The 225683-nt window shown below is 68.3% G+C and carries 209 protein-coding genes, 4 tRNA genes and 1 pseudogene (1 of these 214 only partly in view); 95 read left to right on the top strand and 119 right to left on the bottom strand.

Going from position 1 to position 225683, the window contains the following annotated elements; genetic code table 11:
- The 23 genes from rpsH to AB6732_RS01735 all read right to left on the bottom strand — a co-directional run.
- Window positions 1-353 carry the 5' portion of a 30S ribosomal protein S8 gene (gene rpsH, locus AB6732_RS01845; RefSeq protein WP_370957818.1) on the bottom strand. The gene continues 46 nt to the left of window position 1, outside the view, so 353 of the gene's 399 nt are visible here — the first part of the coding sequence; its start codon is at window positions 351-353; the stop codon falls past the left edge of the window.
- A gap of 67 nt (window positions 354-420) precedes the next feature.
- Entirely contained in the window at window positions 421-999 is a 579-nt protein-coding gene (gene rplE, locus AB6732_RS01840; RefSeq protein ID WP_370957816.1) for a 50S ribosomal protein L5, read from the bottom strand.
- Window positions 999-1361: a 50S ribosomal protein L24 gene (gene rplX / locus AB6732_RS01835; protein ID WP_066211529.1), complete on the bottom strand. Its 363-nt coding sequence runs from the start codon at window positions 1359-1361 to the stop codon at window positions 999-1001. Before rplX ends, rplE begins: the two co-directional genes overlap by 1 nt.
- Window positions 1362-1363: 2 nt before the next feature.
- Window positions 1364-1735, bottom strand: a complete 372-nt coding sequence (rplN, locus tag AB6732_RS01830; RefSeq protein ID WP_066211533.1) for a 50S ribosomal protein L14 — start codon at window positions 1733-1735, stop codon at window positions 1364-1366.
- Between the two features lie 304 nt (window positions 1736-2039).
- The gene (locus tag AB6732_RS01825) at window positions 2040-4310 is read right to left on the bottom strand and encodes an ATP-binding cassette domain-containing protein (protein WP_370957813.1); all 2271 of its coding nucleotides are present in this window, start codon (window positions 4308-4310) and stop codon (window positions 2040-2042) included.
- Between the two features lie 249 nt (window positions 4311-4559).
- Window positions 4560-4853: a 30S ribosomal protein S17 gene (gene rpsQ / locus AB6732_RS01820; protein WP_066211537.1), complete on the bottom strand. Its 294-nt coding sequence runs from the start codon at window positions 4851-4853 to the stop codon at window positions 4560-4562.
- Window positions 4850-5173: a 50S ribosomal protein L29 gene (gene rpmC, locus AB6732_RS01815; protein ID WP_307497771.1), complete on the bottom strand. Its 324-nt coding sequence runs from the start codon at window positions 5171-5173 to the stop codon at window positions 4850-4852. The genes rpsQ and rpmC overlap by 4 nt, the downstream gene beginning before the upstream one ends.
- Window positions 5174-5175: 2 nt before the next feature.
- Entirely contained in the window at window positions 5176-5592 is a 417-nt protein-coding gene (rplP, locus tag AB6732_RS01810; RefSeq protein ID WP_307497772.1) for a 50S ribosomal protein L16, read from the bottom strand.
- On the bottom strand, window positions 5593-6396 hold the full coding sequence (gene rpsC / locus AB6732_RS01805) for a 30S ribosomal protein S3 (protein ID WP_066211544.1): 804 nt from the start codon (window positions 6394-6396) through the stop codon (window positions 5593-5595). It lies immediately after the preceding gene.
- A complete protein-coding gene (rplV, locus tag AB6732_RS01800) occupies window positions 6397-6762 on the bottom strand; it encodes a 50S ribosomal protein L22 (RefSeq protein ID WP_066211546.1) in 366 nt (121 codons plus the stop codon).
- Between the two features lie 38 nt (window positions 6763-6800).
- Window positions 6801-7082 carry a 30S ribosomal protein S19 gene (gene rpsS / locus AB6732_RS01795; protein WP_066211549.1) on the bottom strand — a complete coding sequence of 94 codons (282 nt, stop codon included), beginning with the start codon at window positions 7080-7082 and terminating at the stop codon, window positions 6801-6803.
- Between the two features lie 12 nt (window positions 7083-7094).
- On the bottom strand, window positions 7095-7934 hold the full coding sequence (rplB, locus tag AB6732_RS01790) for a 50S ribosomal protein L2 (RefSeq protein WP_066211552.1): 840 nt from the start codon (window positions 7932-7934) through the stop codon (window positions 7095-7097).
- Window positions 7935-7962: 28 nt separating this feature from the next.
- A complete protein-coding gene (gene rplW, locus AB6732_RS01785; RefSeq protein WP_370957808.1) occupies window positions 7963-8268 on the bottom strand; it encodes a 50S ribosomal protein L23 in 306 nt (101 codons plus the stop codon).
- Window positions 8265-8885 (bottom strand): 50S ribosomal protein L4, encoded by a 621-nt coding sequence (rplD, locus tag AB6732_RS01780; RefSeq protein WP_370957806.1) that lies wholly within the window; start codon window positions 8883-8885, stop codon window positions 8265-8267. The genes rplW and rplD overlap by 4 nt, the downstream gene beginning before the upstream one ends.
- A gap of 4 nt (window positions 8886-8889) precedes the next feature.
- Entirely contained in the window at window positions 8890-9540 is a 651-nt protein-coding gene (rplC, locus tag AB6732_RS01775; protein WP_307497775.1) for a 50S ribosomal protein L3, read from the bottom strand.
- A 17-nt stretch (window positions 9541-9557) separates the two neighbouring features.
- Entirely contained in the window at window positions 9558-9866 is a 309-nt protein-coding gene (gene rpsJ / locus AB6732_RS01770) for a 30S ribosomal protein S10 (RefSeq protein ID WP_003803825.1), read from the bottom strand.
- A 700-nt stretch (window positions 9867-10566) separates the two neighbouring features.
- Window positions 10567-11757: an elongation factor Tu gene (gene tuf, locus AB6732_RS01765; protein WP_066211563.1), complete on the bottom strand. Its 1191-nt coding sequence runs from the start codon at window positions 11755-11757 to the stop codon at window positions 10567-10569.
- A gap of 224 nt (window positions 11758-11981) precedes the next feature.
- Window positions 11982-14096, bottom strand: coding sequence for an elongation factor G (fusA, locus tag AB6732_RS01760; RefSeq protein ID WP_370957800.1), 2115 nt, complete (start codon window positions 14094-14096; stop codon window positions 11982-11984).
- A 69-nt stretch (window positions 14097-14165) separates the two neighbouring features.
- Window positions 14166-14636 (bottom strand): 30S ribosomal protein S7, encoded by a 471-nt coding sequence (rpsG, locus tag AB6732_RS01755; protein WP_066211568.1) that lies wholly within the window; start codon window positions 14634-14636, stop codon window positions 14166-14168.
- 1 nt (window position 14637) lies between these two features.
- On the bottom strand, window positions 14638-15012 hold the full coding sequence (gene rpsL / locus AB6732_RS01750) for a 30S ribosomal protein S12 (protein WP_066211570.1): 375 nt from the start codon (window positions 15010-15012) through the stop codon (window positions 14638-14640).
- A gap of 481 nt (window positions 15013-15493) precedes the next feature.
- Entirely contained in the window at window positions 15494-19393 is a 3900-nt protein-coding gene (locus AB6732_RS01745; protein ID WP_370957799.1) for a DNA-directed RNA polymerase subunit beta', read from the bottom strand.
- An 85-nt stretch (window positions 19394-19478) separates the two neighbouring features.
- Window positions 19479-22979 (bottom strand): DNA-directed RNA polymerase subunit beta, encoded by a 3501-nt coding sequence (rpoB, locus tag AB6732_RS01740; RefSeq protein WP_370957798.1) that lies wholly within the window; start codon window positions 22977-22979, stop codon window positions 19479-19481.
- Window positions 22980-23266: 287 nt separating this feature from the next.
- The gene (locus tag AB6732_RS01735) at window positions 23267-23686 is read right to left on the bottom strand and encodes an aminoacyl-tRNA deacylase (protein ID WP_370959575.1); all 420 of its coding nucleotides are present in this window, start codon (window positions 23684-23686) and stop codon (window positions 23267-23269) included.
- A gap of 240 nt (window positions 23687-23926) precedes the next feature.
- Here AB6732_RS01735 and AB6732_RS01730 point away from each other — a divergent pair, with 240 nt between their 5' ends.
- Complete coding sequence (locus AB6732_RS01730) at window positions 23927-25126, top strand: acetyl-CoA C-acetyltransferase (RefSeq protein ID WP_370957797.1); 1200 nt, start codon at window positions 23927-23929, stop codon at window positions 25124-25126.
- A gap of 106 nt (window positions 25127-25232) precedes the next feature.
- On the opposite strand, the gene AB6732_RS01725 is transcribed toward AB6732_RS01730, so the two are convergent.
- From AB6732_RS01725 to AB6732_RS01680, 10 genes are all read right to left on the bottom strand, one after another.
- Complete coding sequence (locus AB6732_RS01725; RefSeq protein ID WP_370957796.1) at window positions 25233-27059, bottom strand: bifunctional UDP-sugar hydrolase/5'-nucleotidase; 1827 nt, start codon at window positions 27057-27059, stop codon at window positions 25233-25235.
- A gap of 291 nt (window positions 27060-27350) precedes the next feature.
- Complete coding sequence (gene rplL, locus AB6732_RS01720) at window positions 27351-27728, bottom strand: 50S ribosomal protein L7/L12 (RefSeq protein ID WP_307497780.1); 378 nt, start codon at window positions 27726-27728, stop codon at window positions 27351-27353.
- A gap of 62 nt (window positions 27729-27790) precedes the next feature.
- Window positions 27791-28348, bottom strand: coding sequence for a 50S ribosomal protein L10 (gene rplJ, locus AB6732_RS01715; RefSeq protein WP_066211587.1), 558 nt, complete (start codon window positions 28346-28348; stop codon window positions 27791-27793).
- Window positions 28349-28647: 299 nt separating this feature from the next.
- Window positions 28648-29769 carry a GNAT family N-acetyltransferase gene (locus AB6732_RS01710; protein WP_370957795.1) on the bottom strand — a complete coding sequence of 374 codons (1122 nt, stop codon included), beginning with the start codon at window positions 29767-29769 and terminating at the stop codon, window positions 28648-28650.
- Complete coding sequence (locus AB6732_RS01705) at window positions 29766-30890, bottom strand: GNAT family N-acetyltransferase (RefSeq protein WP_370957794.1); 1125 nt, start codon at window positions 30888-30890, stop codon at window positions 29766-29768. Before AB6732_RS01705 ends, AB6732_RS01710 begins: the two co-directional genes overlap by 4 nt.
- 155 nt (window positions 30891-31045) lie before the next feature.
- Complete coding sequence (gene rplA / locus AB6732_RS01700; RefSeq protein ID WP_066211592.1) at window positions 31046-31753, bottom strand: 50S ribosomal protein L1; 708 nt, start codon at window positions 31751-31753, stop codon at window positions 31046-31048.
- A gap of 127 nt (window positions 31754-31880) precedes the next feature.
- Entirely contained in the window at window positions 31881-32309 is a 429-nt protein-coding gene (gene rplK, locus AB6732_RS01695; protein ID WP_307497783.1) for a 50S ribosomal protein L11, read from the bottom strand.
- Window positions 32310-32439: 130 nt separating this feature from the next.
- Complete coding sequence (nusG, locus tag AB6732_RS01690) at window positions 32440-33240, bottom strand: transcription termination/antitermination protein NusG (protein WP_370957793.1); 801 nt, start codon at window positions 33238-33240, stop codon at window positions 32440-32442.
- Between the two features lie 158 nt (window positions 33241-33398).
- On the bottom strand, window positions 33399-33680 hold the full coding sequence (gene secE / locus AB6732_RS01685; protein WP_066211598.1) for a preprotein translocase subunit SecE: 282 nt from the start codon (window positions 33678-33680) through the stop codon (window positions 33399-33401).
- 115 nt (window positions 33681-33795) lie between these two features.
- Window positions 33796-33868, bottom strand: a tRNA-Trp gene (locus tag AB6732_RS01680).
- Window positions 33869-34050: 182 nt separating this feature from the next.
- On the opposite strand from AB6732_RS01680, the gene AB6732_RS01675 reads away from it, so the two are divergent.
- Together AB6732_RS01675 and AB6732_RS01670 are read left to right on the top strand one after the other, a co-directional pair.
- Window positions 34051-35271 carry a pyridoxal phosphate-dependent aminotransferase gene (locus AB6732_RS01675; RefSeq protein ID WP_370957792.1) on the top strand — a complete coding sequence of 407 codons (1221 nt, stop codon included), beginning with the start codon at window positions 34051-34053 and terminating at the stop codon, window positions 35269-35271.
- 227 nt (window positions 35272-35498) lie between these two features.
- A complete protein-coding gene (locus AB6732_RS01670; RefSeq protein WP_370957791.1) occupies window positions 35499-36713 on the top strand; it encodes an MFS transporter in 1215 nt (404 codons plus the stop codon).
- Here the strand turns inward: AB6732_RS01670 and AB6732_RS01665 are convergent.
- From AB6732_RS01665 to AB6732_RS01640, 6 genes are all read right to left on the bottom strand, one after another.
- Window positions 36629-37267, bottom strand: coding sequence for a helix-turn-helix transcriptional regulator (locus tag AB6732_RS01665; protein WP_370957790.1), 639 nt, complete (start codon window positions 37265-37267; stop codon window positions 36629-36631). The genes AB6732_RS01670 and AB6732_RS01665 overlap by 85 nt on opposite strands.
- Before the next feature lie 208 nt (window positions 37268-37475).
- A complete protein-coding gene (locus AB6732_RS01660; RefSeq protein ID WP_066211603.1) occupies window positions 37476-37997 on the bottom strand; it encodes a M23 family metallopeptidase in 522 nt (173 codons plus the stop codon).
- A gap of 191 nt (window positions 37998-38188) precedes the next feature.
- Complete coding sequence (locus AB6732_RS01655) at window positions 38189-38875, bottom strand: ABC transporter ATP-binding protein (RefSeq protein ID WP_370957789.1); 687 nt, start codon at window positions 38873-38875, stop codon at window positions 38189-38191.
- 2 nt (window positions 38876-38877) lie between these two features.
- Entirely contained in the window at window positions 38878-40308 is a 1431-nt protein-coding gene (locus AB6732_RS01650) for an ABC transporter permease (RefSeq protein ID WP_370957788.1), read from the bottom strand.
- Between the two features lie 155 nt (window positions 40309-40463).
- Window positions 40464-41141 carry a LuxR C-terminal-related transcriptional regulator gene (locus tag AB6732_RS01645; protein WP_370957787.1) on the bottom strand — a complete coding sequence of 226 codons (678 nt, stop codon included), beginning with the start codon at window positions 41139-41141 and terminating at the stop codon, window positions 40464-40466.
- Window positions 41138-42514, bottom strand: a complete 1377-nt coding sequence (locus AB6732_RS01640) for a PspC domain-containing protein (RefSeq protein ID WP_370957786.1) — start codon at window positions 42512-42514, stop codon at window positions 41138-41140. The genes AB6732_RS01645 and AB6732_RS01640 overlap by 4 nt, the downstream gene beginning before the upstream one ends.
- 126 nt (window positions 42515-42640) lie before the next feature.
- Here AB6732_RS01640 and AB6732_RS01635 point away from each other — a divergent pair, with 126 nt between their 5' ends.
- The 4 genes from AB6732_RS01635 (at window position 42641) to AB6732_RS01620 (ending at window position 46079) form a co-directional block, all read left to right on the top strand.
- Entirely contained in the window at window positions 42641-44074 is a 1434-nt protein-coding gene (locus AB6732_RS01635; RefSeq protein WP_370957785.1) for a PspC domain-containing protein, read from the top strand.
- Window positions 44074-44589: a hypothetical protein gene (locus AB6732_RS01630; protein ID WP_370957784.1), complete on the top strand. Its 516-nt coding sequence runs from the start codon at window positions 44074-44076 to the stop codon at window positions 44587-44589. The genes AB6732_RS01635 and AB6732_RS01630 overlap by 1 nt, the downstream gene beginning before the upstream one ends.
- A 31-nt stretch (window positions 44590-44620) precedes the next feature.
- Window positions 44621-44875, top strand: coding sequence for a PspC domain-containing protein (locus AB6732_RS01625; protein ID WP_370957783.1), 255 nt, complete (start codon window positions 44621-44623; stop codon window positions 44873-44875).
- 178 nt (window positions 44876-45053) lie between these two features.
- Complete coding sequence (locus AB6732_RS01620) at window positions 45054-46079, top strand: 6-phosphofructokinase (protein ID WP_066211612.1); 1026 nt, start codon at window positions 45054-45056, stop codon at window positions 46077-46079.
- A 137-nt stretch (window positions 46080-46216) separates the two neighbouring features.
- Here AB6732_RS01620 and AB6732_RS01615 read toward each other — a convergent pair whose 3' ends face one another.
- From AB6732_RS01615 to AB6732_RS01595, 5 genes are all read right to left on the bottom strand, one after another.
- A complete protein-coding gene (locus AB6732_RS01615; protein WP_370957782.1) occupies window positions 46217-47719 on the bottom strand; it encodes a DHA2 family efflux MFS transporter permease subunit in 1503 nt (500 codons plus the stop codon).
- A gap of 70 nt (window positions 47720-47789) precedes the next feature.
- Window positions 47790-48362 carry a PadR family transcriptional regulator gene (locus AB6732_RS01610; RefSeq protein WP_370957781.1) on the bottom strand — a complete coding sequence of 191 codons (573 nt, stop codon included), beginning with the start codon at window positions 48360-48362 and terminating at the stop codon, window positions 47790-47792.
- A 171-nt stretch (window positions 48363-48533) separates the two neighbouring features.
- Window positions 48534-49649, bottom strand: coding sequence for a folate-binding protein YgfZ (locus AB6732_RS01605; protein WP_370957780.1), 1116 nt, complete (start codon window positions 49647-49649; stop codon window positions 48534-48536).
- A gap of 63 nt (window positions 49650-49712) precedes the next feature.
- Window positions 49713-50339: an FABP family protein gene (locus AB6732_RS01600; RefSeq protein ID WP_370957779.1), complete on the bottom strand. Its 627-nt coding sequence runs from the start codon at window positions 50337-50339 to the stop codon at window positions 49713-49715.
- A 133-nt stretch (window positions 50340-50472) separates the two neighbouring features.
- The gene (locus tag AB6732_RS01595) at window positions 50473-51318 is read right to left on the bottom strand and encodes a permease (RefSeq protein ID WP_370957778.1); all 846 of its coding nucleotides are present in this window, start codon (window positions 51316-51318) and stop codon (window positions 50473-50475) included.
- Window positions 51319-51477: 159 nt separating this feature from the next.
- On the opposite strand from AB6732_RS01595, the gene AB6732_RS01590 reads away from it, so the two are divergent.
- The 16 genes from AB6732_RS01590 to AB6732_RS01515 all read left to right on the top strand — a co-directional run bounded on the left by AB6732_RS01590 (window position 51478) and on the right by AB6732_RS01515 (window position 66553).
- The gene (locus AB6732_RS01590) at window positions 51478-52176 is read left to right on the top strand and encodes a response regulator transcription factor (RefSeq protein ID WP_066211624.1); all 699 of its coding nucleotides are present in this window, start codon (window positions 51478-51480) and stop codon (window positions 52174-52176) included.
- A 42-nt stretch (window positions 52177-52218) separates the two neighbouring features.
- On the top strand, window positions 52219-53205 hold the full coding sequence (mshD, locus tag AB6732_RS01585) for a mycothiol synthase (RefSeq protein WP_370957777.1): 987 nt from the start codon (window positions 52219-52221) through the stop codon (window positions 53203-53205).
- 54 nt (window positions 53206-53259) lie between these two features.
- The gene (locus AB6732_RS01580) at window positions 53260-55503 is read left to right on the top strand and encodes an RNA degradosome polyphosphate kinase (protein ID WP_370957776.1); all 2244 of its coding nucleotides are present in this window, start codon (window positions 53260-53262) and stop codon (window positions 55501-55503) included.
- Window positions 55503-56480 (top strand): NUDIX domain-containing protein, encoded by a 978-nt coding sequence (locus tag AB6732_RS01575; protein WP_370957775.1) that lies wholly within the window; start codon window positions 55503-55505, stop codon window positions 56478-56480. Before AB6732_RS01580 ends, AB6732_RS01575 begins: the two co-directional genes overlap by 1 nt.
- A gap of 11 nt (window positions 56481-56491) precedes the next feature.
- Window positions 56492-57112 (top strand): hypothetical protein, encoded by a 621-nt coding sequence (locus AB6732_RS01570; protein WP_370957774.1) that lies wholly within the window; start codon window positions 56492-56494, stop codon window positions 57110-57112.
- A 151-nt stretch (window positions 57113-57263) separates the two neighbouring features.
- The gene (locus tag AB6732_RS01565; RefSeq protein WP_370957773.1) at window positions 57264-58883 is read left to right on the top strand and encodes a hypothetical protein; all 1620 of its coding nucleotides are present in this window, start codon (window positions 57264-57266) and stop codon (window positions 58881-58883) included.
- Complete coding sequence (locus tag AB6732_RS01560; protein ID WP_370957772.1) at window positions 58880-59308, top strand: GntR family transcriptional regulator; 429 nt, start codon at window positions 58880-58882, stop codon at window positions 59306-59308. The genes AB6732_RS01565 and AB6732_RS01560 overlap by 4 nt, the downstream gene beginning before the upstream one ends.
- Window positions 59309-59312: 4 nt before the next feature.
- A complete protein-coding gene (locus tag AB6732_RS01555) occupies window positions 59313-60116 on the top strand; it encodes a thymidylate synthase (protein ID WP_370957771.1) in 804 nt (267 codons plus the stop codon).
- Window positions 60113-60688: a dihydrofolate reductase gene (locus tag AB6732_RS01550; RefSeq protein ID WP_370957770.1), complete on the top strand. Its 576-nt coding sequence runs from the start codon at window positions 60113-60115 to the stop codon at window positions 60686-60688. The genes AB6732_RS01555 and AB6732_RS01550 overlap by 4 nt, the downstream gene beginning before the upstream one ends.
- Before the next feature lie 34 nt (window positions 60689-60722).
- Window positions 60723-60953 carry an NF038396 family protein gene (locus AB6732_RS01545; RefSeq protein ID WP_370957769.1) on the top strand — a complete coding sequence of 77 codons (231 nt, stop codon included), beginning with the start codon at window positions 60723-60725 and terminating at the stop codon, window positions 60951-60953.
- 91 nt (window positions 60954-61044) lie between these two features.
- On the top strand, window positions 61045-62049 hold the full coding sequence (locus AB6732_RS01540; RefSeq protein ID WP_370957768.1) for a hypothetical protein: 1005 nt from the start codon (window positions 61045-61047) through the stop codon (window positions 62047-62049).
- A 57-nt stretch (window positions 62050-62106) separates the two neighbouring features.
- Window positions 62107-62739, top strand: a complete 633-nt coding sequence (locus AB6732_RS01535) for a hypothetical protein (protein WP_370957767.1) — start codon at window positions 62107-62109, stop codon at window positions 62737-62739.
- Entirely contained in the window at window positions 62736-63392 is a 657-nt protein-coding gene (locus AB6732_RS01530; protein WP_370957766.1) for a hypothetical protein, read from the top strand. Before AB6732_RS01535 ends, AB6732_RS01530 begins: the two co-directional genes overlap by 4 nt.
- On the top strand, window positions 63392-63802 hold the full coding sequence (locus AB6732_RS01525; protein ID WP_370957765.1) for a hypothetical protein: 411 nt from the start codon (window positions 63392-63394) through the stop codon (window positions 63800-63802). The genes AB6732_RS01530 and AB6732_RS01525 overlap by 1 nt, the downstream gene beginning before the upstream one ends.
- 246 nt (window positions 63803-64048) lie before the next feature.
- Entirely contained in the window at window positions 64049-65179 is a 1131-nt protein-coding gene (asd, locus tag AB6732_RS01520; protein WP_370957764.1) for an aspartate-semialdehyde dehydrogenase, read from the top strand.
- Window positions 65180-65407: 228 nt separating this feature from the next.
- Window positions 65408-66553 carry an alanine--glyoxylate aminotransferase family protein gene (locus AB6732_RS01515; RefSeq protein WP_370957763.1) on the top strand — a complete coding sequence of 382 codons (1146 nt, stop codon included), beginning with the start codon at window positions 65408-65410 and terminating at the stop codon, window positions 66551-66553.
- A 27-nt stretch (window positions 66554-66580) separates the two neighbouring features.
- Here AB6732_RS01515 and AB6732_RS01510 read toward each other — a convergent pair whose 3' ends face one another.
- On the bottom strand, window positions 66581-67720 hold the full coding sequence (locus AB6732_RS01510; RefSeq protein ID WP_370957762.1) for a winged helix DNA-binding domain-containing protein: 1140 nt from the start codon (window positions 67718-67720) through the stop codon (window positions 66581-66583).
- Window positions 67721-67785: 65 nt separating this feature from the next.
- Here AB6732_RS01510 and AB6732_RS01505 point away from each other — a divergent pair, with 65 nt between their 5' ends.
- The gene (locus tag AB6732_RS01505) at window positions 67786-68262 is read left to right on the top strand and encodes a hypothetical protein (RefSeq protein WP_370957761.1); all 477 of its coding nucleotides are present in this window, start codon (window positions 67786-67788) and stop codon (window positions 68260-68262) included.
- Window positions 68263-68341: 79 nt separating this feature from the next.
- Here the strand turns inward: AB6732_RS01505 and AB6732_RS01500 are convergent, their stop codons facing one another.
- From AB6732_RS01500 to AB6732_RS01470, 7 genes are all read right to left on the bottom strand, one after another.
- Window positions 68342-69406 (bottom strand): UDP-N-acetylmuramate dehydrogenase, encoded by a 1065-nt coding sequence (locus AB6732_RS01500; RefSeq protein WP_370957760.1) that lies wholly within the window; start codon window positions 69404-69406, stop codon window positions 68342-68344.
- On the bottom strand, window positions 69403-69855 hold the full coding sequence (locus AB6732_RS01495; protein WP_370957759.1) for a MaoC family dehydratase: 453 nt from the start codon (window positions 69853-69855) through the stop codon (window positions 69403-69405). Before AB6732_RS01495 ends, AB6732_RS01500 begins: the two co-directional genes overlap by 4 nt.
- Window positions 69855-70304: a MaoC family dehydratase N-terminal domain-containing protein gene (locus AB6732_RS01490; RefSeq protein ID WP_278267120.1), complete on the bottom strand. Its 450-nt coding sequence runs from the start codon at window positions 70302-70304 to the stop codon at window positions 69855-69857. Before AB6732_RS01490 ends, AB6732_RS01495 begins: the two co-directional genes overlap by 1 nt.
- A 125-nt stretch (window positions 70305-70429) precedes the next feature.
- Window positions 70430-70657, bottom strand: a complete 228-nt coding sequence (locus AB6732_RS01485; protein ID WP_370957758.1) for a DUF3188 domain-containing protein — start codon at window positions 70655-70657, stop codon at window positions 70430-70432.
- Window positions 70658-70670: 13 nt separating this feature from the next.
- Window positions 70671-71531: a CoA ester lyase gene (locus AB6732_RS01480; RefSeq protein WP_066211663.1), complete on the bottom strand. Its 861-nt coding sequence runs from the start codon at window positions 71529-71531 to the stop codon at window positions 70671-70673.
- Between the two features lie 163 nt (window positions 71532-71694).
- The gene (locus AB6732_RS01475) at window positions 71695-72639 is read right to left on the bottom strand and encodes an aldo/keto reductase family oxidoreductase (RefSeq protein ID WP_370959574.1); all 945 of its coding nucleotides are present in this window, start codon (window positions 72637-72639) and stop codon (window positions 71695-71697) included.
- 103 nt (window positions 72640-72742) lie between these two features.
- Complete coding sequence (locus AB6732_RS01470) at window positions 72743-74338, bottom strand: Na+/H+ antiporter (RefSeq protein WP_370957757.1); 1596 nt, start codon at window positions 74336-74338, stop codon at window positions 72743-72745.
- A gap of 108 nt (window positions 74339-74446) precedes the next feature.
- Between AB6732_RS01470 and AB6732_RS01465 the strand changes: the two genes are divergently transcribed.
- Window positions 74447-74914 carry a group II truncated hemoglobin gene (locus AB6732_RS01465; RefSeq protein WP_370957756.1) on the top strand — a complete coding sequence of 156 codons (468 nt, stop codon included), beginning with the start codon at window positions 74447-74449 and terminating at the stop codon, window positions 74912-74914.
- Window positions 74915-75025: 111 nt separating this feature from the next.
- Here the strand turns inward: AB6732_RS01465 and AB6732_RS01460 are convergent, their stop codons facing one another.
- The 5 genes from AB6732_RS01460 to AB6732_RS01440 form a co-directional block, all read right to left on the bottom strand.
- Window positions 75026-76741: an ABC transporter ATP-binding protein gene (locus AB6732_RS01460; RefSeq protein ID WP_370957755.1), complete on the bottom strand. Its 1716-nt coding sequence runs from the start codon at window positions 76739-76741 to the stop codon at window positions 75026-75028.
- The gene (locus tag AB6732_RS01455; protein WP_370957754.1) at window positions 76738-77790 is read right to left on the bottom strand and encodes an ABC transporter permease; all 1053 of its coding nucleotides are present in this window, start codon (window positions 77788-77790) and stop codon (window positions 76738-76740) included. The genes AB6732_RS01460 and AB6732_RS01455 overlap by 4 nt, the downstream gene beginning before the upstream one ends.
- The gene (locus tag AB6732_RS01450) at window positions 77790-78875 is read right to left on the bottom strand and encodes an ABC transporter permease (RefSeq protein ID WP_370957753.1); all 1086 of its coding nucleotides are present in this window, start codon (window positions 78873-78875) and stop codon (window positions 77790-77792) included. The genes AB6732_RS01455 and AB6732_RS01450 overlap by 1 nt, the downstream gene beginning before the upstream one ends.
- Window positions 78876-79006: 131 nt before the next feature.
- A complete protein-coding gene (locus AB6732_RS01445) occupies window positions 79007-80635 on the bottom strand; it encodes an ABC transporter substrate-binding protein (RefSeq protein ID WP_370957752.1) in 1629 nt (542 codons plus the stop codon).
- 385 nt (window positions 80636-81020) lie between these two features.
- Window positions 81021-81956: a DUF308 domain-containing protein gene (locus AB6732_RS01440; RefSeq protein ID WP_370957751.1), complete on the bottom strand. Its 936-nt coding sequence runs from the start codon at window positions 81954-81956 to the stop codon at window positions 81021-81023.
- Window positions 81957-82294: 338 nt separating this feature from the next.
- On the opposite strand from AB6732_RS01440, the gene AB6732_RS01435 reads away from it, so the two are divergent.
- The gene (locus AB6732_RS01435; RefSeq protein WP_370957750.1) at window positions 82295-84271 is read left to right on the top strand and encodes a DUF5107 domain-containing protein; all 1977 of its coding nucleotides are present in this window, start codon (window positions 82295-82297) and stop codon (window positions 84269-84271) included.
- 183 nt (window positions 84272-84454) lie between these two features.
- Window positions 84455-84937 (top strand): GNAT family N-acetyltransferase, encoded by a 483-nt coding sequence (locus AB6732_RS01430; RefSeq protein ID WP_370957749.1) that lies wholly within the window; start codon window positions 84455-84457, stop codon window positions 84935-84937.
- 153 nt (window positions 84938-85090) lie between these two features.
- On the opposite strand, the gene AB6732_RS01425 is transcribed toward AB6732_RS01430, so the two are convergent.
- The 5 genes from AB6732_RS01425 to AB6732_RS01405 form a co-directional block, all read right to left on the bottom strand.
- Window positions 85091-85164, bottom strand: a tRNA-Met gene (locus tag AB6732_RS01425).
- 62 nt (window positions 85165-85226) lie between these two features.
- Window positions 85227-85298 (bottom strand) — tRNA-Thr (locus AB6732_RS01420).
- A gap of 120 nt (window positions 85299-85418) precedes the next feature.
- Window positions 85419-85763: a LysM peptidoglycan-binding domain-containing protein gene (locus AB6732_RS01415; protein WP_370957748.1), complete on the bottom strand. Its 345-nt coding sequence runs from the start codon at window positions 85761-85763 to the stop codon at window positions 85419-85421.
- A gap of 98 nt (window positions 85764-85861) precedes the next feature.
- Window positions 85862-88111: a DEAD/DEAH box helicase gene (locus AB6732_RS01410; RefSeq protein WP_370957747.1), complete on the bottom strand. Its 2250-nt coding sequence runs from the start codon at window positions 88109-88111 to the stop codon at window positions 85862-85864.
- Window positions 88112-88562: 451 nt separating this feature from the next.
- Window positions 88563-89219 carry an MOSC domain-containing protein gene (locus AB6732_RS01405; protein WP_370957746.1) on the bottom strand — a complete coding sequence of 219 codons (657 nt, stop codon included), beginning with the start codon at window positions 89217-89219 and terminating at the stop codon, window positions 88563-88565.
- Between the two features lie 84 nt (window positions 89220-89303).
- Here AB6732_RS01405 and AB6732_RS01400 point away from each other — a divergent pair, with 84 nt between their 5' ends.
- Window positions 89304-89717 carry a GNAT family N-acetyltransferase gene (locus tag AB6732_RS01400; RefSeq protein WP_370957745.1) on the top strand — a complete coding sequence of 138 codons (414 nt, stop codon included), beginning with the start codon at window positions 89304-89306 and terminating at the stop codon, window positions 89715-89717.
- Between the two features lie 13 nt (window positions 89718-89730).
- Here AB6732_RS01400 and AB6732_RS01395 read toward each other — a convergent pair whose 3' ends face one another.
- A complete protein-coding gene (locus tag AB6732_RS01395) occupies window positions 89731-90405 on the bottom strand; it encodes a response regulator (protein ID WP_370957744.1) in 675 nt (224 codons plus the stop codon).
- Window positions 90402-91913, bottom strand: coding sequence for an ATP-binding protein (locus tag AB6732_RS01390; protein WP_370957743.1), 1512 nt, complete (start codon window positions 91911-91913; stop codon window positions 90402-90404). Before AB6732_RS01390 ends, AB6732_RS01395 begins: the two co-directional genes overlap by 4 nt.
- A gap of 223 nt (window positions 91914-92136) precedes the next feature.
- On the opposite strand from AB6732_RS01390, the gene AB6732_RS01385 reads away from it, so the two are divergent.
- From AB6732_RS01385 to AB6732_RS01375, 3 genes are read left to right on the top strand one after another with little or no spacing between them, the layout of a single operon-like run.
- On the top strand, window positions 92137-92859 hold the full coding sequence (locus AB6732_RS01385) for a Tat pathway signal protein (RefSeq protein WP_370957742.1): 723 nt from the start codon (window positions 92137-92139) through the stop codon (window positions 92857-92859).
- Window positions 92860-92861: 2 nt separating this feature from the next.
- A complete protein-coding gene (locus AB6732_RS01380) occupies window positions 92862-94085 on the top strand; it encodes a glutathionylspermidine synthase family protein (protein WP_307497836.1) in 1224 nt (407 codons plus the stop codon).
- A complete protein-coding gene (locus tag AB6732_RS01375) occupies window positions 94082-95569 on the top strand; it encodes an APC family permease (RefSeq protein WP_370957740.1) in 1488 nt (495 codons plus the stop codon). Before AB6732_RS01380 ends, AB6732_RS01375 begins: the two co-directional genes overlap by 4 nt.
- Here AB6732_RS01375 and AB6732_RS01370 read toward each other — a convergent pair.
- A complete protein-coding gene (locus tag AB6732_RS01370) occupies window positions 95550-97562 on the bottom strand; it encodes a DUF2264 domain-containing protein (RefSeq protein WP_370957738.1) in 2013 nt (670 codons plus the stop codon). The genes AB6732_RS01375 and AB6732_RS01370 overlap by 20 nt on opposite strands.
- A gap of 140 nt (window positions 97563-97702) precedes the next feature.
- Here AB6732_RS01370 and AB6732_RS01365 point away from each other — a divergent pair, with 140 nt between their 5' ends.
- From AB6732_RS01365 to AB6732_RS01340, 6 genes are all read left to right on the top strand, one after another.
- On the top strand, window positions 97703-98794 hold the full coding sequence (locus tag AB6732_RS01365) for a substrate-binding domain-containing protein (protein WP_370957736.1): 1092 nt from the start codon (window positions 97703-97705) through the stop codon (window positions 98792-98794).
- Window positions 98795-98910: 116 nt separating this feature from the next.
- Window positions 98911-99951 (top strand): hypothetical protein, encoded by a 1041-nt coding sequence (locus AB6732_RS01360; RefSeq protein WP_370957734.1) that lies wholly within the window; start codon window positions 98911-98913, stop codon window positions 99949-99951.
- Between the two features lie 96 nt (window positions 99952-100047).
- Window positions 100048-101085, top strand: a complete 1038-nt coding sequence (locus tag AB6732_RS01355; RefSeq protein WP_370957732.1) for a hydroxyacid dehydrogenase — start codon at window positions 100048-100050, stop codon at window positions 101083-101085.
- Between the two features lie 178 nt (window positions 101086-101263).
- Window positions 101264-103717 carry a cation-translocating P-type ATPase gene (locus AB6732_RS01350; protein ID WP_370957731.1) on the top strand — a complete coding sequence of 818 codons (2454 nt, stop codon included), beginning with the start codon at window positions 101264-101266 and terminating at the stop codon, window positions 103715-103717.
- 64 nt (window positions 103718-103781) lie between these two features.
- Window positions 103782-104222, top strand: a complete 441-nt coding sequence (locus AB6732_RS01345; protein ID WP_370957729.1) for a hypothetical protein — start codon at window positions 103782-103784, stop codon at window positions 104220-104222.
- Window positions 104223-104436: 214 nt separating this feature from the next.
- Window positions 104437-106578 carry a phosphocholine-specific phospholipase C gene (locus AB6732_RS01340; protein ID WP_370957727.1) on the top strand — a complete coding sequence of 714 codons (2142 nt, stop codon included), beginning with the start codon at window positions 104437-104439 and terminating at the stop codon, window positions 106576-106578.
- A gap of 111 nt (window positions 106579-106689) precedes the next feature.
- On the opposite strand, the gene AB6732_RS01335 is transcribed toward AB6732_RS01340, so the two are convergent.
- A complete protein-coding gene (locus tag AB6732_RS01335) occupies window positions 106690-108009 on the bottom strand; it encodes a polysaccharide deacetylase family protein (protein ID WP_370957725.1) in 1320 nt (439 codons plus the stop codon).
- Between the two features lie 543 nt (window positions 108010-108552).
- Here AB6732_RS01335 and AB6732_RS01330 point away from each other — a divergent pair.
- Window positions 108553-108924: a helix-turn-helix domain-containing protein gene (locus tag AB6732_RS01330; protein WP_370957723.1), complete on the top strand. Its 372-nt coding sequence runs from the start codon at window positions 108553-108555 to the stop codon at window positions 108922-108924.
- A gap of 21 nt (window positions 108925-108945) precedes the next feature.
- On the opposite strand, the gene AB6732_RS01325 is transcribed toward AB6732_RS01330, so the two are convergent.
- The 3 genes from AB6732_RS01325 to AB6732_RS01315 all read right to left on the bottom strand — a co-directional run bounded on the left by AB6732_RS01325 (window position 108946) and on the right by AB6732_RS01315 (window position 111021).
- Window positions 108946-109533 (bottom strand): ClpP family protease, encoded by a 588-nt coding sequence (locus AB6732_RS01325; protein WP_370957721.1) that lies wholly within the window; start codon window positions 109531-109533, stop codon window positions 108946-108948.
- Complete coding sequence (locus AB6732_RS01320) at window positions 109530-110159, bottom strand: ClpP family protease (protein WP_370957719.1); 630 nt, start codon at window positions 110157-110159, stop codon at window positions 109530-109532. The genes AB6732_RS01325 and AB6732_RS01320 overlap by 4 nt, the downstream gene beginning before the upstream one ends.
- 82 nt (window positions 110160-110241) lie before the next feature.
- On the bottom strand, window positions 110242-111021 hold the full coding sequence (locus tag AB6732_RS01315) for a VOC family protein (protein ID WP_370957717.1): 780 nt from the start codon (window positions 111019-111021) through the stop codon (window positions 110242-110244).
- A 206-nt stretch (window positions 111022-111227) separates the two neighbouring features.
- Between AB6732_RS01315 and AB6732_RS01310 the strand changes: the two genes are divergently transcribed.
- The gene (locus AB6732_RS01310) at window positions 111228-111599 is read left to right on the top strand and encodes a DUF2750 domain-containing protein (RefSeq protein WP_370957715.1); all 372 of its coding nucleotides are present in this window, start codon (window positions 111228-111230) and stop codon (window positions 111597-111599) included.
- Window positions 111600-111630: 31 nt separating this feature from the next.
- The gene (locus tag AB6732_RS01305) at window positions 111631-112119 is read left to right on the top strand and encodes a hypothetical protein (RefSeq protein WP_370957713.1); all 489 of its coding nucleotides are present in this window, start codon (window positions 111631-111633) and stop codon (window positions 112117-112119) included.
- Window positions 112120-112424: 305 nt separating this feature from the next.
- Here the strand turns inward: AB6732_RS01305 and AB6732_RS01300 are convergent, their stop codons facing one another.
- From AB6732_RS01300 to AB6732_RS01275, 6 genes are all read right to left on the bottom strand, one after another.
- Complete coding sequence (locus AB6732_RS01300; RefSeq protein WP_370957712.1) at window positions 112425-113249, bottom strand: acyl-CoA thioester hydrolase/BAAT C-terminal domain-containing protein; 825 nt, start codon at window positions 113247-113249, stop codon at window positions 112425-112427.
- 76 nt (window positions 113250-113325) lie between these two features.
- Complete coding sequence (locus tag AB6732_RS01295) at window positions 113326-114162, bottom strand: class I SAM-dependent methyltransferase (protein WP_370957711.1); 837 nt, start codon at window positions 114160-114162, stop codon at window positions 113326-113328.
- A 111-nt stretch (window positions 114163-114273) separates the two neighbouring features.
- Complete coding sequence (locus tag AB6732_RS01290; RefSeq protein ID WP_370957710.1) at window positions 114274-114831, bottom strand: hypothetical protein; 558 nt, start codon at window positions 114829-114831, stop codon at window positions 114274-114276.
- A gap of 118 nt (window positions 114832-114949) precedes the next feature.
- Window positions 114950-116116: a cystathionine gamma-synthase gene (locus tag AB6732_RS01285; RefSeq protein WP_370957709.1), complete on the bottom strand. Its 1167-nt coding sequence runs from the start codon at window positions 116114-116116 to the stop codon at window positions 114950-114952.
- A gap of 36 nt (window positions 116117-116152) precedes the next feature.
- The gene (locus AB6732_RS01280; protein ID WP_370957708.1) at window positions 116153-117538 is read right to left on the bottom strand and encodes a cystathionine beta-synthase; all 1386 of its coding nucleotides are present in this window, start codon (window positions 117536-117538) and stop codon (window positions 116153-116155) included.
- A gap of 86 nt (window positions 117539-117624) precedes the next feature.
- Window positions 117625-118173, bottom strand: a complete 549-nt coding sequence (locus AB6732_RS01275) for a Chromate resistance protein ChrB (RefSeq protein WP_370957707.1) — start codon at window positions 118171-118173, stop codon at window positions 117625-117627.
- Between the two features lie 82 nt (window positions 118174-118255).
- On the opposite strand from AB6732_RS01275, the gene AB6732_RS01270 reads away from it, so the two are divergent.
- From AB6732_RS01270 to AB6732_RS01250, 5 genes are all read left to right on the top strand, one after another.
- On the top strand, window positions 118256-119443 hold the full coding sequence (locus AB6732_RS01270; protein ID WP_370957706.1) for an MFS transporter: 1188 nt from the start codon (window positions 118256-118258) through the stop codon (window positions 119441-119443).
- Between the two features lie 211 nt (window positions 119444-119654).
- Window positions 119655-120401 (top strand): hypothetical protein, encoded by a 747-nt coding sequence (locus AB6732_RS01265; protein ID WP_370957705.1) that lies wholly within the window; start codon window positions 119655-119657, stop codon window positions 120399-120401.
- Window positions 120398-122044: a DNA polymerase Y family protein gene (locus AB6732_RS01260; RefSeq protein WP_370957704.1), complete on the top strand. Its 1647-nt coding sequence runs from the start codon at window positions 120398-120400 to the stop codon at window positions 122042-122044. Before AB6732_RS01265 ends, AB6732_RS01260 begins: the two co-directional genes overlap by 4 nt.
- Before the next feature lie 71 nt (window positions 122045-122115).
- Window positions 122116-126105 (top strand): error-prone DNA polymerase, encoded by a 3990-nt coding sequence (locus tag AB6732_RS01255; protein ID WP_370957703.1) that lies wholly within the window; start codon window positions 122116-122118, stop codon window positions 126103-126105.
- Window positions 126106-126190: 85 nt separating this feature from the next.
- Complete coding sequence (locus AB6732_RS01250; protein ID WP_370957702.1) at window positions 126191-127198, top strand: DNA-3-methyladenine glycosylase; 1008 nt, start codon at window positions 126191-126193, stop codon at window positions 127196-127198.
- A gap of 20 nt (window positions 127199-127218) precedes the next feature.
- Here the strand turns inward: AB6732_RS01250 and AB6732_RS01245 are convergent, their stop codons facing one another.
- From AB6732_RS01245 to AB6732_RS01235, 3 genes are all read right to left on the bottom strand, one after another.
- Window positions 127219-127512: a DUF1905 domain-containing protein gene (locus AB6732_RS01245; protein ID WP_307497862.1), complete on the bottom strand. Its 294-nt coding sequence runs from the start codon at window positions 127510-127512 to the stop codon at window positions 127219-127221.
- Window positions 127513-127575: 63 nt separating this feature from the next.
- On the bottom strand, window positions 127576-128706 hold the full coding sequence (locus tag AB6732_RS01240; protein ID WP_370957701.1) for an NAD(P)-binding domain-containing protein: 1131 nt from the start codon (window positions 128704-128706) through the stop codon (window positions 127576-127578).
- The gene (locus AB6732_RS01235) at window positions 128703-129203 is read right to left on the bottom strand and encodes a MarR family winged helix-turn-helix transcriptional regulator (RefSeq protein ID WP_370957700.1); all 501 of its coding nucleotides are present in this window, start codon (window positions 129201-129203) and stop codon (window positions 128703-128705) included. The genes AB6732_RS01240 and AB6732_RS01235 overlap by 4 nt, the downstream gene beginning before the upstream one ends.
- Before the next feature lie 82 nt (window positions 129204-129285).
- Between AB6732_RS01235 and AB6732_RS01230 the strand changes: the two genes are divergently transcribed.
- The 3 genes from AB6732_RS01230 to AB6732_RS01220 all read left to right on the top strand — a co-directional run bounded on the left by AB6732_RS01230 (window position 129286) and on the right by AB6732_RS01220 (window position 131966).
- Complete coding sequence (locus AB6732_RS01230; RefSeq protein ID WP_370957699.1) at window positions 129286-129957, top strand: NADPH-dependent F420 reductase; 672 nt, start codon at window positions 129286-129288, stop codon at window positions 129955-129957.
- A gap of 120 nt (window positions 129958-130077) precedes the next feature.
- Window positions 130078-131547 (top strand): C2 family cysteine protease, encoded by a 1470-nt coding sequence (locus AB6732_RS01225; protein ID WP_370957698.1) that lies wholly within the window; start codon window positions 130078-130080, stop codon window positions 131545-131547.
- The gene (locus AB6732_RS01220; protein ID WP_370957697.1) at window positions 131544-131966 is read left to right on the top strand and encodes a hypothetical protein; all 423 of its coding nucleotides are present in this window, start codon (window positions 131544-131546) and stop codon (window positions 131964-131966) included. The genes AB6732_RS01225 and AB6732_RS01220 overlap by 4 nt, the downstream gene beginning before the upstream one ends.
- Before the next feature lie 114 nt (window positions 131967-132080).
- Here AB6732_RS01220 and AB6732_RS01215 read toward each other — a convergent pair whose 3' ends face one another.
- The 3 genes from AB6732_RS01215 to AB6732_RS01205 form a co-directional block, all read right to left on the bottom strand.
- Window positions 132081-133766 (bottom strand): AMP-binding protein, encoded by a 1686-nt coding sequence (locus tag AB6732_RS01215; protein WP_370957696.1) that lies wholly within the window; start codon window positions 133764-133766, stop codon window positions 132081-132083.
- 10 nt (window positions 133767-133776) lie between these two features.
- Entirely contained in the window at window positions 133777-134406 is a 630-nt protein-coding gene (locus AB6732_RS01210) for a rhomboid family intramembrane serine protease (protein ID WP_370957695.1), read from the bottom strand.
- Between the two features lie 100 nt (window positions 134407-134506).
- Complete coding sequence (locus AB6732_RS01205) at window positions 134507-134893, bottom strand: co-chaperone YbbN (RefSeq protein ID WP_107004346.1); 387 nt, start codon at window positions 134891-134893, stop codon at window positions 134507-134509.
- Window positions 134894-135074: 181 nt separating this feature from the next.
- Between AB6732_RS01205 and AB6732_RS01200 the strand changes: the two genes are divergently transcribed.
- The 4 genes from AB6732_RS01200 (at window position 135075) to AB6732_RS01185 (ending at window position 138030) form a co-directional block, all read left to right on the top strand.
- The gene (locus AB6732_RS01200; RefSeq protein ID WP_370957694.1) at window positions 135075-135413 is read left to right on the top strand and encodes a hypothetical protein; all 339 of its coding nucleotides are present in this window, start codon (window positions 135075-135077) and stop codon (window positions 135411-135413) included.
- Window positions 135414-135556: 143 nt separating this feature from the next.
- Window positions 135557-136213: a TetR family transcriptional regulator gene (locus tag AB6732_RS01195; protein WP_287899851.1), complete on the top strand. Its 657-nt coding sequence runs from the start codon at window positions 135557-135559 to the stop codon at window positions 136211-136213.
- Window position 136214: 1 nt separating this feature from the next.
- A complete protein-coding gene (locus tag AB6732_RS01190; RefSeq protein WP_370957693.1) occupies window positions 136215-137237 on the top strand; it encodes an ABC transporter ATP-binding protein in 1023 nt (340 codons plus the stop codon).
- A gap of 1 nt (window position 137238) precedes the next feature.
- Entirely contained in the window at window positions 137239-138030 is a 792-nt protein-coding gene (locus tag AB6732_RS01185) for an ABC transporter permease subunit (RefSeq protein WP_370957692.1), read from the top strand.
- Window positions 138031-138059: 29 nt separating this feature from the next.
- On the opposite strand, the gene AB6732_RS01180 is transcribed toward AB6732_RS01185, so the two are convergent.
- Together AB6732_RS01180 and AB6732_RS01175 are read right to left on the bottom strand one after the other, a co-directional pair.
- Complete coding sequence (locus AB6732_RS01180) at window positions 138060-138602, bottom strand: acyl-CoA thioesterase (RefSeq protein WP_370957691.1); 543 nt, start codon at window positions 138600-138602, stop codon at window positions 138060-138062.
- 4 nt (window positions 138603-138606) lie between these two features.
- Window positions 138607-139425: a class I SAM-dependent methyltransferase gene (locus AB6732_RS01175; RefSeq protein WP_370957690.1), complete on the bottom strand. Its 819-nt coding sequence runs from the start codon at window positions 139423-139425 to the stop codon at window positions 138607-138609.
- Between the two features lie 170 nt (window positions 139426-139595).
- Between AB6732_RS01175 and AB6732_RS01170 the strand changes: the two genes are divergently transcribed.
- Both AB6732_RS01170 and AB6732_RS01165 read left to right on the top strand, forming a co-directional pair.
- Window positions 139596-139805 (top strand): hypothetical protein, encoded by a 210-nt coding sequence (locus AB6732_RS01170; protein ID WP_370957689.1) that lies wholly within the window; start codon window positions 139596-139598, stop codon window positions 139803-139805.
- Between the two features lie 99 nt (window positions 139806-139904).
- A complete protein-coding gene (locus tag AB6732_RS01165; protein ID WP_370957688.1) occupies window positions 139905-140162 on the top strand; it encodes a hypothetical protein in 258 nt (85 codons plus the stop codon).
- Window positions 140163-140251: 89 nt separating this feature from the next.
- Here AB6732_RS01165 and AB6732_RS01160 read toward each other — a convergent pair.
- Both AB6732_RS01160 and AB6732_RS01155 read right to left on the bottom strand, forming a co-directional pair.
- A tRNA-Tyr gene (locus tag AB6732_RS01160) sits at window positions 140252-140336 on the bottom strand.
- 116 nt (window positions 140337-140452) lie between these two features.
- Complete coding sequence (locus AB6732_RS01155) at window positions 140453-140755, bottom strand: hypothetical protein (RefSeq protein WP_370957687.1); 303 nt, start codon at window positions 140753-140755, stop codon at window positions 140453-140455.
- A 193-nt stretch (window positions 140756-140948) separates the two neighbouring features.
- Between AB6732_RS01155 and AB6732_RS01150 the strand changes: the two genes are divergently transcribed.
- From AB6732_RS01150 to efeB, 4 genes are all read left to right on the top strand, one after another.
- Complete coding sequence (locus tag AB6732_RS01150) at window positions 140949-141440, top strand: YajQ family cyclic di-GMP-binding protein (RefSeq protein ID WP_066211754.1); 492 nt, start codon at window positions 140949-140951, stop codon at window positions 141438-141440.
- A gap of 265 nt (window positions 141441-141705) precedes the next feature.
- Window positions 141706-142623: an iron uptake transporter permease EfeU gene (gene efeU, locus AB6732_RS01145; RefSeq protein WP_370957686.1), complete on the top strand. Its 918-nt coding sequence runs from the start codon at window positions 141706-141708 to the stop codon at window positions 142621-142623.
- 31 nt (window positions 142624-142654) lie between these two features.
- On the top strand, window positions 142655-143827 hold the full coding sequence (gene efeO, locus AB6732_RS01140) for an iron uptake system protein EfeO (RefSeq protein ID WP_370957685.1): 1173 nt from the start codon (window positions 142655-142657) through the stop codon (window positions 143825-143827).
- 2 nt (window positions 143828-143829) lie between these two features.
- Window positions 143830-145185 (top strand): iron uptake transporter deferrochelatase/peroxidase subunit, encoded by a 1356-nt coding sequence (efeB, locus tag AB6732_RS01135; RefSeq protein ID WP_370957684.1) that lies wholly within the window; start codon window positions 143830-143832, stop codon window positions 145183-145185.
- Window positions 145186-145270: 85 nt separating this feature from the next.
- Here the strand turns inward: efeB and htpX are convergent, their stop codons facing one another.
- The 3 genes from htpX to AB6732_RS01120 all read right to left on the bottom strand — a co-directional run bounded on the left by htpX (window position 145271) and on the right by AB6732_RS01120 (window position 148129).
- Window positions 145271-146140 carry a zinc metalloprotease HtpX gene (gene htpX / locus AB6732_RS01130; RefSeq protein ID WP_370957683.1) on the bottom strand — a complete coding sequence of 290 codons (870 nt, stop codon included), beginning with the start codon at window positions 146138-146140 and terminating at the stop codon, window positions 145271-145273.
- A 102-nt stretch (window positions 146141-146242) separates the two neighbouring features.
- Window positions 146243-147514, bottom strand: a complete 1272-nt coding sequence (locus tag AB6732_RS01125; RefSeq protein WP_370957682.1) for an MFS transporter — start codon at window positions 147512-147514, stop codon at window positions 146243-146245.
- 3 nt (window positions 147515-147517) lie between these two features.
- Window positions 147518-148129: a TetR/AcrR family transcriptional regulator gene (locus tag AB6732_RS01120; RefSeq protein ID WP_370957681.1), complete on the bottom strand. Its 612-nt coding sequence runs from the start codon at window positions 148127-148129 to the stop codon at window positions 147518-147520.
- 191 nt (window positions 148130-148320) lie between these two features.
- On the opposite strand from AB6732_RS01120, the gene AB6732_RS01115 reads away from it, so the two are divergent.
- The 6 genes from AB6732_RS01115 (at window position 148321) to AB6732_RS01090 (ending at window position 155362) form a co-directional block, all read left to right on the top strand.
- Window positions 148321-148935: a DUF6230 family protein gene (locus AB6732_RS01115; protein WP_370957680.1), complete on the top strand. Its 615-nt coding sequence runs from the start codon at window positions 148321-148323 to the stop codon at window positions 148933-148935.
- Complete coding sequence (locus AB6732_RS01110) at window positions 148926-149507, top strand: DUF6114 domain-containing protein (RefSeq protein WP_370957679.1); 582 nt, start codon at window positions 148926-148928, stop codon at window positions 149505-149507. The genes AB6732_RS01115 and AB6732_RS01110 overlap by 10 nt, the downstream gene beginning before the upstream one ends.
- The gene (locus AB6732_RS01105) at window positions 149504-150355 is read left to right on the top strand and encodes a hypothetical protein (RefSeq protein ID WP_370957678.1); all 852 of its coding nucleotides are present in this window, start codon (window positions 149504-149506) and stop codon (window positions 150353-150355) included. Before AB6732_RS01110 ends, AB6732_RS01105 begins: the two co-directional genes overlap by 4 nt.
- A gap of 87 nt (window positions 150356-150442) precedes the next feature.
- Window positions 150443-150913 (top strand): Fur family transcriptional regulator, encoded by a 471-nt coding sequence (locus tag AB6732_RS01100; protein WP_370957677.1) that lies wholly within the window; start codon window positions 150443-150445, stop codon window positions 150911-150913.
- Window positions 150914-150975: 62 nt separating this feature from the next.
- A complete protein-coding gene (gene katG / locus AB6732_RS01095) occupies window positions 150976-153150 on the top strand; it encodes a catalase/peroxidase HPI (protein WP_370957676.1) in 2175 nt (724 codons plus the stop codon).
- Window positions 153151-153253: 103 nt separating this feature from the next.
- Complete coding sequence (locus AB6732_RS01090; RefSeq protein ID WP_370957675.1) at window positions 153254-155362, top strand: acyltransferase family protein; 2109 nt, start codon at window positions 153254-153256, stop codon at window positions 155360-155362.
- A gap of 75 nt (window positions 155363-155437) precedes the next feature.
- On the opposite strand, the gene AB6732_RS01085 is transcribed toward AB6732_RS01090, so the two are convergent.
- The 4 genes from AB6732_RS01085 to AB6732_RS01070 form a co-directional block, all read right to left on the bottom strand.
- Entirely contained in the window at window positions 155438-155803 is a 366-nt protein-coding gene (locus AB6732_RS01085; RefSeq protein ID WP_370957674.1) for a hypothetical protein, read from the bottom strand.
- Window positions 155804-155977: 174 nt separating this feature from the next.
- The gene (locus AB6732_RS01080) at window positions 155978-156574 is read right to left on the bottom strand and encodes a TetR/AcrR family transcriptional regulator (protein ID WP_370957673.1); all 597 of its coding nucleotides are present in this window, start codon (window positions 156572-156574) and stop codon (window positions 155978-155980) included.
- A 178-nt stretch (window positions 156575-156752) separates the two neighbouring features.
- On the bottom strand, window positions 156753-158249 hold the full coding sequence (locus AB6732_RS01075; protein ID WP_370957672.1) for an APC family permease: 1497 nt from the start codon (window positions 158247-158249) through the stop codon (window positions 156753-156755).
- A 129-nt stretch (window positions 158250-158378) separates the two neighbouring features.
- Window positions 158379-159824, bottom strand: coding sequence for an FAD-dependent oxidoreductase (locus tag AB6732_RS01070; RefSeq protein WP_370957671.1), 1446 nt, complete (start codon window positions 159822-159824; stop codon window positions 158379-158381).
- Between the two features lie 99 nt (window positions 159825-159923).
- On the opposite strand from AB6732_RS01070, the gene rarD reads away from it, so the two are divergent.
- Together rarD and AB6732_RS01060 are read left to right on the top strand one after the other, a co-directional pair.
- Complete coding sequence (gene rarD, locus AB6732_RS01065) at window positions 159924-160919, top strand: EamA family transporter RarD (RefSeq protein ID WP_370957670.1); 996 nt, start codon at window positions 159924-159926, stop codon at window positions 160917-160919.
- Between the two features lie 85 nt (window positions 160920-161004).
- Entirely contained in the window at window positions 161005-163443 is a 2439-nt protein-coding gene (locus tag AB6732_RS01060) for a polysaccharide lyase 8 family protein (RefSeq protein WP_370957669.1), read from the top strand.
- Window positions 163444-163576: 133 nt separating this feature from the next.
- Here AB6732_RS01060 and gabT read toward each other — a convergent pair whose 3' ends face one another.
- Complete coding sequence (gabT, locus tag AB6732_RS01055; RefSeq protein ID WP_370957668.1) at window positions 163577-164929, bottom strand: 4-aminobutyrate--2-oxoglutarate transaminase; 1353 nt, start codon at window positions 164927-164929, stop codon at window positions 163577-163579.
- Window positions 164930-165071: 142 nt separating this feature from the next.
- On the opposite strand from gabT, the gene AB6732_RS01050 reads away from it, so the two are divergent.
- The 3 genes from AB6732_RS01050 (at window position 165072) to AB6732_RS01040 (ending at window position 168645) form a co-directional block, all read left to right on the top strand.
- Window positions 165072-166520: a PucR family transcriptional regulator gene (locus AB6732_RS01050; protein WP_370957667.1), complete on the top strand. Its 1449-nt coding sequence runs from the start codon at window positions 165072-165074 to the stop codon at window positions 166518-166520.
- Between the two features lie 81 nt (window positions 166521-166601).
- Window positions 166602-167921: an MFS transporter gene (locus AB6732_RS01045; RefSeq protein ID WP_370957666.1), complete on the top strand. Its 1320-nt coding sequence runs from the start codon at window positions 166602-166604 to the stop codon at window positions 167919-167921.
- Between the two features lie 4 nt (window positions 167922-167925).
- Window positions 167926-168645: a FadR/GntR family transcriptional regulator gene (locus AB6732_RS01040; RefSeq protein ID WP_370957665.1), complete on the top strand. Its 720-nt coding sequence runs from the start codon at window positions 167926-167928 to the stop codon at window positions 168643-168645.
- Between the two features lie 98 nt (window positions 168646-168743).
- Here AB6732_RS01040 and AB6732_RS01035 read toward each other — a convergent pair whose 3' ends face one another.
- Together AB6732_RS01035 and cobA are read right to left on the bottom strand one after the other, a co-directional pair.
- A complete protein-coding gene (locus AB6732_RS01035; protein WP_370957664.1) occupies window positions 168744-170270 on the bottom strand; it encodes an FAD-dependent oxidoreductase in 1527 nt (508 codons plus the stop codon).
- 46 nt (window positions 170271-170316) lie between these two features.
- Window positions 170317-171588, bottom strand: a complete 1272-nt coding sequence (gene cobA / locus AB6732_RS01030; protein ID WP_370957663.1) for a uroporphyrinogen-III C-methyltransferase — start codon at window positions 171586-171588, stop codon at window positions 170317-170319.
- A 160-nt stretch (window positions 171589-171748) separates the two neighbouring features.
- Here cobA and AB6732_RS01025 point away from each other — a divergent pair, with 160 nt between their 5' ends.
- Complete coding sequence (locus AB6732_RS01025) at window positions 171749-172306, top strand: hypothetical protein (protein ID WP_370957662.1); 558 nt, start codon at window positions 171749-171751, stop codon at window positions 172304-172306.
- Window positions 172307-172336: 30 nt separating this feature from the next.
- Window positions 172337-172801: an SRPBCC family protein gene (locus AB6732_RS01020; protein WP_370957661.1), complete on the top strand. Its 465-nt coding sequence runs from the start codon at window positions 172337-172339 to the stop codon at window positions 172799-172801.
- 73 nt (window positions 172802-172874) lie between these two features.
- Here the strand turns inward: AB6732_RS01020 and AB6732_RS01015 are convergent, their stop codons facing one another.
- Window positions 172875-173159, bottom strand: a complete 285-nt coding sequence (locus AB6732_RS01015; protein ID WP_370957660.1) for a pyrimidine/purine nucleoside phosphorylase — start codon at window positions 173157-173159, stop codon at window positions 172875-172877.
- 268 nt (window positions 173160-173427) lie between these two features.
- Here AB6732_RS01015 and AB6732_RS01010 point away from each other — a divergent pair, with 268 nt between their 5' ends.
- Both AB6732_RS01010 and AB6732_RS01005 read left to right on the top strand, forming a co-directional pair.
- The gene (locus tag AB6732_RS01010) at window positions 173428-173988 is read left to right on the top strand and encodes a hypothetical protein (RefSeq protein ID WP_370957658.1); all 561 of its coding nucleotides are present in this window, start codon (window positions 173428-173430) and stop codon (window positions 173986-173988) included.
- Between the two features lie 246 nt (window positions 173989-174234).
- Window positions 174235-174837 carry a hypothetical protein gene (locus AB6732_RS01005; protein WP_370957656.1) on the top strand — a complete coding sequence of 201 codons (603 nt, stop codon included), beginning with the start codon at window positions 174235-174237 and terminating at the stop codon, window positions 174835-174837.
- A gap of 66 nt (window positions 174838-174903) precedes the next feature.
- On the opposite strand, the gene AB6732_RS01000 is transcribed toward AB6732_RS01005, so the two are convergent.
- The gene (locus AB6732_RS01000; protein ID WP_370957655.1) at window positions 174904-175920 is read right to left on the bottom strand and encodes an LLM class flavin-dependent oxidoreductase; all 1017 of its coding nucleotides are present in this window, start codon (window positions 175918-175920) and stop codon (window positions 174904-174906) included.
- Between the two features lie 59 nt (window positions 175921-175979).
- Entirely contained in the window at window positions 175980-177242 is a 1263-nt protein-coding gene (locus AB6732_RS00995) for an alpha-L-fucosidase (RefSeq protein ID WP_370957654.1), read from the bottom strand.
- A 213-nt stretch (window positions 177243-177455) separates the two neighbouring features.
- On the opposite strand from AB6732_RS00995, the gene AB6732_RS00990 reads away from it, so the two are divergent.
- Window positions 177456-181331 (top strand): NPCBM/NEW2 domain-containing protein, encoded by a 3876-nt coding sequence (locus AB6732_RS00990; protein ID WP_370957653.1) that lies wholly within the window; start codon window positions 177456-177458, stop codon window positions 181329-181331.
- A gap of 106 nt (window positions 181332-181437) precedes the next feature.
- On the opposite strand, the gene AB6732_RS00985 is transcribed toward AB6732_RS00990, so the two are convergent.
- The 5 genes from AB6732_RS00985 to AB6732_RS00965 form a co-directional block, all read right to left on the bottom strand.
- Window positions 181438-182835: a sulfate adenylyltransferase subunit 1 gene (locus AB6732_RS00985; RefSeq protein ID WP_370957652.1), complete on the bottom strand. Its 1398-nt coding sequence runs from the start codon at window positions 182833-182835 to the stop codon at window positions 181438-181440.
- On the bottom strand, window positions 182835-183881 hold the full coding sequence (gene cysD, locus AB6732_RS00980) for a sulfate adenylyltransferase subunit CysD (protein ID WP_370957650.1): 1047 nt from the start codon (window positions 183879-183881) through the stop codon (window positions 182835-182837). Before cysD ends, AB6732_RS00985 begins: the two co-directional genes overlap by 1 nt.
- Entirely contained in the window at window positions 183878-184591 is a 714-nt protein-coding gene (locus AB6732_RS00975; protein ID WP_370957649.1) for a phosphoadenylyl-sulfate reductase, read from the bottom strand. Before AB6732_RS00975 ends, cysD begins: the two co-directional genes overlap by 4 nt.
- Complete coding sequence (locus AB6732_RS00970; RefSeq protein WP_370957647.1) at window positions 184588-186336, bottom strand: nitrite/sulfite reductase; 1749 nt, start codon at window positions 186334-186336, stop codon at window positions 184588-184590. Before AB6732_RS00970 ends, AB6732_RS00975 begins: the two co-directional genes overlap by 4 nt.
- Before the next feature lie 75 nt (window positions 186337-186411).
- On the bottom strand, window positions 186412-187110 hold the full coding sequence (locus AB6732_RS00965) for a sirohydrochlorin chelatase (protein ID WP_370957646.1): 699 nt from the start codon (window positions 187108-187110) through the stop codon (window positions 186412-186414).
- 114 nt (window positions 187111-187224) lie between these two features.
- On the opposite strand from AB6732_RS00965, the gene AB6732_RS00960 reads away from it, so the two are divergent.
- From AB6732_RS00960 to AB6732_RS00950, 3 genes are all read left to right on the top strand, one after another.
- Window positions 187225-187863, top strand: a complete 639-nt coding sequence (locus AB6732_RS00960; protein ID WP_370957644.1) for a trimeric intracellular cation channel family protein — start codon at window positions 187225-187227, stop codon at window positions 187861-187863.
- Between the two features lie 216 nt (window positions 187864-188079).
- Window positions 188080-189021, top strand: coding sequence for a hypothetical protein (locus AB6732_RS00955; protein ID WP_370957643.1), 942 nt, complete (start codon window positions 188080-188082; stop codon window positions 189019-189021).
- A 180-nt stretch (window positions 189022-189201) separates the two neighbouring features.
- On the top strand, window positions 189202-189633 hold the full coding sequence (locus AB6732_RS00950; protein ID WP_370957642.1) for a hypothetical protein: 432 nt from the start codon (window positions 189202-189204) through the stop codon (window positions 189631-189633).
- Window positions 189634-189963: 330 nt separating this feature from the next.
- Here the strand turns inward: AB6732_RS00950 and AB6732_RS00945 are convergent, their stop codons facing one another.
- From AB6732_RS00945 to AB6732_RS00935, 3 genes are read right to left on the bottom strand one after another with little or no spacing between them, the layout of a single operon-like run.
- Window positions 189964-191067, bottom strand: coding sequence for a polyprenyl synthetase family protein (locus AB6732_RS00945; protein ID WP_370957641.1), 1104 nt, complete (start codon window positions 191065-191067; stop codon window positions 189964-189966).
- Window positions 191068-191076: 9 nt separating this feature from the next.
- On the bottom strand, window positions 191077-192417 hold the full coding sequence (locus AB6732_RS00940; RefSeq protein WP_370957640.1) for a geranylgeranyl reductase family protein: 1341 nt from the start codon (window positions 192415-192417) through the stop codon (window positions 191077-191079).
- Window positions 192418-192427: 10 nt separating this feature from the next.
- Entirely contained in the window at window positions 192428-193168 is a 741-nt protein-coding gene (locus AB6732_RS00935) for a demethylmenaquinone methyltransferase (RefSeq protein WP_261372188.1), read from the bottom strand.
- 150 nt (window positions 193169-193318) lie between these two features.
- Between AB6732_RS00935 and AB6732_RS00930 the strand changes: the two genes are divergently transcribed.
- The 4 genes from AB6732_RS00930 (at window position 193319) to AB6732_RS00915 (ending at window position 197798) form a co-directional block, all read left to right on the top strand.
- A complete protein-coding gene (locus AB6732_RS00930) occupies window positions 193319-194650 on the top strand; it encodes an isochorismate synthase MenF (RefSeq protein ID WP_370957639.1) in 1332 nt (443 codons plus the stop codon).
- A gap of 442 nt (window positions 194651-195092) precedes the next feature.
- Window positions 195093-196052 carry an ABC transporter substrate-binding protein gene (locus tag AB6732_RS00925; RefSeq protein ID WP_370957638.1) on the top strand — a complete coding sequence of 320 codons (960 nt, stop codon included), beginning with the start codon at window positions 195093-195095 and terminating at the stop codon, window positions 196050-196052.
- 31 nt (window positions 196053-196083) lie between these two features.
- Window positions 196084-197013, top strand: coding sequence for an amino acid ABC transporter permease (locus AB6732_RS00920; RefSeq protein WP_370957637.1), 930 nt, complete (start codon window positions 196084-196086; stop codon window positions 197011-197013).
- Between the two features lie 11 nt (window positions 197014-197024).
- Window positions 197025-197798 (top strand): amino acid ABC transporter ATP-binding protein, encoded by a 774-nt coding sequence (locus AB6732_RS00915; protein ID WP_370957636.1) that lies wholly within the window; start codon window positions 197025-197027, stop codon window positions 197796-197798.
- Between the two features lie 101 nt (window positions 197799-197899).
- Here AB6732_RS00915 and AB6732_RS00910 read toward each other — a convergent pair whose 3' ends face one another.
- Together AB6732_RS00910 and menD are read right to left on the bottom strand one after the other, a co-directional pair.
- A complete protein-coding gene (locus AB6732_RS00910; RefSeq protein ID WP_370957635.1) occupies window positions 197900-198538 on the bottom strand; it encodes a hypothetical protein in 639 nt (212 codons plus the stop codon).
- 125 nt (window positions 198539-198663) lie between these two features.
- Window positions 198664-200322 carry a 2-succinyl-5-enolpyruvyl-6-hydroxy-3-cyclohexene-1-carboxylic-acid synthase gene (gene menD / locus AB6732_RS00905; protein WP_370957634.1) on the bottom strand — a complete coding sequence of 553 codons (1659 nt, stop codon included), beginning with the start codon at window positions 200320-200322 and terminating at the stop codon, window positions 198664-198666.
- Window positions 200323-200779: 457 nt separating this feature from the next.
- On the opposite strand from menD, the gene kdpA reads away from it, so the two are divergent.
- From kdpA to AB6732_RS00870, 7 genes are read left to right on the top strand one after another with little or no spacing between them, the layout of a single operon-like run.
- Window positions 200780-202420 (top strand): potassium-transporting ATPase subunit KdpA, encoded by a 1641-nt coding sequence (gene kdpA, locus AB6732_RS00900; RefSeq protein WP_370957633.1) that lies wholly within the window; start codon window positions 200780-200782, stop codon window positions 202418-202420.
- Window positions 202417-204567, top strand: a complete 2151-nt coding sequence (gene kdpB, locus AB6732_RS00895; protein WP_370957632.1) for a potassium-transporting ATPase subunit KdpB — start codon at window positions 202417-202419, stop codon at window positions 204565-204567. Before kdpA ends, kdpB begins: the two co-directional genes overlap by 4 nt.
- A 9-nt stretch (window positions 204568-204576) precedes the next feature.
- Window positions 204577-205185 carry a potassium-transporting ATPase subunit C gene (locus AB6732_RS00890; RefSeq protein WP_370957631.1) on the top strand — a complete coding sequence of 203 codons (609 nt, stop codon included), beginning with the start codon at window positions 204577-204579 and terminating at the stop codon, window positions 205183-205185.
- A 55-nt stretch (window positions 205186-205240) separates the two neighbouring features.
- Window positions 205241-207820, top strand: a complete 2580-nt coding sequence (locus tag AB6732_RS00885; protein WP_370957630.1) for a DUF4118 domain-containing protein — start codon at window positions 205241-205243, stop codon at window positions 207818-207820.
- Window positions 207817-208491: a response regulator gene (locus tag AB6732_RS00880; RefSeq protein ID WP_370957629.1), complete on the top strand. Its 675-nt coding sequence runs from the start codon at window positions 207817-207819 to the stop codon at window positions 208489-208491. Before AB6732_RS00885 ends, AB6732_RS00880 begins: the two co-directional genes overlap by 4 nt.
- A 43-nt stretch (window positions 208492-208534) precedes the next feature.
- The gene (locus AB6732_RS00875) at window positions 208535-209185 is read left to right on the top strand and encodes an HAD-IA family hydrolase (RefSeq protein ID WP_370957628.1); all 651 of its coding nucleotides are present in this window, start codon (window positions 208535-208537) and stop codon (window positions 209183-209185) included.
- A gap of 26 nt (window positions 209186-209211) precedes the next feature.
- Window positions 209212-209769, top strand: coding sequence for a GNAT family N-acetyltransferase (locus tag AB6732_RS00870; RefSeq protein WP_370957627.1), 558 nt, complete (start codon window positions 209212-209214; stop codon window positions 209767-209769).
- Here the strand turns inward: AB6732_RS00870 and AB6732_RS00865 are convergent.
- Window positions 209755-210552 carry an SDR family NAD(P)-dependent oxidoreductase gene (locus tag AB6732_RS00865; protein ID WP_370957626.1) on the bottom strand — a complete coding sequence of 266 codons (798 nt, stop codon included), beginning with the start codon at window positions 210550-210552 and terminating at the stop codon, window positions 209755-209757. The two genes, AB6732_RS00870 and AB6732_RS00865, sit on opposite strands and share 15 nt — an antisense overlap.
- 119 nt (window positions 210553-210671) lie before the next feature.
- On the opposite strand from AB6732_RS00865, the gene AB6732_RS00860 reads away from it, so the two are divergent.
- Window positions 210672-210905, top strand: coding sequence for a type II toxin-antitoxin system ParD family antitoxin (locus AB6732_RS00860; RefSeq protein ID WP_278267241.1), 234 nt, complete (start codon window positions 210672-210674; stop codon window positions 210903-210905).
- Window positions 210902-211189, top strand: coding sequence for a type II toxin-antitoxin system RelE/ParE family toxin (locus tag AB6732_RS00855; protein WP_370957625.1), 288 nt, complete (start codon window positions 210902-210904; stop codon window positions 211187-211189). The genes AB6732_RS00860 and AB6732_RS00855 overlap by 4 nt, the downstream gene beginning before the upstream one ends.
- Window positions 211190-211215: 26 nt before the next feature.
- On the opposite strand, the gene AB6732_RS00850 is transcribed toward AB6732_RS00855, so the two are convergent.
- The 5 genes from AB6732_RS00850 to AB6732_RS00830 form a co-directional block, all read right to left on the bottom strand.
- On the bottom strand, window positions 211216-211425 hold the full coding sequence (locus AB6732_RS00850) for a hypothetical protein (RefSeq protein ID WP_370957624.1): 210 nt from the start codon (window positions 211423-211425) through the stop codon (window positions 211216-211218).
- A 171-nt stretch (window positions 211426-211596) separates the two neighbouring features.
- Entirely contained in the window at window positions 211597-212592 is a 996-nt protein-coding gene (locus AB6732_RS00845; RefSeq protein ID WP_370957623.1) for a glycosyltransferase family 4 protein, read from the bottom strand.
- Entirely contained in the window at window positions 212589-212981 is a 393-nt protein-coding gene (locus AB6732_RS00840) for a 6-pyruvoyl tetrahydropterin synthase family protein (protein WP_370957622.1), read from the bottom strand. The genes AB6732_RS00845 and AB6732_RS00840 overlap by 4 nt, the downstream gene beginning before the upstream one ends.
- Window positions 212982-212984: 3 nt before the next feature.
- Window positions 212985-213992 carry a zinc-binding alcohol dehydrogenase gene (locus AB6732_RS00835; protein WP_370957621.1) on the bottom strand — a complete coding sequence of 336 codons (1008 nt, stop codon included), beginning with the start codon at window positions 213990-213992 and terminating at the stop codon, window positions 212985-212987.
- Window positions 213989-215332 carry an MFS transporter gene (locus tag AB6732_RS00830; protein WP_370957620.1) on the bottom strand — a complete coding sequence of 448 codons (1344 nt, stop codon included), beginning with the start codon at window positions 215330-215332 and terminating at the stop codon, window positions 213989-213991. Before AB6732_RS00830 ends, AB6732_RS00835 begins: the two co-directional genes overlap by 4 nt.
- Window positions 215333-215404: 72 nt before the next feature.
- Between AB6732_RS00830 and AB6732_RS00825 the strand changes: the two are divergent.
- The 3 genes and pseudogenes from AB6732_RS00825 to AB6732_RS00815 all read left to right on the top strand — a co-directional run.
- Window positions 215405-215587: pseudogene (locus tag AB6732_RS00825) on the top strand (LysR family transcriptional regulator); the annotation flags it as partial.
- 18 nt (window positions 215588-215605) lie between these two features.
- Window positions 215606-216277 (top strand): hypothetical protein, encoded by a 672-nt coding sequence (locus tag AB6732_RS00820; RefSeq protein WP_370959623.1) that lies wholly within the window; start codon window positions 215606-215608, stop codon window positions 216275-216277.
- 105 nt (window positions 216278-216382) lie between these two features.
- A complete protein-coding gene (locus AB6732_RS00815) occupies window positions 216383-216826 on the top strand; it encodes a hypothetical protein (protein ID WP_370957619.1) in 444 nt (147 codons plus the stop codon).
- A gap of 43 nt (window positions 216827-216869) precedes the next feature.
- Here AB6732_RS00815 and AB6732_RS00810 read toward each other — a convergent pair whose 3' ends face one another.
- From AB6732_RS00810 to AB6732_RS00800, 3 genes are all read right to left on the bottom strand, one after another.
- On the bottom strand, window positions 216870-217319 hold the full coding sequence (locus AB6732_RS00810; protein ID WP_370957618.1) for a hypothetical protein: 450 nt from the start codon (window positions 217317-217319) through the stop codon (window positions 216870-216872).
- A gap of 75 nt (window positions 217320-217394) precedes the next feature.
- Entirely contained in the window at window positions 217395-219152 is a 1758-nt protein-coding gene (locus AB6732_RS00805; RefSeq protein WP_370957617.1) for a C39 family peptidase, read from the bottom strand.
- Between the two features lie 163 nt (window positions 219153-219315).
- Window positions 219316-219834: a helix-turn-helix domain-containing protein gene (locus AB6732_RS00800; RefSeq protein ID WP_370957616.1), complete on the bottom strand. Its 519-nt coding sequence runs from the start codon at window positions 219832-219834 to the stop codon at window positions 219316-219318.
- A 22-nt stretch (window positions 219835-219856) separates the two neighbouring features.
- Here AB6732_RS00800 and AB6732_RS00795 point away from each other — a divergent pair, with 22 nt between their 5' ends.
- The gene (locus AB6732_RS00795; RefSeq protein ID WP_370957615.1) at window positions 219857-221095 is read left to right on the top strand and encodes a benzoate/H(+) symporter BenE family transporter; all 1239 of its coding nucleotides are present in this window, start codon (window positions 219857-219859) and stop codon (window positions 221093-221095) included.
- A gap of 85 nt (window positions 221096-221180) precedes the next feature.
- Here the strand turns inward: AB6732_RS00795 and AB6732_RS00790 are convergent, their stop codons facing one another.
- Window positions 221181-223214, bottom strand: coding sequence for a PhoX family phosphatase (locus AB6732_RS00790; RefSeq protein ID WP_370959573.1), 2034 nt, complete (start codon window positions 223212-223214; stop codon window positions 221181-221183).
- A gap of 165 nt (window positions 223215-223379) precedes the next feature.
- Window positions 223380-224396 (bottom strand): o-succinylbenzoate synthase, encoded by a 1017-nt coding sequence (locus tag AB6732_RS00785; protein WP_370957614.1) that lies wholly within the window; start codon window positions 224394-224396, stop codon window positions 223380-223382.
- Between the two features lie 127 nt (window positions 224397-224523).
- On the opposite strand from AB6732_RS00785, the gene AB6732_RS00780 reads away from it, so the two are divergent.
- A complete protein-coding gene (locus tag AB6732_RS00780; RefSeq protein WP_370957613.1) occupies window positions 224524-225594 on the top strand; it encodes a LacI family DNA-binding transcriptional regulator in 1071 nt (356 codons plus the stop codon).
- Window positions 225595-225683 lie beyond the last annotated feature (89 nt).

The raw sequence follows: 225683 nt of genomic DNA, 5'->3' as shown, positions 1-225683 counted from the left end.
GCCTGCTTGTCAGTCAGGAGGCCGGAAGAGGTGGACAGGATAGCGATACCCAGGCCACCCAGCACGTGCGGCAGGTTGGTGGACTTCGCGTAAACGCGCAGACCGGGCTTGGAGATACGGCGGACGCCAGCGATGGAACGCTCGCGGCTCGGACCGAACTTAAGGGTGATGGTCAGCGTCTTGCCGACGCGTGCCTCTTCTTCCTTCCAGTCCGAGATGTAACCCTCGGCCTTCAGGATGTCGGCGACGCGGGCCTTCAGCTTGGAGTACGGCATCGACACGGAGTCGTGGTACGCCGAGTTTGCATTGCGCAGACGGGTCAGCATGTCTGCGACGGGATCAGTCATGGTCATGAGGGCTCATGCCCTTCCTCGTACCGGTTTCCACGGGCGGAGCCAGTGGACCTTTTACGTAGTTGGATTAGTCTTCGGTCTTGAACGGGAAGCCGAGGTGCTTGAGCAGCGCGCGGCCTTCCTCGTCGGTCTTCGCGGTGGTGACAACCGTGATGTCCATACCACGGACGCGGTCGATGGCGTCCTGGTCGATCTCGTGGAACATGACCTGCTCCGTGAGACCGAAGGTGTAGTTGCCGTTACCGTCGAACTGCTTGCCGTTCAGGCCGCGGAAGTCGCGGATACGGGGCAGTGCGAGGGTGACCAGACGATCCAGGAATTCCCACATGCGGTCGCCACGCAGCGTCGCGTGGGCGCCGATCGGCATACCCTCACGCAGCTTGAACTGGGCGATGGACTTGCGGGCCTTGGTGACCTGGGGCTTCTGACCGGTGATCGCGGTCAGGTCGCGGACGGCTCCGTCGATCAGCTTGGAATCCTTGGCGGCGTCACCGACACCCATGTTCACGACGACCTTCACAAGGCGCGGAACCTGGTTGACGTTCTCGTACTCGAACTCATCCTGCAGGGACTGCTTGATGTTCTCGGCGTACTTGGTCTTCAGACGCGGGACGATCTTCACCGAAGTCTCGAGGGTCTCAGTCATTAGATGTCCTTCCCGGAGGCCTTGGCGACGCGGATGCGCACTTCGCGCTCCACACCGTCGCGCTCAACCTTCTCGACACGGAAACCGACGCGAGTCGGCTTCTTGGTGGACGGATCCACCAGAGCGACGTTCGACAGGTGGATCGGGGCCTCGACGACCTCGATGCCACCGGTGTTGGTGCCGCGCTGGGTCTGGCCGGCCTTCACGTGCTTGGTGACACGGTTGATGCCCTCAACCAGAACGCGGTTGGATTCCGGGAACACACGCAGGACCTTGCCCTGCTTGCCACGGTCTCCACCACGGGACTGACGAGCGCCGGTGATGACCTGGACGAGATCGCCCTTCTTGATCTTTGCACCCATAGTTACAGCACCTCCGGGGCCAGCGAAACGATCTTCATGAACTTCTTGTCGCGAAGCTCGCGGCCAACCGGGCCGAAGATACGGGTGCCGCGGGGCTCCCCGTCCGTGTTCTTCAGGATCACGGCTGCGTTCTCATCGAACTTGATGTAGGAACCGTCCGGACGACGGCGCTCCTTACGGGTGCGGACGACGACAGCCTTGACGACGTCGCCCTTCTTCACGTTTCCGCCAGGGATAGCGTCCTTGACGGTGGCGACGATGACGTCGCCGATGCCTGCGTAGCGGCGACCGGATCCACCGAGAACGCGGATGGTCAAGATTTCCTTGGCACCCGTGTTGTCGGCGACCTTAAGCCGCGACTCCTGCTGAATCAATGTTTACTCCTTGCGTCGCGCCGGTTCTCACGCTGAAATACTGCATACAGTGCGAGCCTTGCGGAACGGTTGTTGGGGTGTCTCTGCCCTGCCTGGATTTTGCCAGCACAGGGTTAAACCCTCGTTCCAGACGCATCTGGGCCCCCTGGCCGGGGACCGGCCCTGAGGCAGTATGCACTGGCACGATGGTTTACGAGGATCTGTTCGGGCGCATGACGCACCCATACAAGCTCAATATCCTAGCACAGCGAAGGCGCGCTCCACGAACCGGGATCCCGCGTGAATGCCGGGATCCCGGGGAGTTTCAGGACACGTACGCCTTGAGGTAGCGGCCGGTGAGGCTGTCCGAGTCCGCCAGCGCTTCGGGGGTTCCCTCGAAGACCACCGTGCCGCCGTCGTGGCCGGCTCCCGGACCCATGTCGATCACCCAGTCCGCATGGGCGACCACACCGAGATGATGCTCGATCACCACCACGGTGTTGCCTTCGTCCACCAGCTGATCCAGCAGACCGAGCAGATTCTCGACGTCGGCGAGGTGCAGTCCGGTGGTCGGCTCATCCAGGATGAACACCCCGGCGTCGCTGCCCATGTGCGTGGCGAGCTTGATCCGCTGCCGCTCCCCGCCGGACAGGGTGGAGAGCGACTGGCCCAGGGTGATGTATCCCAGGCCGACGCGGGCCAGCCTCTCCAGGATGGGCCGGGCCTTCGGCACTGCGAGCTGGTCCAGAGCCTCTTCGATACTCAGGCGCATCACTTCGTAGATGTTGAGCTCGCCCAGGCGGTACTCCAGCACCTCGTCCGTGAAGCACTTGCCGCCACAGTCCTCACACAGCGTCCCGACGGGGGCCATGCCGGGAATCTCGGTGAAGGTCTCCCCCGCGCCCTTGCAGGTGGGGCAGGCCCCTTCGGAGTTGGCGGAGAACAAGGCCGGTTTGGTGCCGGTGGCCTTGGCGAAGGCCGCCCTGATGTGGTCCAGAGCCCCGGTGTAGGTGGCGGGATTGGAACGGCGCGATCCGCGGATGGCGGACTGGTCCACCACGTGCACACCGTCGCGCTTGCCGAGCGCCCCGTGGATGAGCGAGCTCTTCCCCGAACCGGCCACGCCCGTGACGGCGCACAGCACCCCGGTGGGCACGTCCACATCCACATCGCGCAGATTGTGGGTGTTCGCTCCGCGGATCTCCAAGGCTCCGGTCGCGGTCCGCACGGTCTCCTTGAAGGGAACCCGGGAACCGACATGCTGCCCGGTGAGGGTCTGGGCCTCAGCCAGGTCCTCGAAGGTGCCCTGGAAGACGATCTCCCCGCCGTGGATGCCGGCCTTCGGCCCGATGTCGACGATGTGATCGGCGATCGCCATGACCTCAGGCTTGTGCTCCACCACCAGGATCGTGTTGCCCTTGTCCCTCAGGCTTCGCAGCAGGTCGTTCATCCGGGCGATGTCATGAGGGTGGAGGCCCACGGTCGGCTCATCGAAGACGTAGGTGACATCGGAGAGGGGCGATCCGAGGTGCCGGACCATCTTCACCCGCTGCGCCTCTCCCCCGGACAGGGTGGAGGAGGCGCGGTCCAGGCTGAGGTATCCGAGCCCTATGTCGACCAGGGCCTGCAGAGTGCCGAGCAGGTTGGAAATAACCGGCGCCACGGACGGCTCGTTCACACCCCGTAGGAACTCGATCAGGTCCGTGACCTGGATCTGAGCGCACTCGGCGATGTTCCGTCCGTCGATCCGGCTGGCCAGCGCCTCCTGGTTGAGGCGGCCACCGTGACACAGCGGGCACTCCGCGAACGTGGCGGCGCGTTCCAGGAAGGCCTTGATGTGCGCCTGCTTGGGCTCCTTTCCACCGGCCAGGTAACTCTGCCGGATCCGGGTCTCCAGTCCCAGGAAGGTCATGTTGACGTTGTCCATCTTGACCTTGACGGCCGGCGAACGCAGCAGGAAGTCGAGCGTCTCCGGATCGTAGTCCTTGACCGGCAGATCCGGATCGAACCGTCCCGTTCCGAGGAGCACCTTGATCAGCCAGCCGTCCACGGTGAAGCCCGGCACCTTGATGGCCCCCTGCGACAGGGACAGCGAACGGTCCAGGAGCACGTCCACGTCCAGCGCCGAGATCTCCCCCGCGCCCTCACACTCAGGGCACATCCCTTCGGCCAGGTTGAACGAGTACTTCCCGGCGTGACCAGCGCTCGGCATCCCCACGCGGGAGAAGATGATCCGCAGCAGAGCGTGGGCATCCGTGACGGTGCCCAGGGTCGAACGCGAGTTGCTCCCCATCCGCTCCTGGTTCACCACGATCGCCGCGGAGAGGTTCTCCAGCTCGTCCACGTCCGGACGCGGCAGACTCGGCATGAAGGACTGCACGAAGGTCGTGTAGGTCTCGTTGATGAGCCGCTGAGACTCGGCCGCGATGGTCCCGAACACCAGGGAGCTCTTGCCCGAGCCGGACACCCCGGTGAACACCGTGATCCGGCGCTTGGGCAGATCCAGTGAGACGTCCTGAAGGTTGTTCTCGCGCGCACCGCGCACCTTGATCAGGCCGTGCGAATCGGCGGCATGGCGGGCAAGGTCAGCAGGCATGAGACACCTCAGGATCATCGGCGGGGCGCTCCCCCGCGCACTGAGGACAGAATACCCGCCGCCTCCGACATCCTGGCCCGGCTCCCGGTGGACGCGCGACGCCGCGCAGCCGGGCCGCCGTCGTCGTCTCGCCTCCCGGATGCGGTGCTCAGCGATTGCGAGGCCGGGAGCCCAGAATGCGGAAGACCCCCGCTCCCAGAAGGGAACGGGGGTCTTCTCGTTGCTCAGTGGAGCGATCAAACGGCCGATTTACTTGGCGCGCTCGATGACCTCCACCAGACGCCAGCGCTTGGTGGCGGAGAGCGGGCGGGTCTCGGCGAGGAGAACCAGGTCGCCGATGCCGGCGGTGTTCTCTTCGTCGTGAGCCTTGATCTTGGACGTACGACGGATGACCTTACCGTACAGAGCGTGCTTCACACGGTCCTCGACCTCGACGACGATGGTCTTCTCCATCTTGTCGGAGACCACGTAGCCGCGACGCGTCTTGCGGTAACCGCGCTGCTGCGCAGCAGTTTCCGTCACGTTCTGATCCTTTTCACTCACTTGGCGTCCTCCTCGGTAGCTGCGGCCTCAACGGCCTCGGCCTTCTTGGAAGACTTCTTGGCCTTCTTCTCTTCCTTGGCCTCGACCACCGGAGCGGGCTCCGGGCGAATGCCCAGCTCGCGCTCACGCAGGACCGTGTAGATGCGAGCGATGTCGCGCTTCACGGACTTGAGTCGGCCATGGCTCTCCAGCTGACCAGTGGCGGACTGGAAACGCAGGTTGAACAGCTCTTCCTTGGCCTTACGGAGTTCAGCAACCAGACGCTCGCTGTCGAAACCGTCAAGCTGTGCCGGGGCCAGATCCTTGGATCCAACTGCCATTTCTATTCACCACCTTCGCGACGCACAATGCGTGCCTTCAACGGGAGCTTGTGGATTGCCAGGCGCAGTGCCTCGCGGGCCACTTCTTCATTCACACCGGAGAGTTCGAAGAGAACCCGTCCCGGCTTGACGTTGGCCACCCACCACTCGGGGGAACCCTTACCGGAACCCATGCGGGTTTCGGCAGGCTTCTTGGTCAGGGGGCGGTCCGGGTAGATGTTGATCCAGACCTTACCGCCACGCTTGATGTGACGGGTCATGGCGATACGCGCAGATTCGATCTGGCGGTTCGTCACGTAGGCCGGGGTCAGCGCCTGGATACCGTACTCACCGAAGGTGACCTCGGTGCCACCGGTGGCAGCGCCGGAACGACCCGGGTGGTGCTGCTTACGGTGCTTGACTCGACGTGGGATCAGCATTTAAGCCTGTCCTCCTTCTGCTGCTTCAGCAGCCGGTGCCTCGGCAGCCGGAGCTGCGTCGGCGGCCGGACGCTCGTTGCGACGACGACGGTCGCCACCGGGGCGGCCGGGACGCTCGTTGCGGCCACGGGACGGGGCTGCGGCCTGCTGTGCAGCAAGCTCCTTCGCGGTCACATCGCCCTTGTAGATCCAGACCTTCACGCCGATACGGCCGAAGGTGGTCTTGGCTTCGTAGAAGCCGTAGTCGATGTTGGCGCGCAGGGTGTGCAGCGGCACGCGACCTTCGCGGTAGAACTCCGAGCGGGACATTTCAGCGCCACCCAGACGACCGGAGCAAGCGACACGGATGCCCTTGGCGCCGGCGCGCTGCGCGGACTGCATGGCCTTCTTCATCGCACGGCGGAAAGCCACGCGGGAAGAGAGCTGCTCGGCGATGCCCTGGGCCACCAGCTGAGCTTCGATCTCGGGGTTCTTGACCTCGAGGATGTTCAGCTGAACCTGCTTGCCCGTGAGCTTCTCCAGCTCGCCGCGGATGCGGTCTGCTTCGGCGCCACGACGGCCGATCACGATACCCGGACGGGCGGTGTGGATGTCCACACGCACACGGTCACGAGTACGCTCGATCTCGACCTTGGCGATGCCGGCGCGCTCCATGCCGGTGGTCATGAGCTCGCGGATCTTGACGTCCTCACGGACGAAGTCCTTGTAGCGCTGACCGGGCTTGTTGCTGTCCGCGAACCAGTGCGAGATGTGATTGGTGGTGATGCCGAGTCGGAACCCGTTCGGGTTTACTTTCTGTCCCACTTAGCGGGCCTCCTCGTTCTCCGGGGTAGCGACAACCACGGTGATGTGGCTGGTGCGCTTCTTGATCTGGAAGGCACGACCCTGGGCACGCGGCTGGAACCGCTTCATGGTCGGACCCTCATCAACGAATGCCTCGCTGATGTACAGATCACCTTCGTCAAACGCGACGCCGTCACGGTCCGCGAGGACACGGGCGTTCGCGATGGCGGACTGAACTACCTTGTAGACCGGCTCCGAAGCTGCCTGCTCAGCAAACTTCAGGATCGCCAGAGCCTCATTCGCCTGCTTGCCACGAACAAGGTTGACGACGCGCCGGGCCTTCATAGGCGTTACGCGGATGTGACGCGCAATAGCCTTGGCTTCCATTGCTTTCCTTCTCTCGTCTTAAGACCGAGGTCAGGCGCCTAGCGGCGCTTGCCCTTGCGGTCGTCCTTCACGTGGCCGCGGAAAGTCCGCGTCGGGGCGAATTCGCCGAGCTTGTGCCCGACCATCGACTCCGTGATGAAAACCGGCACGTGCTTGCGTCCGTCGTGCACGGCGATCGTGTGACCCAGCATGTCCGGGATGATCATCGAGCGACGGGACCACGTCTTGATGACGTTCTTGGTGCCCTTTTCGTTCTCCTTGGCGACCTTCACGAAGAGGTGCTGGTCAACGAAAGGACCTTTCTTCAGGCTGCGTGGCATGTTTCCAGGCTCCTATCGCTTGTTCTTGCCGGTACGACGACGACGCACAATGAGCTTGTCGCTTTCCTTGTTGGGGCGGCGGGTGCGACCCTCAGGCTTGCCGTTCGGGTTGACCGGGTGACGGCCACCAGAAGTCTTGCCTTCACCACCACCATGCGGGTGGTCAACCGGGTTCATGGCCACACCACGCACGGTCGGGCGGACGCCCTTCCAGCGCATACGGCCGGCCTTGCCCCAGTTGATGTTCGACTGCTCGGCGTTGCCGACCTCGCCGACGGTTGCGCGGCAGCGCACGTCGACGTTCCGGACTTCACCGGACGGCAGACGCAGCTGGGCGAAACGGCCTTCACGAGCCACGAGCTGCACGGAGGCGCCGGCGGAGCGGGCCATCTTGGCGCCGCCACCGGGGCGGAGCTCAACTGCGTGGATCACGGTACCGACCGGGATGTTGCGCAGCGGCAGGTTGTTGCCGGGCTTGATGTCAGCGTTCGGACCCGACTCCACGATGTCGCCCTGGGAGAGCTTGTTGGGAGCGATGATGTAACGCTTGGTGCCATCAACGTAGTGCAGGAGCGCGATACGAGCCGTACGGTTGGGGTCGTACTCGATGTGCGCGACCTTGGCGTTCACGCCGTCCTTGTCGTGACGACGGAAGTCGATCACGCGGTACTGGCGCTTGTGGCCACCACCCTTGTGACGGGTGGTGATACGACCGGTGTTGTTGCGGCCACCGCTCTTGGTGAGCGGACGCAGCAGCGACTTTTCCGGAGTCGAGCGAGTTACTTCGCTGAAGTCGGCCACGCTCGAGCCACGACGGCCCGGGGTGGTCGGCTTGTAATTGCGGATTGCCATAATTTATTCCTCGTTAAAGTGGTCTCCGCTACGCGAGCGGACCGCCGAAGATGTCGATGGTGCCTTCCTTCAGGGTGACAATCGCGCGCTTGGTGCTCTTGCGCTGCCCCCATCCGAACTTGGTGCGCTTGCGCTTACCGGCACGGTTGATGGTGTTGATCGTGTTGACCTTGACGGAGAAGATCTTCTCCACGGCCAGCTTGATCTCGGTCTTGTTCGAGCGGGGGTCCACCAGGAAGGTGTACTGACCCTCGTCGATCAGGCCGTAGCTCTTTTCGGAGACCACGGGCGCGAGAATGACGTCACGCGGGTCCTTGTTGAAGACGGCGCTCACTTGGCTTCCTCCACGGTCTTGTTGTCCTTACCGGCAACGAAGGCGTCGAAGGCGTCCTTGGTGAAGATCACGTCGTCGGAGATCAGCACATCGTAGGTGTTGAGCTGGTCGACGTACAGAACGTGAACCTCGACGAGGTTGCGCACGGACAGTGCAGCAACATCGTTGGCGCGGTCGATCACCACGAGCAGGTTCTTGCGGTCGGAGATCGCCTTCAGCGCGGCGCGTGCGTCCTTGGTGTTCGGCGTGGTGCCGGAAACCAGGGACTCCACCACGTGGATGCGACCGTTACGAGCGCGGTCGGAGAGGGCGCCACGGAGAGCAGCAGCCTTCATCTTCTTGGGGGTGCGCTGCGAGTAGTCACGCGGGGTCGGGCCGTGGACGACGCCACCACCGGTCATGTGAGGAGCACGGACGGAACCCTGACGGGCGCGGCCGGTACCCTTCTGCTTGAACGGCTTGCGACCGGCACCGGCGACTTCGCCGCGGGACTTGGTCTTGTGAGTGCCCTGACGAGCAGCAGCAACCTGCGCGACGACGACCTGGTGCAGCAGCGGCACGTTGGTCTGAACGTCGAAGATCTCGGCGGGCAGGTCAACCTTGATGGTGTTGGCCATGGTACTAGGCTCCCTTCACGGCGGTGCGTACGAGGACGACCGAGCCGCGGGCGCCGGGAACGGCACCCTTGATCAGGAGCAGCGACTTCTCTGCGTCGACACCGTGAACCGTGAGGTTCAGCGTGGTGTGACGGACATTGCCCATGCGGCCGGCCATTTTCAGGCCCTTGAAGACGCGGCTCGGGGTGGATGCGCCACCGATGGAACCGGGCTTGCGGTGGTTCTTGTGAGCACCGTGGGAAGCACCGACACCGTGGAAGCCGTGACGCTTCATGACACCGGCGAAGCCCTTGCCCTTGGTGGTGCCGACGACGTCGATCTTCTGACCGGCTTCGAAGAGCTCCACGGACAGCTGCTGGCCGAGCTCGTAGCTCTCGGCGTCAGCGGTGCGCAGTTCGACGACGTGGCGGCGCGGGGTGACGCCGGCCTTGTCGAAGTGGCCGGCGAGCGGCTTGGTGACCTTGCGCGGGTCGATCTGGCCGAAGCCGATCTGAACCGCGGTGTAGCCGTCGGTGTCTGCGTTACGCAGCTGGGTGACGACGTTGGAGTCGGCCTGGACGACGGTCACGGGGATGAGCTTGTTGTTCTCATCCCAAACCTGGGTCATGCCGAGCTTCGTGCCCAGCAGGCCCTTAACGTTGCGGGTTGCGGTCATAGTCTCTCAGCACCTCCCTAGAGCTTGATTTCGATGTTCACGTCGGCCGGCAAGTCGAGACGCATGAGCGAGTCAACAGCCTTCGGCGTGGGGTCGATGATGTCGATCAGACGCTTGTGAGTACGCATTTCGAAGTGCTCACGGCTGTCCTTGTACTTGTGGGGAGAACGGATAACGCAGTAAACGTTCTTCTCCGTGGGCAGCGGCACCGGGCCGACTACCGTTGCGCCTGCGCGCGTGACCGTCTCAACGATCTTCCGTGCCGAAACATCAATGACCTCGTGGTCATATGACTTCAGCCGGATGCGGATCTTCTGTCCCGCCATGTCGCCTGACTCTCTTTCATTAGGTTCAGTCCTGAGTGATCAGGACCGCTATTCGCATCTCTTTGCTGTTATGTGCGGCTGCCGAGGCATTTGAAGTCGTGACTACCGCTCTCCGCATGAGCTGAATCCGAGTTGGACCCGGGTTCCTCAACCCACCGGAGCAACCGACCCACGCGGTCGGGCGTGTCGGCCAGATTCTGGACGCGTCACACCGTTCTCAGTGGATGGATTGGTCATGTTTGGTCCCCAGCCTGGTCCCTGACACCCGGCATTATCCGGATCGGGGCACGAAGGGGCGCTTGAACAACCCTTCAAGTATGGCGCATCTGGAAGGGAATAGCGAATCGGCCTCCACGCGGACCTGCGCAGGACCCGCCTCGCGCCCTACCGCGGCGCCCTCAATGCACCTTGGGGGCCGACGCCGACTGGTGACGTCCGCGCTCCAGTAGTCCCCTCACGACGCCCAGCGCCGCCCACAAGTGCGGCCCAGCAGCACAGTGCGCAGCTCAGAGCCGGGAGAAACCACCCAGGCCGGTTCAAGCGCCTCTGAACGGCGCCGTCGGCCGCTCCCCGCCTGCCGAGGAGGCCGCACTCAGCTCGGCGATCCTCTGGCCCACACGCGGGCATTAACAGCAAAGGCCCCGCTGCCGAAGCAGCGGGGCCTTCACACCGGCATCAGCCGGAAATCATCAGTCAGTGACTACTTGATGATCTTGGTCACACGACCCGAACCAACGGTGCGGCCACCTTCACGGATGGCGAAGCCGAGGCCCTCTTCCATGGCGATGGGCTGGATCAGCTCAACGCTCATTTCGGTGTTGTCGCCAGGCATGACCATTTCGGTGCCCTCGGGGAGGGTGATCACGCCGGTGACGTCCGTGGTGCGGAAGTAGAACTGCGGGCGGTAGTTCGAGTAGAACGGGTTGTGGCGGCCGCCTTCATCCTTGGAGAGGATGTAGACGTTGGCCTCGAAGTTGGTGTGCGGGGTGATGGAACCCGGCTTCACCACAACCTGGCCACGCTCGACATCGTCGCGCTTGAGGCCACGGAGCAGCAGACCACAGTTCTCGCCGGCCCATGCTTCGTCGAGCTGCTTGTGGAACATCTCGATACCGGTGACCGTGGTCTTCTGGACCGGGCGGATGCCGACGATCTCGACCTCGGAGTTGATGGCGAGGGTGCCACGCTCGGCGCGGCCGGTCACCACGGTGCCACGACCGGTGATGGTGAAGACGTCCTCGATCGGCATCAGGAACGGCTTGTCACGGTCACGAACCGGGTCCGGAACGGACTCGTCGACGGCGGCCATGAGCTCCTGGACGGAAGCAACCCACTTGGGGTCGCCTTCCAGAGCCTTCAGACCGGAGACGCGGATGACGGGAGCGTTGTCGCCGTCGAAGTCCTGCGAGGACAGAAGTTCACGAACTTCCATCTCCACGAGGTCGAGGAGTTCCTCATCCTCGACCATGTCGGACTTGTTCAGCGCGACCAGCAGGTAGGGGACACCAACCTGGCGGGCGAGCAGAACGTGCTCGCGGGTCTGAGCCATCGGGCCGTCAGTGGCGGCAACCACGAGGATTGCACCGTCCATCTGAGCAGCGCCGGTGATCATGTTCTTGATGTAGTCAGCGTGACCGGGGGCGTCAACGTGTGCGTAGTGACGCTTCTCGGTCTGGTACTCCACGTGGGAGATGTTGATGGTGATACCGCGCTGGCGCTCTTCCGGAGCAGAGTCAATGGAAGCGAAGTCGCGCTGCTCGTTGAGATCCGGGTACTGGTCGTACAGCACCTTGGAAATGGCGGCCGTCAGCGTCGTCTTACCGTGGTCAACGTGACCGATGGTGCCGATGTTGACGTGCGGCTTAGTCCGCTCGAACTTTGCCTTTGCCACAGGTTCCTCCTAGAACATTTTTCAAGTGACGTGCTGACTCTGCTACGGGTGTCGCGGCAGAACTTCTACAAGTCTACTTGGGGGCAGGGGTTTTGATGAAATTGCGGTTCAGGGGCCGGTTGGTCCCTGGGGCCTGAGTGTCGCGGCTCCCTCGGCGAGCTGCCGAAAGCCACGCGACGCCGGCGGGGAAAGCCCGAAGGCCTCCCCCACCGGGGTGCGACAACTTACTCGCCGCGGTTCTTCTGGATGATCTCGTCAGCCACAGCCTTGGGAACCTCGGCGTAGCTGTCGAAGGTCATCGAGTACACCGCGCGGCCCTGCGTCTTGGAACGCAGGTCACCGATGTAGCCGAACATCTCGGACAACGGAACGTTGGCACGGATGACCTTGACGCCTGCAGCATCCTCCATGGACTGGATCATGCCACGACGGGAGTTGAGGTCACCGATGACGTCGCCCATGTACTCCTCGGGAGTACGGACCTCGACGGCCATGAGCGGTTCCAGCAGAACCGGGTTGGCACGGCGTGCGCCTTCCTTGAACACCTGGGAACCGGCGATCTTGAACGCCATTTCCGAGGAGTCGACGTCGTGGTAAGCGCCGTCGATCAGGATGGCCTTCACACCCACCATGGGGTAGCCGGCCAGGATGCCGAACTGCATGGCGTCCTGGATACCTGCGTCGATGGAGGGGATGTACTCGCGCGGAACGCGGCCACCGGTGACCTTGTTCTCGAACTCGTAGAAGGTGCCGTCCGTGGTCTCGAGCGGCTCGAAGGAAACCTGCACCTTAGCGAACTGACCGGAACCACCGGTCTGCTTCTTGTGGGTGAAGTCGACCTTCTCAACGGCCTTCTTGATGGTTTCGCGGTACGCGACCTGGGGCTTGCCCACATTGGCCTCGACCTTGAACTCGCGGCGCATGCGGTCCACCAGGATGTCCAGGTGGAGCTCGCCCATGCCGGCGATGACCGTCTGGCCGGTGTCCTCGTTGAGGGAGACCTGGAAGGTCGGGTCCTCAGCGGAGAGCTTCTGGATGGCCGTGGAGAGCTTCTCCTGGTCACCCTTCGAGTTCGGCTCGATGGCCACGGAGATCACGGGCTCCGGGAAGCTCATGGACTCCAGCACGATCTGGTTGTTCGGATCGCACAGGGTGTCACCCGTGGTGGTGTCCTTCAGACCGATGGCGGCGTAGATGTGGCCGGCGGTGGCGCCCTCGACGGGCATCTCCTTGTTGGCGTGCATCTGGAAGAGCTTGCCGATGCGCTCCTTCTTGCCCTTGGTGGAGTTGACCACCTGGGCGCCCGCCTCGACGTGACCGGAGTACACGCGGACGAAGGTGAGCTGACCGAAGAACGGGTGTGCCGCGATCTTGAAGGCGAGAGCGGAGAAGGGCTCGTCAGCGCTGGGCTTACGGACCAGTTCCTCTTCCTCGTTGCGCGGGTTGTGACCGATCATATCGGGCACGTCCAGCGGGGACGGCAGGAAGTCGATGACGGCGTCGAGCATCGGCTGAACACCGCGGTTCTTGAAGGCGGAGCCACAGAACACGGGGTAGAGCTCGGAGTTGACGGTCATCTTGCGGATGCCGGCCTTGAGCTCCTCGAGGGTGATCTCTTCGCCCTCGAGGTACTTCTCCATGAGCTCTTCGGAGGACTCGGCGACGGTCTCCACGAGCTGCGCGCGGTATTCCTCGGCACGCTCCTGCAGATCAGCCGGGATCTCCTGGACCTCGTAGGAGGCGCCCATAGTCACGTCACCCTTGGCATCGCCGGGCCACACCAGGGCACGCATCTCGAGCAGGTCCACGACACCGATGAAGTCGTTCTCGGAACCGATCGGCAGCTGCATGACGAGCGGCTTGGCGCCCAGACGGCTGATGATGGTGTCGACGGTGAAGTAGAAGTCAGCGCCCAGCTTGTCCATCTTGTTCACGAAACAGATGCGGGGGACGTTGTACTTGTCAGCCTGACGCCACACGGTCTCGGACTGCGGCTCAACGCCTTCCTTGCCGTCGAAGACGGCGACGGCGCCGTCGAGGACGCGCAGGGAGCGCTCAACCTCAACGGTGAAGTCCACGTGACCGGGGGTGTCGATGATGTTGATCTGGTTCTTGTTCCAGAAGCAGGTCACGGCGGCAGACGTGATGGTGATGCCGCGTTCCTTTTCCTGTTCCATCCAGTCGGTGGTGGACGCACCGTCGTGCGTTTCACCGATCTTGTGGTTCACACCCGTGTAGAAGAGGATGCGCTCCGTAGTAGTGGTCTTGCCGGCATCGATGTGGGCCATGATGCCGATGTTGCGGACCTTGTTAAGGTCGGTAAGCACGTCCTGTGCCACGGTGTCTCCCTTTGAGATGGACAACACGTCCGCCGCCGACCGAGGAGGCCGGCGGCGGTTCGTGTGTTTTTACCAGCGGTAGTGGGCGAAGGCCTTGTTGGACTCGGCCATCTTGTGGGTGTCTTCGCGACGCTTCACGGCGGCGCCGAGACCGTTGGAGGCATCCAGGATCTCGTTGCGGAGGCGCTCGGTCATGGTCTTCTCACGACGGGCCTTGGAGTAACCGACGAGCCAGCGGAGGGCCAGCGCGGTGGCGCGACCCGGCTTGACCTCGACCGGAACCTGGTAGGTGGCGCCACCGACACGGCGGGACTTGACCTCAAGGCTCGGCTTGATGTTGTCCATGGCCTTCTTCAGGGTGGCGACGGGATCGTTGCCGTTCTTCTCGCGGGCACCTTCAAGGGCACCGTAGACGATGCGCTCGGCGGTGGACTTCTTGCCGTCCACGAGAACCTTGTTGATCAGCTGGGTGACCAGCGGGGAACCGTAAACCGGATCCGAAACGAGCGGCCGCTTGGGGGCCGGACCCTTGCGAGGCATATTACTTCTTCTCCATCTTTGCGCCGTAGCGGCTGCGAGCCTGCTTGCGGTTCTTCACACCCTGGGTGTCGAGGGCACCACGGACGATCTTGTAGCGAACGCCGGGGAGGTCCTTCACACGACCACCGCGCACCAGCACGATGGAGTGTTCCTGCAGGTTGTGACCCACACCCGGGATGTACGCGGTAACCTCGACGCCGCCGTTGAGGCGGACACGGGCGACCTTACGGAGAGCCGAGTTCGGCTTCTTCGGGGTGGTGGTGTAGACGCGGGTGCAGACGCCGCGGCGCATCGGGCTGCCCTTAAGGGCAGGAGCCTTGGTCTTGGAGACCTTCGGCGTGCGGCCCTTACGGACCAGCTGCTGAATAGTAGGCACTGTTCGTGTTCTCCATCATCTGGAGCGGCCGTTCCCAGCCGCTCCCCATTTGCTTTGCCCCGGCCTGTCAGTCTGCGGACCGAACCACAGGAACGCCAAGGCGAAGCACTTCAAAGAGATGCACACCCGGCCCCGATCCGAATAATCCGCAAGGGCCCCAGGCATGCAAAATCGTGGCATTCGTTGTGCAAGTTCCCCACAACATGGACGGTGTCCGCTGCCACGTAAATCAATCAGATCAACTGTACCACGGCGGCGACTGCTCCCGTGAATCGCGGGCGGCCTGCCGCTTGGCCGCACTCCCCTCTCCCCCGCCGCTCCCCGCCGGGTCCGACGACGACGGCGCCTGGCCGCCGTCGTCGGCCCCGCACCGGAAGTGCCGGGCACCTTGTCCTGAGCGCCGCGGCCCGCGGAAACGCGGGAGGGCCCCACCGGAATCCGGTGAGGCCCTCCCTGTCACGCATCAGATGCGCTGCGATCCTTAGCGGTAGTCGCCGCCGAGGTCGTAGTCATCCAGCGGGATGGCATGGAACTCGCTGCCACCGTCGACACCCATGGGGTCGTAGGAGAAGTCGCTGAACGAGGCCTGAGCGGAGAAGATGCTCGCCTTGGCCTCCTCCGTCGGCTCGACGCTGACATCGGTGTAGCGCGGCAGGCCGGTGCCGGCCGGGATGAGCTTACCGATGATGACGTTCTCCTTGAGGCCCAGCAGCGGGTCGCTCTTGCCTTCCATGGCCGCCTGGGTGAGCACCCGGGTGGTCTCCTGGAAGGAAGCGGCCGACAGCCACGACTCGGTGGCGAGCGACGCCTTGGTGATGCCCATGAGCTCGGGACGGCCGGAGGCCGGCTTCTTGCCCTCGGACACCACGCGGCGGTTCTCGCCTTCGAAGCGGCCGCGCTCGGCGAGCTCGCCGGGCAGCAGATCCGAATCGCCGGACTCGATCACCGTGACGCGACGCAGCATCTGGCGGACGATGACCTCCACGTGCTTGTCGTGGATGCCGATGCCCTGGCTGCGGTACACGCCCTGGACCTCGTCCACCAGGAACTTCTGCGCGGCACGGGGACCCATGATGCGCAGCACCTGCTTGGGGTCCACCGGACCCTGGACGAGCTTCTGGCCCACCGAGACGTGCTCGCCGTCGGCGACCAGCAGACGGGAACGGCGCAGGATCGGGTAAGCCAGCTCCTCCGTGCCGTCGTCAGGAGTGACGACGATGCGGACCGAGTTCTCACCCTCCTCGATGTTCACGCGGCCGGCAGCCTCGGAGATCGGGGCCACACCCTTCGGGGTGCGGGCCTCGAAGAGCTCCTGGATACGGGGCAGACCCTGGGTGATGTCGTCGCCACCGCCGGCGGACACGGCACCACCCGTGTGGAAGGTACGCATGGTCAGCTGCGTGCCGGGCTCACCGATGGACTGAGCGGCGATGATGCCGACAGCCTCGCCGATGTCCACGGTCTTGCCGGTGGCCAGCGAACGGCCGTAGCAGAGTGCGCAGGTGCCCACCGTGGACTCACAGGTCAGCACGGAGCGGACCTTGACCTCGGTGATGCCCGCGGCGAACAGCTCGGCGATGACGACGTCACCGCAGTCACTGCCACCGGCGGCCAGCACCTTGCCATCGGCGTCGACGACATCGACGGCCAGGGTGCGGGCGTAGGCGCTGTTCTCGACGTTCTCGTCCAGACGCAGCTCACCGTTCTCGTCGACCAGGGCGATCGGGGTCACCAGACCACGCTCGGTGCCACAGTCGGCCTCGCGGACGATGACGTCCTGCGAGACGTCCACCAGACGACGGGTCAGGTAACCCGAGTTGGCGGTACGCAGGGCGGTGTCAGCCAGACCCTTACGGGCACCGTGCGTCGCGATGAAGTACTCGAGCACGGACAGGCCCTCACGGTAGGAGGACTTGATCGGACGCGGGATGATCTCACCACGGGGGTTGGCCACGAGGCCACGGATACCCGCGATCTGACGGACCTGCATCCAGTTACCACGAGCACCGGAGGACACCATGCGGTTGATGGTGTTCATCGGGGACAGCGACTTGCGCATGACCGAGGCGACCTCGTCGGTGGCCTTGCCCCAGAGCTCGATGAGCTCCTGACGGCGCTCGTCCTCGTCGATCAGACCCTTGTCGTACTGGCTCTGGATCTTCGCGGCCTTCTCCTCGTAGCCCGCGAGGATCTCCGGCTTGGCGGCCGGGACCTCGATGTCGGACACGGCGACGGTCACACCGGAGCGCGTGGCCCAGTAGAAACCGGCGTCCTTGAGGTTGTCCAGCGTCGCGGCGGTGACGACCTTGGGGTAACGCTCGGCCAGATCGTTGACGATCCGGGAGAGCTCGCCCTTGTCGGCGACTGCCTCGACCCAGGGGTAGTCCGCGGGCAGGGTGTCATTGAAGATGACCTGTCCCAGGGAGGTCTCGACCAGCACCGGCTGACCCAGCTCCCAGCCCTCGGGGCCTTCCCAGCCTTCGTACGGTACGAAGTTGTCCAGGCGGATCTTCACCTTGGAGTTCAGGTGGAGTTCCCGCGCGTCGAACGCCATGATCGCCTCGGAGACGGAGGAGAAGATCCGGCCTTCACCAGCAGAGCCCACACGCTTGGTGGTCAGGTGGTAGAGACCGATGATCATGTCCTGCGACGGGAGGGTCACGGGGCGGCCGTCGGACGGCTTCAGGATGTTGTTCGAGGACAGCATCAGGATGCGCGCCTCAGCCTGGGCCTCGGGGCTCAGGGGCAGGTGCACAGCCATCTGGTCGCCGTCGAAGTCCGCGTTGAAGGCGGCGCACACGAGCGGGTGCAGCTGGATGGCCTTGCCTTCCACGAGCTGCGGCTCGAAGGCCTGGATGCCCAGACGGTGCAGGGTGGGCGCGCGGTTGAGCAGCACCGGGTGTTCGGTGATGATCTCTTCCAGCACGTCCCAGACCTGCGGACGGTAACGCTCGACCATGCGCTTGGCGCTCTTGATGTTCTGTGCGTGGTTGAGGTCCACGAGGCGCTTCATCACGAACGGCTTGAAGAGCTCCAGGGCCATCTGCTTGGGCAGACCACACTGGTGCAGCTTCAGCTGCGGGCCGACGACGATGACCGAACGGCCGGAGTAGTCGACGCGCTTGCCGAGGAGGTTCTGGCGGAAACGACCCTGCTTGCCCTTGAGCATCTCGCTCAGGGACTTCAGCGGACGGTTGCCCGGACCCGTGACGGGGCGGCCACGACGGCCGTTGTCGAAGAGATTGTCGACAGCTTCCTGCAGCATGCGCTTTTCGTTGTTGACGATGATCTCCGGAGCACCCAGCTCAAGCAGACGCTTGAGGCGGTTGTTGCGGTTGATCACGCGGCGGTACAGGTCGTTGAGGTCGGAGGTCGCGAAGCGGCCACCGTCCAGCTGCACCATCGGGCGCAGTTCCGGCGGGATCACCGGGACGGCGTCCAGGACCATGCCCAGAGGGCTGTTGTCCGTGGTGAGGAAGGCGTTGACGACCTTGAGGCGCTTGAGCGCACGGGTCTTCCGCTGGCCCTTGCCGTTCTGGATGATGTCCTTCAGCAGCTCGGACTCGGCAGCGAGGTCGAAGGTCTCGAGGCGCTTCTTGATCGCCTCGGCGCCCATGGAGCCCTCGAAGTACATGCCGTAACGGTCACGCAGCTCGCGGTACAGGCCCTCATCGCCTTCGAGGTCGGCGACCTTGAGGTTCTTGAAGCGGTCCCAGACCTGCTCGAGGCGCTCGATGTCGGCGTCCGCACGCTTGCGGACGTTCGCCATCTGGCGGTCGGCGGAGTCGCGGGCCTTCTTCTTGTCGGCGGCCTTGGCGCCTTCGCCCTCGAGGCGGGCAAGCTCGTCCTCGAGGTCGCGGGCGATCGCCGCGATGTCGGCGTCACGGGTGTCGATCAGCTGCTTCTTCTCCACGTCGTGCTCGATCTGGAGGTTCGGCAGTTCGGCGTGACGGTTCTCCTCGTCAACGCTGGTGATCATGTAGGCGGCGAAGTAGATGACCTTTTCGAGGTCCTTCGGCGCCAGGTCGAGCAGGTACCCCAGACGGGACGGAACGCCCTTGAAGTACCAGATGTGGGTGACGGGAGCGGCGAGCTCGATGTGGCCCATGCGCTCACGGCGCACCTTGGCACGAGTGACCTCGACGCCACAGCGCTCACAGATGATGCCCTTGAAGCGCACGCGCTTGTACTTGCCGCAGTAGCACTCCCAGTCACGGGAAGGACCGAAGATCTTCTCGCAGAAAAGACCGTCCTTCTCCGGCTTCAGAGTGCGGTAGTTGATGGTTTCCGGCTTCTTGACTTCGCCATAGGACCAGTCACGGATGTCATCCGCGGTGGCCAGGCCGATCTGCATGAGGCCGAAGGAAGATTCGCTGGACATGGAATCCTGTTCTCTCTTGTCTCTAAGTCTTGACTGTCAGGAAGAGGTGGGGTGCAGCGGCGGCCGGAGCCGCCGCTCCACGTCACTACACCTCTTCGACGGAACTGGGCTCTGCGCGGGACAGATCGATGCCCAGTTCTTCGGCAGCCGTGAAGACTGCGTCGTCAGAGTCACGCATCTCGATCGTGGTGCCGTCGGTGGAGAGGACCTCCACGTTCAGGCAGAGCGACTGCATTTCCTTGATCAGAACCTTGAAGGATTCGGGAACGCCCGGCTCCGGGATGTTCTCGCCCTTGACGATCGCCTCGTACACCTTCACGCGGCCGTGGATATCGTCAGACTTGATGGTGAGGAGCTCCTGGAGCGTGTACGCCGCGCCATAGGCCTCCAGCGCCCACACTTCCATTTCACCGAAGCGCTGGCCGCCGAACTGGGCCTTACCGCCCAGCGGCTGCTGCGTGATCATGGAGTACGGACCGGTGGACCGGGCGTGGATCTTGTCGTCCACCAGGTGGTGGAGCTTCAGGATGTACATGTAGCCCACGGAGATCGGGTCCGGGAACGGCTCGCCGGAACGGCCGTCGAACAGACGGGTCTTTCCGGAGGCGTCGATCAGACGGTCACCGTCACGGGTCACGTTGGTGGAGTTCAGCAGGCCTGCGATCTCCTCTTCACGTGCACCGTCGAACACCGGGGTGGCCAGGGTCTGGTTCGGCGCGGTCTCACGGGGCAGGTTCGGAAGGTTCTTGACCCACTCCGGCTCGCCCTCGATCTTCCAGCCGGTCTTCGCGACCCAGCCCAGGTGCGTTTCCAGCACCTGACCGACGTTCATTCGGCCCGGGACACCCAGCGGGTTCAGGACCACGTCGACCGGGGTGCCGTCCGCCAGGAACGGCATGTCCTCGATCGGCAGGATCTTGGAGATGACACCCTTGTTGCCGTGACGGCCGGCGAGCTTGTCACCGTCCGTGATCTTGCGCTTCGCGGCCACGTAGACGCGCACCAGCTGGTTCACGCCCGGGGGCAGCTCGTCGTCATTGTCGCGGTCGAAGACGCGGACACCGATCACGGTGCCGGACTCGCCGTGGGGCACCTTCAGGGAGGTGTCACGCACTTCGCGGGACTTCTCACCGAAGATGGCGCGCAGCAGGCGCTCCTCCGGGGTCAGCTCGGTCTCACCCTTCGGGGTGACCTTGCCGACCAGGATGTCCCCGGCCTCGACCTCGGCGCCGATGTGAATGATGCCACGCTCGTCCAGGCCCGCCAGGACCTCTTCGGAGACGTTCGGGATGTCACGGGTGATCTCCTCGGCACCGAGCTTGGTGTCGCGGGCATCGATCTCGTGCTCCTCGATGTGGATGGAGGACAGGACGTCCTCGGCCACCAGGCGCTGGGACAGGATGATGGCATCCTCGAAGTTGTGACCTTCCCAGGACATGAACGCAACCAGGAGGTTGCGGCCGAGGGAGAGCTCACCCTGGTCCGTGGAAGGACCGTCGGCGATGATGCCGCCGACTTCGAGGCGCTGGCCTTCGTCCACCAGAACGCGGTGGTTGTAGCAGTTGCCCTGGTTGGACCGGGAGAACTTGCCGATGCGGTAGCTCGTCTCGGTGCCGTCGTCGTTCAGCATGATCACGAGGTCCGCGGAGACCTCGGAGACCACGCCGGCCTTCTTGGCCACCACGACGTCGCCGGCGTCCACGGCTGCGGCGCGCTCCATGCCGGTGCCCACGAAGGGGGCCTCGGCGCGGACCAGCGGCACGGCCTGACGCTGCATGTTCGCACCCATGAGGGCGCGGTTGGCGTCGTCGTGCTCCAGGAACGGGATCAGGGCGGTCGCCACGGACACCATCTGGCGCGGGGAGACGTCCATGTACTGCACGTCCTCGGCCGGGATGAGCACGGGCTCGCCTCCACCGCCGCGCTCACGGACGAGGACGGTGTCCTCGGTGAAGCGGTTGTCGGCGTCCAGCGGCGCGTTGGCCTGGGCGATGACGACCTCGGCCTCGTCGTCGGCGGTCAGGTACTCGACCTGGTCGCTGACGACACCGTTGGCCACCTTGCGGTACGGCGTCTCGATGAAGCCGAACGCGTTGATGCGGCCGTAGGATGCCAGCGAGCCGATCAGACCGATGTTCGGGCCTTCAGGGGTCTCGATGGGGCACATGCGGCCGTAGTGCGACGGGTGCACGTCACGGACTTCCATGCCGGCACGGTCACGGGACAGACCACCCGGGCCAAGAGCCGAGAGACGGCGCTTGTGGGTCAGACCCGAGAGCGGGTTGTTCTGGTCCATGAACTGGGACAGCTGCGAGGTTCCGAAGAACTCCTTGATGGCTGCCACCACCGGGCGGATGTTGATCAGCGACTGCGGCGTGATGGCCTCGACGTCCTGCGTGGTCATGCGTTCGCGGACCACGCGCTCCATACGGGACAGACCCGTGCGGACCTGGTTCTCGATGAGCTCGCCCACGGCGCGGATGCGGCGGTTGCCGAAGTGGTCGATGTCATCGACCTCGACGCGCAGATCCACTTCCTGGCCGTCACGGACGCCCTTGATGGTGGTCTCGCCGGCGTGCAGTGCCACGAGGAACTTGATCATGGCCACGATGTCCTCGACGTGGAGGATGGAGGCCTCGCGGTCGGACAGCGGGCGGTCGATGCCGAGCTTGCGGTTGATCTTGTAGCGGCCGACCTTGGCCAGATCGTAACGCTTGGCATTGAAGTAGAGGTTGTCCAGAAGGTTCTGGGCGGCCTCGACGGTGGGCGGCTCGCCCGGACGCAGCTTGCGGTAGATGTCCAGGAGGGCTTCCTCCTGGGTCTGCGTGGCATCCTTCTCGAGCGTGGCGCGCATGGAGTCGTACTGGCCGAACTCCTCCAGGATCTGGCCTTCGGTCCAGCCGAGAGCCTTCAGCAGCACCGTGACGGACTGCTTGCGCTTGCGGTCCAGACGGACGCCGACCTGATCGCGCTTGTCGATCTCGAGCTCGAACCAGGCACCCCGGGACGGGATGATGCGGGCCGAGTAGATGTCCTTGTCACTGGTCTTGTCCGGGGACTTCTCGAAGTAGGCGCCGGGGGAACGGACCAGCTGCGAGACGACGACACGCTCGGTGCCGTTCACCACGAAGGTGCCCTTCTCCGTCATCAGCGGGAAGTCACCCATGAACACGGTCTGCTGCTTGATCTCGCCCGTGTTGTTGTTGATGAACTCAGCCTTGACGTACAGCGGAGCGGAGTAGGTCGCGTCGCGATCCTTGCACTCGGCCATGGTGTACTTGGGCTCGTAGAACTCCGGGTCGGAGAAGCTCAGGGACATGGTGCCCTGGAAATCCTCGATCGGGGAGATCTCTTCGAAGATGTCGGCCAGGCCGGACGTCGTGGCGACGGACTCGTCGCCGGCTTCGACAGCGGCGGCGACCTTGGCCTGCCAGCGCTCGTTCCCTACCAGCCAGTCAAAGCTGTCCGTCTGGAGTGCGAGCAGATTCGGGACGTCAAGCGGCTCGTGAATCTTCGCGAATGAGATGCGACGAGTCGCACCATCAGTGGTAGCGGTTTCATTGTTTGGGGTGCTCGAGGCGACCAAGAGGGTTCCTTCCACAGACCTTCGGGCTGAACAGCCCTCCCCCATTGAGTGTCCAAAGCGCACGACGCGTTTGGCACCACCCGACCGGGACCGCTATATGACCCGGGACCGTTGAGCGGCATAAGCACTCTTTGCTTAAATGCCACAGACACGACCAGCCCACCGCTATATGAAGGCCGAAGGTACAGAGGGAAGACGCAAATATCCACGATACAGGACAGAAACGAATATGTCTACCTCAGTCGCAGTGCCCGAGTCAAGCCGAGCCGGGGCCCGGCGAGCCGCCGTCAGCCCTCGGGGACCGTGATGTCCGCGACCGTCGCCCCGTACGCACGGATCAATTCGTCGGCGTCCACGAACAGGCTGTACCCGTGCGCGCCGGCACCCATGGCGATCCTGCGGCCCACGATCGACTCGTCCGCGACGACGGGCCAGTCGGTGGTGCTCCCGATGGGCGTGATGGTGCCCCGCACGAATCCTGTGGCCTCGAACGCCAGCTCCGCTTCCGGCAGCCGCAGCTTGTTCACCCCGACCACCGCGCGCAGCTTCGGCCACGAGATGGCACGGCCGCCCGGGACGAGGGCGAAGAGGTAGGTGCCGTCCGAGCGCTTGACCACGAGGGTCTTGACGATGCCCGACGGCGGGATGCCCAGCAGCGCCGCAGCCTCCGGAAGGGACCCTGCGGCGGGCCGTTCCCGGATCTCGATCTCCAGGCCACGCGCCGCGGCGGCCTCCCTCACGCGATCCTGAGGGTCCGCGGGCTCCTGGGAACCGGCCGTATCCTGGGAAGCGCTTCCGGCTGTGGACTCGGTCACGGGGTGCTCCTTCATCGCCTTCACTCCCTTGCTGTCCCCACCTGCTGTCCCCACCATCCTGGCAGGCCGGCGAAGAGGAGGCCACCACGCGATAGCCTTGGTGGAGAACCACACCACGGAAAGCGAAGGCCCATGTCCAGCACTGAAAACAACAATGACGTTGTCATCCTCGCCGCTGCCCGCACACCGCAGGGCCGGTTGAACGGACAGCTCGCCAGCAAGACCGCCGTCCAGCTCGGCAGCCACGCCATCAAGGCCGCCGTGGAACGCGCGGGGATCGACCCGGAAGATGTCGACGCGGTCATCATGGGACAGGTGCTCCAGGCGGGCGCCGGTCAGAATCCTGCACGTCAGAGCTCGGTGGGAGCCGGCCTCGGCTGGAACGTGCCCACGGTGACCCTCAACAAGGTCTGCCTCTCCGGGCTCACCGCCGTGATCGACGCCGCGCGCCTCATCCGCTCGGGTGAGGCCGACGTCGTCGTGGCCGGTGGTCAGGAGTCCATGACCCGCGCCCCGCACCTGCTGCCCGGTTCGCGGCAGGGCTGGAACTACGGCACCGTGCAGGCGCTCGATCACGCGGCGCACGACGGTCTCACGGACGCCTTCGACGGCCAGTCGATGGGCCTGTCCACCGAGAGCCTGAATCTCACGCTCGGCATCGACCGCCGCGCCCAGGACGAGGTCGCCGCCGCGTCCCACAACCGCGCGGCCGACGCCATCGCCGCGGGCGTCTTCGCAGAGGAGATCGCGCCGCTGAGCATCGCCCAGCGCAAGGGCGACCCGCTGATCGTGGACACCGACGAAGGGGTGCGCCCGGGGACCACCCTGGAAACCCTGAGCGGCCTCAAGGCCGCCTTCGCGACGGACGGGACCATCACGGCCGGGAACTCCTCGCCGCTCTCCGACGGCGCGTCCGCCCTCGTTCTCTCTTCCCGCAAGTACGCGGAGGACCACGGCTTGGACTACCTCGCCGTCGTGGGCAGCCCCGGCCAGGTGGCCGGCCCGGACAACTCGCTCCACTCTCAGCCGTCGCACGCGATCCAGGCCGCCCTCCGCCGGGCCGGCTGGGAGACCGGGGACCTGGACTTCATCGAGATCAACGAGGCCTTCGGCTCGGTGGCCGTGCAGTCGCTCAAGGACCTGGACTACCCGCTGGACCGCTGCAACATCCACGGAGGTGCGATCGCCCTGGGCCACCCCATCGGCGCTTCCGGCGCGCGCCTGGCTCTCCACGCGGCCTTCGAGCTGAAGCGCCGCGGCCACGGCAAGGCCGCCGTCGCCCTCTGCGGCGGTGGCGGTCAGGGCGAGGCTCTTCTGCTCTACCGCGACTGACTGCTCGACCGCGACTGATCCCGCATCAGGCCGTACGCGAGAGGCCGGCCGGGCACCCCAGTGATCTGGAAGTGCTCGGCCGGCCTCCGGCGTTAAGCGAGACTTGTCAGGCGGTGACGGTCAACGGCTGGCCGTTGACCACCAGCTTCCAGTCGTCGCGGGCGAAGACCGCGGGATCCAGGACACCGTGCTCCACGACGTAGTCGATCATGAGCTGACGGATCTCCTGCTGGCTGTTCGTCAGGACCGGGGCCTGGGTGACGCCCGGGAAGCTGCCGCCTCCGCTCTGGCGGTAGTTGTTGATCGCCAGGGCGAACTCCGCGCCATCCGCAACGGGCGCTCCCCCGTAGCTCAGGCCCTGGATGCGCTGACCCGCGGGACGGGCCACGTCGATGCTGTACTCCAGGGGTGCGTCCAGGCCGAAGACGATGTCGTAGTTGTAATCCGGGGTGCCCGCCGGAGCCAGTGCGGTGGGGGCGTTGGTCAGATCCGCGGCAGCCACCGTGGTGCCCGCGACGGTCTTGTAGTACGTCGCCGACCACTCCAGGTAGGCCTTGAGCTGGGCACCGGTGAGCTTGATGCTGAGCAGCGTGTTGTCGAAGATGTAGAGGCCCGCGATGTCACGGATGGTGAGCGGACCCGCGGCCACGTCGACCGAGCGGGAGAACGGCGCGGCGATCGACAGCACCGGCAGCCCGGCGTTCGGGCCGCCGGCCAGCTCGGCCTTGATCCGGGTCGCCTGGACGAAGTTGATCGCGTCGATGGCCGCGGTGTCCTCCCAGCAGGCCGTGGCCGTGGACAGCGGCGCCGTGGAGGACCCGATGGCGGTGTTCACGTACTTCACGGCCTCGCGGTGGGCCGAGGTGACGGCCTTGACGACGGCGGGATCCTCGGGTGCCGTCTTGGCGTCCAACAGGTGGGAGTGCGCGGTCTCGACCTTCCAGTGGCCCCGCTCCTTGACGAGGTCCAGATCGATGACGGACACCCGCATGCCCCAGCGCAGGGGCTCCGTGAGCAGCACCTGCCGCCCCGTGGCCGCGTTGGTCACGAATCGCTCCGGGATCTCCTGGTGCGCGTGGCCGACCAGGATCGCGTCGATCCCGGGCACCTGCTCGGCGAGCTGGCTCGAGGCGTTCTCTGGGAACGGCAGGGCGTCGCCATAGGAGGAACCCGGCGTCGCGCCGGAGTGACAGGAGACGATCACGACGTCCGCGCCGGCGGCGCGCACCTCGGGGATGACCTTCTTCGCCTCCTCGACGATGCCGTTGAAGTCGAGCTTGCCTTCCACATTGTGGCGGTCCCACAGAGCACAGCCCGGGGTCACGAAGCCCACGATGCCCACCGTCACCCAGCCGGCGGAGGTCCGGACCCGCTTGAGGACGTACGGGCTGAAGGCGCGTGCCGCGCGGCCGGCCACGTGGACGTTCGCGCCCAGGACGGGGAACGTCAGCTGGCGCTCCCAGGTGCGCAGGTGGTCGATGCCGTAGTTGAACTCGTGGTTGCCCAGCGCGACGGCGTCGTAGCCCACCGCGTTCATGGCGAGGGCCATGGGGTGCTTGACCGTGCGGGAAGCCGGGCGGATCTTGGCGAAGTAATAGGCGAGCGGGGTGCCCTGGATGGTGTCACCGGCGTCGATGGTCAGGGTGCTGGACTCACCGCGTTCGGCACGGACGGCCTTGATGAGCGACGAGGCCTGGGCGATGCCGATCTGGTTGCCCGCCTTGTCCGCATAGGCGGTGTCCTTGAAGTAGTCCCAGTTGAAAACGTTGTTGTGCAGGTCCGTGGTGCCGAGCACGGTCAGACGGAAGCGCTTGGCGCCGTGGCCGGGGCTCGCCTCTGCGGGCGCGGCGGCGAGAAGGGCTCCGGCACTGGAGCCCGCGACGACGGCGGCGCTCAGCATGGCGCGGCGGCTGACGGTGCTGGTTTCACTCATGGGTTACCTCTGCGGGGAGACGATGGGTTGACGCCCGGGGACCGGGCACGAGCGGCGGGCCGAGGGGCCCAAAGCGCCAGTCTAGGCCGCCGTCACAGCCCTGGGAAGGAGTTGTGAAACGATTCCTGAATTGTTCACCGGAGGTTACCGGCAGTCCTCGCGGGGCCGTCCCGCGCCGCGCTCCCCCGGCCCGGTTAACGCGGAAGGTCCCGCCCACCGAAGTGGACGGGACCTTCCCAGCAGACAGTCTCCCGATCCTCAGAGGATCGGGGAACCGACCAGCAGCAGGTGCTACTTGACGGAAACCGAAGCGCCGGCAGCCTCGAGCTGCTCCTTGGCCTTCTCGGCGGTCTCCTTGTTGACGCCCTCGAGGACGGCCTTGGGGGCACCGTCGACGAGGTCCTTGGCCTCCTTCAGGCCGAGGGAGGTCAGGGCGCGCACCTCCTTGATGACACCGATCTTCTTCTCGCCAGCGGCTTCGAGGATGACGTCGAACTCGGTCTTCTCCTCGGCCTCTTCAGCGGCGCCGCCACCGGCGGGGCCTGCAACGGCAACAGCTGCGGCGGTGACCTCGAAGGTCTCCTCGAACAGCTTGACGAACTCGGAGAGCTCGATGATGGTCAGTTCCTTGAAAGCTTCAATGAGCTCTTCGTTGCTGAGCTTCGCCATGATTGGCGTCCTTCCTGTAGTTGGTGCCTGCGCACCACAGTGTGTGGGTGGGGAGAAGAGACTCAGGCCTCTTCGGAAGCAGCCTCGGCCGGAGCCTCGGCAGGTGCTTCCTCAGCGGCGGGCGCCGGAGCGCCGTTCTCTTCTTCGAGCTTGATGCGCAGGGCATCAATGATGCGGGCAGCTGCGGCAGCCGGGGCCTTGAGGACACCGGCGACCTTCGCGAGCTGCAGCTCACGGGACTCGAGAGCGGCCAGTGCGGCAACTTCCGAAGCGTTCAGAGCCTTGCCCTCGAAGTAACCGGTCTTGATGACCAGCTGCTTGTTGGCCTTGGCAAAGTCCGTGAGGCTCTTCGCGGCAGCAACGGCGTCGCCCTTGATGAAGGCGATTGCGGTGGGGCCTGCGAGCTGGCCGTCGAACGCGTCGACACCGGCTTCCTTGGCTGCAATCGCGGTCAGGGAGTTCTTGACGACGGAGTACTTGGTCTCCGCGCCCAGGGAACGACGCAGCTCCTTGAGCTGTGCGACAGAGAGCCCGCGGTATTCGGTCAGGACAGCGGCGGTCGATTCGTTGAAATCGGTGGTGATCTCAGAAACTGCGGCCACCTTGTTCGGCGTTGTCATAACCCTCCTTCCGGGGAATCAGGCCGGTCAGGAAGGTCCTCGCTGCTCGCGGTGTGAGCCGCGCATCAGGTACTCAGGGGCACCAACAAAAAACGCCCCGCGCAGGCGCACGGGGCGTGGAAGATCAGACTTCTCGCTCGGTTCACCTGCGCCGGCCGCCCTTATGCTGAAGGGTCCTTCGATGGAGATCCACACGCCTCTGCACAGTGGCAGAGCACAGGGATATCCAACAACCGACGGTCTTTGGTGAATCCAGCTTACGGGAGACCCCGCCGGACGGGCAAATCGGCGTCCGCGCCTCAGCTCAGGTGCGGCTGGCGGAGGTCAGGCAACTGCTTCTGCCAGAGACCCGTCACCCCGGCGGTCCGGAACCCCAACTGCTGATTGACGGTGAGCAGATACCGGTTCTCCAGGGCGTTCCAGGTGTAGATCACGCGGACGTCCGGGAAGAGGTCCTGCAACTGCTGCATATTCGAGATCTTCAGCAGGAGGCCCAGTTTGTTGCCGCGGTGCGCGAGCCGCACATGGGTCTCATCCTGGAACACCACGTCCTGCCGCTGCGGCAGCACGCTGATGGTGGTGACGCCCACGAGGACGCCCGTCTCCACATGCTCAACGGCGGTGACCACCGTCCGCCGCCCCTGCGCCATGGCGATCTCCTCCGCACGGCGCAGCGCCTCCACGTCGTAGTCCTCCCAGACGTCGGCGGGCACCCCGGCATCCGCTGCAGCGGCGAGGGTGAGGTCCTCCGCGGAGGAGTCCAGCGCGGTCATGTCCGCCAGCCAGCGTTCGGGGCAGCGGTCCCGCCAGTGGTGCAGACGGTATCGGCCGTCGTTCGCGGCCTCGGCCTCCGCCATGAGCTGCCCCTCCAGCACCGTGTCCAGCGGCAGGGCACAGGAGCTGAACTGCTCGATCCGCTCCAGGGTGTACCCGCTGCGCTGGGCGAAATCCACGGAGCGGCTCGCGAGCGGCACGAAGCCCGGACCGCTGTCCGGCTGCAGGCTGTCCTCCGTGTCCCCGAGGCTGGCCGCGGGATGGTTCGTGTCGACCAGAAGGTGCCGTCGTCCCTCGGAGCGGGCGAACTGCTCCGCGGCGCGGATCAGGTCCCGGCCCACGCCACGGCCCTGGGCCTCCGGCAGGATGTCCAGGGTGAATTCCGCGACGTCGATGTCCCCCAGCAGAGGAAGCGAGATGTCCGCGACGCCGACCATCACGCCGTCCAGGGTGGCGGTCAGCAGCACCTGCCGCTCATAGGGGTCCCGCAGTTCGTAGAGCTTCTCCAGCGGGGTGTATGCGAGGTCGTCGGTCCCCCACGTGGCGAGCCGGACCCGCCGCGACACGTCCACGGCCGCCAGGAAGGCCTCGGCGTCCGGGCCGTCGAGGGTGTCCGGGATCCACAGCTGTTCGATCCTGATGCTCATGAGCCCTCCCCTGCAGCCGCGCGGCCGTCCAGATGGGCCTGCCACTGGCCGTCGTGACCGGCCGGGCGGAAACCCATCGCGATGTTTATAGCAAGCATGTGCTGATTCTCGTCCGCGTTGTACGTGTAGATCCTGCGCACCGCCGGGAACGCCTCCAGCAGCCGTTCGAAGTTGGCGGCCTTCATCCACTGGCCCAGCGCGTGCCCGCGGTGCCCCGGCAGCACCAGGGTGTTGTCCTGCTCCCCCACCTCAGGATGGTCCGGGAGGTACTCGAGCACGGAATAGCCGGCGAGCTCCCCCGTGAACCGGTGACGGGCCGCCGTGGTCACCGCGCGCACGCCGCCTTCACGGCGGCGCGCATCGATCTCACGGACGCGGTCGGCGTCGAAGACCTCCTCGCCCAGTTCCAGGCCGCCGAGCGGGACCTCCGTGGACATGCTCGTGGAGAGACGGACGAGATCCGCCACATGTTCTTCGGGTGTCTCGTCGAACCACGTGATCAGCTCATACGACTCCTCGGCCCGGGCGGCCGTCTCCTCGAGCAGCGTGTGGGCGGCGCGGCGGGATTCGTCGGACACCACGAGCACACTCGTCCGCTCCACCTGCACGAGCTCATAGCCACGACGCAGCGCGAACCGGACCGCCCTCGACGCCGCGGGGACGCTGCCGCTGCCGGTCGGCGGGAGGAGCCGCTCGCCGTCGTCGTCCGCAGTGCCCGTGGGATGTTCGGTGCCCATCTGGACCACGGTGCGGCCCTCACTCAGCGCCACCGCCTCCACGTGGTCAGCCAGGGCCCGGCCGAGACCGCGGCCCTCGAAGTCGGGGTGCACGCCGACGCTCAACCAGGCCGTCTCCAGATTGTCCTTGAGCGGCAGGTGGATCCAGGCGCGGGCCACCACACGGCCCTCGAGGCGCACGAAGTAGACCCGCAGCCGGGCGTACTCGGTGTCCCGCCACAGGATGAGGCGCGCGCGGTTCGGAGTGGCCAGGTCCAGGGTTCCGCGGGTCCGGAGCACGAGCTCATCGGTCAGCGCGCACACGTCCAGGAAGTCCCGGGCCTCGGGCGATTCCAGGGACTCCGGCAGGACCAGGCGCTCGATGCTGAAGGTGGGCTCCGTCATCTTCCCACCCTAACCCGGCGCCGCTCCGCCGGACCCGGGCCGATCACACTGCCGCCCGGGAACGCCAGAGGCCGCCCAGCGATGCTGAGCGGCCTCTGTCAGGGGTGGCCTCCGTCGTCAGACGGGACCTTGCAGGCGAAGCCTGCGAGGGGCGACTAGGCGCCGAGGACGACCTTGGTCACGTTCGGGTCCACGGAGATGCCCGGGCCGAAGGTGGTGGCCACGGTGGCCTTCTGGATGTAACGGCCCTTGGCGGCGGTCGGCTTCAGACGAAGCACCTCTTCCAGAGCAGCGGCGTAGTTCTCGGCGAGCTTCTCGGCGTCGAAGCTGGCCTTGCCGATGATGAAGTGGAGGTTGGAGTGCTTGTCGACGCGGAAGTCGATCTTGCCGCCCTTGATGTCGTTGACAGCCTTGGCGACGTCCGGGGTCACGGTGCCGGTCTTGGGGTTCGGCATGAGGTTACGCGGACCCAGGACCTTACCGAGACGACCGACCTTGCCCATGAGCTCGGGGGTCGCGACGGCGGCGTCGAAGTCGGTCCAGCCACCGGAGATCTTCTCGATCAGGTCGTCGGAACCGACGAAGTCGGCGCCTGCGGCCAGTGCGGCCTCAGCCTTGTCACCCGTGGCGAACACGAGGACGCGGGCGGTCTTACCGGTGCCGTGCGGCAGGTTGACCGTGCCACGGACCATCTGGTCGGCCTTACGGGGGTCGACACCCAGGCGGAAAGCCACCTCGATGGTCGCGTCGAACTTGGAGGGGTTGGTCTCCTTGGCCAGGGTGACCGCCTCGGCCGGAGCGTAAAGCTTCTCCGCGTCGATCTTGGCGGCGGCTGCCTCATATGCTTTGCTGCGCTTTGCCATGCTGCGTATTTCTCCTTGTGCAGTTGTGGTCTGCGGACCGCGCTCGGCCCTGCCACTGCCCCGTCATTGCACGGGACGTTATGAATTTCGAAGTGCCGGCGAACCGGCGGGTGGCCTGAGGCCGTGATTACTCGACCGTGATACCCATGGAGCGAGCGGTGCCGGCGATGATCTTGGCAGCAGCCTGGACATCGTTGGCGTTGAGGTCGGCCAGCTTGGCGGTGGCGATTTCCTCGACCTGTGCCTGGGTCAGCTTGGCGACCTTGACGGTGTGGGGGGTTGCAGAGCCCTTGGCCACGCCTGCGGCCTTCTTGATGAGCTCAGCAGCCGGCGGGGTCTTGGTGATGAAGGTGAACGAGCGATCCTCGTACACCGTGATCTCGACCGGGATGACGTTGCCGCGCTGGGATTCCGTCGCAGCGTTGTACGCCTTGCAGAACTCCATGATGTTGACACCGTGCTGACCAAGCGCGGGACCGATCGGAGGGGCCGGGTTGGCGGCACCTGCCTGGATCTGCAGCTTGATGAGGCCGGTGACCTTCTTCTTGGGAGCCAATGTAGGGTCCTTCTCTCAATTGCTTACTGAGGAACAGGAGTGCGCCTCAGCTGGGTGACCACCTTGGCGAGGTGGCCGGACGTTCCAGAACCGCTAAAGCAGCACGGTCCGGGAACGAAATCTCGGGGTGTCAGATCTTGGTGACCTGGTTGAACGCCAGCGTGACCGGGGTCTCGCGCTCGAAGATGGAGACCAGGACCACGAGGGTCTGGGACTCGACCTTGATCTCGGAGATCGTGGCGGGCAGGGTCTCGAACGGACCCTCCTTCACGATCACGGACTCGCCGACCTCGAAGTCGACGTGGACCGGAGCGGCGGCGACGCGGGCCTGCTTGCCGCCTTCCTGCTCAGCCTGCTCCTGCTCGAAGACCGGAGCCAGCATGGAGACGACCTCGTCCAGCTTCAGCGGGACCGGGTTGTGGGCGTTGCCCACGAAGCCGGTGACACCCGGCGTGTGGCGGACGGCGCCCCAGGAGGCGTCCGTGAGTTCCATGCGGACCAGGCAGTAACCCGGGATGCGCACGCGGGTGACGACCTTGCGCTGCGCGTTCTTGATCTCCACGACCTCTTCCATGGGGACCTGGATCTCGAAGATGTAGTCCTCCATGTCCAGGGTCTGGACGCGGGTCTCGAGGTTGGTCTTCACGCGGTTCTCGTAGCCGGCGTACGTGTGGACGACGAACCAGTCGCCCTCCTGGCGGCGGAGCTTGGCCTTGAAGGCTTCGAGGGGATCCTCGGCAGGTGCTGCGGGAGCGACGTCGTCGCCCTCCTCGCTCTCCTCCGCGTCGTCAGCCTCGGCGACGGCCTCCGCTTCCTCAGCCTCGGCGGCCAGGGTTTCGGGCGCAGCAGTGTCCGCCTCGACGGCGTCCTGGGACTCCGGGGCGACGTCCTGGTTGACGGTCTCGCTGAATTCGAGCTCCTGCTCAGACACGTGGTCTCCTGCTTCGTCGTTAGTGCATTGCAAGCGTGGGAACGCTCGTGGTGGCCGAGCCACCCAGAGGGGCATCCCACTTAAATGGCTCAATTCCACAGGCAGCCATCTCAACCCCCTTGCGGAGGCGATCCGGTGGCCTGCGGAAAGTCAGTCGGTCAGCGTTCCGTGGGACCCGTGCCGCCGAACACCCAGCCGACGCCCACGCCGAAGGCGAGGTCAAGGAGGGTGACGATCAGCATGACGATCGCCACGAAGACCAGCACCACCAGCGTGTAGTTGAGGAGTTCGGAGCGGGTCGGGGTGACGACCTTCTTCAGCTCGCCGATCATCTGCCGGAAGAACAGGGCGATCCGGGCGAAGAAGCCCAGCTTCTTGCCCTTCTTCCCACCGCTCTTGGCAGGACGGCCCTGAGCGTCATTGGCGGCAGTATCGGTCACTGTTCCCTCGCTCTTCTTTGCCGTGCTGTTCTGACGAACCCGTGCGGCTACCGTTCGGCAAGCCTCAGTGCTGGTGCTGTGGTGTTCCCGGCTGACGCCTGGAGCTAACCATGCGCAGGGCAGACAGGACTCGAACCTGCAACCTGCGGTTTTGGAGACCGCTGCGCTACCAATTGCGCCACTACCCTATGGAGTCGGATGGCCTTTCGGCTTCCAACACCGAGGTACAACTATACGCAAGATGTGGGAAAACGTCTAAGTGGGACTCATGCCCCGTTCGGGCTGTGCCTCGCGGAGCACCTGAGCCTAAGCTTGGAAGTGCCGGTTGACCCCGGGATCACGCTGAAAAACACGCGAAGGACTCCGCCCCATGCCCTCTTCACGCATCTCCCGACGCATCTCCTCCATCGCCGAATCCGCCACCCTCGCGGTGGACGCGAAGGCCAAGGCCCTCAAGGCCGCGGGCCGTCCGGTGATCGGCTTCGGGGCAGGTGAGCCTGACTTCCCCACCCCCGGGTACATCGTGGAAGCCGCGATCGAGGCCGCGAAGAATCCCGCATACCACCGCTACTCCCCCGCCGGCGGGCTGCCCCAGCTCAAGCAGGCCATCGCGGAGAAGACGCTCCGTGACTCCGGCTACCAGGTGGACGCCTCTCAGGTCCTGGTGACCAACGGCGGCAAGCAGGCCGTGTACAACGCCTTCGCCACGCTCCTGGATCCGGGCGACGAGGTGATCGTCCCGACCCCGTTCTGGACCACCTACCCCGAGGCGATCCGGCTGGCCGGCGGCGTGCCCGTGGAGGTCTTCGCCGGACCGGAGCAGGGCTACCTGGTCACCGTGGAGCAGCTCGAAGCCGCCCTGACGGAGAACACCAAGGTGCTGCTCTTCGTCTCCCCGTCCAACCCCACGGGCGCCGTGTACTCCCCGGAGCAGGTCGCCGAGATCGGCGCCTGGGCCGCCTCCAAGGGCCTCTGGGTGGTCACGGATGAGATCTACGAGCACCTGACCTACGACGGCGTGCCCTTCACCTCGATCGCGGCCGCTGCCCCGGAACTGGGCGACAAGGTCATCATCCTCAACGGTGTGGCCAAGACGTACGCCATGACCGGGTGGCGCGTGGGCTGGATGGTCGGCCCGGCCGATGTCATCAAGGCGGCCACCAACCTGCAGTCGCACGCGACCAGCAACGTCTCCAACATCATGCAGATCGCCGCGCTGGCCGCCGTCTCCGGACCGCTCACCGCCGTGGACGAGATGAAGGTCGCCTTCGACCGGCGCCGTCAGGCGATCACCGCGGGCCTCAACGCGATCGACGGCGTGGAGTGCCCGACGCCGAAGGGCGCCTTCTACGCGTACGCGGACGTCCGCGGTCTGCTGGGGAAGTCGTTCCCGACGGCCGCCGGCGGCACCGCCACGCCGCAGACCAGCGCCGAGCTGGCGGCACTCATCCTCGACGAGGTCGAGGTGGCCGTGGTCCCCGGTGAGGCGTTCGGCCCGAGCGGCTACCTGCGCCTGAGCTACGCCCTGGGCGACGACGACCTCGCCGAAGGCGTCCGCCGCCTGCAGGAATTCCTCGGCAAGGCCTCCTGAGGCACAGAACGTCGGCGCCACCGGCAGCAATGCCACTGACCGCCCCGCACCGTCCCGCACGGTGCGGGGCGGTCGTGTTTCCACCGGGCCTGGATGACAGGATCCGGATGACACCGTCGCCAGGAGCGCGTTCGGGGCAGCATTCAGAAGCGCATTCAGGACGCCGGGGCAAGCGCCGCGGACGACCGGTCAATCCGCGCCCGCCCGCGCCCGGCACAGTGGTGACCATGAAAGCAACCGCTCTCCGACGCCCTCCGTTCGCCATCACCGCACTGGCCCTCGGCATCACGATGCTGGTGGCGAGTGAGTTCCTCCCGGCGAGCGTGCTGCCCCTGATCGCCGCCGAGGTGGGGGTCAGTGACGGCACAGCGGGCCTTGCCGTGGCGGCGACGGCCCTGGCGGGCGCGGTGACCGCCCCGAGCCTCGCCAGCCTGGTGCCCCGCACCGACCGGCGGACTGTCCTGATTGTCCTGCTCGGGGTCGGGACGGCGGCCAACGTCCTCGTGGCGCTCGCCCCGTCCTTCCCGGTGCTGCTGCTCGGTCGTCTGGCGCTGGGAGTGGCGATCGCGGGTTACTGGTCGCTGGCGTTCGGGGCCGGGGTCCACATCCTGCCGTCGCGCGCCGCGTTGGTCTCCACGGCACTGGCGACCGGGACGAGCGTCGCGACGATCGTCGCGATGCCGCTGGCCGCCGTCGTCGGGAGCGCGCTCGGCTGGCGGCAGGTCTTCTGGGCGGCGGCCGGCGTGGGTGCCCTCGCCACCGTCACGCTCGCGGCGACACTGCCCTCCGTGCCGGCGCATCCGTCGGCCGGCTTCGCCATGATGCGCAGGGCCCTCGGACATCGCCGCCTCATGATGGGCATCCTGTGCGTGGGGCTGGCCGCCTTCGCGAACTTCACGGCCTACCCCTACATCAGGCTCGCCATCGAGGCGGTCGACCCGGGCGCCATGGGCTGGCTGCTCCTGCTCTGGGGCGCGGGAGGCCTGGTGGGGAACTTCCTGGCCGGGGCCATCTCACGCAGGCTGCGCTTCGCCGTGTCCCTCGGGCCGTTCGTCCTGGCCGCTTCGCTGCTGCTGGCCTCGCAGAGCGGCACCACGGCGTCCCTCACCGTGGCGAGCCTCGCCTGGGGACTCGGATTCAATCTGGTGCCCGTCACCACTCAGCTATGGGTCACCACGGTCGAGCCGGACGACGCCGAAGCCGCGGTCAGTCTCCAGGTCACCGCGTTCCAGATTGCGATCACGCTGGGCGCGGTCGTGGGAGGCGTGCTGCTCGATCACGCGGGCCTGGCCGCGGTCTTCCTCACCGCCGCGGCCGCCGCCGTGCTGGCCGGCGTCGGCTTCTCCGCCCTGCCCGCTCAGCCGGCCGAGGCCCGCCAGCGTCCCGGGGTGGTCCCTCGCTCCGCCGAGAAGGCCCGGACGAAGGCGGCGTCGGACGCGTAGCCGACGCTCGCGGCGATCTGGCTGATCTGCTGATCGCCGTGCCGCAGCAGGTGGGCGGCACGGGCGAGCCGCTCCTGGCGCACATACTGCATGGGCGTCACGCCGGTCTGTGCGCGGAAGCGCTCGGCCAGGGCGGTACGGCTCAGAAGCGCGAGTCTGGACAGCTGCAGGAGGGTCCACGGATGCGCCGGGTCCTGCCGGATGGCGGACGCGGCCCGGCACACTCCGGGATCCCATTCCGCGGCCTGCTCCGCCGCGTCCAGGGAGACGAGCATCGCGCCGCCGATCAGGTGCCCGTATCCGCGATTGAAGTCCCGCACGGTCGGTTTGCCGCTCAGGGGGCAGGCCGCCACGAAGTCCGTGACGCCGTGGTGCCGGGCATTGAAGTCGGGCACGACAGCGGGCTCCGGCAGGGCCGCGCCGGTCAGTTCCGCCAGATCGACCTGGAGCAAACGGCTCGGTTCCAGGGCCCGGGCCCGGAAGCGCGCCGCCTGCCGGAGGAACACGGCCGCGGACTCGGAGAGCACGCGCTCCTGCTGGTTCCAGCGCAGCATGACGGTCCCTGAGAGCACCAGAAACCAGACCGAGGGCGAAGCCCACGGAAGAGCTTCACCCTCGGAGAGGTCCAACACGGTGGAAGCACTGGCTTCCCACTGGGCTTGAAGATCCGTCACAGTCACCGGAACGCGTCCAGAGGCCCGGTCATTCCTGGGATCCTGGCCGGGGCCGGCCGGGAGTGCTCCGGCCGGCCCCCGGCTCAGCTCACGGCCAGAGGTTGGGGTTCAGGTCCGAGCCGTACCCGCCGTAGCGCGGGCGGCGCTCCAGGTGCAGGTGGGGTCCGGTGGTGTTGCCGGTGTTGCCCGAGTACCCGATGAGCTGGTTGGTGGCGACCCGCTGGCCCTCGCTCACGACCGAGCGGGAGAGGTGGCAGTAGCCCCAGTCGGAACCGTCCACATTGTCATTGATGAGGATCATGGTGCCGTAGGCGGATCCCCAATTGGCGCGGCCGGTGCGGACGTCGCCGCCGATGGTCGCATACACCGGGGTGCCGACGGGGCATCCGATGTCCACGCCCGTGTGGTAACCGGCGGCCCAGGAGCCGGGCTGACGCCACTGCGCCGTGATCGGGTGGGCGGCGGGGTCCCGCACGGGACGCACGTAGGACGCGGCCTGGGCGGCCGGCGCGACGGCGATTCCCGCCACGGTGAGGCCGGCGACGGCGAGGCCGCCTCCCAGAATGCTCCGTCGGCTGGGCAGGATGGATGGTTCCTGACGATCGGTCATGGCTGTTCTCCTGAGTGCTCATGGGTTGGCGAGGCGGAAGGGCGCCGCCCGTGGTTTAACACGGTGTCACGACACCCAGGAACAAGCTGTCAACATATCGACCGAGCTGTCAAGAGTCGCACCGGACCGGTACGGTCGCTCGGGGGCATCCTCCCCCCAATGGAGGACGCCCCCGCCGGCGAGGGACGCCATCAGGCCCGCGCCGTCTCCTCCTCCCGCAGCGTGCCCTGCTGGAGGCGGAAACGCCTCTGGGTCTTCTGCGCGAGGCCACGGTCATGCGTGACCACCAGCACCGTGGTCCGGTTCTCGCTGCTCAGCGAACTGAGCAGGTCCACGATGTGCTCACCCGTCTGCTCGTCGAGATTGCCCGTCGGCTCATCTGCCAGGATCAGCTTCGGTTCGTTGCTCAGCGCCCGGGCGATCGCCACCCTCTGCTGCTCGCCGCCGGAGAGGCGATTGGCCTTCCGGACGTGCTTCTCCGGGTCCAGCTGAACCCGCTCCAGCAGCGCCTGCGCCCTGGCTTTGCGGGCGGCGCGTCCCAGACCCGCGAACTCCATGGGCAGCATGACGTTCTCCAGCGCGGTCAGATTCGGGACGAGATTGAACTGCTGGAAGACGAACCCGATGTCCTTGCGGCGGTACGCGGTGAGTTTCGCATCCGGCAGTCCGGCCAGGCTCACTCCGTCCACCACGACGTCGCCGCTCGTGGGCTTGTCCAGCGCGCCGAGCAGGGACAGCAGCGTGCTCTTGCCGCTGCCGCTCTTGCCCACGATCGAGGCGAACGCCCCGCGCTCGAGCTGGAAGCTGACGCCGTTGACCGGCTTGATGGTGCGGTCCCCCGAACTGAACTGACGGACCAGATCCTTGACTTCGATCATGACTACTCTCCTCGCAGGACTTCGATGGGGCGGATGCGCGCGGTCAGGAGCGCGGGAACCAGGGCGCCGATGATGGCCACGACGAACACGGCTCCGATGCCCAGGGCGATGACCCCCGGCGAGACGCTCGCATTGACGGAGGTCAAGAGCTGATTGGCGCCTCCCAGGAAGCCGCCGCCCCCGCCACCCGGTCCGAAACCCCCGCCCTGGCCACGCCGCCCGGACGCCGCCCCCGCGGTGTTGGAGCTGACGAGCGCCGACGCGATCCCACTGCTGGCGAAGGAGGCGATGACACCGCCGACGACGCTTCCCAGCGCCACGAGGACGAGCGCCTCCAGGACGAACTGCAGGCCGATGGTGCGGTTGGGAGCGCCGATCGCCTTCAGGACGCCGATCTCGCGGCGGCGTTCCCGGACGAGCAAGACCATGATGAAGAGAACCACCAGCCCGGCCGTCGCCAGCGAGGCGATGAAGGCCACCATCGAGATGTTCTTGACGCTGTCCAGCGAGCTCACGGCGCTCGCCAGATTGCGCTGACCCTGCGTGACGTCGGCCTTGCCGGAGCCCAGGGCGGACTGCAGGGCCGTGCGGGTCGAGTCGACGTTCGCCATGGAGTCCACCGTGACGATCATGCTGGACACCTCGCCGGTGGTGCCCGCAAGGGCCTGGGCCTGAGGAAGCGTCAGATACACGGCGTTGTTCCCGAACTCGGTGCCCGCGTCGAAAAGGCCCGCCACCGTGTAGTTCTTGCCGTTGATCGTGAAGACCGACCCCGGCTTGAGGCTGTTCTTGGTGGCGAGCGTCGTGCCGACCAGGGCCTTGGTGTTCGCCTTCGTGTAATCGCCGAGTCCGGCGCCCGCGGTGATGTTCAGCGCCTTGCCGGAGCTGTCCACTTCGGCGCCGGTGCCGGTGGCGGTGATGGGGAGCTGGAAAGTGCGGTTCTGCGCAGCGCCGCCAGTTCCAGCGCCGCCGGCGCCCCCGCCGCCGGCGCTGTCCGTGGAGCCGGAGTTGTTGCGCCGTCCCAAGGTGCCGGCGTCGATGGCGGGCTGCAGGCTCGTGGTTACGGCGGTGCCCTGCCCGCCGGGACCGCCGAAGCCCGGCTCCTGCGTGGCGGACGACGACGAGCTCTCCGTGCGCAGCCGCAGGGCCTTCGTCGACACGACCGACTGCACATGCGGCACCGCGGCCGCCGTCTTCGCCTCGGCCTCGGTGAGCGGTTCCCCTCCGCCGTCGAAACCCTGGCCGCCCGCGGGATTGACCGTCAGCACGGTTCCCACGGAGGCGTTCAGCTCCTGGACTTTGGCCCCGACGGCCTGGTTGGCCACGAGCATGGCCAGCGCCAGGCCGATGGCGACCGCCAGGACGGCCACCACCGCCGTCGTTCTGATGGTGTTGCGGAAGGCATTGCCTACGCTCCGGGCAAGGACGTTCACGGTTCTCCTCGGGAAAAGTCCGCCGGTCGCGGACTGCTCCCCTCAGAGTGCGCAGTCCCGCTGTGTGAGGAGACGGCCTAGGCTATGCGCGGGCTGTGAGAACGATCGTGCTGGCCCGGGCCGGGCAGGTCTGAAGCAGCCCGGTCTGAAGAAACTCAGAGCAGACGGCGCTCGGCGGCCCAGCGGCTCAGCTCGTAACGGTTGGAGAGCTGCAGTTTGCGGAGCACGGCCGAGACGTGGGTCTCCACGGTCTTGATGGAGATGAAGAGCTCCTTCGCCACCTCCTTGTAGCTGTAGCCCCGCGCGATCAGGCGCATGACTTCGAGTTCCCGCGCCGAGAGTCGATCCAGCTCGTCGTCGGCGATGTCCTCCACCGCGGTGCCGAAGGCGTCGAGGACGAAACCGGCCAGACGCGGCGAGAAGACCGCGTCCCCGCCGGCCACCCGGTGGACGGCCGCCGTGATCTCCTCACCGGAGATCGTCTTGGTCACGTAGCCGCGAGCGCCCGCCCGGATGACGGAGACGACGTCGGACGCGGCGTCGGAGACGCTCAACGCGAGGAAGCGGACCTGGCCCAGCAGGGCGGAACAGCGGTTGATCACCTCGCGGCCTCCGCCGCCCAGGCCTCCCGGCAGGTGGACATCCAGGAGCACGACGTCGGGAAGCTCGTGCGTGATCACCTCGACGGCCTGATCCACCGAGCCCGCCTGCCCGACCACGTCGATCGTGTCGCCGAGGTCGGCCCGCAGGCCGGACCGGAAGATCGCGTGGTCATCGACGATCACCACACGGGCGGTCGTACGGGCATCCGCGGCGGGGCTCTTGTCGGTCATGCGTCGTCTCCATTCCGTGGCTGTGGTTTCCGTGCTTCCGGTTTCCGGGAATCCGTATCGTCGTGGTCGTGCGCCGCTGCGGGAAGGCTCAGGCGCACCTCCGTGCCGTCCTCGTCGCTGAGGATCACGGCAGTGCCCCCGTGACGCTGCATGCGGCCGATGATCGACTCCCGCACGCCCATGCGGTCCTCGGGCACGGCGTCCACGTCGAAGCCGGGACCGCGGTCCTTGACGAAGATCTCCGCCCCGCGCTCCGAGCACTCGACATAGACGGACACTGCCCCGCCGCCGTGCCGGACGGCGTTCAGCATCGCCTCACGCGCCGCCTGGACGAGGGCCTCGTGGCGTTCGCTCATGTCCGCGTCGCCCACGCTGACGACGTCGACGGCGTGGCCGTGCGTGTCCTCCACCTCCGCGGCGGCCGCCTTGATCCGCTCGGCGAGCAGGCCGGCGTCGCGGTTGGTGTCCCCGAAGAGCCAGGTGCGCAGTTCGCGCTCCTGGGCCCGCGCAAGGCGTACCACGTCCTGCTCGGAGCCGGCACGGCGCTGGATGAGCGCGAGCGTCTGGAGGACCGAATCGTGCAGATGGGCCGCGATCTCGGCGCGTTCCGTCTCGCGGATGCGCCCGGCCCGTTCGGCCTCGAAGTCCTTCCAGAACTTCAGCCCCCACGGCAGCAGCACGAGCCCCACCCCGCCCAGGACCGTCACCGACGCGAGGAGCGCTAGCCACGTCTGCTCCCAGGACCCGGCGCCGGACACCATGACCAGCACCCCGGCCATCACGAGAGCCAGGCCGGCCAGCAGCCGCACCCAGCCCCCGGCCTGATCGGCCTTGGTCCGGTCCACGAGATGTGCCCTGCGGGTCTCGTCGAGCTGCATCCAGGCGATGGCCGCGCCGCCCAGGATCGCCGCGACGGGGATGAGGGTGCCGAGGGGGACGTCGACGCCCAGCTGCCGCGCGATGAGGATCGCGGCGAGCAGGAGCAGACCCGCCCCCAGCAGGACCTCCTTGCCGTACGGGATGGACCGGTCACGGCCGCCGCGCGTGCGCAGCCACGGCGGGCCCGAAGGCTGAGCGGAGGTCTGCGCGCCGGCGTCGGCCGCCGGGCCCTGTTCCGTGCCGCTCACGGCGGGGGCGATCGGCGACGCCGGCCGCGGCGCTTTCCGCTGGGCGTCCTCGTCCGCCGTCGGGACCATGGTCCACAACCAGCCGTAGAAGACCAGACCCGCGCCGCCCGCGAGCGCCGCGATGATCATGCCGAGCCGCACGAACTTCACCGGCCACCCCAGATGGGCGGCCAGCCCGCCGCAGACCCCGGCGATCATGCGGTCGCCACTGCGGACCAAGGGCGTGCGCTCGGCGGCTGTCGTCATGTCGTCCATCCAACCACGGAACAGGGTCTCCCCGGCCGGCCGATCAGGGATCTCAGGGCGCTCTCAGGGGCGCTTCAGGGTATCCCCCAGTAGAGGCGCGGGGCTCCCGGACGAGAGGATCGAACCATGAACACGCACAGCACCACACCAGAGGAGCCCCGGCAGCCGGCCGGAGCCACGGCGGAGGCCGGTCAGCAGGGGCCGGGGACCTCGTACGAGGCGCCCCGCACGGCACACACGTCCCAGGATTTCTTCTCCTGGATCCGGAGCCTCGGCATCCGGCGCGGCAGCGATCGCTGGCTGGGCGGTGTGTGCAGCGGCCTGGCCGACCGTTTCGGGGTCGACCCCCTGATCGTCCGTGGCATCTTCATCGTCCTGGCGGTCTTCGCCGGCATCGGAGTCCTCGTCTACGGCATCGCCTGGGCCTTGCTGCCCGAGCCGGACGGGCGCATCCATGTCCAGGAAGCGGCCGCGGGACGGTGGAGCGGCGGCATGACGGGCGCGCTCATCACCACCATCATCGGGTTCCCGAGCCTCGGCCGCGGATTCTGGGAGTGGGGCTGGAACGGAGTGAACGCCTTGTTCTGGACGCTCGTCTGGGTGGGGGCGGCCGCCTTCGGCATCTACTACCTGATTCAGCACAAGCGTGCCAAGGACGCCCGGCGCGCGGGGCCGGACCACGTGCCCGGCGCGCCGACAGCTCCGGGCTCCCCCGCGGACGGCTTCCAGCACACGGGGTGGGACGCCACCGGCGTTCCGCAGCCGTTCACGGCCTCTGCTGCCGGAACAGCGGCGCCTGCGCCGTCCTACATGGCCGCCACGACGGCGGACCTCCCGGCGCCGCCGCTTCCGTCGCCGTCGCTCGCGGCCCCCTCAGCCCCGGCGCCGCCTCCCGCCCAGCCCCGGCCTCCGAAGATCCCGCGGCATCGGCAGGGGCCTGGCAGCGCGCTCGTCGCGGTGTTCGTTGGTCTGGCACTGCTGGTGGGCGGCGCGCTCAAGGCTCTGGACGCGGCCCGGGTCATCGACCTCGGCACGGCCTCCACCGCGGTGGTCCTGGCCAGTGGCGCGGCCGTGCTCGGCTTCGGGGTCCTGATCGCCGGGATCCGTGGGCGGAGCTCCGGGTTCCTCGGATTCCTGGCCGTGGTCGGGCTGGTCATCGGAGCGTTCTTCACGATCGCGCCGCGGGCCGAAGGACTGCACTTCCAGAACCGCGACTGGACCCCGGCCGGCGTCGAACAGGCCCGCCAGGGCTTCGACCTCACGGGCGGCAAGGGCACCGTCGACCTGAGCGGGCTGGGCGGCGGGGCGCCCCTGAACAGCCGTGTGGTGGTCCCGCTGGACGTCACCGCCGGCAGCCTGACCCTGGTGATCCCGGAGAACATCCCGGTGCAGATCCGCACCGACCTGACCTTCGCCTCGCTGGAACAGGACGGCACCGACACTGGCCACGTGGCCGACAAGGGCACCCGCACCTACAACGACGGCAAGCCGGGCCAGCCGCTGGTCATCGAACTCGATGGAACCTTCAGCAACATCTCCGTCCAGGAAGGAAGCCTCTGATGAACACCCACGAATCCCCCCGGGACGCGGACCAGGAGAACACCGATGACACCGCAGTCCCCAGCACGGAGGCCTTCAGCACGGCACTTCCCGCGACCCACCGCTTCGACGCCACCCCGTCCTTCACGGACGAGGCGGGCAGCGCCCATGCCGCGGACGACGCCGCCGAGCAGTTGCACCGCGCCCCCTCGGCACCGGCCACGGAGCCTGCGCCCGCCGTCGCTCCCCTCACCGTTCCGGCCGCTCCGGCCGCCGCTCCCGAGGAGCGCCGCGGCGGGCCCCGGGTCAGCACCAGCGTCTGGGGGCTGCTGATCATGGCACTCGCCGGGCTCCTCATCGTCTCCCGGCTGGGGCTCGTGGCGCTCGACGGGACCTACGTCCTGATCGGCCTCATGATCGGGACGGGCGCGGCCCTCGTCATCGGGGGCCTCGTGTCCGCCGCGGCACGGAAATCCACCGCCGCCCGGAGCACTGACCATCACCGGACGCGCGGCAGCGGCTCCGGCATCGCGTGACAAAGCACGCCTGACACGGAAGGCTAGAGACATGGACAAGTTCTTCAGCATCATCAGGGGCCTCGGCCTGAAGCGTGGACCGGAACGCTGGCTGGGCGGCGTCTGCGGCGGGCTCTCCGCCAAGTTCAACGTGGACGTGGCCTGGATCCGCATCGGCTACCTCCTCTTCTGCCTCCTGCCGGGGCCGGCCTTCGTGGTCTACCTGGCGGCGTGGCTCCTCCTGCCGGACGGCAAGGACGAGCGGATCATCCTGCAGGGCTTCCTGCAGAACCGCGGCGTCAAGTAGTCGTCAGACAGGAGTCCGGTGGTCCGCGGAACCACCGCGGTCCGACCCGCGACGAGCATGGCCCCCCGTTCATGAACGGGGGGCCATTTGTCATCTGGGTCACAGAAAACCGTAGAATTACCGTGGGCTCAACGGGGCGCTCTTCAACACTGCTTCATCGACGAAGGGCCTCTGAGCTATGAAAATCGGCATCCTGACCAGCGGCGGCGACTGCCCCGGACTCAACGCCGTGATCCGCGGCGCCGTCCTCAAGGGGATCGCCATCCACGGCCACGAATTCGTGGGCTTCCGTGACGGCTGGCGAGGTGTGGTGGAAGGCGATGTCATCGACATCCCCCGCACCATGGTCCGCGGCATCGCCAAGCAGGGCGGCACCATCCTCGGCACCTCCCGCACCAACCCGTTCGAGAACGGCGGCGGCCCGGAGACCATCATGCGTCACATGGAGCGTCTGGGCATCGACGCCATCATCGCGATCGGCGGCGAAGGAACCCTCGCCGCGGCCCGCCGCCTCACGGACGCCGGCCTGAAGATCGTGGGCGTGCCGAAGACCGTCGACAACGACCTCGACGCCACCGATTACACCTTCGGCTTCGACACCGCCGTGCAGATCGCGACCGAGGCCATCGACCGCCTCCGCACCACCGGCGAATCCCATCACCGCTGCATGATCGCCGAGGTCATGGGCCGCCACGTCGGCTGGATCGCGCTGCACGCCGGCATGGCGTCCGGCGCCCACGCCATCCTCATCCCGGAGCAGCAGGTCAGCATCGAGCAGATCTCCGAATGGGTCACCGAGGCCCACGAGCGCGGCCGGGCGCCCCTCGTGGTCGTGGCCGAGGGCTTCGTCCCGGAGCACCTCGAGGCGCCCCACTCCGAACGGGGCCTGGACACCTTCGGCCGTCCGCGCCTGGGTGGCATCGCGGATCAGCTCGCCCCCGAGATCGAGGCCCGCACCGGCATCGAGACGCGTGCGACCATCCTGGGCCACATCCAGCGCGGCGGCGTGCCGAGCGCCTTCGACCGAGTCCTCGCGACGCGCCTCGGCATGGCGGCCATCGACTCGGTCGTCGAGGGCCGCTGGGGCACCATGGTCGCGCTCAAGGGCACCGAGATCGAGCACGTCACCTTCGAGAACGCTCTGGGCCGCCTCAAGACCGTCCCGCTGCACCGCTACGAGGAGGCCGCGGTCCTCTTCGGCTGATCGCCGCTCCGGGGGACAGCCGGACTGCAGACACACGAAAGGACGACGACGGCGGGTGCGCACCCGCCGTCGTCGTCCTTTTCCGTGTCCCGACTCCGCCCGGCGAGGCACCGCCCCATGGCCCGCCGGGTGCCGCGTCAGTCGGCCGAGACCTTCTCCTGCTCCGGGGCCGGCGCAGTCGCTGCCGGCCGGATGAAGAAGAGCGAGGCCACGGCGGCCACGAGGATCGCGCAGGCCGGCAGCACGATCGACTGGGCCATGGCCGAGGAGAAGCCGGCGTGCAGGAACTCGGGCAGGACACCCGTGGCCATCTCGCCGCTCGGGGCTCCCTTGCCGGCCGGGGCCTGCGGGAGTTCCGCGGCCAGACGCGCCTGAATGAGGGCCGCGATCGCGGCCGAACCGAGCACCGCGCCCACCTGGCGGGTGGAGTTGTAGATGCCCGAACCGGCGCCGGCCTTCCGCGGCGGGAGGTTCCGCAGCGCGGTGGCGCTCATCGGCGCCCAGATGCCGGAGCTCGCCACACCCATGATGGCGGCCGGGATGAGGTACATCAGCACCGGGGTGTCCGGCGTCGTGAGGAACGAGTAGATGAACAGGGAAAGCGACATCAGGCCGAACGCGACCGGGATGATGACCTTGGGGTTCATCCGCGGGATCCACTTGCCGACGAACGGCGCCAGGACACCCGAGACCACGGCCGTCGGGGCCATGAGCAGCGCCGACTGGGTGGGGGTCAGGCCGCGGACCATCTGGATGTAGAAGATGATCGGCAGCATCATCGAGCTGATGGTGAAGCCCATGAGGCTGATGCCGAGGTTCGCCAGGCTGAAGTTGCGGTCCTTGAACAGATCCAGCGGCATGAGCGGCTCACCGTTGTAGCGGCGGCGGTAGACGGACTGCCAGATGACGAAGACCACCAGCACCACGATGCCCGCGGTGATGAGACCCCAGACGGTGATGCCCGGGGTGACGGTGCCCCACTTGTAGCTCTGGCCTTCCTGCAGGCCGAAGACCAGCAGGAACATGCCCACGGCACTGAGCAGCACGCCGAGCCAGTCGAAACGGTGCTGGTGCTGTTCCAGCTTGGGGACGAAGCGGGCGGCGGCGATGAAGCCGATGATGCCCACGGGGACGTTCACGAAGAAGATCCACTCCCAGCCGAGGCTGTCCACGAGGACGCCGCCCAGAAGCGGTCCCACGAGGGTGGCCACACCGGCGGTGGCGCCCCAGAGGGCCATGGCGGAACCGCGCTCCTCGGGCTTGAAGATGCGGGCGATGACGGCCATGGTCTGCGGCGTCATGAGGGCCGCGCCGAGACCCTGGACGGCGCGGGCCGCGATCAGCATCCCGATGTCGCCGGCCAGGCCGCACCAGAGGCTGGCGAGGGTGAAGACGGCCAGGCCGGTCAGGTAGAGGTTGCGCGGGCCGAAACGGTCACCGAGGCGGCCCGTGATGAGCAGCGGCACGGCGTACGCGAGAAGATAGGCGCTCGTCACCCAGATGACGGCGTTGATGTCGGTGTTCAGGCCTTCCATGATCTTCGGGTTGGCGACATTCACGATGGTGCTGTCCACCAGGATCATGAAGAAGCCGACCACGAGAGACCACAGGGCGGGCCACGGTCGGGCGATCTGTTCCACGTCGGAACCTTTCGGTGTTGTTGTCGAGTCGGTCGGAAAAGGGCGGGAAGCCTGCTCCCCGCCGTCAGGGTCAGGAGGGGACGCTGATGTCCAGGTCCCCGCTGCGGATCTCCGCGACCAGGCCGGTGAGCCAGTCGATCTCCGCGGCGAGCAGGTGGTGCTGGTACTTCACATCGAGCCAGAACTGGCGCGGGACCTGGCGCTCCACGGCGCGGGCCTCGGCGGAGCGGTACTCCGCGAGGCGCTCGGACAGTCCGGCGATCCGGGCCTCCAGCCGGTCCACCACGACCTCGCTCGGCAGGTTGTGGCATTCGGCCAGGGCCAGAGGAAAGGGCGGATAGGCGTTCGAGGCGTCCCCCAGCAGCACGATGAGGCTGGACGCCAGGGCGTCCTCTCCCGCCGGGGTGATGCGGTAGACGGTGCGCTCGGGCCGCTTGCCGTCGCGCTCCACCCCGTCCTCCTCCACGAACCCCTGTTCCTCCAGCCGGGAGACGGCGTGGTAGAGCGTGCCGGGCCGGACCTTCACGGTCCGGTCCTCGCCGCGGAACATCAGGGTCTGGTACATCTCGTACGCGTGCATGGGCTTCTCACGGAGCAGCCCCAGCGCCGCGAGGCTGAGCGGGGTGAGGGAAGGAGAGGTCATGGAGTGCGGTTCCTTCCGGGGTGGCGGGGTGGCTGGCGGACCGGAACGCCCCGGGGTGGTCCGGGGTGGTCGATGCCAGCCACCATCATTCCACACCGATTATTCCACGTGGAATAGTCTGCCGCGTGAGATGGCTCTCGTCAGGCGTTTTCTCCGGACGGGGCCGGGGGCTCAGCGAGGGGCGCGGAGGAACCCGCTCTGCCGGCCGACCACCTGGCCGGCCTCGGGGGCGACGATCACTTCCTGCGCGGCCGCGTAGCTCTCCTCCACCGGGTTGCCGTCGGGATCCTGCGACCCGGTCGCGTCGACGACGCTCAGCACGGCTGCGGGATCGACATTGCGCTTGATCAGGGCCAGCGCGATCGGTCCCATCTCGTGGTGCTGCGCCACGCTGCTGAGCCGCCCCACCGTGCGTCCATCAAGGACCACGGGGCTGTCCAGCGAAGGAAGGGTGTGCTGCGAGCCGTCGAGCTGGAGCAGCACGAGACGCCGCGGCGGGTGCCCCAGATTGTGCACCCGCGCGATGGTCTCCTGGCCCTTGTAGCAGCCCTTCGACAGATGGACGGCCGTGCGGATCAGATCCAGCTCATGGGGGATGGCGCGATTGTCCGTTTCGAATCCCTGCCGGGGACGCCATGCCGCGATCCGAAGCGCCTCGACGGCCATCATGCCGGCCAGTTCCAGGCCTTCGGTCCGCTCGGCGAGCTCCGTCTGGGGGACGAGCCATTCGCGCCACGGACGGTCGCGGCCCGGGTGCTGTTCGACGTCGACGGCGGCGTAGGAGTAGCCGCCTTCCGTCACCTCGGGCCAGGGGTCCTGCCAGGACAGGAGACCTTCGAACGCGGGCACCGATCCGGTGCTCCCGACCACGGCCCAGTCCGCACTGACGTCCTGCACCTCGACGCGCAGCATGAAGCGCATGCGGTCCAGGAACGCGGCCAGCGGCTCGGCGAGGCCGGGCTCCACGATGAGCCACGCCGTCGCGCCGTCATCCACCAGCCGGATGTCGAAATCGATCCGGCCCTGAAGGTCGAGGAGGAGAAGCTGCGTGGAGGAACCCGCGGCCAGGCCGTTCAGGCGCTGCGAGGAGAGGGTGTCCAGCCAGGAGAGGCGGTCGGGACCGCTGACGGTCACCACACCCAGGTGTGAAAGGTCCGCCACGGCGCGGCCCGCGGCCAGAGCTCGCTGTTCCTTGAGCGGCTGCCCGTAGTGGGCGGCCACCGGACTGTCCACACCGGCTCCCGCGACGGCGGACGGGCACGACAACAGAGGGCTTGTGTACTCCATATGGGGTGCAACCTTCCCGGAGAGGGAGCTATTCCAGCTCCGGGAATGCCCGGGCGGAAGAAATCAGGCGAGCTTGCTGAGGATGGCGGAAGCGTGGGCTTCCAGGCCGCCGTTGCCGTCCGCGGAGTCACCCGAGGACTTGCCCTGCGAGACGTCCCAGCGCCAGAGCAGCTTGCCGTCCACCAGACCGAAGATGCGGGTCGCGGCGGAGTAGTCCTTGGAGTGGCTGCCTCGCATGACCATGTCGGTGCTCAGCTGGATCTGCGGTCCCTTGATCTGGCCGTAGTACAGCTCCGAGATGCCGCCGGGGTGGGCGATCGAGACGGAGATGTCGAAGCCGCCGTCGTCGTTGCGCAGCGCCTCCACGTCATCCGCCGTCTTGAGCGCGGGGACCATGTCGGCCGGAAGCATGCCGGGGCCGCCGTCGGCGTCCACGAGCTTCCGCTCCAGAGCCCAGAAGCCCATCTCCACGGTGAGGGGACGCAGAATGGTCCCTTCGTCATCGCAGAGCCAGCTCTCGGCACGGTACTGCAGGTAGGGCAGACCGTTGTGGGCGAAGGTGGCGCGCTGCACGAAGTGCTCGGAGCCCTCTTCACCCGTGCCGAGACGGCCACGGCCTTCCCACTCCCCGATCAGCCAGGAGAGAGGGACCAGCTCGGGCGTCAGGTCACTGGGGATCTCGACGGGCACGGCTTACTTCTGGCCCTTGAAGAGGCGGTACACCACCAGGCCGGCGAACCAGGCCATCGCGATGCTCGCGACGCCGAGGAGGACCAGGAAGAAGATTTCAAATGCAAGGACGGACATGACTTCATCCTAACGGTTAAACGAGCAGGAGCTTGCCGAGGAAGTACGCCACACTGCCGAGGGCCAGCACCGGCCCCAGACCGAGGGCCACCGCGCCCACGAGGGACGCGCTGTGGACACGGAACGTGATGAGCCGTCGGAAGCTGACCACGAGGACCGCGGCTGCCAGACCGAGGGAGGCGCTGGGCAGCATGGAGACGTGCGGATTGAACCAGCCGACCAGCGGCCCGACGAGCACCGCCAGGACCACGCCGAGCGGCGCCACGATGCTGTCCGGCCAGCGGATGAGGCCGACGCACACCGCGACGGCGGCGCACACCACCACGATGACGAGCATCTCCCGCAGGCCGCCGAGCCGGACGTTGGCCACCCAGCCGCCCGCGAGCGCGGACAGGACCACACCGCCGCTCGCGCCGAAGGTCGATTCGAGCCGCTGGGGCTGGCCCGTGCCGCGGATCAGTTCCACGAGCATGACGGCCATGATCCCCAGTGCGATGAGCGGGGCCGCCCAGGCCAGGAACCCCGGGCCGGGTGAGACCGCCGCGCCGAACACCGAGAGGGCGCCGACGGCGGCGATGATGCCGCCGAGCGTCTTGCGGGCCGGGATGCCGAGGTAGTGGGGCCAGGTCAGTCCGAAGACGATGGCCAGGACGGCGCAGATCACGGCGTGGGCGGTCGGGCCGAGCCAGGGTGAGACGCCGAGGACGGCGAGCACCACGAGGGACGCCAGACCCACCGTGCGGTATCCGTGACCCGTCGAGAAGAAGCCCCCGGCGCGGCCGGAACCCGCACGGGAGGCGCCGTGGCCCAGGAGGGCGAATCCGGCGTCGTCGTTCTTGGAAGGTTCAGCGGCTGGGCTCACACAGCCATCCTCCCCCATCGGGAGCTTTCACGCCCATCCCCGCACAGCCCCCGCCCGCCGCCCCGTCCACATTGTGACGGGAATAACTCGATGCGCGGGCCGACTCGATATACTGGGTCATCAGGCTCGACGACGCGCTCCAGATCCTTGGAGGGGACAATGTCGCAACTCTTGTTACTGACCAACAGCACCGATTCGTCGGTGGACATCCTGCCTGCGCTCGAACTGCTCAATCACCGGGTGCACATCCTCCCGGCGGAGCCGACGGCGCTGCTGGAGACCGACCCGTGCGACATCATCTTCCTCGATGCCCGGAAAGACCTGGTCGGATCGCGCTCCCTCACCAAACTTCTCAAGGCCACCGGCCTGTCCGTGCCCCTGCTGCTGATCCTCACCGAGGGCGGCATGGCGGCGATCTCCTCCCAGTGGGCCGTGGACGACGTGGTCCTCGAATCGGCCGGCCCCGCCGAGGTGGAGGCCCGCATCCGGCTGGCCCTCGCCCGCGGCCGCAGCGCCGAGGAGGAGGCCGACACGGAGATCCGCGCGTCCGGCGTCGTGATCGACGAGGCCAGCTACACCGCCCGCATCAACGGCGAGGCCCTCAACCTGACCTTCAAGGAATTCGAACTCCTCAAATACCTGGCCCAGCACCCGGGGCGCGTCTTCACCCGGCAGCAGCTCCTCACCGAAGTGTGGGGCTACGACTACTACGGCGGCACCCGCACGGTGGACGTGCACGTCCGGCGCCTGCGCGCCAAGCTGGGGCCGGACCACGAGACGCTGATCGGCACGGTCCGCAACGTCGGCTACCGCCTCACCATGACCCGCGAGCAGGACGAGCAGCACGCCCAGGCCTGACATCCGGGACGGGCCCGCACCGCCGGTACTAGCCTTGGTGACATGACTAGCGCTAACGCCTCCCACTGGCCGGTCCACCGCCACCTGGCGCCGCTCGACGCCGGGATCCTCGCCGAGACCGCCGAGCTCCTCCAAGCCTCCTCCGCGGCGGACGGCACCCCGAGCGTCTCCGAGCAGTCCCTCATCGGCTTGCGCACCGGCGGCAACGACGGTCAGCAGGTGGAGGCCTACCTGGTCTACTCCCCGGAGGACCCCTTCGCCGAGGAGGAGTCTGCGCGTGACGCCGTCCTGGCGGGCTTCGCGGTGCTCGTCACCACCGAGGACGACGCCGTCCTCGAGATGGCGGTGCACCCCGGCTACCGCAACATCGGCGTCGGCCTCCGCCTGGCGGAGCAGCTCCAGGCGAGCCGCGGAACACTCGACGGCATCCAGGCCTGGTCCCACGGCGACGCCGCCGCGGCCGAAGACCTCGCCGCGCAGTTCGGCTTCACCCGGGTGCGAGAGCTGTGGCGGATGCGCCTGAGCACCCCGTCCGCGGTCTCCCCCGTCGACGACGGCGCCCTCCCGGACGGCTACACGCTGCGCACCTTCGTGCCCGGCCAGGACGAGGCCGCCTGGCTCGACGCGAACGCGCGGGCTTTCGCGCATCACCCCGAACAAGGCGCCCTGACGCTGCGGGACCTCCAGGAACGCGAGGCCGAGCCGTGGTTCGATCCCGAAGGGTTCTTCCTCATCCTCGACGAACAGGACCGCATCGCCGGATACCACTGGACCAAGCTGGAGCCCGCCCACGAAGGGCACGGCCCACAGGGCGAGGTGTACGTGGTGGGAGTCGTTCCGGAAGCGCAGGGGAAGGGCCTCGGGAAGATCCTCACGCGGCGCGGGATCACACATCTCCGGGACCGCGGAGCGGCCACCGTGCTGCTCTACGTGGAGGCGGACAACGCCCCCGCCGTGCGGCTCTACGAAAGCCTCGGATTCACCCATTGGGACAGCGACGTCATGTACCGGAAAAACCCGGCTTCCTGACCGTTTCGGTTCTGTAAGGTTGAGGTGGATCGACTGCGGTTTAAGGAGTGTGGCATGAGCAGCGACAACAAGGGTTCCACGGGGACCGTGAGCAGGCTCTCCCAGCGTTTCGGTTCCTCCGAGGTCAACGCCGCCCGCGCGACGCAGGACCGGATCGAGCTTCCCGAATTCCAGGAGCCGAGCCTGCTGCCCGACGGCGACATCAGCCCGGACCGTTTCCTGGACCGCGAGCTGTCCTGGCTGAAGTTCAACGCCCGTGTCCTGGAACTCGCCGAGGACCCGGAGCTTTTCCTTCTGGAGCGGGTCAACTTCCTCTCCATCTTCGCGTCCAATCTGGACGAGTTCTTCATGGTCCGGGTGGCCGGCCTCAAGCGCCGCATCGCCACGGGCCTGGCCGTGCCGTCCCCTGCCGGGCTGAGCCCCGTGGAGGTCCTGGAGCAGATCAGCGAGGCGGCCACCGCCTTGCAGGAGCGCCACGCCCGCGTCTTCGCCGAGCAGATCCGCCCGGCGCTCGCCTACGAGCACATCCACCTCATGCACTGGGACGAACTGGACCATGAGGCTCAGCACCGCGTCAGCACGATGTTCACGGAGAAGGTCTTCCCGATCCTGACACCGTTGGCCGTGGACCCGGCGCACCCGTTCCCCTACATCTCCGGGCTGTCCCTGAACCTGGCCGTGGTGGTGCGCAACCCCGTGAGCCAGAAGGAGCTCTTCGCCCGCGTGAAGGTGCCGGACCAGCTGCCGCGCCTGATCGCCGTCGACGGCCCGCGCGCCGGCGCCGTGCCCGGCCGAGTGGCTCGCTTCATCACCCTGGAAGAAGTCATCGCGGTGCACCTCGATCAGCTCTTCCCGGGCATGGAGGTCGTGGAGCACCACACCTTCCGCGTGACCCGCAACGAAGATGTGGAGGTCGAGGAGGACGACGCCGAGAACCTGCTCCAGGCCCTGGAGAAGGAACTGCTGCGCCGCCGTTTCGGTCCTCCGGTCCGCCTCGAGGTCACCACGGACATCAACCCCGCCGTGCGGGAACTCCTGGTGCGCGAACTCAGCATCGACGAATCCGAAGTGGTCGCCGTCCCGGCGCCGCTGGATCTCCGCGGGCTCTCGGTCATCGCCGGGATCGACCGCGCCGATCTGCACTACCCGAAGCAGGTCCCGCACACCTCGCGGTACCTGAACGAGTCCGAGACCTCCAAGGCGGCGAACGTGTTCGCGGCCATGCGCCGTCGTGACATCCTCCTGCACCACCCCTACGACTCCTTCTCCACCTCCGTGCAGGCCTTCCTGGAGCAGGCCGCGGCGGACCCCAAGGTTCAGGCCATCAAGCAGACCCTGTACCGCACGAGTGGCGATTCCCCGATCGTGGACGCCCTGATCGACGCGGCCGAGGCCGGCAAGCAGGTCCTGGCCCTCGTGGAGATCAAGGCCCGCTTCGATGAGCAGGCCAACATCTCCTGGGCCCGCAAGCTCGAGCAGGCAGGCGTTCACGTGGTGTACGGCATCGTGGGCCTGAAGACGCACTGCAAGCTTTCCCTGGTGGTCCGGCAGGAGTCGGACGGCATCCGCCGCTACTGCCACATCGGCACGGGCAACTACCACCCCCGCACGGCCCGGTACTACGAGGACCTGGGCCTGCTGACCGCGAACCACCAGGTGGGCGAGGACCTGTCCAAGCTGTTCAACCAGCTGTCCGGCTACGCCCCCAAGTCGACGTTCAAGCGTCTTCTCGTGGCGCCGCGCTCCGTGCGCAGCGGCCTGATCGAGCGCATCGATCAGGAGATCGCCAACGCCCGGGCCGGGAAGAAGGCCAAGGTCCAGATCAAGGTCAACTCCATGGTGGACGAGGCGATCATCGACTCCCTGTACCGCGCCTCCCAGGCCGGGGTGGAGGTCAACGTGATCGTGCGTGGCATCTGCTCCCTGCGCCCCGGCGTGCCGGGCCTGAGCGAGAACATCACGGTCCGGTCCATCCTGGGCCGCTTCCTGGAGCACTCGCGGGTCTTCACCTTCGCCAACGACGGTGATCCCGTGGTCTACATCGGCTCCGCCGACATGATGCACCGCAATCTGGACCGTCGTGTCGAGGCTCTGGTGCAGCTGACCAATCAGGACGACATCCAGGAGCTCCTGGACCTCATGAACCGCTACGTGGACCCGGGCACCTCCAGCTGGCACCTGGACAGCGACGGCGAGTGGGAACGCCACCACCTCGCCGAGGACGGCAAACCCCTCCTGGACATCCAGTCGTGGCTGCTCGCATCCCGCGCCCGCCAGCGCACGGGGTCCCTCCGCTGATGCCCGCAGCACACGCCGACGCACTGGTCGCCGACCAGTCCGAACATCCCGGTGAGAAGATCGCGGTCGTCGCCGCGGGCGGCCTCCCCTGGCGTGTCACGCGTGGCGCGCTCGAGGTGCTGCTGATCCACCGCCCGCGCTACGACGACTGGTCCTGGCCGAAGGGGAAGCTCGACGACGGCGAAACGGTGCCGGAATGCGGCGCGCGGGAGATCTTCGAGGAGATCGGACTGACCGCCGGCCTGGGGATCCCGCTGCCGAGCATCCACTACCGCGTCGCGTCCGGCCTGAAGGTCGTGCACTACTGGGCCGTCAACGCCCAGAACGCGAAGGTCAAGCAGGACGGCAAGGAAGTGGACAGCCTCCTGTGGTGTTCACCGGAACGCGCTGCGGAACTGCTCAGCAATCCGTCCGACCGCAAGCCCCTGGCGGCTCTGGTGGCGGCCTTCGAGAACGACGCGCTGGACACCTGGCCCCTCGTGATCGTGCGCCACGCGAAAGCGAAGCCCCGCGCATCCTGGACGAAAGGCGAAGGCGACCGGACCCTGGCCGCCTCGGGCCTCCGCCAGGCCCAGGCCGTGCGGCGTCTCCTGGCCGTGTGGGGTCCGGAGCGAATCGTCAGCAGCCCGTGGAAGCGCTGCATCTCCACCATCGCGCCCTACGTGAAGGCGACGAAGGCGAAGGTGAAGCTCGTGGACGCCCTGACCGAACACAGCCACGAGCGCAAACCCCAGAAGACGGCGGCCGCCATCGAAGCGGTCTTCGACAAGGGTGTGCCCGCCGCCGTGTGCGTGCACCGGCCCACCCTCCCGACCATCCTGGAGCAGGTCTCCAGGCACATGAAAGCGCCGCTCGCCCAGAGCCTGCCCACCCGGGATCCGTACCTGGCGCCAGGTGAGGCACTCGTCCTCCACGTGCGCAAGGACTCCCGGTCCCGCGTGGTGGCGGTGGAGCAGTACCGGCCTTTCGACGACTGAAGGATCGACTGATGACTGAGAACGCAGCGCCCGAGCCGATCGGCTTCGGCATCGCCGAACTGGCCTTCCTGCTGAGCAGCTTCGAAGGGCCGGGGCACAACCGCTCCGTCGAAGCGCTCGACGCCGGGACCTGGGCCGCGGACCCGACGCTCTCCGAGGTGGGGGTCTCCGGCCTCGCCGCCCGCGGCTTCGTGCAGCCCGAGGAGGACGGCCTGGGCATCAGCGGTGCGGCGTCCGCCGTCGCGCAGGTGCTGGGAGGTGGCAGGCTCTGGATCACGCTGCAGGTCAGCGCGGGCGAGGGCGCTTCGTCGCGCCTCGTGATGGTGGAGGCCGACGGCATGCGCATGCTGTTCCAGCCCGGCATCCTGAGCACCTGGTTCGCCACCCCGCTTCCGGAGGAGCTGACCGCGTCCCAGACGGCCGTGTCGATCCTGCACCAGCACGCCGACGAGAACCCGGGCAGCCAGGCGACCGTCACCGTCAGCACCCAGGAGCGCAACAGCTCCTACGAGGTCACGCGTGACGCCGAGGGCTGGCGCTTCGCCGGGATCTCCGCGAACGGCGCTGAGGAGCCGGTCAGCGGGCTCGGCCCCGCCGAGGTGGCCGCGCTCCTCGAGGCCGCCGCACTCTAGTCCTTCCCTTCCTCCCGCGAGGGAACAGCTGATACCCCTTCCCGCCGTGGATGAGGGCGCCAGCTGTTCCCTCGCGGCGGTTAAGGGGTGGGCACGCTCTTGACACCTCCCGTTTTGTATCAAACACTTGATACAAAATTGGGGGTTTGAGATGAGCATTCCGTACGAGCTGACGCCTTACGTTCCTTTCGGCATGGCCCTGGCCGGCGCCGTCATCCTCTTCCTGCTGCTGCGCCGGATGGTGTCAGCCGGCCCGCACGGGGCGACGCAGGCCACCGCCGCCCGGCACTCACTCACCGTGGGGGTGCTCGGCTGGATGGCCAGTTCGCTGGCGGGAGCCTCGACGTTCTGGGAAGTGCAGCAGACACAGTTCGCCCCGGCGCCCTCGCCGTGGATGCTCTTCGTCCCGGTCCTGCTGGTCCTCGGCATCCACACTCTCGGCCAGTGGAGCTACCCGGGTGACCGGCGGTCCGTGCGGGTCGCGGACATCCAGCCCCGCCGGCTGGCCGATTTCCTGCCCCGGCCACTCGCCGTGGTCACTGCATTGGTGTTCCTGATCAGCCAGCTCATGATCCTCGCGACGCTCGGCTTCGCCGGGATGGCGCCGCGCGAGGATCCCTCCCCCTACGCCGTGCCGAACCCGGGCCGGCTCCCCGGCGTCGAGGTCGCTGCCTGGCTGGGCGGCGCGTGGCTCGTGCTGGCCGCCGGCACGGTCGCGGTGCTCCTGCTGATCACCCACCGGCACCAGCTGCCGGGACTGACCCGTCGGGAGAACTCCTACCTGCGGACCCTGTCCATGAACCGGCTCCTGCGGACCTCGGCCACCATCGCCTCCGGCCTGGGGGCGATCGCCGCAGGATTCGCCGGGATGAAGGTGCCGGGCTTCGGCAACGCCTCCTGGATCGAACCTGGGGCGGCCTTCAACGTCCTGGTCCTCCTCGTGATGTGGCGCTGGCCCATCCCCTTCTTCCAGCCGGTGTCCGACCCGAAGCCCACCGACCCGGCGCTGCGGTGGCACCGTCTCGCGGTGGTGCCGGCCGTGCCGTTCGGGCTCGTCACCCTCCTCGTCCTCGTCTCGTCGATCGCCCTGTACGGGGTAGGGCTGCATTCGATCGTGATCGTCCTGTCGACCGGGGTCCTGTTCCTGCTCTGGGTGCTCTGGTGCACGCGAAAGATCCCTCAGGATCCCCGGATGGCGCAAGACCTCCTGGCAGCCCGGACGCACCCGGCGGCACAGCCCGTCCGCTTGCCGTTCCCCCGCGCCTCGACCCTGACCGTGGCCGTGCTCTGCGGCATCACCGTCCTCGTCGCGCTGGCGAGCGTGCTGTGGAACGTCGCGTCCACCGAGGGAGATCACAGCGAGATCGCCATCCCCGCCATCATCGCGTGCGGTCTCGGTGCTCTCGCGATCATCGTCCTGACGCTGCTGACCGGGCGCCGGATCGCCGCCCGCACCCTCACCTCGGTGCTGCCCGCCTCCATTCGACTGGACCGCGAAGCCGTCATCCAGGAGCGCTGGCAGCGGCTGACCCTGTGGAGCGGCGCCATCCTGCTCTGTGTCTCCGCCTTCCTGCTCTTCCAGATCAGGCTCCCCGTGGAGATCACGGGACGGACGGAGGAGAGCGGCGTGGCCACCGCCATCCTCGGCTTCGCCCAGTTGGCCGGCACCGTGCTGATCCTCCTGGCCGTGCTGCTCTGGTCTCTCAGCGCCGTCGACCCGGTCCCTGAGCCGGAGGACGCGGTTCATGTCCCGGAACCCCACCACGTATGAACGCCCGGATCGAGATCCACCTCGACTCCCCCGTTCCCCCGTTCGAGCAGGTGCGGGCGCAACTCGAGGCGATGATCCGGAACGGCGCCCTGGCGGACGGGGCCAGGCTCCCCACGGTCCGGGCCCTGGCCGGGGACCTGGGCCTTGCGGCCGGGACGGTCGCGCGCGCGTACCGGGAACTCGAGGGGGCGGGGCTCATCCGGACGGCACGGCGCTCAGGAAGCACCGTCGTCGCGCCGCCGCGCGGGTCCGGGGCGCCGCATCGGGGCGGCCAGACTCCCGTGCTTCCTGCGCCGGTGGCCGCCGCGCTGGAGGAGCTGCTCGCCGTCGCGCGCCGGCACGGGGTGGGTCCCGAGACCCTGAGCCGCGCCATCCACAGGCGTGGCCTGGACCCTCGGCCGCCGGCCCCTGGCCCGCTAGACTGAACCCATGAGCATCCCCACGCCTTATGAGGACCTGCTGCGTGACGTCATGGATCATGGCACCCACAAATCGGACCGGACGGGCACGGGGACGCGGAGTGTCTTCGGGCGCCAGATCCGCTTCGACCTGGCCGAGGGTTTCCCCCTGATCACGACCAAGCGCGTGCACTTCAAGTCCCTGGCTCTGGAGCTCCTCTGGTTCCTGCGCGGCGACTCGAACGTGCGCTGGCTGCAGGAGCGCGGCGTCACCATCTGGGATGAATGGGCGGACGACGACGGCGAGCTCGGCCCCGTCTACGGCGTGCAGTGGCGCTCGTGGCCGACCCCCGATGGCAGCCATGTGGACCAGATCGCCGAGCTGGTGGCGAACCTGAAGTCGAACCCGGACTCACGCCGCCACATCGTCTCCGCGTGGAACGTCGCCGAGATCTCGAACATGGCACTGCCCCCGTGCCACGCGTTCTTCCAGTTCTACGTCGCTGACGGGAAACTGTCCTGCCAGCTGTACCAGCGCTCCGCGGACATGTTCCTCGGGGTGCCGTTCAACATCGCTTCCTACGCCCTGCTGACGCACATGGTCGCCCAGCAGGCCGGCCTCGAGGTGGGCGACTTCGTCTGGACCGGCGGCGACTGCCACGTCTATGACAACCACGTGGAGCAGGTCGAACTCCAGCTCAGCCGCGAAGCCCTCCCATATCCGACACTGCAGATCAAGCGTGTCCCGGAGAGCGTCTTCGACTACGAGTTCGAGGACTTCGACGTGGTCGACTACCAGCACCACCCGGGCATCAAGGCCCCGGTGGCCGTATGAGCGGCGACGGGCCCACGGCTTTCGCGGACCGCATCCGCTCCGGGCTCCGGGGCACCGGCCTGATCTGGGCGCAGACCGCGAACGGCGTGATCGGGAACGCCGGGACCATGCCCTGGCACGTCCCGGAGGACCTCAAACACTTCAGCTCGATGACCGCGGGACGCCCTGTGATCATGGGCCGCCGGACCTGGGAGTCCTTCCCCGCGAAGTTCCGCCCGCTCCCCGGCCGCACCAACATCGTGGTGACCCGCCGCGAAGACTGGGCGGGGACGCCCGAGGCGGAGGGCGCCGTCGTCGTGCCGTCGCTGGAGGCGGCCTTCGCGGAGGCCGGGGACGGGCTCCGCTGGGTGATCGGCGGGGGTCAGATCTACCGGCAGTCCCTTCCGGAGGCCGACTTCGCGGTCATCACCGTGATCGACTCCGACGCCGACGGCGACACCCACGCACCCGAGCTGCCGGACTCGTGGCGGCGCACCGCCGTCGAACCCGAGCCGGAGGAAGGCGGCGCCGACCGCTGGCTGACCTCCGCGAACGGCACCCGCTACCGCTTCACCCTCTGGGAAAGCGCCTGAGCGCCTCCCTTCCCCGCATTCTGAAAAGGCCTGCATGAAACACCTTCTGACCCGCTCCGACGTCCTCTTCGTGCTCGGGTACATGCTCTTCCCGTTGCTCGGTCTCGTGACCGCCGTCCTGGGACTGTTCATGATCCTGGCCGGCAACCGGATCCCCGGAGTGATAGTCCTGGTGCTCGTCACCCAGGTGTTCGTGTTCGGGGCCTGGTGGGCGCTGAAGAAGCGCCGGACCGCGCTGGCGGAGGAATCCTCCCGGCCGGAGTAAGCCGATGGGGAGTGCTCCCCATCGCAACCCGTCACTCGTCCGGGATACTCTCGTTGGTGGATGAACATGACAGAGGGCGACAGGAGTCCTGATGGGAAGCACGGTGTGGGGCGCGGACGTCGCGCAGTTGCGCACTCTGGCGCAGACCTTCGGTAAGGCATCGGAGAGTCTGCTCCAGCAATCGAGCCAGCTCGGCCAGAGCATCAACAGCGCGCAGGCCTGGAAGGGACCGGATGCGGTCCGGTTCAAGTCGGAGTGGAACAGCAGCCATCGCACGGTGCTGATGAACGCGGCGTCGGCGCTGAAGAAGCAGTCGCGCTTCCTGCTCACGCAGGCCGACGAGCAGGAGACCGCGTCGAACGCGGCCCACGGCTCCGGAGGCGGCCCGCTGCCGGGTGGTCCGGGCGGCGGACCGGGTGGGAACGGGGGCGGCGGGCCGTTCGACTGGCTGGAGAAGGGCTCGCCCTTCCGCGACGCATGGAAACTGCGTGGAGGCCTCAAGGCTCCCTTCGATCTTCTGAAGAACGGCACCAAGCTGTGGGTGGACGGCTACCCCGAGTTCGTGAACCTCATGGATTCCCGTGCCGTCCTCGCGGACAGCGTCCGCAACAGCAAGTGGTTCGCCACCGTCCAGGACACCAGTGATTTCCTCGGCCAGAAGAACCTGAACAAGTTCTTCCCCATGGGCGAGAAGGCCGCCAAACTCTTCGCCGAGGAGAAGTGGCTGTTCCAGGGCAAGGGCGAAGTCCTGGAGTCCCTGGGCAAAGGCGGCCTGGGCCGCGGTCTCGGCTGGGCCGGCGTCGGGCTCAACGCCTTCGACACCGTGAACAACTTCGCCAAGGGCGACGTTTCCGGCGGTATCGAGTCCGGAGCCAAGACCGCCCTCGCCGTGGGGTCCTTCCTGCCGCCGCCCGCGGGCACCGTCTGCGCCGTGGCGAGCGCCGCCTGGGCCGTCTACGACATCCCGGTGGTCAAGGAGTTCGTCAATGGCGCGGTGTCCCATACCGTGGACGCAGTGGCCAACGCCGGTAAGACCGTGGGCAAGGGTCTTGCCGACGTCGGAAAGGGCGCGGCGAAGTTCTTCGGCTTCGGATGATCCGCACGCCGCTTGAGTACCGCACGCTTCCAGTGAATCGAATCGAAGGAGCACGACATGACAGCCTCAGCTGAAGAGCCGCAGCCCGACTACATCGGCTTCGGCTACGGAGAACTCGCCTACATCCTCCGGTCGTTCGACACGGACTCCAGTGCCCGCTCGGCCGAAGTGCTCCGTCTTCAGGAAGAGGCCCGGAATGACGCGCTGTGCCTGGCGGGCGCCTCCTCCTTGTTCGCGCACGATTACGCCACCTACAACGACGGCCCCGAGTTCCAGTTCCCCGCGACGCCCGTGGTCTACGCCCTGTCCTCTGCCACTCGGTGGGCTCAGATCGAACTGATGAGCGACGACGAGAGCGACACCGTCGTGCACGTCGAGTCGGACGAGGTGTCGATTCTCATGCAGCCGCGGACCATGATGTCGTGGTTCGTCTTCGCTCAGGATCCGCAGATCGACGGCGACGCCGCGATCCTCGATGTCCTGCAGAGCCACGTGCGCAAGTTCCCTGCGGGCACCGCCCTCCTCAGGACGTTCGGGCTCGACGGCGAGAAGCACCTCCTCGTCCGTCGCGATGAGGATTCGTGGACCACGGGCGTGGTCCCCCACCCCGACGCCGATCCGGTGGAGACCCGCGACCTGGACGCTGACGGGCTGCTCCTCAAGATCCGCGAGACCCGGGACGTGGCATGACCCCTCGCCCTCAGGGACCGTGGGAACGACGGGCGCAGGAGGATGCCGCCGCACGCGGTCTGACCCGTGAGGAATACGGCGTCTACAAGGGCGACTACGGAGCCGTGGTCCAACCGATCAATTCCGTCGGTGGGCTGCTGTTCCTGGCCATCCTGCTCACGGCCTGCGCCGGGACCATCGTGGTCGCGACGATCGTGTCGATCGTCGCTCCCGGCGACACACCGCAGTCCCGGTTCGACCCGCTCATGCTGGGGTACGACGCGCTCGGAGTGCTCGTGGCCGGCCTGGGCTGGGGATACTTCCTCAAAGAACTCAAAGCGTCCCGGATGAGGAAAGCCCGGGGGAAGACCCTGGATTTCCTTCCCGAGGGCGCGGTCCGTGCCGTGCCGTCATCCGCTGCGGCCCCGCAGAGCGCACAGCCGGCAGAACGTGGCCCCTCACCGGCGCTGCGGACCGTGCGGCGCGTCCTGGGATGGGTGCTGTTCGTGGTGGGCGCCGTCCTGGAGATCGCCGTGATCCTCCGCGCGCTCTGGCTGTTGATCAGCTGGACGTCCCTCGACCTCCTCTGGAATGGCCTCTGGTTGGCGCTGCTGGCCGCGGTGCTGATGTTCGCAGGTCTGCGTCTCAGGGCCTCGTCCGCCGGGCTCCGGTGATGGTTTCCTCTCGGATCCCATCGCGCGATCCTGACCGAGCACTGCGGGACGAGCAAGCCCGGGCCGGGCACAAGCTGCTCGCCGGTCCTCACATCCTCGCCCGCGGCAAGGATGGCGAACTCCACAGCTACACCCTCGACGAATACGGCAACTCGACGCACGGCCTCGAGTCTCAGATCCGCAGCGTGTGGGGCATGACTCTTCTAACGCTCGGTGTCCTCGCAACCGCTCTCACGTGTCTGATCGCCTTCATCTACTCGTGCACGACCCCGTCCGGCCCAGCCTGGCTCGGTGTCGCTGGGTTTGTCGTGCTCGGCGCGTGCACCTGGATCGGCGCACAGGCCACACTCCGGGAGGCACGGGCGAAGGCCCTCCGCAGGCGCAAGGGGATCCCCGACCCGATCAAGTGAGGGCGCCCAACCGCCGTCGTGAGCTGTAAGACACTACCGCCTTGACGAACCGATGATCCCGGCGCCCTTGTTTGTTTTCTGCGCCCCAATTGGGCGCAGAAAACAAACAAGGGCGCCGAACCCGACAAATGGCCGGACCGCCCCACGCGCCCCCACCACCCGCCGTCGTGCGCTTCCACACCGTTCCCAACACCCGTGTGACGTAACCGGCGGAAACGCGAGCGTCTTTCCCCGTAAAATCAGGTCATGACTAACGTAGCCGTGCCTTCCGTAGGTTTTGTCGGGTGGCGTGGCATGGTCGGTTCCGTCCTCATGCAGCGCATGCAGGAAGAGAATGACTTTGCCAGCCTGAACCCCGTCTTCTTCTCCACCTCCAACGCAGGGGGTGCCGCCCCGTCCTTCGCTGAGGGCACCGGCACGCTGGAAGACGCGTTCGACATCGACACCCTGGCCAAGCTGCCGATCATCGTCACCGCTCAGGGCGGGGACTACACGAAGCAGGTCCACACCGCGCTGCGCTCGCGCGGCTGGGACGGCCTGTGGATCGACGCCGCCTCCACGCTGCGCATGAACGACGACTCGATCATCGTCCTGGACCCCATCAACCGTGACGTCATCGACCGGGGGCTGGAATCCGGGGTGAAGGACTTCATCGGCGGCAACTGCACCGTGTCCTGCATGCTCATGGGCCTGGGCGGCCTGTTCAAGAACAACCTGGTCGAGTGGGGCACCTCCATGACGTACCAGGCGGCCTCGGGCGGCGGCGCGCGGCACATGCGCGAGCTGCTCAACCAGTTCGGCACCCTGAACGCCGAGGTCAGCAGCGAGCTGCAGGACCCGGCGTCGGCGATCCTGGAGATCGACCGCAAGGTCCTGGCCCACCAGCGCGACGGCGTCGACGCCGCCCAGTTCGGGGTGCCGCTCGCGGGATCGCTCATCCCCTGGATCGACTCGGACCTCGGCAACGGCCAGAGCCGCGAGGAGTGGAAGGCCGGTGTGGAGACCAACAAGATCCTCGGCACCACCGACGCGGACCGCATTATCATGGACGGCCTCTGCGTACGGATCGGCGCCATGCGCTCCCACTCCCAGGCACTCACCCTCAAGCTCCGCGAGGACCTCTCCGTCGAGGAGATCGAGAAGATCATCGACGCGGACAACGAATGGGCCACCGTGGTGCCGAACGTCAAGGAGGCGTCCATGAACGACCTCACCCCCGTCGCCGCCTCGGGCACGCTCAACATCCCGGTCGGCCGCATCCGCAAGATGGAGATGGGCCCCGAGTACATCAGCGCCTTCACGGTCGGCGACCAGCTGCTTTGGGGCGCCGCCGAGCCGCTGCGCCGCATGGTCAGCATCGCCACCGGCCGCCTCTGACCGTTCCGGCTTTCCCGGCGTCTCCGGAAGGCGCGGACTCCCACGGGAGTCTGCGCCTTCGGCGTTTCCGGCCCGACGACGGCGGGCGCGCGGCGCGCGGGCGGGGCGTCTGGGGTGCCGGGACGGCGCAGCGGTCCTCCGTCATGTGCAGAGCGCTATGTGCAGAGCTCCGTCCACAAGGCAGCCCCGGTACTGTGCTTGCCGCACCGGTCATGCCACGATGGAGCCATGAACCTGCCCACGCCTGAGCTGCCCCGTCCCGATGTCGACCCCGATGGCCTGCTGGAGTACTCGGTGGTCTTCACGGACCGGTCCCTGAACCACATGTCCCAGCGCTTCGTCACCGCGATGCAGCAGACGCTCGAGATCCTCCGCACCGCGTACTCCGCGGACGCCGTCGCCCTCGTCAACGGCGGCGGAAGCTACGCCATGGAATCGGTCGCGCGGCACTTCGCCGCGGGAGTCCATGCCCTGGTGGTGCGCAATGGGCTCTTCTCGTATCGCTGGTCCCAGATCCTCGAAGCCGGCTCCATCGCGTCGAGCGTCACGGTCTGTGCCGCACGCCCGGACGGCGAGGGGGCGCAGGCGGCGTGGAGCCCTGCCCCGCTCGACGAGGTGGTGGCCGCCATCCGCGCCGAGCGGCCCGCCGTCGTGTTCGCGCCGCATGTCGAGACGGCGGCCGGCATGGTCCTCCCCGACGAATACATCCGGGGCCTCGCCGACGCCGTGCACGAGGTGGGCGGCGTGCTGGTGCTCGACTGCATCGCCTCCGGCGCCCTGCTCGTGGACATGCGGGGGCTCGGGGTGGACGTCCTCCTCAGCGCCCCGCAGAAGGGCTGGAGCGGTTCTCCCGGCGTCGGTTACGTCATGCTCAGCAGGACGGCCCGGGAGTTCGTGGAGTCCCGCGCCTCGACGAGCTTCGCCCTCGACCTGCGGACCTGGCTGAACATCTCCGAGGCCTACCGCGAAGGCCGGGCCGCGTACCACGCCACGATGCCGACGGACACGATCGTGCGGAACCTCGCCCAGATGATCGAGACGCGGGACCGCGGCTACGACGAACTGCGCTCGGCCCAGGAAGAGCTCGGGCGGCGAGTCCGCGAGCTTCTCGCGGAGCGCGGTCTGCCGTCGGTGGCGGCCTCGGAATTCGCGGCGCCAAGCGTCGTGGTCGTTCACACCACCGACCCCCAGCTGAAATCCGGAGCGCGCTTCGCGCGGGAGGGCGTCCAGGTCGCCGCCGGTGTGCCGCTGCACTGCGGGGAGCCGGAGGACTTCACCACGTTCCGCGTCGGGCTGTTCGGGCTGGACAAGCTGGGCGACGTCGACGGCACGGTGGAGCGACTGCGCGCCGCCCTGGACCGTTTGGGGCTCTAGCCGGCTCGGGCACCGGCAGGGCAACACCTACATCCGCTGAGTGCCCATGAACCGCTGATAGGCGGCCGCCCGCGCCGCACTCGAACGGTGCGGCCGGGCGCCGTCCGCGTCGAACGGTTCAAGCACGACGGCCCCGCGCGAGTCCGTGGACCACGTCCCGTCCGTCACGCCACCACTCATCATCGTGCGTTTGAACATGCCGTTGCCGCCGGGCACGATCAGGTCGAAGTGCTCGCGGGCGAGGACAGGACTGCGGTCCGTGTACCCGAGGATGTACTCGTCGAAGCCGGCCAGCAGGTGGAACGACCGCGCGCCCGGCAGCGGCTCGCCGTCACGGGCGTCCAGCCACGCGGCGGTCTCCGCACTCAGCAGCCAGCCACCCTCGTATTCGCGCACCCGCTCCCCGAGGCGGAGCTGCGCTTCCCGGCACGGGCCGAGGGGCAGGCCGGTCCACCAGGCGAAGTCGCGGATGGTCGCCGGGCCGTGACTGCGGACGTAGCGTTCCAGCAGGTCGTCGAGGGCGTCCTCGACGGACAGCTCACGCGGCGAGGCGATCCACTCGTCCTGCAGGACGAAGAGGTGCTCCTTCCCGTCCGCGGGTCCCTGAACGAGAGTCCCGGTGATGGACAGCACCAGGAGCAAGTGGGCGCCGCGTTGCTCCCGGGTGCCCTGTCCCGCCTCTTCGAGGGCCGCGAACAGTTCGGCCCTCGTGGCCCGGCCGCCGCCGCCCAGGGTCCCGCGCACCACGGCCCGGGCCTTCTCCCAGTCCTCCGGGACGATGCTCAGATTCCGGTGCCGGGAGGCCATCGACTTCAGGAGGCGTTCCGAGGTCAGCGCATGGAATAGGGGAAGGTCCTGCGGGAGGAGCGTGTGCAAGGTGCCGCGCATGGGCCACGAGCGCACGATCCTGCCGTCGGCGAAGGCCTGGCGCACCGCAGCCGCGGAAGCCGCGGACGCCTGGGCCGCCGTCGTCGCGCCACCGGTCCACCGAGCGCCGATCGACCACGGGACCGAATACCAGTCCTGCCCCTGCAGGGCGGTCATCCAGCCCACCACGTCCTCCGGGGCGTGGAAAGCGGGGCGGGGGAATCCGTCCGGAGCCGGCAGAAGCCCGTGGCTGAGGAGCCGGAGGCGCGGGATGTCCCGGGGAGTCAGCGTCGAGGCCATGGTGTCATCCTAGGCACTGGGGTGCGACACCGGCCCGGCGGCGTCGCACCGGATAAGGTGGATGAGTGACCCTGGGAGAACTCTGGCCGAACATGCGCCTGATGAGCCGCTGCCTGGCCGTGCCCGGCTGGCTGCTGGCGATCCTCGGCATGGGCGCGGCCCTGTTCGTGGCGATCACCTCGGGCCTGAAGGTGTCGAGCACCCTGCAGATGATCCAAGTGGTCGGCTCGACCGCCGCGGCACTGTCGATCGTCCTCCTGGCCTGCGCGGTGTTCTCGCAGCCCCTCGACAAGCCCCGCTCCGCACGGTGGCAGCTCTCCCTCAGCAACGAACTGCCCGTGATGGTGCGCAGTTTCTACTTCGGCGCGCTCATGATGCTCGCGGGCGCGATCGCCTTCTCCGTGATCGGCCTGTTCCTCGTGGGCGGCCCCACCTCGCAGACCCTCGCCTTCAGCCAGGTCTTCCTCACCGGAGCCTGCGCGTCGGCACTCAGCTACCTGCTCTTCAGCCGCGCCTGCTCACTGGACGAACCCGAAGCCTGATCGACCGCTCCGTACGATGTCATTCCCGGCCGATTTTCCGGGAAAACAGCATGCTACGGAGCGGTCGATGGAGTGAGGGTCAGAGTTCCAGACCGATGAGCAGCGGCTCGTTGTGGAGCACGACGCCGAACGCCGCCTCCACGCCGCCGCGCACCTCGCGCGCCAGGGCCAGGAGGTCCTGAGCGCTGGCGCCGCCGCGGTTGGTGAGCGCCAGGGTGTGCTTGGTGGACAATGAGGCGCGGCCACCCGTCACGGAGTCCTCAGCCAGGCCGAAGCCCTTCGGGAAGCCTGCGTGGTCGATCAGCCATGCCGCGGACAGCTTCACCAGCCCGTCGCCCGCCGGGTACCGGGGTGCGTCCTCCGGCAGCCGGGCCGCCTCCGCCTCGCTGACCACGGGGTTGGTGAAGAAGGACCCCGTGGACCACGTGTCGTGATCCTCCGGGTCCAGCACCATGCCCTTGCCCTTGCGGAGCTCGAGCACGGCGTGACGGACCTCCAGCGCGTTGGCCCGCTCCCCCGGCTCCACGCCCAGGGTGCGCGCCAGCTCGGCGTAGCGGATCGGGGCGCTCATGCGGCCCAGCGGGAACTGGAACGTCACACTCAGCACCACGAAGCGCGGGGACCCGTTGCTCGTGGTCCGTTTGAGGATCGAATCCCGGTACCCGAACTCCAGCTCGGAGAGGGTGAACGTCCGGACGGCGTTCGTGCCGCGGTCCCACGTCCGCACCTGGGCGATGGTCTGGGAGACATCCGCACCGTACGCTCCGACGTTCTGCACGGGCGTCGCCCCCGTGCTGCCGGGGATCCCCGACAGCGCCTCGACACCGGAGTGCGCGTGCAGCACGCTGTGGTGCACGAACTCGTCCCAGGGATGCCCGGCCTGGACCGTGACGGTGGCGCCACCGCAGGTCTCCTCAGAGGAGATCCGGATGCCCCGCGACGTGATGCGCAGGACGGTCCCGGGGTACCCGTCGTCGGACACCAGGAGGTTCGATCCCCCGCCGAGGATCAGGAGATCCTCACCCGCCGCGTCGGCGCTGCGGACGGCGTCGATGATCGCGGCTTCGGAGTCGGCCTCCACGTAACGGCCCGCGGGGCCGCCCACGCGGGTGGTGGTCAGATCGGCCAGCGTCGGCTGTGTCATGCGGAGAGCTTCACCACGGCCTGGGCCTTCATGAGGACGCGCTGACCGTCGAAGGTGACGGTGAGGTCGATCCGGGCGGTGCCGGCCTCTTCGTCGAGCGCGCCGACAACGCCGACAACTTCGACCTGCGCGCCCGGCTCCTCGGTGCCGGTGGTGTCCTGGACCAGGACCGGCTTGGTGAAGCGGGTCTGGTAGCCGACCACCGCGCCGGGATCGCCCGCCCAGTCGGTGACCAGCTGGACGGCGGAGCCCATGGTGAACATGCCGTGGGCGATCACGCCCGGCAGCTCGACACCCTGAGCGAAGGCTTCGTTCCAGTGGATCGGGTTGAAGTCGCCGGAGGCCCCGGCGTACTTCACGAGGTCGACGCGGTTCACGTCGATGACGCGGCGGCCGATCTCCTGGCCCTTCTCCAGCTCGTTCAGTGCAGGCCGATTCAGTGCAGGCATTACTGTCCCTCTCCGCGGACCAGGATGGACGACGTGGTGGTGGCGACCTTCTCGCCGTCCACGGTCGAGATCTCCGAACGGGTGGTGATCATGGCGCCGCCGCCCATGCCGCGGACGGTGTCCACGTGGAGCTCGGCCACGAGGCGGTCACCGGCGACGATGGGGCGGTGGTGCGTGAAGCGCTGGTCCGCGTGCACGACGCGGGAGAAGTCGATCCCGGATTCGGGGTCCTCGATCAGCTGGGCGTCGGCCCGCTGCGCCACGATGATGGCGAAGGTGGGCGGCGCCACCAGATCGGCGTGGCCGAGCGCCTGGGCGGCCTCGACGTCGAAGTGTGCCGGATGGGTGGCCTTCACCGCGCGGGCGAACTCGCGGACCTTCTCGCGGCCCACCTCGTACACCTCGGCGGCCGGGTAGCTGCGGCCCTGCAGATCGGGATTGATACTCATGGAACAAGCCTACTTGCCTCACCTACTACGGTAGGTCGGCTGCGTGGCTCACCGAGGTTACAGATGAAGCCCGGAAGAACGCATCTTCCGGGCATCATCTGTCACTTCGCGCACGACGGCGGGGGCTACTTCCCCGGGCGGCCCTTGCGGAGTTCGCGGGTGCGGATCACCATGCCCGCCACGTGGAGCAGAAGACCCACGCCGATGACCGGGAGCGCCCCGATCGCGAGGGGGTTGTTGTGCTTCACCAGGCCGATGATGTTCAGGCCGAGGCCCACCACCATGAAGCCGAGGGCGCTGAGCACCACGGTCTTGTACACGGTGGACGCGTTCGCCCAGAAGTCACCCAGCATCGAGGAGCCCGCTCTAGAGAGCCGGGGTGACGCCGAAGGCGGTGGCGAGCTTCATGATCTTCTCCGCACGGCCCAGGCGGGGCAGGTCGGAGCCGTCACGGATCACGCGGCCGTTGGCCTCGAAGTCGTTCATGAAGTCGGTGGCCCAAGCGACGTCGGACGGCGTGGGGCTGATGACCTCGTTGATGATGGCCGTCTGATCCGTGGCGAGGCAGAGCTTGCCGGTCATGCCCATGGTGACGGTGATGGCGCTCTGCTCACGCAGGATGGGGTGGTTGCTGCCGACGGTGGGGCCGTCGATGGGGCCCGGCAGGCCGCCCACGCGGCTCGCGACGACGAGCTTGGCCCGCGGGTAGGCCATGGCCTCCGGGGTCGCCGCCATACCGGTGTCGCGGCGGAAGTCGCCGGAACCGAACGCCAGGCGGAAGCAGCCCTGACCCTTCGCGATGTTGTTGGCCTCTTCGATGCCGACGGCGGACTCCACCAGGGCGATCACGGGGGTCTTGCCGTCCATGCGGTGGTAGGACTCGGTCACCTGGTCGGCGGACTCCGTCTTCGCGAGCATCACGCCGAGCAGACCCGGGGTGCCGCGGAGGCCGGCCAGGTCATCGGCCCAGAAGGGGCTCGTGGCGTCGTTGATGCGGACCCAGGCCTGCCCGCCGGCTTCCAGCCAGCCGCGGACGTTGTCGCGGGCCTCGTCCTTGTGCGAGGGGTCCACGGCGTCCTCGATGTCCAGGATGATGGCGTCCGCGCGGGAGGCGGCGGCGTCATCGAAGAGTTCCGTCTTCATGGCGTTGACCAGGAGCCACGAACGGGCGATATCCGGGCTGACTTTTCGAGTGGGACGACCAGTGGAAGTGACGGAAGAACTCATGAGAATACGGTACCGGTCCGGGGCCGCACCCGCCCAAGCGTTTGTGGGCCCCGGACAGTCATATCTGGTTTTATTTGACTTTTCTCACAGATTCCGAGCGGCAAGCGTCACCTTGGCCCTAGACCGGTATAGCCAGACGGGAGCGGCCGCACCGGCCCGACGGCTACGGGATGAACTCGCCCCGGGCCGTGATCCACAGCCGGTACCACTGGAGCCGGTCCATCCGCTCGGCCACCGCGATGGCGTCCGCGCAGGCGGCGATGCGGGCCGGGTTCGTGGTCCCGATCACCGGGGAGATGCGGGCCGGGTGCTTCATGAGCCAGCCGAGCAGCACGGATTCCGGCGCCACGCCGAACTGAGCGGCGAGCTCCTGGACCAGTTCCGCCGTCGCGCGGTCCGCCTCGTTCAGGTCCTGAGCCGGCACGCCGCCGGTGTAGCGGCCGTTGGCCAGCGACCCGTACGCCTGCAGTTCGATTCCGCGGCTCATGCAGTGCTCCAGCGTGCCGTGCGGGAACGGGTTGCCGGCGCCCTGACGATGGTTGACCGTGACGGTCGAATCCAGCCAGTCGCGAGTGCCGAGGCTCATCTCGAGCTGGTTCGCGACCAGTGGGGTGGAGAGTGCGTCCTGAAGGTGTTCCATCTGCGCTGTGGACATGTTGGAGACGCCCAGCGCCTTGATGCGTCCGTCCGCCAGGAGTTCGCGCACCGCGCGGGCGGCCTCCTCACGGTTGAGCAGCGGGTCCGGCCGGTGGAACAGCAGCGTGTCCAGGTGGTCGGTCCGCAGCCGGCTCAGAATGCCCTCGACGCGCTCCATGATGGAGTCGTAGCTGAGGTCGTAGTAGTTGTTGAGGCCGTTCTCGTGAAGCCGAATGCCGCATTTGCTCTGCAGGAGGATCCGGTCCCGCAGCTCGGGCCGCGCCGCCAGGACCTCGCCGAACACGGCCTCGGCCTTGCCGAAGCGGTAGATGTCCGCGTGATCGAACAGCTCGACGCCGATCGCCAGGGCAGCGTCGATGACCTCTGACGCCTGCGCCACGTCCGCCTCGGTGTACTGGGTGGGCTCCCAGGCTCCGCCGAGACCCATGCAGCCGTAGATGATCCGGCCCATGCCGGACCCGTGCTCTGTGTTCTGGCTCATACAGGAACTCTTTCACGGCCCATGGCGACGCCGCCAGTCACGGCAGGCGCCTGAACAGCGGCGCGCGGACGGCTCAGTCCGTCTTCGGCATCACCATGGTGCGCAGGTCGAGCTGGCGCAGCACATGGTCCGCCACCTCGGGATCCATGCCCAGTTCCTTGCGGGCCACGAGGACCTCCTGGCGAGCGGCGTCGAGGGCGATCGTCTGCGCCGCCACCATGAGCTCGCGGCCCTTGGCGAAGCGTTCCCGGACGTCGTCGGGGAGGCCCTTGCCGGGGTGCTCCGGATCGGCGCCCTGCAGTTCCAGATGCAGGGACTTGAAGCGCTTGGCCATCAAGGCCTGCTGCTCGGGTGTGAGCTGGTTGACGAGTTCACTCTCCTTGAGGGCCAGCATGGCGGCTTTCTGCGCCCGGCGGCCGAGCATGCGGGTGGCCTCCTTCTCCTCGGCGCCGTCGTCCTGCGCCTTGAGCACCTTCATGAGGGCCGGCAGCGTCAGGCCGGGGAGCACGAGCGTCACCAGAAGCACGGCGCAGGCGGTCACCAGGATCTGGGAGCGGGCCGGGAAGGCCGAGCCGTCGTCGAGCACCAGAGGCAAAGCGAGCGCCAGGGCGAGGGTGGCCAGGCCGCGCATGCCGCTGTAGCTGAGGATGATGACGTCCTTGAGCATGCCCACCCAGTCACCCCGGTACAGCGACCGCCGAGTGGACAGGTACAGCCACATCCACAGGAACCGGACCGCCACCACCACGGCGCAGACCGCGATGGCCGCCGGGACCATCTCGAAGATCCCGGTGCCTTCATGCTGGATGACCTGGCGGATGTCGAGGCCGACCAGACCGAACGCCAGGCCCGTCGCGAGCAGTTCCACCACGTCCCAGAACGCCGCCTGGCTCACGCGCTCCGCCGCGTCCTCGGGCCGTGCGTGCCGCTTCATCTCCAGGGCCACGACGACGACGGCGATGACACCCGAGGCGTGCACCTCTTCCGCCAGGATGTACGCGGCGAAGGGGACCACGAGGCTCACGGCGGTGCGCGCGACACCCGCGGTGACGAGCCAGGTGACGAGCTTCGCCGCGTAGCCCATGAGCACGCCGATGATCACGGCGAGGACGATGCCCAGGAGGAATTTCGGCACCAGGCTCGCGTCGAGGTTCCGGCCTGCCAGGGTCGCGGCGACGGCGGCCTGGAAGATCACGATGGCGGCCGCGTCGTTGAACAGGCCCTCGCTCTGCAGGATGTTCATGAGCTTGCGGGGCATGTGGACCTTGCCGGCCACGGATTCGACGGCGACCGGATCCGGCGGTGCCACCATGGCGCCGAGGGCGATGGCCGCGGGGATGCCGATGCCAGGGATGAGGAGCCAGGCGGCTCCGGCGACGAACACCGTGGTCACCACCACGAGCCCCACGGCGAGCCACAGCAGGGTGCGCCAGCGCAGCTGGAACACCTGCCAGGAGCTGCGCTGAGCCGTCGCGAAGAGCAAAGGCGGGAGGAAGATCGGGAGGATCAGCTCGGGGTCGATCGCCAGTTCGGGGAACCCGGGGATGAAGGTCATGACCATGGCCATCAGCAGCATGAGCACCGGGTACGGGAGTTTCAGGCGGTCCCCGAGGCCGACGGCGAGCACCGTGGCGAAGAGCAATCCGACGATGAGTGCGAGCTGTTCCATGCCGCCATTGTTCCATCCGCCGAGTTCGGGGGTTCGTTCTGGCATCGGGGTCTGCAGGCCTCGAACTCGGCACGAACCCCCGAACTCGGCGAAGAGTATGGTGCTGGTATGCGCTCGGATCATTCCCCATCCGTCTTCGACGCAGCGGGTGGCTTCGACGGCCTGCTCGCCCTCGCGGAGGCCTGGCACCGGCGGGTGCTGGCCGACGCCGTCGTGAGCCATGCTTTCCGGAACGGGGCCAGACCTGATCACACACCGCGTCTGGCAGCCTACTGGGCCGAGTCCCTGGGCGGACCGAAGCTCTACTCTGAGGCCTTCGGTGACCAGAGTTCAGTGGTCCGCCTGCACAGCGGAAACGGGGAACACGAGGAGATGAACGCCCGGGCCGTCGCCTGTTTCGACCTGGCTTTGGAGGACGCGGGCTTGGCGTCCGATGAACGGCTCCGGCGGACGCTCCACGACTACTTCACCTGGGCCACCACGGTGGACATGTACCGCTACCACCGGAGCGCGGACGATGTCCCCTCCGGACTGCGGATGCCGCAGTGGTCCTGGGACGGATTGGTGGAACCCTGACGGACCGCCGAGTTCGGGGGATCTTTGCGGAGGCGGGGCTTGCAGGCCCCGTTCCCGGCACGATCCCCCGAACTCGGCAGTGAATCAGGCATTCCGATCAGGATGACAGGCTCAGGCGGTCAGCCCCGCCCGGTACGCCTGGCGGCGGGCCGCCTGCTCGTCCGGATCCGGCACGGGCAGCGAGGCGATGAGCCGCTTGGTGTACTCCTGGCTCGGGTGTCCCATGATCTGGCTTCCGATGCCCTGTTCCACGAGCTTGCCCTTGAGCAGCACGCCCACCCAGTGGGAGAGCATGTCCACGACCGCCAGGTCGTGGCTGATGAAGAGCGCCGCGAAACCGTATTCCTCCTGGATGTCCCGGAAGAGTTCCAGGACCTTCGCCTGCACGGAGACGTCCAGGGCGGAGGTCGGCTCGTCCGCGATCACGAGCGGCGGGTTCAGCGCCAGGGACCGCGCGAGCGAGGCCCTCTGCCGCTGGCCACCCGAGAGTTCGTGCGGGTACCGCGACGCGTACGACGCCGGAAGCTGCACCGATTCGAGCAGTTCGCCGACGCGCTTGCGCGCCTCAGCCGCGCTCGGCTTCCGGTGGATGATGAGCGGCTCGGCGATGCACTCCCCGATGGTGAGGTGCGGATTGAAGGAAGCCGCGGGATCCTGGAACACGAACCCGATGTCCTTACGGAGCGGCTTGAAGTTCTTCTCCCGGAACCCGAGCATCTCCTGCCCGAACACGGTCAGGCTGCCGCCCGTGACCCGGTTCAGGCCCGCGATGGCGCGGCCGATGGTGGACTTGCCGGAGCCCGACTCGCCCACCAGGCCGAAGACCTCGCGCTCCCGGATGGTGAAGCTGACGTCGTCCACGGCCTTGAAGCCCGGGCGGCCGAAACGGCCCGGGAACTCGATGCTCAGGCCCTTGGCCTCCACGAGGATTCTGCCGTCCTGGTGAAGCCGTCCCTCGGCGCCCTCCGACGCGGAGTTCCGGCCCAGGTGCGGCACCGCGGCCAGCAGGTCCTTGGTGTAGTCCTGTTTCGGCTCGGCGAACAGGGTCCGGACGGGCGCCTCCTCCACGACATCGCCGCGGTACATGACCACGACGCGGTCGGCCAGGTCGGCCACCACGCCCATGTTGTGGGTGATGAGCACGATCGAGGTGCCGTAGTCGTCCCGGAGTTCCCGCAGGAGCTCGAGGATCTCCGCCTGCACGGTGACATCGAGGGCCGTGGTGGGCTCGTCCGCCACGATCAGTCCGGGATCCAGCGCCAGCGCCGCGGCGATGACCACGCGCTGCTTCTGGCCGCCGGAGAGCTGGTGGGGGTAGTAGTCCACCCGGACCTCGGGTTCCGGGATGCCGACCTTGCGCAGCGCCTCGACCGCACGGGCCTTGGCGTCCTTGGCCGAGACCTTCTGACCGTCGCGGGCGTGGGCCCGGATGCCCTCGGCGATCTGCCAGCCGATGGTGAACACCGGGTTCAGGGCCGTCGACGGCTCCTGAAACACCATCGCCACGTCCCGGCCGCGGATCCTCCGGAGCTCGGCGGGGCTGACGCTGACGACGTTCCGGCCGTTGATGAGCACGGCGCCCTGGCTGGTGGCCGTCTCGGGCAGCAGGCCCAGGATGGTCCGCGCCGTCACGGTCTTGCCGGAGCCGGACTCGCCGACGATCGCGAGGACCTCGCCCGGACGCACCTCCAGACTGACGTCCTTCACCGCGTGGACGTCTCCGCCGTCGGTGGCGAACGTGACGTTCAGGTGCTCGATGTCCAGGACCGCGGCCCCAGTGTCCTGCTGCGCGGGACCGGTCGCCCCGCGATGTGCTGCCGCGTTCATGCGGTGGCTTCCTTTCCGTTCGAACCCGGCGCATTCTGGGCGCCCTGAGCGGAGCCGGCGACGGCGCCACGGGATGCGCCCTTGCGGCCCGGCCTGCGGCGTCCGCGCAGTCGCGGGTCGTTGAGATCGTTCATGCTCTCACCCATGAGCGTGAGGCCCAGGACGGTCAGCACGATCGCGGCGCCCGGGAAGACGCCAGTCCACCAGATCCCGGACGAGGCGTCGGACATGGCCTTGTTCAGGTCGAAGCCCCACTCGGCCGCGGACGTCGGTTCGATGCCGAAGCCCAGGAAGCCCAGGCCCGCCAGCGTCAGGATGGCCTCCGAGGAGTTCAGCGTGAAGATGAGCGGCAGGGTGCGGGTGGCGTTCTTGAAGATGTGACGGCCCATGATGCGCCACGGGGAAGCACCCACCACCTTGGCGGACTCCACGAACGGCTCGGCCTTGAGGCGGATGGTCTCCGCGCGGATCACACGGAAGTACTGCGGCACGAACACCACGGTGATCGAGAACGCACAGGCGAGCACGCCGCCCCAGAAGCTGGACTGGCCGTGGCTGATCACGATGGACATGACGATGGCCAGGAGCAGGGACGGGAAGGCGTAGATCGCGTCGGCGATGACCACCAGGATCCGGTCCACCCAGCCGCCGAGGTACCCGCTGACCAGGCCCAGCAGGACACCCAGCACGAGGGACAGAGCCACCGACACGAGAATCACGATCACCGCGGTCTGGGAACCCCACACCGCACGGGAGAAGACGTCATAGCCGCCGACCGTGGTGCCCCACAGGTGTTTGCCACCGGGGGCGGCCTGGGCCGGGAAGGTGCCGTCGGCGTCGGAGATCTGGGAGTAGCCGTAGGGCGCGATCACGGGCGCCAGCAGGGCCACGAGGACGAAGAGCACGGTGAGCGCGGTGCCGAGCACGAGCATGCCGCGCTGGAGGCCGACACTCTGGCGCAGATGGGAGATGACGGGAAGGCGGCGCAGCCAGGAGCCGCCCTGGGGGCGCTGTGGCACGGAGGCCGGCGTCGTCGGAGTTGCAGACATCAGTACCTCACCCGGGGGTCGATGATGGCGGCCACGATGTCCACCACGAAGTTGGTCACGGCCACGATCACGGCGAGCAGCATGACGATGCCCTGCACGGCCACGAAGTCGCGAGCGGTCAGGTACTGCGCCAGCTGGTAGCCCAGACCCTTCCATTCGAACGTCGTCTCCGTGAGGACCGCGCCGCCGAGCATCATGGCGATCTGGAGGCCCATCACGGTGATGATCGGGATGAGCGCGGGCTTGTAGGCGTGCTTGGTGACGAGGCGGTACTCGCTCACACCGCGCGAACGCCCGGCCTCCACATAGTCCTTCCCGAGGGTGCCGATCAGGTTGGTGCGCACGAGGCGCAGGAAGATGCCCGCGGTCAGCAGACCGAGGGCGATGGCCGGGAGTATCGCGTGCTTGACAACGTCACCGAAGGCGTCGAGGTTTCCGCTGCGCAACGCGTCCAGCCAGTAGATCCCGGTGGGGGCCGCGAGCTGGCTCATGGCGAGTTCCGTCGTGGTGGACGCGCGCCCGGAGACCGGCAACCAGCCGAGTGCCACGGAGAAGGTGAGCTTGAGCAGCAGGCCCGCGAAGAACACGGGGGTGGCGTAGCCCAGGATGGCGAAGAAGCGCAGGACGGCGTCCGGCGCCTTGTCCCGCTTGTGGGCGGCGATCATGCCGAGCGGGATGCCGATCAGCAACGCCACCACGAGGGCGTTGAAGGTCAGTTCGAGGGTCGCGGTGCCGAAAGTCGCGAGCATCTCCGCGACGGGCCGGCGGTCCGAAATGGTGGTGCCGAAGTTACCCGTGGCGATCTGGCCGAGGTATTCGAAGTACTGGACGAGGATGGGCCGGTCGTAGCCGGCCTCGTGGATCCTGGCGTCGAGCTGGTCCTGCGGCAGGCGTCCGCCCAGTGCCGCGGTGATGGGGTCGCCGGTGACCCGCATGAGGAAGAAGACCAGGGTGACCAGGATGAAGATCGTGGGGAAGATGAGCAGGAAGCGGACCAGGATGTACCGGCCAACTCCCCCGCTGCTCCGGGGGGAGACAGCGGGGCTGAGTGCCTCGGGCGACTCAGCTTCGATGATGGAAGACATGGGGAACCTTGCGTCGAGATGTGCGTGACCGTGCCGGGGACTGCAGCCCCGGCCACCAGGCGGCGGTCAGGAGCTGACAGCCGAAACGGCAGAGGGCCGGGAATGAAGCTTCCCGGCCCCCTGCCGTCGTGTTACTTGGAAACGCTGCCGAGCCGGAACTTGAAGGAGGCGTCCAGCGTGCTCTCCACGCCCTTGACGTTCGCACCGGAAACGGCCACCTGCGCGCCCTGGAGGAGCGGCAGAGTGGAGATGTCCTGAGCCAGCAGCTTCTGGACATCCTGGATGTCCTTCTCGCGCTGGGTCTTGTCCTTCTCGGTGAGCTGCTTCGCGATGAGCTTGTCCACCTCGGGGTTCGAGTAGTGGTTGTTCATGAAGCCGCCCTTGGGGAAGAACGGGGTGAGGTAGTTGTCCGGGTCGGAGAAGTCCGGGAACCAGCCGAGCTGGTAGACCGGGTACGCATCGGCCTTGGAGGCCTTGTTGTAGGTGACCCACTCGGCGGACTGCAGGTCCACCTTGAACAGGCCCGACTTCTCGAGCTGGTCCTTGACCATGGCGTACTCGTCGCCGGAGGACTTGCCGTAGTGATCCGGGTTGTACTCGAGCTTCAGGTCTACCGGGGTGGCGACGCCGGCGTCGGCGAGGGCCTTCTTGGCCTTGTCCGCGTCCGGCTTGCCGTCGGTGCCGTACAGGTCCTTGAACGAGGTGTTGGCGCCGAGGAAGCCGCTGGGCACGTTCGAGAACAGCGGGAGGTAGGTGCCCTTGTAGACCTGGTCCGCGATCGCCTGGCGGTCCACCAGGTTGGCGACGGCCTGGCGCACGGCCTGGGCCTTCTTCGGGTCCGCGCCCTGAGCCTTGGCGCCGAACGGCATGGTGTCGTAGTTGAAGACGACGTAGCGCATCTCGCCACCGGGGCCGACGTGCACCTTGAGCTTGGAGTCCTTCTTGAGGTCATCGATGTCCGTGGCGCTGAGGCTGCGGTTGGCCACGTCGATGGCGCCCTGCTGGATCTCGAGCTTCATGTTGCTCTGGTCGGTGTAGTACTTGACCGTAGCGCCGCTGTTGGCGGGAGCGCCGAGCAGGCCCTTGTAATCGGCGTACGGTTTGAAGCTGACCAGGGTGTTCTTGTTGTACGAATCGATCACGTACTGACCGGCGAACGCCTTGCCCTTGACGATGTCCTCATCGGAGAGGAGCTTGTCCGCGGGGAACACTTCGTCGTCGACGATCGGGCCCGCCGGGCTGGACAGGATCTGGGCGAAGGTCTGGTCGTTCGCCTGCTTGAGGGTGAACACCACGGTGGTGGCGTCCGGGGCGGCGATCGAGGCGATGTTGCCCAGGAGGCTGGCGGGGCCGTTCGGGTCGTTGATCTTGATCTGACGGTCGAAGCTGAACTTCACGTCCTTGGAATCCAGGACATGTCCGTTGGCCCACTTGAGGCCGGACTTCAGCTTGACGGTGAACTGGGTGGGGCTGGTGAATTCGGCGGACTCCGCGATGTCCGGCTGAGGCTCGGCGCTGCCAGGCTTGGAGTTCATGAGGAACGGGAACACCTGGTTCATGATCATGAACGAGCCGTTGTCGTAGGAGCCCGCGGGATCCAGTGCGGTGACCTTGTCGGTGGTGCCGTAGGCGATGGTGGTCCCACCACTGCCCCCGGTGGAGGTCCCCCCGCCGGACGGGCCGGTGCAGGCCGTCAACGCCAGGGCGGAAACCCCGGCGAGTGCGATAACACTGCGCAGGGCGATCTTGTTCGTTGCCATCGGAGAACTTCCTTGTCAGTCTTCCAGCGCGTGGGAACACACGCTCGCCGGCCCGGGCCACATCTGAAAGAAGTGTTGCCAGTTCAGGCCAGACGCAACACTAGCGAATGTGATGCGCAGCACACAACACCTGTTTACCAAAGTGTGATGCGGCGCGGCCGAACCGGACGACGGCGCCGCACCGGTTCCGCTGCACGGCGCCGGTGTGGAACGAGCCCTTCTCCCCCTCCCCTCATCGACTGCTCCACAGGATTCCTTTTTCACCGGAATTCGGCGGGAAAAGACATCGTGTGGAGCAGTCGATTGAGGGTGACGGTCGGGGTGACTGCCTGGGGGACGGCGGAGGGGGACGGCGCGACGACGGCGGGCGCGTGGGCGCCCGGGCTCACGGGGTTTTGGTGACGGTGCAGCTCACCGCCGTCTTCCCGGTCTCCTTCTTGACGGTCTTCCCGTCCACGCGGATCTCGCAGCCCAGCTGCTGGTCCTCGACGAGCGGGTCGCCCAGGACCACCATCGTCGCCAGGCCGACGACGCTGTCCAGCGTCCCCTGCTTCGTGAACTGCCCCGTGAAATCCTTGTCGGCGCTGTCTCCGCCCACGCTGTAGGTCACGCTCGCCTTGCCCTTGCTCACGGTGGCGATGAGCTCCACCTTGCTGCCCGCGACGGCGTCGGTGCTGGACGTGCTGCTGGGCGGGACGCCAGGTTCGGTGGCCGGAGCGAACGGGGTCGATTCGGCGCTCGGAGACGTGGTCGTGTCCGCCGTGCCGGTCTTCTCGGTGATCTGGCCGAGGAAGACGGCCGTCAGCGAGGTGACCACGAGCGCGACGACGATACTCGCGGCGCCCAGGACCATTCCGGTGATCGAGGTGCCTTTCCCGGCGTTCCTGCGCAGCGCGAGGCCCAGGATGCCGAACAGGATGGCCAGCGGTCCCAGAATGAATGCGATGAATCCCACGAACGGGATCAGCGAGGCGAGCAGCGCCAGAATGCCCAGGACCAGCGCGGTGACGCCGAGCCCGTTGGACTGTTTGCCCTGCGGCGGCAGCGGCGGAGGGAACCCGGGCCCGCCATACCCGGACTGGCCGTACGCGGCCTGATGCGGCCCCGCACCGTAGCCCGGGGCGGCGGGATTCCCCGGGCCTGCGGGATTCTGACCGGGCCGCTGGTTCTGGCCTGGCCCACCGGCGTTCTGGCCACCGGCGTTCTGGCCACCGCCCTGCCCGGGGACTCCGGCGCTGTGCGGCGGGTAGCCCGGTGCCGGCCGATACGACGGCGGAGGGTTCTGTGGCCGGGACGGGTCCCCCGGGTTGTTCTCTGTCATGGCGGTCCCTCAAGGAAGTGATGCGGTCGAGTGCGGATGCGGCGGGGCGCCTGACGGCCCCCACCTCGTCCGATCCTCAGACTACGCCCCGGACCGACTGCTCCATAGGGTTCCACTTCGACCGGATTTCCGCGCTGGAATGGAACCCTATGGAGCAGTCGATGCGGGCCAGGGTGCTGCTCGAGTGGCTCCGCCGAGAGACGGTTCTGTTCATTGCCGACCACTTGGCCCCGCCGCCCTGGACCGTCCCGCGCGGCCCCGCGAGAATCGGCGGTGAGTGCGACTCAGTGACGGGTCGCCGCCCCAGCCCAACGCCGTCGTCGTCTCCGGGAGTTCCCATGGCCAGCATCACCGTCTCCTCACTCCGCCTGAAGGCCGCCGCACTCGGCCCCGACGGGACCTTGCCGCTCCTCGGCCCGCTGCCGGAGACGCCGTACGATCCCGTGTCGGGAGCGGCGGCGGGACTTGGGGACATCGGCTATGGGTATCCGCCGAGCCTGCACCCCTACACCGCGCAGGACGGCTACGGGCGGACGCTGGAGGACCGGGAGGTGGAGGCGGTCGTGCTGGAGAACGGGCTGCTGCGGGCCGTGTTCCTGCCCGGCTGGGGCGGCCGGCTGTGGGAGCTGTTCGACAAGCGGAGCGGCAAGCAGCTCCTCCACACTCCCGGCACGCTGCAGCTGGCGAACTTCGCGCTGCGGAACGCCTGGTTCGCCGGAGGGATCGAATGGAACATCGGCACGCGGGGCCACTCCCCCACGACGTGCGCCCCGCTGCACCACGGGATCGTGCGCGGACCGGACGGGCAGGAGGTGCTGCGCTTCTGGGAGTACGAACGCCTGCGGGGCGTCGTGTTCCAGGTCGACGCGTGGCTGCCCGAGGACTCGCCGGTGCTGTTCGTCTCGGTGCGGATCAGCAACCCCCAGGACCACGACGTGCCGATGTACTGGTGGTCCAACGCGGCCGTTCCCCAGTCCCCCGGGACCAGGGTCCTGGCACCCGCCGCGACGGCTTACTCGAGCGACTATTCGAGCATCACCGTGGTCGACCCCAGTCGTCACGAAGGCCGCGACTGCACGTGGCCGGCCCGGAACATGCACGCCAACGACTTCTTCTTCGACGTCCCGGAGGCGGCGCGGAAGTGGGTGCTCACCGCGGACGACGACGGCGACGGCCTCGCCATGCTTTCGACCGACCGGCTGCGGGGCCGCAAGCTCTTCGTCTGGGGCACGAGCGAGGGCGGCCGCCACTGGCAGCGCTGGCTGACCCCGGACGGCGGGGAGTACGCGGAGATCCAGGCGGGGCTCGCGCAGACGCAGTTCCAGCACCTGCCCCTTCCGGGCGGGTCGTCGTGGAGCTGGACCGAGGCCTATGGCAACGCCGGCCTGGACCCGGCACGGGCGCACGCGGCGGAGTGGCCGGCGGCGGTGGCGCATGGCGTCGAACGGGTGGACAAGCTGTTGAACCGTGCGGCCCTCGACGAGGCGCACCGGGCCGCCGAAGCGCGGATGGACCTCCCGGTGGACGAGATCCTGGGCCAGGGGCATGGCTGGGGCGCTCTCGAAGCGCTGGCCCGCCAGAAGTCCGGGCTCCCGTCGTTCCCGGTCGGCACGCCGTTCCCCGAGTCCTCGCTGGGCGCCGAGCAGGAACCGTGGCTTGCGCTGCTCCGGGACGGCGCGTTCCCCGGGGCCGCCACGCAGCCGGCCGGGCCACTGTGGGAGGAACGGCTCGCAGCGCTGGCGGGCGATCCGGCGGCCGTGATCCATCGTGCGTTCATGGCGCACGGTGCGGGCCGGGTCGACGAGGCCCGGGCGTTGTATCTGGAGGCCCTGGATCAGGCGACGGCGGGGCTCACCGTTCGCGACACTGCCCTGGCCCACCGCGGCCTCGCGCTGATCGCGCGAGGGCGGGCCGTCGTCGTCGACGGCAGCGACGTCGACGACGTCAGCGGCGAGGAGGTGCGCCGTGAGACCGTGGCTCGCTACCGCACGGCGTGCGCGCTCCTTCCCGACGACCGGCGGCTGCTCGCCGAGGCGCTGGAGGCGGTCCTCGAGGCCGGGGAGCCGGAGGAGGCGCTCGCGCTGCTGTCGGGGGTGCCGTTCGAGGAACCCACGGCGTTCTTCCACGGGCGGCTGCTGCTCCTGAGGGCCCGGACCCTGCACGCCCTGGGCCGGACCCAGGAGGTGGCCGAACTCCTGAAGGCCGGCATCGAGGTTCCGGATCTCCGGGAGGGTGTGAACGTGCTGCGGGAGCTCTGGGAGTCGGCCGTCCCCGGCGAACCGCTCCCCGTGGAGTACGACTTCACGATGACCTGATCGCCCGCCAGCCCTTGGATCGACTGCTCCACAGGAAGCCGTTTTCCCCCGGAAATCCGCGATTTCGGCATCGTGTGGAGCAGTCGATGGAGGGGTGGCAGAGAAGAACCGCACCGATCCGCAGGCATGTCGCCTCCGCGGCCGGTGTTGATATCCGGTCCCGCGTCTCCTACGCTCACCGGCATGGCCAATTCCCTCATGCTGTCGAACGCGGAGCCGCCGGTCTCGCACGAACCGATTCCGGGAGTACAGTTCCGGCCGATCACGCAGGAGGACCTCCCGGCCATCGGGGAGGCGTACTGGCAGACCTATGTTGGGACGCCCGAGGAGATGTCCCTCGACGAAGCCGCCGCCGACGTTCTGGCGGCGTGGAAGGGCGAATACGGGCGCTTGCTGAGTTGGTCCTCTTTCGGGGCCTGGCGCGATGGCCTGCTCGCGGGCGCCATCCTGACCGTGTCGGACCCGCCATGGGACGACGTGCCCCGCGGGCCCTTCATCATCGATCTCTTCGTGCTCCCCGCCTACCGGAGATCGGGGATCGGACGGGCGCTCGTGCAGAAGGTCCTGATGACGGAACAGGTGGAGGTCGGCTTGCGCGTCGACGACTCGGCCACTGCGGCTCGAACGCTTTACGAGCAGCTCGGATTTCGGTTCCTGCGTTCCTGATCCCCGTCCCCCGTCCTTCCATCGACTGCTCCATACGATGCCGGAATCACGCTTTTCCGGGAGAAAACGGCATCCTCTGGAGCAGTCGATGGAGGGGGCTTGGGTGGGGAACGCAAAAGGCCCCCGGAACGTGGTTCCGGGGGCCTTTCTCGGTAGCGGCGCCGGGACTCGATCCCGGGACCTCACGATTATGAGTCGTGCGCTCTAACCAGCTGAGCTACGCCGCCACGGATGAGTAAAGCCCATGCCAAGCCGGTCAAAACCGCCTTGACACAGGCCACTCATCCAGAGCCCCCTGCCGGAATCGATCCGGCGACCTCGTTCTTACCAAGAACGCGCTCTACCACTGAGCTAAGGGGGCAACGAAGAAATACTTTACCGGATCCGGGGCCGCGCGCCAAATCGAGAATGCACCCACGCCCCATGTTTGACGCAGATCACATCCGCCCAGCTCATCGGCCTTTTACGGCTCTCCGTGGGCTCAGACGTGGAGCCTCAGGACCTGCCCGGGAAACAGCGATCTCGGGTTCGGCACGAGCCACGCGTTCAGCGCCGCCAACTCACCCGCATCGACACCCCAGCGCGCCGCGACGGACTCCAGAGTCTCCCCCTCCTCCACGGTCACCTCCCGCGGTCTCTCCGGCACGACGACGGCGGCCAGCACCTCCGTCTCCTCCGGCGCCTCGCCGGGGGTCCCGCCGTCGTCGGGCGACAGTCCCGCGGAGGTTTCCCCGGGAGCGGCCTCCTCAGCCGATCCCGCCGCGAAGTGCGCTCCGACAGCGGCGCCGATGCCCTCGCCGTCGTCGGGCTCAGCACCCGCCGGCACCGCATCGACCGGAGCGTCCTCCCGGTGCGCCGGACCATGCCCTGAATGCGCCGAAGAGGCGCCCACCCCAGGGGTGAACGCCTCTTCAGAGAAGTTTTTTACCACTTGTTCCGTCCGCCGAAGTCGCCCTTGCCGTGGCGCGGTTTGCGCTGACCGAAGCTGCTGTTGCCGCCACGGTCACCGCCGGAGCGCTCACCGAAGCCGCTGTTGCCACGGTCGCCGCCGGAGCGCTCACCGTAGCCGCCAGTGCGCGGCCGTTCCCCGTATCCACCGCGGGAACCACTGTCCCGATCATAGCTGCGCTCGTTGCGCTCGGAATAGGTGCGTCCGCCACGGTCGGCGCTGCTGCGCTCCCCACGGTCACGGGTGAAGCCACCGCGGTCGCCACGGTCGGAACCGCCGCGCTCGCCACGGTTGAAGCCGCCCTCGTCGGACTTGCGGAATTCGCGCTTGAACCCGCCGTTGCCCTTGAAGTTGCCGCCGCGTCCGCCGCCGAAGCCACGGTCACCACCGCGGTCGTTGCGCTCCCGGTTGGGGCGACGGCCATTGTCGAGCTCAAGCTGGATGAGCTCTCCGCCGATCCGGGTGCGGGACAGAGCGGCCCACTGATCCTTGGTCAGCTCGGCCGGCAGCTCCACGAGGGTGTGGTCGCTGCGGATGTCGATGCCGCCGATCTGCGAGGAGCTCAGGCCGCCCTCGTTCGCGATGGCGCCCACGATCGAGCCGGGGAGCACGCGCTGGCGACGGCCCACCGCGATGCGGTAGGTGGCGTTGCCCTCGGTGACGGAGCGGGACGGGCCACGGGAGTTGAAGCCGTCCTTGTTGCGCTCACGCTTCTGGAAGTCCGGAGTCGCGGGAAGCTCTTCCACCAGGAGGGGCTTGCCACCCTGGGCCATGACGGCCAGGGCCGCGGCGATCTCCGCGGCGGGGACCTTGTGCTCCTCTTCGTAGGAGGCGATGAGGTCGCGGAACGCGGTCAGGTCCTCGGACTCGATGGTCTCGGTGATCTGGTCGGCGAACTTGCTCATGCGCAGGCTGTTCACGGTCTCCGCGGTGGGCAGGTGCATGTGTTCCACGGGCTGCTTGGTGGCACGCTCGATGGCACGCAGCAGGTACTTCTCGCGCGGGGTCATGAAGAGGATCGCGTCGCCCTTGCGGCCGGCACGGCCGGTGCGGCCGATGCGGTGCACGTAGCTCTCGGTGTCGTGCGGGATGTCGAAGTTGACCACGTGGCTGATGCGCTCGACGTCCAGGCCTCGGGCCGCGACGTCGGTGGCGACCAGGATGTCGATCCGGCCGTCACGCAGGGCCTCCACGGTCCGCTCACGCTGGGCCTGGGCGATGTCGCCGTTGATGGCGGCGGCCTGGAAGCCGCGGGCCTTGAGCTTGTCAGCCAGGTCCTCGGTGGCCATCTTGGTGCGCACGAAGACGATCACGCCGTCGAAGTCCTCGACCTCGAGGATTCGGGTCATGGCGTCCAGCTTGTGCGGGCCCATGACCTGCACGTACCGCTGGCGGATGTTCGCACCGGTGGTGGTCTTGGACTTGACCGAGATCTCTTCCGGGTTGTTCAGGTACTGCTTGGACATGCGGCGGATCTGGCCGGGCATGGTGGCGGAGAAGAGGGCGACCTGGCGGTCCTCCGGGGTCTCCTGGAAGATCTTCTCGACGTCTTCGGCGAAGCCCATGCGGAGCATCTCGTCGGCCTCGTCGAGGACCAGGTACTGCAGCTCGGAGAGGTCCAGGGAACCCTTCTCGAGGTGGTCGATCACACGACCGGGGGTGCCCACGACCACCTGTGCGCCACGGCGCAGACCGGCCAGCTGGGGGCCGTACGCGGAGCCGCCGTAGACGGGAAGGACGGTGAAGTCGTCGATGTGCTTGGCGTAGGAGGTGAAGGCCTCGGCCACCTGGAGCGCGAGCTCACGGGTGGGTGCCAGGACCAGGGCCTGGGTCTTGCGGGACGGGCCGTTGGTGTCATGCAGCTCGGCCATGCGGGACAGGGCCGGGATGGCGAACGCGGCGGTCTTGCCGGTGCCGGTCTGGGCCAGGCCCACGACGTCGCGGCCTTCCAGCAGGAGCGGGATGGTGGCGGCCTGGATGGGGGACGGCTTCTCGTAGCCGACGTCCTTCAGGGCGGCCAGCACACGGCCGTCGATGCCGAGGTCGGTGAACTTGATGGCGCCGTCGTCGTCGCCCTTCGGGGCAGCGGTGTCGGCGTCGGCCGGAGCGGCGTCCACGGCCTGAGCGGCAGTGTTCTCTTCGGCGGTGTTCTCTGCGGGGGCCTGGACGGTCTCGTTCTCGACGGTCTCGGCGGAGTTGTTCTCAGTCAGATTGTTTTCGGGCACGGTGGAGGAACCTCATTCATTCCAGCCGGGCGGGCACACACAGTCAGGGGCGGCCGCCAGTACGGGCATCGGAGCCGGTTGACCCGATGCTCGGAAACCCAGCGCTCTTGCAATCCCATGGCCAGGCATCCCACTGCATCCCTGTCGCTCTCTCAGCGAGTTCTGCGCAGTGCTTTCTTCCGAGCCTCTACGTGCTCAGCCGGCCGTTCCATGAATTGCCCACACACCCTGTGGACCCCTTGTTCAACCTGTCCTGCCTCAAAAATTGGGCAGGATAAATGGAAAACCGGATTGGGGGATGTCTCCATCATACGGGACGGCCCGGGGCCGGCGCCACACGACGGCGGCAGCTCGCGGTGTTAGCTTGCCCACACCCACTGCGTTGTGTGCTCAGTTGTTGCGGGTTCCGATGCGAAACACCCGCAACAACTGAGCACGCAACGAGCGCGGCTCAGCGGCCGAGGCGCTTCTCCAGCTTCTCGAACTTCAGGTGGTACTCGTCCTGCAGCACGATGTGGCCGTCCGCCTCGGCGTCCCGCAGGGCGTCGACCATTTCCAGGGTCGGCTCGCTGAACCACTCCCCCACGGTGATGCCGTGGTCCGGGACGTACACCCGGTGCACATGATCGCCTTCGCGGATGTCGCCGGTCTTGATGACCCGGAGGTAGCAGCCCACCCGGCCCTCCTGCGTGAAGCGGCGGACCCAGGCCGTCTCGTCCACGCGGCGCTGGAAAGTGGCGCACGGGACGCGCGGCGAGGTCACTTCGAGTTCGACGTCGGTCCCGATCCTCCAGCGTTCCCCGATCACGGCCTGCGTGGTGGCGATGCCCGCGAGGCGCAGGTTCTCCCCGAAATACCCGGCAGGGACGTCCCGGCCGAGCTCAGCGGCCCAGTGGTCCGCGTCCTCCTGCGAGTACGCGTAGACCGCCTGGTCGAACCCGCCGTGGTTGGCACGGTCTGCCTGGATGTCGCCGTGGAGGCCCAGTCGGTGCACCGTGACAGGGCCCTCGACGGGTCGCTTGTCGATGGCGGTGACCCCCACCCGGCCCTCCGGGTCGGGGCGGAGTTCGTGGACACGGCACACGGCCAGGACGGTTCCGGGATGCATGCGACCAGCCTACTAAAGCCCCCATCACCGGGGAACGGGTCGCTTCGACTCGCCGCCCCCGGGAGTCCGGACTACCGTGAGGCCATGGACTCCGCCTACCGCTTCTCCGCTCTGCTCGATGACATGGACCGTGAGCAGGTGCACCGCTGGCTCAGCGAACAGTCCTATTGGGCGCAGGGACGGCCGCGGCCGAGGCAGGACGCCGCCATGGACTCCTCCCGGAACTACGGGGTGTTCGATCGGTCCACGGGTCGCCAGGTGGCCTACGCGCGGGTGGTCACCGATGGAGTGACCTTCGCGTGGCTCTGCGATGTCTTCGTGGACCCCTCGGTCCGCGGCCGGGGTGTCGGCAAGGACCTGATCGGTGGAGTGATCGCCGACCTCGAGCCGCTGGGCCTCCGCCGGGTGCTCCTGGCGACCGCCGACGCGCACGGACTCTATGAGCAGTACGGCTTCGGGCCGCTGGGAGATCCCTCCCGCTTCATGGTGAAGCTCTGACCCAGACCGCCCCCTACGGTTCGAAGCGGTACCCCATCCCGGCCTCGGTGATGAGGTGCCGAGGCGTGGCAGGGTCCTTCTCCAGCTTGCGGCGCAGCTGATTCAGGTAGACGCGGAGGTACTGCGTCTCCTTGGCGTACGCCGGCCCCCACACCTGCAGGAGCAGCTGCTGCTGGCTGACCAGCCGGCCCTGATTCCGGACCAGGATCTCCAGGATGCTCCACTCAGTGGGGGTCAGGCGGATCTCGGCCCCTTCGCGGGTGACCTTCCGCGCGGCCAGGTCCACCGTGAAATCCGCCCCCTGGACCTGCGGGATCTCCTGCGCGACGGCGGAGCGCCGGGTCGCCGCCCGCAGCCTCGCCATGAGCTCTTCGATGCCGAAGGGTTTGGTCACGTAATCGTCCGCCCCGGCGTCGAGCGCGGCCACCTTGTCCTGCGACCCGTGCCTCGCCGACAGCACGATCACCGGCACCAGGCTCCACTGCCGGAGCCACCGGATGAAATCCACGCCGTCCTCATCCGGCAGGCCCAGGTCCAGGACGACCACCTCGGGCTGCTCGTCGGCGGCGAGCCGTCGGGCGACCGCCGCATTGGGCGCCAGGAGCGGCTGGTAGCCGTGGGCCTTGAAATTCAGCTGGAGCGCTCGGGCGATCCCGGATTCGTCCTCCACCACCAGGACCTTCGTCATGGCCGCCCCTCCGTCGTCTTCACGGCGTCCGGTCCAACCTGGCCCGGTCCCGCGGACAGCGGCAAGGTCAGAACCATCGTCACGCCACCACCCGGCGTCTCCTCCGCGTGGAGCCGGCCGCCCATCGCCAGGGTGAAGCCGCGGGCGACGGCGAGCCCCAGGCCCACGCCCCGGACCCCGCCCTGCGAGGAATCGTGGAGGCTCTGGAACGGGCGGAACAGCTCCTCCTGCCGGTCCAGGTCCATGCCCGGCCCGTGATCGGCAAGGCGCAGTTCCGCGGCGGGCCGCCCGCACAGCACCACGCCTTCCCGGGCCGTGAGGGTGATGCGGGATCCGCGCCCGTGCCGGACGGCGTTCTCCACGATGTTCGCGACCACCCGTTCCAACATGCCCGGATCCGCTTCCACGGGCGGCCGTCCGTCGACGTCCAGCGTCACCAGCCCGGCCGGGACACCCTGCAGCGCCGAACCCATCACCTGGATCCAGCGCACGGGCTGCAGCAGCGGCGCGGCCGATTCGCCCGTGAGCCGGGACATGTCCAGCAGGTTGGCCACGAGGGACGACAGCCGGTCCGTGTAATCCTCCACGGAGGCCAGGAGCTCCGCCCGTTCCTCCGCGCTGAATTCGATGCCCGGCTGCCGCAACGTGGCCACATTGAGCTTGATGGCCGCGATCGGCGTGCGCAGATCGTGGGAGACGGCCTGGAGGATGGCCGTGCGCATGACGTTTCCCTCGCTGAGCTTGGCGTTCTCCCGCTGGCTGACCACGAGTTCCTGCCGCTCCCGCACGGCCACCACCAAGGCGACGAACGCCCCGAGCAGGTGCTGCTGCCGGGCGTCCAGTTCGGCTCCGCCCACCAGGAGACGGTACTGGTCCCCGACGGCGACGGCGGCTTCCGCGGCCGCCGACCGCACCGGCGCCTCGGGCGAGGTGCTGGCGAGCAGGCGTTCCACCTGCGCGCCGTGCGGCCACGCGCCGTCGTCCTCCATGGAGAGGAGGGAGACCGGGCGGCCGTCCAGCGTTTCGCTCAGGCGGTGCAGAAAGGATTCGAGGGAGTCGTCCGAGCCGAGAATGCGCAGCGCCAGGCCGTTGAGAAGGGAGGCCTCGTCGCGGGCCTGTTCGGCCTGGATCGCACGGCGCCCCGCCAGGCCGACCGCGAGCGCCATGGAGCACGCCACCACGAGGAAGATCACCACGGTCACCGCGGCCTTCGGATCGACCATGTGGAACGACCCGATGGGCTGGGTGGAGAAGAGATTGAGCAGCAGGGTCGCGACCACTGAGGCCAGGACGGCCGGCCAGAGCCCGCCGAGCGCGGCCACCAGGACCGCCACCGCCAGATGCAGCAGCATGACGACCGGGAAGTCGCGGAACCCGGTGGCGGTGACCGCGGCCTCGAGGACCGCCGGGAGGACGATCGCCAGGACCAGGCCCAGCCCGGGCCGCTGCACCCCGAACAGTCTCCGGGCCCAGGTGCGGGTCAGCGCCCAGTTCTGCGTCTGCGTCATGTCACCAGTCTCGCAGGCCGGGCCGGGGCCCGCGGAAGGTCCACGGAAGGTCCGTCCCTGGGCCTCCGGGACGGGATGGGCAGTCCTCCCCATGTCATCCGCCTTCCTTTCCGGTCCCGTCTCAGTACACTGAGCGTGATCGGTCACACCGTGCCGGATGCGCCGCCTCCTGCCGGGCCGCGTCCGGCAAGGTCACGGAAGCACTCGCGGGGAGGACAGGCCCATGGCCCACAACGACACACCGTCCGGAGCGGAGCAGCCCCCACAGGGGGATCCCGCCGGCATGCCGCCAGCGGACAGTGGTGCGGGACGGCGCAAGGACGGCTCCTCCCCCACCCCTCCCTGGCAGCCGCCTCAGCCGCCGCTGCACGAGGATTTCGCGGCAGCCGGCGCTCCCGGACAGCCGCCTTACGGCGCCGGCATTCCGCCCCACGGCGGAGCCGCTCCGGGTTCCTCCACCGCCGGGAACGGCGGCAGCCCGGCGCCCGCCGTGGACCCGTTCGCCCTCGAAGCCGAGGCCACCGAACGCCGGAACACCAAGCGGAAGCGGCGGCGCACCGTCGTCATCACCCTCGGCGTGACCGCCCTGCTGGCCGGCACGATCACTGCCGTGGTCGCCAGCCAGAACGACGACGACGATTACGCCCAGGTCTGCACCGACGAATCCACGCAGCAGCGCGTGGAGGACTCGAAGTGCGAGGATTCCGGCGCCAGCAGCACGGCCGGCCGGAGCCACACGCACTACGGCTGGTACTTCTTCCCCCGCGGCAGCAGCATCCCGGCGATCGGCTCCTCCGTGAAGAACTACTCGGGCGGCACGTCCACCCTGCCCAAGGGCTCTCACGCCGCGAAGGGCTTCTCCTCCAAGGGCGGCAGCTTCACCAAGAGCACGACGAGCCGCGGCGGCTTCGGCAAGAGCTCCGGCGGCCGAAGCACGGGAGGCTGACCATGGAACGCAAGCCCGCCACCCCGCGCCCGGACTGGCGCGAGAAGATCGAGTCCGTGGGACTGGTGTTCTCCACGAGCACCAAGCCGGACGGCACCCAGGTGGAGTACTGGCACGAGAACGCGTACTACGAGTTCCAGATGGACGAAGTGGAACGCCTGGAACTCGTGGCCGAGGAGATGCACCGCATGTGCCTGGAGGCCGCACGCTTCCTGGGCACCGGGGCCATGGGCGACCTGGGCATCGGGCCCGAGGCGCGGGAGCTCGCCGTCGCGTCCCTCGACGCCGGCGACCTGGACATCTACGGCCGCTTCGACTTCGCCTATGACGGCAAGGGCGGGGACGCCAAGCTGTTCGAATACAACGCGGACACCCCGACCGGTCTGATCGAGGCGTCGCTGGCCCAGTGGTACTGGCTGCAGGACGTCATGCCGGAGAAGGATCAGTGGAACGGGATCCACGAGGCGCTGATCGAGCAGTGGCGGCGCTACCAGGCCCGGACCGGCATGTCCCGTCTGCACCTGGCGCACGCGGAGGAAGAGGACTCCGGCGAGGACTGGATGACCACGGGCTACATGCGGGACGTGGCCGAACAGGCCGGTTGGGCGACCGTCGGCATCAACATGTCCGACATCGGCTGGAACCACGGGTACCAGCGATTCGTCGACATGGACGACTTCCCCATCAGCACCATCTTCAAGCTGTACCCCTGGGAACTCATGGCCAAGGAACCCTTCGGCCAGTACCTCCTGCGGCGTGAGGTCAACCCACAGTGGGTGGAGCCGGCCTGGAAGATGCTGCTCTCCAACAAGGCGCTGCTCGCCGCCCTCTGGCACCTCTACCCCGGACATCCGAACCTCCTGCCCGCCTATCTGGACTCGCCGCGCGACCTGACCGCCTGGGTGGCCAAGCCTCTGCACGGCCGCGAGGGCGACAACATCCGCATCCACGCCCCGGGCATCGACCTGGAACAGCCCGGCGACTACGGCCGGGAGGGCTGGTGCTACCAGCAGTACCAGGAGCTCCCGGACTTCGACGGCAGTCATCCGGTGCTGGGCCTCTGGGTGGTGGGCGGCGAGTCCGTGGGCTGCGGCATCCGGGAGTCGGACGGCCCTGTCACCGACTTCTTCTGCCGTTTCGTCCCGAACATCATCGACGCCCCGGCGCCCACCGCCGCGGAGCTGGAAGCCGAAGCCGCTCAGGCGTTCACAGGAGGTGCGGCATGAGCCGTCAGGGCATCACCGACGGCGGCCCCTCGTCCGCCGTCGCCGTCACGCCGAAGGGCCTCCGGGCCGGGATCCTGGACCTGGGCGATCTGACGATGCTGGGCATGGCCTCCACGGCGCCCGTCTTCGCGCTGTCCGTGACGCTGGGGCTGATCGTGTCCCGGGTGGGCGACTTCGCCCCCTTGGCGCTCGTGCTGGGCTTCGCCCCGGTGCTCCTGGTGGCTCTGGCCTTCCGGGAGCTCAACGCGCGCGAACCCGATTGCGGCACCTCCTTCACGTGGGTCCGGCGCGCATTCGGCCCTTACACGGGCTGGGCCGCCGGGTTCGCCACCGCCGTGGCGAGCGTGGTGGTCCTGGTGAACCTGGGTCATGTGGCGGCGCAGTACTTGTGGGCGCTCATCTCCCGGGGTTCCTGGGAGGTCTCCCCCTGGCTGACCGTCCCGACGGCTCTGGTCATCATGGCCGCCATGTGCTGGGTCAACTCGCGCGGCATCCGGATGGGTGAGAACGTCCAGCGGACCCTGACCTATGTGCAATACATCGCTCTGGGCGTCCTGGCGATCGCCCTCGTGGTGGGCGTGGTCCGCGACGGCGCCTCCGAAGTCTTCCACTGGGGCTGGTTCGATCTGGGCGCCGCCCTCCAGGATCCGTCCCGCCTCGGGCAGGGCGTGCTCCTGGCCATCTTCCTCTTCTGGGGCTGGGACACGTGCTTCTCGCTCAATGAGGAGAGCGACGACCCCTCCCGCACCCCCGGCCGCGGCGCGCTGCTCTCCACGGTCGCCCTGGTCCTGGTCTACCTGGCCCTCACCGTGCTGCTCATGATGTTCGCCTCCACGGACACCAACGGCATCGGCCTGGGCAACCCGGACAACTCCGGAGACGTCATGGGGGCCCTCCGCGAGACGGCGCTGGGACCGTGGGGCTGGGTGATCCTCGTGTCCCTGCTGGGTTCGATCCTCTCCGGCGCCCAGGCGACCGTGCTGCCCGTGACTCGCAGCCTGCTGGCGATGGGCCGTCAGGGCGCGCTGCCCGCACGCCTGGGTGCCGTGGAGCCCGCCACCCAGGCGCCTCGCACGGTCTCCTGGGTGGTCTTCGGCGCGGCCGGGATCTACTACCTCGTGCTGACCTTCCTGGGCGCCAACGTCATGATCGACTCCGCCAACGCCGTGACGGTCTTCATCGCCTTCTACTACGCGGTCACCGCGTTCGCGTGCGTCTGGACCTTCCGGCACACGCTGCGCGATTCCGCCCGGAACCTCTGGTTCCGGGGCATCCTGCCGCTCCTGGGCGGGGTGCTGCTCACCGTGGCGTTCGTGTCCGGGATCATTCAGTGGGCGAAGCCCGAGTTCTCCCAGACCGCCGCCGGCGGCGTGGGCGGGACCCTGGTGGTCGTCCTGGTGCTGGCCGTCCTGGGGATAGGGCTGCTGCTCTGGGCGCGCTTCTCCTCGGCGACCCGCGCCTACTTCACGTCCCGGGCGTCCTGAACCCCAGTTCGAGCGTGAACGGCTTCCCCTCCTGATCCTGGAGGGGAAGCATCCGGACCGACGCCCGCACCCATCCCCCGCTTTCGGTGAGCGTGAACGGTCCGGGCCGGTGCCCGGGCGCCTCCAGCCCGAGGTGATGCACGGAGGCGAGGAGGGTCGTGGCTGCACTCAGTGAGGTGGTGACCGTCGGGCACCGCGCCTCGCCGAAGGCGGTGGTGCCGTGCGTTTCACCGACGACGACGGCGCTCCCCTGGGTGAGAGGGCGCTGCGCGAGAGGCCCCTGCGTGAGAGGGCCTTGCGTGAGAGGCCAGAGAGTGGCGTGGACCCCGGGAGTGACGGCCCAGCCACCCTCGCGGACGGACCATCCGTCGTACCGCCCGGCAGGACCCGCCGGAAGCTGAACCCGGTGCACGCGCAGCTGGTAGCCGCCGTGCGCCGTCGTGCCGGTGGCGACGGTGAGTGGCTGCTCCGCCTCGTCCTCCGTGGCCGTCCAGACGGGCCGGTGGAAACTCGCGGCCGCCGCGTCTGGACCAGTGCCAGAGCCTGCGCCAGGGCCGGTCTCGAGGCGATGGATCCGGGTGCGCCACGAGGCGCGGCCCGCGGCGTCGAGCACGGCCAGGTGATTGTCCACCGCTTCGGACGGGACAGGATCGGTGCCGCTGCCGAGACCCTCCCCCGGCAGCCGCAATGGCCCCGTATGGCTGGAATAGGCGAAACGGCTGTAGAGGGCGTTGTCGCTGCCCGGGCCGTAGTGCTTGTCGCTGCCGTGATTGACCAGCTGGGCGACGCCGTCCGGTCCGCGGTGCAGGAGGAAACCGGGACCGGAGAGGAGGACCGGGTCCGGGCTCATCGGGTCCGTCTCTGCGGGAGTGTTCCAGAAGGAGCTGTCCTCCGGGAGCAGGAGCGCCAGGAACGCCTTCGCGGACCAGTACGGCGAGCCGGGTCCGGAGTAGTTCTGGATCATGGGCTCGTACGGGCCCTGCCAGCCCAGGCAGGCGATCCCGTCCGGGAAGGCCTCCGGGGTGTCGAAGTGCCGGAGGGTCTCCGTGGCGAGGCTCCCGGCCCGCGCCAGTGACTCCGCGTCCCCGCCGGGGTCGCCTGGTTCCAGGAACAGCGCGCCCAGGGCCAGTGGAGCGGCCGCGGCGAAGCGGTAGGTGAGCGAGCGACCGTGGTGGATCGGTTCCCCTTCCCCGCCGAAGAAGGCCGGGTACGTCCGGAGGAATTCGCCCAGCCGTTCCCGGTAGAGAGGCAGCCGGTCGGCCGCCCAGGGGTGAGGGCCGTCGACGGCCCGGTCCGCGGCGAAACGGCACCAGAGCAGGGGGTAGAGGTGCAGGGCCCAGCCGCAGTAGTAGTCGAAGAAGTCGCCGGTGCCGCCGTTGTCCCCGTCGCGGTACCAGCCGCCGCCCACGGACCAGTCCTCGATCCGGTCCAGGGCCGCGGTGATGTGCTCCGGGTTGTGGTCACGGCCGACGCCGGCCAGGAACTCCGCCACGTGGGCGTTGAACAGGACCCAGTTGTTGTCCCAGGGGTCGGCGGTTCCGGCGCCTTGCAGCCAGGAAGCGACCGTGTCCTGTTCCTCCGGATCCAGGCGGTCCCAGAGCCAGGGCCGGGTGAGCTGCAGCCCGATCGCCACGGACGCCGCCTCGACCAGGGCCTGGGTCCGGCTGACGACGGGGTTCCAGGATTCGCCGGCGCTCTGTGAAGCGGCGTCGGTGCGCGCCGCGCCCGCCACCAGCCCTGGCCGGTACCAGTCCAGATGCCCATGCGGGTCGTCGCCGCCGGACCCCGCGACCCGCAGAGTTGCCAGCAGGAACGTGCGGGCGAAGCCTTCGAGTTCGTCGGAGCGGACCCCGGAGAACGCCGGGCGTCCAGGAAGCCGCAGCAGAGCGTGTCCCGGCGAGAAGTGCGGACGCACCGCGAGGAGCTGCCGGTCCGCGAAGCCGAACCAGTACGCGCGGCGCTGCGCGGCGTCGTCGTTCACCTGTCCATTCACCCTCTCCCCTGCCCGAGGGCACCGCAGCGGCGGCGCTGGGCTGTCAGACCCCGGACAGCTCTTGACCACGCTAGGGGCGGGCCTGTTCAGTTGGAAGGAACATCGTTCATCTGAAAGAAACTGAACACCCGAGGGGGACCATGCACGCCGAGGAGCGGCACGCACTCATCCAGCAGGAGCTCACGCTCTCCGGCAAGCTGATGGCGACCGAGTTCGCGGAGAAGGTCGGTGTCTCCGGGATGACCCTGCGACGTGACCTCGCGACTCTTGAACGCCGGGGCGTGCTGCGCCGCGTCCACGGTGGGGCGGTGCCCGCCGACGACGGCCTGCCCGGTGGCGCTTCCGCCTTCCGTCCGGCCGCGCCAAGCCAGCTGACGATCGGACTGCTGGTCCCCACCTCGCAGTACTACTTCTCCCTGGTCATCAAGGGCGCGGGCCGTGCCGCCCAGCAGGCCGGGGCCCGGCTGGTGCTCGGCGTCAGCGGCTACGACCCCGACGAGGAACTGCGCCTGCTCAAGCGCTTCCTGGCGTCACCGATCGACGCCCTGCTGATCACCCCGCTCGGCGCAGACGACGGCCCGACCCCCACCCTGGAGGCCCTCTACGACGCCCGGATCCCGGTGGTCCTGGTGGAACGGCCGCTCGAGAACGTGCTCGACCCGGGTCCGTGGGACTCGGTCTTCACCGATCACGTGCGCGGCACCGAACGGCTCGTACGGCGCTGGGTGCAGTCCAGCGGTGGGCCGGTCGCGCTCGGGATCCTCGAGGACAGCCCCAACTCGCCGCCCATCGAGGCCGGCTACCGCCGGGCCCTGGAACTCACAGGCCACTCGCCGCATGTGGTGCGGATCCCGTCCTCGGCTCACGGGCATGAGGCCCACCGCGCCGCACTCGCCCGCCTCGCCGAGAGCTGCCGGGCGGAGGGCATCCGGGGCGTGCTCGTTCACAACGACGGCTGCGCGCTCGCCCTGACGGAGCTGTTCCTCGAGCAGGGCGTCCGGGTTCCCGAGGATGTGGAGGTCGTGGCGTACGACGACGAGATCGCCTCCCTGGGCCTGCTCCCCCTGAGCGCCGTGGCCCCGCCGAAGTTCGAGCTGGGTCACCGTGCCGCGAGCCTCTGCCTGCAGCGGGTCCGGGACGGGTTCTGCGCCCGCGAGCGCGTGGCCCTCTCGCCGCAGTTCGTGCCGCGGCTGTCGACCCGGACGCAGCTTCCGGCCGGCCTGGCACTGTAGGGCCTGGCGCTGCAGCCCCGGGGCGCGGCCGCCGTCGTTCGCGTAGCATCGAAGTGAACACGTGCTCTCGCTCAGCCGCGGGCACCGTCCGCCGCCGGCCACCCCTCGGAGAGAACATGACCGCGAACGCCCCCGTCCCCGCCGACGCCCCCAGGAACCAGATCGACCGGCGCAAGGTGGTGCGCGGCGCGGCCTGGTCCATCCCCGTCATCGCGATGACCAGTGCGGCCCCGGCCCTCGCGGCGTCGGTTCCGACACCGGATCCGTGCCCCACGTTCGATCCCTGCGGCCTGTACGGGTCCTCCGGCAGCGTGGTCTTCCGCTACCAGGGCGACCCGGCCGACACCGGTGGCGGTTACACCGTGAACCAGAATTCGGGCCAGTTCGCCGGTTCGTACTGGTCGTCCAACCTCGCCTTCGGGCCCTATGTCTCCCCCGACTGCACCGGACCGTCCTACGTGTTCTACGGCTCGCGCTACAACAACGGGTACCCGAACATCTACCGGGCGCGGGCCGGGGCCACGGGGCAGCAGCCGACCGTCGAGGTGGTCGGGCCCCTGCCCTCGATGCCGACCTGGGCCGCCTGGGGCGGCATGGCCTGCGACCCGGTGGGCGATCTGTGGATGATCACCAACCTCACCGCACTGTCCACCACGCAGATCGCCCGCGCGACGCCGATGAGCGCCGGAACGCTGAGCAGCAGCTACGTGCTCAGCGGCGTCGGCCTCACGGCGGGCGGCGCCAATGCCGCGGTCGCGGCGTCCGGCACGATCATCCCGGACATCACCTTGACCGCGGACGGGCGTCTGTACGGGCTCATCTACAGCACCGCGGCGGGCAGCTCGGGGCAGGTGTGGCTGTGTGAGTACCTCACGGCGACCGTGGCCGCGGGCGCCAAGGTCACGATCTCGCCGATCCGTCGGGTGACCGGCCCGGTGGCCACGCTGACGACGTCGATCTACGGCTTCGCGTGGCTCGGATCCGGAACGACGGCGGACAGCGGCCTCTTCTACGCGGCGGACGGTTCGGGCCGCCTGTACAAGATCGACCCCACCACCGGAGTGTCCGCGGCCGCAGGGTCCAAGACCTCCCCGGCCACCTACGACTACGCGCTCACCGATCTCGCCTCGGCGCCGGTCGCGGGGTGCGCGATCTGACGCCTCCCGGATGGGCGCCGCGCCGGACCCGGCACGTTCGTCCGCATCTGTTCATCTGGTTGTGCATCTGAACGTCGGAGCGTTCAGTAGAGAGCGATGAACACGTCCAGCAGCCCTCGCCCCGGATCCTCCCCGTACCGCGTCGCCCTGGCCATGCCCGCGGCGACCGCCGGACAGTTCTTCCCGGAACAGGTGCTGCGGAACCTCCCGCCGGAACTCTCCCTGGTCACGGAGACGCCCCTGACCGAGTACGGTTCTCCCGAGGCACTCGAGGTCCTGGGTCAGGCCGACGCCCTGTTCACCTGCTGGGGCACCGCGTGGATCGACGCCGCCGTCCTGGACCGGGCCCCGCACCTCCGTTCGATCCACCACGCGGCAGGCACGGTGAAGCCCCACCTCTCCCGGGAGTGCTGGGAACGCGGGATCCGGGTGACATCCGCCGCGGACGAGAACGCCATCCCCGTTGCGGAGTACACCGTGGCCATGGTCCTGCTGGCCAATAAGAAGGTCTTCTGGCTCAGCGGCCTGCTGCGCCGCGAGCGCTCGGGGCTGGATCCCCTCACCCTGTTCCCGGACATGGGCAATCACCGGCGGAGGGTGGGGGTCATCGGGGCGTCCCGGATCGGGCGGCATGTGCTGCGTCTCCTGAAGCCGTACTCGTTGGAACTCTGCGTCGCGGATCCCTACCTGAGTGCCGCGGATGCGCAGTCACTCGGGGCGACGCTGCTCCCGCTGGACGAACTCGTCGCCACGAGCGACGTCGTCTCGCTCCACGCGCCGTCCTTGCCCAGCACGGCCGGGATGATCAACCGGGAGCTGCTGGGAACTCTCAGGCCCGGGGCCACCTTCATCAACACCGCGCGGGGTGAGCTCGTGGACCAGGAGGCGCTGATCGATCGACTGGCCCGGGGCGACATCGATGCGGTCCTGGACGTCACCACACCCTGGGTGCTCCCGGAGGACTCGCCGCTCTACACCCTGCCGAACGTCGTCCTCACACCGCACATCGCCGGCTCCCTGGGCACCGAGCTGGAACGGCTCGCGGGGAGCGCCGTCGCGGAGGCCGCCCGCGCCGCCCGCGGTGAGCCCCTCCTCCACGAGGTGACGCTCGCCGAGCTGGACCGCATGGCCTGAGCCGTCGTCGTCGTCCGGCCTCTTTGCCTTGTGTGCTCAGTTGTTGCGGGTCCTGGCCGCCGGAACCCGCAACAACTGAGCACACAACGGGAGCAGGGCAGGGTCATCCCGAAGGCGCACCCGTTTCTCCACCCGTGCTCCGAGGCGCGGCCCAGGCGCCGCGATTAAGCTGGGCTTCGTGAGCACCGTGCAGACCCTCGATGACCGTCCCGGCGCGCCCCTGACAGGCCTGACCCCGGATCAAGTGGCCGAACGCGTGGCGGCGGGCGCCGTCAACCGGACCGAGGACTCCACCGGGCGCAGCACCTGGCAGATCGTCCGGGCCAACGTCTTCACGCGCATCAACGCGATGTTCGCGGTCCTGGCCGCGATCGTGGTGTCCACCGGGTACTTCATCGACGCGGCGTTCGGCCTGCTGATCATCGCGAACAGCGTGGTCGGCATCATCCAGGAGATCCGGGCGAAGCGGACCCTGGACCGGCTGGCCATCGTCGGGCAGGCCAAGCCCCGGGTCCGCCGGGACGGCGCCAGCCAGGACATCGCGCCCGAGGACGTGGTCCGGGACGACCTCATCGAACTCGGCCCCGGAGACCAGATCATGGTGGACGGCGAGATCCTCGAAGCGACCGGCCTCGAGGTGGACGAATCCCTGCTCACGGGCGAATCGGACGCCCTCGCCAAGGCCCCGGGGGACGAGGTCCTCTCCGGCAGCTTCGTCTCCTCCGGCACCGGCCTGTACCGGGCCACGAAGGTCGGCTCGGAGGCCTACGCCGCGAAGCTCTCCGCGGAGGCCAGCAAGTTCACCCTGGTCAACTCGGAACTGCGCAACGGCATCAACAAGATCCTCAAGGTCATCACCTGGCTGCTGATCCCTGCCGGGGCGCTCTCCATCTACAACCAGCTCTCCGGACATCAGGCCCTGTCCGACGCCCTGCGCGGCATGGTCGCCGCCCTGGTGCCGATGGTCCCGGAAGGCCTGGTCCTCATGACCACGATCGCCTTCGCGGTCGGCGTCATCCGCCTCGGCCGCCGCCAGTGCCTCGTCAACGAGCTGCCGGCCATCGAGGGCCTGGCGCGCGTGGACGTCGTCTGCGCGGACAAGACGGGGACCCTGACGGAGAACGCCATGCGGCTGGGCTCGGTCGAGACTCCCGGCGACTTCTCCGCGGACGACGACGCCGACGCCACCCCCGGCGCCGACGGAGCCGCGCGCCAGCTGGCCGCCTCAGCCCTGGCGGCACTGGCGGCGAGCGACCCGCGGCCCAACGCCTCCATGGAAGCCATCCGCGAGGCCTACCCCACCGCGCCGGACTGGGAGGTCTCCGAGACCCTGCCCTTCGCCTCCAGCCGCAAGTACAGCGGCGCGGCCTTCCGGGGCGATGCCGCCGCGGACGCCTCCGGCAGCTGGCTCCTCGGAGCGCCGGACGTCCTCCTGGACGCAGCCGAGGCCGCGGGCGTCACCGGGCTGGAACCGTGGCGCCGCGAAACCGACCGCTTCGGCTCCACCGGCCTGCGCGTGCTGCTCCTGGCCCGTGCCCGCGAACTCGACTCCGCCACGATCCAGGCCCCCGCGGCCCTCGTGATCCTGGAACAGAAGGTCCGGGCTGAGGCTCCTGCCACTCTGGAGTACTTCGCGGAGCAGAACGTCAAGGTCAAGGTGATCTCCGGGGACAACGCCGATTCGGTCGGGGCCGTGGCCCGGTCCCTGCACCTGGCCGGGGCGGAGCGCACCGTGGACGCCCGCACTCTGGACGCCGACCCGGCCACACTGGCGGACGAGGTGGACCGCGGGACGGTCTTCGGCCGGGTGACCCCGGATCAGAAGCGGGCCATGGTCAAGGCTCTGCAGTCCAAGGGCCACACCGTGGCGATGACGGGCGACGGCGTCAACGACGTCCTGGCCCTCAAGGACGCGGACATCGGGGTGGCCATGGGCGCCGGCAGCCCCGCCACCCGTGCCGTGGCCCAGATCGTGCTGCTCGACAACTCCTTCGCCACCCTCCCTCACGTCGTGGCCGAGGGGCGCCGGGTCATCGGCAACATCGAGCGCGTCGCCACGCTGTTCCTGACCAAGACGGTCTACTCCGTGCTGCTGGCGATCCTCGTGGGGCTGCCCGGGCTCATCGGTCTGGACCAGGTGCCGTACCCGTTCCTGCCCCGGCACGTGACCATCGTGGGGTGGTTCACCATCGGTCTGCCCGCCTTCGTCCTGTCCCTCGCGCCCAACCATGACCGGGCTCAGCCGGGCTTCGCCTCCCGGGTCCTGCGGCGCGCGCTGCCGGCCGGCGTCGTCGTCGGCATCGCGGCGTTCGTGTCCTATCTGATGGTGCGCGGCGACGCCGTGCCGCAGGCGCAGAGTTCGACCGCGGCCCTGCTGACCCTCATGACGATCGCCCTGTGGGTGCTCGCGATCGTGGCGCGGCCGTACACCTGGTGGAAGGGGCTGCTGCTGGTGGCGATGATCGGCGGGACCGTGGCCATGTTCGCGATCCCCGGGGCCCGCTCGGTGCTGCAGCTCGAGATCGGCGGGCCGGCGCAGCTCTGGACGGCGTTCGGCGTCGCGGCCGTGGGCATCGTGCTGGTGGAGATCGCCTGGTGGTTCGGCAATCGGAAGACCCGCGCGGCAGCCTGACCCCTCGCATCACGATTCGGCCGAAAACCTGGTCCGGGCGACCGGTAAGGCCTACTCTGAACCCATGGGGACATCACGAGCGCTTCCGCTGTTCACCGGCGCAGCCATCGCTGCTCTGGCGCTGACCACTTCGGCCTGCGCGCCTCCCGGTCCAGAAGCGGTCGGCGGCGCCCCACTGCAGAGTCTCCGGCTGGCCACCACCGGCGTGGAACAGCTCAGCGGCATGGAGGCCAGTCTCACCACCACGCTCGAGCTCAACGATGACGGGTGCGTCGTTAGCAGAGACGGGAACCAGGACACTGTGCTCGCCTGGCCTGCCGGGTATTCCGTGCAGCGGAAGAATGGTTCCTTCATCGTGAAGGACGCCAGCGGCCGGGAGGTCGCGTCGTCGGGAACCCGGGTGTCTCTCGGTGGCGGAGGAACCTCCCCGGACGGCCACTGGGACACTCACGGATGTTCCGGCCAGGCCTACTGGGCGGTCGGAGCCATCACCGTCGTTCAGTGACCCCGCCCCGCTAACCGCCCGACCCAGATCCGCGAGAGAACAGTTCTCGCCCTCAAACCCAGGGCGGGAGGGCACGAACTGTTCTCTCGTGTGCAGGAAGGGCCACCGCGCACTTCTGTTCGGGTGGTTGCCGGAAGATGTACAGACAAGTCACCGTGGGTTCACCGGGGCCTTCTAGCGTGGGAGGTCCCAACCCCTCACGGAAGGCATTCGCATGACGTCGCTACCTCCCGCTTCCCCGGACGGCAACCCGAACCCCGAGTCCACGGGCCTCTCCCGCCGCGGCTTCCTCGGCGCCACCGCTGCGGCCACCGCGCTGGCCGCGGCGGGCTCCCTGCTCCCGCCGTCGGTGCAGGCCGCCATGGCCCGTCCCGTCCGACCGGGCGGCCTCCAGTCCATCAAACACGTGGTGATCCTGATGCAGGAGAACCGCTCCTTCGACCACTACTTCGGCTCGCTGCGCGGTGTGCGCGGCTACGGCGACCGGTCGACCACCCGCCTGCCCAACGGCAAGAGCATGTATGAACAAGCCCGCCCCACGGGCGAGACGGTCCTGCCGTTCTCGCTCCGCAAGGCCGCGGAGCTCGCCGGCCGGCCGGATTCGGACATCCAGTACCTCGGCGCTCTGGACCACTCGTTCGCCGGCACCACCAAGGCGTGGAACAACGGCTGGTGCGACCAGTGGATCCCCGCGAAGGGCCCGTCCACCATGACGTTCTACGAGCGCGCGGACATCCCGCTGCAGTACGAGCTCGCGGACACCTTCACGATCTGCGACGCGTACCACTGCTCCGTGAACGGCTCCACCAACCCCAACCGCACCTACCTCTGGAGCGGCACCACGGGCTTCGAACCCGGCTCCACGCAGCGCGCCGTCACCAACGCGGCGTACGACTACGCCCACGGCGGCTACGACTGGACCACCTACCCGGAGCGCCTCGAGAAGGCCGGGGTCTCCTGGCGGATCTACCAGGACTGGGACAACTTCACGGACAACGCCGTCGAGTACTTCCAGACCTTCAAGAAGATCGGGCGCACCGTGCTCGCGGCCGTGGACGGGAACTTCCGCACCACCGAGGAGTTCTACGACTCCCTGCACGGCAAGACCCCCGCCGACCAGGACCGTCTGCTGGCACAGCTCGACGCCGGGCGCGCCCGCCTGGGCAAGGCCGACCAGGCCCTGTTCGACAAGGCCATGCACCGCGGCCGCCCGGACACGCTGCTGGAACGCTTCTCAGCGGACATCACCGGCCGCACGCTCCCGAAGGTCAGCTGGCTGGTCCCCTCCGCCGCCGACTCGGAGCACCCCAGCTCCTCAACGCCCGTGGGCAGCGCGAACTTCGTCTACCGGATGCTGGACATCGTCGCCAGCGACCCGGAGACCTGGGACAGCACCGCGATCTTCCTGAACTTCGACGAGAACGACGGCTACTTCGACCACGTCCCGCCGCCCGTCCAGCCCCGCCCGGCCTCGGGCGAGTCCACCGACTGGACCACGGCGCGCCCCATCGGCCTGGGCCCGCGCGTGCCCATGACCGTGGTCTCCCCCTGGACCATCGGCGGGCACGTCAGTTCCGAGGTCTTCGACCACACCTCCGTGCTGCGCTTCCTCGAACAGTGGACCGGGGTGCAGGAACCGAACATCTCGGCCTGGCGGCGCGAGGTCTGCGGCGACCTCACCGGCGTCTTCGAATTCACGGCGGGCGGCACCCCGCCGCAGCTGGATCACCCGGCGCCCGTGCCCGCCGCCGTGGGCCGCTGGCACCCGGTTCCCCCGGTCGCGCAGGTGGCCCCGATTCAGGAACGCGGCACCCGGCCGGCGCGGCCGCTCCCCTACCGGCCGCGCGTCGCCGCCTCGCTGCACGACGACGGCGTCGAGCTGTCGCTGCGCAACACCGGCACCCGCTCCACGCACTTCACCGTGTACGGCTACGCGGGCGAGGTCACCGAGCCGCGGCACGTGGATGTGAAGTCCGCGGAGACCATCCGCCTCCCCGCGCCGAACGGCCGGGTCGACCTGATCGTCACCGGCCCGAACCGTTTCCAGTACGAGCTGAAGGGCACGACGGCGGGCGCCGCGGCCGGCGTCGACGTCTCCGTGGATCGCCGCACGGGCGACTCGCTGCACCTGGAGCTGCGGAACAACGGGACGGCCGCGGTGACCCTGCGCCTGACCTCGCTGCAGTACCGGGACCGGAGCGCCACGGTGCGCCTGAAGCCGGGGGCGCGCAAGCCGCTCGGCTGGGAGACGAAGAACGGCTGGTACGACGTCGAGATCACGGCCGAGCAGGACCCGACGTTCCGCCGTCGTCTGACCGGCTGTGAGGAGAACGGGCGGCCCGGCATCTCCGGCTAGTCCTCCCCCTCACGAAACGCCGGGTGAGCGCCGCATCCCCCTTCGGGGGTGCGGCGCGCGGCCGGCGTTTCGCTGCCTGGGGCAGGGGCGTCCGTGCCGGGGGCGGAGGTACTATTTCCCGGTCGATCCCGAGTAGTAAGCGCTCCCGGGGCTCAGCTGGGGGATGAGATCTGAGACGGTGACCAAGGTGTATCCCTGGCTCTTGAGCTGATCGATGATGCCGGGGAGGGCCTTGGCTGTTGAGGGATGAATGTCGTGCATGAGGACGATGGCGCCACGATGGGCGCCTTCGATCGCTCGACGGGTCGTTATGGCGGCGTCACGGTTCTTCCAATCCTCCGTGTCGACGTCCCAGAGGATGAAGGGGAAGCCCTCATGAGGGGTCGACTGGTCGAAAGCCCCGTACGGTGGCCGAACCGCCATCGGCCGCCGGCCGGTGAGGCGCTGAATGACGTCCGCTTGAGAACGGACCTCCCGCTTGACCTCATTCGGCGAGAGGAGGGTGAATTGCGGATGCGACCAGCTGTGATCGCCGAGATCCATTCCGAGGGCAGCCATCCGTCGCACGATGTCGGGCTGCGACTGCGCCGCAGGGCCGAGCATAAAGAACGTGGCCTTGGCATTCTTCGCTTCGAGGGTGTCGAGGATCTGCGGCGTGTACGGGCCGGGGCCGTCGTCAAAGGTCAGGGCCATGCACTTGGCCACGGCGCAGTTCGTGCGGCTAGACGCCCTGGGAGCCGGTGTGGCGGACGCAGATGGCGTCGAACGGTTCTCGCGTCCCTGGGCCAGGACCGCGGCCCGGACCTTGTCCCCGAGAGGCGACAGGTGCTTCTCGGGAACCGTGAATTGCAGGACTCCCTGCGACATCGACGCCAGTTCGCCCGGCCTGACCCGGATCTGAACTTGCCCGGCATCGGTGAAACTCACGTCCTGAAAGACCTGGTCCGAAGGATCCGCAGGCGGGATGCCGGGATCCGGGGTTTCGCGGGTGAACTTCTGAGCGGCCTCCCGCATCATCGTGGCGAGCGCCGGACGATCCTCGCTCCGCAGCAGGTCCTTCGAAGTCCACGGGTTCGCCGGGCCTCCGTAGAGGGCGACGCTCTCCGTCGCACTGTCGGCTGCCGTGGTCTCCGCTGTCAGGCGGACTCCGACGATCCCCTCGTGGTTCAGCGTCGCTGACCAGTAGGCGCTCAGGTTCGCACGCTCGGCTCCGCGCATCGAGGTCACGTACGACTTCTTCCACGCATCCATTTGCTCCCGGATCTTCCGTGTCAGACCGTCATGTCCGGGCACTGCGGGCCATTGAACCAGGTAGCGAGGCAGGTCCCAGGAAGACTCCGCGTGCAGGTCGGCCGGCGTCAGGCGCAGGAGCTCTGCACTCCTCGCCGACTCGGCGTCAGAGCTTTCGACGCTCGTATTCACTGCCTGCACGGCGAGTTCCTGGGTGGCGGCCGATGAGGGCGCAGGCTGTGCCGGATCTGCGGAGCAGCCGGCGACTGCCAGGAGGGTGCACAGGGCTAAAATCAGGGGGCGGATCGGTCGACGGAGTGGCACAACGATTCCTTCGGCCCGCGCGGGGTGCGGACACAGTCGGTAGAGGGTGAGGCGTTTTCGGGCCCGGTGCGAGTCAGTTTAAAGCAGACTTCCCAACGCCACCTGAACGCGCCATGACGTCGAATCACCTGCGCAGCGTCCCGCGGCTCAGGCCTGGTTCAAGCCCACCGCCCAACACCTGCTGGACCGGGTCGGGTTCTACGTCGACCTCCTGCGCCGCTACGACGTCGCCTGCGAGCTGTTCCACTCGGACGATCCGGGCCGGGTCGTCTACGAGGATGACGTCCAGATCGTCGTCGTGCCGGAGAGGGCGGTTTCCCCGGAGCCGCCGTCTGAGGCGGCCGCACTCTCACCGCGGTGAGGTTCTCTGCTGACAGCAGAGAACCGCCCGCCCGGCGAACCGCCGTCCTACGATGAAGCATGGCCGAGAATCCCTTCCGCGGACAGCATTCCGAAGCCCCCGCCGTCGTCGCTCGCATTGCGCCGGTGAGCCCCCTGAGGCGGGAGCCGCTGTGGCGGCACCTTCTCGGCGGGTCACTGCGCCGGCGACGCAACGAGCGTGGCGAGACCTTGGAAACGGTCGCCGCGCGGGCCGGCGTCTCAACGCAGTACCTGTCCGAGATCGAGCGTGGCCGTAAGGAGCCGTCGAGCGAGATCATCGCCGTCGTGGCCCGCGCCCTGGACGTGACCCTGGTGGATCTCACCCTTGACGTGGCGCAGGCCCTCACGGTCGAGCGTCCCGCGGTGGAGCAGAGCGCGGCCAGCGCGACGTGCTTCGCGCTGGCCGCTTGAACCTCGCACCCGGCGCGGCCCTCAGCGGCTCGTGATCACGAGGTCCAGGAGGCCGTAGTCGCGCGCCGCCTGAGCGGTGAACGTCCGATCCCGATCGGTGTCCCGGCGAAGGGTCTCGACACTCTGGCCCGTATGAAGTGCGAGCGCCTCCTCGATGTCCGACCGGATGCGGATCACCTCGTCGGCCTGCAAGATGAGGTCAGGAATCGTTCCGCGTCCCTGTGCCGCGGGCTGGTGGAGCACGATGCGGGAGTGCGGAAGCGCTGCTCTCTTGCCGGCCGCCCCGGCGGCGAGAAGCACCGCTCCCACCGCGACGGCCTGCCCGACGCACGTGGTCGCCACGTCCGGCTTGATGAACGTCATGGTGTCGTAGATCGCGAGCATGGCGCTCGGATCGCCGCCCTCGCAGTTGATGTAAAGCTGGATGTCGTGCTCCGGGTTCTGCGCCTCGAGATACAGGAGCTGCGCGATGAGCGCGTTGGCGACACCGGCGTCGATCCCGGTGCCGAGGTAGACCACCCGTTCGGTGAGCAGGTGCGAATAGACATCCATGATGCGTTCACCGCGCGGATGCTGCGCGATGACGTTGGGGATCGTGTAGCTGCTCATCGGACGGCCCCTCCCGTGGCATGGGCGAAGCCTGCGGCGACGCGCGACGACGGCCGGAAGTCCTCGAAGGAGCCCACCACGGTGTCGACGAAGCCGTAAGCCCTGGCCTCCTCCGCCGTGTACCAGTGGTCGTGCAGGGAGTCCTCGTGGATTTGCTCCACCGACTGGCCGGTGTCCTGGGCGATCAGTCCGAGGACCGTGTCGCGCATGTGGCGAAGATCGTCGGCCTGCAGGGCGATGTCGACCGCGGTCCCACCGATGCCCGCCGAGCCCTGATGCATCAGGATGCGCGCGTGTGGGAGGGCTTTCCTTTTGCCCTTGGCACCGGAGGAGAGCAGGAACTGCCCCGCGCTGCAGGCGATGCCGAGGGCGAGGGTGGAGACGTCGTTCGGGATGGTACGCATGATGTCCCGGATGGCCAGCATCGCGGGAACCGAGCCGCCCGGGGAATGGATCCAGAGGGCGATGTCCGCCGACGGGTCCTCGGCGGCCAGCAGCATCAGCTGGGTGGCGAGGACGGTGCCGTTGTCGTCGTCAAGGACGCCGTCCAGGACCAGGACTCGGCGCTCGAAGAACTCGCGCCGCATGGATTCGGAGAAGAGGGATTGTTTCGGAGCATCAGTCATGAAGCCATCGTCACCCTGGGCGCCCCGGTCGTGGGCCGTTCTCTGCCACGGGCAGAGCAGCCAACAGCAGAGAAGACCTCTGTTACCTGACAGTCTGGCTGACGGCGAGCACGCCACCCTGAGGGTCCGCGATCAGAGCGTTCCGGAAGCCCGGCGCATCCATCGGAGGCATGAGCACGGACCCGCCGAGCTCGACGACACGGCGCGCGATGTCGTCGGCGTCGGCGGCCTGCACATTGATCGCCCAATGGGTCGGCACGCCCGAGGCGGCGGGGGTTTGGGTGGCCACGGCGACCACGTCGTCGGGAAGGGTCGGATCGGAGGCCTTGCGGGTGCTGCCGTCCAGGCGCCAGAGGACGAGCGCCGACCCGGGCACCGGCTCCATCCGCCACCCGAAGACCGCGGCGTAGAACCTCTGTGCCGCCTCGACGTCGGGGGTGTGCAGTGCGCTCATCTGCCAGGCATCAGGCACATCGACGGCTTCGCTCATGGTCGGGGCGTTGCCTTCGCGTGCTCCGAAGGCCGCGCCTGCCGGGTCCGTGAAGAGCGCCGTGCGCTCACCCTCCCGGATCTCCAGGGGTCCGGCGAGAACTGTGCCACCGGCTTCCTGGACGGCGTCGACCGTCGCGTCCAGATCGGCCACCAGGACGTACATCACCCAGGCGCCCCGGTCGAGGATCGGCGGTGCCTGCGCGACGCCGGCCACGCGCCTCCCGTCGAGACGCGCGACGCGGGAGCCGACCGGCCCCACCTCATCGAACGTCCAGCCGAACAGCTCACCGTAGAAGGACGTCGCGGTTTCCGGGTCGGGCTGAAGCGTCTCGACCCAGCAGGGTGATCCTGCAGTGAAAGAGGTGGTCATTCCGTGGACTCCTCATCTGTTGGACATCGTCGTTCCAGACCTTGGCAAAGGCCGTTCTGCTGCTCACCGACACTTGGAATCCCGCTGGGCGGCCTCCTTGTTGCAGTCACTCGCGTGCCGGCGTCGCGGTCATGACCAGCCTAGACTCCAGGCGGTTCGGCGCGCAGGCCGGCCGGTCCGCCCCACAATCTGCGAGGATGTGCTCTGTGAGCATCAGTGCCGCGCACGCGAGCGCGTTCTACCGGGAGGTCATCGAGCATCAAGAGGTGTGGACTGTTCGTGATCAGAACGGATTCCCAGCCCCTGAAGGCTCCGACGGTCACCGAACCATGCCATTCTGGTCGCTGCTCAGCCGTGCGGAACGCGTCATCACGTCGATCCCCGCGTACCGCGACTTTGAGGTGGTTTCGCTGCCGCTGGAGCGGTGGACGGAGGATTGGCTCCCCGGCCTTGACCGCGATGGAATCCTCGTCGGGCTCAACTGGTCAGGGCCCCGTGCGACTGGATTCGATGTGCCCGCTCAGGTGGTGGCGGACACTCTGGAAACGCTGGAAACTCTGGGAACGGAAACGAACTGACGTTGACGGTTCGGGGTGACAGACTCATTCCGTGAACGCGATCGCAACCCTTCGCCTGCTCGCCGTCAGCGAAGCACTCAACGTGCCCGTCGGGGCGGACGTGCTGATCGCCGCCGGCGTGCAAGCCCTGCTCGACGGCGTGGACTCGCCGTCGCTCTCCCTGCTGGCTGGTCTTTCGCGGCGGGAGGAAGGCGAGGCTCAGGAGCTGTTCCACGACGTCGTCGCCGAGTTGGCGCTTACCCCGACAGAGCCACTCGATTTCTCAGCCGAGCGGTGGAATCTGGTCCGATGGTGGTGCGAGCAGATCACGGACGGGACGCTGGAGCCAGAGGTTGCCGGGCGAAAAATCTGGTTCCACGGCTGGATGGAACTCGGCTTCCCTGAGGTCCTTCAACCGATGCTCCTCGCCGTGAACGAGTGGGAGGACTGGAACCCTTCCTGGAACTTTGGCCGCGACCATTACCAGACGCGGATCACAGACGAAGCGGTGTTGCTCCTGAGAGGCTCCTGGCCGCCGTAGGACTAATCGCGATTCACGTGGTGACCATCTGTTCATCGTGCAGCTGGCGAGGAACGATCGTCGCCCGTCTGTTCCGATGAGAGACGCGATCTGCCATCCACTTCTGAAGGGACTTGGGCTGTCGCGGGAAGGTGGCGGCGACTGCCCAAATGGCGAGAACAGACTTTTGGAGACGAAGAACAACGGTTCCAAATGCCTCGGACAACACCTTTAGGAACACTGACCCAGATGGAACCGCATTGGCGTGGACTGGACCAGGAACGGTAGACCAGCGCGGCGCGATCGCTCGAAGCGTGCGGCGGGTGTCAGTCCTTCCCCAGCCCCAACGCCGTCTGAATAGTCGGCCAGGCTGAAGCGCCCAGGCGTTCGGCTGCCAAGGGGCTCCCACCGATTCTGTACGGCCGCGCTGAGTGGGTCGCGAGTTCCCCGGGAAAGACCACCTGATGGCCGGCAGTTTCGTCGCTAATCAGCGCAGTCTTCAGGCCATGATGGCTTCTCACATCCGCCATGTTCCGCGCGTACTCGAGACTCGGCCAGACCTGGTCATCTCCTCCAGCGATCAGAACCAGATCCCCTGTGAATCGCTCGACGGGTATTCGAGCCGACTCGACGATCCGAGCAGAGGCGATCTGTCTGCTCTGTCGGTAATACGGAGCGAAGGCAGGCGGGTCCTCAAGGGCGCTCCACGTCCGGTCGAATGGTACGAACGGAACAGGTTCATCCCGCCACGTCCACTTGCTCGTCGAGCTATCGACGGCACTCGATCGTGCCCCTTCCCAGACGACATCCGTAGGCGACACCGCGATCACCGCGGTCACTCTCGAATCCCGGGTCGCCGTCAGGAGAGCGGCTTCCGCACCATAGGAAAGCCCCAGTATCGCCACTTGATCGCATTCTTTCGCTAGGAGATCGAGCGCTTCGACGAACGTTTCCAGACGTATCTCGCGAGGCGCAGCGGGCTGGTGGGTGCCTCCAAACCATCGAATCGCCAGAGCAGTCGCCCCGGAAGCGGCAAGAACATCTGCGCGTCCAGCATCGATCCGGCCACTTGACCCGGCCAGCACGAGAACGCCGGTCGGCCCGCCCACCACGGGCCGAGCCCAATGAAGGTCTTCTCTCTCGAAGCTCATCAAACCGCCAATCCGTTACTTCCGGCAACCAGGTTACTTTCGGGTGCCCTTCCGGCCTCAACCCTGATTGCTGAGGTCAGCCGACACCGCCGAGGCTCGTACCGCTCATCGGTGACTGGCACAGGCCGCCGACCTCTGTCAGCGGCCTCAGCTTGAACATCAGGATCCCGGCGAGGTACTTATTGGCCCACGCATGTTTCTCGGGGAAGTCCCGCTTTTGCTCATCAGAGAGCGAAGGCTCCTCAGCTGCCTCGATCCACAGCCCCGCCTGCGCGATCGTGTTGAGCAGATTCGAGATCGTATACCGCTGTTTGGTCATGGAGATGTCGCGGTTCCACCCACTGGCATACGTGAACTCGCCAGAAGCGAAGTACTCATCGCCAACGAGAGTGTCATTCACCTCAGCTCGCTCCAGAGCATAACGAAGAGGCTGGGTCCGGGTGAGAAGGATGAAGCCATCGTCATTCAACACGGCCCGGGCGCGCCTCAGTATCCCAACGGGATCCTTCGCATATCCGAACGACTGCAGGAACAGGATACGGTCAAACTTCCGGCCCTCAACCTCGTGCAGTGAGTCGAAACTATTGAAGTCCGCGGAGACAAGTTCGAGTGAGTCCAAGTGTTCGGTGACAAACTCACCACTGATATCAATGCCGACGCATTGCGCCGCACCTGCCTGTGCCAGTGAAGCGAGTTTTCCACCATTTCCACAACCGAGATCGAGGATACTCAACCCGCTCACATCCCCCAGCATGGCCCGCTGGGCTGGCCACTCGACCAAGCTGTCCAGGGAATCCGCTCGCGACCGAGCTGCTTCATAGTCGGACGCAAGCGACTGCCACGGGCGGCCCGCCTCTCCCCTGTGTCCAGGCAGCGGATGGGATGCGGAGAGCGACTTCTCTGGCGTCGTCATGCGATCCATCTTGCCATCAGCGAAGTCACGAACTTTACGGACACTAAATAACCCACCGAACTTGGCTCAGGGCATCGCACAGATACTTTGCCGGGAAGCCTTAGCCGTGGTTTAACACTCAGCCCCGTGCTCCGCGTGAATCCTGGACGTGAACTGCTCAAAGACCACGGAAGCGACATGCTCCGGGGTCACATCGTCAGTATCAATGATGAGACCGTGAGGGCCCTCCGCCTGAAGGTATTCGGAGAGTGCCTGATGGCGCTCGAGGTGCCAGTTCAGCGCTTCATTCCGAGTACTCGGATATCTGCCTCGGAGTCTCTCGGTGGCCACTTGGGGTGATGCCGTCAGATGCGCCACGAACAGCTTGACTCCGAGGCACTCCTCGTACCGTTTCTGATCGCGAACGGTTTCGATGATCCCCGCAATGATCGGCGTCCTGGGACCGCTGCGCTGATAGTTGTTCCACACGGCTCGTACGTTCTCCGCCTCGACCCGAACGTTTCCCGGGTCGTCCGGAGCCACCGGCCACGAACGGTGGAACCAATCGACGTCGAATAGAGCAAAAGGCAGCTCTGCCTCCGCGAAACGGTCTCCGACGTGGTCAAGCACCGAGGTCTTGCCCACCCCGTAGGAGCCGTTGAGAAAGATTCCAGACCTGCCCGCCGTCATCCCGCAACGATACCAACGGCCGGTTCAGTACCCTCCAACCCCTCCCCAACGCGAAACGCCGGCCGAGCACCATCCCGGAGGGGATCAGCATGCTCGACCGGCGCTTCTGGTCAGAGTCTCAGAGCTGGCTGAAAGCCTGTTCCAGGTCCGCCAGGAGATCCTCGATGTCCTCAATGCCGCAGGAGAGGCGCAGCAGGTTGTCCGGGACGGCCAGCTCGGTGCCCTTGACCGAGGCGTGGGTCATCTCGGCCGGGTAGTTCATGAGGGACTCGATGCCGCCCAGGGACTCCGCCAGCGTGAACACCCGGGTGGACTCGGCCACCTTACGAGCCGCCTCGGCGCCGCCCTTGAACTGCACGGACACCATGCCACCGAAACCGCGCATCTGCTTCGCGGCGAGCTCGTGACCGGGGTGATCCGGCAGGCCCGGGTACAGCACGGCCTCCACCTCGGGACGGGTGAGCAGCCATTCGGCCACGGCCTGGCCGTTCTCGCAGTGCCGGTCCATGCGCACGCCCAGCGTCTTCAAGCCGCGGGTGGTGAGGAACGCGTCCATCGGGCCCGAGACACCACCGGCGGCGAACTGCAGGAACTGCACCTTCTGAGCCAGTTCCTCGTCGTTGAGCACCACGGCGCCACCCACCACATCGGAGTGGCCGCCGATGTACTTGGTGGTGGAGTGGATGACGATGTCAGCACCCAGTGCGAGCGGGTTCTGCAGGTACGGCGAGGCGAAGGTGTTGTCCACCACCAGAAGGGCACCGGCGTCATGGGCGATGTCTGCGAGCGCCGCGATGTCGCTGATGCGCATCATGGGGTTCGAGGGGGTCTCCACCCAGAGCAGGCGGGTCTGGTTGTCGCGCACGGCCTGGGCGGCGGCTTCCAGATCCGCCAGGTTCACGGCGGTGTTCCCGATGCCCCAGTCCCCGTGGATGCGGGAGATCAGGCGGTACGTGCCACCGTAGGCGTCGTTGCCGAGCACGATGTGGTCCCCCGGACGGCAGAGGGCCCGGATGAGGGCGTCCTCCGCGGCCAGCCCGGAGCCGAAGGAGTAGGCGTACTTCCCGCCTTCGACGGCAGCCAGCTGCTCCTGGAGTGCGTCACGGGTGGGGTTGCCGCCGCGGCCGTATTCGTAGCCGTCACGCAGGCCGCCGATCCCGTCCTGGGCATAGGTGGAGGAGAAGTGCAGGGGCGGAACCACGGCGCCGGTCCGGGGTTCGAAGGCCTGGCCCGCGTGGACTGCGGTGGTGTTGAAGCCCGCGGTGCGGTCAGCTGCGTGGGACATGGGTTTTCCCTTCCATGAGGCGTTTGCCGGTGGGCACTAGTTGCTGAGGTAGGCGAGGAGATCGTGACGGGTCACGATGCCCACGGGGGCTCCGACGAAGGTCACCATGATGGTGTCCGACTCGGAGAGCAGGGCACGGGCCGCGGAGATGGACTCGAGCGAACCGATCACGGGCAGTTTCTCCCCCATGTGATCGGCGATCTTGTCCGTCATCTTGGCTTCGCCGCGGAAGAGCTTGCTGGTCAGGGTCCGCTCATCCACGGAGCCCAGGACCTCGCCCATCACCACGGGCGGTTCGGCGGAGAGTACCGGGATGTGGTCCACGCCGTATTCGTTCATGATGTTGATGACGTCACGGACGGATTCGTTGGGGTGGATGTGGACCAGGTCCGGCATGGAACCCTTCTTGGACTCCAGGATCGCACCCACGGTGTCCTCTTCCGCACCCGGCAGGAAGCCGTAGGAGCGCATCCACTGGTCGTTGAAGATCTTGGCGAGGTAGCCACGTCCGGAGTCCGGGAGGATCACCACCACCACGGCCTCCTTCGGGAGATCCTTCGCCGCACGCAGGGCGGCGACCACCGCCATGCCGCTGGAACCGCCCACCAGGAGACCCTCTTCACGGGCGAGCCTGCGGGTCATGGCGAAGGAGTCGGCGTCGGAGACGGCGATGACCTCATCCGGCACGGACTTGTCATAGTTGCCGGGCCACATGTCCTCGCCCACGCCCTCGACGAAGTAAGGACGTCCCGTGCCACCGGAGTAGACCGAGCCCTCGGGGTCCGCGCCGATGACCTTGACCCGTCCACCCTCGGCCTCGGGACGGTCCGCGGAGACCTCCTTGAGGTACCGGCCCGTGCCGGTGATGGTGCCTCCGGTGCCCGCGCCGATCACCACATGCGTGATCCTGCCGTCGGTGTCCTGCCAGATTTCGGGACCGGTGGACTCGTAGTGGCTGCCGGGGGCGGCAGGGTTGGAGAACTGGTCCGGCTTGTAGGCGCCGGGGATCTCACGGACCAGGCGGTCCGACACCCCGTAGTAGCTCTGCGGGCTGTCCGGTGCCACGGAGGTGGGGGTCACCACGACTTCCGCGCCATAGGCCTCCAGGACGGCGCGCTTGTCCTCGCCCACCTTGTCCGGGACCACGAAGATGCACTTGTAGCCCTTCTGCTGGGCCACGAGAGCCAGGCCCACACCGGTGTTCCCGCTGGTGGGCTCCACGATGGTGCCGCCGGGCTGGAGCTTCCCGCTCGCCTCCGCCTCCGCGACCATCTTGGCCGCGATACGGTCCTTGATGGAACCGCCAGGGTTGAGGTATTCGAGCTTGACCAGGACGGTGGCTTCGATGCCCTCCGTCACGTGGTTGAGCTTGATGAGGGGCGTGTTGCCGATCAGGTCCAGGACGGACTCCGCGTACTTCATGGCATCAACTCTATCCGCTGACACTGACGGCGAGGCGGCGGTGGGAGGGATGTGGAAATCCAAGGTCACGCGGGCCTGTGGAGAGTTCAGGCCCGCGCCTCACGTGTCGCCCGGTAGACGTGTTCGGAGAACCGGTTGAGGTCGCCTTCACATCCGGCGAGCCGTTCCACCGCCTGCTGCGCTTCGGGCAGCGCGAGGACATCCCGTTTCTTCAGGTCCCGGAACCAGCGGCGCAGCCGGTCCAGGCTCTGTTCCTCCTCCTCGAGTTCGGCGAAGGTGAATTTCTCCTTGGCGATCTCCCGGTCGATCTCCTCGGCGAATTTTCCGCAATCCGCCAGGAACTCACCCCATTCGTCGACCCGGGCCGCACGGAAGGCGGCCTCGAGGACGGCCCGGGAGGCGCTGTCCCGCGGGCCGGCGTCGAACGTCGCGAGCGTCCCGCCGCCGTCGTCCGCGAGCTGTGCAGCCTTCTCCAGCGCCGAGCGGAAAGGTTCGGTAGCAGGCAGCGCCCAGGTGCTCTGCGAGATGAGGACGGCTCCGGCGCGGCGCAGTTCCCGCCACACGGCGACCCGGTGCCGCGACGGCTCGGCCGGAACCTGAACGACCGCAAGAACCCACTCGATCTCTGCACCCATGCAGTGGACCGTAACACCTGGCAGACTCCCGGCGCACACAACCGGCACCAAAGCGTTTGTAACGCCTGTTACATTAAACGATGTGACGGTATCCCAGCAGGCGACGCGGCCCCTCATCCCCCTCTATCTGGCGGGCTTCACCTCCGCCTTCGGGGCGCATGGGGTGGCCTCGGTCCTCGGCGCGGAATCCGCCGATCTGGGCCTGAGCCTCCTGGGGCTCGGAGCGGTCCTGGCGCTCTACGATCTGGCGGAGGTCATCCTCAAGCCGGTCTTCGGCGCCCTCAGCGACAGGATCGGGGCGAAACCGGTGATCATCGGCGGCCTGGCCGCTTTCGCCGCAGCCTCCCTGCTGGCACTGCTCAGCGCTTCACCCGCCATGCTGGCCGTCGCCCGGCTGGGACAGGGCGCGGCAGCCTCGGCATTCTCCCCGGCGTCGTCGGCAGCGGTCGCGCGAATGGCCGGCAAGGAGCGGCTCGGGCGGTACTTCGGCCGTTACGGAGCCTGGAAGAGCCTGGGCTACGCGCTGGGCCCACTGATCGGCATCGCCCTCACCGGATGGTTCGGGATCCAGGCTCTCTACCTGGCGCTCGCGCTCTTCGCCCTGGCCGCGACCGTCTGGGCGATCCGGGAGCTTCCGGCCCTTCCCCCGGCGCCCCGGCAGCGCTACACCCTCTCGGACCTGGTGCGCCAGACGACGGCCCGCGGTTTCCTGCTGCCCACCCTGCTGATGGCCACGACCACCGCCATCCTGGGCGTCGCGGTGGGCTTCCTGCCCCTGCTGGCGGTCCGCCTTCAGCTCCACCCCCTGACCGGCGCCGCCGCGGTGGCCCTGCTCGCTCTGACCTCGACCGCCGCGCAACCGGTCATCGGACGCCTGCACGACGAAGGGCGGCTCCGGACTTCGACCGGCAGCGCCGTCGGCATGACCCTGGCCGCCGGCGGCCTCCTTCTTCTCGCCCTCTGGCCGAACGCCGTCACACTCTTCGCCGCGACCCTGGTGTTCGGCGCCATGGCGGGCACGTTGACGCCACTGGCCTTCGCGCACCTCGCGGCGACGACGCCCGAGGAGCGGATGGGCCGGACGATGGGCAGCGCGGAAATGGGACGCGAACTCGGCGACGCCGGCGGGCCTCTCCTCGTCGGCGCGCTCGCCACCGTCTGGACCCTGCCGGCCGCGCTCCTCACGCTGGCGGGCCTCAGCGCAGTCGCCGGCGCGGCAGGCTGGAGCGGCCTCCGGCGCGACGACGACGGCGACCCGCCGGGCCGCTGATCGCCCCGCCGAGCGCCACCACCCTTCGCCGGCCACCTGACCAGCGACGACGTCACCACCCGCGCCGGAAGGGTCCCCGAAACCCGCCGAAAAGCGCCCCGAACACTCCCACCCGGGGCTTCGCCGGCCCCTCCGGAAAGGGCCTCGAAGTATCCACAGGCAGCCCTTCGCCCGATTGACTTAATCGAACATACTTTCGAATAATGGAGGCATGCCACTCCCGCTCAGCTCCGTCTCCACCGCCTCCGCGGAGGACGGTCTGCGCGCGCTCCAGGAACGCATCCACGTGATGCAGGGCAGGGGCAACAGGGAGGGCTCTCACCCTGTGATTCCGGGGTTTCGAGGGCTTTTCCCCTACGGGTTGAAGGGCGGTGCGGCGTATTCGCTCGAGACCCCTCTTTCGGTGGCCATGGCCCTGCTCGCCGGGCCGTCCGCGAACGGCCAGTGGTGCGGCGCGGCGGGCATCCCCGACTTCGGCTCCGAGGCCGCCGCGGGCTTCGGCGTCGCGCTCGAACGGTTCGTGCTCGTCCCTGACACCGGGCCGGAGTGGGTCTCCGTCATCTCGACCCTTGCGGACGTCCTCCCCGTGCTGTTGGTGCGGCCTCCCGGCAAGGTCGCCCCCGGGGAGGCCGCGCGCCTTGCCTCACGTCTGCGCGAACGCGGCGGAACGCTCCTGGTTCTCGGCCCCTGGCCGCAGAGCGAGGGACTGCTCCGGGTGCGCGGCTCGCGCTGGGAAGGACTCGGGGACGGCCATGGGCATCTGCGGCGGCACCGGGTGGAGCTGGAGCTCCAGCACCGCGGGCGCACCCGGACCGCATCCCTGGATCTCGCGTCATTGGATTCCTCCGGAAACCTGGACGGCGCCGGAACGTGGCAGGGCACCGGAGGACAGTCAGCGTCCCGGGCTCCGCGCACGTCGACGGCTCGCCGCCCTGCGCTCGTGCAGGTCAGCCCATGAACGGGGGAATGCCGGGCCCAGGGACGCCCGCCGGCATCCCCCGGGCTCTCATCGTCTGGTTTCCCGACTGGCCACTCGTCGCGGCCCAGCTGGCCGAGGAGCTCCCCGAACGTGTCCCTGCGGCGCTCCTCGAAAAGGGTCTCGTCGCGGTCTGTTCATCCGAGGCCAGAGCAGCCGGCGTGGTCCGGGGAATCCGGGTCCGCGAAGCGCAGTCCCGCTGCCCCGAGCTCGTGACGCTGCATGCCGACCCCGACCGGGACTCCCGGGAATTCGAACCCGTCGTCACGGCCCTCGAGGCCGTGCTCCCGGGGGTGCAGATCCTCCGGCCCGGTCTGTGCGTCATCCGCGCCCGGGGCGCCGTCCGCTACTACGGGAGCGAGGAGGCCGCCGTCGGCGCGGCTCTTGAAGCCGCTGCGCAGCTGGGACTCGAGGCGAGGGCCGGGATCGCCGATTCGGTCTTCGCTGCCGAACAGGCCGCGCGGAGCACCACGGAGCTCTCGCCACTGTTCATCGTGCAGGAAGGAGACTCCCCTGGTTTCCTCGCCGGGATTCCGGTCACAGTCCTGGGTGAGCCCCGGCTCGTCTCCCTGCTGATCCGTCTCGGCATCCAGACCTTGGGCAGCCTTGCGGCCCTGTCGCCGTCGGACGTCCGTTCCCGGTTCGGCTCCGCGGGGTTCCTGGCCCACGCCTGCGCCTGCGGGCGGGATCCACGAAAGATCGTGCCACGGATCCCTCCCCCTCCGCAGGACCGGACCATCACTTTCGAACCCGGCCTGGACCGGGTGGATCAGATCGCTTTCGCCGTGCGGCCGACCGCGGAGGAATTCGTGGAACGGCTGCGCCGGCAAGGGCTCGCCTGCACCACCCTGCGGGTGAGCATCACGGACGACGCCGGGCACCGCTCGGAACGCAGCTGGGGACACCCGCACCACTTCAGCGCGGGCGATGTGGTGGACCGCGTCCGCTGGCAGCTCCAGTCGTCCGGCGCTCCGGCCCCGGCACGCCGGAAGACCACCTCGGCGAACACTGCCACTCCGGGAGCCCGGTGGAGGATGACGGGCGAAGCCCTCGGCGCCCCCATCGTCCAGATCAGGGTCATCCCGGACGCCGTGGACCTGCTGGGCCGCCGCGGACAGGCCCTGTTCGGCGGGGTGGACGAACGTCTCGACCATGGCCTCCGGCGTCTCCAGACGATGCTCGGCCATGGATCCGTGCTGCACCCCGTGCCGGGAGGCGGCCGTCTCCTGGCGGAACGCAGCCTGCTGGTGCCCTGGGGCGAGGAAGCCCCGTCCGGCACGGCAGCACGCGCGGGACGGCCCTGGCCCGGCGCCGTCCCGGATCCTTTGCCTGCCACAGTGTTCCCCGAACCCCTGCCGGTCCGCTTGCTGGACGAGCACTCGGGCACCCTGCAGGTCGGGGAACGAGGGGATCTGGCCGCGCCTCCGGCTTGGTTCTCCCCCGGTCCCCGTGCCCTGCGCCGGGCCGTCGTGGGGTGGGCCGGGCCCTGGCTGCTGCGGCAGCGCTGGTGGGATGCGGAGGAGAAACGCCAGGCCGAGCGCTTTCAGATCCTCGACAGTGAGAACGAGGCCTGGCTTCTGCTCGGCGAAAGCGGCGAGTGGTGGGCGGAAGCCCGGTACGACTGACAGCAGGAGCAGGCGGGGCAGCCACTCTGAACAGCGGAAAGGAGAAGACGGTGGGCTGGAACAACCCCTCCATGCCATGGCAACAGCTCCATGACATCCTCGACGGCACCGAGGTCCAGCGTGCCGGGAAACGGAAGGCCAAGCGCACCGACGCCGGGCGGGCTCCGATCGAGCGCGACGGCGGGGACAGCCCCGCGTGGTCCCACAAACGCGGCCCGTACATCCCTCTCCCTCAGCTGCTCGCCGCAGCCACGGAGACCCCCGACGTGGACTCCGCCGCGGGCGCCGCCTCACCCCTCAACGGCTCACCCTTCAGCGACTCATCTCTCAGCGCAGACCTGCAACCCTCCAGCGAAGGCGAGGGCACGACGGCGGAGCAGGGCCACGCGAGGAGCGGACGCCACCAGCGCGCGGCCCGGACCCTGTCCACCGTCCCCTACGCCGAACTCCATGTGCATTCCCACTACAGCTTTCTGGACGGCGCTTCCTCTCCGGAGGAGCTCGTCGAGGAAGCCGTGAAGCTGGGCCTGCACGCCCTGGCCATCACGGACCACGACGGCTTCTACGGAGTGGTGCGGCTGGCCGAGGCCGCCGAGGCCTACGGGCTCAGGACCGTCTTCGGCGCGGAGCTGTCCCTCGGTCTGAGCGCCCCGCAGAACGGAGTGGCCGATCCCGAGGGAGAGCATCTCCTGGTGCTGGCGCGGGGCGAAGAGGGATATCACCGCCTCTCCGGCGCCATCACTCAGGCTCAGCTGGCCGGCGGCGCGGAGAAGGGCCGCCCCGTGTTCGACCTCGACGACCTCGCCGTGCGGCTGCGCGGACACGCCGTGGTGCTCACGGGCTGCCGGAAAGGGGCCGTCCGACGGGCCCTCACAGGAGCCGGCGCGGACGCCGGGTTCCGCAGCCCGGAAGCCGCCGCCGAACACGCCGTGCGCCGCCTCGTCGAGCGTTTCGGGCCGGAGGGGGTCGCCGTCGAACTCTTCGATCACGGCAATCCTCTCGACAGCGCCCACAACGACGCTCTCGCCGCGATCGCCGGCCGGCTGGGCCTGCCCTGCGTCGCCACCAACGCCGCGCATTTCGCGGAGCCGTCACGCCACCCGTTGGCCACGGCTCTCGCCGCGGTGCGGGCACGCCGGAGCCTCGATGAGATGGACGGCTGGCTCCCCGCGAGCGACGGGGCGCACCTGAGAAGCGGGGAGGAGATGGCACGGCGCTTCGCGCGGTATCCGCGCGCGGTGGAGAACACGGTCCTGCTGGCTGATCAGCTGTCCTTCTCCCTCCGATCGGCCCGCCCGAAACTGCCGCAACAAGACGTTCCCGCGGGCCATACGCCCATGTCGTATCTGCGCGAGCTGGTGGACCAGGGCATCACGGACCGGTATGGCACTCCCGGGCCGGGGTGGCGTGGACCCGCCCCTGTGGAGGAGGTGCGGGCGCGGGTCGAGCAGGAGCTGGCCGTGATCGAGAAGAAGGACTTCCCGGGCTATTTCCTGATCGTCCATGAGATCACCCAATTCGCGAAGAGCCGGGGGATCCTCTGCCAAGGCCGAGGATCCGCTGCGAATTCCGCCGCCTGCTACTTCCTCGGCATCACGGCCGTGGACAGCATCAAGTACCGCCTGCCATTCGAGCGTTTCCTTTCGAGCCTGCGGGAAGAGGAACCGGACATCGACGTCGACTTCGACTCGGACCGGCGCGAAGAGGTCATTCAGCACGTCTACGCCACCTACGGACGGGCCAATGCGGCACAGGTGGCGAACGTCATCAGCTACCGGCCGAAGAACGCCGTGCGGGATGTGGCGAAGGCCTTCGGCTACAGCCAGGGCCAGCAGGACGCCTGGTCCAAGCAACTGAACCGCTGGGATGCCCTCTCGGAGGCCCGGGAATCCGCGGATCCGGCCGCGGCAGGAGGAGATGAGGCAGGGGTCAAGGCCACGGAAGGCCAGGCAAAACCGTCCCGATCGTCACGGCCGCCCGGGTCCCCGTCCTCCTCGGAGAGACCATCGGACGACGCCGTCATCCCGGAACCCGTCCTCGCCCTCGCGGAGCAGCTGCTCGGCTATCCCCGGCACCTCGGGATCCATTCGGGCGGCATGGTCCTGACCGAACGGCCCGTGGGGGAAGTGGTGCCGATCGAGCACGCGCGGATGGAGAACCGCACGGTCCTGCAATGGGACAAGGACGATTGCGAGTGGATGGGCCTCGTCAAGTTCGACCTCCTGGGCCTCGGGATGCTCGCGGCGCTCCAGTACTGCTTCGACCTGGTGGAGGAGAACTTCGGCGAGCGCTGGACCCTGGCCGATCTGCCGAAGGAGGAGCCTGCCGTCTACGACATGCTCTGCCGGGCCGACTCCGTGGGGGTGTTCCAGGTGGAGTCCCGGGCGCAGATGAGCACCCTCCCCCGGCTGCGTCCACGGGAGTTCTACGACCTGGTGGTGGAGATCGCGCTCATCCGGCCCGGCCCCATCCAGGGCGGCGCCGTCCACCCCTACATCCGGCGCCGCTCCGGAGAAGAGGAGGAAAGCTACCCGCACCCTCTCCTCGAACCGGTCCTCAAACGGACCCTCGGTGTGCCCTTGTTCCAGGAGCAGCTCATGCAGATGGCCATGGCGATCGGAGGGTGCAGTGCCGAGGACGCCGATCTCCTGCGCCGGGCCATGGGCTCCAAACGCGGAATTGAGAAGATCGACAGCCTGAAGCAGAAGCTCTTCGCCGGAATGGCGGAGAACGGGCTGAGCTCCGAGGAGGCCCAGACCATCTATTTGCAGATCAAGGCGTTCGCCAACTTCGGTTTCGCGGAATCGCACTCTCTGAGCTTCGCACTGCTCGTCTACGCCAGTTCCTGGCTCAAGCTGCACTACCCCGGGGCGTTCCTGGCGGCCCTCCTGCGGGCCCAGCCCATGGGCTTCTACTCGCCGCAGACGCTGGTGGCCGATGCCCGTCGCCATGGGGTGCGGGTACTGAGGCCGGACATCCTGCGCTCCCGGGCGGAAGCCTGTCTGGAACCCGACGACGGCGAGCCGGAGGACGGCGAAGAACTCACCGACGCCGGGCACGACACAGCCGGACGCGATACCGCAGATCGCGCTGTGGGCCGGCACACCGCCGCCGGACGCCCCGCAACCGCCCACCGGCAAGGCACAGGGTTCCAGGCCGGCACCGGGTTTCAGTCCGGCCCAGAGTTCCAGCAAGACAGCGCCCTCCAGGACAGTGCGGGACCTACGCGTCCCACCCGGAGACCTTTCACCCCACCCGGCGGGCTCGATTCCTGTCTGAACGATTTCCAGCCCAAGCCCGGTCCTTTCGATCCGGAGGCCCCGGACGAGGGCGCGTCACACCGACGCGACGGTTCCCATGCCGTGCGGCTCGGGATCGCCGCCGTCACGGGTATCGGGAAGGACCTTGCCGAACGCATCGTGACCGAACGTGAAGAGAACGGCCCCTTCCTCAGCCTGACGGATCTCTCCCGGCGCACCGGTCTCACGGCGGAGCAACTGGAGGCCCTCGCCTCGGCCGGAGCCTTCGAATCCCTGGGACTCAGCCGGCGGGAGGCCCTCTGGCAGGCAGGCGCGGCCGCGCTCGAACGGCCGGGCCAGCTTCCCGGCACCCAGCCGTACATCCAGCCGCCCCTCCTGCCCGAACTGGGTGACGAGGAGGCCGTGGCATATGAGCTGTGGGCCACCGGCATCGCCACGGATGACCACCCGGTCCGGCATGCCCGAGGTCCTCTCGATGCGCGTGGAGTCCTGCGGATCACGGCTCTGCGCAGCGCAGAGGACGGCACCAGGGTCGAGGTCGCGGGGCTCGTGACCCATCGCCAGCGGCCGCAGACCGCGCAGGGCATCACCTTCATGAATCTCGAGGACGAGACCGGGATCCTCAACGTGGTGTGCAGCGTCGGGGTGTGGACCCGCTATCGCCGGGTCGCGCAGACCGCCAAGGCCATGGTGGTGCGAGGCCTGATGGAGCGCAGCAAGGAGGGCGTCATCAATCTGGTGGCCGATCGGCTGGAAGCCCTCCCCCTGCGCGCCAAGACCTCCTCGCGGGACTTCCGGTGAGCGCGCACCCGGCGGCGATGAAAGGAACCACCATGAAACGACCCGGCGAAAGGAAGCGTCCAGTGTCCCGTGACATGATGCTGCAGTGACCTCCGTGCTTCCCGTCTCCCGTGCCTCCGGCGCCGTGGAAGCCGTTGCGCGCCCGGTCCCGGTCGCCGCGTCGCCCGACGCGGAAGGCGTCTGGGAGGCGCCGGGACACTACTCGCTCGCGGCCACCTGCTTCCCCTTGCAACGCGGCGACGGCGACCTCACCTTCGCCCCCCACCCGGGTGGACTCTGGATGGCATTCCGCACCCCGGAGGGCACCGTCTCACTCCTGCTCACCCATCACCGGGACGAATTGCGGGCACGGGCCTGGGGCGACGGCGCGGCGCACGCCATCGCCTCCGCGCCGGCTCTCCTCGGCCTCACCGACGACTGGACCAGCTTCGACGCAGCCCCCTTCCACACCTCCCTGCCTCCTCTGGTCCAAGAGGCACGACGCCGGAACCCCGGCCTGCGGGCACCTGCCACGGGGCGGGTGGTCGAGTCGCTCGTGCCCACGATTCTCGAGCAGAAAGTCACCACACTCGAGGCCCGCCGAGGCTACCGCTATCTGGTGCGCCGGTTCGGCTCACCGGCGCCGGGCTCCGGCCGGGTGGCTCCCGCCGGGCTGATGGTGGCGCCGTCGTCCGCTCAATGGCTGCGCGTGCCGTCCTGGGAGTGGCACCGCGCCGGGGTCGGCCCCCAGCGGTCGGCGACGGTCCTGCGAGCGCTGCGCTCGGCGTCGGGCCTCGAACGGCTGGCGGAGAAGAGCGCCACCGAAGCCGCCGCGGGACTCCAGAGCATCCCGGGCATCGGGGTGTGGACCGCAGCCGAGGTCACCCAGCGCACGCACGCCGACCCTGATTCCATCTCCGTGGGCGATTTTCACCTGGCCAAGTTCGTGGGCTTCGCGCTGACCGGCGAACGGACCGACGATGCCGGGATGCTGCGTCTCCTCGCACCCTGGGAAGGCCAGCGGCAACGGATCGTCCGGATGCTCTACGCTGCCGGCGTCCGGGCGCCGCGTTTCGGACCGAAGATGACGATCCAGGATCACCGAGGCCACTGAGGCCTCGAAGCCGGACGCCCTCAGGCCCGCCGCTCGGTCAGGTGGACCGTCACCTCGTCGCCCGTGGTCTTGCCGCTCCGTCGCCGCAGCGCCGCACTGATCGGGAGCTTGTGGGTGCCGTCGCCGAGGGCCATGAAGGAGCTTTCGAACGGCTCCCCGTCGACGGTTCCCGTGACCCTGACCAGCCCACGGGTTCCGAAGAACTCCGCCGAACCGTCCATCTGCACATAGGTCCAGCCGCCTTTGGCGGGACTCGTCACGAGCGTGGCGGTGAACGTCACGTCCAGTGGTCCCGGCTGTGTCGCGTCGGCCATTCGGGTTCCTCTCCTCGCTGAAAGCCTGCCCACCCGCCACGCTACGCCTCCCGAGGAGTGGAGTCAGCCCCCGGCGGCGACCCGTTCGCGGTCCAGTAGCCGGACGATTCCCGCCACGGCGTCCCGGCCCGCACGGTTGGCTCCGACAGTGGACTGCGAAGGTCCGAAACCGATCAGGTGCACCCGTGGTTCGGCCAGCACATGAGTGCCCCGGACCTCGATTCCACCCCGTTCATTGCGCAGCTCGAGCGGCTCCAGATGCCCCAGGGCCGGCCGGAACCCGGTGGCCCAGAGAATCACGTCCACCCCCGTGAAAGAGCCGTCCGCTTCCCGCACCCCATAGGGCTCGATGGCCGTGAACATCGGCCGTCGTTCCAGCGCTCCGCGAGCTTTAGCCGCCCGAGCGTAAGGCGTCCAGGCGAGCTGCGTGTAGGAGACGATGCTGCCGGTCGGGTTGCCGGCCTCGGCATCGGCGGTGACCTTCTCAATGGTCTCGCGCCCCTCGACTTCCGGGCTGAATCCCGCCTCGCGGAACACCGGTTCGCGCCGGGTGTACCAACGGACCGTGGCGACCCGCGAGATCTCCTCCAGCTGCTGCACGGCCGAGATCCCGCCGCCCACCACGGCCACCCGGTGCCCTGCGAATTCATCGAGGGAGACGTAGTCCTTCGTGTGGAGCTGTCGGCCCAGGAACGTCTCCCGCCCCGGATAGTCAGGCAGCACGGGGTTGGTCCAGGTGCCGCTGGCGTTGATCACCGCACGGGCGATCCACCGTCCGGCGCTCGTGTCGACCAGGATCTCACCGTCCGGATCGTCATCGGCCCGGGACACGGAAAGCACCGTGACCGGCCGGAGGATCGGGAGATGCTCGGCCTCTTCGAACGCGGTGAAGTACTCCGGGACGGCGGTCCGGCTGGGTGTGCCCGGATCGACCGCGGGCTGACGGAGCCCGGGCAGGTCGAAGATGTTGTTGACGGTCGCCATGGTGAGCGACGCCCAGCGGTGCTGCCACGCGCCGCCCGGCCGCTCCTCGGCGTCGAGCATCACGAAGCCGCGCTCCGCGTCCGGCTCCGCGAGCGCGCTGACGAAGCCGCTGCGCCGCAGGTGGTGACCAGCGGAGAGACCGGCCTGCCCCGCCCCGATGACGACGACGGCGGCGCGCCGGACGCCGTCTCCCGCTGCGGCGCCGCTCACTTCCGTCCGCCCTGGTCGAGGCCGAGGTTCCGGCGCAGGGCGCGGCTCACCCGGTCGACGTCCACGAGCTCCTCGGGCGTGAAGGCTTCGAGGAACAGCTCATGCACCGCTTTCAGATGGGGGACGGAGGCCGCCCGGAAGGTCTCGAGGCCCTGGTCCGTGGCCCGCACGTCGATGCCCCGCGCCTCATCGGTGCAGGTGTTCCTGCTGATGAGCTCACGTTTCTCCATCCGGCCCAGATGGTGCGACAGCCGGCTGCGCTCCCAGCCGACCAGCTCCGCGAGTTCAGAGGAGCGCAGGGTGTTCCGCTCCGCCTCGCTCAGCGCCAGGAGCACCTGATAGTCCCCCGCGGACAGGGCGGTTTCGCTCAAAAAGCGCGCCGCGAGCCGTGCCTGCAGGGCCTCAGCGGTCTCCAGATAGTTCCGCCAGATGCGCAGTTCCTCCCGCGTGGGCAGGCGATCCCTGGCGGATCCGGGGTGGTGCTGTGCGTGGGCCATGATTCCTCCCGAGTTGACACGTCAACTGTAGAAGCGGACTATTGACATGTCAATTCATTTGCCCATCGGAAGGCGTCCGGCCATGACGGCACAGCAGGAGCACCCCCTCACCCTCGGCATCCTCGGCGCCGGAAAGGTGGGCACCGTCCTGGCACGCCTGGCCGTCGCGGCGGGCTACAAGGTGCTGATCTCGGGTTCCGGCGACCCCGCCAAGATCTCCCTCATCACCGCCGTCCTGGCCCCGGGCGCCGTCGCGGTGCGTCCGGAGGAGGCGGCCCGGCAGGCGGACCTGGTCGTTCTCGCCCTGCCCCTGGGCAAGTACCAAAGCCTCCCGGTGGAGGAACTCCGCGGCAAGCCGGTGGTCGACGCCATGAACTACTGGTGGGAGACGGACGGCCTGCGCGAGGACCTGCGGAACCCCGCCACGTCCACGAGCGAGATCGTGCAGGATTTCCTCCCGGAGTCCCGTGTCGTGAAGGCCTTCAACCACATGGGTTACCACGACCTGGACGAAGGCGCTCGGCCCGCCGGTGCGCCCGGACGAAAGGCGATCGCCGTCGCAGGCGACCTGGAATCGGATCTGGACGCGGTCGCCGCGCTGGTCGACGCCCTCGGCTTCGACCCGGTGGTCCTGACCCCGCTCGCCGCCGGCGCCCGCCTCGAGCCCGGGAATCCCGCCTTCGGGGCGAACGTGGAGGCAGACGAACTCCACGAACTGGCCGGCATTCTGGTCGAGGATCCCGAGGCGGTCTGAGCGCTCCACTCGAGGAGGGCAGGAAGGACGCCGTCATGTCCACATGGGGAGCACTGCCCATGTCACTTCACCCCTCCACGCCGCTAGAGTGTGAATAACACCAAACTCTGGAGGAACCGCGTGGGGACGTTCTACGGGGCCGATGTCTCGGCCTTGCGGCAGCTCGGGCAACGGATCAAGACATCCCGCGATACCCTCTCACGCCTGGACGCCACTCTGAGCCAGAGCATCGAAGCGGCACGGCAGTGGACCGGTCCGGACGGCTTGCAGTTCAGGACGGACTGGGGCTCGATCCATCGTAAAGCGCTGGCCGAGGCACGCACCCTGCTGGGAAATGCCGAACGCGCCGTCCTCCGGAATGCAGACGAACAGGAATCCGCCAGCCGCGCAGGCTCCCCGTCGGGAACCACTGCGGCGGCCCCCGGAAACGGCGCCGGCCACGTCACTGACGGCCGCCCGGACCATTCGGTCCCTCGCTTTCCCGACCGCGGGAAGCCCGACCTCTCCGACGACCAGCTCAAGGAACTGCGGGACAAGATCCATGCGGCCGCCGACTCCGACGACTTCTTCAAGGGCAACGATGCCGACGTCGACGACCTCCGCAAAGCCCTGGAGGGCCTGACCCCGGCACAACTGAACCAGCTCCTCGGCACGCTGTCCGATGACGAGCTCAAGAAGCTGGGGAACGGTCTTGCCTCCGACGGCAAGGGCGTCTTCAACTGGGGAGGCACCACCGCCTTCGAGCGTCAGGCCGTCTTGGACCAGCTCCTCGCCAAGGCGTCCCCCGAGCAGGTGGAACGTATCAAGGTTCAGATCCCGTGGGCCCAGCCCGATGGCATCGCATCCGGCGATCCTGCCAATCCCGACGGCGGTCCCCAGGCCGCGAAGGGATGGATGACCCCGAAGGGGCCCGTCATCTCCACCTCGCAGTCCACTCTCGACATCCGTCAGGGAGGCTACGGCGACTGCGTCGTCATGGCCGGGCTGGGCGCCCTGATCGGCCAGGACCCGAACTGGGCCCGCGATCATGTCACCGACAATGGCAATGGCACGGTCTCGGTGAAACTGAACGACGGCGGCCAGGAACGCTGGGTCACCGTCACCAAGGACGTCCCGGCCGATGAGAACGGCAATCCTCAGGGCGCCAAGGGGAATTCGGGCGGCACCTGGTCGATGTATGTGGAGAAAGCGCTCGCCCAGGTCTACAACGAGGACAACGCGAGCGACCCGGTGAATCCAGGTCAGCTGGCCGATCAACGGTACGAGCCGGGTCACTATCGCGCCATCGAAGGCAACTACGGCACGGATGCCATGAAGTACCTGACCGATGGCAAGCTGACCGAGACGCATGATTCCTCGGATGTCTGGAAGGCCGCCGACGCGGGACGTCCGGTCATCATCGGCACGAAGGGTGAGGCTCCTCCAGGCGTCCCCGATGGATACGTGGCGGGCCACGAGTTCTTCGTGACAGGTGTGGACGACTCTGGAAAACTCGTGCTGCAGAACCCCTGGGGACCCCAGCTGGATCCCCTGCACATCAGCAAAGAGGAGTACGAGTCCATGTTCGGGAATGCGGTGATCACCGGATGAGACGGATCCTCACCTCGGCCGCCCTCGCCGCGACCCTGGCCCTCGGGGCGGCGGCTTGTGCGTCCCCCGCCGCTCCCGCTCCTCAACCGAAGGACAGCACCTCCATGGCCCAGAACCCCAGCTGCACCTCCCAGGGCGAGTACGCCCTCCGTCAATCAGCCCACGCGGTGTTTCCGGCCCTGCCGAAACACTCCGAAGGTGCGGAGAAGACCCCTTCCGGCGGGATCTACACGGTGAACCTTTCGACCACACCAGCAACCACCAGCATCACCTTCGACGTCGAGGAACCCGCGCCCGGGCAGCATCTCGATTTCAAGGAAGCCAAGGTCGGAGACGAACTGGAATTCTGGGGGTACCGGATCAGGATCACCTCCATCTGCCAGGGTGAGGTCCGCTTCGACGTCCTGAAACACCCCTGACGCCGGGCGACGCCGCCCGGCAGCGCGCGCCGGTCCCGCACGGCCCGCGATGCCGCAGGGCACCGGCCCCGGCCTCGCTCAGGCCGGACGGCGCCGGAACCATCGCGCCCTGCCCTACAGCCCCATCCTCTTCACCGCTTCCTCCCGCATCTCCACCTTCCGGATCTTGCCGGAGACGGTCATGGGGAAGCTCTCGCGCAGTTCGAGGTACCGCGGGATCTTGTAATGCGCCAGGCGTCCCGCGCAGTACTCACGGAGCCCTTCCGCGGTCAGCTCGGGCGTCCCGGGCTTCAGAATGATGCAGGCCATGAGTTCCTCGCCGTACTTCTCATCCGGGACGCCGATCACCTGGACGTCCTGAACGTCGGGATGCCGGTAGAGGAACTCCTCGATCTCCCGGGGATAGATGTTCTCCCCGCCCCGGATCACGAGGTCCTTGATGCGGCCCTCCACCAGCACGTAGCCGTCCTGATCCATCCGGGCCAGGTCCCCGGTGTGCATCCAGCCCTCGGCGTCGATGGCCTCGGCCGACTTGTCCGGCTGATCCCAGTAGCCCTTCATCACGACGTAGCCGCGGGTGCACAGCTCACCGATCTCGCCCCGCGGCACCACCTCACCACTCAGCGGGTCGATGATGCGGCTTTCGCAGTGCGGCATCGTCCGGCCCACCGACTCGGTGCGCTGCGCCAGGGTGTCGCCTTCGCGGGTCATGGTCGAGACGGGCGAGGTCTCGGTCATGCCGTAACAGATGGCCACGTCCTTCATGTGCATCTCCCCGATCACGCGCTTCATCACCTCGATGGGACACAGCGATCCCGCCATGACCCCGGTCCGCAGAGTCTCGAGGCGGTACGAGTCGAAGTCGGGAAGCGCCAGCTCGGCGATGAACATCGTCGGCACGCCATAGAGCGACGTCGCCCCGAACTCCTGCACCGCCCGCAGCGCGGCCGCCGGGTTGAACGAGCGCGACGGGATGATCGCCGTGCCCCCGTAGGAGAAGATGTTCAGATTCCCGATCACCATGCCGAAGCAGTGGTAGAACGGCACCGGGATGACCACCTTGTCCTCCTCGGTGTACTTCAGGAGGGCGCCGATCTGGTGTCCGTTGTTGAGGATGTTGTGGTGCGTGAGGGTGGCGCCCTTCGGGAAGCCCGTGGTGCCGGACGTGTACTGGATGTTGATGGCATCGTGCGGATCCAGTCCCGCCATCCGCTCCGCGAGCGCTTCCGGCACGACGACGGCCGCCTCCTCGAGCAGCCCGCTCCAGCTCCACTCCCCGGGGCTCTGGGGCACCCCCTCCCGCAGGCTCAGCTGCGGATCGGTCTCGGCATTGCCGGGCAGGAAGACGAGTTCTCGCAGTTCGGGACAGTGCTCGACGGCCGCGCGGGACATGGCCACGTAGTCGCTGTTCCGGTCGTCCGGGGCGAGGACCAGCATCCGCATGCCGTTCTGCCGGGCCACGAATTCGAGCTCGTGCGTGCGGTACGCGGGATTGACGTTGACCAGGATGGCGCCGATCTTGGCCGTCGCGTACTGGAGGATGGTCCACTCGGCGCAATTGGCACTCCAGATGCCCACCCGCTCCCCCACGCCGATGCCCACGGCGAGGAGAGCACGCGCCAGGAGGTCGACGTCGTCGTTCAGTTCGCGGTACGTCCACCGGCGCGGAGGATGGCCGGGAAGTCCCGCCTCCACGAGTGCCTCCCGCTCGGGGAAACGCTGGACGACGGTTTCGAAGTCGTCGCCGATCGTCCGGTTCAGCAGCGGGACGCTGGCGTCCCCGGCGGTGTAGGAGTCCATGTGAGGCACGTTACTGGCTGGCACGTGTCGGCGGCCAGACCTCGGGGCCGTCCTGCCGGGGCTTTTCGAGGCGGGCCGCCAGCCCTCCGCCGATCGCGCCGAACAAGTGCCCCTGCCAGGAGATCCCGGTCTGGCCGGGGAACACACCCCAGAGGACGGCCCCGTAGGCGAGGAGGATGACGACCCCGAGCGCGATCTGGAGCACGCTCCGGGTGAAGACGCCGCGCAGCACGAGGTAGACGATCCAGCCGAACACCAGCCCGGAGGCGCCGAGGTGCAGCGATCCCGGCCCGCCCGTGAGCCAGGTGCCCACGCCGCCGACCAGCCAGACCACGGCGGTGACGCGCAGCCACGCCCCGACCCCGGACAGCAGGATCACGAAACCCAGGACCAGCAGCGGGCCGGTGTTCGCGATCAGGTGACCCCAGCCCAGATGCAGCAGAGGCGCGAACAGGATCCCGCTCAGCCCGGACGGGTTCCACGGCCTGATCCCGAAAGAATCGAGCCGGTGGCCCATCACGGTGTCGATCAGCTCGATGGCCCAGAGCAGCAGGACGAACCCGCCGATGGTCACGGCCGCGGTCGCGATGCGGCTCCGGCCGGGCCGTTCCTGCTCGTCCTGCTCGGGAATGAGGCTCATGCGGACAGTCTAGAAGGCCGCCCTTTCCGTCCCGCGGACGACGACGGCCCGGCGGCGCCCGTGGGGGCGCTCACCGGGCCGTTGGCACGGAAGAGTGGGCTCAGTCCTCGGCGGTCTCGCCGGCTTCGGCCTGGGCCTTGGCGACCTGAGCGTGAACCTCGGTCATGTCCAGGCCCTTGACGGCCTCCACGAGCTGCTCGAGCTGCGGGGCGGACATGGCGCCGGGCTGGGAGAAGACCAGGACCTGCTCACGGAACGCCATGAGTGTCGGGATGGAGGTGATGCCCGCTTCGGCGGACAGCTGCTGCTCCGTCTCGGTGTCCACCTTGGCGAAGAAGACGTCGGGGTGCTTCTCCGAGACGGCGGCGTAGTTGGGGGCGAACATCTTGCAGGGTCGGCACCAATCGGCCCAGAAGTCCACCAGCACGATGTCGTTGCCCTGAATGGTCTCGGTGAACTGTTCTCCGGTGATGTCTACGGTAGCCATGTCTCCACGGTAACCACCCGGGCGGCGCCTGGCCACCCTGCCTGCGTGCTGTCCGCTGAGGGCGTGACCGGTTCCGCAGCCGCGACGGGAACGCGGAAAACGACAAACGCTCGCCCGCTGACAGTTCATCTCGGCCAGGTGACCAACGACCCTAGGATGGACATCGGAACAGGAGGGGCGGATGGTCGGCAGGATCACGGCGTGGCTGCGCGCTCAGGCGGGGTTCCTGATCTGCCTCGTACTCCCACTGACAGTGGGCGTGCTGCTCAACGGCTGGCTTCGGCCGTGGTGGGCAGCAGAGCTGGGAGGTCGGCGCCGTGCCTGGTCCTCGACTCGCGGTAACAACAACTGGTACGAGTTCTCCCCCGAGGTGCGCGAAGAACATCCCGCACTGACGTCCTTTCTCTCACTTCAAGACGGTGAGGTGTCCATGGTCCTCGCGGGCGTGATCGTCGTCCTGTTCCTCCTTCGCGTGGGAATCCGCCGGCTTCGCTCCCGGCCACGGCGCAGCGCGCCCTGATAAGCGGCACGGCTGCGCTGGTGCGCGACTGAGCGGGCGGCAGCGCGCCCTGATGGGCGGCGCAGCTGGGCTACGGACGATTCACACGGCCGTCTCCACCCCGCCTCTTCCCTTCCGTTGAACACGTGTTTAGTATCTTAAACATGCGTTCAGCACCACAGGACGACCTCACCACCAAGGCCCGGATCCGCGACACCGCCATCAGGCTCTACGCCCGCGATGGATTCGCGAAGACGAGCCTGCGTGCCATCGCGACGGAGGCCGGGGTCAGCCCCGGCCTGCTCATCCACCATTTCGGCTCGGCCGCCGGGCTGCGCGAAGCCTGTGACGAGCAGGTTCTCGGCGTGACCACCGAACGGGCGAGCAGCAAGATGCGGCCCGGCGGGCTCAAACACCTCATGGCGGAGTTCAACCGCAATCCGGAGGGCTACACCCTGGAGATGGACTACCTCCGTCAGGCTCTGCTGGAAGGCACTGCCACGAGCGCCTCGCTGTTCCAGCACCTGGTGGAGCTGAGCGAGTCGGTGATCCGCAGCGGCATCGAGGACGGGACCGTCCGGCCCTTCACCGACATCCGCGGAGTCGCCGTCCTCACCGCCCTCACCAGCGTCGGCTCACTCGCCTTCGGCCCGATCGCGGCGAAGGCCCTGGGAGTGGAAGGCGACTGGCAGAGCGTCATGCAGCGCATCGGAGGACCGGGCCTGGAGCTCTACACCCACGGCTTCTACACCACGGACGCCTTCCTCACGGCCTACCGGGAGGCCACCTCCCCGGACCACGACGAACCTCAGGAGGCCTGACATGTCGTCCAGCACCAGTTCACCCGGCGTCGTCTCAGCCGGCGTCAGCCCAGCCAGCATCAGCGTCGAATCCCTGCACAAGTCCTTCGCCCGGAACGAGGTGCTCCACGGGCTCAGCTTCGAGCTGCCGCCGGGTTCCGTCCTCGGCTTGATCGGGCCGAACGGCGCCGGCAAGACCACCACGCTCCGGTGTCTGGTGGACATCATCCGGCCCAGCAGCGGGACGCTCCGGGTGCTCGGCGAGGACCCGCGGCACGCCGGCCCCGAGCTGCGCCGCCGCATCGGCTACCTTCCGGGCGAACTGATCCTGGAATCCCGGGTCACGGGCCGCAAGCTCCTCCAGCACTTCGCCCGGCTGAGCGGCCCGGTGCGCCACGGCCGGATCGAGGAACTGGCCGAACGGCTCAACGTCCCGCTGGACAAGCAGGTCCGCGAGCTGTCCAAGGGCAACAAGCAGAAGCTCGGGCTCATCCAGGCCTTCATGCACGACCCCGAGCTCCTCATCCTGGACGAACCCACCAGCGGGCTGGACCCCCTGCTCCAGCAGGAATTCCTGTCGATGATCGCCGAAGTCCGTGCGGACGGCCGCTCCGTCCTGCTCAGTTCTCACGTGCTGAGCGAACTGCAGCAGAGCGCGGACCGGGTGGCGATCCTACGGGCAGGAACGATCGTCGCGGACGCGAGCGTCGAGGAGCTGCGGGCGACCGCGGTGCGCACCCTGCGGGTCCGGCTTGAAGACGGCGACCAGCAGCGTGAGGACGCTCTCGAACGCCTGCGCGGCGTCCCCGGCGTCGACGGCCTGACCACCCTCCCGGACGGACGACTGGAGGCGAGCGTGCACGACGGCGTCCGCCCCCTGCTCGCGGCGCTCGCCGCCCTGCCGGTCACCGACGTCGTGCTGGAAGAGCCCGACCTGGAGCAGGCGGTGCTCACCCTGTACGGCACCCATCCAGGCTCCGCGCATCCCGCGGAGGCGGAACGACGGGGCGGCCGCCATGAACGGCACGCCCGGAAGGAGTCCTGAGATGTTCGCGATCTTCACGCGCGGCGTGGTGGACAGCTGGCGGGCGACGCTCGCCTGGGCTGTGGGCCTGGTGGCCGCGGCGGCGCTCTACCTGCCCCTGTTCCCCTCCATGGTGGGCAACGGACAGATGCAGCAGCTGTTGAAATCGCTGCCGGCCCAGCTGGTCCGCACTCTGAACTACGACCAGCTCGGCAGCGGCCCGGGGTACACCCAGTCGACCCTGTTCGGACTCCTCGGCTTCCTGCTGCTCAGCATGGCCACGATCGCCTGGGGCGCGTCGGCGGTCGGCGGTGACGAGGAGTCCGGGCTGCTGGAACTCACCCTCGCTCATGGTGTGACGCGGGTGCAGCTCGTGGCAGGGCGTGCGCTGGCGATCCTGGCGCGGCTGCTGTTCCTGGTGCTGGTCATGTACTGCGCGGTGGCGGTGCTCAACGGCCCGTCGCAGCTGAACCTCGACCTGGGCAAGGTCGCGGGCGCGGCCCTCGGCTACGCCGGTCTTCTGGCGCTGAGTGCCGCGGCCGCCCTGCTCGGCGGAGCACTGCGGGGACGCCGCGTCCACGGGCTCATCCTCGGTGCAGCCGTCGCGGTGCTCGGCTACGTCTTCAACGCGGTGGGCAAACAGAGCGACTCCGCGAAGTGGCTGCTGGACTTCTCGCCGTACCACTGGTTCTTCGGCTCCGACCCGTTCAGTCAGGGTGTCGACTGGGGCGCCTGCGCCGGGATGTGGGGCGGGACGATCGCACTGATGGCGCTGGCCGCGCTCGTCCTGCGCACCCGCGACGTCGGCCGCTGAGCCGCACCTTCACCGGGCCGCGCGGTCAGTCACCACTCATGCGGCCCGGGCGTGCGCGACCCCGGCAGCGCGACCTCGGAACGCCACTCGTGGATCCAATCGGGGAGCACCAGGTCCTCGGGCACCGGGCCGACCTCTGCGATGATCTCGTCATTGCTCACCGGACGCCCCCGGTGGACCAGCCGCGTGGCCATGTAGGCCCGGGCGTAGATCTCGCCATTGGCGACCATGCGCTGCTCGAAGTAGATGGCTTTGGCGTCAAGGCCGATGATGCGGGATTCGATCGTGTAGCGCTGCCACAGCTTGACCGACTTGCGGTAGCTGATGGTCTGGGCGGAGACCACGGGGCTCCACCCCTTCCTGCGCATGCGCTCCCACACTCCGGCACGGACCATGAGGTCGAAACGGCCCAGATCCATGAGGGAGAAGTACATGCCGTTGTTGATGTGGACCGCGATGTCCACGTCCGTCGGCAGGGCACGCATCGGCAGACTGGACGTGTCCCAGATGCTCAACGGTGAACGGCGACGCGAGGCGAACAGCAGCCAGAGGGTCCGGAAGATGAGGTGCATGCCCTTATGTTACTTGTCGGTAACTTAGTGGGGAAGACCCGGGCCGGGACAGACGCAGCACGCCGGTATGGCCGTCCTCTGCGACGAATCGCTCCACGGCAAAGCCGGCTTCCTCCGCATGAGCGGCCGCTGGGGCGAGCTGTTCACGGTTCATCTCCAGCAGAATCCGCCCCGACGGACTGAGCCACGGACCCGCCTCGGTGATCACGGCCCGGACGAAGTCGAGCCCATCCGCTCCGGCGTAGACGGCCGCGCCAGGTTCATGTTCGCGGGACTCCCGGGACATGAACGCGGCCTCCGCCTCTGGAACATAGGGCGGGACGGCTGCCAGGACGTCCACCGCGCCGAGGAATCGCGGCGGCACCGCGGAAAGCACCGTCCCCCGCGACACCGCGGCCCCGGAACCGAGGTTCCGCTCCGCATGTGCCAGCGCGACGGCGTCGGCGTCGCTCGCATGAATCGTCGCCCCGGGAAGGTGGTGCGCCACCCAGGCGGCCACCGGCGCCGCCCCGGCGAAAGCCTCCAGCACCACGGGTGACGGGTATTCCCTGGCGGCAGCGAGCGTCAGCCTGGCCAGGAACAGGGTCCGCTGCCGAGGGATGAAGACGCCGGGCCCCACGGAAAGCCGCAGACCGCCGAAATCCACCCAGCCGACGAGCTGCTCCAGCGGCTCGCCCTGTTCCCGCCGCTCACACAGGCGCAGGAGATGCGCCTCGTCCAGCGCACTCTCCTCCAGGATGGCGGCTTCCTCCTCGGCGAAGACGCAGCCGGCGGTGCGCAGACGGAGCACCAGGGAATCGGTGTCCAGGGTCGGGGTGTTCATGGGATTCATGCTCGGCGATCCGACGACCCGGCACAAGGAACAGCGCATCTCATGTGGACGAAAAGCGAAGGCGACCTGGGGGTAATTCACGGCGGATGTTCACCCGCCATTCATTCAACTCCTGGAAAATAAGGGCATTACGAAGAGAACAAGCAGCAAAGGAGACTGCCGTGAGTGCACTGGGCACCACCGAGATCAACCACCTCTGGCCCGAAATCCCGTCGGGCCAGCCGATCGCCCTCTCGGACCACCGAGGCGATCGCATCGTCGGCCACGTCGACGGCATGACGCACGACCGCACCACCCTCTGGATCCAGCTCGACGGCGGCCTGGGCCGCCGCCTGGTCCACCACCTGGACGGCTACGCACTGGAGAACTGAGCCCTCACAGAGCAATTCAGAGTCACAAGGCCGCTGTGTGCTGAGATCCGGATAGGCTTCTGCCGTCACTCACTGCACCAGGACCTTGGGGGTATCGTCATGCGCGGATCGAGTTCTGCGTTTCTCAGCGGCGTCATTCTGATCTTCATCGGAACCATCGGTTCCGGAGTGGTCTCATTCCTCGCCACCACCGGTCGGATGGGTGCCGCACCGTTCGACGCGCTCGGCTTGGCCACCATTCTGCTGGTCGCCGCCGGAGCGATCACTTTCCTAGGATTCATGATGATTCTGGTGGGCGTCTATCGGGGGCTCAGATCCATCGACGATCTCCATAGGGATCGCTTCGGCCGTTCCTGAGCGGGGGCGGGCTCAGCCGGCACAGACCGCCCACAAACCGCCCCAGCAAACACGAAAGGCCCGGAACCATGTGGTTCCGGGCCTTTCCGTGGTGGCAGATGAGGGATTCGAACCCCCGTAGGCAGTGCCAGCTGATTTACAGTCAGCCCCCTTTGGCCGCTCGGGTAATCTGCCGAGCTTCACGTAGAAGCACTTCCATCCGTCGTTTCCGGCGAGTGGAAGCAAGACAACTTTACAGAAGATTCTCCGCAGAATCGAATCGGGCCTCGTCAGGCCCTTCGGACGGCGGATCAGGCCTGGTCTTCGTCCCCGCTGGACCCTTCGCCGGACCCCAGGATCGTGCGGCTCATACGCTCCTCGAAACGCGCGGCCTGCTCGGGCGTGAGCTGCTTGAGCTGCACCGCGCGCTGCAGATCCTCGTGGATGCCATTCACCCGGGCCTGGGGCGCGGCCTGCGGGGCGAAGGCCACGGACGCGGCCACCACCGCTGCGGATGCGAGCGCGGCCGATGCACCCTTGATCACGCTGGCCGTCCGGCTGCCCTGCTTGCCGGCCGAGGCCGGGACCGCATACTTCTTGGGTTCCGCCGCCATGACTTCTCCTGCCTTCGTTCATTCCGGGAACCCCCGTGGAGTTCCTACTGAGGCAACTCTCCCCGGCCCGGATGAGTTCCGCCCAGAGATCAGCTGAGAGTGAACTGTGAGCCACAAGCCCGCCTCCCCGCGCGTTCCGCGGCGTCAGGCCTTAAACTCGTAGGAAGAAACCACCCACCGCCTAAGGAGAATCATGGCCGGCGAGTCCACGTTCGACGTTGTCAGCAAGGTAGACAAGCAAGAGGTTGCCAACGCCCTCAACCAGTCCCAGAAGGAGATCGCCCAGCGCTACGACTTCAAGGGCGTCGGCGCCGAGATCGACTTCAGCGGCGAGAAGATCCTCATGAAGGCCAACTCCGAGGACCGCGTCAAGGCCGTCCTGGACGTCTTCGAATCCAAGCTCATCAAGCGCGGCATCTCCCTCAAGTCCCTCGACGCCGGCGAGCCCTTCCCGTCCGGCAAGGAGTACCGCATCGAAGCCTCCATCAAGGAAGGCATCGAGCAGGACATCGCCAAGAAGATCAACAAGCTCATCCGTGACGAGGCCCCCAAGTCCGTCAAGTCCCAGATCCAGGGCGACGAGCTGCGCGTGACCTCCAAGTCCCGCGATGACCTGCAGGCCACCATGGCACTGCTCAAGAACTTCGAGGACGTCGACCTCCAGTTCGTGAACTTCCGCAGCTAGCCAGCACCCCATACCTACGACGGCGGGCGCCTCCCCACACGGGAGGCGCCCGCCGTCGTCGTTTCTCTTCGCGAGACGCCAGTTCAGCACAATGCCGAACCTTCGCACTGTGCTGAAGTGGCGTCTCGCGAGCGGAGGCAGGCCACCCTCACCTGACTTCAATAGCCAACATAAAGTTTGCATAATTCAGCCGAGAGAGTAATGTTCTGCTCGGCGCACCCCTCCCCGGGCCGCGCTGCACCCCATACACAGCAAGGAATCCAGCATGCTCGGGAACTTCCTGATCGGTCTGCGCGAAGGCCTCGAAGCGACCCTCGTCGTCGTGATCCTCATGGCCTATCTGGTCAAGAGCGGACGCTCCCACCTCCTGCCGAAACTCTGGATCGGGATCGGCGCCGCCGTCTCCATCTCCATCGCGTTCGGCGCGCTCCTCACCTTCGGCCCGCGTGGCCTGACGTTCGAGGCGCAGGAGGCGATCGGCGGATCGCTCTCGATCGTCGCCGTCGGCATGGTGACCTGGATGGTCTTCTGGATGGCGCGCACCGCCCGGACCCTGGGCACCGAACTGCACGGCAAGATCGATGCCGCGGCCACGGGTGCCGCCTGGGGCATCATCCTGGTCGGCGCCCTCTCCGTGGGCCGCGAGGGCCTCGAGACCGCGCTGTTCCTCTGGGCCGCCGCACAGGCGACCGGCGAAAGCACCGTCCCGCTGCTGGGCGCGGTCCTCGGCCTGGCCGTCGCGGTCCTGCTCGGCTACCTGCTGCACCGCGGGGTCCTCAAGATCAACCTCGGCAAGTTCTTCACCATCACCGGCATCTTCCTGATCCTGGTGGCCGGCGGCGTGCTCTCCTACGGCATCCACGACCTTCAGGAAGCCGGCCTGCTCCCGGGCCTCCACAACCTCGCGTTCGACGTCTCCGGCGCGATCCCGCCGGACTCCTGGTACGGCACGCTCCTCAAGGGCACCTTCAACTTCTCCCCGGCCACCACCTGGCTGGAGGCGATCGTCTGGTGGGCCTACGTGGTCCCGACGCTCTACTTCTACCTGCGCAACTACCGCCGCTCGCAGGCCGCCCGCAAGGCCGCTGCCGCGCGTCGCGCCGCTCCTTCGCGGAACGCCGCGCAGAGCATCCCCGCGGAGGCCGCAACGGTCGTCTCCCGCACGGCCGCCCCGGTCTCCTGAACCCTCCTTCACGAACTCTCCAAGGACAGTCATGCCCGCTTCTCCTCGCCGCGCCTTCAGCTCCCTCGCGGTCCTCGCCGTCGTCGCTCCTCTGGCGCTGACCGCTTGCACGGACAACGCCAAGCCGGCCGCCGGCGCCACGGACGGTCCGATCTCCGTGAGCAGCACGGACAAGGAGTGCAAGCTCAGCACCGTCACGGCGAAGAGCGGCCACCTGACCTTCGATGTGAAGAACGACGGCCAGCAGGTCACCGAGTTCTACCTTCTGGCCGAGGACGGCCTGCGGATCGTCGGTGAAGTCGAGAACATCGGCCCCGGCCTGTCCCGCAAGCTCGTGGTGACCGCTCCCGAGGGCAAGTACCTCACCGCCTGCAAGCCCGGCATGCAGGGCGAGGGCATCCGTTCGGCCTTCACCGTCGAGGCCTCCGGCACCACCGCCTCCGTGGACTCGGACACCAAGGCACTCCTGGACACCGCCACCAAGCAGTACGTCTCCTACGTCAAGGACCAGACCGAGCAGCTGCTCACCGGCACCAAGGCCTTCGCCGCCGCCTATGCCTCCGGTGACGCCGCGAAGGCCCGCAGCCTCTACGCCTCGGTGCGCATGCACTGGGAGCGCATCGAGCCCGTGGCCGAGTCGTTCGGCGACCTGGACCCCAGCCTCGACCTCCGTGAGGCCGATCTGGAGAAGGGTCAGCAGTGGACCGGCTGGCACAAGGCCGAGAAGGACCTCTTCCCGCCGAAGGGCTACACCGCGCTGACCGCGGCCGAACGCCAGAAGCTGTCCCAGAAGCTCGTCGCGGACACTCAGACACTGTTCGAGCGGACCCGCACGCTGACCCTGACCCCGGACAAGCTCGGCAACGGCGCCAAGGAGCTCCTGGACGAGGTCGCCACCGGCAAGGTGACCGGCGAAGAGGAGATCTGGTCCCACACCGACCTCTGGGACTTCCAGGCCAACGTCGACGGCGCGCGCATCGCCTACCAGAACCTCCGTCCCGTGGTGGCCCTGAAGAAGCCCGAACTGGCCAAAACCCTGGACCAGCGGTTCGCGGCCCTGCAGACCGAGCTGGACAAGTACAAGGTGGGCGACGGCTTCAAGTACTACAACGAGCTGACCCCCGACCAGGTCAAGCAGCTCGCCGCCCTGGTGGACGCCCTCGGCGAGCCGCTCGGCCAGCTGACCGCCGCGGTGGTCCTCTGATCATGCCCGAGCAGGACAGCACCCCGGTCCCGCCCGCCACCTCCCAGGAGACCACCTCCCAGGAGACGGCGGGCGTTCCGTCGTCCTCCGGCCCGCGGGTCAGCAGGCGTGGGCTCCTCACCACCGCGTCGCTGGTCGGCGCGGGGGCCATCGGAGCCGCCGCGAGCTACGCCGTCACGCGCCCGTCCGGCGCCGACGCGCAGCCCGCGGCATCCGCCGTCGTGCCCTTCCATGGCGAGCATCAGGCCGGGATCGTGACGCCGGTGCAGGACCGCCTGCACATCGCCGCCTTCGACGTCACCGCCACGAGCCGCGACGACGTCATCGGCCTCCTGAAAGACTGGACCGCCGCCGCGGAGGCGATGGCCGCCGGGCGTGAGGCCGGTGAAGGCGGCGCCGTGGGCGGCGATTACGAAGCACCGCCGTCGGACACCGGTGAGGCCATGGGCCTCTCCGCGTCGAACCTGACCATCACCTTCGGTTTCGGACGCTCCTTCTTCGTGACCGACGACGGCGCGCCCCGCTTCGGTCTGTCCGGCCGCCTTCCGGAGGCGCTCATCGAGCTCCCCCACTTCCCGGGCGATCAGCTGGAACCGCAGCGCACGGGCGGGGATCTGGTCATCCAGGCGTGCGCCGATGACCCGCAGGTGGCCGTCCACGCGATCCGCAACCTGTCCCGCATCGCCTTCGGCCGGGCCCGGCTGCGCTGGTCCCAGCTGGGATTCGGCCGGACGTCCTCCACATCCACCAGTCAGCAGACGCCCCGCAACCTCTTCGGCTTCAAAGACGGCACCGCCAACCTCAAGGCGGAGGAACCCGAGCAGCTGTCCGAGCACGTCTGGGTGGCCCCGGGCGGCAAGCCCGGCGAACAGTGGATGGCGGGCGGCAGCTACCTCGTGGCCCGTCGGATCCGCATGCACATCGAAGTCTGGGACCGGACATCGCTCGGCGAGCAGGAGGCCGTGATCGGACGGACCAAGTCCACCGGCGCCCCGCTCTCCGGCGGCCAGGAGTTCACGGAGCCGAACTTCGAGGCCAAGGGGCGTGGCGACGCACCCCTGATCGCCATGGATTCCCACGTCAGGCTGGCACACGCGGCCACGAACAAGGGTGTGAAGATGCTGCGCCGCGGCTTCAACTTCACGGACGGCAACGACTCACTGGGCCGGCTGGACGCGGGTCTGTTCTTCATCGCTTTCGTCAGGGATCCCCGCACGCAGTTCGTGCCCATGCAGAACCGCTTGGCGTCCAGCGACCGGCTGAGCGTCGAGTACCTCAAGCACACCGGTTCCGGGCTGTTCGCCGTGCCGCCAGGGGTCAAGCCGGGCGAATACGTGGGCCAGGGGCTGTTCTCCTAGGATTCACCGCCGCGAGGAGCCAGTTGAGCACAGTCCCTGAGTCCGGGACTGTGCTCAACTGGCTTCTCGCGAGACGGCGAAGGGTTCAGCGGCCCGCCATGCGCTCCAGACGGGCGATGCGCTCCTTCATCGGCGGGTGCGTGGCGAAGAGCTTGGCCACGTTGGCGCCGCGGAACGGGTTGGCGATCATGAGGTGCGAGGTGTTCACGAGCGTCTGCTCCGCCGGCAAGGGGTATTGACTGACGCCGCGCTCGATCTTACTCAGGGCCGAGGCGAGCGCCAGCGGGTCGCCCGTGAGCTTCGCGCCGTCCTCGTCGGCGTCGTACTCCCGGGTCCGCGAGATCGCCATCTGGATCAGGGACGCTGCGAAGGGCGCCAGGAGCGCCATCGCGATCGCGGCGAGCGGGTTCATGTTCCGTTCGCCGTCGCGGCTGCCGCCGCCGAAGAACATCATGAACTGTGCCACCGAGGTGATGACGCCGGCCACGGCGGCGGCGACTGAGGACGTCAGGATGTCGCGGTTGTAGACGTGCATGAGCTCATGACCCAGCACGCCCCGCAACTCGCGGTCGTTCAGCAGCTGCACGATGCCGTGGGTGACACAGACCGCGGCGTGCTGCGGATTACGGCCGGTGGCGAAGGCGTTGGGCGTCATGGTGGGCGAGATGTAGATCCGCGGCATGGGCTGCCCCGCGGTCTGGGACAGCTCCCGCACCACGCGGTACAGCTCGGGAGCCTGAGCTTCGGGGATCTCCACGGCCTGCATGGAGCGGATCGCGATCTTGTCGCTGTTCCAGTAGCTGTAGAAGGTGGTGGCCACGCCGATCAGCGCCATGATCCAGATCGGGGCGGCACTGCGCGTCCAGAACCCGATCAGCGCACCGAGCCCCAGCAGCACCGCCCAGAGCACTCCGAAGAGCGCTGCGGTCTTCAGGCCGTTGTGATGTTGGTGCACGGGTGGCTCCTCACTCTCGAAAGCCCCGGATGCGTCCGGGTGGGCGGCTGTTCTGTTCCAGACTCCAGTCGATTCTCCAGCGTCTCCCTGTCCAACGTGCACTCAGGGCACCGGGTTCCGCGCGTCGTAGGCCAGGAATCCGCTCTGCGCCCGGGACACCGCCCACGTGATCAGGATGCACACCAGCCCACCGATCAGGAGGACCCAGCCTTCACGGAACCAGGTGGTGGCTCCGCCGGCCAGCATGTCGCCGAGCCTCGGCCCGCCGGCCACCACCACGATGAAGACGCCCTGGAGCCGGCCCCGGAACTCATCCGGCGTGGCTGCCTGAAGGATCGTGCTGCGGAAGACGGCGCTGATGGAGTCCGCGACCCCGGCCGCGGCGCAGCAGAGCGCCGCGGGCAGCAACCAGACCGTGACGCCCTGGCGGCCGCCGTCGCCGGCCAGGACGACCATGAGACCGAAGGCTCCGAGGCTCGCTCCCCACGCCATGATGGAGAAGACCACCGCGACCCCTTGTTTCCGCACGTGGTTGAGGGGACCGCTGAACAGACCCGCCAGCAAGGCGCCCAGCGCGAAGGCCGCGAGGAGGATGCCCACCGTGGTCTCCCCGCCGCCGAGCATCACGGCGCCGATGGCCGGGAGCAGCGCCCGGGGCTGGCACGTGATCATCGCGATGAGGTCCAGGATGAAGGTCATGCGCACATTGGGTCGGGTGCCGAGGAAGCGGAAACCCTCCAGCACGCTCGCCACACCGACCCTCCGGGGCGCTCCCTCAGGCGGCATGGCGGGCAGCCGCAACAGGGCCCACATGACGACGAAGTAGCTGATCGCGTCGAGGGTGTAGGTCCATTCGAATCCGAGCGACGCCACGAGGAAGCCGCCGAGGAGAGGCCCCACCATGGTCGAGAGCCCGAAGGTGATCATGTTGAGGGCGTTCGCGGACGCGAGCAGCTCGGGCCGCACCAGCAGCGGGATCATGGCGGAGCGCGCCGGGGCGTTGATGCCGAGCGCGGCGCTCTGCACGGCCGCGAGCGCGAACAGCAGCCAGACGTTCTCCAGGTGGAGCCAGGCCTGCACGGCCAGCCCCAGCGCGCTCAGCCAGAGGGCCGCTGAGGCGACGATCGCGACGGATCGGCGGTCATACACGTCCGCGACCGACCCGCCGAACAGCCCGGCGATCACGAGCGGAACCAGGGCGAACACGCTCAGCAGCCCCACATAGGAGCTCTCCTGGGTGATCTTGTAGACCTCAAGGCTGAGCGCCACCACGGTGAGCTGACTTCCGGCGTTGGAGACGGCGGTCCCGATCCAGAGGCGCTTGAACGCGGGACTCTCCCGCAGGGGCGTCAGGTCAGCCAGGAATCTCCGCACCGGCTAAGCGTAGTCCGGCGCCTGAAGTTCGCGAGTCGCGCCGACCATGCCCCGCAGCCCGGCTTCCAGGAAGCGCACGACGGCGTCCGCGTCGGTGTCGCGCTCGATCGCCAGGCTGATCAGCGCCTCCTCCGCGTAGGACACCCACGCGCGCAAGGCCACGCGGAGCATGGCGGTGTCCTCGAATCCCAGCTCGATGAACGCGTCCAGGAGACGTTCCGCGTTGAGTTCGCGGGACTCGTCCACGACGGTCCGGACGGCCGGGTCACCACTGGCGATGCCGCGGACCAGCGAGTAGAAGGTGCCGCGGTGCTGCTGCACGAAATGCGTGATCCTCAGCAGGGTCTCGTGAACCCGCTCCCGCGGCGGCAGGTCGAGGCGCGGCTCCGTGGCGATCAGAAGACTGTCTCTGGCCTTCGTCACCACGGCCAGGTGCATCCCCTGCCGGGTTTCGAAGTAGTGGAACAGCAGCGGCCGTGAGACCCCGGCCCGTCGGGCGAGCTCGTCCATCGTCAGCTCATCGAGGGAATGATCGGCCAGGAAGTTGACGCCGGTGGCGATCAGCTGGGCCCGGCGTTCCTCTGGACTCAGGCGGATGCGCTGCACTTCGGACACCCTCTGAGTCTACTGACGCCAGGCATTCTGAACGCCACGGAACGCCCTACGACGCAGGCCGACCCCGGCGGTTCTCCCCCGCACCGGCACAGCCCGCCTGGGTGGACCACTATTGACTCCGAGTCAACTAAAAAGTTATCTTCATCACATGCGCGCCGCCGAAGGGGTCGGCGCCCGTTCCAGGAGGTCCGATGAATTTCCCCAGGTCTGAGCGTCTCCGTAAGGTCACTTCCTCGCACACAGCTCGCATCGTGCTCACCGCGGTCCCCGCCGCACTCGTCGCCAGCGCCCTGATGGGCGGTATCGCCCAGGGCGCCGTGCCCGTCTCCTTCGCCGTCTCCGGCAGCCAGTTCCAGATCGGCGCCTCGTCGCTGGACGGCACCGGCTTCTCCCAGTACGCCGGCGTCGCACGCGACACCGAGGGCAAGAACCACACCGTGGCCATCGCCAACATCAAGAGCGCCACACTGACCGACCTCTGCCAGGCGGTCACCACCGACACCCCCCTCGGCAAGGTCGGCGTGCTCATCAAGGCCGGTGGCGGCGGGAACCCCGCTTCCGCTTCCGACCTCCAGATCGGCATGACCGGCCTGAAGGGTGACGCCTCGTTCGGCAAGATCCGCATCGGCGTGGACGCGTCCACCGTCAACACGGCAGCAAAGGGCACGCCCGGCGACTTCGCCCAGGACGCCGACACCGTCACCATCAAGAACCTCGAACAGACCGCCTGGAGCACCCAGGCGTCCGTCTTCACCCTCACTGGAATGAAGCTGGAGCTGACGGACGGGTCCAAGGGATGCTTCTGAGCGGCGACGGCGCCCTGGCGGAGAACGGCCTGACACCGCAGGCCTCGCGACGGGCCCGGCGCGGTGACGCCGACCGGACAGCGCAACAGGCGGTCACGCCCGCCGCGGAGTCCCGGTCGGAACCGACGGAACCGACGGAGCCCCTGGACTCGCTCCTGGCCTCCGAGGCGGCGGACGCGCCAGCGGCGGCCACCGCCCCCGCGGAGAGCGATTTCCGGACCTGGCGGAAGGAGCGGCCGTTCATCGGCGGCCTCCTCGTGGCGCTCGGCGGCGTGGAGATGTTCTTCTCCGGCCAGCTCGACATCGGCCACCTGCACGTCCAGCTCGGCATCGAAGGCCTTCAGGCGACCATCATCCCGATCGCCCTGCTGCTGCTGGGCATCCTCTCGATGACCATGCCGGACCACCACGTGTTCTACGGCGTGCTCGCCCTCGCGGTCGCCGTGTACGCACTGGTGGGCGTGAATCTCGGCGGTTTCCTGATCGGCATGCTGCTGGCCGGGACCGGAGGCGTGCTCGTGGCGGCCTGGATGAGACGGAGTCCCGCACCCCAGGGAGAACACGCCTCATGACACAGCGCCGCCGCCGCGGACTGGGAGCGCTGCTGGCCGGCGCCGTGCTGGTGACACCGTTCACCCTCGGCGCCGCCCAGGCCCCCGAATCCCAGCCCTCAGCCTTCTGCCTCCCCATCCTCTTCACTTGCGCCTCCCCGACGCCGGCCCCCACCCCCGGAACGCCCAAGCCTTCGGCGACCACCCCCGCCCCGGGCCCCGGAACGCCGAGCAACCCCGCGGGCGGGTCCGGCGGCGGGTCCGGCATCCCCACGCCGAGCATCCCCCTGCCCGGCACTCCGGGGGCCGGCACCCCCCTGCCCGGCACCCCGGGAACCGGTGCCCAGGAGCCCGGCGGATCGCCGTCGTCCGCGCCCTCCGATGCCGCCCATCCGTCCCCCAGTGCCAAGCCCTCGCCGAAGAAGCCCGTGAAGGCCGCCCGCGAGGACGGCGCGCCCATCTTCACCAGGACGCCCGCCTCCCTCGGCTCCCGGGGGCTGTCCTTCACCGGTCTGCACTCGATCGGGATCGTCTCGGTGCCGACGGTCGACGGCGGGAGCGTGCGCGCGCTGAAGATCAGCGCCGACTCGATCACCATCACCGGGTTCTCCCTCACCGTCCGGCCCCCGAACGGCCCGGGCCTGGTCACCACGGCGGACACCATGAAGCTCGAAGGCCACGTCGACGTCTACCTCGGCTCCGTCACCGCGACGACGGCGAACGGCCGCTCGCTCACGCTCGGCACCGACACGCCGCCTCCGCTGGACGACGTCGCGCCGGGACTCCTGCGGGTCACGATGGGGCTGGTGGGAAGCACCGCCGACTCGATCAGTTACACCAACACGAACCAGAGGATCGTCGAGTCCTGAGCGCCCCTACCGGGTCCGCCGAACATATTCCTGGGAATTTGCCGCCACTAATTGCGAGCTAGTCAAAATAAGTGCTTGAATGGGGTCATGTCCCAGTTCACGGCACTCCCCGACCGGGCCTCGGCCTGGTCCGAGCAGCTGCGCACCGCCGGACGGCGCGTCACCAAGCAGCGCCTTGCCGTGCTCGCAGCCATCGACGCCCATCCGCACTCCACCGCGGACAACATCCTCGAGCTGGCCCGGCGCGAACTCCCGGGCCTCTCCGCGCAGTCCGTCTACGTGGTCCTCGGCGACCTGACGGAACTCGGCATGCTGCGGCGTTTCGAGCCGCCGCACTCCCCCGCGCTGTACGAGACGCGCACCGGTGACAACCACCACCACGCCATCTGCACCCGCTGCGGGCGCATCGAGGACGTGGACTGCGCCGTCGGGCATGCACCCTGCCTGCACCCTCACTGGAATGACGACCAGCAGCCCATGAGCATCCAGATCGCGGATGTGCTCTACCAGGGCATCTGCCAGGACTGCCTCGCCGCCGAACGCCAGGACGGCGACTGAGCCGCGCCCCGGCTCCCCGAACTTCCCTTCACACCCGTATCAACCATCCCGGAAGGAACACCGTGTCTGAGAGCACCGTCTCTAAATGCCCTGTCGCCCACGGCGGCCGTGTACACCCCACCAAGGGCAGCGCCAACACTGAGTGGTGGCCCAACAAGCTCAACCTGAAGATCCTGGCGAAGAACCCTGAGGTCGCGAACCCGCTCGACCCCGGCTTCGACTACACCGAGGCGTTCAACGCCCTGGATCTGGACGCGGTCAAGGCCGATCTGACGGCTCTCATGACGGACTCCAAGGACTGGTGGCCCGCCGACTTCGGTCACTACGGCCCCTTCATGATCCGCATGGCCTGGCACTCCGCCGGCACCTACCGCTCCCACGACGGCCGCGGTGGCGGCGGCGCGGGCCAGCAGCGCTTCGCACCCCTGAACTCCTGGCCGGACAACGTGGGCCTGGACAAGTGCCGCCGCCTGCTGTGGCCGATCAAGAAGAAGTACGGCCAGTCGATCTCCTGGGCCGATCTGTTCATCCTGGCGGGCAACGTCGCCCTCGAGGACATGGGTGTGAAGACCTTCGGCTTCGCCGGTGGCCGCCCGGACGTCTGGGAAGCCGACGACGACGTCTACTGGGGCCCGGAGAAGGTGTGGCTGGACAACGAGCGCTACTCGGGCGCCCGTGACCTGGAAGCCCCCCTCGCCGCCGTGCAGATGGGCCTCATCTACGTGAACCCGGAAGGCCCGGACGGCAACCCGGACCCGCTGGCCTCCGCCATCGACATCCGTGAGACGTTCCGCCGCATGGGCATGGACGACGAGGAGACCGTCGCCCTGATCGCCGGCGGTCACACCTTCGGCAAGACCCACGGCGCCCACAAGGACGACCAGATCGGCCCGGACCCCGAGGCCGCTCCGCTCGAGAACCAGGGCTTCGGCTGGAAGAACGGCTACGGCACGGGCTCCGGCGACGACACCGTCGGCTCCGGCCTGGAGGTCACCTGGACCTACCACCCGACCCGCTGGGACAACGAGTTCTTCCACATCCTGTACGCGTACGAATGGGAGCTCATGGAGTCCCCGGCCGGCGCGAAGCAGTGGCGTCCCATCAACGGCGGCGGCGCGGACATGGTCCCCATGGCCCACTCGGCCGGACGACGCGAGCCCCGCATGCTCACGAGCGACCTGGCGCTGCGCGAGGACCCCATCTACGGTCCCATCTCCCTGCGTTTCAAGGACGACCCCGAAGCCTTCGAGGACGCCTTCGCCCGCGCCTGGTTCAAGCTGACCCACCGTGACATGGGCCCGAAGGTCCGTTACCTCGGCAAGGAGGTCCCGGCCGAGGACCTCATCTGGCAGGATCCGCTGCCCGCCGCACCGGCTCAGACCATCGGCGACGCCGAGATCGCCGTGCTCAAGGAGAAGATCGCCGCGTCCGGCCTCACGGTCGAGGAACTCGTCTCCACCGCCTGGAAGGCCGCGGCGTCCTTCCGCGGCTCTGACAAGCGCGGCGGCGCCAACGGCGGCCGAATCCGCCTGGAACCGCAGGTCAACTGGCCCGTGAACCAGCCGGACAAGCTGAAGCCCGTCCTCTCCGTCCTGGAGGGCATCGTGGCCGACTTCAACGCGACTTCCCCCGTCAAGGTGTCCTTCGCCGACGTCGTGGTGCTCGCGGGCAATGTCGGCGTCGAGCAGGCCGCCCAGGCGGCCGGCCAGAACATCACCGTGCCCTTCACCCCCGGGCGCGTGGACGCCACCCAGGAGCAGACCAGCCCGGAGCAGTTCGCCTGGCTGCAGCCGGTGGCGGACGCCTTCCGCAACTACAACAGCGGCTACATCAACCTGCCGGCCGAGTACCTGCTGATCGACCGCGCAAACCTGCTCAACCTCTCCGCTCCGGAGATGACCGTGCTCCTCGGCGGCCTGCGCGTGCTGGGCAACAACTGGGACGGTTCGAGCACCGGTGTCTTCACCGAGCGCCCGGGCACCCTCAGCAACGACTTCTTCGTGAACCTGCTGGACCTCGGCCAGACCTGGATCCCCGCCGATGACGAGCAGAGCTACACCACCGCCGACGGCCGCTGGACCGGCAGCCGCGTGGACCTGGTGTTCGGCGCCAACTCCGAGCTGCGTGCCCTCGCCGAGGTCTACGCCTCGGACGATGCTCAGGGGAAGTTCGTCAACGACTTCGCCGCGGCATGGGCCAAGGTCATGGACAACGACCGCTTCGAGCTCAAGAAGTAGTCCACACCGCTCCACGGGGAAGGCCCCGGACCAGGTTTCTGGTCCGGGGCCTTCCGCGTCTGTGACAGGGCCGGCTGTCTCCCCCCGATATTCTGTGAGGACGATGAGCACCACATTCCGCCACCTGCGCCAGGCCCCACCTTCCGCACCCCGCCGTACCTTCCGGGCGGACATCCAGATGCTCCGCGCCGTGGCGGTGTCCGCCGTGGTCCTGAACCACCTCTGGCCGGCGGTCTTCCGCGGGGGTTACATCGGCGTCGACGTCTTCTTCGTCATCTCGGGATTCCTCATCACGACCCACCTCCTCAAAGAGATCGATGGGACCGGCCGCCTCAAGTTCGGCGCGTTCTACGCCCGGCGGGTCCGCAGGCTGCTCCCCGCGGCGTTCCTGGTCCTGCTGGCCGGCGGCGCGGCGTCGCTCCTTCTGCTGCCGTTCTCCCGCTGGCCGGACACCGCACAGCAGATCCTGGCCTCCACGCTGTATGGCGAGAACTGGCTGCTCGCCGCCAAGTCCGTCGACTATTCGGCCCACACGGACAGCGCCACCATCGCCCAGCACTACTGGTCCCTGTCGGTCGAGGAACAGTTCTACCTCGTCTGGCCACTGCTACTGCTCGGGCTGTGGCTCCTCGCGGTCAGGATCCGCCGTTCGACCCATCGAGTGGTGACCGTCGGACTCCTGGTGGTGGCCGCAGCCAGCTATGCGGCCTGCATCATCGCCACGGCGACGGACCCGAACCCCGCCTACTTCGTGACGTACGGGCGCGCGTGGGAGTTCGCCGCCGGCGGTCTCATCGCGCTGGCCGCACTGCGCCGCCCCCAGCTGCTGCCCCCGGCGCCGGCCAAGGTCCTCGGCGCCGCCGGTTTCCTCGGCATCCTGCTCTGCGGCTGGTTCTTCACGGCCGACACCGCGTTCCCCGGCTGGATCGCTGCGTTGCCGGTGCTGGCGACCGCCGCGGTGATCGTGGCCGGCAACGGCGGCAATCCGCCGTTCGCGCGGCCGCTCACGGCATCACGTCCGGTCCAGTTCCTCGGGGACGTCTCGTACTCCCTCTATCTGTGGCACTGGCCCCTGATCGTGCTGGCGCCGTTCGCCCTGGGCCGGCCGATCGGCACGCCGGACAAGGTGGTCCTGGGAGCCCTGGCCTTGGTGCTCGCGGCTCTGAGCAAGAAGTTCATCGAGGACCCTGGTCAGCGAATGGCGTGGCTGCGGTCCTCCTCGCCGCGGACGTTCCTGGCGATGGCGTGCGCCATGGCCGTGATGGCCGGTGGCACGGCCCTTCAGATCCACTGGGCCGGGGTGAAGGAGGATCAGGCGATCGCCGCGGCCGCCCAGCAGGCCCAGAGCCCTTGCTACGGCCCTCGGTCCCTGGTTCCCGGCGCGCACTGCCCGGGCTGGGACGGCCCCTCCCTGCAGCCGGTGATGACGAAAGACAACCAGTACTGGCTCTCCCCTCCGGAATGCCGCCCGGCGCACCAGGAGCTCTCCGCACGGGGCAAGCGGACCAGCCAGCTTTGCGACTTCTCCCAGGGGGCTTCCCGGGCGCGCCACGTCTGGCTGGTGGGCGATTCCCACGCGCAGCAGTGGCAGTCCGCGGTGTACGACGTCGCACGCCGGGAACGCTGGGTCCTCACCACGAGCATGCTGGGCGGCTGCCCCGCAGGCGATGTCTCCTTCACCGGATTCGAGGGTGACCGCTCCCAGAACACCCGCGACTCCTGCCGCTTCTGGGCTTCGGCGGTCTCCAGGGCGCTGACCGCCGACCGGCCGTCGCTCGTGATCACCTCCGCCTTCGCCCGCCACATCAGCGTCGACGACGGCTCCGGCCGGCCGCAGGAGGAACAGCTCGCCGCCGGGCTGGGCCGGACCTGGCGCGGCTGGGCCGGCAACGGCTCGACCGTGGCCGTGCTCGCCGATCCACCGCTCAACGGCGCGGTCAGGTCGCCGGACTGCGTCACCCTCAAATCGGACAACCCCGCGGCCTGCGCGGTGGCTCAGAGGATCGCCCAGCCCAAGGATCCACTGGCGGCAGGGGTCCGGGCCGCCGCCTCGCCGCGCGTCCGGCTCGTCGACCTCACGCCGTACTTCTGCCGCCAGGAGAAGTGCTACGCCGTGATCGGCGGCGTGAACGTGTACTTCGACGCCAACCACCTCAACCGCCGGTACGCGGAACTGCTGGGCCCCGAGCTGGGCCGCCTGATCCCGCGCTGAGCGGCTCCGCTCCACAGGGAAGGCCCCGGACCGTGATGGTCCGGGGCCTTCTGCGATGCTGAGGCGTGGAGGCCTTTACTTCTTGCAGACCTTGCCGAGCTCGGTGAAGCTCTCCTGGATCTTGGTGACGGAGCTGGACAGCTCGGTCATCTTGGAGGAGGCGGTGGACGGGTCCGCGGCGGCAGCCTTGATCTTCGCGGTGAAGTCGGCATACGCGGAGCTGGCGGCTTCGGCCTTCGGCTTCACATCCGGGTTGGAGACGCCCTTGACGCTCTCGGCGAGCTTGTCGGAGAACTTGCTCAGGCCCTCGGCGGCGGCCTTCGGGTCGGACGCGAACTTGCTCATGTTGGACTGCAGCTCGGTGCTGATGCCGCTCATGTCACTGTCCAGCTTGGAGCAGGCGTCGGCGACGCTCTGTCCGCCACAGGCGCTCAGGCTCACGGCCAGCAGCGGAACGGCCGCAGCGCCGAGGACGCGCGTCCGATGGTCTTGCTCATGGTTTCCCCTTTTGGATGCACTGAAGTGCCATGCGAGTGATCATCTCCAGCGATTTTTCTTTTGACGATCGCCAGAGTAACACGGCGCAACAGACGGGAACGCCGGTGTGACGGCCCCTCAGGAGCCGCGCTTCAGCTCCGCGTCGATGGTGAGGAAGAAGGACTTCAGGAGCCGTTCGAAGGCCTCCGTGGCCGCCTCACGCTCGCCCGTGACGATCACGTCGTAGCGCAGGCCGGTCAGGGTGGCCACGAAGAGCCGCCCCGTCCGGCGCGCCTCCGGCTCACCCAGGCCCTGGTTCCTGAGCCATTCGTGCAGGACGTCCACCCAGGAGTGGTACAGCTTGCTGCCGTTGCCACGGGGCTTGTCCAGCACGGAATCCTGCATCGCCGCTTCGAAATGCAGACGCTGCAACTGGATGCCGTACTCCCGCAGGCCCACCTTCCAGGCGGTCCGCAGCCAGGCTTCGAACTCCTCCCGTCCGGCGGTGACCAGTTCAGGGTCCAGCACTTCGGAGGGCCGGGCCTCGATCGCGTGCACGATCTGGGAGATGAGTTCTTCTCGGGAGCCGAAGTGGTACACCAGCACATAGCTGCTGATGCCCAGTCCGTCGGCGAGGGTGCGGAAGGTGAGGTCGGCGATCGACTTGTCCTGCAGGTACAGCAGGATGTCGTGCATGAGCTCTGATTTACGTTCGGGTCGGGGAGGACGCGCCATAAGCGCAATCTTAGGACCCCACGGCCTCCCGGGGCCGCAGGCGGGCCGGGAGATGACGGCACTCCGACAGCGTGCGGCTCACGCGCTCCCCTTCGCGGACGACGACGGCGCCGCACCCCGCGAAGGGGAGCGGCGCCGTCGTCGTGCACCGGCTCAGCGGTGGGAGACGCGGACTGGATCAGCCCACGAACTCCTTCGCCTTGGTGAAGCGTTCGTTCAGGCGGGAGTGCCGCTGGCCGTACGCGAAGTAGATGGCGAAGCCGAGCACGAGCCAGAGGAGGAAGAACAGCCAGGTCTGCACGGCCAGGTTGGTCATCAGGTAGACGCAGAGCACGGCGGACAGGGCCGGGAGAACGGGGCCGAGCGGCACACGGAACGCCGGGCGCAGATCGGGGCGCTTGCGGCGCAGCACCAGGATGCCGATCGAGACCATCACGAAGGCGCACAGGGTGCCGATGTTGATCATCTCCTCCAGGATGTCCACCTGGGTCAGACCGGCCACGAGCGCCACGGCCACGCCGCAGAGGATCTGGGTGCGGGCCGGAGTGGAGTGCTTGTCGCTGGTCTTGGACAGGGCACGCGGCAGCAGGCCGTCGCGGCTCATGGCCAGGACCACGCGGGCCAGGCCCATGAGGAGCACCATGATGACCGTGGTGAGGCCGATCAGCGAGCCGAACGCGATGATCTTGGCGGCGTCGGTGTTGCCGACGGCCTCGAACGCGGTGGTGAGGGTCGGGTTCTTGGCCTTGGCCAGGTCCGTGTAGGACACCATGCCGGTCAGGGCCAGGGAGACCAGGATGTAGAGGAGCGTGACCAGGGCCAGGCCGCCGAAGATGCCGCGGGGCAGCGTCTTCTGCGGGTTCTTGACCTCTTCCGCGGAGGTGGCCACGACGTCGAAGCCGATGAAGGCGAAGAACACCAGGGCCGCGCCGGCGAAGATGCCCAGGGTGCCGTACTGTGCCGGGGCGGCGCCCGTCAGGAAGCCGAAGAGGGACTGCTTCATGACGTCTTCCACGGCATTGCCCGCGGTCGGCACGGACTGCGGGACGAACGGGGTGTAGTTCTCGGCCTTGATGTAGAAGAAGCCCACGATGATCACGAAGAGCACCACGGCGATCTTGATGAGCGTGAAGACGTTGCCCACCCGGGCCGAGAGCTTGGTGCCGAGCACCAGCAGGACCGTGAAGATGGCCACGATGAGGAACGCGCCCCAGTAGACGTCCAGGCCGCCCACGTTGATGGCTTCGGGCATCTTGACGCCCACCAGGTCGAACACCTTGGAGAGGTAGATGCCCCAGTACTTGGCGATGACCGCCGCGGCCGTGAAGAGCTCCAGGATGAGGTTCCAGCCGACGATCCAGGCCAGGACCTCACCGAGGGTCGCGTAGGTGAAGACGTACGCCGAACCCGCCACCGGGATGGCCGTGGCGAATTCGGCGTAGCACATGATCGCCAGCGCGCACGTGACGGCGGCGATGACGAAGGACAGCGTGACGGCGGGGCCTGCGAAGTTGGCGGCGGCCTTGGCGCCAACGGAGAAGATGCCGGCGCCGACAGCCACGGCGACGCCCATGATCATGAGGTCCCAGGCGCTCAGGGAACGCTTGAGCCGGCGGCCCGGCTCTTCGGCGTCTGCAATTGACTGCTCAATTGACTTGGTACGGAGAATGTTCATCGGTGTCCACATTCTGTGTCGTGTAAAGGATCGTCACAAGGGTAGTGTCCACCCCTCGGACACCCCGTACTCGTCCAGTATGTGAGATTAGGAAATGAACACTTCATTTCCCGCATTCCCCGGAAAGGCCTACTGACCTCGGGAAATGCTCACCATCTCCTCGCGGGGTACCACCTTGACCCGCTCACGCGCAATACTCACGCCGTGCGAACCTCCGTTGGCGGTCGCTTCGGCCCCGAGCGCCAGTTCGTGAGCGTCCAGACGGTTCCAGCCTTCCCACGTCGTGTACTCGACACCGCGCTCCTCGAGCAGGGCGACGACGGCGTCTTCGGACGGCTCGCTCGCGGCGGGCAGCTGGAGGCGGTCCTCCAGGAGGTAACCGATGGTTTCGAGGGCGTCGCCCTTAGTGTGGCCGATGAGACCGACCGGTCCGCGCTTGATCCAGCCCGTGGCGTAGACGCCCGGCACCGGGGCGCCGTCCGCGCCCAGGACGCGGCCGCCGTCGTTCTTGAGGACGCCACGGCGCTCGTCGAACTCCAGGCCCGGCAGCGGGGAGCCGAAGTAGCCGATGGCGCGGTACACGGCCTGGACCGGGTAGTCGACGTACTCGCCGGTGCCGCGGGCATTGCCCGTGCCGTCCAGCTCCATGCGCTCGAAGCGGATGCCGCCCACATGACCGGGGCGCTCCGGGTCCTCGAGGATCTCCACCGGGGAGTGCAGGAAGTGCAGGTGCAGGCGGCGGGACGCGGCGTCCTCGCCCTCGTGCGCCTCCTCCACCAGCCAGTTGGTCAGGGTGTTGACCATGGTCTTGACCTGGTTGTTCGTCTTGATCGCCTCGTCCGAGGCCTCGTCGAAGTCGAAGTCCTCCGGGTACAGCACGATGTCCACGTCGCGCGAGTGGGAGAGCTCGCGCAGCTCCAGCGGGGTGAACTTCACCTGGGCGGGACCACGGCGGCCGAACACGTGGACATCCGTGACCGGGGACTTCTTCAGGCCCTCGTAGACGTTGTCCGGAATCTCGGTGACGAGCAGGTCCTCCGCGTGCTTGGACAGCACACGGGCCACGTCCAGGGCGACGTTGCCGTTGCCGATGACGGCGATCTCCTGGGCCTCCAGCGGCCAGTCGCGGGGAACGTCCGGGTGGCCGTCATACCAGGAGACGAAGTCCGCGCCGCCGAAGGAACCCTTCAGGTCGATGCCCGGGATGTTCAGCTCGGCGTCCTTGATCGCACCCGTGGCGAAGATGACCGCGTCATAGTGCTTCTGAAGGTCCTCGAGGCTGACGTCCTGACCGAAGTGGACATTGCCGAAGAAGCGGATGTCGCCGCGGTCCAGGACCTTGTGCAGGGCGTTCACGATGCCCTTGATGCGCGGGTGGTCCGGGGCGACGCCGTAGCGGATCAGGCCATACGGCGCGGGGTAACGCTCGAAGAGGTCGATGGAGACCTGCACTTCGCCGTCTTTCACGCCCTGCGACTTCGTGAGGATGTCCGCGGCGTAGACGCCGGCCGGGCCGGAACCGATGATGGCGACGCGCAGAGGGCGGGCGGATGTGTGCACAGACTCGACAGACAAGAGCTGACCTTCCAAGGTTGACAGTGCCCGCGCCATTAGCACAGGCAGAACTATTCTAATTGTTCGGAATAACGCCCGCGTGCGGCCGGTTGTGCCCACGTGACGGACCCCATCTCGAAAACACTCGCTCCCACCACCCCCGTGAGCGGCGCCTCTGGCGGCAACCCGGCCGGCACCTCCGGCGGCGTCGCCGAGCAGGCGGCGAAGCGGGAGCGCCAGGGCCTCGCCTACGGCGTCGGCGCCTACACCCTCTGGGGCCTGCTGCCGCTCTACTTCATGCTGCTGCTTCCGGCCGGCCCGGTGGAGATCGTGGCGAACCGGGTGCTCTGGTCCCTCCTCTTCTGCGCCATCCTGCTGACCGTCACCCGGTCCTGGAAGACGTTCACTCTCGTCCTGAAGCGGCCGAAGACGCTCGGCGTCCTCGCGATCGCCGCACTGCTCATCGCAGTGAACTGGCTCGCGTACACGTTCGGCGTGATGAGCGGCCAGGCCGTGGAAGCCTCCTTGGGCTACTACATCAATCCGCTGGTCTCGGTGCTGCTCGGCGTCCTGGTCCTGAAGGAACGCCTGCGGGCGCTGCAGTGGACCGCCGTGGGCATCGGGTTCCTGGCCGTCGTGGTCCTGACGGTGGCGTACGGCAAACTGCCGTGGATCGCACTGACCCTCGCCTTCAGCTTCGGCTTCTACGGGCTGGTCAAGAAGAAGGTGGGGTCCGGCGTCGACTCCATCACCAGCCTCAGCGTGGAGACGCTGGTCCTGGCCCCGTTCGCCGCCGTCACCATGGTGGCGCTGACCCTGAATCAGGCGGCCACGGTCACCGGCTACGGGTCGGCCCACTTCTGGCTCATGGCCGCGTCCGGTGCAGTGACGGCCGTCCCCCTCGTCTTCTTCGGCGCCTCCGCCGCCCGCCTCCCGCTGACCACCATCGGCATGCTGCAGTACCTGGCGCCGACGCTCCAGCTCATCATCGCGACCCTGGTCCTCCACGAGCGCATGTCCCCCGAGCGCTGGATCGGCTTCGGGCTGGTGTGGTCGGGGCTCGTCATCCTCACCGTGGACGCCCTGCGTCATACCATCCGCGTCCGGCGCAGGTGAAAGTAAATGAACACTTTCAACCTATTGTGATCAAGAACACTCAGCTCTAGGCTCGGACTACCCACTCCCCGAGCACTGGAGGTCCGTGTTGTCCGCCGAGCTGAATCGCAGAACCCTCTTCGCACTCCTGGGGGCCGGCGCGCTCCTGGGTGCCACGTCCGGCTCCGCGAGCGCCGCCCCCGCGGTCTCGCTGGATGACCTGGTGGCCCGCCGTCGTCTGATGCTGGCCGGGGACGGCAGCGCCGCCACGGTCCCGGAGCTCGCCCCGGCGCTCCAGGCCATGAGCGACGCCGCCGCCAAGACTTGGGCGTCCATGATCACCCCGAGCGGGACGTCGGGCCTCTGGGCCGACCTGCCGCTCACGGGCATCGGCAGCGCGGCCGACGCCACCGGCAACATGGGCGTGAGCTTCAACCGACTGTTCGACCTCGCTCTCGCCCATGCCACCGCGGGCTCCGCCCAGCACGGCGACGCGAAACTGGCCTCCGATCTGGTGGCGGCGCTCAGCTACCTCAGCACCACCGCTTACAAGAGCGGCATGCGGGCCGCCGGCAACTGGTGGTTCTGGGAGATCGGAGTGCCGCGCAAGGCCGCGGACATCCTGGTCCTGCTGTACGACGTCGTCCCCTCCGCCCTGCGCTCCTCCCTCCTGGCCGCGGCACGGTACTTCACCCCGGACCCCAATTGGCGCGGCCGCGGCACCAGCCTGGCCGAGACCGGCGCGAACCGGACGGACAAGGCGCTCTCCTGCGCCCTGCGCGGCATCCTCGACGGCCGGCCGGACGAAGTGGCCCTGGCCCGCGACGCCCTCAGCGACACCGTGCGCAACGGCAAGAACAGCGTGTTCGGCTATGTCACGAGCGGCGATGGCTTCTACGCGGACGGCTCGTTCGTCCAGCACAGCTATCTCCCCTATGTGGGGACCTACGGCGTGGTCACGCTCGGCGGAATCGCCGAAATCCTGGGCCTTCTGGGAGGGAGTTCCTGGGACGTCACCGACCCGAAGAAGTCCGTCATTCTCGACGCGGTCGAGGCGAGTTATGCGCCCTTCATCTGGAACGGCCGCATGATGGACACGGTCCGCGGCCGGGCGGTGTCCCGCCAGGCCAACCCGGACTACGTGGACGGCGCCGGCGCCATCACGGCCATCCTCCTGCTGGCGCCGGGGGCCGGGGAACCGTACCGCAGCCGCTACCTCGCCCTCGTGAAGGGCTGGCTGGAACGCTGCACGGACGTCTCCCTATTCGGTCTGCCCGGGCAGAGCATCGCCAAGTCCCTGCTGGTCACCTCTGCCCTCAAGGACTCCTCCATCTCTCCGGCGCCCGCCCCGGTCTTCACCCGCGCGTTCGGGGACCAGGACCGTCTGGTGCATCACCGGCCGGGATTCAGTTCGGTGGTGAACGTGTCCTCGAAACGGATCGGCCGCTACGAGTGGGGCAATTTCGAGAACAACCTCGGCTGGTATCAAGGCGACGGTCTGACCTTCGTCTACACCCCGACGGACCCGTCCCAGTACAGCGCCGATTTCTGGCCCACCGTGGACCCGTACCGTCTTCCCGGGACCACGGTGACCACCGAACCGCGCGAGAGCGGGGCGACGAACGGCACCGGGATCCCCCGCGCGTACCAGGCGTTCGCGGGCGGGCTCGATCTGGACGGCCGTTGGGGTGTCCAGGGCATGGATCACCTGAACTTCAACAAGACCCTCAGCGCGCGCAAGTCGTGGTTCTTCCTGGAGGACAAGGTGGTCTGCCTGGGCGCCGGGATCACCTCGTCCGGCCCGCACGAGGTGATCACCACCGTGGAGAACCGCGCCTTCCCACCCGGCAAGGCCCCGGAGCTGCGGACCGACAACCGCAAACGGGCCCTGTCCCCCGGAGCGACCGCCGTGAAGATCACCCGCAACGCCCACATCGTGGGTCATGGCGGCTATGTCCTGCTGCCCGCGGAGAACGTGAGCGGGGACGTCACCGTGGCGGTCGTGGCCCGCAGCGGCACGTGGAAGGCCATCAACTCCGGCGCCGACACGGGCGGAACGGACGAGATCAAGGCCCGCGACTACGTCACCATCACCCACAGCCACGGCACGGGCCCTCAGGGTGGCGGCTACGCGTACCTGATGCTGCCGGGCGCGGAGCACTCGGACACCTTCAAGGAGTCGGCGAACCCCTCGGTGCGGGTCCTCGCGAACACAGCAGAGGTGCAGATGGTGGAGGACCGGGCGCAGGGCGTGACGCTGGCCAACTTCTTCGCGGCGACCCCGGCGGACGCGTCCCCCGGGCACGGCGTCACCGTCAGCGGTCCGTGCTCGCTGGCGTTCCGGAAGGACGACGACGGAAAGGTGACGATCGCGCTCTCCGACCCCAGCCGCACCCAGGCCGTCGCCCGGGTGAGCCTGGCGGGGGTGGCGGTGTCCGGCGTCGTGAGTGCGGATCCCGGCGTCACCGTGGTGAGCACCTCACCGCTCACGCTCGATGTCGCGCTGGATGGGCACGGCCATGCGCGCACGGTGGTGCTGCGGTGATGGTGGTGCTGCGCTGATCCCTTGAGCGGGGCGGGTGGTCTTGGTTAAAACAAGGCCGCCCGCCTCGACCGTTCGCGGGCAGGTGAACGGTCGGGACGGGCGGCCAGGCTCAGAGAGCCGGAGCCGGGAAGGCTCAGGCGTTGGCGCGGATCGCTGCCTCGAGGACGTTGAGCGCGTCGTTCAGGAGGTCCTCACCGATCGTGAGCGGCGGCAGGAGACGGATCACGTTGCCGTAGGTGCCACAGGTCAGGATGATGACACCCTGGGCCAGGCAGTAGTCGGCGATCGCCTTGGTCAGCGCGGCGTTCGGCTCCTTGGAACCGGCCACCACGAGCTCGATGGCCTGCATGGCGCCACGGCCACGCACGTCACCGATCACGGAGAGCTCGCCGGCCAGGGAGTTCATGCGGTCCTGGATGAGCTGACCGATGCGCTCGGCACGGGCGTTCAGGTCGAACTGCTCCATGGTCTCGATCGCGGCGAGAGCGGCGGCGCAGGCCACCGGGTTGCCACCGTAGGTGCCGCCCAGACCGCCGCCGTGAACGGCGTTGAGCAGCTCGGCGCGGCCGGTGACGGCGGACAGCGGCATGCCGCCGGCGATGCCCTTGGCCATGGTGATCAGGTCCGGGACGACGCCCTCGTGATCGACGGCGAACCACTTGCCGGTGCGGCAGAAGCCGGCCTGGACTTCATCAGCGATGAAGACGACGCCGTTCTCCTTGGCCCACGCGGCCAGGGTCGGGAGGAAGCCCTCGGCGGGGACGATGAAGCCGCCCTCACCCTGGATGGGCTCGATGATGATCGCGGCGACCTCGCTGCCGCCGATCTGCTTCTCGATGGCGAGGATGGCGCGCTGGGCGGCCTCGGTGCCCGTGATCTCCGGGTTCTCCTCGCGGTACGGGTAGCTCATCGGCAGACGGTAGATGTCCGAGGCGAACGGACCGAAGCCGCTCTTGTACGGCATGGCCTTGGCGGTCAGCGCCATGGTCAGGTTGGTGCGGCCGTGGTAGGCGTGGTCGAATGCGACGACGGCGTTGCGGCCGGTGGCTTTGCGGGCGATCTTGATGGCGTTCTCCACGGCCTCGGCGCCGGAGTTGAACAGCACGGAGCGCTTCTCGTGGTCGCCCGGGGTGAGCTCGTTGAGCTTCTCGGCGACGGCGACGTAGCCCTCGTACGGGGTGACCATGAAGCAGGTGTGCGTGAAGTGCTGCACGGCTTCCTGGACCGCGGCGACGACGGCCGGGGCGGAGGCGCCCACGCTCGTCACGGCGATGCCGGAGCCGAGGTCGATGAAGGAGTTGCCGTCCACGTCCTTGATGATGCCGCCATCGCCATCGGCGATGTAGACGGGAACGGAGGAGGCGACGCCGCCGGCGACGACGGCGTCACGGCGGGCTGCCAGCTCGAGAGACTTCGGGCCGGGGAACTCGCCGATGTTGCGCTTCTGCTCGAGGCGGTAGCTGAGCTCGGTGGTGGTTGCAGTCATGGGGGACTCTTTCCTTCTTAGTCGCCTGCGACGGGTGTGACTTCGAGCATAAGATGACGAAAGCTTGCCGATGTATAGGCGTGTGCACAGCCAAACCTCAAGCTTGCTGTGCGGGAGTCCAAAGGACTTCTATGATGGGTTCATGTCCATCACGCTGGCGGCACTTCTGTCCGTTCCGTCTCTCAAGCTTAAGAAGGTGGGGGCCGCCGAGTCGACCCTTTCCACCCCCATTCAATGGGTGGCCGTCACGGAGCAGGAGAACCCACAGCGCTTCCTGAGCGGCGGCGAGCTGGTGCTGACCACAGGACTGCGCCAGAAGACGGCCGCGGCGCAGCGTCATTTCGTCCGCATGGTGCAGCGCTCCGGCGCCGTCGGCATCGGCTTCGGCACGGGCCTGTCCTCCGAGGTGGTGCCCCCGGCTCTCGTGGCGGAGGCGAACCGCTGGGACATCCCCGTGGTCGAGGTCCCGTACGAGACACCGTTCATCGCGCTGGGGAAGCTCGTGGCGGAGGCGCAGCACGCGGACCACCTGGCCAAGCTGGAACGCATGCTCTCCGGCCACCAGGTCCTGGCCCGCTCGCTCCTCTCCGGCGGCGGGCTGCCCGCCCTGCTACGGCAGCTGGCGGGACTGCTCCGCACGGATCTGCGGCTGCGGCGCTACGGGCGCGAGATCTTCAGCACCACGGCGGGATCCGTCGGCGAGCCGGATTCGGGGCACTGGCTGGACGTCGCGATCTCCACGGGCCAGCGCGACGCCACCACCCTGCAGGTCCGCGAACCCTTCCGGGACGCCGGCATCCTCGACTACGCGAAGAGCCTCATCAGCCTCGAACTGAACAACCAGAAGCACCAACGGGACGCCTCCCGCAAGCTGGCGGGCCAGGTCATGCAGGACGTCATCCGCGGCGTGCTGGACCCGAAGGACGCCGGGACCAGGCTCTCGACCATCGGCGTCGCGGCGGCGAAGCGTCAGGTCGTGATCCTCGTGCGGCCGGCGCCGGGCAACACCCCGGCCCAGAACAAAGCCATCATGTCCACTCCCCTGCCGCCCGAGCTGGAAGACGTCCCCACCGCCGTCGTCGACTCCGAGCTGCTCATCATCACGCCGGAGGACAAGACCGCCGTGGAGGCCGCGAAGGCCGTTCACGCGCTGCTCGCCGAGGCGGGGCTGAAGGCGACGATCGGCATCGGCGGGCACTACGCCAAGGCGAACGGTCTGCGCTGGAGCTACTTCGAGGCGCGCGACGCCGTCGCCCGCGGACTGCCCGTGAACGAACCCGAACGGCTCAGCCTGACGTCGCTGCTCTTGGCGAGCGAGGACGTCCCGCTGTCCGACATGGCGATGGAGACCCTCAAACCTCTTCACGACTTCGACGCCGCGCACGGGGCCGGGCTGCTCAGCACCCTGGAGAGCTATCTCGAGCACGACGGCTCCGTGGCGGCCGTGGCGCAGGCACTCACCCTGCATCGCAACACTGTCCGGTACCGCCTGGCCCAGATCACCGAGCTCAGCGGCTACGACCCGTCGACCACGGCCGACCGCGTCCAGCTCTGGCTGGCCCTGGCGATCTCCCGCCTCGGGACCCGCTGAGTCACCCTCGCGCCGGCCACTTTCTGTGACGCTCATCACGGAATGGCATACCAGAACGACTAAAGGTCTAACCTTTAGAACATGCCAGCCACACCCACCTCGGAATCCACCGCGCCCATCCTCAGCCCCGCCGCGCTCGCCGACGCGTCGGCCCTCGCCACGGGAACCGGCGGCTCGGGGGGCCGCAAGGTGCTGCTCGCCCTGGTGGGCGTCATCCTGGTGGGGCTCAACCTCCGCGTGGGCATCACGAGTGCCGCCGCGCTCTTCCACGAACTGCAGCAGGCCCTGGGCTACGGCGCCTTCATCGCCTCGCTCCTGCCGAGCATCCCCACGCTGTGCTTCGCGTTCGCCGGGCTGGCCACCAATCCCCTGAGCCGACGCCTCGGCGTGGAGAACACCGTGGTGTTCGCGCTCTTCCTGCTGACCTGCGGCCTCGCGATCCGCGGCATCCCCAGCACGGTGGCGCTGCTGGTGGGCTCCGTGGTGGCGATGAGCGGCCTGGCCATCTGCAACGTCTCCATGCCCGTGCTGATCCGACAGGACCACGCGGACCGGACATCGCTGGTCACCGGCCTCTACACCTTCACCATGACCATCGGCGCGACGACGGCGGCCACCGTCAGCGTCCCCCTGGCCCACGCGCTGGGCTCGCCGTCCGCGGGGCTGGCCTCGTGGTCCGTGATCGCCGCGCTCGGCCTCCTGGGTTTCATCCCGCTAGCGCTCGGCCGCCGTCGGAGCCGGAACCTGGCCCCCGACGTCGCGCCCGAGCAGCATCACGGCATCTGGGCCTCGCTCCGGGGCCGCAAGGCCGTCCTGATCGCGATCGTCTTCTCGACGCAGGGTTTCCTCGCCTACGCCGTCATGAGCTGGTTCGCCTACATCCTGAGCGACAGCGGCATGGACGCCACGCAGAGCGGCCTGATGTTCGGTGTCATGCAGTTCGTGTCGATGTTCGCGGGCATGCTGTTCCTGGCGTTCGGATCGCGGAACAGCACCCGTCCCTGGGCCCTCGCCATTCCCGCGGCGTGCACGGTAGCCGGCATCATCCTCCTCATGGTGGCGCCGATCGAGACGGCCCTGCTGTCCGCGTGCCTCACGGGTCTGGGCCTCGGCATCTTCCCCCTCGTCCTGGCGATCATCAGCCAGAGCGGCCGGACCCCCGCCGAGACCACTGCGCTCTCCACCGCCGCGCAGTCCTTGGGGTACTTCTTCTCCGCTCTCGGCCCGCTCGGCATCGGCCTCCTGCACGGCCTGACCGGGCAGTGGATCCTGCCGCTGGGCGTGGCGGTCGGCGTCGCGGTCGTCCTGACCGTGGCCGCCTTCGTTCTGGGGCGCCTGCACAGCGGGCACGGACCCCGCGTGGTGGTCGCATCACAGCAGGCTTCCCGGGGCGGTGAGTGATCCGGTGAGGACCGCACGGAACACGTCGAAGTCCGCCACCCCCACCGGCGGCCTGCATCACCCGGAGGGGCGGCAGCCGCTGGCGGCCGCCGTCGCGCGGCAGCTCCGCGAGGCGATCGCGTCCGGCGCCTGGGAGATCGGGCAGCGGATCCCCACCGAGTCGGAGCTCATGGAGCGTTTCCAGGTCTCCCGGGGCACCCTGCGGGAGGGCATCAAAGCACTGGCCCACGCCGGGGTCCTGGAGGTCCGGCAGGGCGACGGCACCTACGTCCGTGCCCGGAGCGAGCTCGAAGGCACGGCCAGCCGGAGCGTCGGCGAGCACACGGCAGCCCATGTGTTCGAGGTCCGTCAGGTCCTGGACACCCAGGCAGCGCGGCTCGCGGCCCAGCGCGCGGAGGCCCCGGGCATCGAGGAACTGCAGGGCATCCTGGACGCCTCGCTCGAGGCCTGGCATTCCGGCCGGGTCTCCGAGTGGGCGGATCTGGACTGGGAGTTCCACCGCGGGGTGGCCCGGCTGAGTGGCAACCCGCTCCTGGAACAGCTCTACTCGGGCTTCGCGGGGGCGTTCAAGCGCGATCTGCTCAACCAGTCCGAGCACCGGGACTTCGACCCGAGCCTCCAGCCGGGACACCAGGACCTCATCACGGCCCTCTCCTCCGGCGACCCGGAGACCGCCGAACGGAGCGTCCGCTGCGGCCTGGAGATCGCCGAATCCCGGAGCTGAGTGCTCTTAACGGCGTTGAGTGCTCAGTTGTTGCGGATGTTCCGTGGAAACACCCGCAACAACTGAGCACTCAACGTGCCGACCGTGCTGTGCGGAACTCAGGAACCGACGACGGCGCCCGCCCCGTCACGCGAGATGCTCACCATCTCCTCGCGGGACACCACCTTGATGCGCTCGCGCTCGACGCTCACCCCGTGCGAGCCGCCGTTGGCCGTGGCCTCGGCGCCGAGTGCGCGCTCGTGGGCGTCCAGACGGTTCCAGCCCTCCCAGCTCGTGTACTGCACGCCGCGGCTTTCGAGCAGGGCGACCACGGCGTTCTCCGCGGCGTCGTCCGCCACGGGGAGGGCCGTGCGGTCCTCCAGCAGGTGGGTGATGGTTTCGAGGGCGTCACCCTTGGTGTGGCCGATGAGGCCGACCGGTCCGCGCTTGATCCAGCCCGTCGCGTAGACGCCCGGCACCGGGGCGCCCGAGGCGTCGAGGACGCGGCCGCCGTCGTTGATCACGACGCCCTTCCGGTGGTCGAACTCGACGCCCGGCAGGGGCGAGCCGAAGTAGCCGATGGTCCGGTAGACCGCCTGGACCGGGTAGTCCACGTACTCGCCGGTGCCGCGGGCGTTGCCCGTGCCGTCCAGCTCGGTGCGCTCGAAGCGGATGCCGGCCACCTTGCCCGGGGTCTCGGGCGAGTCGGTGATCTCCACCGGGGAGTGCAGGAAGTGCAGGTGCAGACGGCGAGAGGCGGTCAGCTCGGAGAGGTCCTCGGGCTGCTCGGCGAACCAGTTGGTGAGCGTCCCGACCATGGTCTTGATCTGGTTGTTGCTCTGGATCGCCTCATCGGAGGCCTCGTCGAATTCGAAGTCCTCGGCGTAGAGGATGATGTCCACGTCCTTGGAGTGGGACAGCTCGCGCAGCTCCAGCGGGGTGAACTTGATCTGCGCGGGGCCGCGACGGCCGAAGACGTGGACGTCCGTGACCGGGCTCGCCTTCAGACCGGCGTAGACGTTGTCCGGGATCTCGGTGACCAGCAGGTCGTCCGCATGCTTGGACAGGACACGGGCCACATCCAGCGCGACGTTGCCGTTGCCGATGACCGCGACCTCCTTGGCCTCCAGGGGCCACTCGCGGGAGACGTCCGGGTGGCCGTCGTACCAGGAGACGAAGTCGGCGCCGCCGAAGGAGCCCTCCAGCTCGACGCCGGGGATGTTGAGGTCCGCGTCCTTGATGGCGCCCGTGGCGAAGATGACCGCGTCGTAGTGCTTCCGCAGGTCATCGAGGGAGAGGTCCGTGCCGTAGTCGACATTGCCGAAGAAGCGGATGTCGCCGCGGTCCAGGACCTTGTGCAGGGCGTTCACGATGCCCTTGATCCGGGGGTGGTCCGGTGCCACGCCGTAACGGATCAGGCCGTACGGCGCCGGGTAGCGGTCGAACAGGTCGATGCTGACGGTGAGCTCCCCGCTCTTGACCTCGTCACTCTTGGTGAGGATGTCCGCGGCGTAGACGCCGGCCGGGCCGGAGCCGACGACGGCGACGCGCAGCGGGCGCTCCGCGGAGCCGGCTGCTGCGTTCGAGGGGGTGGGGAGTTCTGACACGGCTGTGTTCCTTTCGTCGACTGCTCCATAGGATGTCATTCCAGCCTGGGATTCCGGCGAGAACGACGTCCTGTGGAGCACTCGATCAGAGTGCATGAGTGTGGGTGAGGCGAAGATGCTCGGGGGCATAGGGGCTGAGCCGGACGACGTCCCCCACCACGATGACGGCGGGATTCTCCACCCCGACATCGGCGGCGCGGTCCGCGATGTCCGCGACGGTCGCCACGGTGACCCGCTGGTCCGGCGCGTAGCCGCGCTCCACGATCGCCACGGGGGTGTCCGGCGAAAGCCCTGAGGCGGCCAGGGTGGCCATCGACCGGGACAGGGCCTTGACGCCCATGAGGAGGACCACGGTGTGGTCCGGCCGGGCGGGCAGGTTGCCCAGTTCGTCGTGGCCGGTGACGACGGAGAAGCCCGTGGCCAGCCCGCGGTGCGTCACCGGGATGCCGGCCGCGGCGGGCACGGAGATCGCCGAGGTGACGCCCGGGACCACCTGGACGTCGACATCGTGCTCGCGGCAGAAGGCGAGCTCCTCGCCGCCGCGGCCGAGGACGTACGGATCGCCGCCCTTGAGCCGGACCACGTGGTTCCCTGCGACCGCCTCGCGGACCAGGATGCGGTTGATCTCGTCCTGCGGGACGGGGTGATGGCCGGGGGTCTTGCCCACTTCGATCACGCGGACGTCCTCCGGCAGGCCGTCCAGGACGGAGCGCGGGCCAAGGCGGTCCGCCACGACGACGTCGGCCTCCGCCAGGAGCTGCCTGGCGCGGACGGTCATGAGGCCGGGATCGCCCGGTCCGCCGCCGACGAGGGCGACGCTTCCCTTGGCCTGGCCACCGGGCCGGCCGCTGACCTGACCGCCGCGCGGGATGCCCCGGCGGTGGTGGCGGAGCGGCAGAGCGCCTTCGTCGAGCGCGGCGGCGACGGCGTCGCGCACGGCCATGGCCCGGCGGGGATCCGCACCGGCGTTGACGGCGATCTTGACGTCGTCCACGCTGGCGACGGCGGGCGTCCAGGCGGCGGAGCTCTCGTGGTCCCCGGCATTGACGCACCAGATCCGGCGGGCCTCGGAATCGGCCGCGACCTGAGCGTCCACCGCGGGGTCGCCGGTGGCGGTCTGGACGAACCAGGGCGTTTCGAGGTCTTCGGTGCGGTAGCCGCGGGTTTCCCAGTGGAGGAGGCCTGCGTCGGCGAGGTCGCGGATCGTCTCCACCGCTTCGGGGGCGACCACCGTGACCCGGGCTCCGGCGTCGAGCAGGCCCTTGGCACGTCGAGCGGCGACCTTGCCGCCGCCGACCACCAGCACCGGGCGGCCGAGCAGGCGCAGTGCGGTGGGATAGATGTCCATCAGAGCCATGCGAAAACCATAGGGGTGGCGCGTAACACTCATCAAAGCTGCCGAAACGGCGGTTCACGCAAGGTCATGGAAGGTCACATAGTGCCGCGCCTGTCGCCGAATTGATGTCAGACCGCCGGGCCATGCTGGACCCAATAGAAGCGCGCTCTTAGGAGAAACCATGGAAATCATGTCCCCGAAACAACTCGCAGCACATTGCCTTCAACAGAACCTGGCACCCGATCACGCATGGAATCTCGTCAAGCGAGTGTGGGCCTGGGATACCGACGAACTGCCGTGGGATGACGCACCTCTGGGTGACTGCGAGACCCGCTTGACGATGGTGGCGCAGTGCATCTTCCTCTCGCGCGTCACTGCGCTGCTCACAGGCTCGGATCGGGAGGAAGACGACGAAGAGAGTATCGAACTCACGTGTCAGGACATCGGAGTGAATCCCATGGCACTGGGAGTCATTGCGTTCTCCCACGGTGCCTGGACGGAGGAGCGAATGTCTGAAGAATCACTGATTCTTCAAACTGCTCGTGAGCTCGTCCCGAACGCGCTGCAAGAGCTCGGCATGGATGCCTCAGGTCTGCTCTTCGCGGTTTTTCAAACCCAGTTCGAAAGGGAGGACGCAGCAGATGCCGAGGAAGCTGCGGGACGCAGGATGAACGCTCCCCGTGTTGATGATCATCGAGCCTTTGAATACGCCGATGACCTGCTGCGCATTCGCCAATGAAGAGCCCCAAGACCACGTAGGCTACCTCCCGTGATCAGCTTCAGCGAGGAGATCCGCATCGCGGCGCGGCCGGAGGACGTCTTCGGCCTGTCCCTCGACGTCGACGCCCACACCCGTTCCATGGCCGGTTCGGGCGAGCGAGCCGTGGCCGGGGTGATGACGGGCCGCATGGGACCCGGCGACACGGTGACCTGGCAAGCCCGGCATTTCGGGGTCCCGCTCCGCATGACGTCGCAGATCACGGAGCACCGCGAACCGTCGCACTTCGTCGACGAACAGCTCCGCGGACCGTTCAGGTTCTGGCGCCACGAGCACCACTTCACCGCCGACGACGGCGGGACCCTCCTGAGCGATGTCATCACCTTCGCCGCCCCGCTGGGCCCGCTCGGCCGCCTCGCCGAGCTGCTGGTCCTCCGCTGGTACATGCCACAGCTGATCCGGCAGCGGAACGAGTTCCTCAAGGCGGCAGCCGAGGCCGTGCCGCCGAAACAGTGAGTTTGCGCTGAAACAGTGAGCTGAACTCACTGTTTCAGCGCCAACTCACTGTTTCACCGGATCAGGTGACGTGTCACTCGTACGAGCAGAGGTAGGCCACGGGATCGCTGGTCATGACCGTGAAGCTCACCCCGGCCTCGACCTCGAACGCCGAGCCGGCTTCATAGCGCACCCACTCGCCGCTCTCGGCCGGGAGCTTCACGTCCCAGCTGCCGCGGACCAGCTGCATCCGTTCCCGGGAGGACGTGCCGAAGGTCCACTCGCCCGGGGCGATGACACCGACCGTGAACTTCCCCTCGTCGTCCCCGGAGCCCAGGCTGCGGACGTTGCCGTCGAAGTATTCGTGCTGGCTGATCATGGGGGCTCCTTCGCTGCGGGCCCGGCGGTCCGGCCGGGCGACTGTCCCCCACGTTAGGACGGTCGGCCCTCCGCTCCAATCGCCGTCCGGATTGTTGCGGCAAGGACGGTGCCGCAGGCCCGCACCCTGCCGACTCGGGCCGCCGGGATCCTGGCTGCACACCCGCTGTGGGGACTTCTGCCCATTGCACCGTTACCCGCGACACACCATGCTGGACAGCACACGCGGCAGGAATTCTGTCACCAGAACGGACCGGGCGAGGAGAGTCATGACCGATCACGATGCTGGGACGGGCCAGGAACTGGGACAACGCGTCGACCGGCTGGAACGACTGGCCGTCGGGGCCTACGCGGTGTTCATCGGGGCGATGCTGTTCGCGGGACTCTGCACTCCGTTCCTCACGATGCGTGACGTCTCCGGGGATTTCCACGAAAGCACCAGCCTCTCCGTGCTCTCGTCGTTCTTCGCAACGAATGCCCTGCACCGGCAAGGCTTCATCGACAACGCCGTCCTGACCGCGCTGTTCCTGGGCAGTTCCTTGCTTCTGCTGGTGCTTGCCGTCCTGCTCTTGCTGGTCCTGATCACGGCGACGCGCGGCCGGCTGGCCGGTCAGGGACGCCGTCTCGGCAGTGTGGTTGTGGGGCTGGGGCTCCTCTGTTCCTTGGTGCTGGCGGTTCTGGTACCGATGGCGGTGAGTTATCGGCAACCACACGAGCTCGGCTGGGGAGGAATCGTCCTGCTGCTCGGCACACTGGGCGTCGTCCCGCTACTGACCCGGGCGGCGGACCCGTTGGTCTCACCGCAACCCCGCGCGTCGACTGCTCCGTAGGATGCCGTTTTCTCCCGGAAATCACTCGGAACGACGTCCTATGGAGCAGTCGATGAGGGTGGTCGAGAGAAAGAACGCGGCCGAGGAGACTCGACCCCCGTGGGGACTCCTGCCCATTGCCCCGCCCCAGGCGAAGTCGCATGCTGGAAGACAGGCGCACAGGCCGACGCCCGCGCAGATCTGGAGGCTCCGGATCCGGCACAGTCAACCATCCTCTGTGGGACCATGCGAGTCGAGGAGTTGAACATGACCGAGCACATCACCGATGAAGCACGGCAGGCCGGCACGATCCGGGAACTGGAGGCGCGCATCGCCCGCCTTGAGCGTGTGGCAGTCGGCGCCTACGACGTGATCCTCGGAGCTCTGCTGATCGCAGGACTGACCGTGCCGATCTTCACCACCCGCGAGACCCGGGGCGACTCCCGGGTGGATACGCCGGTCTCCGTATTCACCGTCATCTTCCAGCGCGGCATCGCGCCGGATTCGAGCTCTGGTGACGATCCGGCGCTGTCGGCGCTGTTCATGATCGGTTTCGTCGGCCTGCTGGTCGTCACCGTGCTGTTGATTGTTCTCCTGCTCGTCGCCGCCGCACGAGCGCTGACAGTCCCGCTCCGGCGTGCCGGTTGGATCCTGGTGACGCTGGGGATCATCGGAGCCTTCGTACTGCTGACCTTCACGATGATGGCGGCGAGCAACCACGAGTCCGACAAACCCGGCTGGGGTGCGGTCCTCCTGATGCTCGGCGTGCTCGGGGTCATTCCCCTGCTGACCAGGGCGGCCGCCTCCCTGATGTCACCGTCGGCACCTCCCGCCACCGACCACTCCCCTGACCCGTCGACTGCTCCCTAGGATGCCGATTCACGCCTGAAATCACTCAGAACGACATCCTATGGAGCAGTCGATGAGGGGTGGTGATCAGCCCTGTCCGAAGACGTGCTTGACGATGTTGCCGAGCAGCGCCGCGTTGTAGTCGACGCCGAGCTGGTTCGGGACGGTCACCAGGACGGTGTCGGCCTCCTGCACGGCCTCGTCGCGGGCCAGCTCCTCGGCCAGCTGGTCGGGCTCCCCGATGTAGGAGCGGCCGAACCGGGAGATGGCGCCGTCCAGCCACCCCACCTGGTCGCGTCCTTCGACCTGACCCCTCAGACCGAAGTAGTGGTGATCCTCCTCCGACACGAGCGGGATGATGCTGCGGCTCACCGAGACGCGCGGCGTCCAGCCGTGTCCGGCCTCCTTCCAGGCGTCCCGGAACATCCGGATCTGCTCGGCCTGCAGCTGGTCGAACGGCACTCCGGTGTCCTCGGTGAGGAGGGTCGAGCTCATGAGGTTCATGCCCTGCTCGGCGGCCCAGACCGCCGTCGCGCGGGTGCCGGCGCCCCACCAGATGCGGCGTTCGAGGCCGGGCGACTGCGGTTCGACCGGCAGCAGCAGACCCGGACGGCCGTCGCCGGCGTCCGCCGGAGCGATCCCGGTGCCCGTGATCGCGCGGCGGAAGAGATCCGTGTGGCGACGGGCCATGTCGGCGGGGGTCTCGCCCTCGCTCGGGACGTAGCCGAAGTTCTCCGCCCCGTTGAGCGCCGGTTCGGGTGAACCACGGCTCACGCCGAGCTGGAGCCTGCCCTGGCTGATGAGGTCCGTCGCGGCGGCTTCCTCGGCCATGTAGAGCGGGTTCTCATACCGCATGTCGATGACGCCCGTGCCCATCTCAAGGGTCGTGGTGCGGGCGGCGATGGCGGAGAGCAGGGGGAAGGGAGCCGCGCCCTGCCGGGCGAAGTGGTGGACCCGGAAGAAGGCCCCGGCCACGCCCTGCTCCTCTGCGGCGACGGAGAGCTCGATGGCCTGCCGCAGCGACTCACCGGCGTCCTGGGTGTGCGATCCTGCGGACCGACCGTAGTGGCCGAAGGACAGGAATCCGATCTTTTTGCTGTTCACGACCACGAAAACCATGCGTTTGCATGGAAAATTCCCGCAGTACCCGAGCGCCCGGAAGCTCAGTCCTCCGGCCGGTGCGTCGGGGCCGCGTACTCGATCACCGGGACCGGGGCGCCCCCGGTGTCGTAGGCCCGCGCGAACGCCGGCCGCGCGCCGTCGCCGTCCACGTCCACCCGCAGCCGCCGCGCGGTGACGGGCACGACGGCGTGCAGGCGCTGGGCGCCGACCGTCAGACCGGAGGCGAGGACGTCGCCGTCGTCGGCGAGGAGCCGATGCCGCACCACCCGCTGGCCCTCCGACAGATCCTCCCCGAGTTCCACGTGGTCCAGGGGGACGTCCCGGCCGAAATCGAGGGTCCACTCCCCCGGCCCGCTCCGCAGCACCTCCGCCTCGACCGGCCTGCCGAAGCGCCGGTCCAGCTCCGCCCGGAACTCGGCAAGGCGCCGCACATCACCTTCAGGGACCAGGCCGCGGCGATCCGGCGGAAGGTTCAGCAGGAGATTCGCCCCCATGCCGATCGACCGATAGTGGATGGCCAGGAGGTGGTCCACGGACTTCGGCTCCTCGGACGGCTGCCAGAACCAGCCCGGCCGGAGCGAGACGTCGCACTCCGGAGGGAGATACGCCTCCTGGCTCAGCGCAGCGGAGTCGCTCACATAGTTCGAGACTGCCGTGGAGGAGACGACGTACTCCACCGGATCCTCGGCGAGCCCGTCCTCGTTGCCGACCCAGCGGATCGTGGCGGGGCCCAAGTTGAAGACCATCGCGCCGGGCTGGTGCTCGGCGATGACGGCGCCGATCCGCTCCCAGTCGTAGACCCGGCCTTCCGACCCGGCGCCGTCGAACCACAGCTCGCGCAGCGGCCCGTACCGCGTGCAGAGCTCCCGCAGCTGCGCCAGGTAGAACTCGTCATAGGCCTCCGGATCCTCGTAGCACGCCGCGTTCCGGTCCCACGGCGAAAGGTACAGTCCGAACTTCAGCCCCGCTTCCTGGCACGCCTGCGCTACTTCCGCGACGACATCCCCCGCGCCGCCCCTCCACGGCGAGGACGCCACCGAATAGGCGGTCGTCGCCGTGAGCCAGAGGCAGAAGCCGTCGTGATGCTTCGCGGTCAGGACCACATACTTCGCCCCGGCGAGCCGCGCCGCGCGGATCCACTGCCGCGCGTCCAGTTCCGCCGGGTCGAAGCTCGACGCCGGGAGCGACCCGTCACTCCATTCCTTGCCGTGGAAGGTGTTGACGCCGAAGTGGAAGAACACGCCCATCCGGTCGTGCTGCCAGGCCAGTTGCCCGGGCGTGGGGCGCAAGGGTGCCGAAGTCATGCGTCCCAGCCTAGAAACCAACCCCGGCGCCCCGGAACCACCCGAACACACCCGCGCAGATCACCCCGGCCGGCACCCCGGCCGACACCCCCACGCCGTCGCAATGTGTGAATCGTTTCACACCAACCATTGACTCACCCGTCCCGGCAACTGATTATTAGTGCACGGTTAACCGATTTTTTCATCACCTCAATGCATGAAGAAAGGCTGCCCATGAGACCGCACCCCGCCCGTTCCGGGGTGCACACACGGCAACGACGCCGCCACACCGGGAACCTCCTGGCCCTGGCCGCCGCCGTCACGCTCAGCTGTGCACCACTCTCCCCCTTGTCCGCGGCCGTCGCCGCACCCGAACCCACAACCGCACCCTCCACCACCGCGCCCACCCCTGCTGTGTCCGAGACCGGCACCCCCGTCAAGGTCAAGCCCGTGACCCCCGAGGTCCCGGTCGACCAGAGCGGCAGCACCCTCGGCGCCGTCACCGGCGTCGTCCGCAATGGCGGCACGGTGAACCTGACGGCTGAGAAGGGCGCCTTCCGGATCACCTTCCTCGACCCCAAGACCTTCCGCATCGAGGCGGCCCCCGGCGGGACGTTCACCGATCCCGCGAACACGGACCAGGGGGATCCCGCCCAGAGCGCCGACATCGTCGTCGGCGCCAAGAGCTTCCCCGGCACCGGCCTCACGCTCAGCGACGGCGACTGGGTCACCGCCTCCACCGATGCCGTCAGCGTCTCCGTGGAGAAGTCCACCGGCCGCATCAAGGTCACCCGCCCGGACGGCAGCACCGTCTTCGAAGAGTCCGCTCCCCTGAGCTTCGGCTCCAAGAGCACCACCGAACACCTGACGCCCCAGGCCGGTGAGCAGTTCATCGGCGGCGGCATGCAGAACGGCCGCGCGATCCACACCGGCGCGATCATCAACATCGCCAAGAACTTCAACTGGACCGACGACGGCTACCCCAACGCCGTCCCGTACTACATGTCCAGCAAGGGCTACGGCGTCCTGCGGGACACCTTCGCCCGCGGCAGCTACGACTTCGGCACGTCGCCGAGCACCACGCACGAAGAGAAGCGCTTCGACGCCTACTACTTCGTGGGTGACTACAAGTCGGCGCTGGACGGCTACACGCAGCTGACCGGCCGCCCGATGATGCCGCCGGTCTACGCCCTCGAATACGGCGACGCCGACTGCTACAACCGCTCGAACCCGGGCTACTCCTCCTCGGGCTACGGCGACCCCGACGGCGCCAAGCAGCGCACGCCGGACGCCATCAAGACGGCGCGGCAGTTCGTCGCCCACGACATGCCCGCGGGCTGGATGCTCGTCAACGACGGGTACGGCTGCGAATACCAGCAGTTGCCGGAGACCGTGAAGAGCATCCAGGACGAGACCCAGCTCAAGGTGGGCCTCTGGACGCAACGTTCCCTGACCAGCCAGGCCTACGAGGTCGGCCAGGCCGGCGTGCGGCTCCGGAAGCTTGACGTCGCGTGGGTCGGCTCCGGCTACCGCCAGGCGCTCACGGGCTGCGAGTCAGCCCACCAGGGCATCGAAGACAACTCCTCCGCCCGCGGCACCGCGCTCATGGTCGAAGGCTGGGCCGGTTCCCAGCGCTGCGGCATGCAGTGGACCGGCGACCACAGCGGCAACCTCGACGCGATCCGCTGGCAGGTCCCGGCCCTCACCGGCGCGGGCAACTCCGGCCTGGCGTTCACCACCGGCGACGTCGACGGCATCTTCGGCGGCTCCAAGGAGTCCTACGTCCGCGATCTGCAGTGGAAGGCCTTCGCACCGGCCCTCTACTCGATGTCCGGCTGGGCCCCGACGGACAAGCGCCCCTGGCTCTACGGCGACGACGCCACCGCGATCAACCGCAAGTACCTGCAGCTGCGGCAGCAGCTCATGCCGTTCCTCTACACCCTGGCGCAGGATTCGCATGTCACGGGCGTGCCGATGATGCGCTCCATGGCACTCGAGTTCCCGGAGCAGGCCGCGTCCTACTCCGCAGAGGCGAACCAGCAGTTCATGCTCGGCTCGGACTTCCTCGTCGCCCCGGTCTACACCCAGAGCACCGTGCGGAACGGCATCCAGCTGCCCGCCGGCCAGCAGTGGGCGGACTACTGGACCGGCAAGGTCTACGACGGCGGCCAGATCCTCAATGGCTACGACGCACCGCTCGACCGGCTCCCGCTGTTCGTCCGCGTCGGGGCCGTGATCCCGCAGGGCAAGGTGGCCCGCAACGCGTCCCTCGTCCCCGAGGACTCCGCCGTGACGGTGGAGGCCTTCGCCAAGGGCAAGTCGTCCTTCACTCTGTACGAGGACGACAAGGTCACGCGCGACTACAAGACCGGCAAGTCGGCACGGCAGACGTTCACCGTGGACGCCGCGGACTTCGGCACGGGCACCGTCAACGTCACCGTCGGCGCCCGCGAGGGCTCCTACACCGGGATGGCCGCCGCCCGCCCGTACCTGATCAACGCCCACGTGGGCACGGCGCCGCAGCAGGTGAAGACCGGCTCCACGGTCCTCCCCCGGGTCTCCGGACAGGCTGCGCTGGACGCCGCCACCCAGGGCTGGTTCTACGACGCCGCCACCTCGGTGGTGCGGGTCAAGACCGCTCCGCTGGCGTCGTCCGCGAGCGCCACGGTCCAGCTGAAGAACGCCGGGCCGATGGCCGGGAAGACCCAGGAGGCGCAGGCCGCGGAACTGCGGGTCGGCGTCGACAAGGAGGTGTTCCAGGGCAAGCAGACCACGTTCACCGCGCAGTTCGTGAACACCGGGACCTGGAACAAGACGGGCGTGAAGATCACCCCAGCTCTCCCGGCCGGGTGGAGCCTCGTCTCCTCCTCCGGCGCGACCGCGTCCGAGGTCAAGGCGGGTCAGAGCGTCACCGCGAGCTTCACGGTGAGCCCCGGCCCGAGCGCGGCCGCCGGTTCGCAGCAGCTGGCGGCGACGGCGTCGTACACGGCACGTGACGGCAGCGCGCAGACCGTGCGCGGCGGCAACTCGATCTACGTCGCCTACGGCTCCCTGCAGGCCGCGTTCAACAACGTCGCGGTCACCACCGTGGCGAACAAGGGCGCCGGCAACTTCGACGGCGGCGGGGCGAGTTTCTCCGCCGAACAGCTCGCCCAGGCGACCGTCCCGGCCGGCGGGGTGAAGCCCGGCGGGAAGGTCCCGGTCTACGCCGGGACACCCCGCGAGGTGGACTTCACCTGGCCGAGCGTCGGGCCCGACGTCCCCAACGCCACGGCACTCGACGGCCAGACCATCGCGGTCAGCGGGAAGGGCACCCATCTGGCGGTGCTCGGGTCCGCGGCGGTCGGCGGTGGGACCACCCCGGTCCTGACCCTGCGGTACACGGACGGCAGCACCGAACAGCAGGGGATCTTCTTCCCCAACTGGCTGCAGCCCAAGGAGCTGGGCGGCGGCGTGGTCGCGGTCTCCGAACAGGGCCGCAACAACGCCAACGGCGCGTCCCCGGAGTACACGCAGTACAAGTACCAGGCTTTCGCCAACCTGGTCCGGCTGAACCCGGCCAAGGAGCTGGCCGCCGTCGTGCTCCCGACCGACACGCGGGTGAAGTTCTTCGACTGGCAGGTGACCACCCAGCCGCTGCCCGCCGTGCCGCACGGCACCGCGTACGCCTCCGACGTCGAGTGGGTTCAGGCCGTCAACGGCTACGGCGTGATCGGCAAGGACGTGGCGAACAAGGACACGGCGACCTCGCCGGACCTGCCGCTCGCGCTGAACTACACGGATCCCGCCACGGGCACGAGCCCCAGCTACAGCAAGGGGCTCGGGGTCCATGCGGAATCCCGGATCACCTATTACCTGGGCGGGAAGTGCACGCGGTTCACGTCCCAGGTCGGTCTGGAGAAGGGGTTCGCGGGGAACATCATCTTCTCCGTCAACGCCGATGGCGCCACGGCCTACACCTCACGGACCTACGTGCCCGGCTTCGCCCCGGAGAGCGTGGACGTGGACCTGCGGGGCGTGAACTACCTCGACCTGGTGGTGAAGCCCTCCGGCTCCATCAACGGGGCCCACGGGGTGTGGGGCGACGCGAAGTTCCAGTGCGCTCCCTAGCGCCGGAACCCGTCTCCGCGAAGTGACAGTTGAGGCCCCTTCCCACGCAGGGAAGGGGCCTCAGCTGTTCTCTCGCGAAACAGTCCTCTCGCGAGCAGGGGTGGGGCTAGATCCAGTACCGCTCGTCTTCGGAGTCGCCCGGGTGCTCCTTGACCATGCCCGCGGCGAGGGTGTTGCCGTCGGCGGGATCGATCACCAGGAACGCGCCCGTGCGGCGGTGTTTGGCGTACGGTTCCAGGGGCAGCGGCGCGGCCAGGCGGATCTGGACCTCGCCGATGTCGTTGAGCTCCAGGTCGGAGGCGGGCTGCACCTCGAACGTGTCCAGGTCCAGCTTGCCGGAGACCGAGCGGACGATCGCCTTCACGGTCTGCGTGCCGTGCTTGACGAACACCCGGGCCCCTTCGCGCAGCGGCTTGGAGGACAGCCACGCCACGGAACCGTACAGATCCGCGGAACTCTCCCCCACGGTGCCAGCCGCGGCGATCGTGTCACCGCGGGCGATGTCGATCTCGTCGGCGAGGCGCAGCGCCACCGATTGCGGGGCGAAGGCCGTGTCCAGGGAGGTGCCGGCGAAGTCGATGCCGGTGACCGTCGTCGTGCGCGGCTCATGGCCCGGCGACAGGACGACCACCGGGTCGCCGACCGTCACCGTGCCCTCGGCCACCTGGCCGGCGTAGGCGCGGTAGTCGCGGTACTCCTCCACGTCCAGGCCACGCGCGACGGCGTCCGGCGCCAGGGCGCCCTGCGGACGGATCGCGAGCTGCACGGGGAAGCGGAACGCCTCGTGCTCGTCCTCCAGCTCGTCCGCGGCGGGCAGGGTCTCGAGGACCTCTAGCAGCGAAGGGCCGTCGTACCAGGGCATGCGCGGGGAGCGGTCCACGACGTTGTCACCGTCAAGGGCCGAGACCGGGATGACCCGGATATCCGCGTGGTCCGCGGTTCCATCAGCCTGCGCGGCGCCGATCCCCAGCTCCTGGGACACCCGCCGGATGTCCGCCTCGATCTCCCGGAACACGGGCTCGGAGAAGTCGACCAGGTCCACCTTGTTCACGGCGACGATCACGTGCGGGACGCGCAGCAGGTGCAGGACGGACAGGTGCCGACGGGTCTGCTCGAGGACACCCTTGCGGGCGTCGATCAGCACCACCACGGCATCCGCCGTGGACGCGCCGGTCACCGTGTTCTTGGTGTACTGCACGTGCCCAGGGCAGTCGGCCAGGATGAAGCTGCGGCGGTCCGTGGCGAAGTAGCGGTACGCGACGTCGATCGTGATGCCCTGCTCCCGCTCGGCGCGCAGGCCGTCGGTCAGCAGCGCCAGGTCCAGGCCGCCCTTCTCCCCGCCGAAGCCGCGGTCCGCACTCGTGCGGGCGACGGCGTCGAGGGTGTCGGCCAGGATCGCCTTGGAGTCATGCAGGAGGCGGCCCACCAGGGTGGACTTGCCGTCGTCGACACTGCCGGCCGTCGCGAAACGGAACAGCGTGCTGGACGCGAGTGCGGTGCTCATCAGAAATACCCGTCCTTCTTACGGTCTTCCATGGCCGCCTCGGAGATGCGGTCATCGGCGCGGGTCGCGCCACGCTCGGTCAGGGTCGAGGCAGCCACCTCGACGACGACGGCGGCCACGTCCGCGGCGTCGCTCTCCACGGCGCCGGTGCAGGACATGTCCCCCACCGTGCGGTAGCGCACGAGCTTGGTGATGACCTCCTCATGCGGAGCCGGCTGAGACACCTCGCCCACGGCACGCCACATCCCGTCCCGGGCGAAGACCTCCCGCTCATGGGCGTAGTACAGGCCCGGCAGCTCGATGCCCTCGCGCTCGATGTAGCGCCAGATGTCCAGCTCGGTCCAGTTGCTGATCGGGAAAGCCCGCACGTGCTGGCCCACCGTGTGGCGGCCGTTGTAGAGGTTCCACAGCTCGGGCCGCTGATTGCGCGGATCCCACTGTCCGAACTCGTCCCGCAGGGACAGGATGCGCTCCTTGGCGCGGGCCTTGTCCTCATCGCGACGGCCGCCGCCGAAGACGGCGTCGAACTTGTTCCGCTGGATGGCGTCCAGCAGCGGCACAGTCTGCAGCGGGTTCCGGGTGCCGTCCGCGCGCTCCTGGAGCTCGCCGCGGTCGATGAACTCCTGCACGGAGCCGACCACGAGCTTCAGCCCGAGCCGCTCGACCGTGCGGTCCCGGAACTCGATCACCTCGGGGAAGTTGTGCCCGGTGTCCACGTGCAACACCGGGAACGGCACCTTGCCCGGCCAGAACGCCTTGGTGGCCAGGTGCAGCATGACCACGGAGTCCTTGCCGCCGGAGAACAGCAGCGCGGGCCGCTCGAACTCGGCGACGACCTCACGGATGATGTGAATGGCCTCGGCCTCGAGGGCGTCAAGCGTGCCGAGCCGGTTGCGGGCGGCCGCAGGGGCATCCCCTCGCGGCTTAGACACGCTCGCTCGTTCCTCGCTCGCGCGATGCGCCGCTTCCGGGGACACCCCCGCCGCCGCAATGTCCTGCGTCACGTTCTCCACCTCGAGTTCTTCGGAAAAGGTCTGGGCGCTCATGTCGTGTGGAGCCCGCATTCGGTCTTGTCGGATCCGGCCCAACGGCCCGATCGCGGGTCCGCCCCCGGCGCGACCTTGTTCGTGCACGGCTGGCAGCCGATGGACGGGTAGCCCTGGGTGAGGAGCGGGTTGGACGGGAGCAGGTGCTCGTCCGAGTACTCCATGAGCTGCTCGTAGCTCCATGGCGCCACCGGGTTGACCTTGACCAGGCCGTTGGCCTCGTCCCAGGTCACGAGCGGGGTGTTGGTGCGGGTGGGGGCCTCGTCGCGGCGGACGCCGGTGAACCACAGCTCGTAACCGGCCAGGTTGCGGCGCAGCGGCACCACCTTGCGCATATTGCAGCAGGAGGCGGCGTCGCGGGCGAACAGGTCCTTGCCGAACAGCCGGTCCTGCTGTTCCACGGTGTTCTCCGGCAGCACGTCCACCACGTTCACGCGGAGGGTCTTGGCCACCAGATCGCGGGTCTGGTAGGTCTCCGGGAAGTGGTAGCCGGTGTCGAGGAAGAGGACGTCGACGCCGGGCAGCTGCTCGGCGACGAGGGCCGGCAGCACGGCGTCGGCCATGGAGCACGCCACGGTGACGGCCGGCGTCGCGAAGTTGCGCTTCACCCAGGCGATGACGTCCTCGGCCGGGGCGTCCCAGGCCAGTTCGGCCGCGCCCGCCTCGGCGAGGGCTTTCAGCTCCTCGTGGGAGCGGAGTGTCGTGCTCATTGCAGTGCCTCCTCATCCGCGGCGTGGGCCCATTCGGCGAAGCTCTGGCCTTCGGCTCGGTCCGCGACGAAGCGGCGGACGACACGTTCCACATAGTCGGGCAGATCCGCCACGTAGACCTTGAGGCCACGGACGGTGCGGCCGAGGCCGGCCTCCTCGCGGGACGTCGACGCCAGCCCGCCGCCCAGGTGCACCTGGAAGCCGGGAGCCGGGTCGCCGCCGTCGACGGGGAGCATCATGCCCTTCAACCCGATGTCCGCGGTCTGGATGCGGGCGCAGGAGTTGGGGCAGCCGTTGATGTGCAGGCTCAGGGCGTCGGGCAGGGTGCCGGCCTCGACCAGGTCGGCGAGGCGCCGCTCCAGTTCCGCGATGGCCGTGGCCGCGGTGACCTTGGTCTCGACGATCGCCAGCTTGCAGTATTCGATGCCGGTGCAGGCGATGGTGCCGCGCCGGAAGACGCTCGGCCGGGCGGAGAGGCCCAGGGTGTCGAGTTCGGCGATGAGGGGTTCCACCTGGTCGCCGGGGACGTCGAGGACCACGAGTTTCTGGTGCGGAGTGGTGCGCAGGCGCTGCGAACCGTGAGCCTCCAGCACATCGGCCAGGCGGACCAGGTTCTCGCCGGACAGGCGGCCGACCGTGGGGGCGACGCCGATGAAGAAGCGGCCATCCTTCTGCTCGTGGACACCGATGTGGTCGCCGGGGGTCGGCGGCTTGGGTGCGGCGGGGCCGTCGGCCAGCTGGTACCCGAGGTATTCGTCCTCGAGGATCTGCCGGAACTTCTCCGGGCCCCAATCGGCCAGGAGGAACTTCAGGCGGGCCTTGGTGCGCATGCGGCGGTAGCCGTAGTCGCGGAAGATCTGTGTGACACCGTGCCACACCTCGGCGCCCTGCTCCGGAGTCACGAAGGCACCCAGGCGTTTGCCGAGCATGGGGTTGGTCGACAGCGCGCCGCCCACCCACAGGTCGTAGCCGACTCCGAGTTCCGGGTGCACCACGCCGACGAAGGCGCAGTCGTTGATCTCGTGGACCACGTCCTGCGACGGGTGGCCCGTGATGGCCGTCTTGTACTTGCGCGGCAGGTTCGCCAGTACGGGATCGCCGATGAACTTGTCCGCGATCTCGTGGATCAGTGGCGTCGGGTCGATGATCTCGTCCTTGGCGATGCCGGCCACGGGCGAGCCGAGGATGACGCGCGGCACGTCGCCGCAGGCCTCGGTGGTGGAGAGGTCCACCGCTTCGAGGCGGCGCCAGATCTCCGGCACGTCCTCGACCCGGATCCAGTGCAGCTGGATGTTCTGGCGGTCGGTGATGTCCGCGGATCCACGGGCGAAGTCCACGGAGATCTGCCCGATCACCCGCAGCTGCTCCGTGTTGAGAGCCCCGCCGTCGATCCGGACGCGGAGCATGAAGTACTTGTCCTCGAGCTCGTGCGGCTCGAGCGTGGCGGTTTTGCCGCCGTCGATCCCGGGCTTGCGCTGCGTGTAGAGACCCCACCAGCGGAAGCGTCCGTGGAGATCGGTGCCGTCGATCGAGTCGAAGCCACCCTTGGAGTAGATGGTCTCGATGCGTTCGCGGACGCTGAGGCCACCGTCCTCCTGCTTCCACACCTCGTTCGGGTTGAGCGGCGTGGTGCCGTCAACCTTCCACTGGCCATGCGGCTTGGCGGCCGGCCTGCCCGCGCGCGGCGTGCGTGCTGGACGGGCTTCGGGCGAGGGTGTCGCTCCGGCTAGAGCTGTGTCGGTCATACAGAAAATGTAGGGTGGCCCACTTTGGCCTCCCAAGGTCACCGGACATGTGACGACACGGGGGGCAATATTTCGTCACGCGCCAGACGCGGCGGCGACGGCCTCGTCGAAGCGCTTCAGCACCAGGCCCGCCAGCGCCTCCGACGGCAGCAGCGGCTCGGTCACCAGGTCCGCTCCGGCCTTGAAGAGCTGGTCATGGAACCAGCCGTGGGCCAGCAGATAGGACGCGACGACGACGCGCGGCGCCCCCGCCGCGCGGGCCGCCTCCACCGCGTGGGGCACCTTCGGCTCTGCCGCACTTCCGTAGGCGCAGCTCACGGGCCTCCCGAGGCGGGCGGCGAGCTGCCCCGCGACCTCCTCCACGGCTGCGGAGGCCGCCGGGTTGGAGGAGCCCGCGGCGGCCAGGACGACGGCGTCGTCGTCCGCCAGCCCGGCCTCCCGCAAGCGGTCCTCCAGTACGTCCACCAGCGCCGGATCCGGGCCCAGCGGCGCCGCCGCGGAGGTCCCGGGCCGGGAGTCCCGGGCCTGGGCGATGTCCACCTTCACGTGGTATCCGACGCTCAGGAGCACCGGCACGATCACGGCCGGCTCGCCCTCGGGCAGAGCGGCCACCACGTCCGGGAGGGCCGGCTCCTGGACGTCCACGTAGGCCTCGCGCACGTCCAGCGACGGGCGGAGCGCGGACACGGCCCGCCGGAGCTCACGCACTTCGGCGTCGCCGGTGGCGTTGCTGGTTCCGTGCGAGCACGCGATCAGGACAGGGCTGTGAGTCATGACTGGGAGCTTAACGCGAGCGGTCCCCGGGTGCCTTAACCTTGATTGCGAAGCATGTCGGGCGGCCCGTTCCGGAACCCTGACGTGCGCACGGACAGAGCGGAAGGGAAGGCCATGTCCTTTGACACCGGCCTCCTGGCCCTCGACCTGCTCGGCGTGTTCTTCTTCGCCGTCTCCGGCTCGCTGCTGGCGGCCCGCAAGCGCTTCGACGTGGTGGGCTCCGTCCTCCTCGCCTGCCTCGTGAGCCTCGGCGGCGGTGTGGTCCGCGACGTCATCCTCGGCGTGCACCTGCCCTCCGCGTTCGGCCAGCCCATCTACCTGGTGCCGCCGATCCTGGCCGCCGCGCTCGTCTACATCTTCTTCAACAGCGTGCAGCGTGTCACCTCCCTCCTCACCCTGTTCGACGCCGGCGGGCTCGCCCTGTTCTGCATCTCCGGCACCCTGAAGGCCATCTCCCTCGGCGCGAACCCGGTGGCGGCCGTCCTGTTGGGCGTCACCACGGCCGTGGGCGGCGGCGTCCTGCGGGACATCACGGCCAACGAGGTGCCCGCGCTCTTCGACGCCCGCGAGATCTACGCGCTCCCGGCCTTCTGCGGCGCGGCGCTGACCGCGCTCGTCTGGCATCTCGGCTGGTTCAACCCGGTCACCGGGCTCACGATCGCCGCCCTCGTCTTCGCCTTCCGGGTGACCGCCTGGCGGCGCCACTGGTACGTCCCCTTGGCCGTGCATGGCTGGCACCGTCAGCTCGATTGAGCACGAAGGCTGTACACCTGGGCCGTACACCTGGGCCGCGCGTGAGCGTTGACCTTGCACTTTTTCGGGTTTCGTCGCCGCGAGCCCCGAGAAAGTGCAAGGTCAACCCGAGTCAGGGCGCACACCGGCCGCACCTCGAGGCCTACCTACCCGCTCACCAGGCCAGGGCTGTGGATAACTCCTGCGCGCGACCCCGGATCCGGTCCACACTGGACCATGCGCGCCAGCCCCCTGCCACCTCAGCTGAGAGGCAGGTCCTTCACCGTCCGCGAGGCGCTGCGCGACGGCACCCCGCGCAGCCGACTGTATCTGCCGGACCTCGAGATCCTCACCAACGGTTTCCGCCGCCCGGCAGGGGTTCACCTCGGAGCGTCCGACGAGGTCAGGGCCCTCGCCGCGCTGCGCCCTCAGGACACGTTCGTCCTGTTCACAGCCGCCGTCTTACAAGGCGTTCCCCTCCCGCGCCGCCACGAGTCGCTGTGGCCCGTCCACCTCAGCAGCCCTCCCGGCACCGCGCCGGCCCGCCGTCGTCGGGTCGTCGGCGTCAGTCTCGACCTCGCGCCCGACGAAGTCCGTGTCCTTGACGGCCTCCGCATCACGACCGCGGCGCGCACCTGGCTGGATCTGGCCCGGGATCTGAGCCTTGAGGAACTGGTCATCGCGGGAGGTCATCTGGTCTGCGCTCATCCCCCAGGATTCCCGGTGCACCGTATCCCGTGGACCACGCCGACCGCCCTCGCGGAGATGCTCGAACGGCATCCGCGGGCACGGGGCATCGTCACCGCCAGAAGGGCTCTGGGCCTGGTCCGCGTCGGCGCCGACTCGCCGCGCGAAACGCTGCTCCGCTTGGCCCTCGCGGCATCGGGCCTGCCGGAACCCGAACTCAACGTCATGCTCCGCGGCGAATTCGGGCAGCCCGTCCTCTGGCCGGACGGCGCCTATCCGGCGCACCGGATCTCGCTCCAGTACGACGGCGAGCCCCACGCCGCCGCCCGGCAGCACCGCCGGGACATCGACCGCGCCGCGATCACCGAGGCGCTCGGCTGGACGGAGGTGCGGCTCGGGGCGTCGGACCTCCACGGAACACCGCCCCGGGCGGTATTCCGTGTGCAGCAGGCCCTGCTCCGGGCCGGCTGGCGCCCGGACCGGACCTCCTGAAACCTCCGCGCACCGCGCCCCTGGCCGTCCCCGCCGCCGTTGACCTTGCACTTTCTCGGGCTTCGTCGCCGCGAGCCCCGAGAAAGTGCAAGGTCAACCAAGTGCACCGTGAGCCGCGTGCACAGTGAGCTCCGTCCCAGGCCACCGCGGGGGCTTGCTCCACTGGATAGGATGGAACCCATGAGCGAAATGTTCTTGGAGAAGTACCGCGCGCTTGTCCCGAAGTACCTGGCAGATGAATGGCAGGAAGAGGACGGCATCCCCGAGGCTGAGCTCGACGCTGCCCTGGCCGGGCTGAAGCTGACGCTTCCTCAGGCCATGCGAGAGTTCTACCTGGCCCTGGGCGGCTGCGAAGACATCATGGAGGCCTACCACTACTTCTGGGACCCGGAAGAGCTCGAAGTGGATGACGAAGGCTTCCTCATGTTCCTGGAGGACGAGGACGAGAGCTACACCTGGGGCATCCGGGTGGGCGACCTCAGTGTCCCGGACCCGATCGTCTGGCGGAAGAACAATGCCCGCGGCGAATGGAAGAGCGAGGACGGCACCTTCTCCGAGTTCACTTTCGACATGCTGGCCTGGGCCTTCGAGGATGACGACGACGAGTCCTGACTCTCAGTTGTCCCCTGGCGCGTGAATTATCAGTGAATGACTGGACTGCATGACAAGAATCGTCATAAGCTGACCTCAGGAATCGCCCCCTCCTAAGGTGGTTCTTTCGGGGGCCCTTCCGAGCAGCCCCTGATTTTCCAGGAAACAGGCCCGTCGGACAGATATCCCCCCTAGATGTCCTGCGGGTCTGTTTCGTTGTCCGCCGTGGACTAATTCCGGCTCACGGGATGTCATCCGGAAACAGAACATCCCGGCACGGTCCAGAACCATGCCGGGATGCTGTCACGGAGTGTCACAACGCAACGTCCCAGGTGGGGACGGCTGTGGGGCTCAGGCGGTGCGTTCCACCACGGCCAGCGCGAAGTTCGCCAGGGACTCCTTGACCACGCCCTCGGGAAGCGGTTCCAGAGCGGCCATGGCCTCATCGGCCCAGCGACGGGCCACGGCCCACGACTGTTCGGTCACCGGGTGCGCGCCCAGCGCGGCGACGGCGGCCGCCAGAGCCTCGTCACCGCTCAGGTCACCGTCGACCAGTTCCAGCACCTCGGCGGCGGAGGCGTCGCCGTCGCGGGCGGCCTGGCGCAGCAGGAGGACCGGCAGGGTCGGCACGCCCTCACGGAGGTCGGTGCCCGGGGTCTTGCCGGACTTCACTCGGGCGCTCGTCACGTCGATGACGTCATCGGCCAGCTGGAACGCGACGCCCAGCTTCTCGCCGTACTCGACCAGGACGTTCTCCACGGTCTCATCGACGCCGGCGAAGATCGCGCCGAGCTGTGCGGACGCGGCCACGAGGGAACCGGTCTTGTCCGCGAGCACCTGGATGTAGTGCTGCAACGGGTCCTCGTCCTCACGCGGCCCCACGGTCTCATGCAGCTGGCCGAGGCACAGCCGCTCGAACGTGCGGGCCTGGATGCCCAGAGCGCGGCCGCCGAGCTCGGAGACCAGGATGGACGCCCGGGCGAAGATCAGGTCGCCTGTCAGGACGGCCACCGAGTTGCCCCAGACCTCGTGGGCGGTCGGCGCACCGCGGCGTACGGGCGCGGAGTCCATGACGTCGTCGTGGTACAGCGTGGCCAGATGGGTCAGCTCCACCACGACGGCGGCCTGCAGCACCTCGGGACGGGTGTAGTCGCCCAGGTGGGAGCACAGGAGCGCCAGGAGCGGGCGGATGCGCTTGCCGCCGGCCTCCACCAGGTGACGCGAGGTGGCGTCCGCCAGAGGATCGGAATTCGCGATGGCCTCCCGCAGCATCTTCTCCACGCGGGCCAGATTGGTGGTCAGCGCGGGGCCGATCACCTGATCCTCGGAGATGGCGGCGAAGCCACGCGGCAAGGTCAGTCCGGTGGCGATGGCCGTGGTGCTCGGCTCGGGTTCCACGGCGCTGGGAAGTCCGTGTCCGGCGTGCGTCCAGGTGCGGTCTGCGGGTGTGCTCACGGTTAAAGCCTAACGAGTCGCGGGGAGGGTCTGTGACGCACGCGGAGCGGGCGCCGTTCCGGTGTTCGAGGTGGCGGGCACCAGTCGTTCGAGCAGAGCGATCACGGAGTCCTCGAAACGCCCCGAACGGGGGTCCGTGAGATTCGCGAGCATGCGCACCACGAACCGCATCAGGGCGGGCAGCGGCATGCCTGTGCGGAGGGCCAGCTTCATGATCCGCGGATTGCCGATCATTCGTGCGAACACCCGGCCGAGTGTGAAGTGGCTGCCCCACTCGTCACGCACCTGGGTGGCGTAGGCGGCCAGGCCGGCGTCGAGCGCACGTTCGGCGGCGCCCACCGAGGTGGCGCTGCGGGCGGCGCGATCGGCGTCGATGAGGTGCTCGGCGGCGAAACGCGCGGACTCCATCGCGTAGGAGATGCCCTCGCCGTTGAATGGCGAGACCATGCCGCCGGCGTCGCCGAGGAGCAGCATCCCGGGGAGGTGGTGCGGGGTGCGGTTGAAGCCCATGGGGAGGGCGGCGCCGCGGATCTCGCCCACGAGGTTCTCCTCGCGGTAGCCCCACTCGCCCGGCATGGCGGCGACCCAGTCGCGCATGACCTGCTTGTAGTCGAGGCGGCCGAATTCCTTGGAGGAGTTGAGGATGCCCAGGCCGACGTTCGAAGTGCCGTCCCCGACGCCGAAGATCCAGCCGTAGCCGGGCAGGGGCTTGCCGTCTTTGCCGGGGAGCTCGAGCCAGCCCTCCATCCAGTCGTCCTCGTGCCGGGGGCTCGTGTAGTAGCCGCGGACGGCCACGCCCAGGGGACGGTCGTCGCGCTTGGCCACGCCGAGGGAGACTGCCGTGCGGGTCGAGTTGCCGTCTGCCGCAAGGACGACGTCGGCGTGGAAGTCGCGCGTCTCGCCGGTCTTGCGTCCGCGCTCATCGAGGATCGCGGCCCGGGCGCCGACGACGCGTCCGGAATCGTCGCGCAGCGCTTCGGTGACGGAATGGCGTTCCAGGACGGTGGCGCCCGAGGCCTCCGCGTGCCGGGCCAGTGCCTCATCGAAGCCGAGGCGCGTCCGGATCAGGCCGTACTGCGGGAAGTCGCCGACCTCGGGCCAGGCGAGCTCCACCTGGCGGCCGCCGGCGATCAGGCGCAGGCCCTTGTTCCGGCGCCAGCCATCGGCCTCCTCGTGCGGCAGCCCGAGGCGCTGGATCTCACGCACCGCACGCGGGGTGAGCCCGTCGCCGCAGACCTTCTCCCGCGGAAAGGACGTCTTCTCCAGGACCGTGACCTCATGGCCGTCCTGGGCGAGGTAGTGCGCAGCGGTGGACCCGGCGGGACCCGCGCCGACAATGAGAACGTTCACCGGGCTTCCTCTAGCGCGCGGCGGGCGCCGGGCGTGCGGTGGAGGCTGCGGCGTCGTCGGTCAGGGGCTTGACGCCGCGGTGCACGGCGACGATGCCGCCGTTCAGATTGCGGTAGGCGACGTCCTCCCAGCCGGCGTCCTGGAGCCAGTGGGCGAGTTCGTCCTGGTTCGGCCAGGCGCGGATCGACTCGGCGAGGTACACGTAGGCGTCCGGGTTGGAGGAGACCTTGCGGGCGATCGCGGGGAGCGCACGCATGAGGTACTCGGTGTACATGGTGCGCCACACGGGGACGGTCGGGTGGGAGAACTCCGCCACGACGATCCGGCCGCCGGGGCGGGTGACGCGGAGCATCTCGGCGAGGGCCTTGCGCGGTTCGTTCACGTTGCGCAGGCCGAAGGAGATGGTGCAGGCGTCGAAGCTGTCGTCCTCGAACGGGAGGTTCATGGCGTCGCCGGCCACGAAGTCGATGTCCGGGCGGCGGCGCTTGCCGACCTTGAGCATGCCGAGGGAGAAATCGCAGGCCACGACGTCGATCCCGGCATCCGCGTAGGGCTCGCTGGAGGTGCCGGTGCCGGCCGCCAGATCGAGGACGCGCTGCCCCGGAACCGCGCCGACCGCATCGAAGACGATCTTGCGCCACCGCCGCGTCTGCCCGAGGGACAGGACATCGTTGACCACGTCGTACTTCGGCGCAACATCGTCGAACATGGTGGCTACTTCTTCGGGGCGCTTGTCGAGCGAGGCTCGGATCGGTGTGCTGCTCACCGTCTCATTGTCGCAAACATTCGCGACGACCACGGATTCCGTGTGACCACGCTCTCCTCATGACGGTTCGGAGGGGACGGACGGAACAGCCTCTGAACAGGACGAAGCGCAGTTCAGGAGTACCCTTGTTCCATCATGAGCAGCACGCTGAAGAGCACCACCGTACCTCTGGGCGAGGACGCCTCCGAGGACGGTCTGGCGGCTTTCCTCGCCGACCCTCATGCCCCCGCCGTCGCGCTGAGCTGGATCCGCCGCGGTTCGGGCCTCCTCGGCTTCGGCGAAGTGACCCGCTTCGAGGTCTCCGGCCCGGAACGTTTCATGCTCGCCGAGCAATGGTGGCGCGCCCTGTCACTGACGGCGCAGGTCAACGACCCCCTCGGCCTTCCCGGCACCGGTCCTGCCGCGTTCGGGTCCTTCGCGTTCTCCAAGACATCCGGCTACGCCTCGCGCCTCGTGGTGCCCGAACTCGTCATCGGCCAGCGGAACGGCCTGCGCTGGGCGACGCTGTCGACCTTCGCGGACTCCGCGCCGTCGGAGGACGACGTCCGCGACGCCGTCGAGCGCCTGCTCCCCCGTCCGCAGTCCTCGGACGACGACGCCGCGCAGCGCCCCGCGCTGAACGCCCCCATCCGCCCAGGCTCGCTGAGCGAGGCGGACTGGATGGCCGCCGTCCAGGAAGGCGTGGCGCGCATCCGCTCCGGCGCCGTCGAGAAGATCGTCCTGGCCCGCGACGTCGAGGTGGACCTGCCTTCCACCGTGGTCCCCGAGAACGTCCTGGCCCGACTGGCCCGGCAGTACCGCGAATGCTGGACGTACCGTGTGGACGGCTTCGTCGGAGCGACTCCGGAGATGCTCATCCAGGTGGTGGGCCGCACCGCCCAGGCCCGCGTCCTCGCCGGGACCCTGGACCGCCGGGACGCCGTGGAACGCACCGCGGACGAGGACGAGACCGCCTTCGCCGAACGGGTCCTCGCCGGTTCGGTGAAGCAGCGCCACGAACACCAGATCGCCATCGATTCCCTGGTCAACGCGCTGGAACCGTTCTCCGAGGCCACTGACGCTCATGAAGAGCCGTTCATCCTGGAGCTGCCCAATGTGTGGCACCTCGCCTCCGATGTGAAGGCCGAGCTCCTGGACGCCGAAGGGCACATCCCGTCCTCCCTCGCGCTGGTCAACGCCCTTCACCCGACCGCCGCCGTGTGCGGAACGCCCACCCTGCCGGCGGGCGCCATCATCCGCGAACTGGAGCACCTGGACCGCGGGCCTTACGCCGGGCCGGTGGGCTGGCTCGACGCCGCCGGGAACGGCGAGTGGGGCATCGGGCTGCGCGGCGGACTCCTGGACGGGTCGACGGCGCGGCTCTTCGCCGGCTGCGGCGTCGTGGAGGGATCGATCCCCGAGTCCGAGCTCGCGGAGACGTGGGCGAAGTTCCGCCCGATGCTGGAAGCGCTCAACGTCGCATCCTGAGGCGTGACGCCGGGTGGCGTCCGTGCGAGGTCCGGACAAGGCACGCCTCGCGGGTTCTCCCGGCGTTCCACGCGGCGACCCGTCACGCAGCGACGCTTCGAGCCCTACCCTTCCCGCGCTCACTTCGTTCGGCGCGACCGGCGATGTGCCGCAGGAGGGTGTGCCGGCGTCGTCGTTTTCCGAAGCATGTCTTTCGCGTCCGGAATACCGGACACAATGGCGTTTCGGATTCCCTTCCGAGGCCCGATCTGCGCTTTAGTGATGGGAGTCACACCGAGGGGCGGAGCTGAAGAATTTACCGTCAGGCAACATTCAAGGCTTGTGCTTCGCGGCGCAACGTTGTCCAATAGTCAATGCAAGTTGACTGTGACGCACCTCTCAATGCGTGACTACACTTAAGCGGACTCAACTCCAGGTCCCAGCGCAACAAAGGGTAAAAATCATGATGTTCAACCGCTCCCTCTTCGGTAGCACCAAGGTCAAGACGGCAGCCGTACTGGCCATCGGCGCGCTGGCACTCTCCGCCTGCACCAATGCCTCCGAGACGGCAGACAACGGTTCCAAGCCGTCCTCCGGCTCCTCCAGCGCTGCGACGTTCGATCCCAGCACCGTCCAGAAGGACGACGCCCTCGCCGCCAAGGTCCCGGCCGCCATCAAGTCCAAGGGCACGCTGACCGTCGGCTCCGACACCAGCTACGCCCCGGCGGAATTCCTCGACGCGGACGGCCAGACCCCGATCGGCTACGACGTCGACATCGCCAAGGCGATCGGCGCGAAGCTCGGCCTCAAGGTCCAGGTTCAGACCGCCGAGTTCACCGGCATCCTCCCCGCGCTCGGCCCCAAGTACGACCTGGGCATCTCCTCCTTCACCATCAACAAGGAGCGCCTCCAGGCCGTCAACATGGTCAGCTACTTCAAGGCCGGCACCACGTGGGCCGTCAAGAAGGGCAACCCCAAGGGCTTCAGCCTGGATGACGTCTGCGGCAAGTCCATCGGCGTCCAGACCGGCACCGTCCAGGAGGACCCGGATCTGAAGGACCGCAACAAGAAGTGCGTCGACGCCGGCAAGAAGCCGATCGACATCGTGACCCTGAAGAACCAGACCGACGTCACCACCCGCCTGGTGAACGGCTCCATCGACGCGATGGCCGCCGACTCCCCCATCATCGGCTACGCGCTGACCCAGACCAACGGCCAGCTCGAGAAGATCGGCGACATCTACGACGCCGCTCCCCAGGGCGTGACCGTGGCCAAGGCCGACACCGCTCTGGCGACCCTGGTCCAGGACACCCTGAACAGCCTCATCGCGGACGGCTCCTACAAGAAGATCCTCGACGCCTGGGGCAACTCCGAAGGTGCGATCACCAAGTCCGAGCTGAACCCGGCTCCGGCCGCGTCCTGATCCGCTCTCTCCCCAGAAGCTCAGGTAGATCATGAGTCACAAAGACGACGCACCGGTGCTGAATCACTCAGTGCCGGTGCGGCACCCGGGTCGCATCGTCAGTGCGGTCATCATCATCGGAGTGGTCGTCGCCATCCTGGTGAATGTCTTCACCAACAAGGAATTCCACTGGGATGTGGTGGGCAAGTACATCCTCGACGTCAAAGTCGTGCAGGGTGTGGGCTGGACCCTGCTGCTGACCGTGGCTTCCATGGCGATTGCGATCATCCTCGCCATCCTGCTCGCCGTCATGCGCCAGTCCGACAACCCTGTCCTCCGCTGGTCGGCCTGGTTCTGGGTGTGGTTCTTCCGGGGCACCCCGGTGTACACCCAGTTGATCTTCTGGGGCCTTATCGCGGTGCTTTACCCGAAGATCAGCGCGGGAATCCCCTATGGTCCCCAGTGGTTCAGCGTCGACACGTCCACCGTGATCACCGCGACCGTGGCCGCCATCCTGGGCCTGGGCCTCAACGAGTCGGCCTACCTGGCCGAGATCTTCCGTGCCGGCCTCAAGTCCGTGGACAAGGGTCAGATGGAAGCCGCGCAGGCCCTGGGCATGTCCAACGGCAAGATCATGTGGCGCATCGTCCTGCCCCAGGCCATGCGGATCATCGTGCCCCCGACCGGCAACGAGACCATCGGCATGCTGAAGACCACCTCCCTCGTCCTCGCCGTGCCGTTCACCCTCGACCTGACGTTCGTCACGAACGCCCTGGCAAACCGTCTCTACCTCCCGGTTCCGCTGCTCATCGTCGCGGCGATCTGGTACCTGCTCATCACCAGCATCCTCATGGTGGGTCAGCACTACCTCGAGAAGTACTACGGCCGAGGCGTCGACGGAGGCGCGCCCCAGGTGATCAATCCGGACGCGCTCAAGGCCCAGATGCTGGCCGAGGGTGCCCCGCGAATGTCCGGACAGTGAGGCTCGAGACAATGACTGAAGAGAACAAGCCCCTCGTCCGCATCGAGGGCCTGCACAAGTACTACGGGCACCACCATGTCCTCAAGGGCATCGACATGACGGTGAAGAAGGGCGAGGTGGCCGTCGTCATCGGGCCCTCCGGCTCCGGCAAGTCGACCATGCTCCGCTGCGTGAACCTGATGGAGACCATCAGCGCCGGCCGCATCCACGTGGGCGATCAGCTGATCGGCTACCGCGAGAAGAACGGCCAGCTGCACGATCTCAAGGACAAGGAGATCGCCGCTCAGCGCCAGAACATCGGCATGGTGTTCCAGAAGTTCAACCTCTTCCCGCACATGACCGCGCTGGAGAATGTCATCGAGGCGCCTATCCAGGTCAAGGGCCAGAGCAAGTCGACGGCCAAGAACCGTGCGCACGAATTACTGAAGATGGTGGGCCTGGGCGACAAGGTCAACCACTACCCGTCGCAGCTCTCCGGCGGTCAGCAGCAGCGCGTGGCGATCGCCCGGGCGCTGGCCATGGAACCCGAGGTCATGCTCTTCGACGAGCCCACCTCGGCCCTGGACCCGGAGCTCGTGGGCGACGTGCTGAACGTGATGAAGGACCTCGCCAAGTCCGGCATGACCATGATCGTGGTGACGCACGAGATCGGCTTCGCCCGCGAGGTCGGCGACACCCTGACGTTCATGGACGCCGGTGTGGTGGTGGAGTCCGGTGATCCCCGGGCGATCATCGCCGCGCCGCAGCACGAACGCACCAAGGAGTTCCTGAGCCGCGTGCTCTGACGCGTCCCTCGCCTCTGATCGACTGCTCCATACGACGTCGTTTTCCCCGGTTTTCCGGGGATTCCGGCATCGTATGGAGCAGTCGATCGGCGTTTAAGGAGTCACCAGGACGGCGGGCAGGCGATGTCACCCGCCGGGATGACCGGCTTGCGCACGCCCTCCGCCCCGGCGACGGCGACCGTGAGACGGAGGCACACGGCGTCGCGCCCGTGGACGAGGAAGCCGCCCGGCCACCAGGTGTACGGCGTCGCGGAAGCTGGGCACGCGGTGAAGGTGATCGAGGTGTTGCCCTCGCGGGCGCCGTACTCCGCGACGAGGCCGACCGTCCGTTGCTGGTCCGGCGCCACGGTCACCGTCACGGTGCGGCCGGCGCGTACGAAGAACGGGTCCTTCATCCACTGCACTGCTCCGTCGAACTGCGGTGTCGCGGAACCGGAGAAGTTGTCCCGGATGAAGAGCGGGTCGAGGGAGATGACCTGTCGCGTCGGGTCGAAGTCCTTGGCGTCCTTCTGGCCCTGCCGGCAGCCGGCGTCGTAGTGACCGGCGGGCGGGGCGGCGCTGGTGGTGACCGGCGTCGCGCTGTCAGACGACGACGACGGCGGCGCGGTCCCCACGGTCGACGCACCATCCGGCGGGTTCACCGGAGTGCATCCCGTCAGCGTGCCGACGGCGAGCAGGGCTGCCGACAGTATGAGTCGCCCGAACCCCGAGACGCTCCGTCCCCTTGTTCCCCCCGACATGCCCTCAGGCTACGCTGCCCCTCCGGCTCCCGGAACCCCCGATCCCACCTCATCGACTGCTCCGTAAATGTCGGTTTGGGCGGTCAAAACGACATCTATGGAGCAGTCGATGGGAAGAGCAGGAGTCAGAGTGCTTCGCGGATGCGGGCGTGGAGGTCCCGGAGGCCGTCGCGTGAGCACCGGACCTCCAGCACACTGCGGCCCCGCACCGGTTCCGCCAAGGCCGCGTCGAGCTCCGCCGTCGTCGTCACGACGCGGTGCGGCACGCCGTAAGCGGCGGCGAGCGCGTCGAGGCGGACGGTGTGTGGCGTGCCGAAAAGGCGCTCGACGGCGGACTCGTAGCCCCCGCGCAGCCCGCCGTGTTCGAGGGTGCTGAAGATCGCGCCGCCCTGGTCGTTGAGGACCACCACGCGCAGATCCGGCTCGGCTTCCCCTGCGCCGAGGAAGAGTCCGCCGGCGTCGTGCAGGAAGGTCACGTCGCCGCACAGCAGCGTGGTCTCACGGCCCGACCCCAGGGCCACGCCGACCGCGGTCGAGGTCATGCCGTCGATCCCTGCGAGGCCGCGGTTGGCATGGACGGTCGCCAGGGGTTCCCGCGTGGGAGCGGCGGCCAGGTCGGCGTCGCGGATGCCGTTGGACGAACCGAGCACGAGCTGCCCCCGGGTGGCTGCCCACACCGCGGCGGCGACCGACGGTCCCGTCAGGCCGGGCTCCTGGGCGAGCACCCGTTCGATGCCGTGCTGGGCCTTCTCCCCCGCCAGCAGCCAGGTGTCGAGCCAGCCCTCCGGTGCGCGCCCGGCGAACTCGGAAAGCTCCCGCAGCGTCGCGACCGGCCGCTCGAGGCGGCGTCCGGGCTGGTACCAGGCCACGGGGACGGGTTCGTAGAGCGCCAGCGGGATGTCCTGACGTGCAAGAAGCGCGGTGACGGGACGGGACAGCGTCGGTCGTCCGAACACCACCACCCGTTCCAGCGGCTCCGCGGACTCCGGACCGAAGCGGTCCAGCAGGAGCCGGTACGGCCCCACGGCATTCGGACCGAAACGGGCGTTCGAACTCGGCTCGGCGGCCAGCGGCAGCCCGTGGGCGCGGGCGAACGCCTCCGCGATCGGCCCGGCGTCGTGCCCGGCAAGCACCAGGGTGCGGTGTTCGGCGAGGCCGTCCGGGGCGTCGTAGTGGATCGGCGCAGGGTCCGGGGCGAAGTGGAACGGCCTGCGCTCGGAGACAGCCGGGAACTCCGCGTCCGCTCCGGGCAGGAGCGGGTCACGGAAGGCGAGATTCACCTGGACCGGGCCGGGCGGCAGCTCCTCGAAGGCGCCGGTCGCGGCGCTCAGTGCGGTCCGGACTCCACGCTGCGGGTCGTCCCCGGCAGGCACGTCCACGGCGAACCGCGCGTGCTCCCCGAACAGGTCCATCTGCTCCGTGGTCTGGCTGGCACCGGTGCCGCGCAGTTCCAGGGGCCGGTCCGCGGAGAGCACCACGAGCGGCGCCGCGACGTGGTCGGCCTCCATGACCGCAGGCAGAAGGTTGCCCACGGCCGTCCCTGAGGTCACGACGACGGCGGCCGGGGCCCCGCTGCCCAGGATCACGCCCAGCGCGGTGAAGGCCGCCGCGCGCTCGTCGATCCGCACGTGCAGGGTGATGCGTCCCTCGGCCTCCGCTTCCGCGAGCGCGTACGCGAGAGGCGCCGACCGCGAGCCCGGCGAGACGGCCACGTGCCGCACACCGCCGTCGAGCAGTTCAGCGACGACGATCCGGGCGGAGGCGAGGGCGGAGAGCTCAGTCACCAGACCAGTGTAGTGAGCGGCCTCTGGCGCGCTCACTCCGTGCCGTCACCGCTCACCGGCACTCCACGGAAAGCCCGCGTAAAGGAAGTGCAAAGGTTCCGTCCTCACGCATCAAGGAAGCGTAAAAGGCGGCGTCAACGGCCCCTCACAGGACTTCACTGAAGGTGTGGGCCGCGGCGCGGTCCGGGGTGCGGCGTGAACCGCGCCCAGTGCGAATGGTCCGCCCGCACCGGGCGGCGAAAGGAACGTGAGATGGACGACGTGATCGCGGTGGGGGTCTTCGTGCTCCTGTCCGGCGCCATGGTCTGGCTGGCCAGTGCGATCGACAAGGTGGTGGGACGGAAATGACCGTCGACGTCCTGGTCTGGGCCCTCCTGGGGCTGGTGGCGGCTGCGCTGCTGGTCTACCTGGTGGTCTCCCTCATCTCTTCCGGCAAGTCTTCCGACAAGGGGCAGTGATGCAGTACTCCTGGCTCTCCTTCCTCACGCAGATCGCCGTCCTGCTGCTTCTCCTGGGGGTCCTTCACAAGCCCCTGGGTCTCTACCTGCATGCCGCGCTGGAGGGCCGCAAGGACTCCCGGGTGGAGCGGGTCCTCTTCCGCCTGTCCGGGGTGTCCTCGACCCGCGAACAGGGCTGGCTCGGGTACACCCGCAGCGTGCTCGCGTTCTCGATCGTCTCCGTCCTGGTCATCTACCTGCTGTTACGGCTCCAGGGGCTCTACACCCCCGGCGGACCGGGCGCGGTGGATCCGTGGACGTCGATGAACACCGCCATCTCCTTCGTCACCAACACGAACTGGCAGGTGTACGTCCCCGAGACGACGCTCGGCTTCGGAGCACAGATGGCTCTGCTGGCCGTGCAGAACTTCCTCTCCGCGGCGGTGGGCATCTGTGTGGCCGTGGCCCTCATGCGCGGCCTCACCCGCTTCGGCACCAGCCACCTGGGCAACTTCTGGGCCGACCTGGTCCGGATCACACTCCGGGTTCTGCTTCCCCTGGCCGTGGTGGGCGCCGTCGTGCTCGTGGTGGCCGGCGTGGTCCAGAACTTCTGGAGCGGCTCCGTCACGAACCCCTTCACCGGAGCGTCTCAGACCCTCCCTGGTGGCCCCGTCGCGAGCCAGGAGGCCATCAAGCTCCTCGGCACCAACGGCGGCGGTTACTTCAATGCCAACTCGGCACATCCGTTCGAGAACCCGAACTCCTTCACCTCCCTCTTCGAGGTGTTCCTCATCCTCCTGATCCCCTCGGCGCTGCCATACGTCTTCGGGCGCATGGCTGGCGACGCCCGTCAGGGCTTCACGGTGCTGGGTGTGATGGGCGGCCTCTGGGCACTCACGACGACGGCGATGGCCTGGGCGCTGGCGGCTTTCCCGGGTGCCGGCGAGGGTCTGGAACAGCGCTTCGGCCCGGCTGCGAGCGGTGTGTTCGCTTCCGCCACCACGCTGACGTCCACGGGCGCCGTGAACGCGGCGCACGACTCCCTGCCACCCCTGGCCGGTGGCCTGGCCATGGTCAACATGATGCTGGGTGAAGTGGCTCCGGGCGGGGTGGGGTCCGGCCTGTACGGCATGCTGGTGATCGCAGTGGTCACGGTGTTCCTGGCCGGGCTGATGGTCGGACGCACACCCGAGTACCTGGGCAAGAAGGTCCAGGCCCGGCACATGACGCTCGCCGCGCTGTACCTCCTGGTGGTGCCCGTCCTGGTCCTGGTCCTGTCCGGCATCGCCGTGCTCGTCCCGGGGATCCTCTCCCAGGCCCCGGCCCAGGGACCGCACCAGTTCAGCGAGGTCCTGTACGCCTTCACCTCCGGCGCCAACAACAACGGCTCGGCGTTCGGCGGCATCACGAGCTCGGGTCCCGCGCTGTCCACCATGCTCGGCATCGCCATGTGGCTCGGCCGCTTCGTGGGCATCGTCCTGGTCCTCGCCCTCGCAGGCGCCTTCGTCACCCAGCCCCGCGTTCCGGCGTCGGCCGGCACGCTTCCCACCCATGGCGGCCTGTTCGCCGTCATGCTCAGCACCGTCGCGGTCCTGCTGACCGCCCTCAACTACCTCCCAGCGCTCGCGCTGGGCCCGCTCGCAGAAGGCACCCTGTCATGAAGACCGCACTCGACGACACCACCACCCGGCCCGCAGCCTCTCCCGTGCCCCGCGAGGAGGAGCTCTCCGGACACAGCTACAAGCGCCGCAGCAGCTGGGACCGCAAGACCCTGCTGGGCGCGATGCCTCTCGCTCTGAAGAAGTTCTCGCCCCGGGCCATGGCCCACTCCCCGGTCATGTTCACCGTCCTGGTGGGCACGGCGGTCTCCCTCCTGGTCTGCGTGGGACAGTTCGCCTCCGGCTCGCCGGAGGCCGGGTTCAGCCTGGCCGTGACGGTGTGGTTGGCCCTCACCGTCCTCTTCGGCAACTACTCGGAAGCCCTCGCAGAAGGCCGCGGCAAAGCCCAGGCCGACAGCCTGCGCGCCAGTCGTGAAGGTCTGAAGGCCCGCAAGCTCCACGGGGCCACCGAGGAGACCGTCGCGGCCTCCGAACTCCACCGGGGTGACCTGGTGGTGTGCGAGGCCGGGGACGTCATCCCCTCCGACGGCGAGATCGTCGAGGGCCTGGCGATGGTGGACGAATCCGCCATCACAGGTGAGTCCGCCCCCGTGGTCCGTGAGTCCGGCGGCGACCGCTCCGCCGTGACGGGCGGCACCACGGTGCTCTCCGACCGCATCGTGGTCCGCATCAGCGCCGAGCCGGGAGCGACCTTCCTGGACCGCATGATCTCCCTCGTGGAAGGCGCCGAACGCAAGCGCACCCCCAACGAGATCGCGCTGCACGTCCTCCTCGTGGCGCTGACCATCACCTTCCTGGTGGTGACGGTGACCCTGGTCCCGTTCTCCCAGCTCGCCGGGGCGGTTCCGAGCCCCATCGTCCTCGTGGCCCTCCTGGTCTGCCTCATCCCGACCACCATCGGCGCCCTGGTGCCGGCCATCGGCATCGCCGGCATGGACCGCCTGGTGCAGCACAACGTGCTGGCCACGAGCGGACGCGCCGTGGAGACGGCCGGGGACATCACCACCCTCATGATGGACAAGACCGGCACCATCACCTACGGCAACCGCCGTGCCGTGGAGTTCGTGCCCGCCCCGGGAGTGGCTCGGGAGGAACTGATCGAAGCCGCACGGCTCTCCTCGCTCGCCGACGAGACGCCGGAAGGCCGGTCCATCGTGGAGCTGGCCGAGAGCACCGGAGCCACCCCCGCGCAGGGGCGGCCCACCCTCGAGGACCTGTTCAGCGGCCCGGACCCGGCCGAGGCCGTGGAGTTCACCGCGGCGACGCGGATGAGCGGCCTCGACCACCACGGAGTGAAGGTGCGCAAGGGGGCGGCGGCCGCCGTCGGGCACTGGGCCGAAGACGGCGGCAGCGCGCTTCCCGGCGCGGTCTCCGCCACCGTGGAGGAACTCTCCCGGCGGGGCAGCACCCCGCTGGTGGTCGCACGCCAGGACGCCCGGGGCGGCGTGGAGGTGCTGGGCACCGTGGAACTGGCCGATGTGGTGAAGCCCGGCATCGCCGAACGGTTCTCCACGCTGCGCACCATGGGCATCCGCACCGTCATGATCACCGGTGACAATCCCCTGACCGCTGCGGCGATCGCCGAGCAGGCCGGGGTGGACGACTACCTCGCCGAGGCCACCCCGGAGGACAAGCTCGCCCGGATCCACGCGGAACAGGCCGCCGGACGGCTCGTGGCCATGACCGGCGACGGCACCAACGACGCCCCGGCGCTCGCCGCCGCGGACGTGGGGGTCGCCATGAACTCCGGGACGCAGGCCGCCAAGGAGGCCGCGAACATGGTGGACCTGGACTCGGATCCCACCAAGCTCCTGGACATCGTGGCGATCGGCAAGCAGCTGCTCATCACGCGCGGCTCGCTCACCACCTTCTCCGTGGCCAACGACGTCGCGAAGTACTTCGCGATCATCCCGGCCCTGTTCACCGTGGCCTACCCGGGCCTCGGGCTGCTGAACATCATGGGCCTGCATTCCCCGCAGAGCGCGATCCTCTCCGCCGTCATCTTCAACGCCCTGGTGATCGTCGCCCTGGTGCCGCTCGCGCTCAAGGGCGTGAAGTACCGCGCCGTGAGCGCCCAGAACGCGCTGCGGCGCAATCTGCTGGTGTTCGGCGTCGGCGGCCTGATCGCGCCGTTCCTCGGCATCAAACTCATCGACCTCGTGGTGGCTCTGCTGCCCGGACTCGCGTAGGAGCACCTCATGACCACGACATTGCGACAATTTCGCGTGGCCTTCGTCCTGCTGGCCCTGCTCACCGTCATCCTGGGCGGGCTGTACCCCTTGGCGGTCTTCGGGCTCGGCCAGGCGATCGCCCCGGCCCAGGCCAACGGCTCGGTGCAGAGCGTGAACGGCTCGCCGGCCGCCTCCTCGCTCATCGCCCAGCCCGTGCCGGAGACGGACCGCCGGTTCTTCTTCCCGCGGCCTTCCGCCGTGAGCTGGGACCCGAAGACGTCCTCGGCGACCAACCTCGCCCCCACCTCCGCCGCCCTGAAGGAAGCGAAGGACGCGGCGCGCACCGCCGTCGCTAACCGGGAGGGCGTGGACCGTTCGGCGGTTCCGGAGGATGCCGTGACCTCGTCCGCCTCCGGCCTGGACCCGGACATCTCCCCCGCCTACGCGGCGCTGCAGGCGCCGCGCGTGGCCCGGGCCACCGGGCTGAGCCTGGCCGAGGTGCAGACCCTCATCCAGCAGTCGACCACCACGGGAGTGGAGTCCTTGCTGGGCCAGGAATCGGTCAACACCACGACGCTGAACCTGGCGCTGGGCAAGCGGCTGCAGACGGCGCCGTCGCAGGCCGGGAGCCACTAGTGGACCGCCCGAGGGCCACCCGCACGGTCCGCGCTCACGCTGTTAGGATCGGCGCATGAGACGCGGCCGGTTGCGGGTGTTCCTCGGGGCGGCCCCGGGCGTCGGCAAGACGTACGCCATGCTGGAGGAGGCCCATCGGCTCCGGGCCGCCGGCGAGGACGTGGTGGTGGCCGTCGCCCTCGATCACGGCCGGCCGCAGACGGCCCACCTGCTCGACGGACTCGAGTCGGTTCCTCTCCGCCGCCACACGCACCGCGGCGCCGCGCTGGAGGAGATGGACCTCGACGCCGTGCTGGAGCGCGCGCCGGCCGTCGCCGTCGTGGACGAATACGCCCACAGCAACGCCCCCGGCTGCCGGAACGCGAAGCGCTGGGAGGACGTGGAGGAACTCCTGGCCGCGGGGATCGACGTGCTCTCCACCGTCAACGTGCAGCACCTCGCCTCCCTCCACGACGTGGTCCAGGCCATCACCGGCACCCGGCAGCAGGAGACGGTCCCGGACGCGGTGGTGCGGCATGCGGACCAGATCGAGCTCGTGGACATCGCACCGGAGCTGCTCCGCCAGCGGCTGAGCCAGGGTGACGTCTACCCGGCGGAGAACATCGACGCCGCCCTCGCCAACTACTTCCGGCTCGGCAACCTCTCCGCCCTGCGGGAGATCGCCCTGATCTGGCTCGCCGACCGGGTGGACGAGGGCCTGGCCCGGTACCGCGAACACCAGGGCATCGAAGGCACCTGGCCCGCGCGCGAACGGATCGTGGTGGGCCTGACCGGCGGGCCGGAGGGCGAGGTCCTCCTGCGCCGTGCCGCCCGCATCCTCTCGCGCGTGAACGACGGCGACCTCCTGGCCGTGCACGTCCGCCGCGCCGACGGCCTGGACGACGGTTCGGCGGGCCGGCTGGGCGTGCAGCAGCGCCTGGTGGAGGACCTCGGCGGCCGATTCGTCCACGTCTCCGGCGAGGATGTCGCGGCGTCCCTCCTCGACTATGCCCGGGGCGCGAACGCCACGCAGATCGTCATCGGTGTGTCCCGGCACGGGCGGCTCCACCAGTTGCTCGGCACGGGCGTGAGCAACGCCGTGGTGCGCGGTTCCGGGGATATCGACGTCCATCTCGTGACCCACCCGTTCGCCGGACGCCAGGCGGCCTTGCCGACCGCGGCGCCGTCCCTGAGCCGGCTCCGGACCACGCTGGGCTTCGTGCTCGCGCTCGTGGGACCCCCGCTCATCACGCTGCTGCTCTCCCCGTTCCAAGGGCTCGACCTGGCCACCCATGTGCTGGCTCACCTCTGCGTGGTCATCGCGGTGGCCTTCGTGGGCGGGCTCAAACCGGCGGTCCCGGCAGCGATCCTCGACTCGCTGCTGCTGAACTTCTTCGTGACGCCTCCGGTGGACACGTTCACCATCTCCGATCCCCAGAATCTCTTCGCCCTGATCGTGTTCCTCGGGGTCGCGATCGCCGTCTCGCTGGTGGTGGGGCTGTCCGCCCGGCGCAGCGTGGAAGCCCGGCGTGCGCGGGCCGAAGCCGTCACGCTGAGCGAGCTCGCGTCGTCGTCGCTGGCCAGCGACCAGAGCCCGGCGGAGTTCCTGCGGCAGGTGCGGCAGGAGTTCTCGCTGGAGTCGGTGTCCCTGTTCGAGCGGGACGGCTCGCAGCCCGCGGGTGACGACGCCGGCTGGCGGCTCAGCGCCTCCAGCGGCGCCGGCGCCCCCGGCAGCCCGACCGAAGCCGGCACCGCCGAGGAGCTCTCCCCCACCGCGCTGCTCGCGTGGAACGGGCGGGTCCTCTCCGGCGGCGAGCGGCGGCTGCTCCGGGCCTTCGAATCCCATCTGCTCGCGCTCCTGGAACGGGACCGGCTCGCGCTGAGCCTGGCCGACACCGTCAAGCTCGCGGAGGGCAACCGCATCCGGACGTCCTTGTTGCAGGCCGCGTCCCACGACCTCCGCACGCCGCTCGCGGGGATCGGTCTCGCCGCCACGGCCCTGCGGCGTCAGCGGGGCAAGATGACGGCGGAGGAAGAGGAGGAGATGCTGGAGACCATCGAGAGCTGCAACCACCGGCTGGAGTCCCTGATCGCCAACCTCCTGGACATGTCCCGGATCTCGGGCGACGCCGTCACGGTGCTCCACGAGCCGGTCTCCTGGCTAGAGGTGGTCCCGGAGGCTTTGTCCGGGGTGGCCGAAGGCCTGGTCCGTGTGGAACTCGCCCCGAATCTGCCACCCGTGGACGCGGACCGGGGCCTGCTGGGGCGGGCCTTGGCGAACCTCGTGGAGAACGCCGTCAAGCACGCGCCCGATTCCGGCGTGGTCCTGGTGGCGACTCCCGGTGGTCTTCTCGGCCCCGTGCTGGACGGCCGTCCCGCGAGCGAACTCCGAGTGGTGGACCACGGCTCCGGCGTGGCTGAGGAGCGCCTGGCCGAGATGTTCCAGCCCTTCCGTCAGCTGGACGCGCAGGCGAGCGGGCTCGGGCTGGGGCTCGCGGTGGCACGAGGCTTCATCGAGGCGATGGGCGGAGAGCTCACGGCGGAGCCGACACCGGGCGGCGGCCTGACGATGGTGGTCCGGCTCCCGCTGTACGCGGGGCCGCACTCGCACGGCGCGGCTCAGGGAACACCCGAAGGACAGGAGGAACGGGCATGAGGAAAGTGCTCGTGGTGGACGACGAGCCGCAGCTGCTCCGCGCCCTCCAGATCAATCTGCGGGCGGAGGGGTACGACGTCGCGGTGGCCGCGGACGGCGCCTCCGCCCTGCGCGCCGCCGCCGACAACCCACCGCACGTGGTGGTCCTGGACCTCGGCCTGCCGGATATGGAGGGCACCGAGGTGATCCACGGCCTCCGCGGCTGGACGGAGGTCCCGATCATCGTGCTCTCGGCCCGGCACGGCTCCTCGGACAAGGTGGAGGCGCTCGACGCCGGGGCCGACGACTATGTCACCAAACCCTTCGGCCTGGACGAACTGCTGGCCCGGATGCGCGCGGTGGAGCGCCGGAGGGTGCAGGATTCCGTGCCCGGGGCTGTGGAGGCCGGGGCGCTGCGCATCGACCTCGCCGCCTCCTCGGTCACCCGCGACGGCGAGCGGGTGCACCTCACGCCACGCGAGTGGGCCGTGCTCCAGCTCCTCGTGGAGAATTCCGGGAAGCTCGTCACCCAGCAGCACGTGCTGCGCTCGGTGTGGGGCCCGGCCTACACGGAGGAGACCCAGTATCTGCGCGTCTACCTCGCCCAACTGCGGCGGAAACTGGAGCAGGATCCGGCTCATCCGGCGCATCTCGTGACCGAACCCGGCATGGGGTACCGCTTCGTTCCGTGAGTCCCCGGACCGGCCGCTTCCGGGTGCCCCTTAGGGTGGGTTCATGGGAGAAACGATGAACGTCAAGGCCATTCTGCTCGACATGGACGGCACCCTGGTGGATTCGTCCACTGTGGTGGAACGGCTCTGGACGGAGTGGGGCGAGTCCCACGGCCTCGACCCCGAGCGGGTTCTCAGCGTGATCCATGGCCGCCAGGGCCAGGAGAGCATGGCGGTCCTGCTCCCCGAGCGTGAGCACGCGCTCAATCTGGCGGAGAATCAGGCCATGCTGGCTCGTGAAGTCCGCGAACTGGACGGCGTCCACGAGGTGCCGGGAGCGCAGGCCTTCGTGCGGGCTCTCGAGGGGACGCCGCACGCGCTCGTCACCTCGGCCACCCTGGAACTCGCGACGGCACGGATGTCGGCGGCCGGCGTCCCGCTGCCGCCCCTCATGGTCAGCGCGGAGGACGTGCGGAACAGCAAGCCGGACCCGGAGGGTTTCCTCGCAGCCGCCCGCGCTCTGGGCGCCGCTCCCGAGGAGTGTGTGGTGTTCGAGGACTCCGCAGCGGGCATCGCGGCGGCTCGTGCGGCCGGCATGGCTGTGGTGGGCGTCGGGACCGCGTCCGCGGCGCACGGCCCGGACGTGCACGTGACGGACCTGACCGGCGTCGAGGTCACCCGCGACGCCGAGGCTGTGGCCTTGCGCTTCCCCTGAACCTCCGCGCCTGGAAAGCTGGATCCATGCCCCTCCTGATCCGGCCTGAGACGCCTGCCGATTTCCCTGCCATCCGCGCCCTGACCGCGGACGCGTTCCGCGAGGCGCCCCATGCGGCTCCGCCCGTCGACGGCACCTCGGATCCCGGAGAGGCGGTGCTCGTCGAGTGGCTGCGGGAGGACCCCGGATACCTGCCCGGGCTGGCCCTCGTCGCGGAGAGGGACGGGACCGTGGTGGGTCACGTCATGACGACACGCGGCGCGCTCGACGACGGCGACGCCCCCTCGGCGCCGTCGCTCGGTCTCGGACCGCTGTCGGTGATCCCGTCCGCGCAGCGCCAGGGCGTCGGCGCCGCCCTGCTGGCCGCGACCGTGGACGCCGCCGTCCTCCTGGGTGAGCCGCTCATCGCGCTGCTGGGCGATCCGGGCTACTACGGCCGCCACGGCTGGGTCGCGGCATCCCGTCACGGCATCGGCGCCCCGGACCCCGCCTGGGGCGATTACTTCCAGGTCAGGCTGCTTCCGGCCTACGACGGCGAGCGGGGCGCCTTCCGTTACGCGGAACCCTTCTCACGTTTCGAGTGAGTCCTCGTCCGGATCCTTTCGGAGCTGGTGCATGACGTGCAGCGGGCCGGTTCCCCCGCCGCCGTCGACCGGGAGGGTGATCCCGGTGATCCAGGCAGCGTCGTCCGAGGCGAGGAAGGCGATCGCCGCGGCGATGTCCTCGGGCTCCCCCACCCGGCCCAGCGGGTACAGCGGGGCGAGCTTGTCCGGCCCGCCCTGGTCGTCCCAGACGGGCGTCCGGATGGTTCCGGGGGCCACGACATTGATGCGCACCCCAGCCGGGCCCAGCTCCACGGCGAGATTCTTGGCCAGGACCACGAGCCCGGCCTTGGCGGACGAGTAGGACTCTCCGCCCCACGCCTGCAGACCGTTGACCGAGCTCACCAGGACGATCGCCCCGCCCGGGCCCAGATGGGGCGCGACCGCGCGGATGCAGCGCATGGGGCCGCTCAGGTTGAGGTCGAGCGTCCGGTTCCAGCCGTCGTCGTCCATCCCGTGCAAGAGCCCGGGGTGCCGCAGGGCGCCGCCCGCCACGTTGACGAGGGCGTCGAGCCGGCCGAAGCGCTCCACCGCCGCCGCGACGGCGCCGTCCACGGACGCGCGGTCCGTCAGATCGCACGGCACCACCAGTGTGCGGTCCGGATCTCCGAGGTTTTCCGCGACGCGCGTGGCGCCCTCAGTGTTCCGGTCCGCGAGCACCACGGTGGCGCCCTCCGCGAAGAGGCGCCGTGCCGTGGCCGCGCCGATCCCCTGGGCCGCCCCGGTCAGGAACACCACCCGTCCCCCAAAACGATTCATGGTCATGACCTCACGCTAGGCCACGGGCACGGCGCGGACCAGGGGTTTGGTTTTACCGCTTCGCTCCGGGTCAGCGTCCCAAGCGACACCTGTTCGCGATTACCAATTATTGGTACTTTGAAGGCATGAGCAGCAACACCTCGATCAGCCTGGACGAGCACTCCGCCGCCTTCCTGGCCCGGGAAGTGAAATCCGGGCGCTTCCGGACGGCGAGCGAAGCGGTGCGTGCCGGGCTGCGGCTGCTGGAGGACCAGGAAACCCACCTGGCAGCACTCCGGGCTTCCCTCGCCGAGGGTGAATCCAGCGGAACTCCCGAGCCGTTCGACCTGGAAGCCTTCATCGCCGAGAAGAAGGGATGAGCTTCCGGCTCACCCCCGCCGCGCGAGCCGACCTGTCGTCCATCTGGGACTACACAACGGAGCGCTGGGACATGCGGCAGGCGGAGACCTACATCCGTGAGCTCCACGCCGCGATGGAACGCATCGCCGAAGACCCTGCCCGCGGAAGGACGTGCGATGAGATACGCGCCGGGTACCGGAAGTATGCCATCGGCAGCCACCTGATCTTCTACGTGGCTGCCGCCGACGGCGTCGACGTGATCAGAGTCCTGCACCAGCGCATGGACTCGGGCCGGCACCTGTAGGGCTGGCTTCTCCGCTCGGTGAGCGTCTACCGCTTCGCTGAGGAGACTCTCTGCCGGATGGTCCAGACGAGCCCGATGAGGGCGCCCGCCGCCACGACTCCGCAGATCCCCGTGAGGATCTCGCTGAGCGGGGTGCCCAGGAGCGGCGTCTCAACACACTGATCGGCGTCGCCATAACCAGTGGAGGCTGGACAGCCCCGCACCCTGGAGGTCAGCAGTGGCACGACGATGATCATCAGGAAAACCAGCAGCGCCGTCCAGGACCACCACTCCGTCCAGGGCCAGACAAGCGCTCTCCGTCGTCGCGCCACGGCTTTCTCGTTTCTCCGCACCGGGTCTTGTCTTCGCGAGACTAGTGCGATCAGATGCAAACTTCCAGACGTGCCCGCCACTCAGCAGGGCGAACCTCAGCCGCGGAGGAGCGCGAGCACCGCCCGGGCGGTCTCCGTCCACCGGGGCAACGTCGCACGCCGGGCTAAGGCCGCTTCCCGCCACCGGGCCGCGAGCTCAGAATCCTCGAGCCAGGCCGCCAGGGTCTCCGCAAGGGAGGGCGCGCCGCCGAGTTCCACCGCCGCGCCCGCACCGCCCGCACCGAGCGCTTCCTCCGCCCCGGTTCCCCGACGGACGACCGCCGGGACCCCGTGCGCCAGCGATTCCTGCACGGCCATGCCGAAACTCTCACGCTCGGAGACCAGGACACTGAGGTCGGCGGCGTGCCATGCGTCCTCCAGTTCCCGTCCATCGAGCTCTCCGGTCAGCCGGATGCGGTCCTCCAGGCCGTGGTGCGCGACGGCGGCCGCGACCCGGGCGGCATACGCCGGGTCAGCATCCGGCGAACCGATCAGGGTCGCCGTCCAAGGGAGGTGACCGACCCGGGCCAGCGCCTCAACGAGGAGGAGCTGACTCTTATTCGGCAGCAGGGCCGCGACGCAGACGATCCGCGGCGGCCGCGATCCGACTGCGGGTTCGGCCGGCTGGATTCCGGGCCGGGCGACGTGAACGCGTTCCACGCCATACAGCGACTGGAGCTGAGCGGCGGCGAAGGAGCTGGGGCAGATGACGCCGGTGGCCGCAGCAAGGGCACGGCCCTCCAGCCCGGCGTGCCCGGGGAAGGCCATGTGCGAGAGGACCCACACCCGGGACCCGGCCCGCGCCGCGGCGTCGATCTCGTCCGGGGCGCCGGCCGCGACCAGCCCGTCGACGATCACCAGCGGCACGTCGCTCAGGGCCGTGGCCAGAGACTCCCGGTCCTCGGGCCGCCCCGGCGGCCACGCGCCGTCGAGCGCCATCACGTCGGTGCGGACACCGAGTGCTTCCAGGTGCTCCGCCAGCCGGGCGTTGTACAGGTTGCCGCCGGAGAGGTGCCCGACGTTGCCCGGGACGATGAAGCGGAGGGTGCTCATCGCCCTCGGCTGAGTTCGAGGGAGTAGCCGGCCCAGGCGTCCGGCGTTTCACGGAGGGTGACGTCGAGTCCGTGGAGACCGGCGTCGTCGGGCAGCTTCTCCGCGAGCTGTTCGGCGATGTGCCGGGCAAGGAACTCGGTGGTGGTGAGCCGGCCGGCGAATTCGGGCAGCTCATCGAGGTTCTTGTAGTTCAGTCGGTCGAGGACCTCCTGGAGCAGGTCCCCCGCCAGGCCGATGTCGATGACGACGGAGTCGTCGTTCAGTTCCGCGCGCCGGAAGCCGACCTCGGCCACGAAGGTCGCGCCGTGCAGTCCCTGGGCAGGTCCGAAGGATTCCCGCGGGAGGCTGTGGGCGATCATGAAGCTGCGGCGGACGGTGAGACTGAACATGGGTCATTCCTCCGGTTGTGGGGCGCGGTAGCTGACGACGTGACAGGCGCTCCCGCCGCCGTCGTCCGCCAGGTTCTCCATGGTGTGCGGGAGCTCGGCGAAGCTGGTGTCCTCGCTGAGGAAGAGGTCGAAGGCGGGGTCTTCCAGGAGGCTCACCGCCGTGTCGAGGCGGTCCGCGGTACTGCGGCGGTGACGGCGTGCCTTCGAAACCACGCCCACCTGACTGGCGATGATCGAGAGGCGGCGGGCGTGGAAGTCCTCGCCGAGCGGGATCTGCACCGGGGTGTCGCCGTACCAGGAGAGCTCGATGACCGCCGCTTCGTCGCCCGCCAGCTGAAGGCTGCGCTGCAGGCCGTCGCTGGTGGCGGAGCAGTGGAAGACGAGGTCGCAATCCGCCCGCGCATCGTCCGGGTGGGCGAACGCGATGCCCAGTTCCTCGGCGATCCGTTCCTTGGCCGGATCCACCTCCACCAGCTCCAGCCGTTCCAGCGGGAACTTCCGCAGAAGGGTTGCGAGAGTGCCACCCAGCAGCCCTCCCCCGACGACGGCGACCCGGTCTCCCAGCCGCGGCCCGGCTTCCCAGAGGGCATTGAGCGCTGTCTCCACCATCCCGGTGAGGACCGCGCGGCGGGGCGGGACGCCGTCGGGAATCCTGGTGAGCCCGCTGAGCGGGACGACGTAACGGTCCTGGTGAGGGTGGAGGCAGAAGACCGTCTGGCCCGTCCAGTCGTCGGGGCCTTGCTCGACGACGCCGACGGAGAGGTAGCCGTATTTCACGGGGGCGGGGAAGTCGCCGTCCTGGTGCGGGGCACGCATGGCATCGGCGACACTGTCCGGGACCTGCCCGTGGTGGACGAGGAGCTCGGTGCCGCGGCTGATGCCCGAGTAGAGGGTCCTGACGAGGGCTTCATCGGCCTGCGGCTCGGGGAGGTCCTCGCTGCGGAGTTCGCCCTGACCTGGGCGGACGGTCCAGTAGGCGGTGGCTTGGCGGCGGTGCTCTGGGATGGTCATCGTGCTTTCGAATCTAGCCCGGAGCCGCGGGGCGGCGGAAGACCCCTTGTGGGCGCTCCGTGGGATGCGCGCTCGACGCCCCGTCGTTGGTGAGGTCGATGGTTCGACGCCGTTCGCCACCCACCTTCCAGCACGCGCTGCGTCCTGCGGGTCGCTGTGGAGTCGCGATGTCGGGTGCGTGACATCAAAGGCGCGAGGAGTGCGACGGCGGTCAGGACCGCTCCCGTGATGACGAACGCGCCTCCGATGCCCCACAGCTCGATCAGTGATCCTCCGGCGAACATTCCTACGGCTGTGCCGCTCTCCACGACGACGAGCTGACCGCTGAGAAGCGCACCCCGGTCGGGTCCTTCGGTGCGCTCAGCGATGAGGCGGGTGATGGTCGCGAACCCCACGGCAGCCCCCGATCCGCCGACCAGCCCGCCGATGGCGTAGCCCCATTCCTGCGGCCATATCCCCATCAGCACCCACGCGGCGCCGTTCACGGTCCACCCGAGCGCAGCCAAGGTCAGGCTCGGAGCAACCCAGGGGAAATGTCCGACGGTGAGCGTGGCGATGACGGCGCCGAGGGCGTAGCTGCTGAGCCCGATCGCGTAGAAGTAGCCCGGACGGTGCTGCAGTTCCCCTTGGATGGCAAGGCCGAGCGAGAAGGCGAACCAGGTCGCGCCCGCCGTCGCACGGATGACCCATCCAGCCCGGATGTCCGGGAAGCGTCTCAGAAGGGTGCGCAGCTTCGGGGCGGAACCGGTCTGATGGTCCGCATTTGAGAGTCCGGCGCTGCGCACCGTCAGCGTCAGCAACGCGCCGACGCTGATCGCCACGGCTTCCGCGAAGAGCAACGCGACCCCGTACCCCGCGGCGACGACGAGAGCCCCCACGGCCGGCCCGACGATGCTCGTGGCGCGTGAGGCCGCCTCCTGCCAGGCGAGAATCCTGACCGGCGATCCGGTGCGTTCCTGTTCCAGTTCAGCCAGTAACGTCTGGCGTCCAGGGAGCGTCAGAGTACGCCCCGCACCGGACACGAGGCCTGCACCGATGAGAACACCAGCGGTCAGATGTCCGGAAATCGTGGCGATCGGCACCAGCAGCGCCCCGGCCGCCTCAAGGAGAGTCAACGCCGCGAGCACCGCGGGCCGGGCGGCAGCGTGACGCAGCCTTCTCGCCCACCACGGTGACAGCAGCAGAGGCAACGCCATGGCGCCGCTCACGACGCCGGTGAGCGCCGCAGAGCCCGTCTCACTGAGCACGATGAGCGGCAAGGCGACGAACGCGGCACGCGAACTCACGTCGATGATGACGGCGGCCGAAAAGAGCGTGACCGTGGGTCGGGAGGAGGACATGAACTCATCCTCGGCGGAAATCGGAACGGGGAGTAGACATTCATTCCGTCCGCGAAGACATAGCATTTGGCTATGACCCTCAGACCGGATGTTGATGACTTGGAGTTGGTCTGGACGGTATCCCAGGTGGGATCGATAGGCGCGGCCGCCCGGAGATTGAGAATCTCCCAGGCATCGGCTTCGGTGCGATTGACCCGGCTGGAACGGCGGATGGGGGTTTTGCTGTTCACCCGAGGGCCACGCGGCGCTGCACCCACAGCGGCGGGCTACGAGATGGCCAGACGTGCCGAACACATCCTGGGCCATCTCGACGGAATAGTCGACGACATCCGCTCGGCTACAACCGATCCGCCCCTGAGGATCGGGTGCTTTCACGGGCTCGCCGACACCGTCCTGCCCCTCATCGATTCACAGCGCAACGGACGGACGATCACCCAGGCGGTCGATCACGGGCTCACCCTCATCGACTGGGTCGCGGAAGGGATGCTCGACGCCGCCATCGTGTCGGTGGCCGGACAGCGGCGCCTTCCTGCCGACGTGACGGGCCACGACATCGGGCGCGATGAGATGGTGGTCCTCATCCCTGACGGCGCGCCGCATCCCACCACTGGACGCCTGCCCCTGTCCGGCTTGTCTCTGCCCACGTCGACGTACGACCTCCGGGATCACGACCTCACGGCACGGGTTGTCGCCCTCGGAGGCACTCCGCGGTTGGGGGCCACCGTGACGGGAACGATCCGCATGGCACGGCTCGCAGGTGAGCCTGCCATCATCCCCCGCAGTTCCGCCGTCGCCGAACGCCTGCCCGGTGACAGGATCACCAGGCTCCCCTTCACCTGGAGCGTCCGCCTCAGCATGATCACACGACCGGAACCGGACGGAGCCTTGCTGCGTCTTGCCCAGATGCTGACATCCCGCCTCGAACTGACCTCGCGCTCCGGTTGACGGCCCACCTTGGCCCGGCAGTGCTTCTATCATTGGTTGCGACATTACGTAACCAATGATAGCTTCGAGAATAACGACCCGCCAGCCGAACACGGAGCGAACCCGATGCCCGAGACCAGCCAGCCACTTTCAACCGCACTCGAAGAACTGGGAGCACGATGGTCCGCGATCACCGCCGATCTCGAGGACCTGTTCACCGTGCGTCGCGCGCTCTTCGACCACGGGTACGCACTCGGGGTCGCCCCGCGAGATCTGAGCGACGCCGCAGGCGTCAGCGGAACGTTTCTTCGCAGCGACCTGGGCACCGCCCCGAAATCCGGCTCAGGAACGACGGAGGAGAAGCTTGATCTCCTGGAAAACCTTCTGACCGTGGCGAAGCGGATCACGTCCGTCCAGGCGGACAAGGCAGCCGTCCGGGAACAGATCGACCAGGAGGTCGCGCAGCGCGTGGCGGCCGGCCACGACTGCACCACTGCCACGCTGGCCCGGGAGTCCCGCCTCAGCACGGCCACGATCGATCGGATCCGCAAGGAGCTCAAGTCGTCCTGAGGAGTAGTCGCGCCGGCCCAGCGAGTCTGCGCGGGTGAAGGAGCTACATGCCTCGCCATCCAAGCAACCGGCTGATGACGTTGCCCTTCCGCTCCCCCTTGCCCATCAACCGGTCGTTGAGCGCCGGAGTGTCCGGAGGGAACACGTCGCGGATGTTTTCGCTCGCGAGCTTCACGGGGCGTCCTGCCAGCGCCGCCTTCTTGGCCGGTATCCATCCCGCCACCGAAAGGTACCAGCCGGCGGTCAGACGAGTGTCGCCGTCGGGGAGGTCGATTTCGACGACGGTGTCCCCGTCTTCCAGCCAGCCTCGCCGGGACTCCACACGGGACAGACGGACCACCCGTGCCGAAGGGTCGGCATTCCAGACCGTGGCCTTCCTCCACCTGGTCCCGCGCTCCGCGTCACGACGCTCACGCACATCGACACGCCACCAGTGGATGCACAGACCCAGCACCAGCAGAGCCCCGGATCCCCACAGAACGACCTGGAACATCATCACCTTCACCGTCCCTCGCCCGGGCCACCCGGGACAGCCCCGCTCGCGGTCCACGCCCACATCTGAAATTCCCTACCCGATCTGCCAGAAGACGGCGCCTGCGTTGCGGTCAAACGGGTCCAGGGATTGATAGAACCAGAGGGTGTCAGTGTGATACCAGTCGTTGACCGTGCCGGCGTAGGGATTCCGGACATACGTGGAACCGTTGGCCGAGAAGCCTGAGAGCGTGATGGCGTGGGTGGTTCCAGGCCAGGTGATGGATCCCGGACCACGCATGAGCGCGACGACGGAGTGGCCGGACCTCAGGGAAGCGCGCAGGGCTGCGACATTCGTGATCGGTGTCGCTTTCACCCCGTAGTACCTGGTGGCCGCGACGATCGAGCGCGAGCCGGCCCCGGAGACGGTGCGGTTGTAGTCGCCCAGGCGGTTCATCGTCACCGCGACACCATAGGGGCTGGTCTTGATTCCCTCGGACCACAAGGCCATCGCGGTCGCCGTCGGGACGCAGCCGGAGGGTCCCAGCAGGGCGACGCCCACACGGATGTTGGCCCAGCGGGGATCGTTCTGACGCCACAGCACCGGGGCGGGGCGGCGGATCACGCCCGACTTCCCACTCAACCGGGTTTCCGGCGCGTACCCGGCTTTCGAGCCGCTGACGCGCAGCGTGAGCCGGGCGCCGAGGTCTGCGGAGGCCAAAGTGTAGGTCGATCGGGTTCCGCCGGCGATGACGGCCCCGTTGCGGTACCACTGATAGCGGAAGGCGGTTCCCGCGGTCCAGGCCCCGTTCTTCGCGGCGAGCACCGCCCCCAGGAGCGCCTTTCCCGTGTACGTCGGCACGGCGGCCGCCAGCACCCTCGGGACGGTCACGGCGCCGCTCGCCCTCATCGCCGAGGCGTAGCCGGCTTTCGTTCCCGTGACACGGACGGCGATCGTCCTGGCTGCGTCGGCCGGTCCCAGCTTGTAGCCCGCCGCCACGGCCCCGGCGATCGGGGCCCCGTTGCGCAGCCACTGGTAGGTGAAGGACGTCCCAGCCACCCAGGCGCCGGGCTGAGCCGTCAGCACGGATCCGACCTTGACCGTCCCCGACAGTTTCGGGGCCGCCGTCGTCAGCGTCCTCAGCACCGGAACCTGGGCGGAGGTCTTCACCGCGTCGAGGTGGCCGGCCAGCGTGCCGGTGACCCGCACCGACACTTTCTGCCCGCCGTCCGCGGAGGTCAGCACGTACTTCGGCTGGGTGGCGCCGGCGATGTCCGTGCCGTTGCGCAGCCACTGATAGCTCAGGGAGGCGCCTGTCGGCCACGCCCCGGCGAGCGCCGTCACGGTGCCGCCCTGGACCGCGCTGCCGGCGATCGTGGGAGTGCTCCCGCTGAGCTGGTCCGGCACCGCGATGGGGTCGGACGTCACGTGGACGGACTCCGAGCCCTCCCGGGCGCCGGTGACGAGCACGCTCAGTGTCGCTCCGGCGTCGGCGGCGGTGATGAGATGGCTCGCCGACGTGGCCCCGTCGACAGGAACGCCGTTCCGCAGCCACTGGAAACTGACCGCCACATCAGGTTCCCAGTCCGCGACCACGGCGTGGATCGAATGTCCGGTGGCGGGCGAACCGTCGAGTTTCACCGAGCCCGGAAGAATGGCCCTCGGCTCCGGTTCGGAGGTCGCTGTCGGGTCAGGGGAAGGCACCAGGGATGGATCAGGGGATGGCGCCGGGGTCACGCCGACGGTGGGCGACACCGACGGCTGCGGCTCGTCCAGTGCCTGAGCGGCCGGTCCGGCCACCAGCGCCGAGAGTGTCAGCGCAACGGCGCACACCGCGACCGAACCGGTTCTCATCACGGCGGAGACCGCCCCGCGATCCCCGCGTACCCGACTGCCGACCATTTCGCCCCCCCACGTCGCCCTGCACTGTTCACCCATCATCGGGAAAAACCGAGGGGAAAGCCAGAGACGCCGTCATGCCCCAGAGTCGGATCCCCCAGGAGGAAGGCGACCCGCGTCATGGATTCGGCGTGATGATGGTGAGCACGCCTTCCCCGGAGCTCTGCGGGCTCGCATAGTGATGGCGGTCATCGCTGGTCCAGGTGAACGAGCTTCCCGCCTCCACGGTGACGGTCTTGCCGAGCGGCCCCACCTGCAGTGAGCCTTCGGTGACCAGCAGGTGCTCGACGACGCCGGGCCCGTGTCCGGGCGAGGTGTGCGCTCCCCCTTGCGGGATCTCGATGATGAACACCTCGACCGTCTGCGCCGCATTCCGCCGGACGGACAACAGCGTGGTGCGCATGCCGCCGCTGGCCTCGGAGACCGCGCCGGGCGCGTCCCCCACGAGGGCGGTCAGTGGAACATTGAGCGGTGCGCACAGGGAGTAGAGCGTCTCGACGGTGGGATTCCGCTTGCCCGACTCGATCTCGGACAGCGTGCCCTTGCCGATTCCCGCCTCCCGGGCGAGGTGGGTGAGCGTCATCCCCCGCGCCTCCCGCAAGGCCAGCACGTTGCGGCCGATATTGAGCGATGTCATCCCACCATGATACGTTCCACATATGGAACGTTCTGTAGATGGAACGCCCCGGTCGGGCCTTTCCACTCCGCTGACCGCGGGCGTGGTGTGCGCCGTCGTGGGATTCGCCGCCACGTTCGCCGTCGTGCTCGGAGGGCTCCAAGCGGTCGGCGCCACCCCAGGGCAGGCGACGTCCGGCCTCATCATGGTGACGCTCATGGTGGGTGCGGCATCGTTGCTGCTCTCCTGGCACCACAGGATCCCGCTCGTGGCGGCGTGGTCGACCCCAGGTGCGGCGCTCCTGATGAGCGTCCACGAACTTCCCGGGGGATGGCCGGGAGCGGTGGGCGCCTTCCTGGTCTGCGGACTCCTGCTCACTCTCACCGGGCTGTGGCCCTTGCTCGCCTCCCTGGTCGGCAGAATCCCGCCCCACATCGCCCAGGCGGTCCTGGCCGGGGTCCTCCTGCCACTGTGCGTGGCCCCCTTCAAGGAGCTGGCAAGCAGCCCTCTCGCCATCCTTCCGGTGCTCGCGGCGTGGCTCCTGATCGGCTGGTGGCGACCGCGGTGGGCCGTGCCCGGCGCGCTCGCCGTCGCCGTCGCCGTGGTCGCGGTGAGTGCCAGCGGGTCGGCGGTGAACCTCAGCGGCTCCGCGTTCATCCCGCGTCTCGAGTTCGTCACGCCGGTCTTCGACCTTCAGGCGATCGCCGGGATCGCCCTGCCGCTGTACTTCATCACGATGGCGTCCCAGAACATCCCGGGGGCCGCGATCATGGGCAGCTTCGGCTACCAGGTGCCCTGGCGCGCGGCGATCGTGACCACCGGGGCCGGAAGCCTGATCGCGGCGCCCTTCGGCGGACACGCCGTCAACCTCGCGGCCATCAGCGCGGCCCTGGCCGCCGGACCCGAAGCCGGGCCGGCGAACCGCCGATGGATCGCCGGAGTGTCAGCCGGCGTCACCTACATCCTGCTGGGACTGGGAGCGGCGAGCCTGTCCGTCATCATGCTCGCCGCCCCCTCAGGAGTGCTCGCAGCGTTGTCCGGGGTGGCCCTCATCGGGACCCTGGCGTCCGCGATCGCCGGGGCGGTCGCGGACCGGGCCCACTGGGACTCCTCGAGCGTGACCTTCATCGTCGCCGCATCGGGATTCTCGGCGTGGGGCTTCAGCTCGGCGTGCTGGGCCTTGGCAGCCGGTCTCCTCGTGCAGTTCCTCCGCAAGCGCCATCGCCCGTCCCCCGGCCCGGCGCCGAGTGAGGCCCCTCTTCTCACCGGCAGCGAGAAATAAGCTGACCGCAACGCCTCGGCCCCGGAACGTGAGTTCCGGGGCCCGAGGCGCGTCTCAGCAGCTGTGCTTCAGCGGCGTCCGAAGGCTAGCGCGGCAGCACCTGCACGACGGCGGGACGCGGCGCGCGCGCCTGGCCGCGCTTGGGCTTCACTCCGGCGGGCACGTAGTCGGGGAAGTAGGAGTGCGGCTCCTCCCAGCTGCCCTCCTCGCCCGGGTGCTGCACCGAGACGAACACCGTGCGGTCGCGGTCGTGGATGACGGGGCCGCAGGTCTCGGCGTCGCGGGGCACGGAGAGGAACTGCTCCACCTTGCCACGCTCCGGGCCTTCCAGGGTGACCTTGAAGAGACCGTCGTTGTAGCCGATGGTGCTGGGGGCGCCGTCGGTCGAGATCCAGAGATCGCCCACCGAGTCGAAGGCCACGTTGTCCGGGCAGGAGATCGGCGAGACCTTGTCCTTCGGGAAACCGGAGAAGTAGGTGGAGCCGTTCTTCGCGGGATCGCCGCAGACCAGGAGCAGGTTCCAGGCGAAGCGCGTGGAGGTCTGATCGCCGCGTTCCGTGATCTCGACGATGTGGCCGTCGCGGTTGAGGCTGCGCGGGTTGACCTCGGTGGGGCCTTCCTTGCCGGGCTTGCCGCGGTCCGAGTTGTTCGTGCAGGCCACGTAGATCTTGCCGGTGCGCAGGCTCGGCTGGACGTCCTCGCAGCGGTCCATCTTGGTGGGGCCGACCTTGTCGGCGGCCAGACGGGTGTGGACCAGGACCTCTTCGACGCTCATGCCGGGGACGGCGGAACGGCCGTCCACCACCAGGGGCAGCCATTCGCCGGAGCCGTCGAACGCGCCGTCGGCGGGGAGCTTGCCGGTGCCGTCGATCTCAGCGGCCGGGGAGTCGCCCGTGAAGCGCGCGACGTACAGGTCGCCCTCGGTCAGCAGGGTCATGTTGTGGCGGCGGTCGCCCTCACGGTACTTGCCCTTGGAGACGAACTTGTAGAGGTAGTCGAAGCGCTCGTCGTCACCCATGTAGGCGACCACGTGGCCGGAGCGGGCCACGATCACATTGGCGCCTTCGTGCTTGAAGCGGCCCATCGCGGAGTGCTTGCGCGGCGTCGACGTCGGGTCGAAGGGGTCCACCTCCACGATCCAGCCGAAGCGATTGACCTCGTTCTCGAAGCCCGGGTTGCGGGTGTCGAAGCGGGGGTCGTCCTGCTCCCAGCCGCGCGCCGTCGGCTTGGAGCCGAGCCCGTAGCGCTTCTCCTCCGCGGAGGTTCCGGGGGCCACGAAGTAACCGTTGAAGTTCTCCTCGCCGGAGAGGATGGTGCCCCACGGGGTGGTGCCGCCGGAGCAGTTGCCCAGCGTGCCCTCGATCCAGCGGCCTTCCGGGTCGCGGGAGGTCTTCACGAGCGGGCTGCCCGTGGCGGGGCCGGTCAGCTCGTACTTGGTGTCGATCAGGTAGCGGCGGTTGCGGCGCGCGCCCTGGATGTAGCTCCATGGCTTGGCGGAGTTGCGGCGCTCCAGCTCCACGACGCTCAGACCGTGGGCGGCACGGCCGATCGCGCGGGCCTCGGCGGCCGGCGTCTCCGGGGAGAACATGATGTTCTCGTTGGTGTACTCGTGGTTGGCGAACAGGAGCGCGCGGCGGCCCTTGCTGCCCGGCACCGTGATGATGTCCGAGTAGTCGTTGTTGTAGCCGAACTGGCGGGCCTGGGCCGCCGCGGTCTGGGCATTCACATCGAACGCCGGGGCGTCCTTGAACAGCGGGTCGCCCCAGCGGATCACGGGCTGCCAGGTGAAGCCGCGCGGCACGGTGAACTCGTCCACGGCGGCGTCGACCGGCTTGATGGCGCCGAAGCGCAGGTGGGACTTGTCGTAGCCGGCCTTCGCGGCTGGGGCCAGCGTGGAGGACGCCTCGGCGGGGGCGGCGCCGTTCACGGCACTGCCGAAGACGACGGCGAGCGCACCGGCGGCGCCCAGGCCCAGGGCGGAGCGGCGGGACATCGCGGAGGACGCGATGTCGCGGAAGTAGTCATTGCGGCTGGTGTTGCAGACCTCGCCCGAGCAGGCGTTGTCGCACTTCAGGGCACAGGTGATGGGGCTTCGCTTACCTCGGGTGTGGCCTGCCATCGGCAGGAGCTCCAGGAAGCGGGTACGGTTTTCGGACACGACGGTACCTCCGGGGATTCTGAGTGTTCCCTTGGAGAATCCCATCGTGGCTTGAACTGCGCCCCAGCACCCCGTGAACAGCCGGTGAACGAGGGCGGGTCAGCGCAGCCGCTCAGCCCAGCAGGGTCAGCCCAGCAGGGCGTGGCAGCGTGCCAGCCGGTCAAGCCACCACGCCTCGCGGTCCGGGGACGCCCGGTGGCGGTCCAGGAGGTCCGGGGCGGGTTCGACCGGACCGACCGGCAGCACCCCTCCCCGCGGTGTCAGCGCGTCCCGGACCACGTCCTCCTGGAACAGGCTGACCGTCCCGAGCCCGCACGCGAACGGCAGCTCCGGCAGGGCCGCGGCGAGCGCCACGCCGGCGCTGATGCCCACGGACGTGTCGAGCGCCGAACTGACCACCGCGGGCAGCCCGGCCTCCTGCACGATCCGCAGCGCCTTCCGGACACCCCCGAGCGGAGCCACCTTCACCACCAGCAGATCGGCGGCCCCCGCCCGGGCGACCTTCAGCGGGTCGTCCTCCTTGCGGACACTCTCGTCCGCGGCGATCCGCACGGCTCCGCCCAGCTGCGATCGCACCTCGGCCAGGCCGTCGATCCCCATCACAGGCTGCTCGGCGTACTCGAGCCCGGTCTCGGCCAGCCGGTTCAATTGCGCGACGGCGGTCGGCACGTCCCAGCCTCCGTTGGCATCCACGCGGATGGCCGCGTTCCGCAGGCCGGCGGCGTCGAGGGCGCGGCGGACGGCGCGGACCCGGTCGATGTCCTCGTGCGGCTCCTGGCCCTTCTCGGCGACCTTGACCTTGACGGCGGTGACGGGCCCGAACCGTTCGAGGACGGCCGGGACTTTGTCCGGGCTGACGGCGGGCACCGTGGCGTTGACCGGGACCTCCGTGCGCAGAGGCGCCGGGAAGCCGAGCCAGCCCGCCTCCACGCCGGCTGCCAGCCAGCGCGCGGATTCGGCGTCGTCGTACTCCAGGAAGGGACCGAACTCGGCCCACCCGGCCGGGCCCCGGAAGAGCACCATCTCGCGATGCGTGACGCCGCGGAACTTCACGTGCAGGGGCAGCGTGACCACGCGGGCCGTGCTCAGCAGCTCGTCCAGGGTGGGAAGACTCTCGTGCGGCGAGGTGGTGCTGGGGCTCATGGTTCCGACTTTACGCGCGGTTTTCACCCTGGTTCGCAGGATTCCTCCGGGATCTGGGGCCACGGATCGCTAAACTTGGGGAGAACCCCGCGCAGAAGCGGCGGGCCGGGATCAAGGCAGGATCTGGATGCAGCGCAAGGCGACCGCCCAGGATGTGGCGAAACTCGCAGGGGTTTCCCGCAGCGCGGTCTCCCTGGTGCTCAATGGCCACGGAGACGGCAACATCGCCAGCGAGAGCCAGGAGCGCATCCGCCAGGCCGCCAAGGAACTGAATTACAAACCCAACGCGGTCGCCCTAAGCCTGCGGAATCAGCGCACGAGCGTGATCGGGATCGTCTCGGACCGTGTCATCTCCGGTCCGGTGGACGGCAACATCATCGCCGGAGCGGACGCCGTGGCCCGGACGCAGGGCTTCGTGACCCTCGGCCTGGACACCGAGCTGGATGAGCAGCGCGACGTCAGCGCCGTCGAGACGCTCCTGGACCGGCACGTCGACGCCCTCATGTACGTCACGGTGGGTCTGCGCGAGCTCAAGGTGCCGGCCGGCATGGAGAAGGCGCCGTCCATCCTCGCGAACTGCTTCGACTCCCGCGGTCCCGGCCATGTGGGCAACGTCCTGCCGGATGAGATCTGGGGCGGCGCCGAGGCCCTGCGGCACGTCCTCTCGTACGGGCACCGGCGGCTGGCCTTCCTCACGGGTCCCGTGACGCACCCCGCGTCCCAGAGGCGTCTCGCCGGGTACCGCGAGGCCATGGCGGAGGCGGGGCTGCCGTTCCCGGAGGACGCCGTCCTCCCGACCGGCTGGGACATCACCGACGGGTTCGCCGCGGCCGGCGCGGCGTTGTCCGTTCCCGCGGATCAGCGTCCCACCGCGCTGCTGTGCGCCAACGACCGCTGCGCCGTCGGCGCCGTGCTCGCCGCCCGGGGGCTCGGCCTCCAGGTGCCAGGAGACGTCTCGATCGTGGGCTACGACGACGAGGAGCGCATCGCGGACACCATGGTCCCCGCGCTGAGCACCATGGCCCTCCCCCTGCGCGAGATCGGCGCCGCCGCGATGACCTGGCTGCTGTCGGCCGTGCCGCGGGTCGCCCGGAAGGCATCCAAGCACCTCCCGCCGGACCGCAGCGTCCTCGAAGGCGAGCAGCTCATCCGGGGACGCTTCGTGGACCGCGGATCGCTGGGCCCGGCCCCGGCCTGATCAGCCCGATCACCGCGCCTGAACGCCGTGCCTGAACGCCGTTGAGTGCTCAGTTGTTGCGGGTTCCGGGCCGAAACACCCGCAACAAC

Source organism: Arthrobacter sp. RCC_34 (assembly GCF_041360795.1).
In the GTDB taxonomy this organism is placed as follows: domain Bacteria; phylum Actinomycetota; class Actinomycetes; order Actinomycetales; family Micrococcaceae; genus Arthrobacter_E.
The sequence above is the reverse complement of the archived record's forward strand: the minus strand, read 5'-3'. Positions and strand labels throughout refer to the sequence as shown.

Excerpts from the sequence above, each read along its gene's own strand:
- AB6732_RS00965 (WP_370957646.1), bottom strand. The coding sequence starts at position 187,110 with ATGACTCACAGCCCTGTCCTGATCGCGTGCTCGCACGGAACCAGCAAC.
- AB6732_RS01745 (WP_370957799.1), bottom strand. The coding sequence starts at position 19,393 with ATGTCCAGCGAATCTTCCTTCGGCCTCATGCAGATCGGCCTGGCCACC.
- AB6732_RS00995 (WP_370957654.1), bottom strand. The coding sequence starts at position 177,242 with ATGACTTCGGCACCCTTGCGCCCCACGCCCGGGCAACTGGCCTGGCAG.
- AB6732_RS01540 (WP_370957768.1), top strand. The coding sequence starts at position 61,045 with ATGGGAAGCACGGTGTGGGGCGCGGACGTCGCGCAGTTGCGCACTCTG.
- AB6732_RS00890 (WP_370957631.1), top strand. The coding sequence starts at position 204,577 with ATGACCACGACATTGCGACAATTTCGCGTGGCCTTCGTCCTGCTGGCC.
- AB6732_RS01185 (WP_370957692.1), top strand. The coding sequence starts at position 137,239 with ATGTTCGCGATCTTCACGCGCGGCGTGGTGGACAGCTGGCGGGCGACG.
- AB6732_RS01590 (WP_066211624.1), top strand. The coding sequence starts at position 51,478 with ATGTCGCAACTCTTGTTACTGACCAACAGCACCGATTCGTCGGTGGAC.
- AB6732_RS01385 (WP_370957742.1), top strand. The coding sequence starts at position 92,137 with ATGGCCCACAACGACACACCGTCCGGAGCGGAGCAGCCCCCACAGGGG.
- AB6732_RS01390 (WP_370957743.1), bottom strand. The coding sequence starts at position 91,913 with ATGACGCAGACGCAGAACTGGGCGCTGACCCGCACCTGGGCCCGGAGA.
- AB6732_RS01150 (WP_066211754.1), top strand. The coding sequence starts at position 140,949 with ATGGCCGGCGAGTCCACGTTCGACGTTGTCAGCAAGGTAGACAAGCAA.
- cobA (WP_370957663.1), bottom strand. The coding sequence starts at position 171,588 with ATGGCTCTGATGGACATCTATCCCACCGCACTGCGCCTGCTCGGCCGC.
- AB6732_RS01115 (WP_370957680.1), top strand. The coding sequence starts at position 148,321 with ATGAATTTCCCCAGGTCTGAGCGTCTCCGTAAGGTCACTTCCTCGCAC.
- AB6732_RS01380 (WP_307497836.1), top strand. The coding sequence starts at position 92,862 with ATGGAACGCAAGCCCGCCACCCCGCGCCCGGACTGGCGCGAGAAGATC.
- AB6732_RS00850 (WP_370957624.1), bottom strand. The coding sequence starts at position 211,425 with ATGATCATCGTCGTGCCACTGCTGACCTCCAGGGTGCGGGGCTGTCCA.
- rpsG (WP_066211568.1), bottom strand. The coding sequence starts at position 14,636 with ATGCCTCGCAAGGGTCCGGCCCCCAAGCGGCCGCTCGTTTCGGATCCG.
- AB6732_RS01285 (WP_370957709.1), bottom strand. The coding sequence starts at position 116,116 with ATGTCCCACGCAGCTGACCGCACCGCGGGCTTCAACACCACCGCAGTC.
- AB6732_RS01155 (WP_370957687.1), bottom strand. The coding sequence starts at position 140,755 with ATGGCGGCGGAACCCAAGAAGTATGCGGTCCCGGCCTCGGCCGGCAAG.
- AB6732_RS01635 (WP_370957785.1), top strand. The coding sequence starts at position 42,641 with ATGAACACGCACAGCACCACACCAGAGGAGCCCCGGCAGCCGGCCGGA.
- AB6732_RS01235 (WP_370957700.1), bottom strand. The coding sequence starts at position 129,203 with ATGGCCCACGCACAGCACCACCCCGGATCCGCCAGGGATCGCCTGCCC.
- AB6732_RS01575 (WP_370957775.1), top strand. The coding sequence starts at position 55,503 with ATGCCCGCAGCACACGCCGACGCACTGGTCGCCGACCAGTCCGAACAT.
- AB6732_RS01005 (WP_370957656.1), top strand. The coding sequence starts at position 174,235 with ATGACCGAGCACATCACCGATGAAGCACGGCAGGCCGGCACGATCCGG.
- rplX (WP_066211529.1), bottom strand. The coding sequence starts at position 1,361 with ATGGGTGCAAAGATCAAGAAGGGCGATCTCGTCCAGGTCATCACCGGC.
- AB6732_RS01515 (WP_370957763.1), top strand. The coding sequence starts at position 65,408 with ATGAACCTGCCCACGCCTGAGCTGCCCCGTCCCGATGTCGACCCCGAT.
- AB6732_RS00860 (WP_278267241.1), top strand. The coding sequence starts at position 210,672 with ATGAGCAGCAACACCTCGATCAGCCTGGACGAGCACTCCGCCGCCTTC.
- AB6732_RS00815 (WP_370957619.1), top strand. The coding sequence starts at position 216,383 with ATGCCCGAGACCAGCCAGCCACTTTCAACCGCACTCGAAGAACTGGGA.
- AB6732_RS00785 (WP_370957614.1), bottom strand. The coding sequence starts at position 224,396 with ATGAGCCCCAGCACCACCTCGCCGCACGAGAGTCTTCCCACCCTGGAC.
- AB6732_RS01730 (WP_370957797.1), top strand. The coding sequence starts at position 23,927 with ATGTCCAGCACTGAAAACAACAATGACGTTGTCATCCTCGCCGCTGCC.
- AB6732_RS01295 (WP_370957711.1), bottom strand. The coding sequence starts at position 114,162 with ATGACGACGCCAGAGAAGTCGCTCTCCGCATCCCATCCGCTGCCTGGA.
- AB6732_RS00950 (WP_370957642.1), top strand. The coding sequence starts at position 189,202 with ATGAGCGAAATGTTCTTGGAGAAGTACCGCGCGCTTGTCCCGAAGTAC.
- AB6732_RS01355 (WP_370957732.1), top strand. The coding sequence starts at position 100,048 with ATGAACACGTCCAGCAGCCCTCGCCCCGGATCCTCCCCGTACCGCGTC.
- AB6732_RS01365 (WP_370957736.1), top strand. The coding sequence starts at position 97,703 with ATGCACGCCGAGGAGCGGCACGCACTCATCCAGCAGGAGCTCACGCTC.
- AB6732_RS01530 (WP_370957766.1), top strand. The coding sequence starts at position 62,736 with ATGACCCCTCGCCCTCAGGGACCGTGGGAACGACGGGCGCAGGAGGAT.
- AB6732_RS01345 (WP_370957729.1), top strand. The coding sequence starts at position 103,782 with ATGGGGACATCACGAGCGCTTCCGCTGTTCACCGGCGCAGCCATCGCT.
- AB6732_RS01405 (WP_370957746.1), bottom strand. The coding sequence starts at position 89,219 with ATGCATCCCGGAACCGTCCTGGCCGTGTGCCGTGTCCACGAACTCCGC.
- AB6732_RS01010 (WP_370957658.1), top strand. The coding sequence starts at position 173,428 with ATGACCGATCACGATGCTGGGACGGGCCAGGAACTGGGACAACGCGTC.
- AB6732_RS01290 (WP_370957710.1), bottom strand. The coding sequence starts at position 114,831 with ATGACGGCGGGCAGGTCTGGAATCTTTCTCAACGGCTCCTACGGGGTG.
- AB6732_RS00955 (WP_370957643.1), top strand. The coding sequence starts at position 188,080 with ATGCGCGCCAGCCCCCTGCCACCTCAGCTGAGAGGCAGGTCCTTCACC.
- AB6732_RS01630 (WP_370957784.1), top strand. The coding sequence starts at position 44,074 with ATGAACACCCACGAATCCCCCCGGGACGCGGACCAGGAGAACACCGAT.
- AB6732_RS00865 (WP_370957626.1), bottom strand. The coding sequence starts at position 210,552 with ATGACCATGAATCGTTTTGGGGGACGGGTGGTGTTCCTGACCGGGGCG.
- AB6732_RS01325 (WP_370957721.1), bottom strand. The coding sequence starts at position 109,533 with ATGAGCAGCTACACGATCCCCAACGTCATCGCGCAGCATCCGCGCGGT.
- AB6732_RS00820 (WP_370959623.1), top strand. The coding sequence starts at position 215,606 with ATGGCCAGACGTGCCGAACACATCCTGGGCCATCTCGACGGAATAGTC.
- AB6732_RS01660 (WP_066211603.1), bottom strand. The coding sequence starts at position 37,997 with ATGACCGATCGTCAGGAACCATCCATCCTGCCCAGCCGACGGAGCATT.
- AB6732_RS01050 (WP_370957667.1), top strand. The coding sequence starts at position 165,072 with ATGTCCATCACGCTGGCGGCACTTCTGTCCGTTCCGTCTCTCAAGCTT.
- AB6732_RS00840 (WP_370957622.1), bottom strand. The coding sequence starts at position 212,981 with ATGTTCAGTCTCACCGTCCGCCGCAGCTTCATGATCGCCCACAGCCTC.
- AB6732_RS01545 (WP_370957769.1), top strand. The coding sequence starts at position 60,723 with ATGAAACACCTTCTGACCCGCTCCGACGTCCTCTTCGTGCTCGGGTAC.
- AB6732_RS01440 (WP_370957751.1), bottom strand. The coding sequence starts at position 81,956 with ATGACAGAGAACAACCCGGGGGACCCGTCCCGGCCACAGAACCCTCCG.
- AB6732_RS00970 (WP_370957647.1), bottom strand. The coding sequence starts at position 186,336 with ATGACCGACACAGCTCTAGCCGGAGCGACACCCTCGCCCGAAGCCCGT.
- AB6732_RS01280 (WP_370957708.1), bottom strand. The coding sequence starts at position 117,538 with ATGAAGTACGCGGAGTCCGTCCTGGACCTGATCGGCAACACGCCCCTC.
- AB6732_RS01190 (WP_370957693.1), top strand. The coding sequence starts at position 136,215 with ATGTCGTCCAGCACCAGTTCACCCGGCGTCGTCTCAGCCGGCGTCAGC.
- efeB (WP_370957684.1), top strand. The coding sequence starts at position 143,830 with ATGCCCGAGCAGGACAGCACCCCGGTCCCGCCCGCCACCTCCCAGGAG.
- AB6732_RS01260 (WP_370957704.1), top strand. The coding sequence starts at position 120,398 with ATGAACGGGGGAATGCCGGGCCCAGGGACGCCCGCCGGCATCCCCCGG.
- AB6732_RS01570 (WP_370957774.1), top strand. The coding sequence starts at position 56,492 with ATGACTGAGAACGCAGCGCCCGAGCCGATCGGCTTCGGCATCGCCGAA.
- kdpA (WP_370957633.1), top strand. The coding sequence starts at position 200,780 with ATGCAGTACTCCTGGCTCTCCTTCCTCACGCAGATCGCCGTCCTGCTG.
- AB6732_RS01105 (WP_370957678.1), top strand. The coding sequence starts at position 149,504 with ATGACACAGCGCCGCCGCCGCGGACTGGGAGCGCTGCTGGCCGGCGCC.
- AB6732_RS01610 (WP_370957781.1), bottom strand. The coding sequence starts at position 48,362 with ATGACCTCTCCTTCCCTCACCCCGCTCAGCCTCGCGGCGCTGGGGCTG.
- AB6732_RS01245 (WP_307497862.1), bottom strand. The coding sequence starts at position 127,512 with ATGGCCGACGCGACACAGCCGGGACCACTGGACGTGACGTTCACCGCC.
- AB6732_RS00930 (WP_370957639.1), top strand. The coding sequence starts at position 193,319 with ATGAGCAGCACGCTGAAGAGCACCACCGTACCTCTGGGCGAGGACGCC.
- AB6732_RS01470 (WP_370957757.1), bottom strand. The coding sequence starts at position 74,338 with ATGGAACAGCTCGCACTCATCGTCGGATTGCTCTTCGCCACGGTGCTC.
- AB6732_RS01165 (WP_370957688.1), top strand. The coding sequence starts at position 139,905 with ATGCGCGGATCGAGTTCTGCGTTTCTCAGCGGCGTCATTCTGATCTTC.
- AB6732_RS00885 (WP_370957630.1), top strand. The coding sequence starts at position 205,241 with ATGAGACGCGGCCGGTTGCGGGTGTTCCTCGGGGCGGCCCCGGGCGTC.
- AB6732_RS00845 (WP_370957623.1), bottom strand. The coding sequence starts at position 212,592 with ATGAGCACCCTCCGCTTCATCGTCCCGGGCAACGTCGGGCACCTCTCC.
- AB6732_RS01110 (WP_370957679.1), top strand. The coding sequence starts at position 148,926 with ATGCTTCTGAGCGGCGACGGCGCCCTGGCGGAGAACGGCCTGACACCG.
- AB6732_RS01665 (WP_370957790.1), bottom strand. The coding sequence starts at position 37,267 with ATGCTGCGCTGGAACCAGCAGGAGCGCGTGCTCTCCGAGTCCGCGGCC.
- AB6732_RS01495 (WP_370957759.1), bottom strand. The coding sequence starts at position 69,855 with ATGCCTGCACTGAATCGGCCTGCACTGAACGAGCTGGAGAAGGGCCAG.
- AB6732_RS00795 (WP_370957615.1), top strand. The coding sequence starts at position 219,857 with ATGGAACGTTCTGTAGATGGAACGCCCCGGTCGGGCCTTTCCACTCCG.
- mshD (WP_370957777.1), top strand. The coding sequence starts at position 52,219 with ATGACTAGCGCTAACGCCTCCCACTGGCCGGTCCACCGCCACCTGGCG.
- AB6732_RS01460 (WP_370957755.1), bottom strand. The coding sequence starts at position 76,741 with ATGAACGCGGCAGCACATCGCGGGGCGACCGGTCCCGCGCAGCAGGAC.
- AB6732_RS01100 (WP_370957677.1), top strand. The coding sequence starts at position 150,443 with ATGTCCCAGTTCACGGCACTCCCCGACCGGGCCTCGGCCTGGTCCGAG.
- AB6732_RS01725 (WP_370957796.1), bottom strand. The coding sequence starts at position 27,059 with ATGAGTGAAACCAGCACCGTCAGCCGCCGCGCCATGCTGAGCGCCGCC.
- AB6732_RS01490 (WP_278267120.1), bottom strand. The coding sequence starts at position 70,304 with ATGAGTATCAATCCCGATCTGCAGGGCCGCAGCTACCCGGCCGCCGAG.
- AB6732_RS01075 (WP_370957672.1), bottom strand. The coding sequence starts at position 158,249 with ATGAACATTCTCCGTACCAAGTCAATTGAGCAGTCAATTGCAGACGCC.
- AB6732_RS01480 (WP_066211663.1), bottom strand. The coding sequence starts at position 71,531 with ATGAGTTCTTCCGTCACTTCCACTGGTCGTCCCACTCGAAAAGTCAGC.
- AB6732_RS00870 (WP_370957627.1), top strand. The coding sequence starts at position 209,212 with ATGCCCCTCCTGATCCGGCCTGAGACGCCTGCCGATTTCCCTGCCATC.
- rplP (WP_307497772.1), bottom strand. The coding sequence starts at position 5,592 with ATGCTGATCCCACGTCGAGTCAAGCACCGTAAGCAGCACCACCCGGGT.
- AB6732_RS01580 (WP_370957776.1), top strand. The coding sequence starts at position 53,260 with ATGAGCAGCGACAACAAGGGTTCCACGGGGACCGTGAGCAGGCTCTCC.
- AB6732_RS01430 (WP_370957749.1), top strand. The coding sequence starts at position 84,455 with ATGGCCAATTCCCTCATGCTGTCGAACGCGGAGCCGCCGGTCTCGCAC.
- AB6732_RS00830 (WP_370957620.1), bottom strand. The coding sequence starts at position 215,332 with ATGTCCTCCTCCCGACCCACGGTCACGCTCTTTTCGGCCGCCGTCATC.
- AB6732_RS01445 (WP_370957752.1), bottom strand. The coding sequence starts at position 80,635 with ATGGCAACGAACAAGATCGCCCTGCGCAGTGTTATCGCACTCGCCGGG.
- AB6732_RS00810 (WP_370957618.1), bottom strand. The coding sequence starts at position 217,319 with ATGTTCCAGGTCGTTCTGTGGGGATCCGGGGCTCTGCTGGTGCTGGGT.
- AB6732_RS01625 (WP_370957783.1), top strand. The coding sequence starts at position 44,621 with ATGGACAAGTTCTTCAGCATCATCAGGGGCCTCGGCCTGAAGCGTGGA.
- AB6732_RS01670 (WP_370957791.1), top strand. The coding sequence starts at position 35,499 with ATGAAAGCAACCGCTCTCCGACGCCCTCCGTTCGCCATCACCGCACTG.
- AB6732_RS01205 (WP_107004346.1), bottom strand. The coding sequence starts at position 134,893 with ATGGCTACCGTAGACATCACCGGAGAACAGTTCACCGAGACCATTCAG.
- AB6732_RS01265 (WP_370957705.1), top strand. The coding sequence starts at position 119,655 with ATGCCACTCCCGCTCAGCTCCGTCTCCACCGCCTCCGCGGAGGACGGT.
- AB6732_RS01255 (WP_370957703.1), top strand. The coding sequence starts at position 122,116 with ATGCCATGGCAACAGCTCCATGACATCCTCGACGGCACCGAGGTCCAG.
- AB6732_RS01510 (WP_370957762.1), bottom strand. The coding sequence starts at position 67,720 with ATGGCCTCGACGCTGACTCCCCGGGACATCCCGCGCCTCCGGCTCCTC.
- AB6732_RS01560 (WP_370957772.1), top strand. The coding sequence starts at position 58,880 with ATGAACGCCCGGATCGAGATCCACCTCGACTCCCCCGTTCCCCCGTTC.
- AB6732_RS01645 (WP_370957787.1), bottom strand. The coding sequence starts at position 41,141 with ATGACCGACAAGAGCCCCGCCGCGGATGCCCGTACGACCGCCCGTGTG.
- AB6732_RS01315 (WP_370957717.1), bottom strand. The coding sequence starts at position 111,021 with ATGACCACCTCTTTCACTGCAGGATCACCCTGCTGGGTCGAGACGCTT.
- AB6732_RS01565 (WP_370957773.1), top strand. The coding sequence starts at position 57,264 with ATGAGCATTCCGTACGAGCTGACGCCTTACGTTCCTTTCGGCATGGCC.
- rplB (WP_066211552.1), bottom strand. The coding sequence starts at position 7,934 with ATGGCAATCCGCAATTACAAGCCGACCACCCCGGGCCGTCGTGGCTCG.
- AB6732_RS01180 (WP_370957691.1), bottom strand. The coding sequence starts at position 138,602 with ATGCACCTCATCTTCCGGACCCTCTGGCTGCTGTTCGCCTCGCGTCGC.
- AB6732_RS01045 (WP_370957666.1), top strand. The coding sequence starts at position 166,602 with ATGCCAGCCACACCCACCTCGGAATCCACCGCGCCCATCCTCAGCCCC.
- AB6732_RS01550 (WP_370957770.1), top strand. The coding sequence starts at position 60,113 with ATGAGCGGCGACGGGCCCACGGCTTTCGCGGACCGCATCCGCTCCGGG.
- AB6732_RS01825 (WP_370957813.1), bottom strand. The coding sequence starts at position 4,310 with ATGCCTGCTGACCTTGCCCGCCATGCCGCCGATTCGCACGGCCTGATC.
- AB6732_RS01450 (WP_370957753.1), bottom strand. The coding sequence starts at position 78,875 with ATGTCTTCCATCATCGAAGCTGAGTCGCCCGAGGCACTCAGCCCCGCT.
- rpsJ (WP_003803825.1), bottom strand. The coding sequence starts at position 9,866 with ATGGCGGGACAGAAGATCCGCATCCGGCTGAAGTCATATGACCACGAG.
- AB6732_RS00790 (WP_370959573.1), bottom strand. The coding sequence starts at position 223,214 with ATGGCAGGCCACACCCGAGGTAAGCGAAGCCCCATCACCTGTGCCCTG.
- AB6732_RS01215 (WP_370957696.1), bottom strand. The coding sequence starts at position 133,766 with ATGGACTCCTACACCGCCGGGGACGCCAGCGTCCCGCTGCTGAACCGG.
- AB6732_RS01705 (WP_370957794.1), bottom strand. The coding sequence starts at position 30,890 with ATGACGGAGCCCACCTTCAGCATCGAGCGCCTGGTCCTGCCGGAGTCC.
- AB6732_RS00855 (WP_370957625.1), top strand. The coding sequence starts at position 210,902 with ATGAGCTTCCGGCTCACCCCCGCCGCGCGAGCCGACCTGTCGTCCATC.
- AB6732_RS01640 (WP_370957786.1), bottom strand. The coding sequence starts at position 42,514 with ATGACGACAGCCGCCGAGCGCACGCCCTTGGTCCGCAGTGGCGACCGC.
- kdpB (WP_370957632.1), top strand. The coding sequence starts at position 202,417 with ATGAAGACCGCACTCGACGACACCACCACCCGGCCCGCAGCCTCTCCC.
- AB6732_RS01210 (WP_370957695.1), bottom strand. The coding sequence starts at position 134,406 with ATGAGCCTCATTCCCGAGCAGGACGAGCAGGAACGGCCCGGCCGGAGC.
- AB6732_RS01710 (WP_370957795.1), bottom strand. The coding sequence starts at position 29,769 with ATGAGCATCAGGATCGAACAGCTGTGGATCCCGGACACCCTCGACGGC.
- rplA (WP_066211592.1), bottom strand. The coding sequence starts at position 31,753 with ATGGCAAAGCGCAGCAAAGCATATGAGGCAGCCGCCGCCAAGATCGAC.
- AB6732_RS01195 (WP_287899851.1), top strand. The coding sequence starts at position 135,557 with ATGCGTTCAGCACCACAGGACGACCTCACCACCAAGGCCCGGATCCGC.
- AB6732_RS01655 (WP_370957789.1), bottom strand. The coding sequence starts at position 38,875 with ATGATCGAAGTCAAGGATCTGGTCCGTCAGTTCAGTTCGGGGGACCGC.
- AB6732_RS01275 (WP_370957707.1), bottom strand. The coding sequence starts at position 118,173 with ATGGGTGCAGAGATCGAGTGGGTTCTTGCGGTCGTTCAGGTTCCGGCC.
- efeU (WP_370957686.1), top strand. The coding sequence starts at position 141,706 with ATGCTCGGGAACTTCCTGATCGGTCTGCGCGAAGGCCTCGAAGCGACC.
- AB6732_RS01340 (WP_370957727.1), top strand. The coding sequence starts at position 104,437 with ATGACGTCGCTACCTCCCGCTTCCCCGGACGGCAACCCGAACCCCGAG.
- AB6732_RS00990 (WP_370957653.1), top strand. The coding sequence starts at position 177,456 with ATGAGACCGCACCCCGCCCGTTCCGGGGTGCACACACGGCAACGACGC.
- AB6732_RS00875 (WP_370957628.1), top strand. The coding sequence starts at position 208,535 with ATGGGAGAAACGATGAACGTCAAGGCCATTCTGCTCGACATGGACGGC.
- rplC (WP_307497775.1), bottom strand. The coding sequence starts at position 9,540 with ATGACCGCAACCCGCAACGTTAAGGGCCTGCTGGGCACGAAGCTCGGC.
- AB6732_RS01175 (WP_370957690.1), bottom strand. The coding sequence starts at position 139,425 with ATGAACACCCCGACCCTGGACACCGATTCCCTGGTGCTCCGTCTGCGC.
- AB6732_RS00960 (WP_370957644.1), top strand. The coding sequence starts at position 187,225 with ATGTCCTTTGACACCGGCCTCCTGGCCCTCGACCTGCTCGGCGTGTTC.
- AB6732_RS00835 (WP_370957621.1), bottom strand. The coding sequence starts at position 213,992 with ATGACCATCCCAGAGCACCGCCGCCAAGCCACCGCCTACTGGACCGTC.
- AB6732_RS01675 (WP_370957792.1), top strand. The coding sequence starts at position 34,051 with ATGCCCTCTTCACGCATCTCCCGACGCATCTCCTCCATCGCCGAATCC.
- AB6732_RS01015 (WP_370957660.1), bottom strand. The coding sequence starts at position 173,159 with ATGATCAGCCAGCACGAATACTTCGACGGCAACGTCCGCAGCCTGGGC.
- rplJ (WP_066211587.1), bottom strand. The coding sequence starts at position 28,348 with ATGACAACGCCGAACAAGGTGGCCGCAGTTTCTGAGATCACCACCGAT.
- AB6732_RS01435 (WP_370957750.1), top strand. The coding sequence starts at position 82,295 with ATGGCCAGCATCACCGTCTCCTCACTCCGCCTGAAGGCCGCCGCACTC.
- AB6732_RS01320 (WP_370957719.1), bottom strand. The coding sequence starts at position 110,159 with ATGACTGATGCTCCGAAACAATCCCTCTTCTCCGAATCCATGCGGCGC.
- AB6732_RS00780 (WP_370957613.1), top strand. The coding sequence starts at position 224,524 with ATGCAGCGCAAGGCGACCGCCCAGGATGTGGCGAAACTCGCAGGGGTT.
- AB6732_RS00975 (WP_370957649.1), bottom strand. The coding sequence starts at position 184,591 with ATGAGCACGACACTCCGCTCCCACGAGGAGCTGAAAGCCCTCGCCGAG.
- AB6732_RS01360 (WP_370957734.1), top strand. The coding sequence starts at position 98,911 with ATGACCGCGAACGCCCCCGTCCCCGCCGACGCCCCCAGGAACCAGATC.
- AB6732_RS00985 (WP_370957652.1), bottom strand. The coding sequence starts at position 182,835 with ATGAGCACCGCACTCGCGTCCAGCACGCTGTTCCGTTTCGCGACGGCC.
- AB6732_RS01605 (WP_370957780.1), bottom strand. The coding sequence starts at position 49,649 with ATGGAGTACACAAGCCCTCTGTTGTCGTGCCCGTCCGCCGTCGCGGGA.
- AB6732_RS01375 (WP_370957740.1), top strand. The coding sequence starts at position 94,082 with ATGAGCCGTCAGGGCATCACCGACGGCGGCCCCTCGTCCGCCGTCGCC.
- AB6732_RS01555 (WP_370957771.1), top strand. The coding sequence starts at position 59,313 with ATGAGCATCCCCACGCCTTATGAGGACCTGCTGCGTGACGTCATGGAT.
- AB6732_RS00910 (WP_370957635.1), bottom strand. The coding sequence starts at position 198,538 with ATGTCGGGGGGAACAAGGGGACGGAGCGTCTCGGGGTTCGGGCGACTC.
- asd (WP_370957764.1), top strand. The coding sequence starts at position 64,049 with ATGACTAACGTAGCCGTGCCTTCCGTAGGTTTTGTCGGGTGGCGTGGC.
- AB6732_RS01230 (WP_370957699.1), top strand. The coding sequence starts at position 129,286 with ATGACGGCACAGCAGGAGCACCCCCTCACCCTCGGCATCCTCGGCGCC.
- AB6732_RS01035 (WP_370957664.1), bottom strand. The coding sequence starts at position 170,270 with ATGACATCCTATGGAGCAGTCGACGAAAGGAACACAGCCGTGTCAGAA.
- AB6732_RS01485 (WP_370957758.1), bottom strand. The coding sequence starts at position 70,657 with ATGCTGGGTGACTTCTGGGCGAACGCGTCCACCGTGTACAAGACCGTG.
- rplE (WP_370957816.1), bottom strand. The coding sequence starts at position 999 with ATGACTGAGACCCTCGAGACTTCGGTGAAGATCGTCCCGCGTCTGAAG.
- AB6732_RS01525 (WP_370957765.1), top strand. The coding sequence starts at position 63,392 with ATGGTTTCCTCTCGGATCCCATCGCGCGATCCTGACCGAGCACTGCGG.
- AB6732_RS00920 (WP_370957637.1), top strand. The coding sequence starts at position 196,084 with ATGAGTCACAAAGACGACGCACCGGTGCTGAATCACTCAGTGCCGGTG.
- rplV (WP_066211546.1), bottom strand. The coding sequence starts at position 6,762 with ATGGAAGCCAAGGCTATTGCGCGTCACATCCGCGTAACGCCTATGAAG.
- AB6732_RS00880 (WP_370957629.1), top strand. The coding sequence starts at position 207,817 with ATGAGGAAAGTGCTCGTGGTGGACGACGAGCCGCAGCTGCTCCGCGCC.
- rpsS (WP_066211549.1), bottom strand. The coding sequence starts at position 7,082 with ATGCCACGCAGCCTGAAGAAAGGTCCTTTCGTTGACCAGCACCTCTTC.
- AB6732_RS01475 (WP_370959574.1), bottom strand. The coding sequence starts at position 72,639 with ATGGGCCGGATCATCTACGGCTGCATGGGTCTCGGCGGAGCCTGGGAG.
- rplD (WP_370957806.1), bottom strand. The coding sequence starts at position 8,885 with ATGGCCAACACCATCAAGGTTGACCTGCCCGCCGAGATCTTCGACGTT.
- AB6732_RS01400 (WP_370957745.1), top strand. The coding sequence starts at position 89,304 with ATGGACTCCGCCTACCGCTTCTCCGCTCTGCTCGATGACATGGACCGT.
- AB6732_RS01535 (WP_370957767.1), top strand. The coding sequence starts at position 62,107 with ATGACAGCCTCAGCTGAAGAGCCGCAGCCCGACTACATCGGCTTCGGC.
- AB6732_RS01455 (WP_370957754.1), bottom strand. The coding sequence starts at position 77,790 with ATGTCTGCAACTCCGACGACGCCGGCCTCCGTGCCACAGCGCCCCCAG.
- AB6732_RS01200 (WP_370957694.1), top strand. The coding sequence starts at position 135,075 with ATGGTCGGCAGGATCACGGCGTGGCTGCGCGCTCAGGCGGGGTTCCTG.
- AB6732_RS01330 (WP_370957723.1), top strand. The coding sequence starts at position 108,553 with ATGGCCGAGAATCCCTTCCGCGGACAGCATTCCGAAGCCCCCGCCGTC.
- AB6732_RS00915 (WP_370957636.1), top strand. The coding sequence starts at position 197,025 with ATGACTGAAGAGAACAAGCCCCTCGTCCGCATCGAGGGCCTGCACAAG.
- efeO (WP_370957685.1), top strand. The coding sequence starts at position 142,655 with ATGCCCGCTTCTCCTCGCCGCGCCTTCAGCTCCCTCGCGGTCCTCGCC.
- AB6732_RS01620 (WP_066211612.1), top strand. The coding sequence starts at position 45,054 with ATGAAAATCGGCATCCTGACCAGCGGCGGCGACTGCCCCGGACTCAAC.
- rplL (WP_307497780.1), bottom strand. The coding sequence starts at position 27,728 with ATGGCGAAGCTCAGCAACGAAGAGCTCATTGAAGCTTTCAAGGAACTG.
- AB6732_RS01500 (WP_370957760.1), bottom strand. The coding sequence starts at position 69,406 with ATGACACAGCCGACGCTGGCCGATCTGACCACCACCCGCGTGGGCGGC.
- AB6732_RS01220 (WP_370957697.1), top strand. The coding sequence starts at position 131,544 with ATGAGACGGATCCTCACCTCGGCCGCCCTCGCCGCGACCCTGGCCCTC.
- AB6732_RS01090 (WP_370957675.1), top strand. The coding sequence starts at position 153,254 with ATGAGCACCACATTCCGCCACCTGCGCCAGGCCCCACCTTCCGCACCC.
- AB6732_RS01395 (WP_370957744.1), bottom strand. The coding sequence starts at position 90,405 with ATGACGAAGGTCCTGGTGGTGGAGGACGAATCCGGGATCGCCCGAGCG.
- rpmC (WP_307497771.1), bottom strand. The coding sequence starts at position 5,173 with ATGGCAGTTGGATCCAAGGATCTGGCCCCGGCACAGCTTGACGGTTTC.
- AB6732_RS00805 (WP_370957617.1), bottom strand. The coding sequence starts at position 219,152 with ATGAGAACCGGTTCGGTCGCGGTGTGCGCCGTTGCGCTGACACTCTCG.
- AB6732_RS01300 (WP_370957712.1), bottom strand. The coding sequence starts at position 113,249 with ATGAGCTTCGAGAGAGAAGACCTTCATTGGGCTCGGCCCGTGGTGGGC.
- cysD (WP_370957650.1), bottom strand. The coding sequence starts at position 183,881 with ATGAGCGCCCAGACCTTTTCCGAAGAACTCGAGGTGGAGAACGTGACG.
- AB6732_RS01465 (WP_370957756.1), top strand. The coding sequence starts at position 74,447 with ATGCGCTCGGATCATTCCCCATCCGTCTTCGACGCAGCGGGTGGCTTC.
- AB6732_RS01080 (WP_370957673.1), bottom strand. The coding sequence starts at position 156,574 with ATGGCGCGTCCTCCCCGACCCGAACGTAAATCAGAGCTCATGCACGAC.
- gabT (WP_370957668.1), bottom strand. The coding sequence starts at position 164,929 with ATGACTGCAACCACCACCGAGCTCAGCTACCGCCTCGAGCAGAAGCGC.
- AB6732_RS00925 (WP_370957638.1), top strand. The coding sequence starts at position 195,093 with ATGATGTTCAACCGCTCCCTCTTCGGTAGCACCAAGGTCAAGACGGCA.
- AB6732_RS01025 (WP_370957662.1), top strand. The coding sequence starts at position 171,749 with ATGGAAATCATGTCCCCGAAACAACTCGCAGCACATTGCCTTCAACAG.
- AB6732_RS00800 (WP_370957616.1), bottom strand. The coding sequence starts at position 219,834 with ATGACATCGCTCAATATCGGCCGCAACGTGCTGGCCTTGCGGGAGGCG.